Annotated in this window: 206 protein-coding genes, 1 tRNA gene, 3 pseudogenes and 1 riboswitch (2 of these 211 only partly in view); of the genes and pseudogenes, 116 read left to right on the top strand and 94 right to left on the bottom strand. The window is 46.5% G+C overall.

What is annotated here, in order from left to right; translation table 11 throughout:
* On the bottom strand, positions 1-355 hold the 5' end (the start) of the coding sequence (locus ACXAGQ_RS20390) for a glutamine synthetase family protein (protein ID WP_475256334.1). Its footprint begins 1,013 nt before the window's first position; the window shows 355 of its 1,368 coding nt (coding positions 1-355); it begins with the start codon at positions 353-355; its stop codon lies off the left edge, out of view.
* A 218-nt stretch (positions 356-573) separates the two neighbouring features.
* On the opposite strand from ACXAGQ_RS20390, the gene ACXAGQ_RS20385 reads away from it, so the two are divergent.
* From ACXAGQ_RS20385 to ACXAGQ_RS20375, 3 genes are all read left to right on the top strand, one after another.
* On the top strand, positions 574-1,251 hold the full coding sequence (locus tag ACXAGQ_RS20385; RefSeq protein ID WP_475256333.1) for a DNA alkylation repair protein: 678 nt from the start codon (positions 574-576) through the stop codon (positions 1,249-1,251).
* Between the two features lie 129 nt (positions 1,252-1,380).
* The gene (locus ACXAGQ_RS20380; RefSeq protein WP_475256331.1) at positions 1,381-1,731 is read left to right on the top strand and encodes a RidA family protein; all 351 of its coding nucleotides are present in this window, start codon (positions 1,381-1,383) and stop codon (positions 1,729-1,731) included.
* A 73-nt stretch (positions 1,732-1,804) separates the two neighbouring features.
* The gene (locus ACXAGQ_RS20375) at positions 1,805-2,122 is read left to right on the top strand and encodes a DUF1496 domain-containing protein (RefSeq protein ID WP_475256330.1); all 318 of its coding nucleotides are present in this window, start codon (positions 1,805-1,807) and stop codon (positions 2,120-2,122) included.
* A gap of 102 nt (positions 2,123-2,224) precedes the next feature.
* Here the strand turns inward: ACXAGQ_RS20375 and ACXAGQ_RS20370 are convergent, their stop codons facing one another.
* From ACXAGQ_RS20370 to ACXAGQ_RS20350, 5 genes are all read right to left on the bottom strand, one after another.
* Positions 2,225-2,389, bottom strand: a complete 165-nt coding sequence (locus ACXAGQ_RS20370) for a hypothetical protein (RefSeq protein WP_170114867.1) — start codon at positions 2,387-2,389, stop codon at positions 2,225-2,227.
* Positions 2,390-2,738: 349 nt separating this feature from the next.
* On the bottom strand, positions 2,739-3,038 hold the full coding sequence (locus ACXAGQ_RS20365) for a YfcZ/YiiS family protein (protein ID WP_475256329.1): 300 nt from the start codon (positions 3,036-3,038) through the stop codon (positions 2,739-2,741).
* Positions 3,039-3,242: 204 nt separating this feature from the next.
* Positions 3,243-3,593: a DUF3316 domain-containing protein gene (locus tag ACXAGQ_RS20360; protein WP_475256327.1), complete on the bottom strand. Its 351-nt coding sequence runs from the start codon at positions 3,591-3,593 to the stop codon at positions 3,243-3,245.
* Between the two features lie 212 nt (positions 3,594-3,805).
* The gene (locus ACXAGQ_RS20355) at positions 3,806-5,731 is read right to left on the bottom strand and encodes a RecQ family ATP-dependent DNA helicase (RefSeq protein ID WP_475256325.1); all 1,926 of its coding nucleotides are present in this window, start codon (positions 5,729-5,731) and stop codon (positions 3,806-3,808) included.
* A gap of 140 nt (positions 5,732-5,871) precedes the next feature.
* Positions 5,872-7,458 carry a methyl-accepting chemotaxis protein gene (locus ACXAGQ_RS20350; protein WP_475256324.1) on the bottom strand — a complete coding sequence of 529 codons (1,587 nt, stop codon included), beginning with the start codon at positions 7,456-7,458 and terminating at the stop codon, positions 5,872-5,874.
* Between the two features lie 391 nt (positions 7,459-7,849).
* Between ACXAGQ_RS20350 and ACXAGQ_RS20345 the strand changes: the two genes are divergently transcribed.
* The 4 genes from ACXAGQ_RS20345 to ACXAGQ_RS20330 all read left to right on the top strand — a co-directional run bounded on the left by ACXAGQ_RS20345 (position 7,850) and on the right by ACXAGQ_RS20330 (position 12,216).
* Complete coding sequence (locus ACXAGQ_RS20345; RefSeq protein ID WP_475256322.1) at positions 7,850-9,493, top strand: methyl-accepting chemotaxis protein; 1,644 nt, start codon at positions 7,850-7,852, stop codon at positions 9,491-9,493.
* A 136-nt stretch (positions 9,494-9,629) separates the two neighbouring features.
* Positions 9,630-10,574 (top strand): SPFH domain-containing protein, encoded by a 945-nt coding sequence (locus ACXAGQ_RS20340; RefSeq protein WP_475256320.1) that lies wholly within the window; start codon positions 9,630-9,632, stop codon positions 10,572-10,574.
* On the top strand, positions 10,571-11,029 hold the full coding sequence (locus ACXAGQ_RS20335) for an NfeD family protein (RefSeq protein ID WP_475256318.1): 459 nt from the start codon (positions 10,571-10,573) through the stop codon (positions 11,027-11,029). The genes ACXAGQ_RS20340 and ACXAGQ_RS20335 overlap by 4 nt, the downstream gene beginning before the upstream one ends.
* 347 nt (positions 11,030-11,376) lie before the next feature.
* Positions 11,377-12,216 (top strand): 2OG-Fe(II) oxygenase family protein, encoded by an 840-nt coding sequence (locus ACXAGQ_RS20330; protein WP_475256317.1) that lies wholly within the window; start codon positions 11,377-11,379, stop codon positions 12,214-12,216.
* An 87-nt stretch (positions 12,217-12,303) separates the two neighbouring features.
* Here ACXAGQ_RS20330 and ACXAGQ_RS20325 read toward each other — a convergent pair whose 3' ends face one another.
* The gene (locus ACXAGQ_RS20325; protein ID WP_475256315.1) at positions 12,304-12,708 is read right to left on the bottom strand and encodes a hypothetical protein; all 405 of its coding nucleotides are present in this window, start codon (positions 12,706-12,708) and stop codon (positions 12,304-12,306) included.
* A gap of 281 nt (positions 12,709-12,989) precedes the next feature.
* On the opposite strand from ACXAGQ_RS20325, the gene ACXAGQ_RS20320 reads away from it, so the two are divergent.
* Positions 12,990-13,448 (top strand): cytochrome C, encoded by a 459-nt coding sequence (locus ACXAGQ_RS20320; RefSeq protein WP_475256314.1) that lies wholly within the window; start codon positions 12,990-12,992, stop codon positions 13,446-13,448.
* 62 nt (positions 13,449-13,510) lie between these two features.
* Here the strand turns inward: ACXAGQ_RS20320 and ACXAGQ_RS20315 are convergent, their stop codons facing one another.
* The gene (locus tag ACXAGQ_RS20315) at positions 13,511-14,533 is read right to left on the bottom strand and encodes a YdcF family protein (RefSeq protein ID WP_475256313.1); all 1,023 of its coding nucleotides are present in this window, start codon (positions 14,531-14,533) and stop codon (positions 13,511-13,513) included.
* 247 nt (positions 14,534-14,780) lie between these two features.
* Between ACXAGQ_RS20315 and ACXAGQ_RS20310 the strand changes: the two genes are divergently transcribed.
* Positions 14,781-15,179: a VOC family protein gene (locus tag ACXAGQ_RS20310; protein WP_475244912.1), complete on the top strand. Its 399-nt coding sequence runs from the start codon at positions 14,781-14,783 to the stop codon at positions 15,177-15,179.
* Between the two features lie 90 nt (positions 15,180-15,269).
* On the opposite strand, the gene ACXAGQ_RS20305 is transcribed toward ACXAGQ_RS20310, so the two are convergent.
* From ACXAGQ_RS20305 to ACXAGQ_RS20295, 3 genes are all read right to left on the bottom strand, one after another.
* Complete coding sequence (locus ACXAGQ_RS20305) at positions 15,270-17,252, bottom strand: flavohemoglobin expression-modulating QEGLA motif protein (RefSeq protein ID WP_475256312.1); 1,983 nt, start codon at positions 17,250-17,252, stop codon at positions 15,270-15,272.
* Positions 17,236-18,264 (bottom strand): glutathione synthase, encoded by a 1,029-nt coding sequence (gene gshB / locus ACXAGQ_RS20300; protein ID WP_107296156.1) that lies wholly within the window; start codon positions 18,262-18,264, stop codon positions 17,236-17,238. Before gshB ends, ACXAGQ_RS20305 begins: the two co-directional genes overlap by 17 nt.
* A 117-nt stretch (positions 18,265-18,381) precedes the next feature.
* A complete protein-coding gene (locus ACXAGQ_RS20295) occupies positions 18,382-18,786 on the bottom strand; it encodes a MaoP family protein (RefSeq protein ID WP_475256310.1) in 405 nt (134 codons plus the stop codon).
* A gap of 101 nt (positions 18,787-18,887) precedes the next feature.
* On the opposite strand from ACXAGQ_RS20295, the gene hdfR reads away from it, so the two are divergent.
* From hdfR to ribA, 5 genes are all read left to right on the top strand, one after another.
* Positions 18,888-19,748, top strand: coding sequence for an HTH-type transcriptional regulator HdfR (gene hdfR, locus ACXAGQ_RS20290; protein WP_475256309.1), 861 nt, complete (start codon positions 18,888-18,890; stop codon positions 19,746-19,748).
* A 341-nt stretch (positions 19,749-20,089) separates the two neighbouring features.
* On the top strand, positions 20,090-20,248 hold the full coding sequence (locus tag ACXAGQ_RS20285; RefSeq protein WP_475244916.1) for a hypothetical protein: 159 nt from the start codon (positions 20,090-20,092) through the stop codon (positions 20,246-20,248).
* A gap of 135 nt (positions 20,249-20,383) precedes the next feature.
* Positions 20,384-20,707 (top strand): DUF6916 family protein, encoded by a 324-nt coding sequence (locus ACXAGQ_RS20280; protein ID WP_475256307.1) that lies wholly within the window; start codon positions 20,384-20,386, stop codon positions 20,705-20,707.
* Between the two features lie 84 nt (positions 20,708-20,791).
* The gene (locus ACXAGQ_RS20275; RefSeq protein WP_475256306.1) at positions 20,792-20,974 is read left to right on the top strand and encodes an ATPase; all 183 of its coding nucleotides are present in this window, start codon (positions 20,792-20,794) and stop codon (positions 20,972-20,974) included.
* A gap of 365 nt (positions 20,975-21,339) precedes the next feature.
* Positions 21,340-22,392 (top strand): GTP cyclohydrolase II, encoded by a 1,053-nt coding sequence (gene ribA, locus ACXAGQ_RS20270; RefSeq protein WP_475256304.1) that lies wholly within the window; start codon positions 21,340-21,342, stop codon positions 22,390-22,392.
* Between the two features lie 84 nt (positions 22,393-22,476).
* Here the strand turns inward: ribA and ACXAGQ_RS20265 are convergent, their stop codons facing one another.
* Complete coding sequence (locus tag ACXAGQ_RS20265) at positions 22,477-23,238, bottom strand: substrate-binding periplasmic protein (protein ID WP_475256303.1); 762 nt, start codon at positions 23,236-23,238, stop codon at positions 22,477-22,479.
* Between the two features lie 79 nt (positions 23,239-23,317).
* Here ACXAGQ_RS20265 and ACXAGQ_RS20260 point away from each other — a divergent pair, with 79 nt between their 5' ends.
* A complete protein-coding gene (locus ACXAGQ_RS20260; protein WP_475256301.1) occupies positions 23,318-25,801 on the top strand; it encodes a response regulator in 2,484 nt (827 codons plus the stop codon).
* 35 nt (positions 25,802-25,836) lie between these two features.
* Here ACXAGQ_RS20260 and ACXAGQ_RS20255 read toward each other — a convergent pair whose 3' ends face one another.
* The 3 genes from ACXAGQ_RS20255 to ACXAGQ_RS20245 form a co-directional block, all read right to left on the bottom strand.
* Positions 25,837-26,145 carry a hypothetical protein gene (locus ACXAGQ_RS20255; protein WP_475256299.1) on the bottom strand — a complete coding sequence of 103 codons (309 nt, stop codon included), beginning with the start codon at positions 26,143-26,145 and terminating at the stop codon, positions 25,837-25,839.
* A gap of 257 nt (positions 26,146-26,402) precedes the next feature.
* Positions 26,403-27,884 carry an FMN-binding glutamate synthase family protein gene (locus ACXAGQ_RS20250; protein ID WP_475256297.1) on the bottom strand — a complete coding sequence of 494 codons (1,482 nt, stop codon included), beginning with the start codon at positions 27,882-27,884 and terminating at the stop codon, positions 26,403-26,405.
* Positions 27,885-28,056: 172 nt separating this feature from the next.
* Entirely contained in the window at positions 28,057-28,962 is a 906-nt protein-coding gene (locus ACXAGQ_RS20245) for a chemotaxis protein (protein WP_475256295.1), read from the bottom strand.
* 394 nt (positions 28,963-29,356) lie between these two features.
* On the opposite strand from ACXAGQ_RS20245, the gene ACXAGQ_RS20240 reads away from it, so the two are divergent.
* Positions 29,357-31,705 carry a glycosyl hydrolase family 18 protein gene (locus tag ACXAGQ_RS20240; RefSeq protein ID WP_475256293.1) on the top strand — a complete coding sequence of 783 codons (2,349 nt, stop codon included), beginning with the start codon at positions 29,357-29,359 and terminating at the stop codon, positions 31,703-31,705.
* Positions 31,706-31,831: 126 nt separating this feature from the next.
* Complete coding sequence (locus ACXAGQ_RS20235) at positions 31,832-32,011, top strand: hypothetical protein (RefSeq protein WP_317520506.1); 180 nt, start codon at positions 31,832-31,834, stop codon at positions 32,009-32,011.
* A gap of 77 nt (positions 32,012-32,088) precedes the next feature.
* Here the strand turns inward: ACXAGQ_RS20235 and ACXAGQ_RS20230 are convergent, their stop codons facing one another.
* Complete coding sequence (locus ACXAGQ_RS20230; protein ID WP_475256291.1) at positions 32,089-33,276, bottom strand: dicarboxylate/amino acid:cation symporter; 1,188 nt, start codon at positions 33,274-33,276, stop codon at positions 32,089-32,091.
* 386 nt (positions 33,277-33,662) lie between these two features.
* On the opposite strand from ACXAGQ_RS20230, the gene ACXAGQ_RS20225 reads away from it, so the two are divergent.
* Positions 33,663-34,580: a LysR substrate-binding domain-containing protein gene (locus tag ACXAGQ_RS20225; protein WP_475256289.1), complete on the top strand. Its 918-nt coding sequence runs from the start codon at positions 33,663-33,665 to the stop codon at positions 34,578-34,580.
* 123 nt (positions 34,581-34,703) lie between these two features.
* Here the strand turns inward: ACXAGQ_RS20225 and aspA are convergent, their stop codons facing one another.
* Positions 34,704-36,134, bottom strand: a complete 1,431-nt coding sequence (gene aspA, locus ACXAGQ_RS20220) for an aspartate ammonia-lyase (RefSeq protein ID WP_475256287.1) — start codon at positions 36,132-36,134, stop codon at positions 34,704-34,706.
* Positions 36,135-36,452: 318 nt separating this feature from the next.
* Here aspA and ACXAGQ_RS20215 point away from each other — a divergent pair.
* The 7 genes and pseudogenes from ACXAGQ_RS20215 to ACXAGQ_RS20185 all read left to right on the top strand — a co-directional run bounded on the left by ACXAGQ_RS20215 (position 36,453) and on the right by ACXAGQ_RS20185 (position 42,257).
* A tRNA-Gly gene (locus ACXAGQ_RS20215) sits at positions 36,453-36,527 on the top strand.
* 130 nt (positions 36,528-36,657) lie between these two features.
* Positions 36,658-37,119, top strand: coding sequence for a hypothetical protein (locus tag ACXAGQ_RS20210; protein WP_475256285.1), 462 nt, complete (start codon positions 36,658-36,660; stop codon positions 37,117-37,119).
* A gap of 15 nt (positions 37,120-37,134) precedes the next feature.
* Positions 37,135-37,530: pseudogene (locus tag ACXAGQ_RS20205) on the top strand (formyltransferase family protein); the annotation flags it as partial.
* A 98-nt stretch (positions 37,531-37,628) separates the two neighbouring features.
* Positions 37,629-39,269: an acetolactate synthase large subunit gene (locus ACXAGQ_RS20200; RefSeq protein WP_475256283.1), complete on the top strand. Its 1,641-nt coding sequence runs from the start codon at positions 37,629-37,631 to the stop codon at positions 39,267-39,269.
* On the top strand, positions 39,266-40,654 hold the full coding sequence (locus ACXAGQ_RS20195) for an aldehyde dehydrogenase family protein (protein ID WP_475256281.1): 1,389 nt from the start codon (positions 39,266-39,268) through the stop codon (positions 40,652-40,654). The genes ACXAGQ_RS20200 and ACXAGQ_RS20195 overlap by 4 nt, the downstream gene beginning before the upstream one ends.
* A 707-nt stretch (positions 40,655-41,361) precedes the next feature.
* Positions 41,362-41,910 carry an outer membrane beta-barrel protein gene (locus ACXAGQ_RS20190; RefSeq protein ID WP_475256279.1) on the top strand — a complete coding sequence of 183 codons (549 nt, stop codon included), beginning with the start codon at positions 41,362-41,364 and terminating at the stop codon, positions 41,908-41,910.
* Positions 41,911-41,954: 44 nt separating this feature from the next.
* Positions 41,955-42,257, top strand: a complete 303-nt coding sequence (locus tag ACXAGQ_RS20185) for a GNAT family N-acetyltransferase (protein WP_475256277.1) — start codon at positions 41,955-41,957, stop codon at positions 42,255-42,257.
* An 88-nt stretch (positions 42,258-42,345) separates the two neighbouring features.
* Here ACXAGQ_RS20185 and ACXAGQ_RS20180 read toward each other — a convergent pair whose 3' ends face one another.
* The 3 genes and pseudogenes from ACXAGQ_RS20180 to ACXAGQ_RS20170 all read right to left on the bottom strand — a co-directional run bounded on the left by ACXAGQ_RS20180 (position 42,346) and on the right by ACXAGQ_RS20170 (position 45,251).
* Positions 42,346-43,446, bottom strand: a complete 1,101-nt coding sequence (locus tag ACXAGQ_RS20180; RefSeq protein WP_475256275.1) for an alkene reductase — start codon at positions 43,444-43,446, stop codon at positions 42,346-42,348.
* A 21-nt stretch (positions 43,447-43,467) separates the two neighbouring features.
* Positions 43,468-43,848, bottom strand: a complete 381-nt coding sequence (gene gloA, locus ACXAGQ_RS20175) for a lactoylglutathione lyase (RefSeq protein WP_475256273.1) — start codon at positions 43,846-43,848, stop codon at positions 43,468-43,470.
* Positions 43,849-44,179: 331 nt separating this feature from the next.
* Positions 44,180-45,251, bottom strand: a pseudogene (locus ACXAGQ_RS20170) (threonine aldolase family protein).
* A 477-nt stretch (positions 45,252-45,728) separates the two neighbouring features.
* Here ACXAGQ_RS20170 and ACXAGQ_RS20165 point away from each other — a divergent pair.
* From ACXAGQ_RS20165 to ACXAGQ_RS20125, 9 genes are all read left to right on the top strand, one after another.
* Positions 45,729-46,469: a beta-ketoacyl synthase chain length factor gene (locus ACXAGQ_RS20165; RefSeq protein WP_475256271.1), complete on the top strand. Its 741-nt coding sequence runs from the start codon at positions 45,729-45,731 to the stop codon at positions 46,467-46,469.
* 68 nt (positions 46,470-46,537) lie between these two features.
* Positions 46,538-46,798, top strand: coding sequence for a phosphopantetheine-binding protein (locus ACXAGQ_RS20160; RefSeq protein WP_475256269.1), 261 nt, complete (start codon positions 46,538-46,540; stop codon positions 46,796-46,798).
* An 80-nt stretch (positions 46,799-46,878) separates the two neighbouring features.
* On the top strand, positions 46,879-48,270 hold the full coding sequence (locus ACXAGQ_RS20155; RefSeq protein ID WP_475256268.1) for an AMP-binding protein: 1,392 nt from the start codon (positions 46,879-46,881) through the stop codon (positions 48,268-48,270).
* A 25-nt stretch (positions 48,271-48,295) separates the two neighbouring features.
* Complete coding sequence (locus ACXAGQ_RS20150) at positions 48,296-48,679, top strand: ApeI family dehydratase (RefSeq protein ID WP_475256267.1); 384 nt, start codon at positions 48,296-48,298, stop codon at positions 48,677-48,679.
* Between the two features lie 132 nt (positions 48,680-48,811).
* Positions 48,812-50,371 (top strand): HAL/PAL/TAL family ammonia-lyase, encoded by a 1,560-nt coding sequence (locus tag ACXAGQ_RS20145; RefSeq protein ID WP_475256266.1) that lies wholly within the window; start codon positions 48,812-48,814, stop codon positions 50,369-50,371.
* Positions 50,372-50,374: 3 nt separating this feature from the next.
* Complete coding sequence (locus tag ACXAGQ_RS20140; protein WP_475256264.1) at positions 50,375-50,836, top strand: acyl-CoA thioesterase; 462 nt, start codon at positions 50,375-50,377, stop codon at positions 50,834-50,836.
* A gap of 13 nt (positions 50,837-50,849) precedes the next feature.
* The gene (locus ACXAGQ_RS20135) at positions 50,850-52,088 is read left to right on the top strand and encodes a beta-ketoacyl-[acyl-carrier-protein] synthase family protein (RefSeq protein WP_475256263.1); all 1,239 of its coding nucleotides are present in this window, start codon (positions 50,850-50,852) and stop codon (positions 52,086-52,088) included.
* A complete protein-coding gene (locus ACXAGQ_RS20130; protein WP_475256262.1) occupies positions 52,081-52,545 on the top strand; it encodes a hotdog family protein in 465 nt (154 codons plus the stop codon). Before ACXAGQ_RS20135 ends, ACXAGQ_RS20130 begins: the two co-directional genes overlap by 8 nt.
* Positions 52,542-53,267 (top strand): 3-ketoacyl-ACP reductase FabG2, encoded by a 726-nt coding sequence (locus ACXAGQ_RS20125; RefSeq protein WP_475256261.1) that lies wholly within the window; start codon positions 52,542-52,544, stop codon positions 53,265-53,267. The genes ACXAGQ_RS20130 and ACXAGQ_RS20125 overlap by 4 nt, the downstream gene beginning before the upstream one ends.
* A gap of 18 nt (positions 53,268-53,285) precedes the next feature.
* Here ACXAGQ_RS20125 and ACXAGQ_RS20120 read toward each other — a convergent pair whose 3' ends face one another.
* From ACXAGQ_RS20120 to ACXAGQ_RS20095, 6 genes are all read right to left on the bottom strand, one after another.
* Complete coding sequence (locus ACXAGQ_RS20120; protein WP_475256260.1) at positions 53,286-55,427, bottom strand: ATP-binding cassette domain-containing protein; 2,142 nt, start codon at positions 55,425-55,427, stop codon at positions 53,286-53,288.
* The gene (locus ACXAGQ_RS20115) at positions 55,424-57,031 is read right to left on the bottom strand and encodes an ATP-binding cassette domain-containing protein (protein ID WP_475256259.1); all 1,608 of its coding nucleotides are present in this window, start codon (positions 57,029-57,031) and stop codon (positions 55,424-55,426) included. The genes ACXAGQ_RS20120 and ACXAGQ_RS20115 overlap by 4 nt, the downstream gene beginning before the upstream one ends.
* Positions 57,032-57,042: 11 nt before the next feature.
* The gene (locus tag ACXAGQ_RS20110) at positions 57,043-58,335 is read right to left on the bottom strand and encodes a TolC family protein (RefSeq protein ID WP_475256258.1); all 1,293 of its coding nucleotides are present in this window, start codon (positions 58,333-58,335) and stop codon (positions 57,043-57,045) included.
* Between the two features lie 76 nt (positions 58,336-58,411).
* Entirely contained in the window at positions 58,412-60,667 is a 2,256-nt protein-coding gene (locus ACXAGQ_RS20105) for an ATP-binding response regulator (protein WP_475256256.1), read from the bottom strand.
* Positions 60,668-60,673: 6 nt separating this feature from the next.
* Complete coding sequence (locus tag ACXAGQ_RS20100; RefSeq protein ID WP_475256254.1) at positions 60,674-62,011, bottom strand: HlyD family type I secretion periplasmic adaptor subunit; 1,338 nt, start codon at positions 62,009-62,011, stop codon at positions 60,674-60,676.
* 40 nt (positions 62,012-62,051) lie between these two features.
* The gene (locus ACXAGQ_RS20095; protein WP_475256252.1) at positions 62,052-62,384 is read right to left on the bottom strand and encodes an Hpt domain-containing protein; all 333 of its coding nucleotides are present in this window, start codon (positions 62,382-62,384) and stop codon (positions 62,052-62,054) included.
* Positions 62,385-62,688: 304 nt separating this feature from the next.
* Here ACXAGQ_RS20095 and ACXAGQ_RS20090 point away from each other — a divergent pair, with 304 nt between their 5' ends.
* Together ACXAGQ_RS20090 and iadA are read left to right on the top strand one after the other, a co-directional pair.
* Positions 62,689-74,952 (top strand): tandem-95 repeat protein, encoded by a 12,264-nt coding sequence (locus ACXAGQ_RS20090; RefSeq protein WP_475256251.1) that lies wholly within the window; start codon positions 62,689-62,691, stop codon positions 74,950-74,952.
* Between the two features lie 542 nt (positions 74,953-75,494).
* Positions 75,495-76,646, top strand: coding sequence for a beta-aspartyl-peptidase (iadA, locus tag ACXAGQ_RS20085; RefSeq protein WP_475256249.1), 1,152 nt, complete (start codon positions 75,495-75,497; stop codon positions 76,644-76,646).
* A 451-nt stretch (positions 76,647-77,097) separates the two neighbouring features.
* Here iadA and ACXAGQ_RS20080 read toward each other — a convergent pair whose 3' ends face one another.
* The 4 genes from ACXAGQ_RS20080 to ACXAGQ_RS20065 all read right to left on the bottom strand — a co-directional run bounded on the left by ACXAGQ_RS20080 (position 77,098) and on the right by ACXAGQ_RS20065 (position 82,606).
* The gene (locus ACXAGQ_RS20080) at positions 77,098-78,036 is read right to left on the bottom strand and encodes a DUF3179 domain-containing protein (RefSeq protein ID WP_475256247.1); all 939 of its coding nucleotides are present in this window, start codon (positions 78,034-78,036) and stop codon (positions 77,098-77,100) included.
* A 95-nt stretch (positions 78,037-78,131) separates the two neighbouring features.
* Positions 78,132-78,923, bottom strand: coding sequence for an AraC family transcriptional regulator (locus ACXAGQ_RS20075; protein ID WP_475256246.1), 792 nt, complete (start codon positions 78,921-78,923; stop codon positions 78,132-78,134).
* A 405-nt stretch (positions 78,924-79,328) separates the two neighbouring features.
* Positions 79,329-81,098, bottom strand: a complete 1,770-nt coding sequence (locus ACXAGQ_RS20070; protein WP_475256244.1) for a DUF1501 domain-containing protein — start codon at positions 81,096-81,098, stop codon at positions 79,329-79,331.
* A gap of 5 nt (positions 81,099-81,103) precedes the next feature.
* Positions 81,104-82,606 carry a DUF1800 domain-containing protein gene (locus ACXAGQ_RS20065; protein ID WP_475256243.1) on the bottom strand — a complete coding sequence of 501 codons (1,503 nt, stop codon included), beginning with the start codon at positions 82,604-82,606 and terminating at the stop codon, positions 81,104-81,106.
* A gap of 536 nt (positions 82,607-83,142) precedes the next feature.
* Between ACXAGQ_RS20065 and ACXAGQ_RS20060 the strand changes: the two genes are divergently transcribed.
* The 15 genes from ACXAGQ_RS20060 (at position 83,143) to ACXAGQ_RS19990 (ending at position 92,550) form a co-directional block, all read left to right on the top strand.
* The gene (locus ACXAGQ_RS20060; RefSeq protein ID WP_475256242.1) at positions 83,143-84,024 is read left to right on the top strand and encodes a mechanosensitive ion channel family protein; all 882 of its coding nucleotides are present in this window, start codon (positions 83,143-83,145) and stop codon (positions 84,022-84,024) included.
* Positions 84,025-84,131: 107 nt separating this feature from the next.
* Entirely contained in the window at positions 84,132-85,325 is a 1,194-nt protein-coding gene (locus tag ACXAGQ_RS20055; RefSeq protein WP_475256240.1) for a DEAD/DEAH box helicase, read from the top strand.
* Between the two features lie 416 nt (positions 85,326-85,741).
* Positions 85,742-86,143 (top strand): GFA family protein, encoded by a 402-nt coding sequence (locus tag ACXAGQ_RS20050; protein ID WP_475256238.1) that lies wholly within the window; start codon positions 85,742-85,744, stop codon positions 86,141-86,143.
* Positions 86,144-86,152: 9 nt separating this feature from the next.
* Positions 86,153-86,611, top strand: a complete 459-nt coding sequence (locus tag ACXAGQ_RS20045; RefSeq protein WP_475256237.1) for an NUDIX hydrolase — start codon at positions 86,153-86,155, stop codon at positions 86,609-86,611.
* Between the two features lie 57 nt (positions 86,612-86,668).
* A complete protein-coding gene (locus ACXAGQ_RS20040; protein ID WP_475256236.1) occupies positions 86,669-87,103 on the top strand; it encodes a VOC family protein in 435 nt (144 codons plus the stop codon).
* A gap of 8 nt (positions 87,104-87,111) precedes the next feature.
* Positions 87,112-87,471, top strand: coding sequence for an MmcQ/YjbR family DNA-binding protein (locus ACXAGQ_RS20035; RefSeq protein ID WP_475256235.1), 360 nt, complete (start codon positions 87,112-87,114; stop codon positions 87,469-87,471).
* Positions 87,472-87,534: 63 nt separating this feature from the next.
* Positions 87,535-87,918 carry a MazG nucleotide pyrophosphohydrolase domain-containing protein gene (locus ACXAGQ_RS20030; RefSeq protein ID WP_475256234.1) on the top strand — a complete coding sequence of 128 codons (384 nt, stop codon included), beginning with the start codon at positions 87,535-87,537 and terminating at the stop codon, positions 87,916-87,918.
* A complete protein-coding gene (locus ACXAGQ_RS20025; protein ID WP_475256233.1) occupies positions 87,911-88,393 on the top strand; it encodes a GNAT family N-acetyltransferase in 483 nt (160 codons plus the stop codon). Before ACXAGQ_RS20030 ends, ACXAGQ_RS20025 begins: the two co-directional genes overlap by 8 nt.
* Before the next feature lie 115 nt (positions 88,394-88,508).
* Positions 88,509-89,090: a GNAT family N-acetyltransferase gene (locus tag ACXAGQ_RS20020; protein WP_475256231.1), complete on the top strand. Its 582-nt coding sequence runs from the start codon at positions 88,509-88,511 to the stop codon at positions 89,088-89,090.
* 26 nt (positions 89,091-89,116) lie between these two features.
* A complete protein-coding gene (locus tag ACXAGQ_RS20015; RefSeq protein WP_475256230.1) occupies positions 89,117-89,515 on the top strand; it encodes an ACT domain-containing protein in 399 nt (132 codons plus the stop codon).
* 21 nt (positions 89,516-89,536) lie between these two features.
* Entirely contained in the window at positions 89,537-90,013 is a 477-nt protein-coding gene (locus tag ACXAGQ_RS20010) for an HAD family hydrolase (protein ID WP_475256229.1), read from the top strand.
* Between the two features lie 10 nt (positions 90,014-90,023).
* Positions 90,024-90,548 carry a GNAT family N-acetyltransferase gene (locus ACXAGQ_RS20005; RefSeq protein ID WP_475256228.1) on the top strand — a complete coding sequence of 175 codons (525 nt, stop codon included), beginning with the start codon at positions 90,024-90,026 and terminating at the stop codon, positions 90,546-90,548.
* A gap of 31 nt (positions 90,549-90,579) precedes the next feature.
* Entirely contained in the window at positions 90,580-91,272 is a 693-nt protein-coding gene (locus ACXAGQ_RS20000; RefSeq protein WP_475256226.1) for an MOSC domain-containing protein, read from the top strand.
* 89 nt (positions 91,273-91,361) lie between these two features.
* Positions 91,362-91,901 (top strand): 3'-5' exonuclease, encoded by a 540-nt coding sequence (locus tag ACXAGQ_RS19995; RefSeq protein WP_475256224.1) that lies wholly within the window; start codon positions 91,362-91,364, stop codon positions 91,899-91,901.
* Between the two features lie 241 nt (positions 91,902-92,142).
* The gene (locus ACXAGQ_RS19990; RefSeq protein ID WP_475256222.1) at positions 92,143-92,550 is read left to right on the top strand and encodes a hypothetical protein; all 408 of its coding nucleotides are present in this window, start codon (positions 92,143-92,145) and stop codon (positions 92,548-92,550) included.
* 115 nt (positions 92,551-92,665) lie between these two features.
* On the opposite strand, the gene ACXAGQ_RS19985 is transcribed toward ACXAGQ_RS19990, so the two are convergent.
* Complete coding sequence (locus tag ACXAGQ_RS19985) at positions 92,666-93,121, bottom strand: hotdog fold domain-containing protein (RefSeq protein ID WP_475256221.1); 456 nt, start codon at positions 93,119-93,121, stop codon at positions 92,666-92,668.
* 378 nt (positions 93,122-93,499) lie between these two features.
* Between ACXAGQ_RS19985 and ACXAGQ_RS19980 the strand changes: the two genes are divergently transcribed.
* From ACXAGQ_RS19980 to ACXAGQ_RS19940, 9 genes are all read left to right on the top strand, one after another.
* Complete coding sequence (locus ACXAGQ_RS19980) at positions 93,500-94,408, top strand: DMT family transporter (protein ID WP_475256220.1); 909 nt, start codon at positions 93,500-93,502, stop codon at positions 94,406-94,408.
* 241 nt (positions 94,409-94,649) lie between these two features.
* Positions 94,650-95,363, top strand: a complete 714-nt coding sequence (locus tag ACXAGQ_RS19975; RefSeq protein ID WP_475256646.1) for a GntR family transcriptional regulator — start codon at positions 94,650-94,652, stop codon at positions 95,361-95,363.
* A complete protein-coding gene (prpB, locus tag ACXAGQ_RS19970) occupies positions 95,360-96,229 on the top strand; it encodes a methylisocitrate lyase (RefSeq protein ID WP_475256219.1) in 870 nt (289 codons plus the stop codon). The genes ACXAGQ_RS19975 and prpB overlap by 4 nt, the downstream gene beginning before the upstream one ends.
* A 149-nt stretch (positions 96,230-96,378) precedes the next feature.
* Positions 96,379-97,554, top strand: coding sequence for a bifunctional 2-methylcitrate synthase/citrate synthase (prpC, locus tag ACXAGQ_RS19965; protein WP_475256217.1), 1,176 nt, complete (start codon positions 96,379-96,381; stop codon positions 97,552-97,554).
* Between the two features lie 24 nt (positions 97,555-97,578).
* Complete coding sequence (acnD, locus tag ACXAGQ_RS19960; RefSeq protein ID WP_475256216.1) at positions 97,579-100,164, top strand: Fe/S-dependent 2-methylisocitrate dehydratase AcnD; 2,586 nt, start codon at positions 97,579-97,581, stop codon at positions 100,162-100,164.
* Positions 100,165-100,176: 12 nt separating this feature from the next.
* The gene (prpF, locus tag ACXAGQ_RS19955; protein ID WP_475256214.1) at positions 100,177-101,385 is read left to right on the top strand and encodes a 2-methylaconitate cis-trans isomerase PrpF; all 1,209 of its coding nucleotides are present in this window, start codon (positions 100,177-100,179) and stop codon (positions 101,383-101,385) included.
* Between the two features lie 85 nt (positions 101,386-101,470).
* Positions 101,471-103,345 carry a propionyl-CoA synthetase gene (locus ACXAGQ_RS19950; RefSeq protein ID WP_475256212.1) on the top strand — a complete coding sequence of 625 codons (1,875 nt, stop codon included), beginning with the start codon at positions 101,471-101,473 and terminating at the stop codon, positions 103,343-103,345.
* Positions 103,346-103,547: 202 nt separating this feature from the next.
* Positions 103,548-103,877, top strand: coding sequence for a hypothetical protein (locus ACXAGQ_RS19945; protein WP_475256210.1), 330 nt, complete (start codon positions 103,548-103,550; stop codon positions 103,875-103,877).
* 521 nt (positions 103,878-104,398) lie between these two features.
* Complete coding sequence (locus tag ACXAGQ_RS19940; RefSeq protein WP_475256209.1) at positions 104,399-105,172, top strand: IucA/IucC family C-terminal-domain containing protein; 774 nt, start codon at positions 104,399-104,401, stop codon at positions 105,170-105,172.
* Positions 105,173-105,178: 6 nt separating this feature from the next.
* On the opposite strand, the gene ACXAGQ_RS19935 is transcribed toward ACXAGQ_RS19940, so the two are convergent.
* Positions 105,179-106,000: a bestrophin-like domain gene (locus tag ACXAGQ_RS19935; protein WP_475245001.1), complete on the bottom strand. Its 822-nt coding sequence runs from the start codon at positions 105,998-106,000 to the stop codon at positions 105,179-105,181.
* Between the two features lie 184 nt (positions 106,001-106,184).
* Between ACXAGQ_RS19935 and ACXAGQ_RS19930 the strand changes: the two genes are divergently transcribed.
* Complete coding sequence (locus tag ACXAGQ_RS19930) at positions 106,185-106,616, top strand: universal stress protein (protein WP_475256207.1); 432 nt, start codon at positions 106,185-106,187, stop codon at positions 106,614-106,616.
* A gap of 4 nt (positions 106,617-106,620) precedes the next feature.
* Here the strand turns inward: ACXAGQ_RS19930 and ACXAGQ_RS19925 are convergent, their stop codons facing one another.
* Positions 106,621-107,148 carry an N-acetyltransferase family protein gene (locus ACXAGQ_RS19925; RefSeq protein ID WP_475256205.1) on the bottom strand — a complete coding sequence of 176 codons (528 nt, stop codon included), beginning with the start codon at positions 107,146-107,148 and terminating at the stop codon, positions 106,621-106,623.
* A 274-nt stretch (positions 107,149-107,422) separates the two neighbouring features.
* Here ACXAGQ_RS19925 and ACXAGQ_RS19920 point away from each other — a divergent pair, with 274 nt between their 5' ends.
* The 4 genes from ACXAGQ_RS19920 to ACXAGQ_RS19905 all read left to right on the top strand — a co-directional run bounded on the left by ACXAGQ_RS19920 (position 107,423) and on the right by ACXAGQ_RS19905 (position 111,825).
* Positions 107,423-109,690: a glycoside hydrolase family 3 protein gene (locus ACXAGQ_RS19920; RefSeq protein WP_475256203.1), complete on the top strand. Its 2,268-nt coding sequence runs from the start codon at positions 107,423-107,425 to the stop codon at positions 109,688-109,690.
* Positions 109,691-109,953: 263 nt separating this feature from the next.
* On the top strand, positions 109,954-110,841 hold the full coding sequence (locus ACXAGQ_RS19915; RefSeq protein ID WP_475256202.1) for a LysR family transcriptional regulator: 888 nt from the start codon (positions 109,954-109,956) through the stop codon (positions 110,839-110,841).
* A 108-nt stretch (positions 110,842-110,949) separates the two neighbouring features.
* Entirely contained in the window at positions 110,950-111,432 is a 483-nt protein-coding gene (locus ACXAGQ_RS19910) for a NanQ anomerase/TabA/YiaL family protein (protein ID WP_475256200.1), read from the top strand.
* On the top strand, positions 111,433-111,825 hold the full coding sequence (locus ACXAGQ_RS19905; protein WP_475256199.1) for a hypothetical protein: 393 nt from the start codon (positions 111,433-111,435) through the stop codon (positions 111,823-111,825).
* A gap of 146 nt (positions 111,826-111,971) precedes the next feature.
* Here the strand turns inward: ACXAGQ_RS19905 and ACXAGQ_RS19900 are convergent, their stop codons facing one another.
* From ACXAGQ_RS19900 to ACXAGQ_RS19865, 8 genes are all read right to left on the bottom strand, one after another.
* On the bottom strand, positions 111,972-112,472 hold the full coding sequence (locus tag ACXAGQ_RS19900) for a YgjV family protein (RefSeq protein WP_475256197.1): 501 nt from the start codon (positions 112,470-112,472) through the stop codon (positions 111,972-111,974).
* A gap of 28 nt (positions 112,473-112,500) precedes the next feature.
* Positions 112,501-113,154 (bottom strand): hypothetical protein, encoded by a 654-nt coding sequence (locus ACXAGQ_RS19895; RefSeq protein ID WP_475256195.1) that lies wholly within the window; start codon positions 113,152-113,154, stop codon positions 112,501-112,503.
* 91 nt (positions 113,155-113,245) lie between these two features.
* On the bottom strand, positions 113,246-113,872 hold the full coding sequence (locus tag ACXAGQ_RS19890) for a bifunctional 4-hydroxy-2-oxoglutarate aldolase/2-dehydro-3-deoxy-phosphogluconate aldolase (protein WP_475256194.1): 627 nt from the start codon (positions 113,870-113,872) through the stop codon (positions 113,246-113,248).
* Positions 113,873-113,900: 28 nt separating this feature from the next.
* A complete protein-coding gene (locus ACXAGQ_RS19885; RefSeq protein WP_475256193.1) occupies positions 113,901-114,869 on the bottom strand; it encodes a sugar kinase in 969 nt (322 codons plus the stop codon).
* Positions 114,866-116,290: a glucuronate isomerase gene (gene uxaC / locus ACXAGQ_RS19880; protein ID WP_475256191.1), complete on the bottom strand. Its 1,425-nt coding sequence runs from the start codon at positions 116,288-116,290 to the stop codon at positions 114,866-114,868. Before uxaC ends, ACXAGQ_RS19885 begins: the two co-directional genes overlap by 4 nt.
* Positions 116,291-116,344: 54 nt before the next feature.
* The gene (locus ACXAGQ_RS19875; RefSeq protein ID WP_475256189.1) at positions 116,345-117,808 is read right to left on the bottom strand and encodes a fructuronate reductase; all 1,464 of its coding nucleotides are present in this window, start codon (positions 117,806-117,808) and stop codon (positions 116,345-116,347) included.
* A gap of 93 nt (positions 117,809-117,901) precedes the next feature.
* The gene (locus ACXAGQ_RS19870; protein ID WP_475256187.1) at positions 117,902-119,203 is read right to left on the bottom strand and encodes a TRAP transporter large permease; all 1,302 of its coding nucleotides are present in this window, start codon (positions 119,201-119,203) and stop codon (positions 117,902-117,904) included.
* Positions 119,204-119,273: 70 nt separating this feature from the next.
* Entirely contained in the window at positions 119,274-119,786 is a 513-nt protein-coding gene (locus tag ACXAGQ_RS19865) for a TRAP transporter small permease (protein WP_475256185.1), read from the bottom strand.
* Positions 119,787-120,092: 306 nt separating this feature from the next.
* On the opposite strand from ACXAGQ_RS19865, the gene ACXAGQ_RS19860 reads away from it, so the two are divergent.
* The 10 genes from ACXAGQ_RS19860 (at position 120,093) to ACXAGQ_RS19815 (ending at position 131,915) form a co-directional block, all read left to right on the top strand.
* Positions 120,093-121,076, top strand: a complete 984-nt coding sequence (locus ACXAGQ_RS19860) for a TRAP transporter substrate-binding protein (protein ID WP_475256184.1) — start codon at positions 120,093-120,095, stop codon at positions 121,074-121,076.
* A gap of 106 nt (positions 121,077-121,182) precedes the next feature.
* Positions 121,183-121,971, top strand: a complete 789-nt coding sequence (locus ACXAGQ_RS19855) for an FCD domain-containing protein (RefSeq protein ID WP_475256182.1) — start codon at positions 121,183-121,185, stop codon at positions 121,969-121,971.
* Positions 121,972-122,116: 145 nt separating this feature from the next.
* On the top strand, positions 122,117-123,301 hold the full coding sequence (gene uxuA, locus ACXAGQ_RS19850; RefSeq protein WP_475256180.1) for a mannonate dehydratase: 1,185 nt from the start codon (positions 122,117-122,119) through the stop codon (positions 123,299-123,301).
* Positions 123,302-123,586: 285 nt separating this feature from the next.
* Positions 123,587-125,227: a methyl-accepting chemotaxis protein gene (locus ACXAGQ_RS19845; protein ID WP_475256178.1), complete on the top strand. Its 1,641-nt coding sequence runs from the start codon at positions 123,587-123,589 to the stop codon at positions 125,225-125,227.
* A 79-nt stretch (positions 125,228-125,306) separates the two neighbouring features.
* Positions 125,307-126,125 carry a siderophore-interacting protein gene (locus tag ACXAGQ_RS19840; RefSeq protein ID WP_475256176.1) on the top strand — a complete coding sequence of 273 codons (819 nt, stop codon included), beginning with the start codon at positions 125,307-125,309 and terminating at the stop codon, positions 126,123-126,125.
* A 541-nt stretch (positions 126,126-126,666) separates the two neighbouring features.
* Positions 126,667-129,096 (top strand): DMSO/selenate family reductase complex A subunit, encoded by a 2,430-nt coding sequence (locus ACXAGQ_RS19835; protein WP_475256174.1) that lies wholly within the window; start codon positions 126,667-126,669, stop codon positions 129,094-129,096.
* A 12-nt stretch (positions 129,097-129,108) separates the two neighbouring features.
* Positions 129,109-129,735 (top strand): DMSO/selenate family reductase complex B subunit, encoded by a 627-nt coding sequence (locus ACXAGQ_RS19830; RefSeq protein WP_107296216.1) that lies wholly within the window; start codon positions 129,109-129,111, stop codon positions 129,733-129,735.
* The gene (locus tag ACXAGQ_RS19825; RefSeq protein WP_475256173.1) at positions 129,732-130,589 is read left to right on the top strand and encodes a dimethyl sulfoxide reductase anchor subunit family protein; all 858 of its coding nucleotides are present in this window, start codon (positions 129,732-129,734) and stop codon (positions 130,587-130,589) included. Before ACXAGQ_RS19830 ends, ACXAGQ_RS19825 begins: the two co-directional genes overlap by 4 nt.
* A gap of 84 nt (positions 130,590-130,673) precedes the next feature.
* Positions 130,674-131,327 carry a TorD/DmsD family molecular chaperone gene (locus tag ACXAGQ_RS19820; RefSeq protein ID WP_475256171.1) on the top strand — a complete coding sequence of 218 codons (654 nt, stop codon included), beginning with the start codon at positions 130,674-130,676 and terminating at the stop codon, positions 131,325-131,327.
* 24 nt (positions 131,328-131,351) lie between these two features.
* The gene (locus ACXAGQ_RS19815) at positions 131,352-131,915 is read left to right on the top strand and encodes a 4Fe-4S binding protein (RefSeq protein ID WP_475256170.1); all 564 of its coding nucleotides are present in this window, start codon (positions 131,352-131,354) and stop codon (positions 131,913-131,915) included.
* A 127-nt stretch (positions 131,916-132,042) separates the two neighbouring features.
* On the opposite strand, the gene ACXAGQ_RS19810 is transcribed toward ACXAGQ_RS19815, so the two are convergent.
* From ACXAGQ_RS19810 to ACXAGQ_RS19795, 4 genes are read right to left on the bottom strand one after another with little or no spacing between them, the layout of a single operon-like run.
* Positions 132,043-132,804 (bottom strand): iron ABC transporter ATP-binding protein, encoded by a 762-nt coding sequence (locus ACXAGQ_RS19810; RefSeq protein WP_475256169.1) that lies wholly within the window; start codon positions 132,802-132,804, stop codon positions 132,043-132,045.
* Positions 132,805-132,810: 6 nt separating this feature from the next.
* The gene (locus ACXAGQ_RS19805) at positions 132,811-133,758 is read right to left on the bottom strand and encodes an iron chelate uptake ABC transporter family permease subunit (protein ID WP_475256168.1); all 948 of its coding nucleotides are present in this window, start codon (positions 133,756-133,758) and stop codon (positions 132,811-132,813) included.
* Positions 133,751-134,710 (bottom strand): ABC transporter permease, encoded by a 960-nt coding sequence (locus ACXAGQ_RS19800; RefSeq protein ID WP_475256167.1) that lies wholly within the window; start codon positions 134,708-134,710, stop codon positions 133,751-133,753. Before ACXAGQ_RS19800 ends, ACXAGQ_RS19805 begins: the two co-directional genes overlap by 8 nt.
* A 37-nt stretch (positions 134,711-134,747) precedes the next feature.
* On the bottom strand, positions 134,748-135,671 hold the full coding sequence (locus ACXAGQ_RS19795; RefSeq protein ID WP_475256166.1) for a siderophore ABC transporter substrate-binding protein: 924 nt from the start codon (positions 135,669-135,671) through the stop codon (positions 134,748-134,750).
* Positions 135,672-135,998: 327 nt separating this feature from the next.
* Here ACXAGQ_RS19795 and ACXAGQ_RS19790 point away from each other — a divergent pair.
* Together ACXAGQ_RS19790 and ACXAGQ_RS19785 are read left to right on the top strand one after the other, a co-directional pair.
* Positions 135,999-136,728 (top strand): annotated as a pseudogene (locus ACXAGQ_RS19790) (LysR family transcriptional regulator); the annotation flags it as partial.
* Positions 136,729-136,891: 163 nt separating this feature from the next.
* Entirely contained in the window at positions 136,892-138,886 is a 1,995-nt protein-coding gene (locus ACXAGQ_RS19785; protein ID WP_475256165.1) for a TonB-dependent receptor domain-containing protein, read from the top strand.
* A gap of 76 nt (positions 138,887-138,962) precedes the next feature.
* Here the strand turns inward: ACXAGQ_RS19785 and ACXAGQ_RS19780 are convergent, their stop codons facing one another.
* The 6 genes from ACXAGQ_RS19780 to ACXAGQ_RS19755 form a co-directional block, all read right to left on the bottom strand.
* On the bottom strand, positions 138,963-139,808 hold the full coding sequence (locus ACXAGQ_RS19780; RefSeq protein ID WP_475256164.1) for a dimethyl sulfoxide reductase anchor subunit family protein: 846 nt from the start codon (positions 139,806-139,808) through the stop codon (positions 138,963-138,965).
* A gap of 1 nt (position 139,809) precedes the next feature.
* Positions 139,810-140,427: a DMSO/selenate family reductase complex B subunit gene (locus ACXAGQ_RS19775; protein ID WP_475245037.1), complete on the bottom strand. Its 618-nt coding sequence runs from the start codon at positions 140,425-140,427 to the stop codon at positions 139,810-139,812.
* A gap of 10 nt (positions 140,428-140,437) precedes the next feature.
* Positions 140,438-142,870 carry a DmsA/YnfE/YnfF family dimethyl sulfoxide reductase gene (locus ACXAGQ_RS19770; RefSeq protein WP_475256163.1) on the bottom strand — a complete coding sequence of 811 codons (2,433 nt, stop codon included), beginning with the start codon at positions 142,868-142,870 and terminating at the stop codon, positions 140,438-140,440.
* Positions 142,871-143,487: 617 nt separating this feature from the next.
* Positions 143,488-144,333 (bottom strand): DmsC/YnfH family molybdoenzyme membrane anchor subunit, encoded by an 846-nt coding sequence (locus ACXAGQ_RS19765; protein ID WP_475256162.1) that lies wholly within the window; start codon positions 144,331-144,333, stop codon positions 143,488-143,490.
* A 1-nt stretch (position 144,334) separates the two neighbouring features.
* Positions 144,335-144,952 (bottom strand): DMSO/selenate family reductase complex B subunit, encoded by a 618-nt coding sequence (locus tag ACXAGQ_RS19760; RefSeq protein ID WP_107296230.1) that lies wholly within the window; start codon positions 144,950-144,952, stop codon positions 144,335-144,337.
* A 10-nt stretch (positions 144,953-144,962) separates the two neighbouring features.
* Positions 144,963-147,392 (bottom strand): DmsA/YnfE/YnfF family dimethyl sulfoxide reductase, encoded by a 2,430-nt coding sequence (locus ACXAGQ_RS19755; RefSeq protein ID WP_475256161.1) that lies wholly within the window; start codon positions 147,390-147,392, stop codon positions 144,963-144,965.
* Positions 147,393-147,779: 387 nt separating this feature from the next.
* Between ACXAGQ_RS19755 and ACXAGQ_RS19750 the strand changes: the two genes are divergently transcribed.
* The 3 genes from ACXAGQ_RS19750 (at position 147,780) to modF (ending at position 150,532) form a co-directional block, all read left to right on the top strand.
* Positions 147,780-148,361: a molecular chaperone TorD family protein gene (locus ACXAGQ_RS19750; RefSeq protein ID WP_107296232.1), complete on the top strand. Its 582-nt coding sequence runs from the start codon at positions 147,780-147,782 to the stop codon at positions 148,359-148,361.
* The gene (locus ACXAGQ_RS19745) at positions 148,361-148,912 is read left to right on the top strand and encodes a ferredoxin-type protein NapF (protein WP_475256160.1); all 552 of its coding nucleotides are present in this window, start codon (positions 148,361-148,363) and stop codon (positions 148,910-148,912) included. The genes ACXAGQ_RS19750 and ACXAGQ_RS19745 overlap by 1 nt, the downstream gene beginning before the upstream one ends.
* A 111-nt stretch (positions 148,913-149,023) precedes the next feature.
* The gene (gene modF / locus ACXAGQ_RS19740; protein WP_475256159.1) at positions 149,024-150,532 is read left to right on the top strand and encodes a molybdate ABC transporter ATP-binding protein ModF; all 1,509 of its coding nucleotides are present in this window, start codon (positions 149,024-149,026) and stop codon (positions 150,530-150,532) included.
* Between the two features lie 33 nt (positions 150,533-150,565).
* On the opposite strand, the gene ACXAGQ_RS19735 is transcribed toward modF, so the two are convergent.
* Positions 150,566-151,462, bottom strand: a complete 897-nt coding sequence (locus ACXAGQ_RS19735; RefSeq protein ID WP_475256157.1) for an AraC family transcriptional regulator — start codon at positions 151,460-151,462, stop codon at positions 150,566-150,568.
* 171 nt (positions 151,463-151,633) lie between these two features.
* Here ACXAGQ_RS19735 and ACXAGQ_RS19730 point away from each other — a divergent pair, with 171 nt between their 5' ends.
* Positions 151,634-151,825, top strand: a complete 192-nt coding sequence (locus ACXAGQ_RS19730) for a hypothetical protein (RefSeq protein ID WP_475256156.1) — start codon at positions 151,634-151,636, stop codon at positions 151,823-151,825.
* Here ACXAGQ_RS19730 and lhgO read toward each other — a convergent pair.
* From lhgO to ACXAGQ_RS19710, 4 genes are all read right to left on the bottom strand, one after another.
* Positions 151,820-153,028 carry an L-2-hydroxyglutarate oxidase gene (lhgO, locus tag ACXAGQ_RS19725; RefSeq protein WP_475256154.1) on the bottom strand — a complete coding sequence of 403 codons (1,209 nt, stop codon included), beginning with the start codon at positions 153,026-153,028 and terminating at the stop codon, positions 151,820-151,822. The two genes, ACXAGQ_RS19730 and lhgO, sit on opposite strands and share 6 nt — an antisense overlap.
* A gap of 602 nt (positions 153,029-153,630) precedes the next feature.
* Positions 153,631-154,551, bottom strand: coding sequence for a hypothetical protein (locus ACXAGQ_RS19720; protein WP_475256152.1), 921 nt, complete (start codon positions 154,549-154,551; stop codon positions 153,631-153,633).
* A 351-nt stretch (positions 154,552-154,902) separates the two neighbouring features.
* Positions 154,903-155,325 (bottom strand): DUF3010 family protein, encoded by a 423-nt coding sequence (locus ACXAGQ_RS19715; RefSeq protein WP_475256150.1) that lies wholly within the window; start codon positions 155,323-155,325, stop codon positions 154,903-154,905.
* Between the two features lie 79 nt (positions 155,326-155,404).
* Positions 155,405-155,911 (bottom strand): M48 metallopeptidase family protein, encoded by a 507-nt coding sequence (locus tag ACXAGQ_RS19710; protein ID WP_475256148.1) that lies wholly within the window; start codon positions 155,909-155,911, stop codon positions 155,405-155,407.
* A gap of 129 nt (positions 155,912-156,040) precedes the next feature.
* On the opposite strand from ACXAGQ_RS19710, the gene ACXAGQ_RS19705 reads away from it, so the two are divergent.
* Complete coding sequence (locus ACXAGQ_RS19705) at positions 156,041-156,493, top strand: methyltransferase family protein (protein WP_475256146.1); 453 nt, start codon at positions 156,041-156,043, stop codon at positions 156,491-156,493.
* 92 nt (positions 156,494-156,585) lie between these two features.
* Positions 156,586-156,993 (top strand): hypothetical protein, encoded by a 408-nt coding sequence (locus ACXAGQ_RS19700; RefSeq protein ID WP_475256144.1) that lies wholly within the window; start codon positions 156,586-156,588, stop codon positions 156,991-156,993.
* Here ACXAGQ_RS19700 and ACXAGQ_RS19695 read toward each other — a convergent pair.
* Positions 156,987-157,766, bottom strand: coding sequence for an AraC family transcriptional regulator (locus ACXAGQ_RS19695; RefSeq protein WP_475256645.1), 780 nt, complete (start codon positions 157,764-157,766; stop codon positions 156,987-156,989). The two genes, ACXAGQ_RS19700 and ACXAGQ_RS19695, sit on opposite strands and share 7 nt — an antisense overlap.
* Positions 157,767-157,914: 148 nt before the next feature.
* On the opposite strand from ACXAGQ_RS19695, the gene ACXAGQ_RS19690 reads away from it, so the two are divergent.
* From ACXAGQ_RS19690 to ACXAGQ_RS19680, 3 genes are all read left to right on the top strand, one after another.
* On the top strand, positions 157,915-158,295 hold the full coding sequence (locus tag ACXAGQ_RS19690; protein WP_475256142.1) for a SpoIIAA family protein: 381 nt from the start codon (positions 157,915-157,917) through the stop codon (positions 158,293-158,295).
* A gap of 126 nt (positions 158,296-158,421) precedes the next feature.
* On the top strand, positions 158,422-159,156 hold the full coding sequence (locus ACXAGQ_RS19685; RefSeq protein WP_475256140.1) for an acyloxyacyl hydrolase: 735 nt from the start codon (positions 158,422-158,424) through the stop codon (positions 159,154-159,156).
* An 87-nt stretch (positions 159,157-159,243) separates the two neighbouring features.
* On the top strand, positions 159,244-160,140 hold the full coding sequence (locus ACXAGQ_RS19680) for a 6-pyruvoyl trahydropterin synthase family protein (protein ID WP_475256138.1): 897 nt from the start codon (positions 159,244-159,246) through the stop codon (positions 160,138-160,140).
* Positions 160,141-160,216: 76 nt separating this feature from the next.
* Here the strand turns inward: ACXAGQ_RS19680 and ACXAGQ_RS19675 are convergent, their stop codons facing one another.
* Both ACXAGQ_RS19675 and ACXAGQ_RS19670 read right to left on the bottom strand, forming a co-directional pair.
* The gene (locus tag ACXAGQ_RS19675) at positions 160,217-161,734 is read right to left on the bottom strand and encodes a phospholipase D family protein (protein ID WP_475256137.1); all 1,518 of its coding nucleotides are present in this window, start codon (positions 161,732-161,734) and stop codon (positions 160,217-160,219) included.
* Between the two features lie 623 nt (positions 161,735-162,357).
* Positions 162,358-162,945: a LysE family translocator gene (locus ACXAGQ_RS19670; RefSeq protein WP_475256135.1), complete on the bottom strand. Its 588-nt coding sequence runs from the start codon at positions 162,943-162,945 to the stop codon at positions 162,358-162,360.
* Positions 162,946-163,056: 111 nt separating this feature from the next.
* Here ACXAGQ_RS19670 and ACXAGQ_RS19665 point away from each other — a divergent pair, with 111 nt between their 5' ends.
* Positions 163,057-163,500, top strand: a complete 444-nt coding sequence (locus ACXAGQ_RS19665; RefSeq protein WP_475256133.1) for an Lrp/AsnC family transcriptional regulator — start codon at positions 163,057-163,059, stop codon at positions 163,498-163,500.
* Between the two features lie 43 nt (positions 163,501-163,543).
* Here ACXAGQ_RS19665 and ACXAGQ_RS19660 read toward each other — a convergent pair whose 3' ends face one another.
* The 5 genes from ACXAGQ_RS19660 to ACXAGQ_RS19640 all read right to left on the bottom strand — a co-directional run bounded on the left by ACXAGQ_RS19660 (position 163,544) and on the right by ACXAGQ_RS19640 (position 167,206).
* The gene (locus tag ACXAGQ_RS19660; RefSeq protein WP_475256131.1) at positions 163,544-164,299 is read right to left on the bottom strand and encodes a DUF2076 domain-containing protein; all 756 of its coding nucleotides are present in this window, start codon (positions 164,297-164,299) and stop codon (positions 163,544-163,546) included.
* Between the two features lie 185 nt (positions 164,300-164,484).
* Entirely contained in the window at positions 164,485-165,054 is a 570-nt protein-coding gene (locus ACXAGQ_RS19655; RefSeq protein ID WP_475256129.1) for a YceI family protein, read from the bottom strand.
* Positions 165,055-165,591, bottom strand: coding sequence for a cytochrome b (locus tag ACXAGQ_RS19650; protein WP_475256127.1), 537 nt, complete (start codon positions 165,589-165,591; stop codon positions 165,055-165,057). It lies immediately after the preceding gene.
* A 188-nt stretch (positions 165,592-165,779) separates the two neighbouring features.
* Positions 165,780-166,514, bottom strand: coding sequence for an HAD family hydrolase (locus ACXAGQ_RS19645; protein WP_475256125.1), 735 nt, complete (start codon positions 166,512-166,514; stop codon positions 165,780-165,782).
* A 146-nt stretch (positions 166,515-166,660) separates the two neighbouring features.
* Positions 166,661-167,206, bottom strand: a complete 546-nt coding sequence (locus ACXAGQ_RS19640) for a helix-turn-helix domain-containing protein (protein ID WP_475256123.1) — start codon at positions 167,204-167,206, stop codon at positions 166,661-166,663.
* Positions 167,207-167,631: 425 nt separating this feature from the next.
* Here ACXAGQ_RS19640 and ACXAGQ_RS19635 point away from each other — a divergent pair, with 425 nt between their 5' ends.
* The 3 genes from ACXAGQ_RS19635 to ACXAGQ_RS19625 are packed head-to-tail and all read left to right on the top strand — an operon-like array spanning position 167,632 to position 171,525.
* The gene (locus ACXAGQ_RS19635) at positions 167,632-170,043 is read left to right on the top strand and encodes a DMSO/selenate family reductase complex A subunit (protein ID WP_475256121.1); all 2,412 of its coding nucleotides are present in this window, start codon (positions 167,632-167,634) and stop codon (positions 170,041-170,043) included.
* A 13-nt stretch (positions 170,044-170,056) separates the two neighbouring features.
* Positions 170,057-170,683, top strand: coding sequence for a DMSO/selenate family reductase complex B subunit (locus ACXAGQ_RS19630; RefSeq protein WP_039469785.1), 627 nt, complete (start codon positions 170,057-170,059; stop codon positions 170,681-170,683).
* Positions 170,680-171,525, top strand: coding sequence for a dimethyl sulfoxide reductase anchor subunit family protein (locus tag ACXAGQ_RS19625; protein WP_475256120.1), 846 nt, complete (start codon positions 170,680-170,682; stop codon positions 171,523-171,525). Before ACXAGQ_RS19630 ends, ACXAGQ_RS19625 begins: the two co-directional genes overlap by 4 nt.
* An 81-nt stretch (positions 171,526-171,606) precedes the next feature.
* On the opposite strand, the gene ACXAGQ_RS19620 is transcribed toward ACXAGQ_RS19625, so the two are convergent.
* Positions 171,607-172,146 carry a redoxin domain-containing protein gene (locus ACXAGQ_RS19620; RefSeq protein ID WP_475256118.1) on the bottom strand — a complete coding sequence of 180 codons (540 nt, stop codon included), beginning with the start codon at positions 172,144-172,146 and terminating at the stop codon, positions 171,607-171,609.
* A 165-nt stretch (positions 172,147-172,311) separates the two neighbouring features.
* Entirely contained in the window at positions 172,312-172,602 is a 291-nt protein-coding gene (locus ACXAGQ_RS19615; RefSeq protein WP_475245075.1) for a putative quinol monooxygenase, read from the bottom strand.
* 312 nt (positions 172,603-172,914) lie between these two features.
* Between ACXAGQ_RS19615 and ACXAGQ_RS19610 the strand changes: the two genes are divergently transcribed.
* A complete protein-coding gene (locus ACXAGQ_RS19610; protein ID WP_475256116.1) occupies positions 172,915-173,766 on the top strand; it encodes a GNAT family N-acetyltransferase in 852 nt (283 codons plus the stop codon).
* A gap of 108 nt (positions 173,767-173,874) precedes the next feature.
* On the opposite strand, the gene ACXAGQ_RS19605 is transcribed toward ACXAGQ_RS19610, so the two are convergent.
* Together ACXAGQ_RS19605 and ACXAGQ_RS19600 are read right to left on the bottom strand one after the other, a co-directional pair.
* On the bottom strand, positions 173,875-174,879 hold the full coding sequence (locus ACXAGQ_RS19605) for a GGGtGRT protein (protein ID WP_475256115.1): 1,005 nt from the start codon (positions 174,877-174,879) through the stop codon (positions 173,875-173,877).
* Positions 174,880-174,946: 67 nt separating this feature from the next.
* The gene (locus ACXAGQ_RS19600; protein ID WP_475256113.1) at positions 174,947-175,639 is read right to left on the bottom strand and encodes an iron-sulfur cluster assembly scaffold protein; all 693 of its coding nucleotides are present in this window, start codon (positions 175,637-175,639) and stop codon (positions 174,947-174,949) included.
* A 127-nt stretch (positions 175,640-175,766) separates the two neighbouring features.
* A riboswitch (Fluoride riboswitch) is annotated at positions 175,767-175,830 on the bottom strand.
* Between the two features lie 272 nt (positions 175,831-176,102).
* Here ACXAGQ_RS19600 and ACXAGQ_RS19595 point away from each other — a divergent pair.
* Positions 176,103-176,522: a hypothetical protein gene (locus ACXAGQ_RS19595; RefSeq protein ID WP_475245082.1), complete on the top strand. Its 420-nt coding sequence runs from the start codon at positions 176,103-176,105 to the stop codon at positions 176,520-176,522.
* 264 nt (positions 176,523-176,786) lie between these two features.
* Entirely contained in the window at positions 176,787-177,467 is a 681-nt protein-coding gene (locus ACXAGQ_RS19590) for a hypothetical protein (protein ID WP_475256111.1), read from the top strand.
* A gap of 40 nt (positions 177,468-177,507) precedes the next feature.
* Here ACXAGQ_RS19590 and ACXAGQ_RS19585 read toward each other — a convergent pair whose 3' ends face one another.
* From ACXAGQ_RS19585 to ltnD, 7 genes are all read right to left on the bottom strand, one after another.
* Entirely contained in the window at positions 177,508-178,887 is a 1,380-nt protein-coding gene (locus ACXAGQ_RS19585) for an IS4 family transposase (RefSeq protein WP_475251517.1), read from the bottom strand.
* 141 nt (positions 178,888-179,028) lie between these two features.
* A complete protein-coding gene (locus ACXAGQ_RS19580) occupies positions 179,029-180,531 on the bottom strand; it encodes a GntP family permease (RefSeq protein ID WP_475256643.1) in 1,503 nt (500 codons plus the stop codon).
* Complete coding sequence (gene denD, locus ACXAGQ_RS19575) at positions 180,531-181,499, bottom strand: D-erythronate dehydrogenase (RefSeq protein ID WP_475256110.1); 969 nt, start codon at positions 181,497-181,499, stop codon at positions 180,531-180,533. The genes ACXAGQ_RS19580 and denD overlap by 1 nt, the downstream gene beginning before the upstream one ends.
* 72 nt (positions 181,500-181,571) lie before the next feature.
* Complete coding sequence (otnI, locus tag ACXAGQ_RS19570) at positions 181,572-182,348, bottom strand: 2-oxo-tetronate isomerase (RefSeq protein ID WP_475256108.1); 777 nt, start codon at positions 182,346-182,348, stop codon at positions 181,572-181,574.
* Positions 182,348-182,980 (bottom strand): 3-oxo-tetronate 4-phosphate decarboxylase, encoded by a 633-nt coding sequence (otnC, locus tag ACXAGQ_RS19565; RefSeq protein ID WP_475256106.1) that lies wholly within the window; start codon positions 182,978-182,980, stop codon positions 182,348-182,350. The genes otnI and otnC overlap by 1 nt, the downstream gene beginning before the upstream one ends.
* Positions 182,973-184,232 (bottom strand): 3-oxo-tetronate kinase, encoded by a 1,260-nt coding sequence (otnK, locus tag ACXAGQ_RS19560; protein ID WP_475256104.1) that lies wholly within the window; start codon positions 184,230-184,232, stop codon positions 182,973-182,975. Before otnK ends, otnC begins: the two co-directional genes overlap by 8 nt.
* A gap of 2 nt (positions 184,233-184,234) precedes the next feature.
* Entirely contained in the window at positions 184,235-185,140 is a 906-nt protein-coding gene (ltnD, locus tag ACXAGQ_RS19555; RefSeq protein WP_475256103.1) for an L-threonate dehydrogenase, read from the bottom strand.
* Between the two features lie 299 nt (positions 185,141-185,439).
* Here ltnD and ACXAGQ_RS19550 point away from each other — a divergent pair, with 299 nt between their 5' ends.
* The gene (locus ACXAGQ_RS19550; RefSeq protein WP_475256101.1) at positions 185,440-186,198 is read left to right on the top strand and encodes a DeoR family transcriptional regulator; all 759 of its coding nucleotides are present in this window, start codon (positions 185,440-185,442) and stop codon (positions 186,196-186,198) included.
* Between the two features lie 43 nt (positions 186,199-186,241).
* On the opposite strand, the gene ACXAGQ_RS19545 is transcribed toward ACXAGQ_RS19550, so the two are convergent.
* The gene (locus ACXAGQ_RS19545; protein ID WP_475256099.1) at positions 186,242-186,667 is read right to left on the bottom strand and encodes a hypothetical protein; all 426 of its coding nucleotides are present in this window, start codon (positions 186,665-186,667) and stop codon (positions 186,242-186,244) included.
* 164 nt (positions 186,668-186,831) lie between these two features.
* On the opposite strand from ACXAGQ_RS19545, the gene ACXAGQ_RS19540 reads away from it, so the two are divergent.
* Both ACXAGQ_RS19540 and ACXAGQ_RS19535 read left to right on the top strand, forming a co-directional pair.
* Positions 186,832-188,829 (top strand): metallophosphoesterase family protein, encoded by a 1,998-nt coding sequence (locus tag ACXAGQ_RS19540; RefSeq protein WP_475256097.1) that lies wholly within the window; start codon positions 186,832-186,834, stop codon positions 188,827-188,829.
* A 295-nt stretch (positions 188,830-189,124) separates the two neighbouring features.
* Positions 189,125-189,847, top strand: coding sequence for a hypothetical protein (locus ACXAGQ_RS19535; RefSeq protein ID WP_475256095.1), 723 nt, complete (start codon positions 189,125-189,127; stop codon positions 189,845-189,847).
* Between the two features lie 7 nt (positions 189,848-189,854).
* On the opposite strand, the gene ACXAGQ_RS19530 is transcribed toward ACXAGQ_RS19535, so the two are convergent.
* The gene (locus ACXAGQ_RS19530; protein WP_475256093.1) at positions 189,855-190,364 is read right to left on the bottom strand and encodes an RNA methyltransferase; all 510 of its coding nucleotides are present in this window, start codon (positions 190,362-190,364) and stop codon (positions 189,855-189,857) included.
* A 250-nt stretch (positions 190,365-190,614) separates the two neighbouring features.
* On the opposite strand from ACXAGQ_RS19530, the gene ACXAGQ_RS19525 reads away from it, so the two are divergent.
* Entirely contained in the window at positions 190,615-192,984 is a 2,370-nt protein-coding gene (locus ACXAGQ_RS19525; protein ID WP_475256091.1) for a Lon protease family protein, read from the top strand.
* Positions 192,985-193,084: 100 nt separating this feature from the next.
* Here ACXAGQ_RS19525 and ACXAGQ_RS19520 read toward each other — a convergent pair whose 3' ends face one another.
* Entirely contained in the window at positions 193,085-193,981 is an 897-nt protein-coding gene (locus ACXAGQ_RS19520; protein WP_475256642.1) for a DMT family transporter, read from the bottom strand.
* Between the two features lie 275 nt (positions 193,982-194,256).
* Here ACXAGQ_RS19520 and ACXAGQ_RS19515 point away from each other — a divergent pair, with 275 nt between their 5' ends.
* From ACXAGQ_RS19515 to ACXAGQ_RS19505, 3 genes are all read left to right on the top strand, one after another.
* On the top strand, positions 194,257-194,400 hold the full coding sequence (locus ACXAGQ_RS19515) for a DUF2256 domain-containing protein (protein ID WP_475256090.1): 144 nt from the start codon (positions 194,257-194,259) through the stop codon (positions 194,398-194,400).
* A complete protein-coding gene (locus ACXAGQ_RS19510; RefSeq protein ID WP_475256088.1) occupies positions 194,393-195,964 on the top strand; it encodes a cryptochrome/photolyase family protein in 1,572 nt (523 codons plus the stop codon). The genes ACXAGQ_RS19515 and ACXAGQ_RS19510 overlap by 8 nt, the downstream gene beginning before the upstream one ends.
* A 188-nt stretch (positions 195,965-196,152) precedes the next feature.
* A complete protein-coding gene (locus ACXAGQ_RS19505) occupies positions 196,153-196,749 on the top strand; it encodes a TetR/AcrR family transcriptional regulator (protein ID WP_475256086.1) in 597 nt (198 codons plus the stop codon).
* A gap of 112 nt (positions 196,750-196,861) precedes the next feature.
* Here ACXAGQ_RS19505 and argF read toward each other — a convergent pair whose 3' ends face one another.
* Positions 196,862-197,917 carry an ornithine carbamoyltransferase gene (gene argF / locus ACXAGQ_RS19500; RefSeq protein ID WP_475256084.1) on the bottom strand — a complete coding sequence of 352 codons (1,056 nt, stop codon included), beginning with the start codon at positions 197,915-197,917 and terminating at the stop codon, positions 196,862-196,864.
* 267 nt (positions 197,918-198,184) lie between these two features.
* On the opposite strand from argF, the gene ptcA reads away from it, so the two are divergent.
* The 4 genes from ptcA to ACXAGQ_RS19480 all read left to right on the top strand — a co-directional run bounded on the left by ptcA (position 198,185) and on the right by ACXAGQ_RS19480 (position 202,826).
* Positions 198,185-199,231: a putrescine carbamoyltransferase gene (gene ptcA / locus ACXAGQ_RS19495; RefSeq protein ID WP_475256082.1), complete on the top strand. Its 1,047-nt coding sequence runs from the start codon at positions 198,185-198,187 to the stop codon at positions 199,229-199,231.
* Between the two features lie 20 nt (positions 199,232-199,251).
* Positions 199,252-200,346 carry an agmatine deiminase gene (gene aguA / locus ACXAGQ_RS19490; RefSeq protein ID WP_475256080.1) on the top strand — a complete coding sequence of 365 codons (1,095 nt, stop codon included), beginning with the start codon at positions 199,252-199,254 and terminating at the stop codon, positions 200,344-200,346.
* 60 nt (positions 200,347-200,406) lie between these two features.
* Positions 200,407-201,795 (top strand): APC family permease, encoded by a 1,389-nt coding sequence (locus tag ACXAGQ_RS19485; protein ID WP_475256078.1) that lies wholly within the window; start codon positions 200,407-200,409, stop codon positions 201,793-201,795.
* Between the two features lie 95 nt (positions 201,796-201,890).
* Positions 201,891-202,826 carry a carbamate kinase gene (locus ACXAGQ_RS19480; protein WP_475256076.1) on the top strand — a complete coding sequence of 312 codons (936 nt, stop codon included), beginning with the start codon at positions 201,891-201,893 and terminating at the stop codon, positions 202,824-202,826.
* A 101-nt stretch (positions 202,827-202,927) separates the two neighbouring features.
* Here ACXAGQ_RS19480 and ACXAGQ_RS19475 read toward each other — a convergent pair whose 3' ends face one another.
* Entirely contained in the window at positions 202,928-204,187 is a 1,260-nt protein-coding gene (locus tag ACXAGQ_RS19475; protein ID WP_475256074.1) for a hydroxymethylglutaryl-CoA reductase, read from the bottom strand.
* A gap of 95 nt (positions 204,188-204,282) precedes the next feature.
* Complete coding sequence (locus ACXAGQ_RS19470) at positions 204,283-204,690, bottom strand: helix-turn-helix domain-containing protein (RefSeq protein ID WP_475256072.1); 408 nt, start codon at positions 204,688-204,690, stop codon at positions 204,283-204,285.
* A 103-nt stretch (positions 204,691-204,793) separates the two neighbouring features.
* Here ACXAGQ_RS19470 and ACXAGQ_RS19465 point away from each other — a divergent pair, with 103 nt between their 5' ends.
* Positions 204,794-205,702: an aldo/keto reductase gene (locus ACXAGQ_RS19465; protein ID WP_475256071.1), complete on the top strand. Its 909-nt coding sequence runs from the start codon at positions 204,794-204,796 to the stop codon at positions 205,700-205,702.
* A gap of 74 nt (positions 205,703-205,776) precedes the next feature.
* Here the strand turns inward: ACXAGQ_RS19465 and ACXAGQ_RS19460 are convergent, their stop codons facing one another.
* The 7 genes from ACXAGQ_RS19460 to ACXAGQ_RS19430 form a co-directional block, all read right to left on the bottom strand.
* Positions 205,777-207,228, bottom strand: coding sequence for a tol-pal system YbgF family protein (locus ACXAGQ_RS19460; RefSeq protein WP_475256069.1), 1,452 nt, complete (start codon positions 207,226-207,228; stop codon positions 205,777-205,779).
* Positions 207,225-208,250, bottom strand: a complete 1,026-nt coding sequence (locus ACXAGQ_RS19455) for a family 8 glycosyl hydrolase (RefSeq protein ID WP_475256067.1) — start codon at positions 208,248-208,250, stop codon at positions 207,225-207,227. Before ACXAGQ_RS19455 ends, ACXAGQ_RS19460 begins: the two co-directional genes overlap by 4 nt.
* The gene (locus ACXAGQ_RS19450) at positions 208,247-210,328 is read right to left on the bottom strand and encodes a cellulose biosynthesis cyclic di-GMP-binding regulatory protein BcsB (RefSeq protein ID WP_475256066.1); all 2,082 of its coding nucleotides are present in this window, start codon (positions 210,326-210,328) and stop codon (positions 208,247-208,249) included. Before ACXAGQ_RS19450 ends, ACXAGQ_RS19455 begins: the two co-directional genes overlap by 4 nt.
* Complete coding sequence (gene bcsA, locus ACXAGQ_RS19445; protein WP_475256064.1) at positions 210,325-212,559, bottom strand: UDP-forming cellulose synthase catalytic subunit; 2,235 nt, start codon at positions 212,557-212,559, stop codon at positions 210,325-210,327. The genes ACXAGQ_RS19450 and bcsA overlap by 4 nt, the downstream gene beginning before the upstream one ends.
* A 2-nt stretch (positions 212,560-212,561) precedes the next feature.
* Positions 212,562-213,083 (bottom strand): hypothetical protein, encoded by a 522-nt coding sequence (locus ACXAGQ_RS19440; RefSeq protein ID WP_475256062.1) that lies wholly within the window; start codon positions 213,081-213,083, stop codon positions 212,562-212,564.
* Between the two features lie 279 nt (positions 213,084-213,362).
* The gene (locus ACXAGQ_RS19435) at positions 213,363-213,803 is read right to left on the bottom strand and encodes a VOC family protein (protein WP_475256060.1); all 441 of its coding nucleotides are present in this window, start codon (positions 213,801-213,803) and stop codon (positions 213,363-213,365) included.
* A gap of 42 nt (positions 213,804-213,845) precedes the next feature.
* The gene (locus ACXAGQ_RS19430; RefSeq protein ID WP_475256058.1) at positions 213,846-214,523 is read right to left on the bottom strand and encodes a type 1 glutamine amidotransferase domain-containing protein; all 678 of its coding nucleotides are present in this window, start codon (positions 214,521-214,523) and stop codon (positions 213,846-213,848) included.
* Positions 214,524-214,681: 158 nt separating this feature from the next.
* Between ACXAGQ_RS19430 and ACXAGQ_RS19425 the strand changes: the two genes are divergently transcribed.
* Positions 214,682-215,056: a thiol-disulfide oxidoreductase DCC family protein gene (locus tag ACXAGQ_RS19425; protein ID WP_475256056.1), complete on the top strand. Its 375-nt coding sequence runs from the start codon at positions 214,682-214,684 to the stop codon at positions 215,054-215,056.
* A 50-nt stretch (positions 215,057-215,106) separates the two neighbouring features.
* Here ACXAGQ_RS19425 and ACXAGQ_RS19420 read toward each other — a convergent pair whose 3' ends face one another.
* Both ACXAGQ_RS19420 and ACXAGQ_RS19415 read right to left on the bottom strand, forming a co-directional pair.
* Complete coding sequence (locus ACXAGQ_RS19420; protein WP_475256054.1) at positions 215,107-215,535, bottom strand: MarR family winged helix-turn-helix transcriptional regulator; 429 nt, start codon at positions 215,533-215,535, stop codon at positions 215,107-215,109.
* A gap of 22 nt (positions 215,536-215,557) precedes the next feature.
* Entirely contained in the window at positions 215,558-216,187 is a 630-nt protein-coding gene (locus ACXAGQ_RS19415; protein ID WP_475256641.1) for a cytochrome b/b6 domain-containing protein, read from the bottom strand.
* Between the two features lie 153 nt (positions 216,188-216,340).
* Between ACXAGQ_RS19415 and ACXAGQ_RS19410 the strand changes: the two genes are divergently transcribed.
* The 4 genes from ACXAGQ_RS19410 to ACXAGQ_RS19395 all read left to right on the top strand — a co-directional run bounded on the left by ACXAGQ_RS19410 (position 216,341) and on the right by ACXAGQ_RS19395 (position 219,971).
* Positions 216,341-216,841 (top strand): cytochrome c, encoded by a 501-nt coding sequence (locus ACXAGQ_RS19410; protein WP_475256052.1) that lies wholly within the window; start codon positions 216,341-216,343, stop codon positions 216,839-216,841.
* An 81-nt stretch (positions 216,842-216,922) separates the two neighbouring features.
* On the top strand, positions 216,923-218,110 hold the full coding sequence (locus tag ACXAGQ_RS19405) for an MFS transporter (RefSeq protein WP_475256050.1): 1,188 nt from the start codon (positions 216,923-216,925) through the stop codon (positions 218,108-218,110).
* 141 nt (positions 218,111-218,251) lie between these two features.
* The gene (locus ACXAGQ_RS19400; RefSeq protein WP_475256048.1) at positions 218,252-218,707 is read left to right on the top strand and encodes a dCMP deaminase family protein; all 456 of its coding nucleotides are present in this window, start codon (positions 218,252-218,254) and stop codon (positions 218,705-218,707) included.
* Between the two features lie 181 nt (positions 218,708-218,888).
* Positions 218,889-219,971 carry a site-2 protease family protein gene (locus ACXAGQ_RS19395; protein WP_475256046.1) on the top strand — a complete coding sequence of 361 codons (1,083 nt, stop codon included), beginning with the start codon at positions 218,889-218,891 and terminating at the stop codon, positions 219,969-219,971.
* A gap of 50 nt (positions 219,972-220,021) precedes the next feature.
* Here the strand turns inward: ACXAGQ_RS19395 and ACXAGQ_RS19390 are convergent, their stop codons facing one another.
* On the bottom strand, positions 220,022-220,903 hold the full coding sequence (locus ACXAGQ_RS19390) for a patatin-like phospholipase family protein (protein ID WP_475256044.1): 882 nt from the start codon (positions 220,901-220,903) through the stop codon (positions 220,022-220,024).
* 118 nt (positions 220,904-221,021) lie between these two features.
* On the opposite strand from ACXAGQ_RS19390, the gene ACXAGQ_RS19385 reads away from it, so the two are divergent.
* Both ACXAGQ_RS19385 and ACXAGQ_RS19380 read left to right on the top strand, forming a co-directional pair.
* The gene (locus ACXAGQ_RS19385) at positions 221,022-221,351 is read left to right on the top strand and encodes a macro domain-containing protein (RefSeq protein ID WP_475256042.1); all 330 of its coding nucleotides are present in this window, start codon (positions 221,022-221,024) and stop codon (positions 221,349-221,351) included.
* Positions 221,352-221,634: 283 nt separating this feature from the next.
* Positions 221,635-222,180 carry a hypothetical protein gene (locus tag ACXAGQ_RS19380; protein ID WP_475256040.1) on the top strand — a complete coding sequence of 182 codons (546 nt, stop codon included), beginning with the start codon at positions 221,635-221,637 and terminating at the stop codon, positions 222,178-222,180.
* Between the two features lie 73 nt (positions 222,181-222,253).
* Here ACXAGQ_RS19380 and ACXAGQ_RS19375 read toward each other — a convergent pair whose 3' ends face one another.
* Positions 222,254-223,933 carry an RluA family pseudouridine synthase gene (locus ACXAGQ_RS19375; protein ID WP_475256038.1) on the bottom strand — a complete coding sequence of 560 codons (1,680 nt, stop codon included), beginning with the start codon at positions 223,931-223,933 and terminating at the stop codon, positions 222,254-222,256.
* A gap of 395 nt (positions 223,934-224,328) precedes the next feature.
* On the opposite strand from ACXAGQ_RS19375, the gene ACXAGQ_RS19370 reads away from it, so the two are divergent.
* Positions 224,329-225,162 (top strand): EAL domain-containing protein, encoded by an 834-nt coding sequence (locus tag ACXAGQ_RS19370; RefSeq protein WP_475256036.1) that lies wholly within the window; start codon positions 224,329-224,331, stop codon positions 225,160-225,162.
* A gap of 22 nt (positions 225,163-225,184) precedes the next feature.
* Here the strand turns inward: ACXAGQ_RS19370 and ACXAGQ_RS19365 are convergent, their stop codons facing one another.
* Complete coding sequence (locus ACXAGQ_RS19365; protein WP_475256034.1) at positions 225,185-226,573, bottom strand: class II fumarate hydratase; 1,389 nt, start codon at positions 226,571-226,573, stop codon at positions 225,185-225,187.
* Between the two features lie 269 nt (positions 226,574-226,842).
* Here ACXAGQ_RS19365 and ACXAGQ_RS19360 point away from each other — a divergent pair, with 269 nt between their 5' ends.
* Positions 226,843-227,121 (top strand): PepSY domain-containing protein, encoded by a 279-nt coding sequence (locus ACXAGQ_RS19360; RefSeq protein ID WP_475256032.1) that lies wholly within the window; start codon positions 226,843-226,845, stop codon positions 227,119-227,121.
* 75 nt (positions 227,122-227,196) lie between these two features.
* Here ACXAGQ_RS19360 and ACXAGQ_RS19355 read toward each other — a convergent pair whose 3' ends face one another.
* Positions 227,197-228,588 carry an alpha-amylase family glycosyl hydrolase gene (locus tag ACXAGQ_RS19355; RefSeq protein WP_475256030.1) on the bottom strand — a complete coding sequence of 464 codons (1,392 nt, stop codon included), beginning with the start codon at positions 228,586-228,588 and terminating at the stop codon, positions 227,197-227,199.
* Positions 228,589-228,953: 365 nt separating this feature from the next.
* On the opposite strand from ACXAGQ_RS19355, the gene glgC reads away from it, so the two are divergent.
* Positions 228,954-230,171 carry a glucose-1-phosphate adenylyltransferase gene (gene glgC, locus ACXAGQ_RS19350; protein ID WP_475256028.1) on the top strand — a complete coding sequence of 406 codons (1,218 nt, stop codon included), beginning with the start codon at positions 228,954-228,956 and terminating at the stop codon, positions 230,169-230,171.
* Positions 230,161-230,686, top strand: partial view of a glycogen synthase GlgA gene (gene glgA / locus ACXAGQ_RS19345; protein WP_475256026.1) — the 5' end (the start) only. It continues 992 nt past the right edge of the window; 526 of the gene's 1,518 nt are visible here — the first part of the coding sequence; the start codon lies at positions 230,161-230,163; its stop codon lies off the right edge, out of view. Before glgC ends, glgA begins: the two co-directional genes overlap by 11 nt.

The following is a 230,686-nucleotide window of genomic DNA, read 5'->3' as shown; positions in this document are numbered from 1 at the left end:
TCGGGCAGACCGATTCTGCCTCGCCGGCAAACTCGGCCATAAACAGCAGCATGCCGTCTTCGTCTAGCACATCACGGCAGCTGGAAGGTATGATCCTGACTGGGGCATCAGGGTAGCCGGTATGCCAACCGGTGTATTGGGTATTGTCATAAAGCTGATCTTTGACATCCCAGCCCAATACCACGTCGCAAAAGGCAAACCCCTTATCGAGGGACGAGAAAAACTTCTCCTTCGACATATATTTTCCACGCATTACACCATCGTTGTCGAACAACCCGACTTTGACATGGCTGAGCTTGCGTTCTTCGATAATCTGCTTGGCATCGTCAACGGTTTTAACCTCTCTTGGCTGCATAGGCGGGTATCCCTTCTGTTGGCAAAGCGTTAACTAGGCAATAGGCAAATAAGCGATATAGCTAGGATTTTTTTATTATTGATTTAAACCTAGGAAGAGGTCAGACATTCGTCAACCTTATCAATAGGGTGATTTTTAAGACATTGGTATTGAATCCTGAACTGTGTTCCAATATCGGCAAACTATTTTAATGATAAGTAAAGAAAAGGAAGTTATTGATGTCACTTGTTATTCCTATGGTGATATTCATGCAGCAGCGAATGGCCGAAGCGGGTAATGCCGACGATGCGAAAGCCATGCAGGCGTATATGAAAACCGAGCAACCTTTCTATGGGGTGAAAGCGCCAGAGCGAAAGGCAATATTCAAGCAAGCCCGAGAGCACACAAAGATCACTTCTTTCATCGAGTACAAGCGCCTGGTGCTCTGGCTATGGTCGGGGGAAAACCGTGAAGAGCAGTACATGGCGATGGATGCTGCCGAATACTACAAAGCGTTTCGTACGCTGGAAGCCTTTCCTGTGTACGAAGAGATGCTTACCGAAGCGAGCCATTGGGATACTGTTGATAAAATAGCCTCTAATTTAATTGGCCCGTTGGTAAAAGAGCACCGCGAACTTGAAAGCATTGTCCGTAACTGGCGTGAATCGGACAATATGTGGTTACGCAGGGCTTCTTTGTTGGTTCACCTCAAGCATAAGTCAGAAACTAATTTGCCCTTGCTTGAAGAAACCATTTTAATGCTGGCGAGCGAGAATGAATTTTTTATTCGAAAAGCGCTTGGCTGGGTGCTACGAGAATATGCGAAAACCGACCCTGGTTATGTCAGGTCTTTCGTACAGCGATACCAGGAACAATTATCTCCATTGAGCCAGAAAGAGGCGCTGAAAAACCTGTAAGTAAAGTGTTAGCTATCAAAATGATAGTCATAAATACTTTTTACTGGGGCAGAGGTAGTTGTTAATATAGCAGCGAGCCGTAATCGATAAGAATTACATTGTAACGAATACATTTAAAAGGCAACTATTGTGATTGAACGTCAAGAAACTGGTCAGCGAATGAGTCGTATTGTTAAGCATAACGGTACTGTATACCTATGTGGTCAAGTGTGCGCAGATGCGACGCAAGGCATTACCGAGCAGACTCAAACCATGCTGGACAAAGTAGAAAAACTGCTAGACCAAGCGGGCAGTGATAAAGAGCACATGCTATCTGCGACTATCTATATCAAAGATATGAAAGATTTCGCTGAAATGAACGCGGTGTGGGACAACTGGGTGCCTGCTGGCCATGCCCCGGCACGTGCTTGTGTTGAAGCAAGCATGGCGCGCGAAGCTTTGTTGGTTGAAATTTCTGTTGTTGCTGCCGTTAAAGAGTAATAGCGATAACTTTTTACTTAAGTAGAGTACTAGATGGGTCGCTGATATAGAGCAGGTTATCAAGGAGAAGATGATGAACAAGTGGAATCTGGTGGAGCCAGGAAGTAATCAAGGTTTATTCAAACCGTCGCTTTTCACTCTTGCCTTGTCTTTATTGCTGATGTTGCCTTACTCCCAGGCGTTGGTAGCAAAAGAGATTTCGGTGAAGTCACAGCCCAAAGTGAGCCTTGAGGGGACATTTAATACTCAGCGAGTCTGCTTCTATGAAGGACGATCCTACTCATTGGGTGCCGTGATAGCCATTGAAGGTGTGCTGCTAGAATGCCAGCCGGAAAAACACTTCGAAACTAACGGTGCCTTGAAATGGGTAAGGATTGAAAAGAAGGCATAGCTTAAGTGAAAAGAAAATGCAGCCATGCTCCGAAGAGGTTGGCTGCATTGTCGTAACAGGGGGAACTGTTACTTGAATAAATTTCTTAGCGATTGAGCCGAATTAGCGAACTAGTCGACCTGAGTCAGGGCCAAGTTTGCCTGTACCGCCTTCATGGTGAGCTGTTTTCGCTCCCATTTCCTGCATCAAAAACTCTTTCAATGCGGCAGATTCGCGCTCGTTGGTTGGTTTCCAGTTAGAGATCACTCGTGCTTTGTTGCTGTTCATCGAATATTTCCTTTTCTATCCATGATATGGGCTAAATATCATGTGCTTAGTGATTCATAAAGTTGCTGTCATTTTCATACAAAACGAAATCAATTTCCACTATTAATTCGTTTAGCGAATGCACTTAATTTGATACTCATTGATAACAGATAATCGCCAAGAGGCATATTAGACCAGTTATTGTGGGAATATATGCAAGCAAATAGAGTATCTATGTCCTTATTGAGTGCTTTATTAAATATAGCTGCAATATGGCACAAAAAAAGCCGATTCCACAAAGGAATCGGCTTTTCTAAATGATGAGAAAAGTGGTGTAAAATTACATAACTTTTCAGCTGCTTGAGAGCGATTAACGCATTAGTGAACGCGTTTTAAGTTCGAAGATCAGCTTCTCTGCGCTGCATTCGAATTGGAAGCGAGCCGTTAGCTCTGTGCTGTCATCTTGCATAGGGCTAATTTCATGCTTGAAGTTGGCGTTAACTTCTTTCGCAAGGGCTAGGTAGTTGGCAAGTTCAGCTTCTAGTGCAGCTTTGTCACCACCGAAGATTTTTACATCAGCGACATCGTCGTTTTCTTTGATGATGAAGCCCATTTCAGCTGAGACACCGCAAGCTTCACAGGTTTGGTATTCTTGGCTTTCGTTTGTCATGGCGTTTACTCTATCTCCATTTATATTATGAGGCCATTCTAAAACTTTGTGACGAAGATCGCTACGGGGTAATGTTATTTTTCATAATACAAATGATGAAAGCTTACAAATACTCTGTAAGCGTTTGAAAAATAAAAGCAAGACAGGTATGAAGTTGGTGAGTATACCACCAACTTCAGTAAGGAGAATTATCAGCAAGGGAATTTAACGGTTGTCTGACTCGAATTTGTCGTAGCTGTAATCCACACTAACGACGGCACGGTATTTAATATCTCCAGAAGCCGTTGAAAACTCATCGATTTCAACTTGGGAATCATTGACCTTGATGGTATTGGTTTTTAGGCCGTACTCATAAATACCTAGTGTTCTCTTTAGGTTGCGAGGTGAGGCATATTTCAGGTCTTTGGCAAACTCTTGCCCTTGGCGATACGCACCTTCGCGTGTATCACTGACACCTGCGTTTATGTTCTGGCTTTCATGGTTAGTATCACGGGTAAATGCAAGTGCCGGAGAACTCAAGCCGATACATAATGCAGCGATTAAAAACTTTTTCATCTTAATACCCTCGTAATGTATACCGCTGGCAATTGAGCTGATGCGGTATCAAATAAAACTGCCACCCAAGTAGACCTGAGTGTTGCAGCTTTATTTCAAATTATAGTATTTTTTCTTAAAAATTATGGGATTAGGTCTATACCAGAAGTGTGGCAGCAGTGGGAGCTGCCCTCTAAACTTGCGTAGAGGGCAGGAGAAATGATGGAAGAATATTAGTTAAGTTCAGGATAAACTTGCTGAATTTGACTCAAGGTCTGCTGGAATGGGTATTGCTCCATTTTACCAAAACCAGACATTTGACGAGCTTTAATGGTCGTATGCAGTGGGCTTGTCATACCGCAAAGGAAGCGTGTTAGCGCAGCGGCTGAAGGTGCTGATGGGCAAGCTGCAATAAAAGGGTCGCACCATGCCTTCAGCATGTTGTCTGATACAGTGTCCAACCGGGTTTCAGAAGGAAGTTTGGCGACATGTCCCCGGCAGACTGAACAGTGACCACATTGTTGCGGGGCTTGGTGATCGGCAAAATAACTCGCCAGCTTATGGCTGAGGCATTGCTCGCTTTCGAAGAAAGAAAGCATGTTGTCTAGCCGTGTGATTTCACTTTGCTCCTTGGCTTTGAACAACTGGTAGAGGCGCGCAGCTTCTTGCCCGATATCAAAATTGGGATTGCTCACCCGGTACACATCGGTCATTTGCTTGCTTTCTAATGTCACCCAGCCCTTTTCACTGAAGTAGTCGATCGCTGCAACAACACGTTTTCTCTCAGCCTGAGTGGTCTGCCACAACGCTTCAAAGTCAACGGTGTGCCAGGTACGAGCTTTGGGCGAGCAAGCAAAAATATTGCTGACGAATTGTTGCCTCTCACCCTGGAATTGGTTGATGATAAATTGCTGCTCGACAAGCAGCTTGAAGCGATAATCTGCAAAGTAAGTATATTGCGGCTCAATAATGCCGGCCATTTCCAAGTACACCAACAGCGTCTTTAGCGGCAGCATACGAATATTGCTTTCCTTGGATAAGCGTAATTGTACGACCTCCCACTGAGGTGCATTTTGTTGGATCAGCCCAAGCACCGTTTCGATCGCCGATTGATCCGGTGTGTCGCCATAAACGAAATTCTCCAGTACATTCAGCCCGGATTTGCTGCCGAGCAAAATACAATCGGAGTGCTGGCCATCTCGTCCGGCACGGCCAATTTCCTGGCTGTAGTTTTCAATCGACTTCGGCAGATCAAAGTGGATCACCCGGCGGATATCGGATTTATCGATCCCCATACCAAAAGCGATAGTGGCAATAATGCACTGGTGTTTGCCTGCCATGAAGTCAGTTTGGATTTGCTGGCGGCGCTCACTGTCCATACCTGCATGGTAAGCCTGTGCCATGATTCCTTGCTGTTGCAAGTATCCTGCTAGCTCCTCCGCTGTTTTTTGCAAGGTCACGTAAACAATAGTCGGCAGAGTCACATCGCTGCTCAGAGTTTGGAATAAAGACGCTTGCTTTTCATTTTCCGGCGTTGGGGCAATGGTCAAGTCGAGGTTGTGGCGATAGAAGCCAGTAATAACGATATCGTCTGACTCAATGCCAAACTTTTGCCCCATGTCACTGATAACCGCTGGTGTGGCTGTTGCGGTCAGCAACAGTACCTGTGGGATATTCAGCAACTGTCGGTATTGCGGAAGCTTGAGGTAATCAGGGCGGAAGTTATGACCCCACTCGGAAATACAGTGGGCTTCATCGACAACCAGCAAAGAGATTGGCACCTGGGAGATGAACTGACGAAAGCGTTCGTTGTTTAACCGTTCGACTGAAATCATCAGGATCTTGATGTTGCCGGAGCGTACCCCTTGCATCACCTGCTGGGTTTCTTCCCATGTTTGGCTCGAATCAATAGAGGCGGCTGGTATCCCTTTGCTGTGCAAAAAGCTGATTTGGTCTTTCATCAACGCCAACAGCGGCGAGATCACCAGCGTCAGGTGAGGGAGCTGCAAAGCCGGAAGCTGGTAGCACAGTGACTTGCCAGATCCGGTTGGGAAAATAGCGGCAGCAGAATGGCCTTCAACGACCTTGCTGATCACTTCATCTTGGCCTGGACGCAGGCTATCAAAGCCAAAATACTGTTTAAGGTTATCGAGATACATGGGCAGTACACATAATGAGGGCAATCCACAGATCATACCTAAGTATGGAGGGATTGCCCACGGAGTTAGCGTATTTGCTTATTCATTCCGAGTAGCCGCATCAGGAGTGCCGTTTTGTTGCAGCAAACTGTGAAGTTGCCCTAGTGCTGCTTAAACCGGTCTGCGAGGTGGTAGAAATCATCCACCCGCCGTTTGAGCTCAGCACTGCTTAGCTCAACCTGGTTAACGCCTTCAAGGTTTTGCTGCGATGTAGCCGCCAAGGCATGGATGTGCTCGCTGGTTTGCTGGGCATGCGATTCTTGGCTCTCGGCAGAGGATGAAACCTGATCGACCAGCTCAGAAATAGCCTGCATATGTTGCTCAACTTCCCGTAAAGCTTCAGCGCCTTGGGCTGCTTGTTCGACACACTTCAAGGTATCGTCATGGTTGTTCTTGATCAGTACCTGCCAGTTGTTGATGGTCGATAGCATATTGCCAATGCTGGCCTGGATTTGTTCGGTTGCCGTTTGTGTCCGGGATGACAGGGCGCGTACTTCATCGGCAACGACAGCAAAGCCGCGGCCATGTTCGCCGGCCCGAGCAGCTTCAATGGCTGCGTTTAGTGCCAGCAAATTGGTTTGGTCAGCAATACCGCTGATTTCAGACATTACTGCACTTACCGTTTCCGCTTCCGTGCTCAGTTTGTCAGTTGCATCGGTCGCTTGGCGGGCTTGGGTAGAAAGCGCATTCAAACTTGACTGGGTGGCATCTAGCTGGTTGCGGGATAAAGAGCACTGCTCACGGGTGAGATCCAACAGTTGGTGGCTTTCACTGGTATGAACTGAAATACGCTGTGCTGAATCAGAGATATTGTCGATGGTCGTGGCCATTTGCTGGATACTCCCGTTCTGCTCGCCAATAGCTGTGTTTACTTTGTGGGTGGTGGCACTTAAATCATCGGCCAAATCATGCAGTGGTGCGGCAGAATCTGTCATCCTGCCAAGTACCGTTCGCATCCCGGCTGAGGCCATTTTCAAGTGATAATCTACCACTGAGTAGCTATCACTGCCGGAGAAAATCACCCGGCTTAGGCTGTCATATTGGGATTTCAAGTGTTCAATCTTAGATGGCGTGCTAAACAGTTCCTGACGGAACAAAGTGCCTAAAACGAATGCCGGTGCGAGGCTAAGTATGGCATGAACGCTGAGCCCTTCAGTAAATAGACTAAAGGCAGCCGGTAGCGAACAGCCTGCAATGAGCAGTCCGTATTTTATAGGCCGGGGTACTGAAAATAAGGGGGCTTTGCCATTACGCTCAGCTTTAATTAATTGTTTATAGGCAGACTCAGCCGTTTTGACTAATTGTGCCTCTGGTTTAACCCTGACAGATTGATAACCGACTATCCTGCCATTATTGTAAATTGGGGTGACATAAGCATCTACCCAATAGAACCCGCCAGATTTGGTGCGGTTTTTGACAATACCCCGCCATGGCTTTCCAGCTTGGATATGTTGCCATAAATCTGCAAAAGCGGCCTTTGGCATATCTTGGTGGCGGATAATGTTATGGTTTTGACCCTGCAATTCTTGTTCAGAATACCCGGCCACACGGCAGAAAGCGGCATTGCAATAGGTGATCACCCCTTGAAGATCCGTGGTCGAGACTAATTGCTCGTCGTCTGCGAATGTCACTTCCTGAGTGTTATTTTGCAAGTGGGTAGCGTTGACTGTTGGTGTTGAGCGAGACACGAGATAACCCTTTGTATGACTTTTGTTTTTTTTATCAATAAGACCATAATCGTGTGAATGATGGAATGGTTTTGTGTTTTTTTTGTTGGTTTTGTTAACTGGGGGCTGGTTTGGCTGTTAAATCTAGCAAATTATTGCTAAATATGACTTGAGGTGCTAAGGCTAGAGTTGGGTCAGCAGTGTCTCAAAGTGGGGCTTGGCTTTTGTAATGTAATGATTTTAGTTACATAAATAGCACAGCGTTTCAGTGCTTATTGCTGAGAATGTTAAAATGACACTTCAAAATATACCTTCATGATTTTAATGATTTTTACTATTTTTATGTTAAAAAATTTTTGGTAGAAGTGATTTAAATGAACAAAGGGAAATAATAATACATTTGGAGTGTACTATGTCTTGGATTCACCATCTAAGCTTTCGCTGGAAGTTCCTTATCCCCGTAATATTTGCTGTTACGATGTTTATGGTTTTTTTTGCTTTTGTCGTATCGGTATCGCTCGACCAAAAGAGAATCAACACCTTTCTTGACCATAAGTTAGAGCCTGCATTAGCACTGATGGATCAAGGCTATAGAGACCTTTATCAACTAAACACTGCGGCACAGGGAGTTGTACTTGCCGCGGGCGATAGTAAATTTCTAACCTATAATATTGAGCTCTTTGAAGATAATGAACCCAAAGCGCTAAACCGACTATTGTCTGCGCAGGCTTTGGTCGATGACGGTTCGATCAATACCAGCAACCAGCTTCTTCTCAATAGCATTCAATCCAAATACCAACAGCTGGTTCAGCATTATGCCTTCATTGTTAACTCTCCCTCTCAGGCTGAACAGTATTACTTTACCAACCGCGAGGTGATGAACCAGGGCTTCACCGCGCTAATTGATGACTTCATGCTGTTGAGGACGGCAATTGAAGAAAAGGAAGCTTTTGTAAAGCAAGAGTTGGCCGATGAAGTCGACTGGGCAACCATTTTGCTGGAAGTCGGCGTGGTAATTACGGCATTGGTATCGCTCGTTGGAACTTGGTTTTTGTCGAGCGTCATTATGGCGCCGCTGAAAAAATTGACTATTGCAATGAATGATATTGCCCGAGGAGACGGTGACCTTACCCAGCGGGTCAAAGTGGACAGCAAAGATGAAGTTGGCCAACTGGGCGAGGGGTTCAATGCCTTTGTCTCTGAAATCCATCATACGATAATCGATGTTTCTGCCACACTGCAGGTTGTTCAGGAAGCAACAGGAAACATCCAGTCGGAAACCAAAAATGTTGTGGTTCACGCAAACTCACAGCAAGAAGAAAGCGCCCATGTAGCAACGGCAGTGCATGAAATGAGTGCGACCAGTGACAATGTCAGCCAGCACGCAGGAGAAGCTGCGCAGGCCAGTCAGCATGCCAGCGAAGAAGCCAAAGCAGCGAAAGGCGTGCTTGAGGACGCCGTCGGATCCATTCACCAGTTGTCCGATGATATCGAAGGCTCAAATCAGGTTATCACTGAACTTGAGCGCGATGTAGCGAATATTGCTTCTATTCTCGATGTCATACGGGGGATTGCAGAGCAAACTAACTTGCTGGCTCTGAATGCGGCCATTGAGGCTGCCCGAGCGGGTGAGCAAGGCAGGGGCTTTGCCGTTGTGGCTGATGAGGTGCGTTCGCTTGCCAGCAAGACGCAAATGAGCACCGGTGAAATCCAAGAGATGATCGAGCGCTTGCAGCATGGCGCAAAGCAAGCAGTCGCTGCAATGGAGCGCAGCCGAGAGAGCGGTATTGCCACGGTCTCCCAAGCGAATACTGCCAATGAGTCGCTTGATCTCATTAGCCATTCCATTGAAGTGATCAATGATATGAACTTGCAGATCGCAACAGCGGCTAACCAGCAAAGTTTGGTAAGCGAAGATATTAGTCAGAATGTTCAGAAAATTGCGGATAAAAGTCATGAAGTGGTTGTTAAAGTGGCCTCAACAGAAGAGGCCTTTATTCAACTTGCTACCCAATGCCAACAATTAAAGCAACAGGTAGGCCGCTTCCAGGTTTAAGTGTTAGCGATATTGTGATTTAAGCCCCTGACGAAGGGGCTTTTTTTGTTCAGGTTCATGGTTCTGCCCGTTGTATTGATATGGTTGCATACGGTATTCTGGCTGCTAGTGAACGCTGTTTATTAAGGAGAGTAACATGCCATACGATACCTTGGTCACTGTGGGTGTATTTATCATAGTGGCAATTGTATTTATTGCTTCTGGTGTCAAAACCGTTCCGCAGGGTAGTGAGTGGACGGTAGAGCGCTTTGGTCGCTATACCAAGACGCTGCGCCCTGGTCTGAACCTGATTGTGCCGTTTGTCGACCAAATAGGTAATAAGATCAACATGATGGAGCGTGTTCTGGATATCCCCGCCCAAGAGGTTATCTCACGCGACAATGCGAATGTCACCATTGATGCAGTGTGTTTCGTGCAGGTGATCGACGCAGCCAAAGCCGCTTATGAAGTTACAGATCTTGAACATGCTATCCGTAACTTGACGCTGACGAATATCCGTACCGTGCTTGGTTCGATGGAGCTCGATGAGATGCTATCGCAGCGCGATACCATCAATGGCCGCCTTTTGACGATTGTCGATCAGGCGACAAATCCATGGGGAGTGAAAGTTACCCGAATTGAAATCAAAGATGTCCAGCCGCCGGCAGATTTGACTTCTGCGATGAACGCCCAGATGAAAGCCGAGCGTAATAAGCGTGCTGAAGTCCTTGAAGCTGAAGGGGTACGTCAGGCAGAAATTCTGCGTGCCGAAGGCCATAAACAGTCAGAAATTCTTCGTGCAGAAGGTGACAAACAAGCCGCCATCTTGCAGGCAGAGGCCAGGGAGCGAGCTGCAGAAGCTGAAGCAAGGGCGACGGCGATGGTGTCCGACGCAATTGCCAAAGGGGATCTGCAAGCGGTTAACTATTTCATTGCCCAAGGTTACACCGACGCATTGAAGACCATCGGCCAAGCTGAAAATGGTAAAATTATTATGCTACCGCTAGAAGCAACTGGGTTGATGGGTTCTATTGCCGGGATCACCGAGATCCTGGGTCAGACCGGTAGCAACAAAGAGGGCGAGAAAGGTAAACACGCATGATCACGCTACTTGAGCAAATGAATGTCTGGCACTGGTTGGCGCTGGGTCTGGTTTTGCTGTTGATGGAGCTACTGGGCACCGCGGGTTATTTGCTATGGCTCGGCGTATCGGCATTGCTGGTTGGCTCGCTCCTGTTCTTCATGCCGCTAGGCTGGGAAATGCAGTGGCTGACCTTTGCTGTGTTCTGTTTGTTCACCACTTGGCTGTGGTGGCGTTATCAGCATAAGAAAGACAGAGAAGGCGACGAACAGCGCAGCTTGAACCAGCGCTCTGAACAATTGGTCGGGCAGACTTGCGTGCTTGAGAAAGACTTCCCTGTTGGCCCTGGACGCCTACAGCTTGGTGACACGACATGGTCGGCCAAGTCTGAATCCAACATACCTGCCGGTACGCTGGTGGAAGTGGTCAGAGTCGAAGGTATCGTGGTCGTTATTCAAGAAAAAGCCAGCCAGTAAATTCCGGCAAGCCAAGTAATAAACTGGAGTGGCGCATAATGGTAAGTTTATGCGTTTCGATTCCACTATATTGGTTTTGTGTTTGTAATTTGCTGGTATTGCCTCTGCTGATGCAGGGGCTTTTTTTTAGCTATTCTCTGCCAAACAATGATGCGAACATGAGCGGGTGAGTGGATTTTTAGTATTAAGCTGGCTTGCTGTTTCTCATTGTAAACAGATTGTTTCCAAAATGGCGGTGTTGGTTGTTTGATGCAAACGATAAAATGCCATGCAACCGATTACGTCGGAATAAAGCCAAGTTAATTGGTATAAAAATAACGAGTCAGTCAGATAGAAGAAGATAAATCATGAAATTGGAAGCAGTTGATTATAACGCGCCCGATGCCGCCGAGCGTTTTGTCGAGTCACTCCGCAACACAGGTTTTGGCGTTCTTAAGAACCACCCAATCCAGCAGCAGCTAGTTCAGTCGATTTATGACAACTGGCATGGCTTTTTCAATACAGAAGAAAAAGAGAACTTCCGTTTTAATGTTGATTCGCAAGACGGTTTCTTTCCATCAGAAGTGTCGGAAGTGGCTAAAGGCCACTCCAAGAAAGACATCAAGGAATATTTCCATTACTACCCATGGGGCCAGTGCCCAGACACGCTGAAAGCAGAGCTCCAGCGCTACTACGAAGAAGCCAATAAATTGGCTAGCCAGTTACTAGGCTGGGTCGAAGAGCATTCTCCGGCAAACGTCTCTGACCTTTATTCTCAGCCGCTGTCTTCTATGATTGACGGTAGCGATAAAACATTGCTACGCGTGCTGCATTACCCGCCATTGAAAGGAGACGAAGAGCTAGGTGCTATCCGCGCGGGTGCCCACGAAGATATCAACCTGCTTACGGTGCTACCTGCTGCCAATGAGCCAGGGCTTCAGGTACTGACGAAAGAAGGCGAGTGGCTGGATGTACCGTGTGATTTTGGCAACTTGATCATCAACATTGGTGACATGCTTCAAGAAGCATCAGGCGGTTATTTCCCGTCGACCACCCACCGTGTGATTAATCCTGAAGGTGCAGATAAGACCAAAGCGCGTATTTCACTACCCTTGTTCCTGCACCCTAAACCAGATGTTGTGCTGTCTGAGCGTCACACTGCTAACAGTTACCTGATGGAGCGCTTGCGCGAGCTGGGTGTAATCTAATACAAGCCGCGTACAAGTTTTAAAGAACAGCCCGGCTTTTGCCGGGCTGTTTTTTATTTGTGCATTATAGTGAGAATCTAGAGGGGACTATGCTTTCCCGGGGCTACCGGCCGACTGTTCAAAGTAGAACTTGTATTCACGTACACCATCAATCTGTACACCCTTGTCCCTCAACTCGAGGTACTGCTGCAGTTTAATGGTTCTGAAATCCATTGCTTTCAACGCTAAAATTATCCGCAGCTCATCCATAGAACGTGATTTGGCCGTCGAACTACAGCTGCTACAGATAACATGCGTTTGGGTCTTGAAGCCGGTTTTGTCCAGCCAGACAAGTGCTTTGGCTGCAAAGCGCTCACCACAGAAATAACAGCAATTGTCTTGCTCAGTAGCCGCTTGCTCCCTTAACGCCTTAGGACTCAGTGGTTTGTTTGCTGGGGGAGTCTGGCTTTTCTTTGTGCCGGTGAAAGCCGAGAACTGAACTACGTTAGACATTTTGGGGAACTCTCACATATCAAGGTATTTTCGTTAAGGTGTTGCTTATGGTTAATCCTAACTATGTATCTTACAGTAATCTATTCTTTCGAGTTTAGCTGCTTGTCTTCGAAAGCCTCCCTAGGGGCAAACTTGGACAAAGGGCAGACTGTGTTTTGACTATTATCAACCAAGAATGATTTATCTGATTATCTGGCCTGTGGCTTTTTAGATCAGCTTCTACACTTATCATAGCCACAGTGTCGTTGAACAAATCCAAGCAAAAAGATAGGTGGTGATTTATGAAAGCTTTATCATTACTACTTGGTACAGTATTAGTTGCCGCACTCACCGGTTGTTCACCCCCCGAGCGTGGTAACACCGCTTCGTTCACATTGCCTCCGGGTAATGCTACCCATGGTGAAGAGTTGTTCAGGCACTATCAGTGTTTGAGTTGCCATACCATGGAGGGCTATGAGCGTCCTGAAGTGCTGGATGAATCCGGTGCCAGTGTTGAACTAGGTGGCTCTGTACCTAGGCTTAAGAAATACCAGGAACTGGTCATCTCGGTAATAAACCCTAGCCACCAAATTGCCCAAGGGTTTGACCCCGGTGAAGTTGTCCGTTCGGGTGAATCAATTATGCCAAGCTACAACGATGTAATGACAGTCACCGACTTGGTCGATTTGATCACTTTCCTTGAAAGTAAATACGAGCTAGAGCCTTTTGAATACACCCAATATGAAGGGTTTTATTATTAGTCTTTGAGCTCCATCCGCCTCATGGCGGTGTGTGAGTAAGGCCCATGATGGGCCTTTTTTTGTTAAACTTGCCTGTATCCTCCACAATCAAAAGCTGGCATCCCAAGTCCGCGCAGTGCATCGATATAACAGTTGATGCGTGTTTGCCCGCAAGGAAAGCTTTCGGGTGACAGCCCATCTTGAACAGCGACGTGATCAAAGCTGATAGTATTAAGCGAGCCGCGATTACTATTTGGTATCAGCTGCTGGTTTCTGTATTGAGTCGTTTCAATCAATATCTGGGAGCGGTGAACATGAATAGAGGCGCTGGCTAAGGTCGCGCTTCTGATCCCGCTAGCTTGCAATATAGCTAAACTATTTTGGGCGTTTTCTATGGTATTGGTCGCTTTGTCTTCTTTGATGATTCGCCTGCTATCGCTCCCTTTTGCTACAAGCCAGCGTTGCATTTGCTCTGCTTCGGTGACCCCTGCCGTTTCTAATCCGCCAGTGACAACTATTATGCTCCCCGGGTTTTGGGTGGCTAGCTCGAGTGTTTTCTCCAGTCGTAGTTGAAGGGGGAGGGCGATAGAACCATCACTATTGAGCTTGTAGCCAAGAGTAACGATGGCATGTGGCGAAGCCGAGTCATTGAAAGATGTTGGGCTACGGTAGCAAATAGGCTTGGCGAGGGCGCTTTCAATAATCTCAATTACACCTTGAATGTCTTGGGCGCAATGTTTTTCGTATTGCTTGTTGAGGTGAGAAAGCTGGTCAAGATAACCGAGGTGTTTAGTCACTGATTTAAGGTTGCCTTGGTAGTGATGCCAAATTGCTAGGTAAGCATGGAGCGTTGATTGCTGCCATTGATTTGCTTTGAGAAGTGCTTGGTTATATCCAGCAATCGCCTCGTCGATTTTCCCCTGGAAGCTATGCATATTCGCCATGGTCATGAGGATATTACCTGTTTCGTCAGCAGCCGCTGAGCCCAAAGCGTTATTTAGGTAATGCAGGACTGCATCAAGATTGGAAACGGATTGGCCGTTCAAATTGAAGTTGTGGCGATGGGGGCTGTTATAGGCCTCTAGTGCCTGTTTTATATAGTCCATGCGTAAACTATTCCTGTCTCTTAATGTTTGGCTGCAAGGGGCATCGTAGCTTTCATTATCAATTTAGCAAATTGATTTTTTATGAAAATACCATAGAAACAGCATGTTGGGCTTCTTTCTTATGGTGTTGTAAATCCATTTCTTGCATCAAAACGTCAGTTGAACTTTCAGAGCTGAATTAGCCGGGCAGAACCGACGGGTTAAGCTAGCTTTAAAGCAGGTGTGCAACATCGATAAGGAGAGAAGGATGGCAAGCGTTTTTGAGCAGCATGGTGCTTTTAGTTGGTCTGAGTTAATGACCGATGATCCGGAAAAAGCGATTGAATTCTACCGGCAGGTGATTGGATGGGAAGTTGAAGCGATGCCAATGGAAGGCGGGACTTACCACGTAATCAAAGCGGGTGGGGAGCCTGTAGGCGGTATTATGGGTAAGCCTGAGGGATACGAGAATATCCCCAACCACTGGGGCAGCTATATTACGGTGGAAGATGTTGATGATACGGTTGCAGCGGCCAAAGCAGCGGGTGGCTGTATTGTCTATGAGCCCAAGGATATCCCGGGGGTGGGACGAATCTGCGCCATTAGCGATCAAGATGGCGCCATTGTGTCGGTGATCGCTTACGAAAACAAAGAATGTGAAGACTAAAATCGTAAATCAGATTGATGCAAATTGAGTAGATAAAAAGAAAGCCGCAGAGTTTCGACCCTGCGGCTTTCTTGTTTTGAAGCGCTGATGTTACTTAATACACTTGAGCATATAGCTGATGATTGGATCACTGGTATCCTTCATCGCCAATGCTTTTGGCAAGTAAGCCGGCTTTTTGAGGATCTCACGGGTGATCAGCTCATCAAGTAGCGGTTTAAATTCAAAACCGGTTTTACCGATGAACATCGACGTCAGATCTTCTTTGCCATAGGCATGCAGTGCATCCTTCAGCCCTTTTAGGTATAGATAGTCCTTGGTAAAGCCACCGCCGCGGTATGCCCTAGCAGTGATGGTGAAGGCTTGGTCATTACTGATCCCATAATCATGCTTGAGAACATGGAAGGTCTCGTTAAAGCTCTCGCCCTTGACCATCATATCTACCGCAATCACCCGCAGCGCCAGCGTTTTTAGGCGGTGCAGCGGGAAACTGCCCGATAGGTGCTCACACAGTATCGCCAAGCCTTCCTGCGAGTGGGTATTACCCGGAAGCCCCAATTTTAGGACTTTCAATGGCTGCAAATCGGCGTTGGCACTGGTGACCAAGTGCACCCCTAGCTCATGGTGGATCAGGGCATCAAGATCCTTGCGGTTAAATTTCGCCGCTTGGTTTACCTTGATTGTCCGTCCACTGACCATGGCTCTAGCAATCAACTGTTTGGAGCCCGCGACTTTACACTTCACCCCATACTCTTCAGCTGCTAGCTTGAACGCCTGAATCGCTTCCTGAGCAGTGATCGTCTCTTCTTCTGGCTCGCTGTATTCACAAGCGTGCAAGATGAAGTTGGCATTGGCGATATCGTTTTGATCTGGTTGGCCATAGTAACGCAGCGAGTTATACAAAAACTCCTCACTGCCGATGCTGGTCAGCAAGTCGATACGCACCGCTAACTGGTCAATCACTTTGCGATACATCGCCTGGATATCCGCATCACGGATATCTTCTACCGGCAAGCGGTATAGCTGCTCGCGGAACTTGAACGGATCCAGATCCAGCTGACGGTAAGTAAAGTCAGGCTGGTAATCATAAGGACGATGCAAGAACCGACGCTTCTCCTGCTTGATATTCAGCGGGTTGATATAGCTGAGCGTATTCACCCCGCGTGCAATCGAAAACAACTGGCGGTCAAGCTTGAGCACTTCGCGTGGCAACTTGGATGCCAGTACATGGCTGCTGGTCAGCTTCTTGACCTTGGTCCGGCGCAAAATAGTTTCTGCCGCGTGTTCGGTCAGTACGTTCTTCATCTCGGCACGCAGCTTCTCAAGAACCAATGGGAAGCTTTCACCACGCGCCTCGTCCATGAAGACCTTCTTCACTTCCAGCGGCATGATCAGCGTATTGGCAAAGTTGGCTTTCACAAAGCTGGCTTGATATCCCATGCCTTGGAACACATCATTCACTTCTGCGGTAACACCGATGTTTGGTAATTCGATGTTGCGCAGTTTGCCAACCAGGCTGTCAATCTCCTTGCGCCAGCGACGGGTGTTGACCTGCCGCGTGCCAAGGTTGAATACAGGCACATCGCGATCAATGCGCTGGTAGTTGTACGAATGCACGTCATACAACAGGCAAAGGCCGAATTTACTTTCTAGCGTGTCAATCAGGCACGCCAGAATACGGTAGTAGCAACTGTGCTTGGCCAGCGAAACAGCACGCTCCTCATCAGAGAGCGGTGTCTGCCAAACCGGCTTGCCCCAAGCTTCATCGTAGATGCAGTTTTCAGGCGCACGGTTCAAGTCGTACTCGTAGCGCGAATCTTCTCCCTGCAGCACGATTGGCAGCGAGGAGATGAAATCGCCCGTGAACGGGTCTTCCTCGAAATAGCGCTCTTCTTCTGTGAGCAAACAGTTTGGCATCAGGTCACCGCGAAGGCGGTGACCATGATGGATAGCTGTGGCGATATACGGCTGATATTCGCTGATGCGAATGGTTAAGCTGCCATCGTTAAGCTGCGCTTCAAACGGAACATGTTGCTGGATCCTTTCCAGAATTTCCGTTTCAGAAAGTTGTAGCATCGGCAATCACCTGACGAAATTCATTTTTACGAGCAATGCTGACTTCTTTTGCTTTAACCACGGTTTCAGCAAAATCAATAACTTGAGCTTGCAACTTAGTACGGTTCAAACGGTTGATACGGGTGATGCCGCCAGGGCTCAACACGTTCACTTCAACCAGTTTGCCGTTGATCACATCCAAACCAACGAAGTAAAGGCCATCGCGCACCAGTTTAGGGCCGATGTGCTTACACAGACGCAGCTCCTGCTTGGTCAGGGTATGCTTCACTTCCTTACCGCCAGCATGGATGTTTGAGCGCACATCGCCTTGGGCTGGCACTCGGCGCATTGCACCGATTGGCTCACCGTTCAGCATCATAATGCGCACATCACCTTCTTCAGCACCTTCAATATAGTCCTGCAGAATGACGTAGTTTTTGTCATCGCCGATGTAGAAATCCAATAGGGACTTCACGCTCGACTTGGCGCTTTTCTCAACCAGGATCACTCCTTTGCCGCCATAACCGTTTAGGGGTTTAAGGATCATGCGATCGTTTTGGTTTTCCTCTAGAACACGCTCTAGGTAATCACGGTTCTTAGACACATGGGTTACCGGAATGAACTCGTTGTTCGGATCCGGTAGCGATGTGGTGTAAAGCTTATTGTTCGCCACACGCAGACCATCAATATCGTTCATGATGAAAGTATGATCACGAACCGAATCCAGGAAGTTCAGCGCCATGGTGTCCAACGGCGGGTTGGCGCGCATGAAAATGACGTCAAAACCTGCCAACGGTAACTGGGCTTTGCGGAACTCTGCCTTGCGATAAAAACTCGGGATATTGTTAGATACCTCGGTCTGTTTCAGCACCTGGCAAAAAGCAATCGCCGTGCTGTGTCGCATAGTCAGATTATTCGGTGTTGTAATGGCTACCGTGTGACCGCGCGAGGCAGCCTCGTGGATCAGACGCAGTGTTGAGTCGTTTTCTGGCTCAACTTTGTCCCACGGATACATAACAAAACAAATTTTCATAGCAGTCGCCTAATAACTGTCATCGTTGACAGGGGTAAAAAGAAGTAAGCCATCGCACAAAGGTGGATGGCTTATTCGTTAATGAGTAATTTAATGAGTAAAAGTGCTTTACTCAGTTTAGATGTCTAGGTCGGAATCGACGTCGTCATCTTCATAGTCGCTGTTGTTTTGCTTTCTTTGCGAAACACACAACGTGTAACTACGTACTTTGTTAGTGGTTTTGTTCACGTACTTAGACCAGCATTTGCCATAGCTGGTTTGAATCTCTTTGCTGCCGCTAATTTCGGCCAGAAATTCTTGTTCATTTTCCGTTTCTGGAAATAATGAACCATCAGCGAGGCCACGCATGGTGCGGCCAAAATTTTCGAGTAGTTGCGCTTCGCCAATGGTGAAAACACCTGAGCGGTTGAAACCTCGTGGGAAATTTTTATCGTCGTAAAATTTGCCTACACTTCTCATTGAATATGCTTCCAAACGTGATTTGCGCAGATATTCTTTCAGGTTGTTGATCTTGTAAATCAAAAGTTTTTCGTCGTAATGATAAAAATATTTGATTAAGATGAAATGGCATCCAGATGTATTATGCTCCTTTTAACCCTTAAACTTCGTCGTCGAGGACGCTAGTGGATACAGAACTACTCAGAACCTTTCTTGAAGTGACCAAAACACGCCATTTTGGCCGTGCGGCAGACAACTTGTTTTTAACCCAGTCTGCGGTGAGCTTTCGTATTCGCCAACTTGAAACCCAATTGGGCAATGATTTGTTTTCGCGCCAGCGTGGCAATGTACACCTCACTGCCGCTGGTGAACGTTTGCAGCCGTATGCCGAGGCAATTCTGCAAACCTGGGGTAGGGCAAGGCAGGATGTGGCATTGACGGAGTCGCTCAATCAACAGGTGACGATTGGTGCTTCATCATTATTCTGGGAATTCGATGGTATCTCAGATTGGGTGAGCCGCATTTACCAGCATGTCGAAGGTCTGGCTCTGCGCTTGGAATCGATCCCCCGCCAAAGCCTGGCAAAACAATTATTGGATAAAAGTGTGGATGTGGCGATTACTTCAGAGCCACCCAAAATTGAAAACCTGCAAGTGACGAAGGTTCGTGATTACCAGTTGCAGCTAGTTACGAAAGAAAAAGACTGCACCATGGAGCAATTGAAGTCTCTGCCGTTGGTGTATTTAGACTGGGGAACCCGCTTTTCGGTGGAACACAGCCGAATTGTAGAACTTCAGAAGACGCCAATCATGCATACTCATTCCAGCAAGATGGCTTTGGAGTTTTTGATAAACAATAAAGGTGTGGGCTTCTTGCCTTCTCCAGTGGTGGCGGCCAGTGTACAGGAAGGTCTATTGTTCCCGGTTGAGGATGCCCCAGTGATGGAGCAGTCGTTATATTTGGTGTGGCGGGAAGATATCGAAAAAGCCGAGATGCTAGAATCGATGCTGGCGGTACCTTTCAACCAAATCATTGAAAGTGTATAGCGCAAATCAGAATTAATAGGACAATCAGATTCTCTAATCGTGATCAGTGAAATTACTTGTTGTACATAAAATGCGTTGATCTCCTATTCTCTCGCTATCCCCTCTAGGCAGTAGTGGGATAGCGATACGAGAATGTAGATGTATATCACAAACAGCATTATGGGATTGATGACCTTGATACTATTTGTGGCCGGTCCGCTGGTGTTTAGTATTTTTGTCATAATCCAAAGTTACACTTCGATCAGGTTTGGTAGTGATATTTTGCTGTTGGCATGTATCGTCGCCAGCGTTCAATCAATCTGTATTTGTTACTTACTCTGGAATGGTTTCAGGAAACAATCATGGCTAAGTTAGATCAAAAATTCTCTAAAGGGTCTAAGTCAAAACACAAGTTCGATTTTGAAGATGATTTTCAAGATTTCGATCAATCCTCAAAGAAGAAAAAGCGCCGTACCGCACGCCAGCGCGACGCATTCCCGGAGTATGACGACAGCTATTGAGCCTATAAATTGATTCCATAACTCAATTCAACGATTGAAGTAACGATAAAGGGTGCCCAGTGGCACCCTTTGTGGTTTTTAGCGCTAGTGGTTTACGCTTAAAGGCAGAGCCCTTTCTGAAATGAGGTTTGCACTATGTCTAAAAACCCTATGTCGATGGAAAATGTACAGAAGCTGGTTGGTGAGCAGGTTAAGGTATTTGATCAGTCTGGCCATGCAGCAGAATTTACGGTCAGCCAAGTGACCCAGCAGCCTCGCCACGGCTTTGATGATCTAGGCCGGTTTATCGAGCACTTCGTGATCACTTTCCAGGGGGATGGCAGCACCCACTTCCCGGATGGTCATTATCATTTCAAGCATCCTAAGCTAGGCGAAGTCGAGCTTCACGTGATCCACAAGCATGACCATGATTATGAAGTACTGGTAGAAACAGAGCTGGTTATCGGCCAGTTTAGTTGAGGTATCTTGATCAATATTTCTTGTTGCAAATCATGTATACTGACGCCAGTTTGAATGTAAATACTGCAAGACAAGAGTGAAATGATGCTAGACAATCTTTCTATTCCAGAAGACATCGAAAAAGAGCCTGAGTTGGCTATCCCTTCGATTGATGAGCAAAAGCGCATTGTTGAAGAGTTAAAGCGCCTAGAAGAAGCCGGCGAGTTGACGCCAGAGCTTCTAGAAGAGTTTATGACAGGTAAGCGTACGGTACCTGTAGGCGAGTAAATTAATTTCCAAGCGCAAATATATATTGCAGCTTGGCGATTGAGCATAAAAGACGGCACCATAAGTTATTATGGTGTCGTCTTTTTGTATCCAGTATCGCCATATTGATTTTTTGCTGGCTAAATGCCTAGGCACTTGTCTAATACTTAAGAATTATTTTGTGGTAAATATATGTTTTGTATAAATACAGGTTTAATCATAAGCCTATAAATTATAATGGTTTATTTTCAAATTGGTTCTTTAGCTAGTAAAATAGTTTAACTTTTTTGTTTTGATTCTCATACTTTAACTATACTTAATTGTACGCAAAAGGAGGCATTACAATATCATCAGTTGTAATTGTTCATTTATTAGGAGTGCAATGAATGATTGAAGAAATCCAGTTCTATGAGCCCAATGAAGACTATGGTTTTTTATCCAATTTTGCCGAAAGCCCCATTCAATTAAGTGACGTTATCTGGCCTACCAGTGAACACTATTACCAAGCCCAAAAATTTACCGACCCAGAGATTCAGCAAGAGATATTAAATGCCCCAACACCTGATGAAGCATTTCGGCTTAGTCGAAAGCATGCCGATTTGGTGAAACCGGATTGGATGGATGTCCGTCATTCGGTCATGCGTTATATCGTTTTTGAAAAGTTTCGTCAGAACCCAAACTTTACGCATTTACTGGTAAGTACCGGTGACAAACGACTGACCGAGCATTCCCATAAAGACAGTTACTGGGGCGATGGTGGAGATGGAAAAGGGCAGAACGAGTTAGGAAAAATACTGATGGAAGTGAGGGATTACTTCGCCGAACAAGAGCCGTTTAACTATGTGCACTTTGTCGATAGTGCCAAGCTCCCAACGCAATGGGGGACGTTTAGGATGTATGGGTTTGTTGAGCATGCGACTGGAAAGGAGCACCTTGCACTTGTCTATGACGAGCTTAAGCAGGGAGAGCCGCCGCTCATTCGTCTCCACTCGGAATGCCTAACCGGTGATGCCCTGTTTAGCGCCAGGTGCGATTGTGGCTTCCAGTTATCAAGGGCGATGGAGAATATTGTGAATGCCGGTAGCGGGGTGTTGTTTTATTTACGCCAAGAAGGGCGTGGAATTGGATTGCTCAATAAAATCCGTGCCTATCATTTACAAGATGATGGTGCAGACACGGTAGAAGCAAATGAAGCGCTAGGATTTGCTGCTGATATGAGAAACTATGAATTTTGCAAAGGAATGTTGAGTTTTTTGAATATTGAATCTGTCAAGTTGATGACAAATAACCCAAGGAAAGTGAAAGCACTGAAAGCGGCTGGAATTAATATTGTTGAGCGAGTTGCTCTACAAGAGGGGAATAACCCTCACAACAGTGGTTATTTGAAAACTAAAGCCAGTAAGCTAGGGCATATGTTCGATGAATCATTTATTAAATGATTAGATTTTTAGTATCATAAAATAAAAAGGCCATGTGAATGGCCTTTTTATTTATCCAACCAACGTTAGTAAAGAATAGCTAGATTAAAGATAGTTGTTAACAATGCTGTCAATTTTTCCTGTTTTCTTTAATGTGTCCAAACGTTGGTTTATAAATTTTTGAAGCTCAGGATCCATTTTAGGATCAAAAGCTAAATATATTGGGTAATCCGGAATGACAGCATTAAATGATTGCATGCTGAAGTTGTTTTGATCTTTTTCCTGCTTGACCAAATTATATTTAATTCGCGACTCCATTTCGACGAAAGCAGTATCCCCTGGCAATTTATTGATGACACGAAATGCGGCGCTATAATCCTTCACTCGTAGCTCTTCTACTTGGCCTTTATTGATATAAGGCTCTAGCTGAGGGTAATCAAAGCCATGTAATAGCACGATGACTTTGTCTTGCAGGTCTTGCATCGTACTGAAGTCAAACGGTTCCCCGGTACTGCTTAACAGTACATGGTGGACATTATAGATAGGTTTTTCTGACAGGTTCGCAGCCTGAACACCCCCCCAGTTAGGGCTGCCGTAGGTTATCCAGTTTGCTTCTCCGCCAGCTTCAAGCAAAGTGATCATACGATTAAATGGGTAAGTATGGTATTCGATATCATATGAGCTTTGGTCGAATACCGCTTTGACGATATCAGTCACGATGCCTTGGTGGCTATTACCATCTTCAATCTGGAAAGGTTCGGCTTGCTTCGCGATAACATAATAATTGACTGTTTCAGCCTGAGCATTGGCGACATATAGTGGGAGACTCAGCACAATCCCCAATGAGAATAGTGTTTTTTTCTTCATTTTTAGTCCTTGTCTAATTATTCCGTTATGAAGGTCTATTATTAGGTTAGTAGAGTAATTGGAAGATGCGAGTTTAAGGATGAAGGACGTGACAAGGCTGTTAAAAAAAGATCGCCAGCTTGGTATTGCCAAGCAATTGCTGTTTTCGATCATTTTGCTGAGTTCACTATTTACACTGCTGTCAACAACGCTGAGTTTATATCTGGAATACAAGGGTGAGCTTAAAGCGATAGAGAGTCGCTTCAGTCAAATTCAAGACAGTTATCAATCTAGCCTCACCTCTAGTTTATGGGTTGAAGACAGAGAGCTGCTAATGACCCAAGCAGAGGGGGTACTCAGCCTCCCTTCTATTTCCTATGTCAAAATCTTCGATGATAATCAGGTCATTCTTGAGCTAGGGGAAGTATTGGATGAAGGTGTTCTAGAGCAGCAGTGGCAACTCTCCCACCGGGCAATGAAAAAAGACTTTGTACTGGGTACCTTGGTGGTGCAGTCAGATCTGCAGCCTGTTTACCAAAGCCTTTATGATACTTTCTTGTTGCTGCTGTTTGGTCACAGCCTGCAGATTTTCTTTATCTCTATTTGCATCATGCTGATTGCTTACCACTTGGTTGTTAAACCGCTCACTAATATGTCTGTCGCCGTTACCAAGTTTGATGAGCAGAATGTGCCTTTGCCCGTCATGCTACCTAAGAGGTGGTTTAATGATGAAATTACCACTTTAGCTGCGCAATATAACCGCTCAGCAGGCCATATCCGCGATCACTACCTCGAACTAGAAGAGGCGAGGGAAACCGCTGAGCAGGCGAACTTAAAGAAAAGTGAGTTTTTGGCCAATATGAGCCATGAAATCCGCACCCCGATGAACGGTATCATTGGTTTATCGGGGTTAATGCGTGAAATGGAGATGCCTGCCGACCAAAAAGAATACATTAATATGCTGCACACGTCGTCGTTATCACTGCTTGACCTGATCAACGACATTCTCGACTTTTCCAAAATAGAAGCTGGCCAATTTGAACTGGAATCCGTACCACTTAACTTGTTTGAAGTGAACAAGGAGGTGGAATCTCTGTTTATGGTAAAGGCGGCAGAAAAGGGCCTTAAGTTCTCCTGCTCTGTAGAGAAAACGATCAGCCCTATGTTAATGGGCGATGGTGCTAAATTACGGCAGGTTCTAAATAATTTGGTCAGTAATGCCATTAAGTTTACTGATAAAGGGCGAGTAACACTGGCGATAGAGCATATCGAAAGCTCGGAGGATTTCGCTAGGATCAAGTTCGCAGTTACCGACACCGGGATTGGTGTTGCACAGGGTAAGCAAGCTGCCATATTTGAAAAGTTCCAGCAGGCCGATGGCAGTACCACAAGGCAATATGGTGGTACTGGGCTAGGTTTGGCGATTTGCCGGGAAATGGTCATGATGATGGGGAGCATTATTTCGGTGGAGAGTGAGCCTGGTAAGGGGAGTATTTTTTCGTTTATCATCGAACTGCCAAAAGAAAAAACTAATATTCCAGTGGAAGAGCGCTCGGTACTTGAAGGGCTGAATATCTTGCTTGTTGATGACAGCATGCTGAATATGCGCATTACTACGGTTCAGCTTGAGACGTTTGGGGCCAAAGCTGAGAGTTGCCTAGACCCGAATATGGCGATTCCTATTGTGGAAAAAGCGAATACAAAAGGGCAACCTTTTGATGTGGTGATCCTCGATAAATACATGCCGGTTCTCAATGGCTTTGAGCTTGCACAAGATTTACTTCAACATTTTGGTGCCAACTGCCCGCATCTAATGATGATCTCCGCGGCACCTGAAATTAACGATGAAAAAAAAGCCGCTGAAATGGGGATCCATTCTTTTCTCACCCGACCCTATAAAGATGCGCATTTGAAGTGGGCAATCTTGAAACTGGTATCTCCATCTAGGGATGCAGCAGACAAAGAAGAGGTAGAAGAGGTATTAGAACCTGAGCCGTTGCCTGACAATGTAAACGAACAGGCCTTTGTGCGTCAGACACCAGTGATAAATCAAACAGAGGTTCCAGAGCAACAGCATGCTTTGCCAAAAGATAATAAAAAAACGGACGCTACCGTCCAATCAAAGCAGGATAGTGATCCTGTTGTTCAAGATAGCGCCCAAACACCGGGAGCAACAGCATTGGGTGATGAGCCTACAGTCAAAGTATTGGTAGTAGAAGATACCTTGATTAACCAAAAAGTAGCTAAAATGATGCTGGAGAAAGCCGGGGCGACAGTTGAAGTGGTAGAAAATGGCCAGCTTGCTGTAGATATCTACCAGGAGAAGCGTTTTGATTTAATTTTTATGGATTGCCAGATGCCGGTTATGGATGGCTTTGAAGCGACAAGGCAGATCCGCAACATTGAGGAACAAACTGGCGGATTTACGCCAATTGTTGCCTTGACGGCCAATGTAGTGAAAGAAGAGAAAGATAAGTGCTTTGCTGCTGGTATGAATGACTTTGTGTCGAAGCCTGTCTCGTTGCAGATCCTTAAGCAAAAACTGGAGCAGCACGCTCCAGTTACCGAATCATCTGTTTCTTAACAGCGCCAAGAGGGCGCTGCTTTTTGAAAGATGTGTTAACTCAGTGACCAGTCATCCATAGGTAACGAGATTGGCTGGTTGTACAAAGTAATGACGACGGTTAGCGTATTGTTGAAGGTATCTTCAGATATCTCATCAATAACGTAAAAATCACTTTGGTTGTTCTTTAAGGTATTATCAACCAGCAATTGCAGGCTGTCGTTAATGTTGCCATCAATCACCAGTGTTTCAACATGATCGAGTCGTGAATTGGGAACTTCTACCGGTACAAGCAGCTCAGGGGAGGCGTAAGAAAAAGTGGATGCGGTAAGTAATGCAATAGCTGCGATAGTGCGCGAAATCATGGGTATATAGTGGGTTGTCAGTCAGTAGATGTACTTTGACATGTCGACTGTGATGAAATGTCAGCGCAAGGTAAAAAGAGTTAAAAATACGCTTTTGGTTAACAGCAAAGGCGCAGGTGGCTAAAAGTATATTAAAACACCGTTCAAAAACATCATTTCTTTGAAAGTAAATTTTCATCTGGTTTATTTTTAACCATTGAGTTTATTGAAAACACTGTTTGTATTTTGGTCATAGTTGCTGAAATTGCAGCATAGCCTTATTGGTGGTTCTCATAGAGCTTATCTAGCGCAATAGACAGCCCATTTCCGGTGACTATCCTAATGTGTGACTTGTTAAGTTGCCGGGCATTGGTTACCCCGCATGAATGGGCGATGACACCAAGGCCGTAATGGATGTATTTATTGTAATTGGCGACCCGCTGGGTTTTGTCACCCACATCTAGCCCTTGTTGTAGGCGTTTGTTATGGGTAGTGATACCTGTGGGGCAAGTGTTCTTGTTGCATTGCAAGGCTTGGATACAACCTAATGCAAACATATGCCCGCGAGCAGAAACGACGAAATCCGCGCCAAGGGCAATCGCCCAGGCCACTTTTGATGGTGTAATTAACTTGCCAGAGGCAATAATTTTGATTCGGTCTTTGAGCTGGTGTTGTTCCAGCCTAGCAACAACAAGGGGTAAGCTCTCCTTAAGTGGTAAGCCGACATAGTCTATCAAAGGTTGCGGGGCAGCCCCGGTACCACCATCAGCACTGTCGATAGTAATAAAATCAGGTGCACAGGCTGTACCGCGCCGTCCTATCTCATCCAATAATTCATCAAACCAGTTGAGCGAGCCGATTACAGATTTGAAGCCGACGGGTTTGCCCGTTGTTTCTCGGATGAACTCAATCATATCGAGTAAGTCACTGACACTGCGAATATCGATATGCCCATTGGGGCTAATTGAGTCCTTACCTTCAGGGATACCGCGTATTTTGGCGATCTCTGCGGTGACTTTTCCCCCGGGTAATATCCCGCCTTTGCCTGGCTTCGCGCCCTGGCTCATTTTGATCTCAAACATTTTAACTTGAGGGTGGGCTGCGACCTCTTCGAGCTTCTCTTTGCTCAGGTGCCCTTCGCTATTTCTCACCCCGTATTTAGCTGTACCTACCTGGAAAACAATGTCGGCACCACCTTCTAGGTGATAGGGACTTAGGCCACCTTCACCGGTATTCATCCAGCACCCTGCAATTTTGGCACCGTGTGACAGTGCTTGTACTGCTGGTTTGGAAATAGCACCGTAGCTCATCCCAGAAATGTTAAAAATAGAAGATGTGGTATACGGGGTTCGGCAGTCAGGGCCAATGGTGATAGGGGCAGGGGCGACAGCATCCTCTTCTAGGGTCGGAAAAGCGCAGTTCATGAACATGATGGTGCCTGTAGGCTCAAGGCTGCGGGTTGAGCCAAAAGCAAGGGTACGGTCTACGTTTTTAGCGGCTTTATATACCCAGCTTCTTTCAGCCCGGTTAAACGGCATTTCTTCGCGGTCCATGGCGAAAAAATATTGGCGAAAGAATTCACCCTGCTTTTCGAACAGATAGCGAAAGCGGCCAATAACCGGGTAGTTGTGTCTAATAGCATGCTTATGTTGGCGGATATCAGTGATGTACATGTAGATCACCGCGAGCACACCAAGTCCAAGACAGATGATAAATAGTCCTGAAAGGAAATTAATGCCGAAGATCAATGAGTCACCCATAGTGCCTCCCAATAATAATGGCTAGATTTAAAACTAGCTTATTAGAACGGCTTCACGGCGATAAATTTCACTGATTATGCTGATGCTGAGTGGGCGGCCAAAAAGACTCAAAGAGAAAGCCAAGCAAGAAATGCTTGGCTTTGAAGTATGGTATCGCTGCTATGAAGCGGTGCTATACCGTAGACATACTCTTCTTCTTTTCTGCACCCCGAAGCATGGCGTGGATCAGTTCATTGGCCTCAAATTTGGTTAGGGCTTCATGGGCACCTACCTGGTGGGCTTGGGAGACACTGATTTCACTTGAAAGCGAAGTGTGCAGAATAATATAAGCCTCAGAGAGCTGGGTAGAGTTTTGTACCTCGAAAGCCAGTTCGTAGCCATCCAGGCCAGGCATCTCGATATCACTTACCAAGATATCAAATGGTGCGCCAGCACCAGATGCATGCTTGAGCATTTCAAGCGCATCATGACCATTGGTGGCAATAAAATAGGGGACAGAAATGCTGTCGAGCGCCTGAGAAAGTTGACGGCGTGCTACAGCCGAGTCGTCGACCAATAGGATTTTCAGCGGCCTAAGTACTTCGCGTTCGACATCAGTCAGAATTGGCTGGAGGCTATCTGGCTTGTCCGGGAAAACTTTCGACAGCAGCAGCTCTACGTCAAGCAATTGAATCAGCTTGTTATCGACTTGGGTAACACCGGTAACAAAAACATTCTTCCCCAGCGCAGAGGGCGGTGAATCGATATTATGCCAATTGCACTCGGTAATTCGGTCTATGCCACGTACTAGGAAGCCGACGAGCATGCGGCGGCAGTCAGTAATGATAATGTAGCTATTGGCCAGCTCTTCTCGAGACAGTGGCGGGTATCCAACCGCTTTTGCCATGTCAATCACAGGCAGGGTATCGCCTCGCAGGGTGGCGGCGCCCAAAACCGTTGGGTGTGAATACGGGATTGCGGTTAATGGGGTGTAGGGCACTATCTCTTTTACTTTGAGCGTCCCGATGGCAAAAGACTGCTGGTGGGTCAATTTAAATAACAGCATACCTTGAGATTGATTTGTTGCTGCTTTAATCATTGGTCAATCCCTTTATAGAAAATTTGAGACCAGCGAGCGTGCTTTGTCTCATATGTATGGAATGGGTATATCTTAGCGGTAAATGCCAAGGAAGGAACACAAGGTGTTAGATAAATAAGAGATAAATAACAGGACTTTGATCTACGGGCATATTAAGCAGCATACAAATGCGCCATTTGGGTTATTTTGTTTTTTATGTGGTTAAATTTTGAACGTCCATCGATGTTTTCCCGCCTCTTTGCATGACTATTTCAAATTGATTTGAAATGACATTAAAAATGTCATTTCAGTTTCGCGAATCTAAAAATACTCGCTAACACTTAATGGGACTTTTTTGAAGGCGTAAAAAATGTGCCTTCAATTTTATTTCAATAACCATTACGTGGAGAACAAAATGCAAAAGGGACTACACCTGAGTAAACTGGCATGCGCTATGGCTGCCATGCTAATGGCAGGCACTGCCTCAAGTGTTCACGCCGCTCCAACCCATGACAAGAATGTGATCGGGTATATTACTCAGTGGGAAGCATGGAAAGGGACGAACGCTGGGTTCAGTGTGAAGGGTGAAGCAACACACCTGAACGTCAATATGGATATTTATTCTATTTTGAACTTCTCCTTCTTTGGGGTTGCGAAGGATGGCTCACTGCACAGTGGTGACCTACGGAACAAAAATATTTACCAGCCTAACGCGGTTCAAGAGCCGGGTCCATTGCTCCACCCGGACGTATACTCGAGCTGGGACTTCCATATTTTGTGGGGTGAATTAGAGTATATCCATCAATTTCCGGGCAATGAGCCTTGGGAAGCCGACGCGCTGAGAAAAGTACAGGAGCAGGGTTTTGCGAAATCGGGTAACGGCTGGCTCCATACTCCGACAGGGGTGACAGGCCAATTCCCAATCCCATTGAAAAAAGCCGGTGGTGCACCCGGCCTGATTGACCTTGCTCATCAGAAGGGCGTGAAAGTGATGGCCTCGCTAGGGGGCTGGAGCATGTCCAAACATTTCCCAGAGATGGCAGCAGATCCGGTGAAAAAGGCCCGATTCTTGGAAGATGTCGATAAACTGATGGCGTTAGGCTTCGATGGTATCGATATTGACTGGGAATACCCAGGAACTGGAGGAATGAACTTCCAGGGTAACCCGGAAGATTATGGCAACTTCGAACAACTCATGGAAGATATCCGTGAACGCATTGGTCCCAATAAGCTATTGACCGCTGCGTTCTCGGCTTCGACAGCCAAGCTGGAAGGCTACAACTGGCCGCGCTTGGTGGCATCGATGGATTCCTTCAACATGATGACTTATGACCTCAATGGCGGGTGGTCAAATGTCGCAGGACATAATGCACCGTTATACCCTTACCCTGAAGAAGAGTATGCGGATCTGGATCTAGACCACCTTCGTGCCTGGATGGCTGCCAAGGGGATCCCTTCAAAGAAAATTAACTTCGGTGCCGCTTTCTACGGCCGTGGTGTTCAAACAACAGAAGCAACCGCTTATGTCGGCGCGCCAACTGACAAGCGTACCGTCAACTTCAGTGTGGATGGCCCAACAGAATCAGCGGTTGATTTAGATAACTGGAAAGAGTTCGAAGGCCAGCCTAACTACAACTACATTATGCAGGCTGCTGGCTGGGAGCATATGTGGGATGCCAATGCCGAGGTTCCCTATGCCGTGAAGGGGAAATACTTCCTCAGCTATGATGATGTACCGTCTATCGAGAAAAAAGCCCAGTACATTGTCGACAACCAGCTCGGCGGGGTGATTGTTTGGCAAGTGCATGGCGATATTAAGTGTGAAGGCACTTTTGTTAGTTACGGCGCCAAGCTGAAGCAGTGTACTAACCTCAGCTCACCGCTCGCTGAAGCGTTTGATCGCGTCTTCAGTGCTGGTGGTACTCTGAATACGGCGCCAGTGTTGAGCGTACCTGCTGCGCAGAATGTAGATGCAGGAGCCGTCGTTAGCTTCAACGTATCAGCAACAGATGCAGAAAGTGATCCTCTCAGCTTCACTGCGACTAAAGCGTCGGTGGTGGATAACGGCGACGGTACAGCGACAGTCACGTATCAAGCCCCGAATACTGCGATTGATCTTCAGGATACTGTAGTAGTAAAAGTCTCTGACGGGCGCAAGTCAGCGACCCAGTCAGTGGTGATCAACGTTAAAGGTAGCGGTGTGGTGGGTAATACCGCGCCAGTACTCACCGCACCTGTCAATGCTACAGTGCAGAGCGGCCAGAGTGTAGTGATCAGTGTTCAGGCTGAAGATGCGGACGGTGATGTGTTGTCATTCACGGCTTCAGAAGGAACGGTAGCGACAACGGCAACCGGTGCTGATATTACCTTTGTTGCCCCAGCGGTTACGGCAGATACCGTGGTTAATGTTACGGTTACAGTGACTGACGGCCTTGCGACTGAAACGGCGACTATTGCGGTGACGGTACAAGCTGACTCGACCGGCGGCCAGACAACTTGGGATAAAGACAAGGTCTACAACACGGGTGATACCGTTCTGTTCGATGGTGTGAAGTATACCGCTAAATGGTGGAACAAAGGTGAACAGCCTAGCACTAGTTCAGCATGGGAAGCCTTTGATGACGGCAGTGTCGGTGAGTGGAGCTCAAACAAAGTCTACAACGGTGGCGATGAAGTGATCTTCAATGGTCAGTCATACCGTGCCAAGTGGTGGACGAAAGGTGATCAGCCGGGCAATGCGAATGGCCCTTGGACACTTATTTAATTCCTAATGCTAAAGCTATAAATCGGGCCCGCTAACCGCGGACCTTTTTTATGTCCACAGGACAAGTCATCGTATCACCACTATAGTTAAAAAGGTGAAAGGGCGTTTGTTGAAAGGTAGACGGATATGGAATTACGTAACAAATCTGGCGATATTGCTAAACTGGCTGACAATTTGACATTAAAAGAAGTCGTAGATATGGGCTTCACATTGGACATTTGTGATGAAGCATATGATCCAAACGAACACTGGAAAGTCACAGGTGATACGGCGAAAGACAAAGCCGGCGAATACCCATCTAAATGAATAAATACAAATAGCGAAGAAAAGCCAGCTTGTCGCTGGCTTTTTTCATTTGTAGTGTGGAAATAGATCCACTTGGTTTATGCGATCTCTTCGGCAGGGATCAGCTCGCCTTCGGTCTCTTCGGCTGAGTCAGACACTTTGTCAATTAGCAGGGCAATAACACCGTCTCCGGTAACGTTACAGGCCGTACCAAAGCTATCCTGGGCAAGGTGAAGGACGATTTGCAGAGCAATCATTTCCTCGGTAAACCCAAGCATTGAGCCAAGCAGGCCGGCTGATGCCATCACTGCGCCGCCCGGTGCACCCGGTGCAGCAACCATAGTGATACCCAGCATAGCAAGAAATGGCAGGGCTTCCAGCAGGCTAGGGACAGGTCCGGCACCGGTCATGATAATGACGGCAACCGCCACGCTGGCAATACTGATCACTGAGCCCGACATATGAATATTGGCACAAAGCGGTACAACAAAGTTGGCGATGGAGTTGGATACCCCGTTGCGTTTAGTTTGTTGCAGGGTAACCGGTACTGTTGCAGCAGAGGACATGGTGCCAACAGCGGTGAAATAGGCTGGTAGCATGGTACGAAGTATTTTCAGCGGTGAGCGTTGCAGGGCGACACCAGTAGTAACGAACTGAAAACTTAGCCAGAACCAGTGCATGGCGACGACAGCAAGCAGTACTAAGCTGAAAGTTTGTAGAGTTGCGAATACGGTCCCCTTGACTGTCTTATCAGCAAACACGCCAGCTATGTAGTACGGCAACGCTGGAATCATAACTTTGTTGAGGAACAACTCGATGATATCACGGCCCTGGTCACTGATTTTCTTCAGGTTGTCTGCACCGGTATTTGAAATTCCCAAGCCGAAAATGAAGGCGACACTCAAGGCGGTCATGATGTTCATGAACGGTGGAATCTGAAGCTCTAAGAATGGGGTTAGAACGGTTTCGGCTTCAGGCAGTTGGCCGGCTCCACTGAGCAGTGCTGGGAAAAGACTCTTCGCCACCAAGAAGGCAAGGATACCTGCTCCTAACGTTGATAAATATGCTAATCCAACGGTTTTGCTCAGCAGCTTACCGGAGTTTTTCGGGAGGCTAGCAATACCACTGGTGACATAGAAGAGGATAAGGAGAGGGATGGTAAATTTAATTAACTGGCTAACTAAGTATTTAGCGGTAATTAGGGCTTGAACAATAACTTCAGGGGCAAACATGCCCATGAGAATACCAGCGAATATTCCACACAATAACTTAATAATTAAGTTCATCTTGTTGATCTTTTATTAGTATACAGAGTTCATATGATGGTTTGTAGGTTTGTTAAACTTATTGATTGAATAATTAGAATAATTTTTAAACTATCTCATTCTATATTTTTGTTAAAACAATAAATGAGTCAGTGTTATTAATGTTACAACTGGATGGTATGACTAATCTCTTAGCTTGTGAAATGCAGAAAAAAAAGGCTTGGTTATTAAATTGCATCAGGGTAAATTCATGTGTTGTGATCAAGTTAATAGACATATGTTAATGGCTGATTAATGCTTAGAGCTTTCTGCAGGTGACTTCTCATTATCTTGCTGATAGCCGTAATTTTGGTTGGGTTGTTAGGGGATGACGATTGCTATAGATAGATGTTTATTGAGAAAAATAAATGAAAAATATTGAGACAAAATGGCTGCAAGACTTCCTTACTCTTGCGGAGTTAAAAAACTTCTCCCATGCTGCGGCTGTCCGAAATGTTACCCAGCCTGCATTCAGTCGCAGGATAAAGTCACTGGAAGCTGAGTTAGGCTTGGTGCTAATCGAACGCAGTAAAACGCCGATTGAGTTGACCCTCTGCGGCAAGCAGTTCAAGACAACTGCGCTGTCCATTCTTCAGCAGATAGATGAAGAGGTTAATCGTCTTGCTGGCAGCTCTTTCGACGGCCGGCATACTGTGCGCTTGAGTGCGGCCCACTCTATCTCTATCAGTTTATTGCCCAAGCTGCACTCATGCCTGTTCGACCCCCAATTAAACACCCGTCTATCTGTTGTTGCGAATGAAGTCGATGACGCTGTTGAGCAGCTGATAGACGGTAAGTGTGACTTTTTGTTCTCGTTTTATGAAGACAGGTTACAAGTTGCGCCCTATCGATCAATCTATCTTGGCCGCAGTTATCTGTATTGTGTGTCAGCGGTCGATGAGGAAGGGAAAGAACTGTTCGACTTGGCAAATAATGATGATGTTCCCTGCTTAGACTATACGCCGGAAAGTTATATGGGAAGGGCTCTTCATCGCTCAAAAAGAAAGTTGACTAATAACACAGTGTGTTCTTCTTCGATGACAGACTTTATTAAGGCCTTAGTCTTACAAGGTAAAGGGATTAGTTGGTTGCCTGATTATGCAATAAAAGATGAGTTGGCCTCAGGACAGTTGAAAATACTTTCATCGAGAGAACCAGTGCCTTTAGATTTATATGTTTACCGTTATTATTCGAAATTACATTCCTCCTGTGAAGCGATGTGGAATGAACTAAGCAAGATCTGCCCGATAAAAGAACTAACGGGTGAAAGTCTGTTGGGTAATTAATCGATTTGGCGGATGTGACTGATTATTACCACTTAAATTTATCCTCTGTATCCAACATACACTTTGAAATGAGTTACTTGAAATGATTTAAAAAGGGGCTTTATTCAGCCCCTTTTTCAAAGGTTAGTTATATAGTTTAGCTTTGTATTCTGGGTGCATCAGGTTGTTCGCTGAAAAGATTTCGTTCAGTTGCTCTTCGCCAAGCAAGTTGCGCTCAAGAGCGACATCTTTCACGCTACGTCCCGTTTCGGCACAGATTTTACCGATGATATCGCCTTCGTGGTGGCCGATGAACGGGTTAAGGTAAGTTACGATACCGATTGAGTTAAATACGAAATGTTCACAGACTTCTTTGTTGACGGTAATACCGCTGATGCACTTGTCAGCAAGGTTGATACAGGCATTGCCAAGCAGTTCTATGGATTCAAATACAGCCTGCCCAATAACCGGTTCCATAACATTCAGCTGTAATTGTCCGGCTTCTGCAGCGAAGGTGACTGTTGTGTCGTTACCGATAACTTTGAAACAAACCTGGTTAACGACTTCAGGGATCACCGGGTTAACTTTAGCTGGCATAATTGATGAGCCGGCCTGCATTTCTGGCAGGTTGATTTCATTAAGGCCAGCGCGAGGGCCTGAAGACAGCAGGCGCAGGTCGTTACAGACTTTGGATAGTTTGACGGCAAGACGTTTCAAGGCTGCGTGCACTGTTACATAGGCACCACAGTCAGAGGTGGCTTCAATCAGGTCTTCTGATGGTACGCAGTCCAAGCCTGTAGTTTCAGCAAGGTATTTAACAGCCAGTTCTTGGTAGCCTTCGGGGGCGTTCAAGCCGGTACCGATAGCTGTTGCACCGAGGTTAACTTCGAGCAGTAGGTTAGCAGCGTACTTCAGGTTTTTGACTTCTTCTTTTAGCAAGGTGCTGAAGGCATGGAATTCCTGGCCAACGGTCATTGGTACAGCATCTTGCAATTGGGTACGACCCATTTTAAGGATGTCATGAAACTCTTCGCTCTTGGCATCGAAAGCGGTACGCAGATATTCGATAGAGCTGATCATCTTGATAATGCTGTTGTACACCGCTACACGGAAACCGGTCGGGTAGGCACAGTTGGTTGACTGGCTTTTGTTCACATGATCATTAGGGTTAATAATGTGGTATTCGCCTTTGTCGTCACCTTTCAGCTCTAATGCAACGTTGGCGATTACTTCATTGGCGTTCATATTGACTGAAGTGCCGGCACCACCTTGGTAAACATCAGAGATAAACTGATCCATACATTTACCCGTGTCCAAAATAAGATCACAAGCTTGGATAATGTACTGGCCAACATCGCTAGGGATAGTGCCTAGTTCCATATTGGCTTTAGCCGCCGCTTTTTTCGTAAACACCATGCCGCGAACAAACTCAGGCACATCAGAAATCTTTGTCGTAGAGATATTAAAGTTCTCATACGCACGAAGCGTGTGGATACCATAATAGGCGTCAGCCGGGATTTCACGCTTGCCAAGTAGATCTTCTTCAATACGAGTGTTAATAACAGTGTCGCTCATGGTGGGTACCTTTTATTGATGATAAGACACCAACACCTTGTTCTTTTTGCGCCCGAAAGTGAAATGCCTAAAATTTAGCAATAATGCATTTATTGCATAGTGGATTATCAATGATGGTTGATTGGGGTACTGAAAGAAAATGAGCCCTTTTTTATTGAGCGATTAGGATACTAGATGGTTGTTTTGTAAACGATTGGTGTTGTTGTTTGTGATGAATGTCACGCACTGAAAATCAAGGCTTTTCTTCTTTGTGAGTTGTGACAATATATCAATTGTTCGATGCATTTCAATGTTGGATTTCAGTCCAACTTTCATAAAGCGGGCATCGTATAATGGCTATTACCTCAGCCTTCCAAGCTGATGATGCGGGTTCGATTCCCGCTGCCCGCTCCAAGTTTTCTTTTTTGTTACACCTAACCAACCAAAAGATATAGCGCATAAAGGCGAGATCACAACCAGTGATTCGGCATCTGAGGTACAGCTGTGCCATGCTTCTTTAGTGGCCACTAAAGAGGAAAAGGGGATGAGTCAGCAAGTCTTTACTTATATTCTGACGGCAAGTTGCACAGGCCGTTCTGGCACCGTTGACGTAGTTACGCGCTTTTTGCGGGAGTTTGGCTGCTATATTACCGAGCTCAATTCTTTTGATGATGCACTGGCTCATCGTTTTTTTATCCGTGCGGTTTTTCGGATGGAAGATAACACCGAATTAGACCAGGCCACGTTCTGCTCTGCCTTTGCATCACGAGCCGAACAGTTTGAGATGGACTGGGATCTAACGCCATCGCAGTACCAACCCAAAGTAGTGATCATGGTGTCGAAATATGATCATTGCCTTAATGATTTGTTGTACCGCTACCGCACTGGCAATTTAGCTATTGATATTAAAGCCGTCATATCCAACCATCCCGATCTACAACCGCTTGCCCAGTGGCATGATATTCCTTATTACCATTTCCCGATTACAGCTGAAACTAAACAATAGCAGGAAGCACAGGTTCAAGCTGTGTTACAGCAAACAGGCTGTGAGCTGTTAGTGCTTGCCCGCTATATGCAGGTGCTTTCCCATGAAATGTGTGTCCGCTGGGCCGGGAAAGCTATCAATATTCACCATTCATTGCTGCCTGGCTTCAAAGGCGCTAAGCCTTATCATCAGGCATACCAAAAAGGGGTTAAATTGGTGGGGGCGACAGCACATTATGTCAGTGATGATCTTGATGAAGGCCCGATTATTACTCAGGGAATGGAGACGGTTGATCATACCTATTATCCCGCTGATCTCACGAGAAAAGGGATGGATGTTGAGTCCTTAACCTTGGCAAGGGCGATCCAGTACCATATCGAAAAACGGGTATTTCTGTTCAATGATAAGTCTGTGGTTTTTGAGCGTTCATAAAGGAGACTGAACTATATTCAAATACGATGAAATCGGGAAATACAGCTAGTCGCTGTAAGTGCCGGTGTAACCACTCAATGGCTTGCTTGGGTAATCGTATGAAAGCTTCAGATCTACTGGTAAAGGCACTAGAAAATGAAGGCGTTGAATATATCTTCGCCGTTCCCGGCGAAGAAAACCTCGATGTACTTAACTCCTTGAAAGGATCTTCAATAAAGTTGGTGCTAACTCGCCATGAGCAGGGGGCGGGTTTTATGGCTGCGACCTACGGGCGACTCACGGGAAAGGCGGGTGTCTGTATGGCAACGCTAGGTCCTGGCGCAACAAATTTCTCTACCCCGGCAGCCTATGCCCACCTGGGGGCTTTCCCTTTAATTATGCTCACGGGCCAAAAGCCGATCAAAGCCTCTAAGCAGGGGCAATTCCAAATTATCGATGTGGTCAAACTGTATGAGCCCATTTGTAAGCTGAGCAAGCAGATTGTTCATGGTAATACGATTCCTTCTCTGGTTCGGGAAGCTTTTCGGCGAGCCGAAGAAGAGCGCCCCGGTGCTATTTTGCTTGAGTTGCCAGAAGACATTGCGGCGGAAGAGACCGACGCTCAAGTCGTGAAGCAAAGCACCCGGCAATATGCTGTCGCAGATGACTATGTACTTGATGAAGCGATAGCAAAAATTAAAGCAGCAAGTCATCCGCTGATTTTAATTGGTGCAGGCGCTAACAGGAAAACAGCTTGCAAGGCGGTTGAAAAGTTCGTTGAGCAGTCGGGTATCTATTTTTTTGATACCCAGATGGGCAAAGGTGTCGCCGACGAGCGTTCAGAATTGTTTTTGGGCACAGCCGCTCTTTCTGAGAATGACTACTTGCATTGTGCGGTCTCAAGGGCCGATCTGATCATCAATATTGGTCATGATGTTGTAGAGAAGCCGCCTTTCTTCATGACGGACAATGACAAGTTCGTTATTCACCTAAATTACAAATCCGCGCAAGTTGATGAAGTGTACTTTCCGCAGCTTGAGCTGGTGGGTGATATCAGCCGAACGGTACGCAGGTTGAGTGAAAAGCTCAACGGGTGGAAAAGTGATGATGTGGATTATTTCAGAAGGATCAAGCAAGAAATTGATCAGCATATTGTCACTGGCGCGCTGGATAATGCTTTCCCCATCGTTCCGCAAAGGCTAGTTGCAGGAACCCGAAAGGTGATGGGGGAGGATGGCATTATCGCGTTAGATAACGGTATCTATAAGATCTGGTTTGCCCGTAATTATAAGGCATATCATCCCAACTCGGTGCTTTTGGATAATGCTTTGGCGACCATGGGGGCAGGCTTGCCCTCAGCGATGATGGCGGCACAGCTTAATCCTGGGAAGAGGGTCTTGGCGATATGCGGTGACGGGGGATTCATGATGAACTCCCAAGAGCTGGAGACCGCGCGACGAGTAGGGCTCAACTTGGTAGTTATGGTGTTGAATGATGGCTCTTATGGAATGATTCGTTGGAAGCAACAGATAGCGGGCATGGCCGACTGGGGGTTAGAGTTTGATAACCCTGATTTTGTCAAATATGCCAATGCCTACAATGTGACAGGGCACCGGGTTACCAGTGTAGACGAGTTTGAAAGGGTGCTCAATCAAGCCTTTGATGCAGGTGGCGTACATCTCGTCGATGTGCCTGTTGACTACACTGCCAATAAAACAGTGTTCATTGATGAACTAGCCTCGAAGGTTTGCCTATTATGACCATTGTTAAAGTAGAGAACCCCTATAACCAAGAAGTCATTGCTGAGTTGGCGTTGTCGACATGGGAAGAGCTTGATGCCATGTTACAGCAAGCAGTAGATACCTTTGCGGATAAATCTCAGCGGCTCGCCGCACATGAACGGATAGGGGTCCTAAACCGATGTGCTGGCCTGATGTTAGAGCAAAGGGATGAATTGGCAATGCTGATTGCCTCTGAGGGCGGCAAGCCTTTAAAAGATGCATTTATCGAAGTTGACCGAGCCATTGATGGGGTGCAGCTAGCTGCGAAAGAACTGTTGAACCTAAAAGGGGAGCAGATCCCGATGGATCTCACGGCTGCTGGCGCTGGACGGTTGGCATTTTCTTATCGGGAGCCTGTTGGGCCGGTAGTGGCGGTATCTGCATTTAATCATCCTCTTAATCTGATTGTTCACCAAGTGGCACCTGCTATAGCGGTCAATGCCCCTATATTGATTAAACCCGCCAACGATACGCCGCTGAGTGCCAAAAAGTTTGTCGATCTGCTTTATGAGGCAGGCCTTGATGAAAAATGGTGCCGATTTTTCTTGGCGAAAAGGGAAGATACAGAGCGGGCCGTCACAGATCCAAGAACAGCCTTTTTCTCTTTTATTGGCTCCCCTGGAGTCGGGTGGTATTTACGCAGTCAATTAGCGCCCGGTACGCGTTGTGCCTTGGAGCATGGCGGGGCAGCGCCTGTGATTGTTGATCGTAATGTTGACATAGATGCGATACTGCCTTCGATTGTGAAGGGTGGCTTTTACCATTCCGGGCAAGTCTGTGTGTCGGTTCAGCGTATTTATGTTGATAACCAGATCCTTGATGACTTCACCCAAAAGCTGGTGGAGCAAGTGCAACAACTGGTGGTCGGTGATGCCCGGGAGATAGATACTGACTGCGGTCCGTTAATTCGTCCTAGAGAGTGCCAGCGGGTTACTGAGTGGGTCGAGCAAGCTAAAGAGAGCGGCGCGCAAATACTGACTGGTGGTAAAGCGATGACTGCTACCCTTTATGAGCCTACCGTTATCCTAAACCCAGCTAATGACTTGAATGTGTCTTGCAAAGAGATATTCGGACCTGTGGTTTGCGTGTATGGCTATGATCGAATTGCACAAGCCTACCAGCGTGCCAATAATGTCCCCTTTTCGTTTCAGGCTGCAGTCTATACCGAGAGCTTAGACGTGGCATTGCGGGCTCAACATCAGCTTGATGCGTCTGCCGTGATGATCAATGACCACTCCGCATTTAGGGTTGACTGGATGCCTTTTGCTGGCCGAAAACAATCAGGTTATGGCATCGGTGGCATCCCTTACACCATGCATGATTTTACTGAGGAGAAGATGGTCGTGATTAAAATGCCCAGTTAATGACCTGCTTTGTGAGAGTTTTTTATCCAGGCGTAATCAACGCGGTTATCGCTTATTCAACGGCTGTGCCCGGAACAACGATAAAACCATTACCGCTTTAAAGCGTGTGAACGTCAGTAATACCCAGCCCACACCTTGGTGTGGGCGTTTAATTCTATGGAGTTTTTAATCTATTACGATCTAATAAGTCGGTTACCGTGTTTAGAAACTGGTGGGATTTGAAATGGAAGATGGCAGTGCCGGAACCTAAATGCAGCTCCCAGCAGAGACTACACGCCTGACATTGCTTTAATTGCTGAGACGATTCTGCTGCTGAATTTTCAAATCTTGGAAGTGAGAAAGTGGTCATAGCTACGCTGGTCTATGATATTGGAATTCCTGTCTGTTTATGAGTGCTCTCATGCGTATTAAATAGCATAACTATCTATGATTCATTCCCGATGGTTATCGTGACTCTTTGCTCTTGTTCTGTTTTAAATATTGCCAATCCAAAAGGGAGTATTGATTTATTAATGACGAATAATAAATATTTCAACACGTTGAATGCCTGATTAAGTCGTGGCGATTTAATTTAATTATTGAGTGTTGTTTAAATCATTCATTTCGACACAATTCACTTCAACACAATCCACTTGATAGTAGCAAATTAGCTTATATTTTTGGATTTGTTTTATAAAATTGCATTTGGCTAGGTAAAGGTAAATATAATGTTTAATCCAGAAGGTAATAACTTATATATTTCTAAATTGTCTCTCTCATGGCTATGCCGTGCTGCTATGGTAAGCATTGTCCTGTCCCCCTCAATAGTGAGTGCGAAAACAGACTACTTTGTTGGGGGCGGTGTTGGATACCAAGATGATAAAATTGATGGAGCAGCGGCCTCCAATGGCGAGGACGCATTGGTGCTACTGAACGCGGGTGTAACCATAGACTCGCAGCATAGGGTCATGGCGACGTATAGTTATAAAGATAAATTCTCACAAAGTTTGTTCTACGCATCATATGACTACTTATATAATGTCACTGACAAGGTCTCCCTCAACGGTGGTTTTTTATTAGGGGTCGGCTATAACGACATCGCTGATGAAACGTCTGCTGACTTTATCAGGGGGTTACAAGTAGGGACATCGTATCACTTCAACCGAGACTGGAGCGCCGACTTAACATACCGGTATATAGATCAAGATTATGAAGAAGACGACGTAGAAATAGATAATACACAACAAGTGGTTATAATTGCCAATTACCATTTTTAATTAATGCCAAAGTAATAAGTTGGCAGGGATAACAGGGAAGCGGCATGACTAACACAAGCAATCATCATGTGACTCATGATAAAGACAACCGAACATATTTCGTTGACCTTGTCGATGGCTATCAAGCCAAAGTGAGTTACCAGATCTCAGGTAACGTGCTGACGCTTGATCATTCATCGGTACCTGATGCACTGCGTGGCCAAGGCTATGCCAGTATTATGATGGAAGCTGTTTTGAAGATCATTGATCAAGAAGGTTTCACAGTTATCCCTGAGTGTAGCTATGTGGCTCACTATATGAAAAAACATAGCGATAAGTGGGCACATTTAATGGCAAAAGCTGAATAGCCACTATGTTTTTTTACCCGCCGTGCAAATATGGCAAAGCCCTGCTCGTGAGCAGGGCTTTGTGTATTTTAAGGAACCAGTCTGTTAACTAGTTTGCTCGGTATTCAGGGTAGTCAAGCAGACCTTTTTCTGCACCACCAAACAGGGTCTCAGGATCGTGTGCTGCCAGCGGGTAGCCATTCATTAGACGGTTTGGAAGATCCGGGTTGGCAATAAACGGACGGCCAAATCCAACCATGTCTGCAATACCTTCGGAGATCGCTTCAGCGCCTTTTTCGGCATTGTAGCGGCCAGCGTAAATGATGGTGCCTTTGTAGGCTTCACGCACTGCTGGCTTGAACGCTTTTGGTGTTTCCGGCGTATCATCCCAGTCAACTTCTGCAATGTGAAGGTATACGACATTCAGCTTGTTAAGAAGTGCTGCCGCTGCCGTGTACGTCTCAACCGGGGTCTTATCTACCGTACCGTTTAGGGATGTAAACGGAGCAAGGCGAACACCAACACGGTCTGCACCAATTGCATGCGTCATGGCTTCAACCACCTCACCAAGGAAACGCAGGCGGTTCTCAATAGAGCCACCGTACTCATCGGTGCGGTTGTTGGCCTCAGAGTCGATAAACTGGTTTACCAGATAACCGTTAGCGGCATGTAGTTCGATGCCGTCAAAACCAGCTTCGATCGCGTTGAGCGCAGCCTGGCGGTATTCACCAATCACATGCTGGATATCTTCTTTGGTCATCTCGCGCGGCTCTACCACGTCGACAAAGCCCGGGGCATTGTTGCCGTCGTCGATAAAGACCTTCACATTCTCAGCTTTTAGCGCTGAAGATGAAATTGGTTGCTGGCCACCAATATTGGCAGGATGGGTAACACGGCCTACGTGCCACAGCTGCGCGTAGATCACGCCGCCTTTTTCGTGTACAGCATCAGTGACCTTCTTCCAGCCAGCAATTTGCTCCTGGGTGTAGATTCCCGGTGTCCAGGCGTACCCCTGGCCCATTTCAGAAATCTGGGTTCCTTCGGCAACGATCAAACCGGCGTCAGCGCGCTGAGCATAGTATTTAGCCATCATGTCATTGGCGACGTTTCCCGGTTGGGTTGCACGCGAACGGGTCATCGGCGGCATTACAATACGGTTTTTAAGTGTGGCTTTGCCCAGTCGCATTGGCTGAAATAGTGCATCTTTCATCTGTAATACTCCAACCTGTAATTATTTGCTGGTCTGAATCAGTTCGATGGCATAGCCATCAGGGTCTTTGACAAAGGCAATATGCGTCGTACCGCCAAGCATTGGCCCCGGCTCGCGGGTAACGTTGCCGCCAACGGCTTTGATCTGATCGCAAGTCTGGTAAATATCATCGACACCCAAAGCAAGGTGGCCGAAGCCGTTACCGAGATCGTAAGCGTCTGTATCCCAGTTGTAGGTTAGCTCGATAGTTGGGCCATTCTTGTCGTAACCAACAAAGACCAGCGAGTAGCGATATTCAGTGTTTTCGAAACGGTCTAGCACCTGCATGCCCAGCACCTTGGTGTAGAACTCAATCGATTTATCTAAATCAGAAACGCGGATCATGGTGTGGAGGAATTTCATATCGCAACCTTATTGTCGGGACACAGGGCGAATCAGATGATTATGCCTGGTCTGAGTAACCATTTTTGATGGCACTACTATACCGGGGAGGGATGTCGATAAAAAATTATCAAAAATTATTGATTTAATAATTCATGGTTATGATTTTAGCGTTTTTTGATAGCAAGAGCTGCAATCACCAGAATGACGACAAGAAGGAGTAAGAGATTGATGATGAGATAGGAAGGCATTATTGAACCTGTATCTTGAAATCACTTGGGTATAAGAGTAAATGTAGTTGCGATCTGTATCTTTTCATCATCAATCTATATGTACGCTGGCCTGAAGCTTGTTAAATTTGCTTAACGATAAGCTGGAAAACCTCCCTGAGCTGCTCGTTCTCCATATTCAACAAGTTATCACCGATGTACCATTCAATGATTGATTGTTCTGGGTGTTGGGCAATTTGTGGGTTGCCCAGCCAAATGCCTTTTCGGGTTGCTAACTCTTCACACAGCTCGACGGCTTTCTCGTAGCTTAGCGGCAGGATCAAGTGCAGCATATTGCAATGAGGGCGGGTTGGGTTGACGGCGAGTTGCGGGAACTCAGCGATCAGCGAATAGATTTCCTGCGTTCTCTCGAACAAAGCTGGCATCATCGCAATGCGCTCGGCAAATTGCATGGCGGCAGAAACAACATAAGGGGTTCGATGATAGACATTACCGCCCTGACGCTTCATCCACATATCTGCCAGCTCAATAAATGCCTTATCCCAGCAGCATTGAACCGCCGAGCCCGTTGACTCCCTTGTACAAAGAGACATAGGCACTATTAAAGCCGTGGGCAATGTCTTGGTAAGACTTACCGTAATACGCGGCTGTTTCCCACAGGCGGGCACCGTCCATATGCAGGTGGATGTTTTGCAGCTGGCAGTATTGCTTAATGTCTCTTAGTTCATCCCACGACGGTAGTTGCCCACCCAATTCTCGCATCGGCAATTCATACAAGGCGGCAGAAATTTCATCCGGCCACGCCTGCAGATCTTTCTTTGTCCATGGCCTGAACATATTACCGACAGGCAGAATGCTGAAGCGGTTTTGTAGTTGGTAACCCTGCCTTTCGAAACGGGTGATATGGCTAGATTCATGCATGGCAACAATCGGGTTGCGCTTCTGCCGACAGACTAGCTCAAGGGCGGTTACCTGAGCCATGGTGCCACTGATGACAAATAGCCCAGCTTCGAACCCCAATAGATCTGCAACCTTTTGCTCGAATGTACTGATGAGTTCGCCATCGCCATAAGTATCATGCTTGATATCGTGTTGCTCGCACCATTGAGCCATTTTCTTGAAATGCTCGGCGGGTGATTCCTCACTGTTACCAGGCAGTATGGTATGGCACTGGTGGCGCAAATCCTTGTTCATTGAATGTTCCTTTATCGTGCACTATGCCTACAAGCTATCGGGCTGGTGGAAAGAAGTAAAGGGTGAGAGCGAGAAATGAAGCCGTGGGTAAATTTATATGGCTTGGGTTTAGTGCCCCTGGGAATATATTATGATGTTTTCCAATGTAATTGGTTATTTATTAGGGACAGTAAACACTGTGTCGATTAAGGTATCGAATGTCACTCGTAAAAGCTTAAGGGTAATTTAGTGTAACTATATGAAGTGTTTATGTTTTAATGCCGGATGTTAATTCAAATCAATATGTAGGTAAAGTTATATTTTGTATTAAATGCGATCAGTATAAAGATAATTTATAGTTTGTGTGATGTTGTTTCATTCGTTTTTAGTGTTTGTTCCTAATTCATATTTTATCGGGTGGATTAGTTTTTCATAGTATGTTGCACTATAACATAACCACTAAGTGATAATTATTTAAAATAATGATTTGTTGAGTAGATGAGTAGCATACACTTTAATATTGAAAATTGGTTAGCTGTGTCTAACTGTTTACAAGGTGATGAACAATGGTTTACTTGGGTTTCTGGCTCAAAAAGGTGTCGTGAAATAAGTGAAAGGTTACCTGTTGATAAAATACCAGCTATTTCTAGAAGGAGAATGAGTTTACTCAGTAAAATTGCGATACAAACAGCTCTATCAATAACAAAAGGAAATGATATAGATTATATTATATTTTCCAGTCGACATGGTGAACTGCATAGGACAGTTGATCTGCTGAGTGAAATTTTAGAGGGTAATGATGCTTCTCCGATGGCGTTCTCTCAATCTGTACATAATACGGCAGCAGGTTTGTATACCATTTTAACCAAGCAACAAGTACCAGTGACGTCGCTGGCAGCTGGAGAGCACTGCTTGCATTCAGCTTTGATAGAAGCTGCAGCATTTCTATTTGAAAACCCCAATAGTAAAGTGTTGGTTGTGGATTTTGATCAACCGACTCCCACACCATATGAAAGCTTTGATGTTGGGTGCCCTGAAACATATTCACTAGGCTTAATTATTTCTTGTGGTGAAAAGTATCAGTTGTCTTGGAAGCCAACGACAACACCTTGTACGACAAGTCTTAACGTGAAGTCATCGCAAACTTTAGATGTGATAAAAAACTTAGTTTGCAATAACTCATATTGGCATATAGATGGCTTTCGTAAATCTTGGAATTGGAAATGTATCGCTGTTTGAAAAATACTTTATTAGCCTTATTGATTTCTTTTGTATTTTGTTTTTAATTATTTTTGAGGTAGAGAACTATGGATGAACTGTATATTGAAATTAAAGAACTCATCATCGAGTCCCTGAATATTGAAGATTTGTCTGTGGAAGATATTGATACAGATATGCTTCTGTTCAGTGATGATGGGTTAGCTCTAGATTCGATCGATGCACTTGAACTAGGTCTTGCGATAAAAAAGAAATATAGCATTGTAATTGATGCTGATGATTCAAACACTCGTGAATATTTTTCATCAGTGGCAAATTTAGTGAGTTATATTAGTAAAAGTTTAAGTTGAATTAAATTTTTTGTGCTTGTTGCTAAATAATTATTAAGCATTGCGACCTTTATAGGATTAATAGAAGGTATTAGGGAAGGATGACCACTCAACAGTTAGATAAACAGCTATTACTACATCCTGATTTTTGCTCTCTGTCATATATTTTGTCAGCCAAACGCCATGCTTCATTGTTAGTTTCAAACAATGCTGATTGGGCACAATTTAAAAAGGATGTTATTACACTCCGAGCTAGGCTGAAATCATTACCCTTTAAAAGGTATGCGCTTAGTTTTGACGATAGTTATTTATTTTCTGTGGCTTTTATTGCATTGGCTTACGCAGGGAAGGAAGTGGTCTTGCCTAGTAATCATCAGCCCTCGGCATTAGCTGATTTGGTTGAACACTTTGATGCAATTATTCATGACAATTCAGTCACCATGCCAATAGATAGGCCTCAGGTGCCTTTGCCACTGAGTCATCCTGATATTCAAGTAACAGAAATTGATTTAATGCCTATATCGCTTGAAGAACTGAAGGTAACACTCTTTACTTCAGGCTCGAGCGGAACACCGAAAGCTATATTAAAAACGTTAAAACAGATTGATACGGAAATATGTCACCTTGAAGCTCTTTGGGGCAAGAAATTAAAAGGGGCATCAATAGTCAGTACGGTGTCACATCAGCATATTTATGGGCTTTTGTTCCGTGTTTTATGGCCACTTTGTGCGGGTCGCCCATTTTGCCGTCAGGTATTAAATTATCCAGAACAAGTCTTTCATGCTTCTGATAAAAATACGGTATTGATCTCCAGTCCAGCTCTTCTCAAACGCTTAGACGAAAGGCCTGTTTTGTACCCGTTCCGAGCCATTTTTTCGTCTGGTGGGCCCTTAAATTTTAGTGTCGCACAAGGTGTTCGGTCTGTTTTAGCACAGCTGCCTTTGGAAGTGTTCGGAAGCACTGAAACTGGAGGTGTGGGGTATCGTCAACAGCAAGAGCAAGATATGCCCTGGCAGAAGTTCGAGGGAATAGAGCTGTCATTGAACCTGGAAGGTTGCTTGAAATTGAAGTCGCCATACTTAGCAACACAAGACTGGTATCAAACTGCTGATATTTGCGAAATTTTGGGAGCAAATCATTTCCGTGTGATGGGACGGAGTGACAGAGTGGTGAAGGTGGAAGAAAAGCGGATATCCCTGGCTGAAGTTGAGCGCCATCTTTGCAACTTGGAATGGATAGATGAAGCTGTTGTGTTGCCTCTACAAGATCCAAACCGTTTGGTCGTTGGTTCGGTGGTGACTTTGAGCAAGGCAGGGCAGCAGAAGCTCATCAAGTTAGGTCGTGGGCAATTTGGGCTAACTGTCCGGCAAACTTTAAGGCAATGGGTGGAGCCGGTGGGAATCCCAAGACGTTTCAGGATTGTTGATGAAATACCACAAAACAGTCAGGGCAAACACCAAGTTAGAGAGTTACAACAGCTCTTCATGGATTAGCAAGGAAGATGAATGAGACGGCAGTATGAGTAGATCGCAAAGCAAGCCAACAGTAATTTCAAGGTACCAGAAAGGAGACGTCGCCCAGTTATTATTGCGTATAGAACCACATCTTGCTGGCTTTGAAGGCCATTTCCCTTCATTTCCAATTTTGCCTGGCGTAATTCAAATTGATTGGGCGGTATATTTTGCTGAGCGTGTATTAGGTACGCCAACTGTTTTTGCAGGGTTAGAGGTAATTAAATTTCAGGAGCCTATTGAACCCAATAGGGATATTCAACTGGCCTTATCTTGGAACAGTGAAAAGGGAAAACTGCATTTTTGCTATACATCGCAACAGGGCGATGAGGAAGTCGCTCATTCATCAGGCCAAATTATGCTGACTGAGCTCAAAAAAACGTCCATCTAATTATTGAAGTCTACCTAAACGAATATTGAGCTTTAGGTTGTAAAAGTCAAAACCGCGAAGCACAAGTGAATGCCCTCCGACTTCCTTTGCTGTCGTTCCATTATTTTTTCTGTAAGTTAAATGAGAATCAAAATGCGAGACAAAGTACAGAGCCCTATTATGTTTGGTGCTGAACGCCTGACGATTGAAGATGTTGTGGCTGTGGCTCAAGGTGCCCCAGCTGAAATGAATACTAGCCTTGAGTTCACGGCGAAGATTGATAGGGGAGTTGCTTTTCTTGAGCGACTCTTAAAAGAAGAAGGTGTCATTTATGGCGTTACCACGGGTTACGGAGATTCATGTACGGTAGCTATTCCGCCTAATCTGGTGGATGAGCTACCGCTTCACTTGACACGATTCCATGGCTGCGGATTAGGCGATGATCTCAGCCATCAGCAGGCAAGGGCGGTATTGGCAACACGCTTATGCTCATTGTCTCAAGGGGTATCGGGTGTTACTCATGACTTACTGAATCAAATTGTTACCTTGATAAACAAAGATATTACCCCGCGTATACCCCAAGAGGGCTCTGTTGGAGCGAGTGGGGATCTTACTCCTCTTTCTTACTTGGCGGCGGCCTTGATTGGAGAGCGTGAGGTCATCTACCAAGGGGAGGTCAAACCGACTTCCGCGGTGTTTGCTGAGCTGGGTATTTCGCCGATTAAGCTCAAACCTAAAGAAGGCTTAGCCCTGATGAATGGAACATCGGTAATGACGGCGTTGGCTTGTATGGCTTATAAACGTGCTGAGTACCTTGTCCAGCTATCGACAAGAATTACTGCCATGGTGTCTCTAGGAATGCAAGGTAATGACTTCCACTTTGACGAAGCGCTATTTGCGGTAAAACCTCATCCTGGCCAGCAACAAATTGCCCAGTGGCTGAGGGCAGATCTCCAGGCTGAAAGGCCGCCAAGCAATAGTAACCGATTGCAAGACCGCTATTCCCTGCGCTGCGCACCACATGTACTCGGTGCAGTACAAGATAGCCTTCCTTGGTTGCGCCAGCTTATTGAAAACGAATTGAACAGTGCCAACGATAATCCAATCATCGATGGCGATATTGAACGTGTACTTCATGGTGGCCATTTCTATGGCGGCCATATCGCAATGGCCATGGATACCCTGAAAACCGGTATTGCCAATATTGCAGACTTACTTGATCGCCAGATGGCTCAGTTGATGGACTACAAATTCAATAATGGGTTGCCGTTTAACCTGACCGGTGCGGAAGGTGAACGAAAACCCATTAATCATGGCTTTAAAGCTGTTCAGATAGGTATCTCAGCCTGGACGGCGGAGGCCCTCAAGCACACCATGCCTGCCAGCGTATTTTCTCGTTCGACTGAATGCCACAACCAAGACAAAGTGAGTATGGGAACCATTGCTTCACGAGACTGCTTGAGAGTGCTTGAGTTAACGGAGCAGGTTGCTTCTGCTTCACTGCTTGCGGCAACGCAGGCTTTAGAACTCCGTAAGATCAACGATCAACTTGATGACAAGTCTATGAGCTTTGGCCTGAAGACCATGAATGAGCTAGTCCTCAGTGAGTTTGACTTTGTACGTGAAGATCGTCCGCTAGAGCAGGATTTAAGGCATTTCATGGTGCGAATCCAACAGCAGTACTGGAAGCTCTATGACGAGGCAGAAGGGTAACCTATGAGCGGCAAAACACACTTCCTGACAGCAGAAGTTACTCTGGTAACCTCGTTTCAAGATGCCGATCCAATGGGTGTGGTGTACCACGGAAATTATTTCCGTTTTTTTGAAGAAGCACGTCGGATCCTGATGAACAAGATTGATTACGGCTACAGGGAAATGCAGGACTCTGGCTATATGTGGCCAATTATCGATTCCCATGTGAAGTATGTCAGGCCTATCCCGTTTAACCATGAAATACAGGTACAGGCCACCTTGAAGGAGTGGGAAAACAGGTTGCGGGTGGATTATATGATCACAGATGCATTGACTGGGGAACGCATGACCAAAGCTCACACGATGCAAGTTGCTGTTGGATTAGATGATGGGGAAATGCGTTTTGTATCACCTGATGTGTTACCTCGTAAAGTTGAGGCGTGGTATGCGCAAAAGCTAATTAAAGACTTATGTCTCTTTAAATAATGAAGGCGGAAAAATGGTAAGTGACATATACAAAGATAAATCACCTTCAGTTTTTATCCATAGTTGTGGTGTTCACTCTGCATTGGGATGGACAAATGAGCAGATCCATTCTCGGTTAAACCATGGGGATTCGCCAGATATGTTCAAGGTGTCTGGCTGGTTGAACAATGGCTCTGACACCGTTGTCGGTCAGGCCGTTGGTGAATTGCCGGATTTACCAAACAATCTTTGTCATCATGACACTCGCAATAATCAATTGGCGCTTTCTGCATTACTGCAAATCGAACAATCAGTGGTACATGCGATTGAGAAATACGGTGCTGATCGTGTGGCAGTCATAGTCGGTACCAGTACATCGGGGATTGCTACTGGTGAAAAAGCACTTGAAGAATTCTTTAATGATGGAAGCTTCCCTGCTGATTATCACTATTGTCAGCAGGAAGTTGGCAATTTGGGTGAGTTTGTTGCGGACTACTTTGGAGTACATGGTCCGGTTTATACAGTATCAACGGCGTGCTCTTCAAGTGGTCGTGTCTTCCTTTCGGCAAAGCGGTTACTCAGTGCTGGCATTGTTGACGCTGTTGTTGTTGGAGGGGCTGATTCTTTGTGTAAGTTGACGCTTAATGGTTTTAATGGCCTAGAAGCTTTATCGGAAGTGTTGTGTACACCATTTAGTGAACATCGTAAGGGTATTAATATCGGTGAAGCGGCTGCTTTTATGCTGTTATCTCAGGATAAATCAGATTCCATTGAGGAAGAGAAAGATGACGTCCCAACTATTGCCTTCTTAGGGGGAGGGGAAAGTTCAGATGCCTATCACATCTCAGCGCCACATCCCGAAGGTGAGGGGGCTGAAACGGCGATGAAAAAAGCACTCGCAGATGCGGGGCTTTCCGCGGATAAGATTGGTTACATCAATGCCCACGGTACTGCCACACCGTTGAATGATGCGATGGAATCGAAAGCCATTCACCGACTTTTCAAAGGAAGAGTGCCAGTTAGCTCGACCAAACCGCTTACTGGCCACACCCTCGGCGCGGCGGGTGCGGTAGAGGCAGCTATTTGCTGGCATATCTTGCGTTATGGGCTGGAGCTTCCAGAGCAGAAAAGCCGGCAGGACCGTGACCCAAGCCTAGCACCAATCAGCTTGGTTGGTCCTGCAATGAAGCTGGAACAACCAGCGATCCTAAGTAATTCTTTTGCCTTCGGTGGTAACAATGTCAGCCTGATTTTTGGATATACCCATGAATAAACCTCCACACTTTCACCACCTATTGCCCCATGAGCCGCCAATGGCGCTGGTGGATGAGTTAATAGATGTCGGCGAGTCCCATATTCATTGCCGGACAACGATTACCCAGCAATGCCTTTTCTTTAGGGCGGAAACCCGCGATGTGCCCGGTTATGTCGGTATTGAATTCATGGCCCAGTCAGTGGCGGGTTGGTCCGGTTACCACGCTTGGCTGCGAGGGGATAAATCGCCGATTGGCTTCTTGCTGGGCAGCCGGCGTTATCAATCCATGAGCAGTAGTTTCAAAGAGCATGATGTGTTGGACATCTATGCAGAGCAAATTATGGAGAACCTCGGTATGGCTGTATTTTCATGCCGTATTGAGCGCCGGGGAGAGGTGATTGCGACAAGCCAACTGAATGTCTATGTCCCTTCCCAGCAAAAACTAGATCAAATGTTAAATAGGACCCATTCATGACGAGACAAGTATTAGTGACTGGTGCAAGCAAAGGCATAGGGCGTGCAATTGCATTACAGCTTGCAAAAGATGGATTCACTATCATTGTCCATTATATGAGCGATGAAGCCGGAGCAGCAGTTACGTTGCAAGCGATCATTGATGCAGGTGGAAACGGACGCTTGATCCAGTTCGATATCAGCAACCGTGATCAGTGCCGAGAGACACTTGAACAAGATATCGCCGTTTACGGGGCATATTACGGTGTTGTCAGTAACGCGGGCATTACTCGCGATACGGCATTTCCAGCGATGAGCGGGAAAGAATGGGATGGAGTCATCCATACCAATCTCGATAGCTTTTATAATGTACTTCACCCGTGTGTGATGCCGATGGTGAGGCTACGAAAAGGTGGGCGTATTGTCACCTTGGCCTCGGTATCCGGAATGATGGGCAATCGCGGCCAAACTAACTACAGTGCAGCAAAAGCTGGAGTTATCGGAGCGACAAAGGCACTGGCGCTCGAAATGGCCAAGCGAAAAATCACCGTTAACTGTGTCGCGCCGGGCTTGATAGATACGGGTATGGTTGACGAAACCGTCAAGGAACACGCGCTGCCGCAGGTACCAATGCGCCGGATGGGACAACCGGAAGATGTGGCGGGATTGGTGAGCTATTTAATGTCCGATAATGCCAGCTACGTCACCCGCCAGGTTATTTCAGTCAACGGCGGCTTGATTTGATACATGCGCCCTGCTTCGTTACCCCTTCATCGTCTGAATAACCTTGTCAGGAAAGCCAAAGTATTTCTGCGCCCCGTCGTTGTCGAGCAATAGGCAGCTGGTGGAAGCGGCAATATAGGCTTTATCATTGGTGGTGTAGATCACCGTGGCCTGGGCAAGCTTCTCGGTAAACAGCTTGTTGATGTACTTGGTGTATTCCTTTTCACTGCCAACGAAGGGCTCATCAATGATGATGATGCCTTGATCGCAACTGCCGAGTCCAAGTGCCATTCTTATCAGTTGTTGCACGCCATTAGGAAGTTGCTGGACAAACTCTGTCGACATCTGGGTTTGAAGCCCGTTGGGCAGCCAAGGGCCTAGGTTGAAAAACTCAATAGTTTCTTCCATTTGCTCGGTTGAAATGACGCCATCATGAATGATGAAGTTCGATTCCAGGGTGCCATCAAAGATATGCAGCTCAAAGGGTATGTAGTTGATGGCTTTTCTATAACGAAAGTTGTTGAACTGTTTGATGTTGTAGCCATCGAGCAAAACGTTTCCCTGATACCGATCTTCGAGGCCGGCCACAATGCTGAGCAAGGTCGTTTTCCCTGACCCCGAGCCACCGGAAATGGAGATTTTATCGCCAGGCTGAACGTTGAATGCAAGGTTTGTTAACCCTGTTGCCGCTCCCTGATAACGGTGTGTGAGCCCGGAAATGGCGATGTTGCCTTTGAACTGGCGGATAGGCGGGCTACTTTCTAGTGAATGGCGGTCATCATTGAGTGACATCAGCGCATTGATTTGAGCACTGGCTGACTTGATGGTTTTGAACTTGGTGAGCGAGTTGTAGATCCCCATGATCGGCCCAAGTGCCTTCCATACCAAAATAATGATAGCTAGCATGGCACCGGCGTCTGTTTCGCCGGCCATCACACCAAAAACGGCAGTCACAATACTGGCAGTACCAATCGCTTGGATTAATCCTTGTCCCATCGCTTGGATTTTACCATTCGTTACGGATACGCCTTTGGCATCGTCTAGGCTTTGGCCGTGAGCAGCTTGGAAGCGGGAGCGGATCACTCTGATCAAAGGGAGTCCTTGGAGGCTGCCGATATTTCTTAGCAGCTCATTCCATTGGTAGGACACCATGGCGTTGGCTCGGGAGCTTCTGGACGTTACCTGGTTGTAGATATAGCGGGCGTAGACGCAGAAGAACAGCATAAGAGCAATTCCCGCCAAGACGGTGAGTGCCGCAGAGCCGGATATGATGGTGATCGCCATGATAAAGATGATCACAAAGGGCATATCGAAGTAACTGAGAGATGATTCTGCCGTTACCAGCTTTCGGAACTGGTCAATATCTTTCAGCCTTGCTAATTGCGAAGAGACGCCTGCCGATGATGTCATCGAATAGGGGAGCCACAGCAATTTGCTGATAACGTTTTGCGAAATGTGGGTTGCGAGATCTTTCCCCGAAGTGGCCAAAATATTCATTCGCATTCGCTTGAAAGCGTACTCGGATAAGGCGAGAAAAACCGCAAGCCCGGTTAGCCAAAACAGGGTTGTCTGTGAACCTGAACTGAGGGCAAAGCTATAAACCCCCATGATAAAGAAAGGTTGCATCGCGCCTAATACGTTGATGATCAGACTCAGCAGCAACAGGCTTTTGATTTCATTGTTGTACCGGTAGAACGCGTATTTAATCCAGTTGGATTTGTCTTGCGATTCAGGCGGTGGTTCACGGAAAATCTTTGAGTAGCTTGAAATTTCACAGACTGTGCAGCTATCAGTGGTTAGCGGGTGTTCAATGAGGACGTTGTTGCGATAGTCGAACAGCTTCGCTTGGCCGTTTTCGATGCCAAGAAAAATAGTACAGACATTGTCAAACTGGACAAATGCGGGAGTTGAGACCTCTGTAAGCTGCGCCATGCTGGCGAGTTGCCGTACCTGGCATTCGTAGTCTAAGCGCCTTAAAGTACTGGCAAAACTGTCTACATCACGGGCTTTGGGGACAAAGGCATCACTGAGGATCTCCGGCGTCCCTTCCCACTGCAAAGTGACAAGGGTATAGGCGAGCCCCAATAGCGTCGGAGAGGTTTTGTAACGCTGCTTGAACTTGGCAGAGCCAAAGTCGCCTAGCCGCTCGTCAGTATTGCTGAAATCGATTAGTACACTCATGCGACGATCCTTGAAACAAGTTTATGACTAACCAAGCGAGGATCTGAATGTCCCAGTTTGTTGCTCGCTATAACACAGATGAAATTATTCGTTTTTGGGGTAATGCAAGCTAACAGCAAGCGGCCAAACTCTTCGTTGTAAACCATGTCGATATCATCAATCAGCAATACGCGTTTGTTGCTGAGCAGAGCCCTGACAATGAGCAATGCAAAGAGTACCTGGCGCGAAAATGGCAGCTGGCTGTGGCTGGATATTTTGGTGTAAAAACCGTTTTTGAGGCCATCGATCTTTTGTTTGATCGCCAGGTTTTCACATAGGGAAAACGCAGCGCTGTTAAGGTGCGGCTGAAAGCAGGTCAGATTATCTATGATGGTTCCCTCAACGAGCGAGGCGTTTTTATCCACTTTGATGACATTATTCCGCCATTGGCTATAGTCAATCTCGCTAATGTTTTTGTCGCCAAGCGTTACCACGAGACTATCGTCATGGCTATCCCGGGTTAAGCATCGAAGAAGGTGGCTTTTCCCGCTGCCACTGGCGCCAGTGAGCAGGTGTATTTGACCTTTAGATAAAGACATCGTCGGTATGCCCGGCTCAGTACCGTTATCTACAGGGGAGACTAACAAGGTGGTAACCGGTTCATGATCCTCAGCACTGTGCTGGATAGACTCTAGCTCCAAGATTTCCGCAATGCGCTGAACATTGAGCTGGTTCGTCCTCCAGCGGCTCAGAGCCCGCATCACCTGTTGGTAGGGGGCGAAATAGCGGTTTGTCAGCAAGATAACGGCTGCCATTACCCCTTGGCTGATTTCCAAGTTGATCACCGCAAGTGCGCAAAGAACGACAACAATAGCCACGGAGAGTTGCTGGATGAGGTTCAAAGTCAGATTGAATGAAGACTCCAAACGCTCATAGGCAATACTCTGCTCTTCACGCTCACCTATCATTTCGACCATGATACTTTCTATACGGTACTCCATGGTGCGGCTCTTGATATCCAGAGGGTTAGAGACAATTTCGATAATTTTTGAATTGGTCATCCCTTCGATATCAGAACGCTGGGAAAGCACTTCAACCCGCCGTTTGGACAGCTGGCGTGCAGCGTACAGTAAGGCGATGGAAGCGGTGATCAGCGCCAACCCAGCCCACACGTTAATCAGCAAAATAATCAACACTGTGATGACACTGGTACCCGCATTGATCACCGCCTTGATGGTTTCACCGCCGAAAAACTGTTTGATATCCCCTATGGTTGCAATCCGCTCTAGGTATTCCCCCATCTCCAACCGGTTGAATCGCTCAATATTGGCTGCGCAGACGGCGAGGAAGACTCTGTTGGTCAACTGGCTTTCAAAGCGCTTCATGATCACTGATACCAAATTTTCTTCCTGCCGCTTGAGTTGGTAATCGAGGAAGATAGCCAGCAGAATAATGGCAAAAAGCAGCATCAAGGAGTTGGTTGACTGGTTTGGCAGAATACGGTCAAAAATGATCAGAATAGAAAAAGGTAGCACCAAACCGAGCAGGGTGGTCATTAACGTCGAGAACAGCAAGTACAGCTTGTCCAACGGGCTTATTTTTCGGGTAAAAGGTTGGCTTTTCATTGCTGACTCCGTCATTGAACCATCAGGTGGAGCGGAATAGGGGATTGCGAGCTGTTGTCATCCATAGGCGACATCTGTTCGGCAATTTTACCGACTGTAGCCATATTGAGGTTGCCGATCCGTTCGTTAAGTTGAATAAGATTGATGACATAGTCGTAGCGGGCACTTTCATAATCTCGAATACTCCCGTACAACTTGCTTTCGGCTGAAAGCAGGTCAGTAATGGTACGGGTACCGAGTTTGTGCGCTTTTTGAATACCGATATATGAGGCGTAGTTCGCCTGGATAATGGTGGTGAGGCTGGTTAGCGATGCCGAAAAATCATTGATGTTGTAAATGAACTCATCAAACTGCTGCTGGCTGACATTCTTGCTGTTCTGTAGGTCGATTTCTGTTCTGTCTATGTCGACTTTATTTTGCTGGTAGCGATAATAATCACGCCCGCCGTTTAAGATCGGTACATCCAGAGTCAGGGTATAAACTGTTTCTTCGGTTACCCCTTTGTCCGGATAGATCTTAGCCGATGCGTCGTTGGTATTGTCATAGGTGTATCCAATACTGCCTTTGAGAGAAGGAACGAAAGTGGAGCCCGTTTCCCTTAACACTTGCCGGCTTTTATTGACCTCTTGTTTTGCTATGAGCAAGCTAAGATCTGACATGTACATGATGTTATTGAGCTCGTACTGGCGGGTAGAAGGGATAGCCTCAAACTGGATGCTAGATTTCAGATCGAAATCGGGCTTGAGCGGCTGCTGAACAATATTGGCCAGTTCATTGAGAATGATACGTTGATCTTTCCTCAGAGTACGTAGGCTATCTGCAGTACGCTCTTTCTGCGCGAGCACTTCATAGCGTTCGGTACCGGCAACATTTCCCAGTTCAATATTGCGGCTGATCAGAGTCAGTCTGGCTTCTGATGAGTCTAATTCTGCTTGGGTTGCCCTTATTTGGGCTTGATTTTTCAGGTACTCAAAGTAGGCCGTAGCAGCTTCCCTGATAATTTGTTGCCGGGTTTGCTCGGTCCTTAACGTCTCGATATCGATATCGGTTTGCGTGCTGCCGTGAGAATAGATATCTCCAAGGTCAAACAAACTTTGGGTCAGGGTGACATTGACGCCATGGTTGTTATAGCTGTTTCTGGCATTTGAGCTACTGTACTTGTGCGTTGTCCCATCATTCCAGTTGGTATTGGCCGACACATTCAACGATGGCAAGAAATTACCCCGGTTGATATCAAGTTCATACTCAGTAGCGGCCAAATTGGTTTCGGCACTACTGAGCGATAAGTTCCGTTGCAAAGCCACGTCAACCACATTGAGTAGATCAGCAGCTTGTACCGGCAACCCAAGCAAGGCAGAGATACAAACTGCTACAAGAGAATTAGCAGATCTTCTTGATGGCCATGTATTTTTTAATAACTTTGATAATTTCATCATTTTTGTACGGCTTACTGATGACATAGTCCATCCCTGCTTCAATACATGACTTATGTTCACTGGCACTGGTGAGTGCGGTTGCGCCAATAATGGTGGCGGGGTGATAGACGTCCAAGTCTTGCTCTCGTTGGCGAATAAGTTTGGTGGCTTCGATACCGCCCATGCCCGGCATAATACAGTCCATGAAAACGATGTCGGCACCGTGTTCTTTCATGTACTCAACAGCTTGCGCCCCGTCGCTAACGGTATGGGCGTCATAACCTTGCTTGCTAAGCAGCTTTTTCAGCAAGAACTGCTGTACCTTGTCGTCCTCGACAATCAGGAAGGCATTTTGTGTTTGCTCGTCGGCTTCTTCCATTGCCTGCATGGCTTCTGTGAGGTTTGGTACCAGTTCATGGGGAATGAAAGGGGTAAAGAAAACCCGGTCAACGAACTCATGGGTATCTTGTACCGTACTGGATTCAGATGCAGCCAAGAAGAGCTTGGTTTTATTGCTCTTTTTCAGCCTAGAATGCAGTGTTTTACAAAACGATTTGAGCTGGATGCCTTTGATCGTATCGGTAATGATGATGCCGTCGAAGTCATTGATCCGCTTGAGCGACTTAAAGATATCGTTGGCAGAGCGGATGATCTCAACCGTTGCACCATAGCGCGCCAGCATCTTCGACATAATGTCGATTTGTAGCTGGGAGTCTGTGCAAATCATCAAGTGTTTGTTCTCAATAGAGCGCTCAGCTTGATGGAAGCTTTTAGGGGTAATATCAATACCAATCCGGAGCTTCTGCATATTGGCTTGTTGTGACTGCTGATCGCTGTCCTTCAGGGTAATCTCTGATTTCAGCCACGTCGATTCAAAGCGGGTGACCTTGGAGAGGATTGCTTTTGACCACTCATCATTAATGCCGCTTTTTTCTTCAAGTACCTGCCAGTGGGCATTTTGGATATCTAGCAAGTTGAGCGAATTGCTAGGTAAAAAGACAATCTCGAAGATGATTCGAGATTGCTCTACCTCGTCAGCCGATTCGGTGCGAATGTGAAATAAAATATGAGGTTCATTCTGGGCAGAAATAGCATTCGATAGCTGTAAAAACAGCACCCAGAATAAACTCGTCGGGTTACCTTCAATTTCGCCCGGTAAGTTGCTGCCCAAATGACATTCCAAGTGGCGTTGGGAGTGCTGGGTTTTTGCGCTTAGGTGAACCAATAGCTCAGACATTAACGGAAGGAAGGTAACATTCCCTGCCGCGGCGGTATTACCACCTGAAATCAAACGGTTATAGTTATCTGCTAATTCAGAAAGCGTATTGGTCGCTAAAGTGATGTCTCTCGCCAGAACCGCACCATTTTCCCCAGCTTCTTGGGCGATGAGGCGCACACCACCTTGGATGGTATTGGTCATGCCGCGGATCTCGTAACCGATCAATGCATAAAGCTGGCGGTATAAGTCGGCATTGCGCTTTTGCTGTTCGACATCTTGGTACATGGTCGAGAGGTTGGCAAAAATACGCCGCTGTGCTGGAGGAGTACTGATGTCATTTAAGATATCAGTGATCTCATTGGCCGAGATACTTTCTAGTTGGTTGGCAAGCTCATTGACATCTGATTGGGTATGTTGCGACTGACGTCCCTTTTGCTTGGAAGCTGCCACCAGAAGTAATAATAGGGCGGATGAGATCAGACCGAAAATCAGAAATACCACAAGTGCACGGTAGAACAGAGTTTGTTGGTTTTGCTGAAAATCAATATTAATGGCGGCCGCTAAATTTTGTTGCGCAGCCTGAAGTTGGGGCAATAACTGCAACATCGCCTGTAACAATTGCTGGTGGTCACTGTCAGTATTAAATCTGACAAGCGCCAGTTCCAGCTGAGGGTAGAGGGTATTGCCCACCAGGCTGATCGTGGTTTTTTCCATCGATGCGGCATGTTTAAAGCGCTCGATGTCTTGTTGTAACGTATTAACTTGTTTGTTAATTACTGTTCCTGCCGGACACTCTGCGGTTCGGCAACTGTTTAGCGAATTTATGAGTCCTTGAGCGGTGTGATTTAATTGGTGGCTGTTATTAACTAGCTCGGAACTTAACGCCTGATTATATTCCGTTGTTTGGCTATGCCATTGCAGGCCAATAACCATTTGACAGGTAATACCAATGGCCATGGAGATGACAATAAACCGAATAAGCGCTTTTCTTGACAATTTCACTGCTGGTTACCTCTCGTCAAATGCATCTTCCATGGCACTGACCACGGGTTTCAGGGCGTAATCAATGGCGTAGCGGGAGCCAGTTTTTATGTCGGCAGTAAATTCCATATAGGGCGAGAGGGTGTAGGTTGCCCCGCCGTTTTCCAGAAAGTCCTTTTCGATTGCAATCTTGGCAACATAAAATTCGTTTTCTTCTTCTTGGTATGATGAACGGCTGATCGAGTCGATAGTGCCGCTGATAAAGCCATACTTGGCAAAGTTGTAGGTGTCGAACTTGAGTTTGACTTCTTGGCCGACCTCAACAAACCCCAAGTCTTTCTTGGCGATTTTCGCTTCGCCGTGCAGCGTATTATGAATCGGCGAGATATCTGCAATGCTCTCATTGGCAGGGATCACCGCCGATTTAAAATTGAAGTGGATCTTGTCAACAATACCGTCGATAGGTGAATACACCGTCAGGCGTTCAACTTTGTCGGTATGTTGGGGCAGCTGGGCTTTTTTTAGCGAGAGATCTTTTTCAAGCTGGTTAATTTGCGCTTGGTAACCCGCATTACGGTTAGCAATGGTGTCTTTTAATTGTTTCTCTAACCGGGCGAACTGGAATTTCTCATTCATGACTGCTTCGGTCAGGTTTTCAATTTCCCTCACCATATTGGCTTCTTGTACTTGCATGTTGAGCACATCGATGTAAGAAGCCATTTCTTCTTTATAGAGGGTTTCTTTAATTGTCAGCTGCTTTTGGATCAAGCCAAATTGCTTGCGCGAGCTGGCAATGCGCTTTTGCATCGAGTTGATAAGCTTCTGCTTGTGTTCGATATCCAATGCAATAAGCGCTTGGTTGGAGTTATTCTTCTGCGCTTCTTTTTGCCAGGACTCAGTGTATTGAGCGATTAGTTGGGGGAAGGTGGAATAAGCAGTGAAATCTGGCTTGGTATGATTGATCAGGGAAACATAGCGAAGAATATCCATCTCAAGGCTGGCGATATCGAGCGTTGCTGAATCTAGCTGGGTATTTCTATCTACCGAGCGCAAGCGGGCAATGGGCTGACCCGCAAAAACGTAATCCCCAGTCTTAACCAGCATGGCATCAAGGATCCCACCTTCAAGATGTTGTACCCGTTCGATATCCGAATCGAGTAGGATTTCACCCCTTGAGGAAACAACAATATCTATTCTTGCCTGTGCGGCAAGAACGATAAGCAGCAGTACCACGATAAACAGCAACAGCAACGATTTGTGTACCGTTGTCATAGCACTTTGGATATATACACTATCGTCGCTATCTTGCTCTTGGCTGTATTTTGCTTCCACAAGCGCATGCTTGATGTGCTTTTCTATTCCCATTGCATCGACTCCCTGAAGCAATGCCTATTCTAATCTAGAGTTAATTTGCCAGAGGCAGCGACTCAATTTGCGTGTTGACATTGGCGACTTCAGCCAGCATGTCATCAATAAGGTTCTTGGCAGGTAATTGCCCCTGTTTACAGAGCTGCTCAATGGTTTCGAGTTGTTTAGAAGCATTGTCTTCGCACAATGTCAGCAACACGCCTTTTAAAGAGTGTGCAGCTTGGTATAAGCCCTCAATATTGTTGCTAGCATATAATCTTGTGATCAGCTCGATATCCTCACCATGTTCTGCACTGTATAGGTCAAGGATCATAGACATCATATCTTCATCGCCATCCATGGCTTCGGTAAACGCGTTGTAATCAATCATCTCTTTGTCCCTAAATCGTTTTTCTTTCCAAGTCACTGATAAAAAATAGTTTGCTATCCATTATGTATGGTCTAGCCCATGCAGGAATACAAGGCGAAGTTGCTAGCTAATATTTGATTTATTGATCAATATCTCATCATGAAAAAACATGAAATTCAAATTAAGTGTGCGTTATATCTATATTTTTTGATTTTGTTTTAAATTACTGGGTATCCAGTTGTCATTTCTCCTTATTTGAATCTATCCATAAAGTTAGAAAACTCTTAATTGTACAGAATGGCAGGCAATTGCACGGAGGCACTCCATGGCTCAGGACAATCAAAATCAAGACCAACAAAATCCACTCAACAATGCGGTTGAGCATAATGCGACACCCGATAGCAATACCGATGAGCACCGTGCGCAGGATAGGCAAAACCAACAAAATACCATGGCTTCGACAACGGCCACGGGTGCTGATGCTGCCGAGCAAAATGATCAAGTCAACAGCCCTTCTAATCAGCCTGGTGCTGATAACGGAGAAGATGCAGGCGGGCAGCCCGTAGTAGAAGGTTCGGATTCAGAAAGCGGTGAACAGAGCCAAGGGCAATCAGCTGGTAATGGTGATGAACAATCAGCAGAGCCTGAGCAACAAGAAGGCGGCGGGGTTGATGGCGGAGGTGCGCCACAAGCGGTGGGAGGTGGGGCACAACGAAGTGCTTCCCCTCGGCAGGATGAAGGACAAGGAAGAGCTGAACAAAACGGTCAAGAGCAAGCCCAAGGCTCGGGTGGAAGTGGTAGTAGCGGTGGAGGCGTATCAGGCCAAGGCGGTGGTCAGACTCCCTTTGATACCGAAACAACCAGTGAAACCTTTCAGGTAGATGTTGCCGATGCAACCACTAAAGAGATGGTTGTTGATGGCGACTTTGATACCGAGACTGTTTCTGAGACTTTTGAGATTCAAGTGAATAATGTCAATGATGAAGTTGTCATTGACTCCCAAGAGCAGCTAGCGTTTGAAGCCAATGAAGATGGCCGGATCGTTATTACCGAAGCGCAACTACTTATCAATGCAAGCGATATCGATGGTGATGATCTCAGTGTTCTTAACCTGTCTATTGCCAATGCCTCCTTTGAAACCCAGGTTGATCCTGAAACCGGTGAACGCTCCTTTGTGATTTACCCTGATGATAATATCAATGGAGAGTTAGCAATCAGCTTCGATGTCACGGATGGCCAAGGGAGCGAAGTCGCTTCTTCTGCGTTGTTAAACGTAGCCGCTGTGAATGATGAAGTTGATATTGATACCAGCTCGCCGCTTGCGTTCGATACCCAAGAAGACAATCAAATTGTTATTACTGAGGAACAGCTGCTTGCCAATGCCAGTGATGTTGATGGCGATGATCTGTCGGTATTTAATCTGAATATCTCTAATGCAACGTTTACGACGCAAGTTGACCCGGAAACAGGGGATAAGTCTTTTTTGATAACGCCAAACCAAGACGTTAACGGCGATTTGGCGATCACTTTCGATGTCTCAGATGGTCAAGGCAGCGAAGTGCCATCGAGTGCTACATTGCAGGTGGAAGCGGTCAATGATGCCGTTATTGCCTCGGATGATGGTGCCAGTAACCCAACTATCTCTACTTTTAGTACATTCTCTGCTTCACCAGCCACAGCTCAGCAGAACCCGGAAATACATGTTGATGAAGATGGTCAACTGGTTTTACGGCCTGAAGACCTGCTGGCAAATGATACTGACGTTGATGGCGACACGCTGACCATCACCGAAGTAACAGCCACTGCTGATACCCACGGTACCGTGGAGTTAGACGAAAGCGGCAATGTCGTCTTTATTCCTGAGCCTAACTACCATGGCTCGGCGGCTTTTGAATACACAGTAACGGATGGTAACGGCACGTTTGATACCGCAACTGTAACGGTTGATGTTCAATCGGTTAACGATGAAGTGGTTGCCGCTGACGATGATCGCCTAAATGGCCTTGAGCCGCAGATCCGCCTTGATGCGGAGCCGGAATATGGCTCGGTTCAATATCTGGACTCGGAAGGTGAGTGGGTCGACATGCAGGTCGGCCAGGAATACCCGGCTGACACTCAAATGCAATTTGTGCCAGATACCGAAGATATACAGGGCGGAACCCGCGATATTCAAGTTGGTAGTTTTGATGGTGATACATCAACCACGACTTTTGACGGGACAGCTCGGGTTGAGGATTGGGGTACAGTTGATGGTGATACCGCAGTTTATCAGGAAGACGGTGTCACTGTTACTACCCAGGTCAACACCGGCCAGCTTGCCGCTTGGAATGGATCTGGTAGCCATGTCGGTGCGGGTATTGGTAATGAAAGCCGTGAAGGGCTCGATACGAATGAAATGCTGACAGTGACTATAGAAGGTGAGGAAGTTAATCAGATCACCTTCCAGCTTGATGGGTTGGGCAGCTATTTTGACGAAAATTCTAGCCATGCAACAGAAGTGATCATTAAAGCCTATGATGGGCAAGGTAACTTGATTGATTCTCAAGGTGGTTACCGAGACTCTGGGGAGTACCAGGATACCTACGTATTCACTACAGATACTCCCGTCCACCACTTTACCCTTGGTACTACGGGAAGTGATGGAACTTACGTTGTGCAAAACATGACGATTTCCCGGACTGTGCCTGAAGAGCTGCAAGTCACCACGATTCAGGCGGATGGTAGCGAAGTTACCAATACATTGCAGCTTGCCCTGAATCATAATACTGCCGATGAGAGCCTAAACATCACCGAGCAGCTTATTGCAATCGATGGTGATATTCAGTCAAGACCCATTGAAGTCGAAGAAGATGGCCAATTGGTACTGAACCCACAAGATTTGCTGGGCAATGATACCGATGCCGATGGTGACACGCTGACCATCACTGAAGTGGCAGCCACCGACGATACTCACGGCAGCGTAGAGCTTGATGAAAGCGGCAATGTGGTGTTTACTCCGGCTGCCGACTACAACGGGCCGGCGTCGTTTGAATATACCGTCACCGATGGTAACGGCTCGTTCGATACCGCAACGGTATCGGTTGATGTGACTCCACAGAATGATGCAGCAGTTGTCGGTGATACCAGCATCGACGGCACAGAAGATACTGCTATTACTTTCACGCAGGACATGTTGCTGCAAAATGCCACTGATGTGGATAGCGATACCCTGACGGCGATTAACCTCCAGATTGACCCACAATACGGTGCGTTGACAGACAACCAAGACGGCACCTTCACCTTTACCCCGAAAGATGACTTCAATGGCGAAGTGCCCTTTACCTTTGATGTTGATGACAATGATGGCGCGGTGACGCCTGCCTCGGGCATGTTAGATGTTGCTGCGGTTAATGATGTCCCCGTTTTCGCCGAGACGTCATACACCATTGCTGAAGATGGTTCGATTACGATATCCGAGGCTTCTTTGCTGGCGAATGTGACTGATGTTGATAATGATGATTTATGCGTGACCGATATCAGTGTTGAAGGCAATGGGACGGTTACACGTGATGACGAGACCGGGGATTGGACTTTCACCCCTGATGCAGACTATAGCGGCGATGCGACGCTGAAAATCACTGTCAACGATACCAAGATCGATGCGGTGTTCAACGCGCCGGTGACGATTACGCCAGAGGCTGATGAGCCATCGTTGACCGTATCGTTGACCGACATGAGCCTGATAGATTTCGGGCTTGGGCAAGAGACTGCCCTGACCGGTTGGCATACCGACAATGCCAATAACCATATAGAAATCCACCAGGATTATGTCTACGGCGTGGGCGATAACCGTGGCGGTGTCATTGAGCTTGAAGCCAACCGCGGCGATGAATCCAATCTTTACACCAACCTAGATGTCAAAGCGGGCGAAGTAGTCACACTTGAATTTGATATGTCGGCACGAAAAGGCTGGGAAGGTGAAGACTCGCAGGTAGATATTTACTTCGAAGGCCAGTTGATCGATTCACTGGCACCGGATGAAATAGGCTGGAACCATTACAGCTACCAGTTTACCGCGACGACGGATAATCCCAAGCTGGAGTTCGATTCGCCGGACGATAATAGCCTTGGCGGTATTTTGGATTCGATTACAGTCGTCAAAGAAGTCACGGAAGATTTACCGACACCAGTCAATATCGACGCCGCGCTGAGTGATACCGACGGTTCGGAATCGCTTGCTTCTCTTGTGGTGGATGATTTGCCCGATGGCGCAATACTGACTGACGGTGACAATAGGTTCACCGCAGATGGCGATGACAACAGCGTTGATATCAACGACTGGGATTTGAGCCTGTTGACCTTCCAGGGAGGCGAGAACTTCCATGGCCCGGTATCCCTGACGGTTACTGCGACTGCAATCGAAGATGCGACGGCGGACAGTGACACGCCCGAAACAGCCTCGACAACAGCAACGCTGGATTTCAATGTTGTGCCGGTCAATGATGCAGTGGTTATCGATGCGAATAGCCCGCTGCAATTTAATACCGATGAGGACACCAGCCTAGTGATTACCGAGGCTGCTTTATTGGCCAATGCTAGCGATGTCGACGGTGATGATCTGTCGGTAGTTAACCTTAATATTGCCAATGCTTCGTTTACCACCGTGGTTGATCCTGAGACAGGCGATAAGTCTTACGTAGTCACGCCAGACCAAGATGTGAATGGTGATTTGGCGGTAAGCTTTGATGTCACCGACGGTGAAGGCAGCCAAGTGGCTTCCGGCGCCACTTTAGAGGTTGCCGCGGTTAATGATGCGGTTGTGGCAGAAGATGACAGAAGCTTGCCTGATGGCGATTCGCCTGGAATCGCAACCTTTAGTGCTTTCTCGGTAGCGGATGAACCTTCACCGATTGAAGTCGAAGAAGATGGCCAATTAGTAATCAGCCCTTCCGATTTGCTTGCCAATGATACTGATGTCGATGGTGACACGCTGACCATTACTGAAGTGGCAGCCACCGACGATACTCACGGCAGTGTAGAGTTAGATGAAAGTGGCAATGTAGTGTTTACGCCTGATGCTGACTACAACGGTCCAGCGTCGTTTGAATATACGGTAACCGATGGTAACGGCACATTTGATACCGCAACAGTGTCAGTCGATGTCACTGCTGTTAATGATGCTGCCGTTGCCGGTGATACCAGCATCGACGGCACTGAAGATACAGCGATTACCTTTACTCAGGACATGCTGCTGCAAAATGCCACTGATGTGGATAGCGATACCCTGACGGCGATAAACCTCCAGATTGACTCACAATACGGTGCCTTGAAGGACAACGAAGATGGCACCTTTACCTTTACCCCGAAAGATGACTTCAATGGCGAAGTGCCCTTTACCTTTGAGGTTGATGACAATGATGGCGCGGTGACGCCTGCTTCGGGTTCCATTTCAGTAGAAGCGGTCGCTGACGCCCCTGAGCTTAGTGTGACTGATGGGGAAGGTAATGTTCTTGAGAACAATATATTAGACACAGATCCTGATGACGCTATTACGCTGAATATTGCTGCCAGCTTAACGGATCAGGACCTGTCAGAAACACTCAGTGTGACCATTGATGGCGTGCCGGAAGGCGGGGTTATTCAGTATGACGGCCAAGCGGTACTTGATGCCCAGGATAATGGTTTAACGAGCTATGTAGATACCGAAGTGACAGTGACTTTCGCAGGAGAAGGCGCTGGGTTTAAAAACTCGGTTGGGTATTACCGCATCGATGAAGAAGGCAATATCTCGGATGTCGATCTGGTTTACGAAAATGCCTCTCAGGTCAGAGGCGGTGGCGATTTGTTACCAGGAGAATCATCGTTTAGTTTCGAGTTGGAACAAGGCGAGAGTTTTAATATTTTCGTTATCCCTAACGGTTTTCATAAAAATGATTTTGATGGCTTGGGAGAGGGAGTATTTGAGTTCCGAGACCAAGAAGGTAATCCTGCCTCTATGTCATCAACGGATCCACAATTGGTCTTTGTGGGTGATGATGGTTCCGAAACGATTATTCGCAGCCAGTTTGGTGATGCTATTTTCCATGGCGGTAGCAGCGAAAACCTTAATCAGGATAATTTCCAACACACCCACACCACGCTTAATGATGATGGGCAGATAGTCTACGGGATAGAAGACTGGTTGGGAGGCGGAGACTGCGATTACGATGACTTTATGTTCACCATTGATATGGGAGAAGAAAACAGCAATATCTTCCGTGGTGAAATCCTTTCTGACGGTGAGACGCCAATCGTGCTGCCATCTGTCGCCATCGAAGAGGCTATTCAGCTGCAACTACCTGAAGACTTCAATGATGAGTTTGATCTGGTGGTTGAGGCCACCTCAATTGAACGGTCAAACAATGATGAGGCAACCACAACCCAGACTATACACGTTGATGCAAGGGAGTTTGCCCCGGAGGTAACAGGCCCTGCCGCTGCATCGATAGATGAAGATACTACCATCACCATCACGCAGGATGATTTGTTGGCGAATGCTTCAGATGCTGACGGCGATGCGCTGGTTGCCCAGAATGTAACGACCAATCACCCGGATGTCGTGATTGTTGATAACGGCAATGGCAGTTTTGATATTACGCCGCCGCAAGACTTCCATGGAGATATCTCACTGTCTTTCGAGATTACAGACGGTGAATTTACTACTCCTACCCAGATGATGTTGACGGTCGATCCTGTCAATGATGCCGTTGTCGCCCAAGATGACAGTACGTTGCCAAGTGGGGAAGGGCCAGCTATCGCAACATTTGGAGCGCCTTCTTCAATAGATAGCAATGCCATTGAAGTCGAAGAAGATGACCAATTAGTAATCAGCCCTTCCGATTTGCTTGCCAATGATACTGATGTCGATGGTGACACGCTGACTATTACTGAAGTGGCTGCCACCGACGATACTCACGGCAGCGTGGAGCTGGATGAAAGCGGCAATGTGGTCTTTACCCCTGCACCTGACTATAACGGACCGGCGTCGTTTGAATATACCGTCACCGATGGTAACGGCTCGTTTGATACTGCTACTGTGTCAGTCGATGTCACTGCTGTTAATGATGCTACTGTTGTCGGTGATACCAGCATCGACGGCACCGAAGATACAGCGATTACCTTTACTCAGGACATGTTGCTGCAAAATGCCACTGATGTGGATAGCGATACCCTGACGGCGATAAACCTCCAGATTGACCCACAATACGGTGCCTTGAAGGACAACGAAGACGGCACCTTTACCTTTACCCCGAAAGATGACTTCAATGGCGAAGTGCCCTTTACCTTTGAGGTTGATGACAATGACGGCGCAGTGACTCCCGCTTCGGGAACGCTAGATGTCGCCGCGGTCAATGATGTCCCCGTTTTCGCCGAGACGTCATACACCATTGCTGAAGATGGTTCGATTACCATGACCGAAGCGTCGCTGCTGGCGAATGTTTCCGATGTTGATAACGATGTGCTGAGCGTTACCGATATCAGCGTTGAAGGCAATGGCACGGTAACACGTGATGACGAGACTGGGGAATGGACTTTCACTCCTGACGCTGACTATAGCGGTGATGCAGAGCTCAAAATCACCGTTAACGATACTAAGGTCGATGCGGTGTTCAACGCGCCGGTGACGATTACGCCAGAGGCTGATGAGCCATCGTTGACCGTGTCGCTGACTGATATGAGCCTGATAGATTTTGGGCTCGGGCAAGATACAGCCCTGACCGGTTGGCATACTGACAATGCCAATAACCATATCGAAATTCACCAGGATTATGTCTACGGCGTGGGCGATAACCGTGGCGGTGTTATTGAGCTTGAAGCCAACCGCGGCGATGAATCCAATCTTTACACCAACCTAGATGTCAAAGCGGGCGAAGTAGTCACACTTGAATTTGATATGTCGGCACGAAAAGGCTGGGAAGGTGAAGATTCGCAGGTAGATATTTACTTCGAAGGCCAGTTGATCGATTCACTGGCACCGGATGAAATAGGCTGGAATCATCACAGTTACCAGTTTACCACGACGACGGATAACCCTAAGCTCGAGTTCGATTCGCCGGATGATAACAGCCTAGGCGGCATTTTGGACTCCATCACCGTCGTGAAAGAGGTGACGGAAGACTTACCGACACCACTCAATATCGACGCCGCGCTGAGTGATACCGATGGTTCGGAGTCGCTGGTTTCTCTGGTGGTCGATGGTTTGCCCGATGGTGCAGTACTGACTGACGGTGACAATAGGTTCATCGCAGATGGCGATGACAACAGCGTTGATATCAACGATTGGGATTTGAGCCTGTTGACCTTCCAGGGTGGCGAGAACTTCCATGGTCCGGTATCCCTTAAAGTCACTGCGACGGCAATCGAAGATGCGACGGCGGACAATGACACGCCTGAAACGGCCTCGACAACAGCAACGCTGGATTTCAATGTCGTGCCAGTCAATGATGCCGTAGTTATCGATGCGAATAGTCCGCTGCAATTCAATACTGATGAAGATACCCAGATAGTGATCACCGAAGCGGCATTGCTAGCCAATGCCAGCGATGTCGATGGTGATGACCTGTCGGTAGTTAACCTTAATATTGCCAATGCCACCTTTACTACCGTGGTTGATCCTGAGACAGGCGATAAGTCTTATCTGGTGACGCCAGATCAGGATGTGAATGGTGATTTGGCGATAAGCTTCGATGTCACCGATGGCGAAGGCAGCCAAGTGGCTTCAGGAGCGACACTGCAGGTCGCAGCCGTTAATGATGGACCTGAAGTCAGTGCGAATTTGGCTTATACCATCGATGAAGATGGCACCATTACACTGTCCCAAGAGCAGCTGTTGGCCAATGCGTCAGATGTCGATGGCGATAAGTTGACCGCTGAAAACCTTCAGCTTGATGCTGATGGAACAGTAGAGCGTAATGAAGATGGTTCATTCACCATTACGCCGGATGAAAACTTCAACGGTGAGCTGAATCTGACCTTCGATGTCACGGATGGTCAGGAAACGGTGGCAACCGGTTTGGATCTTACGGTTAATTCGGTCAACGATGAAGTTATCGCTGCAGATGACAGCCGTATGTCCGCCCAAGAACCACAAATTCGACTGGAGGCAGCACCAGAGCATGGCATGGTCCAATGCATGAATGCTGACGGTGAGTGGGAAGACATGGTTGTCGGTCAGGAGTATCCCGCAGATGCCCAAGTACAGTTTGTCCCAGATACTGACGATGTCCAGGCAGGTACCCGCGATATCATGGTGGGTAGCTTTGATAATGACACCTCGACAACAGTATTTGATGGCACAGCTAGTGTTGATGACTGGGGCACTGTTGATGGCAACAAGGCTGTATATCAAGAAGATGGCGTGACCATTACCACTGAAGTGAGTAAGGGGGATTTGGCTGCGTGGAATGGTGCTGGTACGGCAATGGGAGCCGGTATAGGAAACGACAGTCGTAATGGGTTGAGCGATGATGAAATCCTTACCGTGACCGTTGAAGGGGAAGATGTCAACCAGATCACCTTCCAGCTTGATGGCCTGGGTGGTTATTTTGATGAAACGAGTAGTAAAGCCACAGAGGTGATAATCAAAGCCTATGATGCAGACGGTAATTTGATTGATGCCCAGGGCGGCTTCCGAGAATCAGGCGAATTACAAGATACGTATGCCTTTACTACTGATGTGCCAGTGCATAGCTTTTCCTTGGGTACCGAGGGTGGCAAAGGCACTTATGTCGTTCAGAACATGACGGTGTCCCGCACTATGTCTGATGAAATTCAGATGACGACTATTCAGGCTGATGGAACCGAAGATACAAACACACTTGCTTTGGATCTTAACCACAATAAAGCCGATGAGCCGATGGATGTTACCGAGCAATTGGTGGATATCCAACAAGGTATTACCAGCCGGGCAATAGAAGTGGAAGAAGATGGCCAGTTGGTCATTGCCCCTTCAGATCTGCTTGCCAATGATACCGATGCAGATGGTGATGTGCTCACTATTACAGCGGTTGAAGCGACAGATGATACCCACGGGACGGTAGAGCTGGATGAGGACGGCAATGTTGTCTTTACCCCGGATCCAGATTACAACGGGCCGGCATCATTCACCTATACCGTTACAGATGGCAATGGTTCGTTTGATACCGCAACCGTATCGGTCGATGTTAAACCCGTGGAAGATCTTCCTCAGGCGCCGACACTAACCTTCGATGTCAATGAAGATCAAATATTGGAAATTGATCCGGCATTTATTCTTTCTCAAGCATCAGATGCCGATGGCGATAAATTGTCACTGGAAAGCCTGTCGTTGAAGCAGCCGCCGACAGGCAACCTGCAGCTACAGCAGGATGGCATGTATCATCTGATCACGCCGCCCGATTTCAATGGTTTGATTGAGTTGGATTACGCTATCTCAGATGGCGATGACGTGGTGGATGGTTCGCTGAAAGTGGATGTGGTGCCAGTTAATGACGCGCCTTTCAATGGTGGGAATGCGCACCTGACGACGTATGAAGATGGCGCCTTTACCTTCAAAGCTGAAGATATGCTCGATCTGTTCGGTGATGTTGACGGTGATGAACTGGTTATATCCAGAGTGATTACCGTTGAAGGCGAAGAGGCGGGTGACGTCGAACAGAATGAAGACGGCAGCTGGACATTTACGCCGGCGGATGATTATTCAGGTACGGCTGAGTTGCAGGTTGAAGTCAGTGATCCTAGTGGGGCGACAACGGCAATGGACGTACCGGTGTATATTCGTCCGGTCGCTGATGGGGCTGTGATCACCACTGATCATGATGGGCCTTTGGTGTTTGATGAAGACACAACCGGGCTGCTGGGTCTAAATGTCGACATGCTCGATACTTCCGAGCAGCTAAGTCATTTGGTGATCACGGGTTTCCCTGTCGGCTTTGTTGTTTCTGATGGCGATAACATGATTACTATCACAGAGCCTGGACAGGTTATCGATGTCACAACTTGGAGCTTTGATGACTTGTCATTAACTCCGCCAGATGATTTCAACGGTAGTTTCTTTATTACCGTGTCAGCGACGACGGCAGATTATGGAGATGAGCCATCGAATGCACTGCCTGAGGCGACGGAAGCTTATGCCGATTTCGATACCGCGCAGGGGGAGACACTTCTGCTAACGTTGGACGATTTGCTGGATATGGCTGAAGGGGTGGAGACAACTGATGGTGATTCGGTTCAGGGTGTCCATCTGATAGATCGCTCTCAGGGCGAGCTGGTTGATAATGGTGATGGAACTTGGTCATTCACGCCAGCAGAAGGTGAAGCAGGGTCAGTCGATTTCGCCTACCAGGTGAATCAAGGCGGCAACTTGGTGGATGTGCAAAGTAGTATTGCTGTTACGGAGGCTGGAGCTCAGGTAAGTGTAAATAGTGCGCCTACAGTGGATCATATTGTCACCACTGAGCTTGGCTCGGGTAATGAACTAAGCTTCACCGATGCGGATATGTTAGGGCAATTATCAGATACGGAGAACGATCAACTAAGTATTGAATCTGTCCAGGTGCTAGGAGGACAGGGGGTACTTGAGACCAATAATGAAGGACAATATACCTTTACCCCTGCTGAAGGCTTCGCAGGGCAAGCTCAAATTGCCTTTATTGCCACTGACGGCAATAGCTCTATTCAGTCTCACTTTAATGTTGAGGTGGCAGAGCCGGAACCATCAGCCCTTATGATGGATGAAATGGGCTCGTTGGAGCTCACGCAAAGCATGTTATTAGACGCGCTGAACTTAGGAGAAGAATCAACAATTACGGCGGTTGATTACCATGGCGAACAAGGAACGGTCATTGAAGATGAAGAAGGGTGGTGGGTGTTCTGGAGTGATGATGACTTTACTGGTGAGCTGCCTCTGGAAGTCACGTCATCTGATGGCGATACAACTGCCGTTCATCATTTGTCTCTAGATATCGATAAGTATCAAGACCCAGTCAGCAAGCCTGAAGTGGCTGAATCTCAGCAAGGGGATAGCCAGGACGTAGATACCCAAGCCACAACACTGGAACAGTCTGATGATAACCAGCAAGACGGTGTGGAGACTGACAGTGATATTACTGCAGCTCCGGGTAACACTGTTCAGCTCGAAATCCCAGATGAGGCGACAAATGATCCAGACGTATTGCAAGTTGAGATCAGTGACCTGCCTGATGGTGCAACCATCTCTAACGCGTTGCTCAATAACGATGGTTCATACACGGTGAGTGGGGATCTGTCGAAGCCTGTATCAATGACCTTATCTGATGACTTCGAAGGTGAAGCAACTATTGCTTTTGAGGGGCAGACTGATATGGGGGCTGCTGTTGATGGAGCGACAGGAACTGTGACGATAGAAGTAGACGATGCGTATGCGATGCAAGACAATCAAACTATCAACGCCAATCAACCTGCTATGCTAGATGATAATGGGCAAAATGGGGATTGGACCCAAGGTGACAACACCAATCAAGGCGTTGATGTTATGGATGACAGTTCCTCGTTCGATAATGATGCTGCGGGAACACAGCAGGATGATTCGCCAGTGATGGATGAGAATATATAAATTGTCCTATACCGGGTAACTTGATATTACTTGGAGCTATAGACTAAACAAGCCAGCCATGTTGCTGGCTTGTTTTATTTGATGGTAATAATGGTGAACACTAAAACAAACACACAGTTTGAAATGATTTAAAGATTTAATAAAAAGATTACAAGCAATTACTGGCTTTGTTGTGCATTTTTTGCATGATGAAGCCATATTTGGCATTTCACAATATTAGTTAGAAATATAATTATTTGATTGCTTTATTTATAGTGATTATGAGTTTGATAATAAATTAATAACAATTTCTGATAATTCGATAACTTAATTTATCTAGTTGCTATCTGAGTAGCAGAACATTCATTTTTTACTTATATCATTATTTGTGACAAATATAGAATTAATTATGATTAAAATCGCATCAGCTAAGTAACAATGATAAGAATGGTTGATGAGAAATGAGTTGAAAATGTGATGAGATTAAAACTTATACCCAAGTTACCTTAAGGCGCTGAACCAAGATCTTGAAGTATTTGGGCATATATAATAGGAATAAAAGAATGACGCATCTTACCCTGATCAAAAATGCCAATGTGTATGCCCCAGACTCTCTCGGCATCAAAGATGTACTGGTTGCGGGAAACAAAGTTGTAGCCATAGAAGATAATTTGAATGTGAGTGGGCTGGGCACACAGGTTAACGTCATCGATGCCACTGGTAAGATGATGCTCCCCGGTATCATAGATCAGCATGTGCATTTAACGGGTGGGGGCGGTGAAGGTGGGTTTAGCAGCCGTACACCATCAATCACTTTTTCCAAATTGATCAAAGCTGGTATTACCTCAGTCGTTGGTGTGATGGGTACTGATGGCTCGACACGCTCGCCACAGGATCTCTTTGCCAAAGTGATGGGTTTGCGTGCAGAGGGACTTTCTGCCTGGATGCATACTGGCTCTTACCAAGTGCCAACGGTTACTCTAACAAACAGTATTCGAGATGACCTTGTTTTCCTTGAGCCAGTATTGGGAGTGAAAATCGCCATAGCTGATCACCGTGGCTCATTCCCTTCAACCGATGAGCTATTACGAATTACCTCGGATGTCCGGATGGGGGCGATGCTAGCAGGCAAGAAAGGGGTACTTCATATGCATATGGGCGGCTTGCCTGACCCATTCAAGCAAATTAATGAGCTGGTCGAGCGTGGCATTCCACACAGTAACTTCTCTCCGACCCACGTAGCAAGAACAATCCCGCTTTTTGAAGAGGCTGCAAGCTTTGCAAAAGCCGGTGGTGTAATGGACATTACCTCTGGTGGTAGTTGCGCCTTCAATGATCCCGGTGAAGCTGTGTTTGCCGCTTTGGAAGCTGGCGTACCTTCAGAGCGAATTACAATCAGCTCGGATGGTAATGGTAGCCTGCCAAAATTTAATGAAGCTGGAGAAATGATCACGATAACAGCTGCAGCTGTTGATTCAAATATTCAGTTGTTTCGTACCTTAGTTGATCGTGGTTTAGATATCAGTCAAGCGAGTGCGATGATGTCAAAAAATGTTGCGAAATCTTTGGGTATTAATAAAGGCGGAATAACGCTGAACAGCGATGCGGATTTCTTACTGCTCGACAGTAATTTTGAAATTGATTCGGCATATTCGATGGGCAGAGCCATTATTTTAGAGAAAGAGCAGCTTGTAGTAGGTAACTTTGAAGAGTAATTCGATGCTATCGATTATCTGTTTTCATGATTAATCATATATATCCAATTAATCTTTATGTATAAACAAGCCAGCATTTCTGCTGGCTTGCTCTTTTCTAGTATTTATTGAGCGACTATTTGAAGGCTTCCATAAGGAAGTGGGATTAGAAACGAAATACCACACGTATGACTTGCGTCCAGCCCCATAGGCTGAAACCGATCACTGTGGATAAGAACAATGCAGGAAAAATCATGTCGATCATAGTTGTAAAACCTAGCTTTATGTTGTTTTTGTAGTTTTATTATCTATTTTTATCGGCTTTTTATAAAGCAAAGCTCTGCTTTGGTGTTCGTTTTTGTGATATGCAACCAAGATCGATTGTTTGTGAGCTTTGTTGAGTATGTGGCTGTTCGTTTTTTAGACGCCATTGTTCTGAGGTTATTGATTTGTGGCCTAAAAAAGAAGCATTTTAACGAGCTTTATACACTTCGGTATTTGGGTAAAAGGCATACCAAGCAAACCAGTAAAGCAGGGTGCTAGGTAATTCTTGCCCTTGGGCGTTGGTTAAATAGGCCGAATGATTTTGGACATCCCAGTGGACTGTTAATGTTTGCTGTTCGAAATTGTGACTGAAAATCGCTTTTCCATTCTTTTTCAATTCGGCAAAAGGAAAGGCAATGACGCCATTACGCCCTTTGTAACCCATCACAGTCTCTTTAGAGCTGTAAATTGATGGGGCTTGGTTGGCTACGGGAAAGTAAAGCCGTGGGGTTTGGCTGTAACCTGCATAGGGGTCATGTTGGTAATCGCGCTGGTAGCCGGTGTTCGTTGATAGCACCAATGTATTTGGGTGCATTTGCTGCCACTTTTCCCAGCGCGTTAAGGTAAGTGGGTATTGGGTTAATTGTTTGCCTTTGGACTGGCCTGACACTGCCGAACCTTTGATTTGTGACCACAAGGACTCGGTTTGGTGGTCGTACATCAGCACATCAGAGTTATATAACAAACCTGACACCCCAAAAGTTAGGGCGCGGCCGCTTACCATGGATGAAAAAGCCATTCCCGAACCACATAGTGGGCAGTAACTGACGATAAATCGTTTGCCGTCAATTTGATCATTCACTATTTCGTGCCAGTTTAAGATCTTGATTGGGTAGGCTCGGTATTTCCCATTGATTGCGATGCCTAGAATAGGATCTCTCGCGGATAGAAAGCCTACCTTATCGGCGGCGACAAATTTGGGGTGAATAATGGCTGGGATCCCGTCTTTGCCCGGCCCTCCAGATAGTATTTCTTTTGCTGGGATGGAGGTGTTGGATAAATTAAAGCCGTTAAGCGATGCGGCTTGCATGCTTAACGGCAGAGTGAAGATAAGTCCGTATAAAAGAATAACAATGAGCTGTTTCATCTATCCCCTCCAACGCGCTTCAGATATACAGACCGCAGTGGTAGGGGAATCTTTCAAATACTTTGCTGAAGCTATCAGCAAATAGTTATCAAAATTCACTCTTTGCTGGTAAAGAAGCGCTGGCGGTATTGCTCAGGCGTGCAGTGAGCATGACGCTTAAAGAGGGTAATAAATGGAGAAGCTTGGTGATACCCCAAGGTTAATGCCACTTCCTTCACCGAAGACCCTTTGCGCAGCAAATGCAAAGAATAGAGGAATTTACGGCGTTGCCGCCACTCGGTAAAGCTCATACCGAGCTTATCCTGGCAGTGCCGGGCCAGGGTTCTTTCCGTGGTGTGTAGAACTTCAGCCCAGTCTTTTAAGGTCTTTTCCGACATAGGATTGCGCTCAAGCTCATTGAGAATTGGCTTGAGCAACTTGTCGTTACTACTTGGTAGGAATTGCTCGTGCTCTTTTGCTTGGTAGACTTGATCAAGCAACACGCTAATCAGTCTATTATCCTGCTCCGATTCTGCCACTGTTAACTGTCGGGCTTTGAGATCATTGATGATCGCTTCCATGATCGGGCTAACTTCCAATAAACAGGGGTAATCGGGAAGTGGAGCAGCCAACGGGTGGGTAATATTCATCGAGCAATAGTTGAGGCTTCGCCTCATAAAGCTCTCATGTTCGATCCCTGCAGGAACCCATACCGCGTATTGTGAAGGAGACAAGAATCGCTTTTTCTCTGCTCTGAGTTCGAGGATACCGCCGTTGATAATTTGTAACTGTCCCCAAGGGTGACTATGGCTGGGTGTCGTGGTGTTTGGCAAGAACACCTCATGGCCGAAAAAAATCTCTCCGGGTGGATTGTCGTTATCAAACAGAGGTTGGTAGATTTTCTTCATTGTGTCCCGTAGTTAGAGCATTTTGGCAAGCTTTTCGATGCCCCACAGTAATCGTGCTGAAGCAGGAAGGCAAGCCTTACATCATTTGAGGTTCTGAACAACCAATGAGCAGCCAACCTGACTAAAATATAGGTATCTATTTGGTGAGGCAAAGCAGGAGGGGGGGGGATGACGGTTTCTGTTGAAGTATTTTTCCATAGTCCATCATCAACGCTGAGCTATGTGGTGTTTGATATGGAGGGTGGGTACTGCGCAGTGACAGTGTCACCTGTATCATCAACCAAAATGCATTTATTGGGGATACTCTGTTCATGCCAGATAGATTTATTAAAAAACCAGTATCAAAACCATTTTAATGGCTGTAAAAGTAAAGGGCTCACTTGAGCCCTTAATTTTGTGGGGGCTTTAATTTCCCCATATTTCTATTTCTTGGAAGTTATTCCATGTTCTTAAATCAGCACGGTCTGGATCGTTATTACCATTACAGGTCAGCTGAATATATTTTACGTTACTGGCATTGATTGGGTTACTGATTAGGCCAGTTGATGTTCCGGGTGTGACGACACTGGTTACTGAGCTGAAATTTATGCCATCGCTACTCACTGCAATGTCGACGAAGTATTGGCGGACATCACCTTTAGCCTGTGACCACTTGATATCACTCAGGGTCGCTGAATTGGCGAGCGCTATGGTATAGGTGATACCTAACCCTTTGGCTGTCCATTTAGAGGCGCTATCACCGTCTATGGCCATTTCAGGAGTGTGATCTACACGGGTTTCCGAGGCCGACACACTCGATATCGCCAGTTTACCCGGTTCGGCAGGCGGTGGGGTTGTATCACCTAAAAAGCCTAGATATCGGCTAGGGAATGGATTGGCATTTGCTGGGTTTAGACTCGGGAAAATGTAGTCAACACTGTTGTCCGATAGGCCAAACCATTTACATAAGGTGGCTGCCATTTGCTCGGAGGATGTAGACGGTATGAACTTATTTCCCGTTGCGTCTTGACCGTCGCTAGGAATAAATTCAGGTAACATACCGTAGGTAATACCACCATTTACCGCACCACCGAGGATTAGTTGGTTACTACCCCAGCCATGATCCGTTCCTCGGTTACTGTTGTTGGCAATGGTGCGGCCAAAGTCTGACATGGTGAAAGTGACTACCTTATCCTGCAAGCCATCAGCTTCTAATGAGCGATAGAAACCACTTAGCGCACTGTCAATTTGGGCGAGTAAATTGTCATGCTTGCCGCGTTGGTTACCATGGTTGTCAAACCCGCCAAGGCTGATAAAGAACACTTGGCGTTGGTGGTTAAGCTGTTCACTCGCTTGGATCATCCGTTTCACCATTCGGCATTGACCGCCTAGGTAACCAGCAGGAATGGTTTCGTCTTCAGGGAAGTTATTCATTACCGAGTCGAGCTCAGCTTGAAAATCAATAACGCCTTTGAGGCGAGAAATATATTCTTGTGCGAACAAAGAACCATATGGTTCATCAACCAGTTTAATGAAGTTGTTATTAACTGCATTAGAATGGCCAAGAGCATCCATCGCCCGAACGCCATCACTGCTGATTCGTAAGTCTTGGCTACTTTGTCCGCCGAGTAATTCATTGCCCGAAAGCGACAGGCTCTCAGAGACAGTTGCAGCCTCATTGGCAAGCAGATCCATCATCATGCCTGCCCAGCCATAAGAGTGGTATTCAGATGTATTCCAGGCTATTTGCCACGCCGATTGTTGTTTGTTGTGCGCGCCAAGGTTTGAAGGCTTTTTAACACTGTTGATATTTCCTTTATTGGTTGGTTCCAGCAAGGTGCCGACATTAACAACAGCAGTGGCCTTTTGTTCTGCCATTAACTGGGCGATATTAGGCATGCTGCTATTGATGGCGGTTGTCTGCCCTGATGCCGTCGGCGGTATCGATAGCATCTCAGCGGCAGAAAGATGGATGTCTGGTCTGGCGTTGACGTAATTATCATAGTTAGCGCCAGAGGCGGGCATGATCATATTGAAAGAGTCGTTGCCGCCATAAAGAAATAGGCAGACCAGCGCCTTGTAGTCATCACTACCAGCGGCAAAGGCATTGCTGGGAAGAGTCAAAGATAATGGCAATGCTGAAGATGCAGTTGCAATGGCTGAGCCTTTTAAGAATTGTCGACGTGAAATGCTCATAATTGCTACTCCTGTACCATGAAGTTAGGGGAAATGACTGCAAAGAAAATCATCTTGGGAACGGCGTAGTATTTGTTGTTGTGGGTGTCGTAGATAGCACCAATCCTAGCCTCTAACTCAGGAGCAATTTCGCCATGCAAAAAGCGGTTTTTTAGCAGAGTTATCAGAGTTTCTTTGTCTTGGTTGTTGGCGGCATCTTCGAAATCAACTGGGGCGATATACATCTCTTGTTTGTTGTTGGTTTTATTGCGGTCTTGGCCATAGTTAAGGATCGTCCGGTAAAAGACATTACTGGTTTTAATGACTTGGCTCCAATCAATAAGCTCAAACTCCGGCGCAGTAAGTTCTGCATTTAGCAAGGCCCCTTGCGGACTATGATCAGGGGAATAGAAATTAAATACAGAGGGCGACCCCAGTGGATATTGGCCAAACGTGTCAGCATAATTCATTGGGTTATAGATGATGTCGCCGTTTTTACCCGGATAGGCATCCATAGCGCGATAGAAGAAGGTCATAGCGAGGATGGGTTCGCGCACTTTAGCTACATGCAGGTCGTTTTCCTTTAGTACCTCAGTATCGGTCAAAATGGCGGTAATGACTTCTCCGAGGTTACCTCCGGTGTTTCGGAAAACAGAGGCGACTCTCGCCACATATTCAGGCCGTGGGTTGGAGGTGACGAAGCGTTTGATCAGCAGGGTACTGATAAATGGTGCGGTATTGGGGTGGTTAACCAACAGATCCAGTACTTGATCTAATTCTGCTTCTGCTCCCATACCTTCGGGGAAATCACTCCCCAGAATGGTTTTAGCTCCCATATCGTGCGAGTCATCGTAAGCGACCATAGGGTTTTCCATGCTGCTGCCATCCATAAACCAGCCAGTGAAAACCCGAGCCATATTCTCTATGTCGGTGTCATCATAGGTTGGGATTGGCTGGTTGTTTTCATCGCGTATAGGGGTGCCATCGAGGTTGAGTTGTTCCAGCCCGATAGTAAACAGCTGCATGATTTCACGGGCATAGTTCTGGTCTGGGTTAACGCCGGTGTGGCTTTTGGGAAGATTGCCCACCATGGTGAGGTAGTGGCCCATGATTGGAGAGCGGGTGACATGGTAAAGCAGGGTTTTGTAGTCACTAAACGCGTACTGCGTCAGGATATCGTAGTAATGTGCCATTTCTGTTGGGTAGGGTGCCAACTGAGCATCACGGTCACCGACAACTAAAATCTGGCTGAGGGCAAAGGCCATGCGCTGGCGCAACTGAGCGCCTTTCCATAACGCGATATCGAACCATGCACATACGCGCATCTCTTGGGTGATTGATGAAGTCCCGCGCTGCTGAGCCTGATAGAGAGTGCGTTCTCTGTGGCTTTCATAAGGTTCGGAAAGCTGAGTGTTAACCCAGCTGGCTCGATTATCTAGTGTTAGAAAAGTCTCTATCTCCCCCTCTTTTATTCCCATCGTCGCCATGTCCAAAAATCTGGATGCTTGTCGATATGTTAATCCTTCCATAGATGCTCACCTTTATGAAGTTACTTTATGATTCGGATTTTTGTTGCAGGTATATCAAGCTTGGAATTTAATTATTCCTTCATGGAATGAAGTTTGTCCTTTTATTGATATTTATGATGTTGTGGCAATAACAAATGAAACTGTCTTGAAAAGTAGGCATGGTTTCAAAAATGTGGGCATATTGCGAAACAGCGGTAGGCAACAGTATGAATTAACATGTTTGACGACAATAAGTCGCGTGAACTGAACAATGGCGGCGCAATTGTCTGTATAAAAATCATGTTTTAGAAAATACTGATGGTGATCGGTGTCCCATGCGTGATTTTGCTTTTATGGTGAGTTACATGGCTTTTTGTTTTTATTTTGCGTTCAGATGGCTGATAAAATATTGCCTTTATGACGGTTTTATTAAGCTGTTGGCGTTTTAAACAGTGAAGAGTGGCTGGCACTGGATTTTGTTTTAAAACTGTGGGAATTTAGCCTGGCATTACACAGAATTTAATAAAACTGTTAGAAGCAGTGTCGAAGGGGCGCTCATGCCAGAGAAGATATTACCAGTTATCGATTTTTTACTAGAAAACAAAATATTGCTCAGCGTATTGATCATTGCGCTGGTACTGATGTTCAGGCGATTAGTGCTGAAACAAATTCGCGGCGAAGTTGCGTTTGTTTCAGAGCACCAGCGGAAATGGATGTCACGTACCAAGAACGGCACTTTCACCCTTATGGTGGTGGTGCTGTTTATGCTCTGGCAATCAGAGATCAGTGAGTTTGCTTTGTCGGTGACAGCTATCGCTGTTGCAATTGTGGTGGCTTCCAAAGAGATCATCCTGTGTTTCACCGGCTCTATTCAACGAGCGAGTGCCCGTTCGTTTCGCATCGGTGATTGGATTGAAGTCGGCTCCCTTTGTGGGGAGGTGATTGAGCACAATATGATGGCGACGGTGATCCAAGAGATTGACCTTCACCATGGGCAATATCATTTCACGGGTAAAACTGCCACCTTGCCAAACAGCATGTTTTTTACTTACCCGGTGAAGAACCTGAATTTCATGAAGCGCTATGTGTACCATAGCTTCAGCATTACCATTAAAGAGTTCGTCAACTTGTATGTCACGGTGCCGGAGCTTATCGAACAGATTGAGGGGCACTGTGAGGATTTCATTGATGTTGCGCGGCGCTACAATGGGGTGATTGAAAAACACGCTGGCGTTGATCTACCTGGCCCTGATCCTCATGTCCATATCACCACGACAGCGACAGGTGAGCAGGTGGTACATATTATGCTGTTTTGCCCGACAGAAATGGCAACCCACCTTGAGCAATTGATCCGTGAAGACTTCATGCAGATTTACCAAGAGACATTTGGCAAAAACAATATCACTGAAGAACGAAACCCAAAGGTTAGCTTTATGTAGATTGGGAAGAAAAGTTGTCTCGTGCCAACAGTGTTCGTGGTACACTCCCGCGCTTCATGTAGAGGCGGCTCTACCATATTAAGATTCAGTATAATTAGAGGCGATTCATGCCATTCTCTAAACTTGGGCTCAGCGAGTCATTAACCAAAGCGGTCAGTGAACTTGGCTACAGCAAGCCAACCACGATTCAGAACAAGGCAATTCCTGTCATCTTGCAGGGCCAAAACCTGATTGCAGCTGCGCAGACCGGTACAGGTAAAACAGCCAGCTTTGTTTTGCCTATTCTTGAAAAACTCAGCCAGGGCAAAACGCAGCGTAAAAAGCGCATCCGTGCGTTGATACTTGTGCCTACCCGTGAGCTTGCTGTTCAAGTAGAAGAGAAGATCGCCCTTTACAGCAAACACCTAAGCCTAACATCCTTGGCGATGTACGGTGGTGTCGATGAAAAAGAGCAAAAGCAGCGCCTGATTGAAGGTGTGGATGTGCTGGTCGCGACTCCGGGTCGTTTGCTTGATATGTATGGCAAGCGTGCTGTTCACTTTGAAGAAGTGGAAATGCTGGTGCTTGATGAAGCCGACCGCATGCTGGATATGGGCTTTATCGATGACATCAACAAGATCATCGACCGTTTGCCTGAAGAGCTGCAGTTCTTGCTGTTCTCTGCAACGCTCTCTAACAAAGTGCGTGACTTGGCTAAGTCGGTAGTTGAAAACCCACATGAGATCAGTATTGCGGCTAATCAAGCTTCTAAGGCTAATATTGAGCAGTGGCTGATCACGGTTGATAAAGACAAGAAGTCTGCTTTGCTTAGCCACCTGATCAAAGAAAATGATTGGGATCAGGCGCTGATCTTTATTGAAACCAAGCACGGTGCTGCCAAACTGGTTTCACAGCTCGAAAAACGCGATATAGCTGCAGAGGCGTTCCACAGTGGGCGCAGCCAGAAAGTCCGTGAACAGCTACTGGAAGACTTCAAAGCAGGCAATATTAAATACCTAGTAGCAACAGGCGTTGGTGCCCGTGGTATTGACATTGAAGAGCTGTCCCGTGTTGTAAATTACGACTTGCCATTCCCGGCGGATGAATATGTTCACCGTATTGGCCGAACCGGTCGTGCAGACGCATCGGGTGAAGCAATCTCGTTTGTGTCAAAAGATAACTTCAAGAACTTGTGCATGATCGAAAGCCGTTTGGGGCACCTGATTGAACGCCGTGAGGTCGAAGGTTTCGAGCCAAGAAAACCGGTACCCATTTCTATTTTGAATTACGTGCCAAAAAACAAACGTCAAAAGAAAGACTGATTTTGATGAACAGCTTAAGCCCTTGCCATTCGGTGAGGGCTTTTTTTTGCCCTGGCCTTTCACTTATACCCAAGTTACCTCAAGGTGCAGGGTTCAGAGGGTTGTCAGCGCATTCAATGCAAGGCGAAGGTTTGCAGGAATGGCATTCCCTTTCAAAAAGCTTCAACGAAGAAGTGAATGGGCTGACACCCTCCCGAAGGGCGAGTTTTCTAATCTTCTATACCGCGTTATTGTTTCTTGATTTAGAGCCACTAGATCTTCAAAACAATGCCTGGTCTAGAAGCTTATAAACTCTCGCTGAACCAGCATCTTGAAGTAGCTTGGGTATATCACAGACTGCGATAACGTCTCCTGTCACAATATCTTCCTATTCAACATAGACTTTACAGAGTGTTTAGGTTTGGAAGGAGGTTGAGATGAAAGGGCAATGCTTGTGCGGGGCTATCGAGTTAACCGCGGATGATCAGAAAGAGGTTGGGTTGTGCCATTGCGACATGTGCCGCAGATGGTCTGGTGGCCCCTTGTTTGCAGTTCATTGCCAGTCCAAGGTACAAATCAAAGGGCAGCAGCCTGTGGTGTATCGCTCGTCAGAGTGGGCTGAGCGTGTCTTCTGTGGAACTTGTGGCTCGCATCTTTATTACCACCTATTACCAAGTGATGAGTATATTGTTTCGGCAGGTCTGTTTCAGGATCAGGCCTTCATACTGACCAGCGAAATATTCATTGACGAAAAACCGGATTACTATGAATTTAGCAATGACACCCAAAAAATGACCGCACAGCAGGTCTTTGACCAATATGCGCCCAAAGAGGAATAACAATAAGTGATGGCTACGCAAAAGATCCCAGTAAATACTTCTATTGTTTCAGGCGTTGCCCTGTCGGAAATTGATGGCGAAATGAAAATGCTATTGATGAAGCGGGTAAAAGGTAACTACTGGTGCCATGTGGCTGGTTCTATCGAGGAAGAGGAGAAAGGCTGGCAGGCAATTGTGCGGGAGTTTTATGAAGAGACGCACATCTCCGTGTCTGAACTCTATAACGCCCAGTATCTTGAGCAGTTCTTTGAGGCCAATGTGAATGTGCTGCAGATCATACCGGTATTTGCCGTACTGTGCCCGCCCAACCAGCCTGTCACCCTCAATGAGGAGCATACGGAATACCGTTGGGTGGGACTTGAAGAGGCAAAGTCTCTAGTGCCTTTCCCGGGGCAGCGGCAGGTGTATGATCATGTTTGGGCGAATTTTGTCGAAAGCAGCCCTTCCGAGCACATGAAAGTGACGTGACTATTAACTAAACCAAGTTAGCGCTGCATTAAGGAAACATCGCATTAAGGAAACATAGTGAAACAGAGTATTGTCCATATTGCCCTCGTCGTAAAAGACTACGATGAGGCAATAGATTTTTACGTCAACAAGCTGAAGTTTGAATTAATCGAAGACACTTACCAGCCAGAGCAGGATAAACGTTGGGTCGTTGTATCACCGCCGAACTCCAATGGTGTGACGTTACTGCTTGCACGAGCGTCAAAGCCTGAACAGGCCGATTTTATTGGAAATCAAACAGGCGGCAGGGTCTTCCTGTTCTTGAGTACCGATGACTTTTGGCGTGACTACAACCGTATGGTGGCTGAAGGTATTCACTTTGTCCGCGAGCCGAAAGAGCAAGACTATGGCACAGTGGCTGTTTTTGAAGATCTTTACGGCAATTTGTGGGATCTGCTTCAGTTAAGCCCTGACCACCCGATGGCAAGGCGTTCTGCCGCTAACAGCGAGTGAGGGATGTGATGAACAAACACGAAATTGTCGACTTTATGCTAACGTTGCCGGAGTCAGAGCTGGATTACCCTTTTGGCGCCGATGTCATGGTATTCAAGGTAGTGGGCAAGATGTTTGCCTTGTTGTCGGTTAATGATGGCGTCGTTGATATTAACCTTAAAGGTGCTCCGGCAGATAATGAAGCATTGACCTCGATGTTTACTGCGATACGCCCAGGTTACCACATGAACAAAAAACACTGGGTAACCGTTTCGGTCACCGAAGAAATAGAAGATGGCATGCTGAAAGGACTGATTGATCGCTCCTATGAATTAGTCGTTTCGAAGATGAAAAAAGCCGATCGCGAAAGGCTGGCGATTCAAAGATAAAGGAACAATTAAGAGATAAATGAAAAATTAAGTGATAAAAGAACCGTTATTAAAAAGGAAAAGATGGAAAAGCTAGACGCATTACTCGACTTGGCGCGAAGAAAGGCGGCGATCGATAAAACATCGACATGGTCCGAAGGAGCCAAAACTTATCTTTCAGAGCTAAAATCAGAAGTCGATGAAGTCAACGAAGAGATTGAGAGGCAACGGGTATGTTTCCTGGAAGACGAGCTAGGTGATGAGCTTTGGGATTACCTCAATGCTTTGGTCGCTCTAGAGGAAGAGCAGGGTATCAATATCGAATCTGTTCTGGCTCGTTCAATAAGCAAGTATCAAGAACGGATCTCGGGAATCGAAAGCGGAGAGTCCTGGCAAGAAATTAAATCAAGGCAGAAAAAAGCCCTTGAACAAGAGCAAGCTAACGTCGAGCAAGACAAGCATGGATAAAGTACCACAGCCCATTAGGGCTGCAATGATAAACGATCTCGCCGCGCTAACACGACTGTTTATTGCAGAGAACCACCACAACGCTGCAGTCGCACCGGATGTTGTTAACCAGACGGAAGATGTCCTGACAAAGGATGAATTGAGTGAAATTATTGCTGACAATAATCAGTGCCTATTCGTTGTAGAAGTTGATGGGGATGTGGTTGGTACATTGCTAGGCTCTGTCGTCAATGTTAAAGGTAGACGCTGGACAAACAGTCGGTGCTATGGGTATATCGAAGAGCTAGTCGTCGATGAAAACCAACGGGGCAAAGGCTTTGCGCGCCAGCTTATGGCGGCATTTGAGGGCTGGAGCAAGGCTAAAGGTGCTTGTTCTGTCGAATTGCATGTTTGGTCAAACAATCAAGTGGCCAATAAATTTTACCGTCGCTACGGCTTTGAAGATAAGCAGCATTTACTTTCCAAATCGCTTTAACTCATTTCTCGATGAAATATCAGCATGACTACTGTCATCGTGTGTCCCATTCAAAATGAAGTTATGGTTATACTGAGCTAATTGATACAAATTGGATAAGGACTCCGAAAGATATATGGCAGCGCAGTTAGAAACAGATAGATTGATCCTTAGGCAATGGAAAAGAGAAGACTATTCCGATTACGCCAAGCTTAATGCAGACCCCGCTGTTATGCAGTTTTTTCCAGCCGTTTTATCGCAGCAGGAGAGTGATGCACAGGCGGCAAGGATCACTCAACTTATCGCTGAAAAGGGCTGGGGATTTTGGGCGGTTGAGCTGAAGGAAAATGGGCAATTTATTGGTTTTGTGGGTTTACATAGCCAGGATGAGCAATCCGGTATCCCCAATGCGCCATTTATCGAAATAGGCTGGCGGCTTGCCAAAGAGCATTGGGGGAAAGGTTATGCGCCTGAAGCGGCCAGCAGGGCATTGCAGTTTGCGTTTGAAGAGTTGGCGGCGCCTAGTATCTACGCGTTCACCGCTTTACCTAATACCCTATCACAGAGGGTAATGGAGAAAATTGGAATGACAAATATCGGCCAAGATTTTGACCATCCCAAATTGCCTAAAGGACACGATTTGGAGCGCCACTGCCTGTATCAAATTACCCGAGAAACATGGCTGAAAAAAAATACTAACGTCGATTTCTTGGCCTAGCTGGAAACGACGCTCAAGGAGGATACATGAGTGGAATGACTGACCTGCAACAGTTATTGAAATCAATGGCACCTGCTCTCAAAGAAGGAGAGTTTGTATTTTGTACGGTAGAAGGGGAGCTATCACAATATGTCGGGCTATCACCTGTCTCGATCTTTCAGGAACAAGAAGGGCTTACTTTGGTGCTCAGCCGCGATAATGCCGATGCAGCAGGCCTGGCATATAGCAGTACCTTTCGGATGATAACGCTAACAGTACATTCCAGCCTTGAGGCCGTAGGGTTAACCGCTGCAATTGCTACCAAACTTACTGAACAGGGAATCAGCGCAAATGTAATTGCTGCATATTATCATGACCATGTGTTTGTGCAGAGTGCAAAAGCAAATGATGCAATGGCAGCATTAACCTCATTGTCGTCTAGCTAGTCTATTTAGAAAGGAATCAAAATGACTAAGGTTTATCTATTCGATTGGGGAGATACCCTGATGGTAGACTTCCCGCAATATCAAGGCCCCATGTACCGCTGGCCTGAGTTAAAAGCAGAGCCCGGCGCACTTGAAGCGCTTAGGACCCTATCTGCCCATCATCCCATTTATGTGGCCACAAATGCTGATGATTCTTCGGTTAAGGACATTAAACTCGCTTTTTCAAAAGTAGGTCTTGCCAGGTATATCAGTGGTTATTTTTGTAAAAAGAATATGGGAGTAGCCAAAGGGTGTGCGGAATATTTCCATCGAATTGTGTTGGAACTCGATGTGGAGCCACATAACGTGACGATGGTTGGTGATTCTATGGATAACGATATCCTGCCGGCAATTGCCGCCGGATTGAATGCGATTTGGTACCAGCCGCAGCAGGTGCCTCAACAGGTCGGGGGTAAACCCTATAGGCAAATTAGCACCTTGGAAGAACTGACGGTATAAGGAGTTTGTAGTGAAATTAGTTTCTCCATCCATGGAATATGCAGCAGCTTTTCAGCACTTTTATGATGACTTTGCGCTAAATGACCCGGAAAACGCTCAAAATTACCTTGACGGAAATAAGAATGCCGAGCGCTATATTCAGTCCCTGATTGATGAATCACATGGCGTGAACTTGCCGGAAGGGTATGTGCCTTGCAATCACTATTGGCTCATTGACCCTGATAACAATATTATCGGCGTCATTAGGGGGCGCCATAATATCGCTACTCCATTCCTATCCCAAGAAGGTGGCCATATTGGTTATGATGTTGCCCCAAGCTTTCGTGGCAAGGGGTATGGCACTGTAATGCTGAAACTGGCGTTGCCAAAAGCCTGCCAACTTGGTATCCAAATAGCTTTGATCACAGCTGATGAAGACAATATCGCATCGCGCACGGTGATTGAGCGAAATGGTGGCCAGTTTGAGGGGGTTGTACAAGGGAAAGTGTTCCCGCATCCCGTTGCCCGTTACTGGGTTGAATGCTGTGGCACCTAATAAAGTCATAACGCTAAAAAAAAGTATGATAATGAAGACGCCAAATAAGATTACGAACGTATTTACGGGAAAAATTGCCCATCGCTATGGGTTTAATACCGCCATTGATAAGGTTGCTGTCAAAGAGCCGATCTATTTGTCAGAAGCAGGGCTGGATGGGGACGAATGTGCCGATCAAAAACACCATGGCGGGCCAGAGAGAGCTGTTCACCAGTATCCCCTTGAACACTACCAATACTGGGCAAAAAAGTATGGCGAGCATATAGAATGGCAGGCACCCGGTATGGGAGAGAACATAAGCTCTGTAGGCATGACAGAAGAAACGGTGTGCCTTGGAGATCGTTATCAGTGGGGAGAGGCGATTATCGAAGTTAGCCAGCCGCGTTCACCATGCTTTAAGTTGAATCAACGCTGGGGGGTACAAGGCTTCTCTGTTGATATGCAGGAAATCAGCCGTTGTGGTTGGTTATATCGCGTGATCAAACCCGGTATGGTAAGTGTTAATGAACCATTGATTCTGGTTGAGCGTGTCCCTAATGCCATGTCGCTGCAAGCCGTTTGCGATATCTTTTTTGGTGACCCACTAAATCAGCAAGGTTTGGAAGCACTGCTGAAGCAAGAAAAGCTGTCTGGCAGTTGGATGAACAAGGTCAAGAAGCGCCTAGAAACCAATGAAGTAGAAAATTGGCAGTTTAGGCTGCAGGGTAGAGGCTCTGCAATTTAAGTTTGTTGCTGCATGTGTTTTCATTTTTGGCTAACCCGCCTCTAAATGCTATCCTTCGTGCCAGTTTTAGCGTGATTTCCGGAAGTAAGATGAATTTTAACCGTATTGTCTGTTTTGACCTCGAAATGTGCTGTTGGAACGATGGTCGTGAGTCGAGGACAGGTGAGATCATTGAGATTGGGGTGGCTGAGCTTGATCTCACCAACGGTGAAATTGTTCGCCGTGCTCAACACTTTGTAAAGCCGGATAATGATGAAGTGTCGCCTTTTTGCACAGAGCTTACCGGTATTAAGCCGGAGGTGATTGAGAAAAACGGCAAGCCGCTAGGGCATATTTTAAAGTCGGTTGAACAAAAATTTGGTGGACGCCACAAAATTTATGCTGCTTGGGGGCGGGATGATCTCATTTTGCGCAAAGAGTGTGAAGAAAAAGGCCTTAAAGTGCCGTTTGAAGAGTACTTGAATCTGGCAACGTTATTTAGGCTCCAGCGCCATGTTACCAAAAAACGTTGTGGCCAACGTGCAGCGATGGAAATGGCGGGTATCGAGTGGGAAGGGCGTCAACATTCTGGCTATGATGATGCTTACAATTTGGCTCGCTTGGCTAAAACATTATTCAGCAATGATTAATTAAATGGTGACTTTGGTCGTTCTTTATTTACCAGGTGACATGGATATGTGCCCAAATCGTCATATTGCCTATTATATCTGTACCTTTTTTCCGGTAAGGTTATAATTTTATGAGCCTTTTTATTGAAAAGGAATTGACGAAATTAATCGTGCCAGCTAAGATTATGCAAAAATATAAATATGCAAATTGTTGGCTATGGATTTTACAACTTGTCAAATTCCGGTACGGAATAGACTCAACATGGGCGAGTTCCCCTGCTCAGACAAACTCAATGAACAACGTTCATGTGACGAAATTGTTCGCTGGTGGAATGTTCCATTTGTGGATGAATTAACGTATGAAGAGTCAGGGGAGATTGGGGTCTCTGTGTTAGATGGTGCGACCTGGGATGGCCCTCGGTTAATCTCAGAGCATACGACCTTTGAAGAAGCAGTAGCTGCTGCTAATTTTTATGTTAACCATTCAGAGGTTTGGCGCCGGTTCAAAGAACCTTACCAACCACTGGCTAAGGTGGACCACTTGATTGACATGAGTTCGTTCATTCATGGAAAATTAGCAAAAATGGATGAGCAGCAGTTGTTCGAATATATGTTCCATTGGTTGCCAGAGGTTAATAAAACAGCGACTCCCGCATTGGAAACATCCTAATATTCATATATACCGAAGCGACTTTAAGATTTAGCTTCAGCGAAGCCTTGAGGTAACTTGGGTATTAAAATGGCACAGTAATGACTGTGCCATTTATATTTCTGTTGACTACAGATTACGTAAACCTCACATTCATCGTGATCTCAGCTTTAAAGACGACATTCCCTTCAATATCTTTCACCTCAACCGGCACAAGCTTGTCACCTTCAGTGTCCCAGTCAATATTTTCACCTTGTGCCTGGGCTGTGAGATCAGTTTTCGCTTTTTTTAAATACTCAACTGTCATGCCAACAGGGATCCAGCGACTTTTAACAGGTACAGATACATCCGTCATCATCCCCCCAGCTAGCTCTGCCATATTACACATCGCGATTGCATGAACCGTGTTTAAGTGGTTAGTCACGCGTCGGCGTTTTTTTATTGTAACCTCAGCAAAGCCTGGCTTTAGTGCCGTGACTTTGGGCTTGATACTTCCAAAGTAAGGGGCAAGACGGCACACGACAAAACTGAAAAGCTTGTTGCCAAAAGGTAGCCGGCTCATCTGTTTATAGATTTTGAGGTTTTTGCGCATTGGGATGTCCTTTTCGAAATGGCTGAGAGGTTTATTTTATTTATAGCCTGGTCAGACCAGTATGCAGGAAGAAAATAGAGCTGTCACTCTACCCTGTAGTTTTATGCTACCTATGAGCTAAACACAGTGCATTCCTGCGAGACAGATCACTCTTTCTTCATGGGAATGAATTAAAGAGTGTCTTTAATTAAAGATTTTATTTTGTTTATTTTCAATGTCTTAAGTCGAGATTGAATGCTGGGGATAAGTCTTGATTGGCATGAAATTACCAGTGAATAATTAATATGTCTGACAATAGAATCACGATGTCTTTTTAGAGATATTTGTTTGTAAGCTGACGTGCCACAATTCCCTCGTAATCAAATTAAAAGGCAAACCATGTTCTATTTATTTCCTCTTCTGACTGTCATTATTTGGGCAGGGAATGCCATCGTAAACAAAATGTCTTACAGCGTGATCGACCCTGGGGCGATCTCATTTTATCGCTGGTTTTTTGCCATGATGGTATTAACACCCTTTGTTCTACCATCGGTGTGGCGTAAGCGTCATGAAATCAAACCGCATCTATCCAAGCTCGCATTTTTGGCTCTACTGGGTATGGTGCTCAACCAGTCGCTGGGCTACTTCGCCGCGGCGACAACAACTGCGACCAATATGGCGTTGATCATCTCGTTGGTGCCGTTGTTGAGTATGTTCTTGAGTGTCCCGTTGCTGGGGCAGCGCCTGCTACCTTTGGCTATGGTAGGGGCAGTGCTTTCTTTGGCTGGTTTGGTGTTCATGCTGGGTCACGGTGATATCAGTACTTTGACTTCGCAAGGTATCAAGCAGGGTGACGCACTGTTGTTAATTGCCGCGTTTGTTTATGCGCTTTACTGTGTATTGCTCAAGCGTTGGAGAATGCCACTCAATAACTGGCAGTCTGTCTATGTACAGGGACTCTTTGCGGTAACCATGCTTACTCCTATGTTGTTAAGCAGTGAGCGTATGGCGATCACGAGTGAATCACTGCCACTGATTATGTACGCTGCGTTACCTGCTTCGGTACTTGCGCCTTGGTGTTGGCTGAAAGGGATTGAGGTTCTAGGTGCAGACCGTACTGCGATGTTCATGAACCTGATGCCGGTACTGACTGCGCTTATTGCCAGCGTGACATTGGGGGAGCAGTTAGCGGTTTACCATTACATTGGCGGCGGTATGGTTCTCTCTGGCGTGATTCTCGCCCAGCGCAAGCCAAAGGTGGTGGGTACCCCGGAGCATTTAGCTGGCAATGCTAAACCGACAGCGTAACCTGTAGGTGAAAGATTAAAAACGGCAGTGGCTGAGAAGTCACTGCCGTTTTTTTTGCTTTCTTCGTGATGATGACAATAACCTCATTGAGCTCATTGATTATGCCGGTTTGGATGGGTTGAAGTGATGGGTTGTCGACAATCTATACTAAGGTCTAATACATATTGTTAACAATTGGCTTGTAAATCTGGCCTTATAGCGCTAAATTTGTTCACAAGTTAAGAAATTGTTGACAATAATGATGAGCAAACAAGATTTAAAATTGAAAAGTGTCGACAACCAAGGTGAGAAAGAGGGCACCAAATCTGAGAGTTTAACCGAGCAGTTAATCGATCAGATTGTAAGCGGTACCTATCCCGCGGGTAGCAAGATATCTGAACCGGAGCTCGCCAAGCATTATGGTGTGAGCCGAGGCCCGTTGCGTGAGGCCATGATGCGCCTTGAATCCATGGGATTGGTAGAACGTATTCCCCATGTTGGTGCCCGGGTTGTGGCTCTGAGCCAGGAAAAGTTAATTGAAATTTATGCGGTTCGTGAAGCCCTAGAAGGAATGGCCGCTAGGCTTGCCTGTGAGCACATCACCGATGACGAGCTCGCAGGGCTGGAAGCTTTGTTAGATGCCCATCACCAGCACATAGAACAGGTTGAGGGAGCATCATATTTTCACCAGCAGGGTGATTTCGACTTTCACTACCGGGTGATCAAAGCCAGCCGCAATACCAAATTAATCAGCCTGCTATGCGATGAGCTATATCATTTGCTGCGAATGTACCGCTACCAGTCACAGCGGTCACATTCGCGCCCAGAACAAGCCTTGAAGGAACACTTCCATCTTCTTAGTGCATTGAAAGAGCGCGATGGAGAGTTGGCAGAGATGTTGATGCGGCGCCACATTATGAGAAGCCGCCAATTAATTGAACAACAGTTGAAGCAGGATAAGGAGAAGGTCTCATGAGTCCAGGGAAACGCTTTCGCCAAGCGGTAGCCAATAACAACCCGTTACAGATTGTCGGTACGGTCAATCCGTATTGTGCCATGATGGCGGAACAAGTAGGCCATCAGGCGGTATATCTTTCGGGGGGAGGGATTGCCAATGCTTCCTATGGCCTTCCGGACTTGGGTATTACGACGTTAAATGATGTGTTGGAAGATGTTCGCCGCATTACAGCAGCCACCAAGCTGCCACTGATGGTCGATATTGATACTGGGTTTGGCGGCGCGTTTAATATTGCCCGCACCATTAAAGAAGTGGAACGAAGCGGGGCCGCAGCGGTTCATATGGAAGATCAGGTGGCCCAGAAGCGTTGTGGTCATCGCCCGAATAAAGCCATTGTCAGCCAGCAGGAAATGGTCGATAGGATCAAGGCGGCGGTTGATGCCAGAGTGGATCCTGATTTTGTGATCATGGCGCGCACCGATGCACTGGCTGTTGAGGGAATGGATTCAGCGATTGAGCGTGCCCAAGCATGTGTCGAGGCTGGGGCGGATATGATTTTCCCTGAGGCGATAAATACGCTTGAACAGTACCAGCAATTCTCAGACGCTGTTAAAGTGCCTATTTTGGCCAACATTACTGAGTTCGGACAGACGCCTCTGTTCAGTACCGATGAGCTCGCTGAATGTGGCGTCGATATGGTGCTTTACCCGCTGTCTGCATTCAGGGCAATGAACCAAGCGGCACTGAATGTATACCAGCACTTATTGCAAGACGGCCATCAGCGCAATGTCGTCGACCAAATGCAAACTCGTGAAGAGCTATACCACTATTTGGGTTATCACGACTACGAACAAACGTTAGATAAGCTATTCAAACAGCCTTAATAGGCACAAAGACCAAATAATAATATTAAGAATAAATGAATACAGAGTGGTAATAACCTCTGGGGATCAGTGTACCTATTTATCCCGCAGAATTAGAGGGAAACCCAATCCATTCAATATCGTGAATACAACTGAAGAAGGAGTCTGCTATGACTGCGATAGCCGTAGCTGATGTAAAGAAGGACGGAAGCGAAAAGAAATCGAATGCCATTGGTGGTGCGGGCCTGAGAGGTCAGAGTGCCGGTGTAACGGCGCTTTGTACTGTAGGTAAATCGGGTACCGGATTAACCTATCGGGGATACGATATCACTGATTTAGCCAATAATGCTGAGTTTGAAGAGGTGGCCTATTTATTATTAAAAGGCAAACTTCCAAATAAAGAAGAATTACAAAGTTATAAACAAGCATTAATGGCTTTCCGAGGGCTGCCGGAATCACTGAAGCTAGTATTAGAAACGATTCCTGCTGATGCCCACCCAATGGATGTGATGCGTACCGGTTGCTCAATGTTAGGCAACCTTGACCAAGAGCTCGACTTCTCTGAGCAGGATGAAAAGACCGATAAGCTTCTTGCCATGTTGCCAGCCATTATTTGTTACTGGTACCGCTACAGCCATGATGGTGTCCGTATCGATACTGCCAACAGCAGTGAAGACAGCATTGGTGGGTACTTCCTTGAAATGCTAACAGATAAATCACCATCTGAACTTCATAAGCAGGTCATGCACTGTTCATTGGTGCTTTATGCCGAGCATGAGTTCAATGCCTCGACCTTTACTGCTCGTGTTTGTGCCTCTACTTTGTCTGACCTTCACTCTTGTATCACTGCCGCGATAGGGAGCTTGCGTGGACCATTGCACGGTGGTGCCAATGAGGCTGCAATGGCAATGATCGAGAATTGGCAGACGGCTGAAGAAGCCGAAGCTGGCATTATGCAGATGCTGGCAAACAAAGACAAAATCATGGGCTTTGGTCATGCGATTTACCGTGAATCTGACCCGCGTAATGCTTTAATTAAAGCATGGTCGGAAAAACTGTCTGCCGACGTTGGCGATACTCACCTGTATGCGGTATCTGAGCGTGTGGAGCAGGTTATGAAGCGGGAGAAAGGACTGTTCTGTAACGCGGACTTTTTCCATGCTTCGGCCTATCACTTCATGGGGATCCCAACCAAACTGTTTACCCCAATCTTTGTGATGAGCCGTGTTACAGGTTGGGCGGCCCATGTGTTCGAGCAACGCGCCAACAACCGGATCATACGTCCGAGTGCTGATTATGAAGGACCTGAGCATCAGGACTGGCTGCCAATAGAAGAGCGCAGTTAATACCTCAAATCACGGATGTCTATTATGAATATGAATACTCAATACCGTAAGCCCCTTGTAGGTAGCGGCCTTGATTTCTTCGATACCCGAGCGGCCGTCAATGAGATATCACCGGGTGCTTACGAAACTCTACCGTACACTTCTCGGGTATTGGCCGAACAATTGGTCAGGCGCTGCGACCCAGCGACACTGACTGACTGCCTGAAGCAGATTATCGAGCGTAAACGCGATCTTGATTTCCCTTGGTATCCGGCCCGTGTGGTTTGTCACGATATCCTAGGCCAAACCGCCTTGGTTGACCTAGCTGGATTGCGCGATGCCATTGCTGAGCAAGGCGGCGACCCGGCGAAAGTTAATCCGGTGGTGGAAACTCAGCTTATTGTCGACCACTCTCTCGCGGTTGAGCATGCTGGTTTCGATCCGGAAGCCTTCGATAAAAACCGTGCTATCGAAGAGCGGCGTAATGAAGATCGTTTTCATTTTATCGAGTGGTGTAAAACCGCGTTTGAAAATGTCAGTGTGATCCCGGCGGGTAACGGGATCATGCACCAGATTAACCTAGAGAAAATGTCACCGGTGGTTCAGGCCAAGAATGGCGTCGCTTTTCCCGATACCTGTGTCGGTACCGACAGCCACACGCCACATGTTGATGCTTTGGGTGTGATTGCTATCGGGGTAGGGGGACTGGAAGCAGAAACCGTCATGCTTGGCCGTCCTTCTATGATGCGCCTGCCAGATATTGTTGGGGTTAACCTGACGGGCAAACGCCAGCCGGGTATAACCGCGACGGATATCGTGCTGGCGATTACCGAGTTCTTACGTAACGAGCGGGTTGTCTCTTCTTATCTTGAGTTCTTCGGTGAAGGGGCACGGGATCTTACCATTGGTGATCGTGCCACCATCTCCAATATGACACCGGAATACGGTGCAACCGCTGGGATGTTCTATATCGATGAGCAAACCATCAACTACCTCAAGCTGACTGGGCGCGATGAGCATCAAGTTGAACTGGTAGAGAACTATGCCAAGCAGACCGGTTTGTGGGCGGATGATTTAGCTGCAGCCCAATATGAACGTGTGCTTGAGTTCGATCTTTCGAGCGTATCACGCAACATGGCAGGGCCTTCAAACCCTCACCGCCGTTTACCCACCTCAGAGTTGGCTTCTCGTGGGATATCTGGCGAGTGGCAGGAGAAAGAAGGCGAGTTGCCTGATGGTGCTGTCATCATTGCCGCCATTACTTCATGCACCAATACCAGTAACCCGCGAAATGTGGTGGCGGCGGGCTTGCTCGCCAAGAGAGCCAATGAGTTAGGTTTGGTTCGCAAACCCTGGGTGAAATCTTCATTTGCGCCGGGCTCGAAAGTGGCCAAGCTCTATTTGGAAGAGGCGGGTCTGTTGCCCGAGATGGAAAAGCTCGGTTTCGGTATTGTCGCGTACGCCTGTACCACCTGTAACGGTATGAGTGGCGCGTTGGATCCAGATATTCAGCAAGAGATCATCGACCGAGATCTCTACGCGACTGCAGTGTTATCGGGTAACCGTAACTTCGATGGCCGTATCCATCCTTATGCCAAGCAGGCATTTTTGGCCTCACCGCCGCTGGTGGTGGCCTATGCACTCGCCGGTTCAATCCGCTTTGATATTGAGCGGGACGCTTTGGGCACGGATAAACAAGGCAACCCGGTCTATCTCAATGACCTTTGGCCTTCAGACGAAGAAATTGATGCGGTTGTTGGCAAGCATGTTAAGCCTGAGCAGTTTAATCAGGTCTATATCCAGATGTTCAAGCTCGATGATGGCCAGCGCGTTAGCAACCCGCTTTATGATTGGCGCCCGATGAGTACCTATATCCGCAGGCCGCCTTATTGGGAAGGTGCGCTGGCCGGTGAAAGGGCATTATCGGGTATGCGCCCTCTAGCGGTTCTGGGGGATAACATTACCACCGACCATTTATCTCCGTCTAATGCCATTCTTGCCTCCAGCGCGGCGGGTGAGTATTTGGCGAAAATCGGTTTACCGGAAGAAGACTTCAACTCGTATGCCACTCATCGTGGTGATCACCTCACTGCCCAGCGGGCGACGTTTGCCAACCCGAAACTGTTTAATGAAATGGTGAAGAAAAATGGCGAGGTGGTACAAGGTTCGCTGGCGCGAGTTGAGCCTGAAGGCCAGGTGGTACGTATGTGGGAAGCCATTGAAACCTATATGGATCGTAAGCAGCCGCTTATTGTCGTTGCAGGTGCCGATTATGGCCAGGGTTCATCTCGGGACTGGGCAGCAAAAGGGGTTCGCCTTGCGGGTGTTGAAGCCATTGTCGCTGAAGGGTTTGAACGCATCCACCGTACCAATCTTGTCGGGATGGGGGTACTGCCCTTGCAGTTTAAGCCAGGCACAGGCCGCCACACATTAGAGCTAGATGGGACCGAAATGTACGACGTTGTTGGGGATATCCAAGCAGGTACGGATTTGGCGTTGGTGGTGACACGCGCCAACGGTGAGAAAGTCGATGTGCCGGTGACTTGCCGTCTTGATACTGCTGATGAAGTTTCAGTGTATAAAGCTGGCGGTGTTCTGCAGCGCTTTGCTCAAGATTTCTTGGCGCAGTAGGAGGAGACGAACATGACAAACTTATCTTCTCAGCCTGCGCAAGAGGCCCAGTCACAAATGAAAGTGCCCGCTACTTATATGCGTGGCGGCACCAGTAAAGGGGTGTTTTTCAGCCTGTCTGATTTGCCACTGGAAGCACAAGTCGCCGGTGAGGCCCGCGATAAATTTCTCATGCGGGTCATTGGCAGTCCGGATCCTTACGCTAAGCAAATAGATGGTATGGGCGGGGCAACCTCCAGTACCAGCAAAACAGTCATTGTGTCCAAAAGCAGCAAAGATGATCACGATGTGGATTACTTGTTTGGCCAGGTCTCGATTGATAAGCCTTTTGTTGATTGGAGTGGTAATTGCGGAAACTTGTCGGCCGCCGTTGGGCCTTTTGCGATTCATGCGGGGTTGATCCCAACAGATCGCATTCCGGAAAATGGCATCGTGAAAGTCCGTGTATGGCAGGCCAACATTCAGAAAACGATAGAAATCCATGTGCCTGTCGTGAATGGCTTTATCCAGGAAACCGGTGAGTTTGAGCTCGACGGCGTCACTTTCCCCGCGGCTGAAATTCAAGTGGATTTTCTAGACCCTGCGGATGGTGAGGGATCGATGTTTCCAACCGGCAATCTTGTCGATGATCTGGAAGTCCCGGAAGTCGGCACGTTCAATACCACCATGATCAATGCAGGGATCCCAACCATATTTATCGATGCCGAAGCGCTGGGTTATATCGGCACTGAACTACAGGACGATATCAACAGCGATGAACAGGCATTAGCCAAGTTCGAAAGGATCCGTGCTTATGGAGCACTGAAGATGGGCTTGATTGCCCGTTTGGAAGAAGCCGAAACCCGCCAGCATACTCCTAAAGTCGCCTTTGTTTCGAAACCCAAAGCGTACCTGGCATCGAGCGGGAAAACAGTCGCAGAGAGCGATGTAGATGTTTTGGTTCGGGCATTGTCTATGGGTAAATTGCACCATGCCATGATGGGTACTGCTGCAGTTGCCATTGCTTCAGCGGCGTGTGTGCCCGGCACGTTGGTTAACCTCGCCGCGGGTGGTGGAAATAAAGAGTCGGTGACTTTCGGGCACCCTTCAGGAACGTTGAAGGTAGGTGCAAAGGCAACAGAAGCTGAGCAGGGCTGGGTGGTCGAGAAAGTCATGATGAGCCGTAGCGCGCGTATTTTGATGGAAGGCTTAATTCGTGTTCCATCTAGTGTTTTTGAATGACGATATTCAGCAAGACACCTTTTAGAAACCATTTAAATGATTGCTCTTTAATGTAGCAATGTCAGGACATACTGGAGGAAGCATTATGTCTGCCTATCAGAAAGAATATGAACTTGCACAAATTGCGCCGCAAGAATTTTGGCAGCAACAAGCACAAAAACTCCCGTGGTATCAGTTCCCACAAAACATATTAAGCAAGGACGAAAATGGTATAGAGCGTTGGTTTGCTGATGGCGAATTGAATACATGCTATTTGGCGCTAGACCAGCATGTCGAGGCCGGAAGAGGGAACCAGACTGCCTTGATTTATGATTCACCGGTAACAGGTACCAAGGTGCAATACAGCTATCAGGTATTAAGGGATCAGGTCGCAAAGACAGCAGGCATGCTGGCCGAGCTTGGGGTGTCAAAAGGTGATCGTGTCGTGATCTATATGCCAATGATCCCTGAGGCGGCCATGGCGATGCTGGCATGTGCCCGTATCGGTGCTATTCACTCAGTGGTGTTTGGCGGATTCGCCCCTAATGAACTGGCTGTCCGAATTGAGGACGCCGAACCTAAACTGGTGCTGACGGCCAGTTGCGGTATCGAGGTCAACAAGGTGATTCCATACAAGCCTTTGGTAGACCAAGCCATTATGGATAGTCGTTGGAAGCCAGAACATGTGGTTGTTTTTCAACGTAATGCTTGCCGAGCTGAGTTAACCGAAGAAAGGGATCGTGACTGGCAGGCTTTGAAGCAAAAAGCCGAGATGCATCCTTGTGTGCCTGTGAAGGCTACTGACCCTCTCTACATCTTATATACCTCAGGCACAACGGGTAAGCCCAAAGGCGTGGTCAGGGATAACGGCGGCCATGCTGTGGCGATGAAATACAGTATGGAGACCATCTACAACGTCAATCCGGGTGAGGTGTTCTGGGCTGCTTCTGACGTAGGCTGGGTGGTTGGCCATTCTTATATTGTTTATGGCCCGCTTATCCATGGCTGTACAACCATAATGTTCGAAGGCAAACCGGTTAAAACACCTGATCCTGCAGCTTTTTGGCGGGTTTGTAATGAATATGGCGTAAAAGTGTTGTTTTCGGCGCCAACAGCATTTCGAGCAATAAAGAAAGAAGATCCAGAGGGAGCATTGCTGGCCGATTACCCAATGAGAGATCTCAAAGCGATATATATGGCTGGCGAGAGGTTAGATCCCCCAACGCTAGAATGGGTGCAGGAAAAAACCGGACGTCCTGTGATTGACCATTGGTGGCAGACCGAAACAGGGTGGGCGATTGCTGGAAATCCAGTAGGGCTTGAGAGTTTCGATATTAAGCCGGGCTCTGCCACTATGCCTATACCGGGATATGGCGTTGTGGTACTGGATGAAGCCGGTGAGGAAAAAGTAGCCAACCAGCAAGGTTATATCGCGATAAAGCGTCCATTGCCACCCGGGTGTTTGCCAACCGTATGGCGCAACCACGATAGATTCCAATCCGGGTACCTCAGCCAGTTTCCTGGCTACTATGTCTCCGGGGACGGCGGCTATATTGATGAAGATGGCTACCTTTTTGTGATGGGGCGCATCGATGATGTCATCAATGTCGCAGGTCACCGCTTATCAACCGGGGAGATGGAAGAGGTGGTCGGCGGGCACGAAGCGGTCGCTGAGTGTGCGGTCATTGGTATTCACGATGATTTGAAAGGCCAGTTACCCTTGGGCTTAGTCGTTCTGAAAGACGGTTACTATTCGGCTGATGGCGCCATAGAAAAAGAGCTCTTGTTAAAAGTCAGGAGCGAAATTGGCGCGGTAGCGTGTTTTAACCGTGCGCTGGTGGTTGATAGGCTGCCAAAAACGCGTTCAGGCAAAATACTGCGTCGGGTGATCAGGCAGATTGCCGAAGGTGAGCAGTACGTTGTCCCATCAACCATTGATGACCCATCAAGCTTGAATGAAATAGAAAAAGCCCTGGGATAGCCGGGTTCAAAGACAAAATAGACAAGGCCCTTCGATTTATTGAAGGGTTTTTTTATCACGATTAACTAAAAGGCATTTGATAAAACTGCGACAGATACTGTGTAAATCGATGGATTAAGCTGATGACTGAACACTGTGATCTTGATCATATTTGTAATGTGGACTATCAATAGAAACAGTGCATTGCGAAAAGGAGGATGCTATGCCTTTCAATTATATTATTATTGGGTTTGCCGTTGCGGCCCTTGCGCTTGATAAATTATCAATCTTTGATGATGAGACTGCTGACTACGTCAATGCGCCTACATACCTAGCTAACCCTGAGTTTGGAGCTTTGCAAGTGCCTGTATCTTCAGCTGAAACAAAAACAACCGTTCCGTATCCAGTCGATCCTCTTTCACCACGTCATATCTCACCTCGACATAGTATTGATGAGTATGATGCGATGATGACACCGAGCGCAACCCCCCACGCTTCGCTCAACGTAAAGCAAGTGGTTCTCGGGGGAATGGTTGTTCCTGCTGATTATTAAAAAAGCCACTTACGTGGCTTTTTGGTAGTCCTTTAGAAACGCAGTCCTTGCTTTACTGAGAGCTGATTGTGTTTCTGACTTTAGTTTTTGCCTAACCAGTTTGGCATCCTTACTCATAAATATTAATCCTATGCAATCCATGCACGTTTCACCAACGTTGCTAATCTTTGATTTTTTTGGCTAAAGAGTGTGATTTTAGTCCCAACTCTATGCGCCTTTTGCAGGGGAATATATACAATAGTGCTGGTTAATTAAAGCTTTATGGTATTGCAATACGGTTAAAACCGATTATTCCGTGATCTTCATCAAATTTATGCGTCAGTGTTCGTATGCGTATGTGGAATATTTACTCTATTAGGTTTTTTTTTGCTTCATGCAAGCAGGTGTTGAACAAACACTTCGTTCAGATAAAATCAACGCTTAAACGCGAATCACTCTAAGTAGACAATAAGATGACTTTATCTGCGGCACTGGCTCCTATTTGGCTCGGGGAGCCAGCTCAGCACACACTTGAATCTCAATTGAATTGGCTCTATCAACGAGAACCTTTTTTCCGCCTGCAATATGGTCAAGTTGGCGTTCGACTAACAGAGTGGGCAGAGGATGCCATTGAGACAACAATCGATGCTTTTGCTCAAGATGTTGATACTCGACAAGCCGTTGGCGCATCTTTGTGGCTGAAAAGTTTCACCGCTCATTTATTTTCGGGTTTGGCAGCGTTGAGGCTGAAGTTTAACCGTGTACTCATGCCGACGCTTGAGCAAATTAGTCTTGATGTGGCTGGTAATGGAAAGCTTAAGCGAGTAGGTATCGCTGAGAATTGCTCATTTTATTGCCTGGCTGGTGATCCTTTGGCACACCTGCCCCAGGCGCATGTTGTTGGATCAGAGCAAGCGCTGGATCAAGCGTTATCTGATTTTGCGACTGAGGCCGGACAATATCTTGCCCCTAAGTTTAAACAGCAAAAAGTGAATACGCCTCAGTACTGGGGTGCCATTGGCTATGCGCTAGGCTTGGTGTTCCAGAAACTTACCCAGCATGGTTGTGATAAAGCATTAATTGAGCGCTTAGAATCCCAAGCAGACGCTTGGCTAGCAAATTTATTACCTGAATTTGCAGAGCTGAACAGTGTTAAGGTTGCGACCCATGGGAACATGAGTATCTATTATATTCGCCGGGAAACTTGCTGTTTGAAATACAAGCTAGATGGCAAGAAACACTGTGCGACTTGTCAGCAACGAGATCCACAGGATCAACTTGCTCTGTATCAATCCAAAGTGCCAGGCTCAAATTAAAGAGAACTATTCAGTCAGTTTCAACTTTCCTGCATCATCGGGGTACAGCACTTTGTCCAAGCTGTCGCGTAGGTCTACTAGGGGCTGCTGGCTGATTTCGATGATACTTCTTGCTGGCCTGTCGAGCTCGACAATCAAGGTCAGCACCAAAGAAAAAGCCAGTGCGAAGGGCAGAGCAGCAACTAGCGCTCTGCCTTTATTTTGTGCGCCAACCTGTAACCCATTTAATCCAACGGTGAGGAATGTCAGCAACCCTAAGGTGAACCATATACTAACGGGAATACGCCCTCTAATTCCCTTGTTGAGGCGTTTTGTGTGAATATCGATGACTTCATTTAGGGAGTCAATATATAGCAACAGTAGTTCTGGTGATGTTGTTCCATGAGAGTCAACCGCTTGACTCCAGAGTTGAAGCTGGAGGATTTCACTTTCCTTGATAACAGTATTCACCTTTTGTTCTTGTTCATTTTTCTTTTCAATTACCCTAAGGGTGACATAGTCACGTAGTAATTCACGGCTGCGAGAACGGTACGGCTCAGCTAACAACCCTGTACGTAGTATTGTTGTACCAACCGCATTGGCTTCGGCTAGTACCAACTCTTTTCTGTCAGCAGATTTCGCAGCTGCCATGCTAAAAGTGATGGCGAGAATGAAGGCTAGCAGGCTTGCAAGCCCTGTTGCCATCGGGCTGATAGATTGACTGTATTCGTTGGATGGAAAGCGAAGTGCCAAGCGATAGCCGAACTCGAACATCAGAGCGATAGCTCCGAAAATCAGCCCTAGCATGACAAAAATTGACAGAGAATCGATGAAGGATTCTTGATACATACATCGCCCTTGAAAAGAAACTCAACCATAAAACTTATACAGCGCTCAGCCTGGAGGGATGAAACCAAAGACACTTCAGGCATCTGGCTAACAGTATAGCGGGTAGTTACTGTCACGATTCTTAGACGCGCACGGTAAGCTACACTGAAAGTGTTCATAAATCATGTTCCTTGAGGAATAAGAGATGAAATATAAACATGTCTTGTTAGCGGTGAACTTTGATGCGAATGCGGAATACCTGGTGATGAAGGCGGCGGAGCAAGCAAGATCACACGGTGCTCTTCTTAGCGTGATTCACATTGATCCTGATTTCACAGAGTTGTATGAAGGGGTAAGGGAGTTTAACCCCTCTGCGTTTGACGACTCAGTGCATAATGAGTCAGTACGTGAAATGAACACTTTGTTGCAAGAAGCTGATTATCCCATCTTCAAACATATTTTTTATGCGGGGTATGTAGAAGATCAAATTATCAAAGCCATTGATGAGTTTGACGTTGATCTTCTGGTTTTCGGGCACCATGAATCGAGTTGGTTCCATCAACTGACCATGTCCAGCAGTGAGCCACTTTTGCGGAAAATGCCTTGTGATTTACTGTTTATCAGGGTCGAAAAATAGTGTGCTAGTGCTCTAAAAGAGGGGTAACAGAAGGCCAAGCATAGACGAACTCATCGACTAGGCTGCCTTCTGGCGCTTGCCATTGCTGTTTGAGAATTGGGCTCCCCCCGAGATAGTCATAAAACTTCTGGGCACTGAGGTTTTGGCACAGTACTTCCAGGTAGGCGCCGCTGTATGAAGCTTCTTGTTGGATAACGCTCGCTGCGTGTTGCAACAGTGCTTTGCCGATCCCTTTGCCTGTAGCCCTCGCATCAACGTGGAGGTTTTCGATCAAGGTGCCATATTCTTGGTGTTGATCGAGATAGATACAGATAAAACCGAGTAGCTTTTCGTCTTCTGTAGCGACAAAGATTCTCTGATTAGCAACCGGTTGGCTAAAACGCTGTTGCCAAACAGCACCTCGCTCGCTGAAGACATCTTCAGAAAGATACTTTTTAGTAAGCAAACCGGCATAAACAGTTTGCCAGCTTCTAGCATGCAACTGGCTGATGGTGTCTCTGTCCTCTACTCTTGCTGGCTTGATAGTAATCACAAAACCTCCTTTCATTTCTTACGCTCTTTCCTTATACCTTTGATGTTAATTCAAATATTTTCTTCTGCAATACCAGTTTTAATGCGGAGATTCTGTGAGCTGGTAGCAAACAAACTGAATAATTCTATATGTAACAACGATACCGTGATCAAGGTATACCAAAATAAGAAACTGGTTGATCTTGATCGGCTTAATTAACAAAATTGGTTAACCAAATATTTACAGGGAGTAATATCTCTCATGTTTCCAATGACAAAAAATTAAAAGGCGAACCATGAGCAAAAAACTCTTTACCCTAGCGCCTGTAGCGGTGGCGCTCATTCTGGCAGGTTGTAACTCATCATCAAGTGACTCAGATGATAAAGATAAAATTGTACAACCAGTTGTTCAATCTCGTGTACATGACATTTTAGAAATCGACGGTTTCCTCTTCCGTGATGCGAATGGCGATGGCGAACTTACGCCATATGAGGATTGGCGTTTGTCTTCTGAGGAGCGAGCCGCTGACCTTGTGAGCCGAATGACCCTTGAAGAGAAAGTCGGCATGATGCTAATTGATACGCTAAATGCAGAGGCCTATGGCTATATTGGCATGAAGCACCAAGACTTTGTCAGTCGCCAGAAAATGAATCGTTTTATTTTCCGAAATAATATCCTGACGCAGGAAGAAATCGATGCGATGACAGACGAAGAGCGTCAAGATGGTGGTTCTGCGGGAGGCCCAGGCGGCCCTAGCTATGTAATTAGCCCTAAGGAAGCTGCTCAGTATATGAATACAGTGCAGGAACTTACAGAACGCACGCGACTGGGTATTCCTGCACTATTTAAATCGAATGCGCGTAACCACATTGACCCGAATGCAAAAGCTGGTATTAACGTTGACTCGGGGGCATTTACCGGTTGGCCTAAAGAAGGCGGTCTGGCTGCAACAGGCGACATGGAGCTGATTGCTGAGTTTGGTGAAGTCATGCGCGCTGAATGGAATGCGATTGGTTTACGCGGTATGTATGGCTACATGGCTGACTTGGCAACAGAACCTCGCTGGTACCGTGTCCACGAGACCTTTAGTTCGGATGCCGACCTTACCTCAGATATTATTCAAACCCTTGTTACAGAATTGCAGGGGGAGGAAGTTAATGCCGATAGTATCGTCCTTACCATGAAGCACTTCCCTGGCGGCGGCCCACAATTCCTAGGGGCAGATCCCCATTACATGGCCGGCCAGCATCAAAGCTATCCTGCCGATAAGTTTGAGTATCACCTTAAGCCTTTTATTACAGCAATTGATGCTGGGGTAGCTGCAATCATGCCATATTATGGTGTCGTTGGCGGTGGCGATTGGTCGATGCTAGATCCTGATGAAACGGATCATTATGTTGGCGGAGGCAAGTATTTAATCGATCTGCTAGATGAAAGAGATCACGAAACGCGACGAGTCGCCAACAACGATTACTCGACAGAGGTAGGTGAGCCGGCTGGTAACGTGGGCGTGGCTTTTTCCAAAGGTATATTGGATGACTTACTTCGCCAGAAATTAGGTTACACAGGGGTTATTAACTCAGATACTGGCATCATTAATGATCAAAATAACGATCACACTGATTATGAGATGATGCACAACAACCGTGCTTGGGGCTTGCAAGATAAGACGAAATCAGAGCAGTTCGTCATTGCAATTGAAGCAGGTACTGATGTGTTCTCTGGCTTTAACCGCAATGATGAGATCCGGGCTGTGGTTGAACAAGGCTTTGTCTCAGAAGCGCGTATTGATGAGTCGGTGAAACGCCTGCTGAAAGTACAGTTTGATTTGGGGCTATTTGAAAATGCCTATGTCGATGCTAGCAAAGCCAATGAAATCGTAGGTAACGCTGAATTCCAAGAAAAGGCCCAGCTAGCTCAACGTAAAGCGGTTGTTTTGCTTGATAACCAAGATCAAACCTTGCCACTTCGTACAAACTCGAGCTTGTTCACTATGGGGATGGACGGAAAGATTGCTGAAGAGTACGGTTTTGAAGTCACTGTGGGTGATGATGAAGACGGTAATAAGGTCGCTGATGCAAAAGGTCATGATCACGCATTGATCCGTGTCCGAGTCGACAATATCCCAGCGGTTATGGGAAGCGACCCATCAACTAACCGTGCTTTAGCCTTCGGCGGTGCAGATTTTGACGAGTTATCAGTACTTGATTTCACAGGAATGGCAGAGTCGAACTCCTGGGTTATTACACCATCGCTTGAAGATATCCAGGCTGTCATGAGCGAGGTTGGTGCAGATAATACAGTACTATCTGTTTACTTCCGTCAGCCATATGTGCTTGATGAAGCAAGTGGCCTGAAAGATGCGGGTGCTATCCTTGCCACATTCGGCTCTGATGACCGTGCAGTCATGGACGTAGTCAGCGGTGAATTCAACCCGCAAGGTAAGCTACCATTTGCACTTGCAAACAGTGCTGAGGCGATCATCAGGCAAGACTCTGATGACCCGTCATATAAAGCCGGTGATACGCTTTACCCTGTCGGTCATGGTTTAAGCTACAAGTAAACAATAACATTTTGTAATTTGAGAGCCTGGTAGTTGTTACCAGGCTCTTTTGTATTAGTTGAACCGCACTCTGGTTACTAATTAATTCAACCCATGTTACCCAATGGAATATCAGTGCTATTAAGTCGCCGCATAATTTCATTGAACTTCCCTTTTTAAAATAGAGGTTTAGGCCATTATTTTTTGTTAAGACCACTATAAGCCAACCACGATTAAATGATAATATGGTTTTATTGATTTTCACTGTTCGGATTACTTGAATAATGTTGGATGAATTACGCCAAATCGCTATTTTTGCCAAAGCCGTTGACCACGGCTCATTTCGTGCGGCAGCGAAGGCATTGCGCCTGTCTCCCTCGGTTGTTAGCCACCACATCAGCCAATTAGAGGAGCGCTTAGGTACTGCGCTCCTTTACCGTTCCACCCGTAAGTTGTCTCTTACATCAGATGGTAAGCGGCTATTGGCGGCTGCACACGTCATGTTAGAGGCGGTTGAAGCGGGCATACAAGATATCTCAAATCAGAGTAACCAGCCTTCTGGAACATTGAAGCTGACAATTCCAGCCGTTTTGGCACAATCAGATCTGACAAGCCAAGTTGCTGAATACGCCTTGGCCTACCCGCAAGTAAAACTTGAGATTAATTACTCGGATAGCAAGCAAGATTTGATTACCGATGGCTTTGATGTGGCGATCAGAATGACAACCTCACTCGAAGATAGTGCTTTTAAAGCCAAAAAGCTCTATGAGATTAATCGGTGCTTAGTTGCGTCTCCGAAGTATCTTGAATCTTGCCATGACGTTTCATCACCGGATGAATTGGGTAACTTAGATTGGCTGGAGTTGGCACCGGTATGGCACAAGAAATTAGAATTCCGTTCAGTTGAGCAATGTGTGCAGGTACAGAAGCCGAAATCACAAATTAGTGTTAACAATGCCTATGCATTAGCTCGTCTAGCTTGCTCTGGAGCAGGGTTGGCAATTATTCCTGAGTTTTTAATTCAAGCAGATATAAATGCAGGCAGACTTTGCCATGTACTACCAGGCTGGAAGATCTCACCTGTAAGTGTCTTTGCTGTTTGGCCATCGAATGCGCCTAAAGATGGCCTAGTTAAACATTTCTTGGATTTCTTGAAACCATCAGTTAATTGAGGCAGATATAATTTGATCTCGGTCTACTAATTAAACCAAATTGGTCAACCACTTTGAGCGGTTGGTATATAATGTAATCAAATTCTAATTTAGCCGTTCGAGGTATACGTGTACAGAGGTAATTTATGCTCTCTGGAAAGCTATCGTCATATTCCATATCCGTTGATTGAACTCATCCAAGTGGTAAAGCGAAAAATTCAATCTAATAGCAAAATTGGTACCTACCCATTGATTGGAGATGATGTTTTCTATTTTATTGTTGACGATAAAACAAAGCAGTTTTCAGAGACAAAGTCAGAAATTCATAAAAAATATATTGATGTCCAAATTGTATTAGAAGGAGAGGAAAGGTATGGATATAGCCTAAGCTCCTTTAATTCAATCGATGAAGACTTCATTGCAGAGAAGGATGTAGCTTTTAGTCAAGATGTAACTTATGAGCAATTTGCCACTCTGAATAAAGATGATTTTATTATTTTCAACATAGAACAACCTCACCGTCCTTTAATCGCTGTATCTGAACCTGCAGGTGTAAAGAAAGTCGTAATTAAAGTCAGTAAAGAGTATTTAACTAATAACTCAGAGGTTTAAATGAATACATATATGAATATATTGGAGTGGGAAGACAGCGCTATCCCACATCGCTTGTGGGTTGAAAGATTGGATAATGATCAGACCCGCTTGTGCATGAAAATCGTGAAAGATGTTGAACCAGAGATGCTTTACCTTGAGCTGCCGGTATCACAAGAAAAGGTGATGGGGGCATGGCAGGGACGGGCTGCCGCAGTATCCGATGCTTATGATGATGGCTGTTTATATTCTCAAGTTCGTAGCTTGTTTAATCTCGACAGTGGCTGTGTAGTCTGGACGGTTAACCATATTCAGCTCGCTGATAAGCACAAGATGTCAGCGGACAAACTAGCCTTTATTCCCGGCATGACTCACGATCAGGGGTTGTTGAAGGCTATTTTAGAAACAGCTTAGCTGAAAGATCTCTACCTGCTATATTTATACTCTTGTGTGTTAGTAACTCTAAACCATTTAGACTTTCAAAAATAAAGCACATCATGATTAAAATTGATGTGCTTTTTATTTTAGTAAGGAGTTTTTATTTAAATTGCAAAGTAATATTAAGCAGCGCGTCTTGAAGTTAGCATTCTTGTTATTGTGTACAAGTTGACAACAATGAAGGTTGATTCCATTAATGTTCCCCCGATAGACCCCAAGAGCAAGTTATTCGTTAACCAACAAAATGAATTAAACAAGATGAGTAAACGTAACTTTATACCTTCAGCCTGGAATAAGCCCAAAGTCGCAACAGAAGCACCAAAAATGGTCAGTAACTCATAACTATGCTGTAAACTCGGCAAGCCCATTAGCCATAACAAGGAAATAAAGAACCACATCACTTTATTTGACTTGGTTTTTGTTGAAGCATAACTTCTTAATGCGCTTATTCCACAACCAAAGGCAGCAGTGAAAGCCCCCATGAGTATAAAGTGGCTGCATAACACAACTTGGAATACGGTTAGGTGCAGGCGAAAGCGGTTTCCGTCTTGATGGAGAAAAGCTGAAGCACCGACTACAAAAGCAAACAGGCCAACACTCTGGGCGAAATCAAGTTCTAACATGGTAAGTCTCTACGGTGATCTCTTAGGGTTAATCTTGTGACGGAACCAACTTGGATAGATACTGACAGCACAATGTTGGACTTGATAAAATTGGCGTTGGCCAATGTTGGATATATTCAACTGCCGTGGCCATTGAGGCTTGAGCAAGCACGATGGTATCGTCGGAAATCTCATTGCGATCGATGTATTTTGCAATGGCTTTGGCATAGGAAACCGTATCTCCGTCAGCATAGTACTGCCAGGCACCAGGAATCACTGTGCAGGTAACTTCAGGGGACTGCTTAAGTTGTTTTGCACATTGCCTTAGCAGTTCTAGGGTAGGTTCCATTGTACTTTCTAGTGCTGCAAGGACATGAACCTTGCTGTCCAATACCGCTTGCTCTGCCATCGGCCGATCAACACGAATTACCCGGGCAGTTATATTCGCTGTCTGTTCTGCCGCATCACCAATGGTTGAGCAGGTGCAGATAATGATATCAGCACCGGCCTTGGCAATGCCCTGTATTTCCTGCTGGACTTGATTGATAACACCCGGTGTCAGGCCATCAGCCATGGCTTGCTTGAGAAGTTGCTCATTCACATAGTGGCTAATCGTCACGTTCTTTTCGGCAAGGTATTGGGCGATGTAGGGGCGAAACAGTACTTTGTTTGCTTCTAGCGTGTAGAGAAAAGCGATTTTCATTGGTGCAATCCTTAGCCAAAATGAAAAATTGTTGGAAAAATAAAGGCTCCCCGTGGGAAGCCTTGAGGTAACTTGGGTATGCTGATTGAAATTAGCTTACCAAGTCAGCGGCTTCACGGGCAAGTCGACCAATTTCGTCCCAACGGCCTTCGTTGATCAGCTTCTTATCAACCATCCAGGTGCCACCGCAGGCAAATACACGGTCAACGGCGAGGTAGTCATTAACGTTCTTGGCATTAATACCACCAGTCGGCATAAACTGGATTTGGGTGTATGGTGCCAACAAAGATTTTACCATGTTGAGACCGCCAGAAGCTTCAGCGGGGAAGAACTTAAGCGTTGTCACGCCCATCTCGATAGCCGCTTCAACTGTGCTTGGGTTATTGACGCCAGGAACAATTTCAATTCCCAGTTCTTGGCACGCTTTTACGGTATTAGGGTTAAAGCCTGGTGAGACCACGAAGGTTGCTCCAGCTTCCTTGGCAGCAATGGCTTGCTCCCGGTTTAGTACCGTACCTGCACCAATCAACATGTCAGGCTGTGCCTCGCGAAGCAGTCGGATAGCTTCAGCTGCTGCATCTGAGCGGAAGGTAATTTCTGCGGCTGGCAGGCCATTTTCAGCCAGTGCTTTGCCTAGCGGGATAATATCTTCAGCGCGGTCAATCGCGATCACTGGAATGACTTTAATCTGTGCAAGTTGCTGTGCTGTAGTACTCATTATTGAGTCTTCCTTAGTTAAGTATCTGCTAGAATAAGTGCTCAGATAGAGCAGGTTCTTGTTCGTTAAATTGGATGTGCGCCATCGCTTGGTTAGGGATAATCGCCCCTTTGTGCTGGATTACCGTTCCTGCCAGCTGATGCCCTTGCTCCGAGCATTTCACCGGAGATTTACCATTTATCAGGCCTGCCATAAAACCAGCATTGAACGAGTCGCCCGCCGAGGTGGTGTCGACCACCTGTTTAACCGGTGTGGTAGCGACAAAAGTGCGGGTTTGGGTAGTGAAGTCCTCGAAGTAGTTGCCCTTCGCTCCCATTTTGACAACTGCTTGGCGCACGCCTGCGGCCTTTAGCCTTTCCAAGGTCGCTTCTTCGCTACTATCGCCCCACAGATTGGCTTCGTCATCATTGGTAACAAGTGCCAAAGCCGTGAATGCGAAGACCTGCTGGTAGCACTCTTGGGCCTGTTCGGCTGATTCCCACAGGGCAGGGCGGTAATTGGTATCAAACAAAATATCGACACCGGATTCAGCTAGCTGCCCAAGTAGAACAACAAGTTTTTGGCGGTCTTGCTTCGGCAAGATAGCCAGGCTGATCCCACTAAGGTAGATCATATTCATCTGTCCCAGCTCTGTTGCAACATGCTCAAAATCAGCATGCTGCAGCATGTAACGGGCTGCAGATTGGTTACGCCAGTACAGGAATGTCCGCTCGCCTTTGTCATCCAATTGAATCAAGTACAGGCCAGGCTGTCGGGAGCTATCACGAAGCACCAAGTCGGTGCTGACCCCCTCCTCCTGCCAGCGGCTGATCATGCCTTCGCTGATAGCATCTTGGCCGAGTGCCGACACGTAATTGATCTTGGCTGATTTGCCGGCTGTACGTGCTAGGTAGACGGCAGTATTGAGTGAATCACCGCCGTACGTTTGGTGCATGTCACCGAACGGCGCGCCATTGAGCTCAATCATGCACTCGCCGATGAGGGCAATGCGTTTCATGCTTGCTCTCCAGGTAGGGTGAAGTAGCGTTTAGCGTTGCTGAAACAGATGTCTTGAACCATTTTGCCTAGCATGTTGATGTCGTTAGGCACTTCACCGTTTTGTACCCACTGACCAATCATGTTGCACAGAATACGGCGGAAGTACTCGTGGCGGGTATAGGACAAGAAACTGCGAGAATCGGTCAGCATGCCGACAAACTGGCTGAGTAGGCCAAGCTGCGATAGCTGCTCCATCTGGCGCTGCATGCCATCTTTCTGGTCGTTGAACCACCATCCTGAGCCAAACTGAACTTTGCCTGCGATGCCGCCACCTTGGAAGTTGCCAATCATGGTAGCCATCATCTCGTTGTCGCGAGGGTTTAGACAATAAAGGATGGTTTTTGGCAGCTCGTTGGTCAGATCCATGTCATCCAGCAGCGAAGCAAGTTGGAAGGCAAACGGGCGATCGCCAATGGAGTCAAATCCGGCGTCTGCACCGAGCAGCTTGAACATACGGGTGCTGTTGTTGCGCTGGGCGCCAATATGTAGCTGCATTACCCAGCCGCGCTTGGCGTATTGCTTACCAAGCCATACCTGCACGGCGGTGCTGAATTGGTCAACTTCTTCTTCAGTCAGCATTTCACCGGCTAGGCGGCGAGTAAGCATGCTATTGAGAGTTTGCTCTGACGGTACTTTGCCGTAGCGTACTATTTCGATACCGTGATCAGCCGCTCGGCAGCCGTGCGCGGCGAAATGATCAAGGCGGCGGTCAAGAGCAGTAAGTAATTCGGCAAACGAAGCAATCTCGATATCCGCAACTTCACCCAATAACTGCATGTACTCAGCAAAGCCATCTAGTTCAATTTTGAAGGCTCGGTCAGGACGCCAGCTTGGGGCAACCTCGACATCAAAGCTGTCGTCTTCAGCAATTGCTTTGTGGTACTCCAAAGAGTGGATTGGGTCATCGGTCGTTCCCGCCATCACCACATTCATCTGCTTCATGATGCCATGGGCAGAGAACTCAGGGCTTGCTAGCATCTCGTTGCACTCGTGCCAGATCCCGTCAGCGGTCTCTGGGCCAAATAGCTTGCCGGTAATGCCGAATGGACGGCGTAGCTCTAGGTGAGTCCAGTGGTAAAGTGGGTTACCCAATGTCTGTGGAACCGTTTTGGCCCACGCCATGTACTTGTCGTAATCGCTGGTCTCTTTGCCTGTGATTAATGATTCAGGTACACCTGCGGAGCGCATGCCGCGCCATTTGTAGTGGTCACCTTCCAGCCACATTTGACCGATGTTATCGAAGCGGCGGTTTTCAGCGACTTCCTGCGGGTTCAAATGGCAGTGGTAGTCATAGATTGGCATGTCTTTGGCGTAATCATGGTAAAGCACACGCGCAATTTCATTGGCTAGTAGGAAGTCGTCACAAAGAAAGTCTTTCATTATAAGCTCCAAAACAACACCGGGCGAAAGCTATCGCCCGATGTTTAAAATCGGTTAAAGAGAAGCAACGGCGGCGCGTGCGCCTTTGCTGATAATAAGCTGGTAAGCTTTGGTCACTGCTTCTACGAAGTCGTCGTTTTGGAGCAGGTCGTTACCAAAAATGGCTTCGATACCCAAGATGGCTTTAACAACCGCAGGCTCTTTACCGTATTGCTGGTAGATTTCACGGAATTGCTCAACCATTGGGTCACGGACGTCAATTTCTTGATTTTCTTCGTCTACACCACTGATATAAGTCATCCAGCCGGCAATGCCCATGGCAAGCCACTTGTACTCTGTGCCATTAGCTAAGTGGTGGCGAAGCGAACCACCCATACGTTGAGGGATCTTTTGGCTGCCATCCATCGCGATCTGCCATGTCTGGTGTTTCAAGCTTGGGTTGGTAAATCGCTCGATCAGCAACTTGGCGTAAGCTTCCAAATCAGTACCCTCAGGCATGGTTAGGGTAGTAGCCTGTGCCTGCATCATCATGTCAAACGCAGCCTTGCGGTAGCTTTCGTTGGTCATGGTGTCAGAGATGTGCTTGTAGCCGCCAAGATAGCCAAGATAAGCAAGGAACGAGTGGCTGCCGTTAAGCATACGAAGCTTCATTTCTTCAAACGGTACAACATCGGCAACGAACTCAGCGCCGGCTACATCCCATTCAGGGCGGCCGTTAACAAAGTTGTCTTCAATCACCCACTGGCGGAATGGTTCACAGGCAATACCACATGGGTCAGCTACACCAACCAGTTCGGTGATTTCTGCTAGCGTCTCAGGGGTAGCAGCAGGGACAATGCGGTCAACCATAGTACACGGGAAGGTCACATTGGCTTCGATCCAGCCAGCGAGTTCTTGGTCAACCAAATTTGCAAAATCCAGAACCGCAGCACGAGCAACATGGCCATTTTCCTGCACGTTATCGCAAGACATTACGGTAAATGGCTTTAGACCAAGCTCACGGCGGATGCGCAATGCTTCAACGATGTAACCGATAGCAGAGCTAGGCTCACGAGGGTTGTCTAAGTCAGCTCTAATTAGAGCGTTGTTTTTGTCTAAACGGCCTGTCGCAGGGTCAGCGCAGTAGCCTTTTTCGGTAATTGTCATAGAAACAATAGCGACTTGCTCTTCAGACATTTTCTCTAAAACTGCACGTTTGCCTTCAAAGCTAGGGTGTAGCGACTCAGTGACTGAAGCAATCAGTTTTACATCTGTTGCTGTTGCGCCTTTTTCGGCAACGGTATACATGTGATCTTGGGCGCGAAGTTGGGTGATCAGCTCTTCGCCACCAAATAGGTTAATTTCACAGATCCCCCAATCACTACCTGTTTTTTCTAGCATCTCGTTGGTAAACAGGGCCTGGTGCGCGCGGTGGAAAGCGCCAAAACCCAAGTGAACGATGCGGCTTTTAAGGTTAGTGCGATCAAATTCAGGGCGAATGACGTTAGGGTTCAGTGTGGTATTTGAAATAGTGTCCATTTTTCTTTTCCTTTGGCCCACCAACATCTGCTGGTGGGCGGGTTCTCGGGGAAGCATTCAGCGTGTTATTGATTGAGGGACAAGTCCCAAAAATTAGTAGCCAAGAACCAAGTTAGGCAGGAACAGGCTTAGTTGAGGAATAAAGGTAACCGCCAGTAGTGCTGCAATAAGTGCGGCATAGAAAGGCAGTAGCGGCTTGATGATCTTATCGATGGAGACTTTTGCGACCGAACAACCGATAAACAAGGCGCTACCAACTGGCGGTGTACAGATACCAATTGCTAGGTTGAAGGTCATCATGATACCGAAGTGAACCGGGTCGATACCTAGGTCTAGAGCGATTGGCAGGAAGATTGGGGTAAAGATTAACACTGCTGGTGTCATATCCATGAAGATACCGACAATCAGTAGGATCAGGTTGATGATCAGCAGGATAACCAATGGGTTTTCAGACACAGCCAGAAGGGCATCGGCAATCATGTAAGGGATATCAGCATTCGCCATAGCCCAAGACATACCCATTGATGCACCAACAAGCAGCAGTACGATAGATGTTGTAACCGCTGATTCGAGGATGATTTTCGGAAGGTCGCGTATTTTCACTTCACGGTAGAAAATAACCGCCAATACGAAGGTGTAGACAACCGCAATCGCCGAGGCTTCTGTCGCAGTGAAGATACCGCCGATAATACCGCCCATGATGATGACAATCAGTAATAGCGATGGCATCGCTTTGATAAAGGTATCCCAGACCACTGCCAGTGATGGTTTTTCAGCAACCGGGTAGCCACGGCGCTTGGCAATGATACCCGCGACAATCATCAGGCTAAGACCCATCAGAATACCTGGGATGTAGCCACCGAGGAATAGTGCCGCAATAGAAGTACCGCCAGATACCAGAGAGAACACAATTAGGGTGTTACTCGGCGGGATCAATAGGCCTGTAGGGCATGAGGTGATATTAACTGCCGCCGAGAAGTGCTCGTCGTAACCGTCCTTTTTCTGTAATGGGGACATAGTGCCACCAACAGCTGCCGCAGAAGCAACCGCAGAGCCAGAAATAGAGCCGAACATCATGTTCGCCATCACGTTAACGTGCGCCAGAGAGCCTGGAAGGCGACCACCTAGTACTTTAGCGAAGTTGATTAGGCGGATGGCAATACCACCTTGGTTCATGATATTACCCGCTAGGATGAAAAACGGGATTGCCAAAAGCGCAAAATTATCTAAACCTGCTGCCATGCGTTGGGCAACAACGGCAATAGCTGGTTCTAGCGGTAAGCTCATCATGATTGTTGCCAATGATGATAGGCCGATGGCGAATGATACCGGGATCCCCAGCGCGAGTAATACGCCGAAGCTTCCGAATAGGGTGAGAATGACTTGCCATTCCATTGTGGAATCCTTCTTATAAAGTCTTGTTCAATGGTGAAGAGTTAATCTATTCACCGTTGGATATGTTTAATTAGCTTTCTTGGGGATCAGCAATGCAGATATTGCCGGAAATCAGCTGTTTTACTTTTTCCCAAGCAAAAATGACAGAGTAGAAAATCATCAATGCGCCGCTAATAGGTAGGCAGAAATAGATGAAGCCCATCTCCCAGCCGAGTGCTGGTGTAACTTGACCTGTCGCTAGTGTCTTCATTGCTAAATTAGTGCCGCCGTATACAAGGACAATAAAGGCAAAGACGGCAATGGCTAACTGGATAAAGATTTCATTGAACAGCTTTCTTTTGCCGCTGAGCTTCATGGTTAGCAGGTCAATGGCAAGGTGGCGCTTGAGGCCTGTGGTGTAAGCCGCGCCGATCAGGGCTACCCACATAAATAGATATCTCGCTAGCTCATCAGTAATAGTGCTTGGTTTACCAATGATATAGCGGGAGATCACCTGCCAGATCACACAGAACACCAGGAAGGTAGAGAGAGACACGGTAAACATCGCCAACCCTCTATTTATGTAACCAACCAATTTATTCATCTTTAGTTCCTTTCAAATAAATAAGCATGCTCAGATTTGTCTATTGGTGAACCAATGTAAGCAGATATGTTATCTAGCTATGTTTAAGCACGCGCTTTTTCTGTGGGGATTATAAGGTGGTGGATTTTTTAGTCACGTGAGCCAAGTCACAATTGAATTGGTTGACCAATTTTAGGGTTTTTATTGTGATATTGGTCAATCAATTTGCTTTTTTGTTTTGACGGTTTTTCGATTTGGACGCAATATTGGCCCCGTACTTAAGAAATACCCTACACAATGGACAACCAATTCCACGGAGATATAACAATGATGACGCGTAAAAGTGCACTTACTGCAGTGATCGGTGCTGCCCTTACTTTTGGTGCTACAGCTTCTGCTTACGCAGCAACGACCTTCAAGCTAAGTCACAACCACCCGCGTGACCATGCAGTACATAAAGCGATGGACCACATGGCCAAAGAAGTTCGCGCTCTGACTGATGGCGAAGTTCGCATCCGTATCTACCCTGATGCGCAGCTAGGTACCCAGCGTGAATCCATGGAGCTAATGCAGAACGGCGCATTGGAAATGGTAAAAACCAACGCTGCTGAGCTTGAAGCCTTTGCTCCAGCTTACTCGGCATTCAACCTGCCATACCTATTCCGTGATAAGACTCACTACTACAACGTGAAAGAAGGTGAAGTAGGTGAGGAAATCCTAGCGTCTTCTCGCGACAGTGGTTTCATCGGTGTGACTTACTATGATGCTGGTGCTCGTAGCTTCTACACATCTAAGCCAATTGAAACACCTGAAGATCTGAAAGGTATGAAGATCCGTGTTCAGCCTAGCCCGTCAGCGATTGCGATGGTAAATGCACTGGGTGGTAGCCCAACGCCGCTAGCATACGGTGAGCTTTACACAGCACTGCAGCAAGGTGTTGTTGATGCAGCAGAAAACAATATTCCTTCATTCAGCCTGAGCCGTCACAGTGAAGTATCTAAGTACTTCAGCCTAGATGAGCACACCATGGTTCCTGATGTACTGGTTATCTCGACCAAAGCCTACGATGGTCTATCAGAAGAACACCAGGAAGCATTGAAAAAAGCAGCGATGAGCTCGATGGAAGTGATGAAAGAGCTATGGGCTGAGTCTGAAGCGAAAGAGCGTGCTAAAGCAGAGAAAATGGGCGTAACTTTTGTTAAGCCAAATAAAACGGCATTCGTTGAAGCGGTACAGCCAATGTACGATGAGCTAGAGAAATCTAACCCTGAGCTGAACGAAATCGTAGAGCGCATTAAAGCGGTTCAATAAGCGGTAAAAACAGACTGTTGTAACCATAAAAATCAAAGTGTTGCCACACTTTTACATTAAGAGGTTGACCAATTTATATTGGTCATTATGATGGCGAATAAGTGCAATGGAAAAAAGTGACAATATCATCATGATGCCCTTCGAACCGAAACGCCCATACCAAGAGCTTGGTTTGGTGTTGAGACAAGAACTTATCGATGGCCGCTATAAAGTGGGCGATCGGTTACCGCCAGAGCGGGATATCGCCGAGCGACTGGATGTCAGCCGAACGGTAGTCCGTGAAGCGATTATTATGCTAGAACTTGAAAATCTTGTTGAGGTGAAGAAGGGGTCTGGGGTTTATGTCCTCAATATTCCTAGCCACTCCAATAGCCGGGAGAATGTGATCAGCGATGATGCAGGTCCATTCGAAATGCTGCAGGCAAGGCAGTTGCTCGAAAGTAATATTGCCGAGTTTGCAGCTATCCAGGTGACACCGAGTGATATTGTGAAGATGCGTGCGGCGCTGGATCTTGAGCGCAGTGAAATTGCCTCTGGGGCAGATGAGTGTTTTGGTGATGAGCAGTTCCATATGTGTATTGCCGAAGCGACGCAGAACTCAGTGTTGGTCGATATGCTAAAGCAATCGTGGGAGCGGCGTGAGCAAAGCCCGATGTGGAAGAAGCTACACTCGCACATTATTGACCTGGCATACCGTGAGGAATGGTTGGAAGATCATGCGCGTATATTGGCAGCGATGCAGCGCAAGGATCCGATTGCAGCTAAAAATGCCATGTGGCAACACCTTGAGAATGTGAAACAACGCCTGTTAGAACTTTCTGATATTGATGATCCGAATTTTGATGGCTACTTATTTAGCTCGAATCCGGTAGTTCTCCTTGGTGGTGAGAAATAAACCGCCAAATAATTAAATTAGGCCAATGAGTCTTTATTGGCCTCTTTAAAAGCAGTTATTTTCAAGTAATTGTGCATTCTAAATTGTAAAGTACTTAACTCAGAATTATTGAGCGGGTTAAGTGTGTCTATAAAAGGTGATTGTCATGGAACAAACCTGGCGCTGGTATGGCCCTAATGACCCTGTATCGCTTGATGATATTCGTCAAGCGGGTGCGACGGGAATTGTAAACGCACTACATCATATTCCAAACGGTGAAGTGTGGACGGTGGAAGAAATCCTAAAGCGCAAAGCGATTATTGAAGAAAAAGGATTAACCTGGTCTGTTGTTGAAAGTGTGCCTGTTCATGAAGAAATAAAGACACAAACAGGTAATTACCAACAGTGGATTGATAATTATAAGCAGACACTTCGTAACTTAGCCGAATGTGGTATCGATACGGTTTGTTATAATTTTATGCCGGTATTAGATTGGACACGTACCGATCTAGAATTTGAAATGCCAGATGGCTCAAAGGCACTACGTTTTGACCAAATTGCTTTTGCGGCATTTGAATTATTTATTCTTAAACGCCCGGGTGCTGAAGAAGAATACTCAGCTCAGGAGCAAGCTGAGGCACTGGAATATTTCAATACGATGTCAGAAGAGGCAGTTGCACAGCTAACAAGCAATATTATTGCCGGTCTTCCTGGTGCTGAAGAAGGTTACACCCTTGAGGAGTTTCAGGCACAACTTGACCGCTATGCGGGCATTGATAAAGACAAACTGCGTCAGCATATGAAGCACTTCCTAAGCGAGTTGATGCCAGTGTGTGATGCAACAGGCTTGAAAATGGCGGTTCACCCTGATGATCCACCACGCCCAATCCTTGGCCTGCCACGTATTGTCTCGACGATTGAAGATATTGATTGGCTGACAGCAGAAGTACCAAGCAAGAATAATGGTATTACCATGTGTACCGGCTCTTACGGTGTCCGTGGTGACAACGACTTGGTGAATATGATTAAGCAACATGGCGATCGTGTTTACTTTACGCACTTGCGCTCAACACAGCGCGAAGAGAACCAGTTGAGCTTCCATGAAGCCGCTCACCTTGATGGCGATGTTGATATGTACAATGTCGTGATGGCTATCTTGGAAGAAGAGCAGCGCCGTGAAGAAGCTGGTGATACCCGCCTGATCCCAATGCGCCCAGACCATGGTCACCAAATGCTGGATGACCTGAAGAAGAAAACCAATCCAGGCTACTCGGCGATTGGTCGATTGAAAGGACTTGCTGAAGTACGTGGCTTGGAAGTGGCACTTAAACGCGCTTTCTTTAAAAAATAAAAAAGTCCTTATACACGTAAATTAAATGTGTATATACCTACCAACGTTTGGCCCGATTATCGGGCCTTTTTTTTATTTCTCGATCAAACCGACATTTATTTTGTGGCACTCCATGTAAGGTGTTTCTTTCCCATAATTCTATGGGCTATCTCTCGTACTCGACACTTGCCACAACAGGGATAACACATGGCAAATAAACTATCATTTAAAGTTAAAATAATTACCACTTTGATAGCTATATTAATAGCTACCGTCATTACGTCATTTTTTAGCGTCAATTATTATTTGAGCCATTATATTTTTGACAGTGATGCTGAAAGTATCAATGCACAAATTAGCTTAGTGAAAGATAAGCTGTATGATGACATACGCAATAAAGTATTGATTTCTGAAAATATTAGTTTGGATATTACTGGTATTCAGGAAGTTACTGAGCGTGCAGGGTTTTATGCTGCTGCAAAAGTGATTGCTGATTTTGTTATTACCGATAAAGGGCGGATTGATGATGAATCCGTAGCAAATCATTACATTGAATTGGTAAACAATGCCAATGGCACGACAGTGAGTGATATTTTCTATCAAAATGATATTCCTTTAATTTCAATTACTGTACCTAGTGGAAATGGCGGTGATATCTTTTATCTAGATATGAGAAATACGCAGCAACTGCTGACACAGTCATCAGTGGAAGGGAGCTACTTTGACCTCAAAGATAGCAAAGGCTCGTTACTCTTTAGCAACCGTACTGACGGTGATCTTATTCCTTATACCAACCAGTTTACGGTAGGTGATAGCCAATGGACGCTGACAGGCTATATTGACCGCGGTTACATCCAGCAAAATACCAACGCCTTAAGTGGCAGTATTACCATGGCGCTTGTGCTGGTGGCTTTGATTTCCATTCCTTTGAGCATTCTTTTTATCAACACCATCTTCAAGCACCTCAGTACGCTCAGGAACATCATTGTTGGTCTCTCAAGGGGGGATGCAGATCTCACCCGGCGCTTAGATGTCTACAGCAACGATGACCTAGGTAAGATAGCCAGTGGAATTAACCAGTTTATTGAAAACCTACAAAGAATGATGCTGGAGGTTTCGCAGTCTAGCCTGGCCATTGAGCATGAAGTGGCGGCATTGAAAGACAAAGCGGATTCCAATAAGTCTTTGCTCACTCGCCATACTCAAGAAACAGAAAAAGTGGTGACTGCAATAAATGAGATGAGTGCAACGGCTGAATCAGTAGCGCATAGCGGTAAGAGCGCTGCCGATTTCACCCATGCGACTAATGTCGAAGCCGAGAAGTCGAAGGATGTGGTGAAGATTGCTTCAGGTAGCGTGAACCAGCTATCGACGGAAGTGGAAAGCATGTCGGTATCTATCCAGACCATGAGCAAGGACTTCGAGAAAATCGATGCAGTACTTCATGTGATAGGTGAAATTGCCGAGCAAACCAACTTACTGGCACTAAATGCGGCTATCGAAGCAGCTCGTGCCGGCGAGCAGGGAAGGGGCTTCGCAGTTGTTGCTGATGAGGTGAGGGCACTGGCAGCGAGAACGCAGCAGAGTACGTCTGAAATCGATACCATGCTATCGGATTTACGCAAGGCAACGTCGGTCGTTGTGCAGTCGATGGATGTGACGAAGGGAAGTTGCGCCCAGACGGTCGAGCATACAGCCAACGTCATGGCTTCTTTGGAGTCGATGACTAACTCCATTAGCCAGATCAACGATCTGACTACCCAGATTGCCACGTCAGCCAACGAACAGAGTGTGGTGACCGAAGAGGTGAACAAAAATATGATTGCGATTCACGACATGATCAACGAGCTCAATTGCAACGCTGATGATTCTGTCGCCAGTACCGAGCAACTAGCTGTTACCAATAGCCAATTAAATGCCATGGTAGCGAATTTTAAGTTGAAGTAAGCTGATTTTATCAGTGATAATCAATCTTATTATCACTTTTAATGTGGAGTATTACATGGCCCAGGCGATGAGTCCAAAGATGAGCCCAAAACAGCTTTCAGTAGTGGGAAACGAGCTGATCACCCCAAATATGATCCGTTTGACGCTTGGCGGTGAAGGGAGCCACCACTTTTCTCAAGAGAGTGGTGGGCAATATGTGAAGTTCCTATTTGCTGCTGATGGCAGTACGGATATCAGTGCGCTGCCTGAGGGGCAAAGACCTATGATGCGTACCTTTACAGTTTCAGGTTATCAAGCTGGCTCTGAGGGTGAAGATGGCACGATAACCATTGATATTGCCAAGCATGAGCTAGCAGAGGTCGAAGGGGAAATTACGCCCGATATCGGTGGTTACGCTTCCCGCTGGGCACTCAAAGCACAAGCCGGAGACACTATTTCTTTGGTTGGCCCTCGCCCGATTCAGGCGATGCCTGTTGAGGCTGAGCGTTTCTTGTTGGTTGCAGATATGACTGCGCAAACTGCGTTGCAGGGCAAATTGGCGTTATTGCCCGAGAGCGCGAAAGGTCATGTTGTTCTTGATGTAACGACTGAAGCTGATGTACAGCCACTTACATTGCCAGAAGGCGTGGAGTTGGTTGTCAACATCAGCACTGAATGCGCGTTGTCTGACAGCGTCAAAGCACTTGCTCTCGATACTGACAGTTTATCTGTGTGGTGTGCCTGTGAGTTCAGTGAAATGCGTGCTATCCGCAATTATATTACTTCGGATAGAGAGGTAGACCGTAAAATGTGTTACTTCAGCAGTTACTGGAAACAAGGTGTAACCGAAGATGGCCATAAAGTGCTGAAGCGTGAAGATAGTATGGCGTTAGAAGAACAAGCGGCTAAAAAGAAATAATACATATTAAAAACAACGTTAAAATGAAAAGCCCTGCAAAGATATTTTGCAGGGCTTTTTTATTAATTTTATATGCTGGAAGTTATTTTGTTTGATTATCGGAAAGGAATTAAAGTATACATGTGAGTTTATTTTTACTTTTAATTTCGGTTATTTAAAAGTGGCTCTATTAAGAAAAAAGACAGTTTATGAAAATTAATTAACAGTGTATAAATCGCGAGTTCACCTCTCATTTGCGGATAGTTATCAATTGCTAAAGCCTTTCTATATGGGGGGTTAGGGCAGGTTTTGCTGCGAAATTGCATTTCAAAAAAATAAAGAAGTTGTACATATTTACGGTCTGTTGCTCAAAAAATACGTGCTTGCGTTAATTTATTATCACATAATGTCTTAAATTGATGGGGATCATTAATTTGTGACTACTACTACTTTAGTATCAGCAGCATAATAAATAAGTAAAACAACCTGTGTTATTTGTATTGTTTTTATATAACAAATTACTTTTGGGAATGTTTTACTCCTCATTCATAATGGTCGCAATATGAAAAACTGGATAAACGAAGCAATTCTTTCGCCAATGAAGCGCCGTAGCTTTATTAAGTGGAGTGCCGCTGTTGGGGGCGCTGCCGCTACTGTAGGCTCTGGCCTTCCGTTAAAAGCGGTTGCAAAAACAGAAGAAGAGGTTGCTGGCGAGACAAATACTGTCTGGTCTGCATGTATGGTTAACTGTGGTAGCCGTTGTGCACTTCGTGTACACACGAAAGATGGCGTAATCACCCAGATCGAAACGGATAACCGTGGTGATGATAGCGAATTTGGTAAACACCAAATCCGTGCGTGTCTTCGTGGCCGCTCAATCAAGCACCGTGTTTACAACCCAGATCGTTTGAAATACCCAATGAAGCGCGTCGGTGAGCGTGGTGAAGGGCGTTTCGAGCGAATAAGCTGGGATGAAGCGTTGGATCTGATGGCGGACAAACTCAAGTACACCATCAAAGAGTACGGTAATGACTCTATCTTTATTACTTATGGCTCGGGTACTCAGGGTTACCGTACTGACGGTAAAGATTGCTTCAAGCGACTATTCAACATGATGGGTGGTTTCCTGGATTACTACGGAAACTACAGCTGGGGGCAGATCATGTTCGCTCTGCCATTCACCTATGGTGACAAAAAGGCAGCGGCTTACGGCTCTTACACCACTGAAATCGAAAACGCAGAACTGCTAGTCATGTTTGGCTACAACCCTGCGGAAACGCGTATGAGTGGTGGTGGTGAGATCCACGAGCATATCTCTGCACAGCGCAAGAAAAATGTCCGTACCATTATCATCGACCCACGTTACACCGATACCATGCTAGGTAAAGAAGATGAGTGGCTAGCCATTCGTCCGGGTACTGATGCGGCATTGGTTGAGGCTATCGCACACGTATTGATCACTGAGAACCTAGTCGATCAAGCGTTCCTAGACAAATACTGTCAGGGTTACGACGAGAAGACACTGCCAGCAAGTGCGCCAGCAAACGGTCACTATAAAGCGCATATCTTGGGCCAAGGTCCAGATGGTCTTGAGAAAACGCCAAAATGGGCGGCAGGTGTCACAGGTATTCCTGAGAAGAAAATTATCCAGCTTGCCCGTGAAATCGGTACCGCGAAGCCATGTTTTATCACCCAGGGTACGGGTATTCAGCGTCAGGCGAACGGTGAGCAAACTTCACGTTCTATCGTTATGCTGCCAATCCTAACCGGTAACATTGGTCTACCAGGTACCAATACTGGCGATATGCCTGCCAACTACGGTTACCCAGCACCGCGTATCCCTGTGGGTACTAACCCTGTTAAAGTCAAAGTCCCGTTCTTCAAGTGGAGCGATGCGATTTGGCGTCACGAGGAAATGACCGATAAGACCGACGGTATCCAGGGTGACGAGCGTATGCGTGCGCCAATCAAGTTTATCCTTGCTTACTCAGGTAACGTATTGATGAACCAGCATGCGGATCTAAACCGTAACGCAGAAATCATCAAAGATGAGTCACTGGCTGAGTTTATCGTGGTATGTGATAACCACATGACGGCATCTGCCCGCCATGCTGATCTATTGCTGCCAGATGTAACGACTATCGAGAATAACGAAGTGAGCTCTGACGGTTACTCGTCAGGTTCGATGGCGGGCCTATGGCCGCTAGTACGTGCGATTGAGCCACTTTACGAAACACGCAGTGCGTACCAGATGTGTGCGGAGCTGTCTAAGCGCTTTGGCCTATACGACCAGTTCACTGAAGGCCGCAGCCGTGATGAGTGGCTTGAGCACCTGTACGCCGAGCGTATGAAGCAAGATCCAAACATTCCTTCTCTTGAGCAGCTGCGAAAAGAAGGCCCTTATACTGTGGTGGCGCCGAAAGAAGGCCGTATCGCCCTGGAAGACTTCCGTAAGGATCCAGAAGCGAACCCAGTTGGCACCCCATCTGGCCGTATCGAGATTTACTCGACCAAGCTAGAGACGATTGCCAAAGAGTGGGAGCTGAAAGAAGGTGATGTGATCACGCCACTTCCGCAATACGTGACAACGTGGGAAAGCCACTTGGATCCTAAGACCAAGGAATTCCCACTGCAGCTATTTGGCTACCACACCAAAGGCCGTACCCACTCGACGTACCACAACATTCCGTGGCTGCGCGAAGCGGTATTTGACGGTATTTGGATGAACCCTGTCGATGCTGCTAAACGCAACCTGAAGAGCGGTGACTTCGTGAAGGTTTGGAACGACCGTGGTGAAATCCGCGTTGCGATCAAAGTGACTCCTCGTATCATGCCGGGCGTGACAGCCCTAGGCCAAGGTGCTTGGTATAGCCCTGACAAGAAAGGTGTTGACCAAGGCGGTTGTATCAACTCGCTAACGTCACAGCGTGCAACCCCGTTATCGAAAGGTAACCCACAGCACACCATTCTAGTTGAAGTAGCCAAGGCCTAAGGAGAAGCGTAAATGACTCAATATGGTTTCCACGTAGATACCAGTAAGTGTACTGGCTGCAAAACGTGCCAAGTATCTTGTAAAGACAGAAGTGACCTACCAGTAGGTGTTAACTGGCGTCGTGTATACGAATACGCGGGCGGTGACTGGGTACAACACGAAGACGGTACGTTTACCAATGATGTGTTTGCTTACTACATGTCTATCAGTTGTAACCACTGTAGCAACCCGGCATGTACCAAGGCATGCCCGACGGGTGCAATGCACAAGCGTGAAGAAGACGGTCTGGTTGTGGTTGATGGCGATGTATGTGTGGGTTGCCGCTACTGTGAGATGGCTTGCCCTTACGGCGCGCCTCAGTACGACCCAGAGAAGAAACACATGACCAAGTGTGACGGCTGTTACGAGCGTATCGGTACAGGCCAGAAGCCAGTGTGTGTTGAATCTTGCCCGCTACGTGCGATTGACTTTGGTCCTATCCACGAGCTACGCCAGAAGTACGGTGCCCGTGCGGATATTGCACCATTGCCAGATCCACGCTTGACCAGCCCGAACCTTATCGTTAGCACTTGCTCAAACAGCAAGCTGAGCGGCGATACCAAGGGTAGTATCCAGAACCCAACGGAGGTGGGCGCATGAGCCAGTTATCGCTAGTTTTCTTTACCGTATTGGCACAAAGTGCGGTCGGTATGTTCATTGCGCTTGGCTTGGTTGAAATGCTGTTCAAGCCAAATGAAAAAGCCATGTCCCAAAGCATGACTCGTAGCTTTATCGCGGTATTTGTTTTGCTAGGCATCGGTGCAGTGGCTTCTGTCACTCACCTCGGCCAGCCATTCCGTATGTTCAACGTGATGTTTGGTTTGGCACACGGCAGTGCGCTAAGCCTGGAAATTGTTGGCTTGAGCCTATTCGGTGGTGCAGGTGCGGCTTACACAGGTATGCGCTTGTTTAACCTTATGCCTGCAATCCGCAAAATGTTGCTGCCGGTTGCCATGGTTCTGGGTGTGGTATTCATCCTGGCCATTGCTAATGTGTATACGTTGGCGACAGTGCCGACGTGGAATACACCATTTACCTCGTTCCAGTTCCTGATGACCGCTGCTGTACTGGGGCCAATTGCTGCTGCAGTCATGCTGCGCGCTCAGTCAGCAAGTCTGGGTGAACTTGGTGCAAAGGCAGATCGTACTTTGGCGGTTTCAGCTGCCGGCTTTGGCCTTATCGCCCTGATGGGTTATGCCGCTTACCTTGTATGGCTAGGCCAGCTTAACGTTCACGTTAATCCGTTTGAAGTGGTGGATTACTCTTTCCGCTTGGCGCTAGTGCGTGTTGGTTTGTTGCTTGCTGGTGTATTATTCTGGCTAGTAAGTGCTATGAAGGGTAACTGCAATGCTAAGCATGTTGCGATTGCCAGCTTTGTGCTTGTATTGGTATCAGAGTTTATGGGCCGTGCCTTCTTCTACGATGTTTACATCAGTGCAAGTGCAGGCATGTAATTGTTCGCATTAGAGCGACGAAGCTACTTACTCATTGATTAAGCAAGGGAGGCTGATTATTCAGCCTTCTTTTTTGGAAAAAATATGACCGAACAACAATTTCAAACTGTCGCAGGCTTATCGCTAGTTAGCCGCTTCTTCTACCAAGCTTTTCACCAGGCACCTACTGCTGAGTTTGTTGATGCCATTTATCAAAATGACCTGATTGGCCAGTGGCCGCTGGATGCCGATAATGACTCTGTTGAGCAGGGGCTTGAATTACTGAAAAACAAACCTGAAATTAAATCACTGGCAGATGATTACCAAGCCTTGTTCATCGGGCCTGATGCCTTGAAAGCTGCGCCTTGGGCTTCGGTTTACCTGACGGAAGATCAAACCCTGTTTGGCCCGCCTACCTTGGCGATTAAAGCCTTTTACGCCCAGTTTGGCATCGAGATTGATACCGGAGAGCGCGAGCCAGAAGACCACATCGGTTTGATCTTTACGTTCCTTGCCCATTTGACTGAAATGGCTTTGCAGCAAGAGGTTGATGAAGACAAGCAATTACCGATTTTATGTGTCTTGGAAAAGTTTCTGAGTGAGCATGTACTGACTTGGGCTCCTCGCATGCTGCATATCATGCGCGAGCAGGCTGAGACAGATTTTTACCGCGGCATCAGCTTCGCTGCCGAAGGCACGCTGCGCCAGTTTGCCCAGTTGGTGAAAGCCGACTACCGAATTGTGCGCTTATACCGCTAATAGAATGAAACGGTAGGCAGGGTGATGGAAGAGAAAAGCGAGAAGTATTACAAAGCGGTGCTGGAGCACAAGCAAGTCAGTCGTAGGGGGTTGTTTCGTGGTTTGCTGGGCGGGGTGAAGAAAACCCACCAGGCCGCTGTGTTGGAGCCTTTCACACGTAAAGCCGCCCGTCCTCCGCAAGCTGTTGATGAAACGCTGTTGGATAAGCTATGTGATGGTTGCGGAGAATGCGAGAAAGCCTGCCCGCAGCAAGTGATTGCGATGATCGATGGCAAGCCAGAGCTGCACCTAGACTGCAACTATTGCACGGATTGCGGTGAGTGTCAGAAAGCTTGCCCAACTAAAGCTTTATCTAACAACGTGGCCTCAACGGGGATGATCCCTGTGTTTAGCGGTGCCTGTCGCCGTGTTTTGCATGGCTATTGCGATATGTGTGCAGAAGAATGCCCGAAACAGGCAATTGATCTCAGTGAAAAACGCCCTGCTGTAGTCAAAGAGAGTTGTACTGGCTGTGGTCAATGCCGGTCTTCTTGCCCTATGGGGGCGATCAGTTTTGAATTAACGGCAATTCAGCCTGCCTCTGTCTAGGAATCGTTCAGGATAGCTCAGGGATAGCGCGGTTTTCCTGAAAACAGAAAAAGCGGCGAGTACCTATGCTTTCATAGTTATGTAAGCATGTACTCGCCGCTTTTTTGTTGGTTAGAAACCGCCGGAATTAGCTGCCGTAATACATACAGATACGGCTGCCATCGACTTCTTGGATCTTGAATGGGATATTGTAGATGTCTTCCATGATTGACTGTTGGATGACCTCATCAACCTTGCCGCTTTTTATTACTTCGCCTTTGCGCATCGCAACGATGTTGTCTGAATAACAAGAAGCAAAATTGATATCGTGGATCACGATAACGACGGCCTTGTTCATCTTGTGGGCAAGACGGCGGATAGTCTGCATGATTTCCACCGAGTGCTTGATATCCAGGTTATTCAGCGGCTCATCGAGGAAGATGTAGTCGGTATCTTGCGCGACCACCATGGCAATGAATGCCATTTGGCGTTGGCCGCCACTGAGTTGATCAAGGAACTTATCCTGAATCTCGGTGATATCTAGGTGCTCAAGAGCCTCATCGATAATACGGTTATCTTCGTTGGTTAGGCGGCCCTTGCTATGCGGGAAACGGCCAAAGGCAACCAGTTCACGAATGGTAAAACGCATATTGATATTGTTCGACTGGCGCAATACCGCCAGGCGAGTAGATAGCTCTTGGGTATCCCACTGTGAGAGCGGCTTGCCAGCAATCAGCACCTCACCGGCATCACTTTCTGTTAGGCGGCTAGCCATTGAAAGTAGGGTACTTTTACCGGCACCATTAGGGCCAATAATCGAAGTCACCTCTCCTAATGGGAACAGGGCACTCGCCTCGCTAACCACCAAGTTGCCGTTATATTTTTTTGAGAGTCCAGTTAACTTAATCATGATAAATCAAAACTTGTTACGCATTAGAAGGAAGAGGAAGTAACTACCACCAACAAAGTTGATGATGACGCTGATAGTGGTATCGAAAGCGAAGACGGTCTCGATGAGCCATTGGCCGCCAACAAGCAGCACAATCGACATGGTACTGGCAGCTAGCATCAGGAAGCGGTGGTGGTAACTGCGAAATAGTTGGCGGGTTAAGCTCACCACGATCAAGCCAAAGAACAGTACTGGGCCAACCAGAGCCGTTGAGATAGCGACCATGACAGTGATCACCATCATGACCTGCATGGTCACCTTATGGGTATCAACCCCAAGGCTTTTGGCATTGTCAGTCCCCAACCAGAACACATCAAGCTTATTGGAAAGGGAGAACAGCAACGCAAGGCAAATGCCAAGAGGGATAATCGACCAGTAAACCAATTGCCCATTGACGTTATTGAAACTGGCGAACATGGTGTTTTGCAAGTTGGCGAACTCATTCGGATCCAGAATCATAGTAAAGAAACTGGTAATACTGCTGAACAAGCTACCGCAAATAATACCAATCAATAGCAAGGTGAAGACATTGCTGTTGGCCCGGCGGAAATACAGGCTAAACAGTAACATAGAGAAGCCGCTCATGGTGAGTGTTGTAAGCAGGAAGTTCACCTTGGCATCGGCAAACCACACGCTCATGCTGCCGAACATCACCACGATAATCACCTGTATCATCACATAGAGTGAATCGAACCCTAGGATCGAAGGCGTCAGGATACGGTTATTGGTAATGGTCTGGAATACTAGCGACGAGTTTGAAATGGCAATCGCGGCCAGCACAATTGCCATTACCTTAGGTAGGCGTAGCGACAAGAAGAACTGATAGTTCTGGGCGTTGAGGCCTTGGCCAATGAAATAGGCAGTAATGAGTAACCCAAATACCGCAAGTAGGGAAACTTTAACACCATCACGCATTGGATTTATCCTTCAGAACAAGAGCAATGAAGATAGCCCCACCGAAAATACTGATGATCATCGAGATAGGCATTTCATAAGGGAAAATAATCAAGCGACCCAGGATGTCACAGGCCAGTACCATCACCACACCCCAGTAGGCCGTCCAAGGCAGGTTGCGGCGCATGTTATCGCCCATAAAGATAGCGACCAGATTAGGAACAATGAGGCCAAGAAACGGAATAACACCGACGATCATCACTACTGTTGAAGCCAAGATGGCGACGATCAATACACCGATAAATACAATTTTCTGGTAATCCAGGCCGATATTTTTGGCAAAGCTCTCACCAACACTGGCAGCGCTGAATTGGCTGGCGAAGTAGTAGGCAACCAAACAGGCGGGTAGGGCTAGGTATAGGAACTCGTAATTGCCTTGCAGTACTGACGCAAAGTTAGCGACAGTCCAAGCCGACATGGTTTGAACCAAGTCATAGCGATAGGCAATAAAGGTGGTCATTGCCGAGATCACGTTGCCATACATGATGCCGATAAGCGGAACCAAAACGGCATTCTTGAACTGCAAGCGCTGTAAAAACTGAACAAAGACCTGCGTACCAACCAGCGCAAAAGTCAGAATTACGCCAAGGCTGATCCAGCGGTTGGCACCAGCGAAAAAGACAATACCCAGCACATAGCCCAACATTGCACAATCAATCGTACCAGTTGTCGATGGGGCGGCGAATCTGTTTTGGCAGACCTGCTGCATGATCAAACCTGCGACGCTCAAACCTGCGCCAGCAAGGCAAATAGCCAGTAAACGCGGTAAGCGACTGCCGAATAGAATGGAAAGGGTATGCTCATCGCCAGCGAGAAAACTCCCTAGGCTGATATTGGCGACACCAATAAAGAGCGAAAAGGCCGCGAGTGGGACAAGGGCAATAACGGCCCAGAATAATTTTTTATTATGCATGGTAATAATGCCCGGCTAACGCCGGGCTGATAGGTTGTTATTGAGTAGACATTACCGCTTTTCGTGCATCATCAATCATGACTTCAGTGGCGTTAACACCAGCGATTGTCAGGTACCATGCACTTGGGTTTAGGAACACAATGCGGTTGTTCTTGTACGCTGGGGTACTTTTGACTAGCGGGTTATCAAATAGCTGCTGGGCTTTGCCAGAGCTTTGGCCAATTGCGCTTTCGCGATCAAGCACGAATAGTACATCAGGGGCTGCATCGGCGATGAATTCAAATGAAATCAGGTTGCCGTGAGGGTTTTGTGTATCAGAAGTACGTGCTGGCTCGAAGCCGAATTCATCAAATAGCACCGAGAAGCGGCTCACTTCACCGAACATGGATACGTTGTTACCGTTGTTCATTACCGCTAGGATTTTCAGCCCTTGCGCTTGAACTTGCTCACGCACTTCAGCCATTTGGGCTTCAGTTTCTTTAATCAGCTGCTCGGCTTCTGCTTCTTTGTCGAAGATTTTGCCCAGCATACGCCAGTTGTTCTTGGTGTCTTCCCAGTAGTTGCCATTTTCAACAACGTGCATAACCGTCGGCGCAATTTGCGATAGGGTCGGGTAGGCATCTGCCATGCGGCTCTCTGCAATGATTACGTCAGGCTGAAGGGTGAAGATTTGCTCAAAATTGGCTTCTTTCATGCTGCCGATATGAGTGGCTTTCTCACTGTAATCTGAAAGGTATTCCGGCAGCATGGTTGTTACAGCACCTACAGGCTCAATCCCCAAACGGTTTAGAGTATCAAGGCTGCCATGGCCACCAACGACCACAACACGCTGCGGGGTCTGCTCTATGGTAGTTGTGCCTAATGAGTGCTCAACGGTCACTGATTCTGCAAGAGCTGGGAAATTGATAGCCATTGCACCCACAAGAAGTGCTGATTTTAACGCAGTGGAAAAGTGAGTCATAACGAACCTTGTAAACTTGAAGCTGATTAAAAGCTGATAAGTGCAATCTAATCACAAATGAGAATTGTTTTTATTGATATTGCTCATGAAAGTGGCATAAATCATAGTAATATTAATTATTATTTACACTCTAGAGCGTCGAAAGCTATCTGTAGCACAGTTCATTTGACCTACGGTATTTTGACTTTGAATAGTGGTTATTCAATATTTGAATATGCAATCTATGCGTATTTTGATTTTGAGTTATGCGTTTTCGTTGGATAGCGTGCCAGGTTAACTGTGTTGAGATAAATGGAAAGTTGTTATTGAATTATGAAGTTATGCCAAATAGATATCAGCCAGCCGTCGGTGAGCCGCTCGTTGCAAAAGTGCCGGGTTCTGTTCAATGATGACTTGTTGGTTCGATCTAGCCACGGTTATGAATTGACGCCGAAGGCTGAATCGGTAAAAACCGAGATCAGCTCTATGCTGGCCTCATTGGATCGCCTGGTACATGACCAAGAGTTTGATCCTTGAGATTGATACCGTGCCTAAGCGGCATTTTGATGCGCTCATAGCAGGTGACGTGCATTTCGTCTTATCGACACAGCAACCACCCTCTTTTGAGCAGAATATTTATCGTAGCTTCATAGCATCTCGTGATTACAGGCTGCTGATGAGTGCCGACCACCCCATGGCACAGCAGGAGCTCACCCCTGAAAAATTGGCTGCATGCCAGTTTGGCCAAATTTCATTACATGGTGATCGCAACCTATCGATAGAACAGCGCTTTAGGGATCTTGGTTTGTCGGACAGGAACAAACCGGTTTCCACGCCGTTAATGCTGACCAATTTCAACGTTGCCCCGGCAATGGCGGAGCACTCAGATGTGATCTTCCACCTGCCAACGCCATTTGCCGAAGAAGCCTGCATCAACCGCAATTTAGTGGCTCGACCTGTGCCGGAAGGGTTAAGATCACCTTATCAAGATGTCTATTTGTATTGGCATAAGCGATACCACAATGATGAGCTTTGTATGTGGGTAAGGGATATTATCAAGCAACTGCATATAAGCTAAAAAGTGAATTTAATATGCAGTAATTATCTAAATATTGAATAATCACAATTCAAAACCCGAATGGAACTTGTATTGCCATTTTTATGAATAATATGTCTAATGCGAATCATTATCATTATCATTATCATTATATTTGGCTTTATAGTTCTATATAGGGACGTTTATGTATACCAGCACCTCTTTCATTCGTAAGCCTTTGGCACTTGCTGTTGCTTCTGTGTTTTTCTCTGTTCCTGCGTACGCAGAGTTTGACCTTCATGAAGAACAAACAGATGAGCAGATGGTTGTTACGGCAACACGTACTGAGACCACATTGGCAAAAGCTCCGGCGTCAATTGCAGTGGTGACAGAAGAAGATATTTTGTCAGAGCCGAGCCTTGCGCTGAATGACTTGGTCAAAGATATTGCTGGTGTCGAAAGCCAAATGGATGGCGGACGAGCAGGGCGTGAGATGATTTCCATCCGTGGCCTAAACCCGAAATTCACCATGATTTTGGTCGATGGCCGTAAACTAAGTTCTTCTAATGCCATTTTCCGCGGTAATGACTTTGATTTATCAGCAATCCCAAAAGAAAGCATCGAGAGAATTGAAGTGATCCGTGGCCCAATGTCTGCTCTATATGGCTCGGAAGCATTAGGCGGTGTGATCAACGTGATCACCAAAAAGCCAACTAATGAATGGAATTCGCAAATCAGTGGCGATTACAGCTACCGTGATGATGACAACGGTGGTCAATACTCTGCTGGGTTTAAAACTTCCGGTGCGCTGATTGATGATGAACTGTATATGACGTTTTCTGTTAGCCAAACACAGCGTGATGCTTATAGCGCTTTCTCTGGCCAGGCAGAAGGCTCTAATGGTGAATATGACCGTTCACAAGCGACTACGCTTGAAGAGCGCGAAACCCTTGCGGTAAGCGGTAATCTTCTTTGGTATATCAATGATATGCATGACATTGCTTTTGACTTTTCTTATACCGATGATGAACGTGACGGTATGATTGAGTCGACCGTTGGCCTTACTGACTCCGACTCACGTGTTAAGCGTGATATGCAGGCACTGACTTACAACGGTATGTTTGACTGGGGTGAGGCTCAACTTCGCTATAACCGTGATGCGGTATCAAGCGTCGATGCGGCAGAAATTGACACCGGCGTTTCAGACATTGATGAGACAAACCAGCAAGTCTATGGCCACGGTACGACTTACTTTGGCAACCATACATTGACGTTCGGTGGTGAATGGAGTTATTCGGAGCTTAAGAACCCTCAGAGTTTAACGGAAACGGGTAAGGCTGATGTTCATGAGCAGGCGCTGTTTGTACAGGATCAGTGGGACATTAACGACGCGTATACGCTGACTTATGGCACTCGCCTCGACTTTCACGAATCATACGGTAGCCACTGGAGCCCACGTGCTTACTTGGTGAATACAGTGACGGATAAGTTGACGTTGAAGGGTGGTGTAGGCTCTGCGTTCAATGCACCGACATTGCTGCAAACGTCAGAAGAAAATATCATCAACAGCTGTAAGGGTGACTGTCAGGTTGTTGGTAACCCAGATCTAGATCCTGAAACCAGCGTCAGCTACGAGATTTCTGCGATTTACAACGAAGCAACTTGGGGTATTGAAGCCGGTCTGTTCCGCAATGATATCAAGAATTTGATTGATCAGGACCGTGACAATGCAATTGGTATCTCACCTGATGGACGTGATATTTACACCTATAAGAATATCAATAAAGCCATGACACAGGGTCTAGAGCTTACTGCGCACTATGATGTGACTGAGTCAATTCAGCTTAACGGTGCCTACACGTATCTTGATACTGAAGATAAAACGACTGGTAAAGCTCTTGAAGATCGTCCAGACCATCAAGCGAATGTACGTGCTACTTGGTATGCGACTGATTACATTGATACCTTCCTACGTGTTAACTACACAGGCGAAGCTCTGATTGATTCTGGTAGTGATTTATACCGTCCAAGCTTCACGACTGCTGACCTAGGTATGAACTACCTTATCAACAGCGATTGGCGTCTGCGCGCGGGCGTGCGCAACATTACTGATGAGCAGTTTGATGATTTCGAAGTGACCCGTCGTAGCTATTCGATTGAGCCACGCAGCTGGTACTTGGGTATGACAGCTAATTTCTAATCTCGGATTAGAGCCAAAAATAAACGGGAGCCTGAATTAGGCTCCCGTTTTGTTTTGTTGAAACTAGAGATTGAGCTTAAATACCCACCGTCATGTGCAAGCCGTAGAAAATTCCGCGGCCAACCAATTCTGATAGCAGTACCAAGCCAAAGCTCAACACCATAACAGGAACACCAGGGCGGCTGTTCATCAGGTTTGGGATGAACCACACTGCTAGAGCACCGAGCAATAGCCCGACACGGATAACCTGCAATTGAACCATATTAGGGATTAGCTCAGCAGCCGTAGTAACTGAGGTTTGGATATCTCCCAGACCGATAAGCTGGCTGACTAAGGCTGTCAGGCTAATTGCTACCGCTAACGAGCCAACAAATGGCAAGATGCGATCTAGGGTTGCCATCTTGTGCTGTGAGCCTGTAAGTAACAAATGGCCGAAGATCAGGCCAGATGTCAGCATCGTCATTACAAAGGCAATCGGGGTATAAACAGTATTCCAAGTCGGTACCGTATCAAGCAGGTACAGTTTGATCATGGAGTACATAAAGGCGATACCCACCAGCATACCGGATGCAAGTAGCAGTTTGCGCAGCGCTTCGTTGCCTTTGTCTAACACCTCTAACAACCAGTAACCACCACCAAGGGCAAAGAATACGCTGCCGGTGAATATTTCATTGGATAGCCAAGAGCTACCCACCTGATTGAGGGCGTTAAAAGCACGCAGCGGGCTACCTAGGTGCATAGTAGAAGCCGCGAAACCCAGCCCCATTAATACCCACAGGATGAACATCGCCTTGTGCAGGCGGTCGCTAACGCCCACACACAGATTGCCTTTCAAGATCACGCCACCGAGTAACAAGTAGGCGCCTACGGCAGTTTGTGCCAGCACGGTAAATAGGATCAGGGGCCATTCATGCCAAGCCATCTTATACCTCCTTAGGGTTTGCTAGGAAACCGCTGCGATCGCCGGTTGGGCGGGCGTGACGATTTGGTTTAATGACAATGTTTGGTTTTGTTTTTAGCGATGAAGGCAGTGGGGCGACATCAGCATTGGTACCGTATTTCTTGCGTAGCTCATCGATAGGACCAAATTCCAAAGCACGCAGTGGGCAAGAGCCGACACAGATAGGCTCAAGGCCCTGACCGACACGTTCGTAACAACCATCACATTTGGTCATGTGGCCTTTGTCGGCATCGTATTGAGGGGCGCCGTAAGGACAAGCCATTGAACAGTACTGGCAGCCAATACAGGTATCGGTATCAACGATAACCAGGCCATCTTCTTTGCGCTTGTGCATGGCGCCCGATGGGCAAACTTTGGCACAGGCTGGCTCATCACAATGGTTACAGGCGATAGATAGGTAGTAGGAGAACACATCCTGGCGGAAGGTTTCGCCTTCTTTGACCCAATTGCCGCCGGTGTACTCGTAGACACGGCGGTAATTCACGCCGATGTCTGAATCTTTGTTGTCCTTGCACGATAGCTGACAGGTTTTACAGCCGGTGCATTTGCTTGAATCAATATAAAAACCGTATTGTTTCATGGTTTAAACCTTATGCTTTTTTCAGCAGTTGCACGTCGATGAGGTTGGTATGCTGTGGGTTCCCTTTGGCCAATGGGCTTGGTCTTAGGGTTGTCAGCACGTTCATGCTACCGCCATGATCTACACCGTTCTTATCCGGTGCATACCAAGCACCCTCGCCAAGGGCTGTGACGCCAGGCATCATTCTTGGAGTGACTTTAGCGGTGAGGTGTATCTCGCCTCGTTCGTTGAAGATACGAACTGGATCATCGTGCTTAATTCCGCGTTGCTGGGCATCCATAGGGTTAAGCCAAATCTGCTGCGGTGCGGCTTCCATTATTTGTTTCACATTACCGTAGGTAGAGTGGGTACGAGACTTGTAGTGGAAACCTGTGAGCTGTAGTGGGTATTGACTGCGTTTAGGATCATCCCAGCCGTCATGGGTGGAGGCATAGACGGGTAATGGGTGGATAACATCATCTTCAGGCAGATCCCACTCGGCAGCGATATTGGCTAAGCGCTCTGAATAGATTTCAATTTTGCCTGATGGGGTTGCCAGAGGGTTACTGTCAGGATCCTTTCGGAAACTTTCGTGGGCAACGAAATGTTCTGTCTTACGTTTGTAGATTCCCTTTTCACGCATAGCCTCAAAGTCTGGTAGGCTTGGGTCTGCCTTGCGCGTTTCTGCGTATAGGTGGCGTAACCAGCCTTCTTGATCCCGACCTTCCGTAAATTCTTTCTCAATACCAAGTCGCTTGGCGACTTCAGTACAAATGTCGTAGATGCTGCGTGCTTCAAAGACAGGGGAGATCGCTTGGCTAGCAAAGATGAAGTACGGCATATTTGCCGCAGCCCCGTCCATACAGAAATCTGATTGCTCGGAAGTGGTGAGATCCGGAAGCACGATGTCTGCATATTTGGCTGATGAGGTCATGTGGTTGTCGATAACGACAATCATCTCACAGGCTTTATCATCCTGCAGGATTTCATGGGTGCGGTTGATGTCAGAATGCTGGTTCACCATGCTATTGCCCGCATAGTTCCAGATGAACTTGATTGGCACATCGAGTTTGTCTTTACCGCGAACACCATCTGCTTTTGCGGTCATCTCTGTGCCTCTGAAGATGGCATCGGTCCATAAGAAGAATGATATTGACGTTTTGACTGGATTCTCTGGAATAGGGAAGCGAACGAAAGGAATAGACGTGTTGCCTTCACGCGCCCCTGTACCACCGCCAGCAATACCGACGTTACCCGTCAAAATTGAGAGCATCGAAATAGCGCGTGCCGTAAGCTCACCGTTAGCATGACGCTGTGGCCCCCACCCTTGAAAAATTGCGCATGGCTTAGTCGAGGCAATTTCACGGGATAGTTTTATGATGACATCTGCTGGTATACCGGTAATGTTAGCAGCCCAGGCTGGTGTTTTTTCAATACCATCAACATCACGCCCTAAGATGTAGGACTTGTAGTCAGAGTTGGCTGGTGCCGAGGCCGGCAATGTTTTTTCATCGTAGCCAACACAATACTTATCGAGAAATGGCTGGTCGACCAGATCTTCTTTGATCATGACGTGGGCCATACCGGCGACAAGCGCGGCATCAGTACCCGGGCGGATTGGGATCCACTGATCTTCACGACCGCCAGCAGTGTCGGTATAGCGAGGATCGATGACAATCATCTTGGCGTTTGAGCGGTTTTTAGACTCTGTTAAGTGGTGTATTTGGCCACCACCAGACATGCGGGTTTCCGCTGGGTTGTTACCAAACTGAACAATGAGTTTAGTGTTTTCGATATCTGAAAAAGAGTTATTCGCACCGCTTCCAAAGGTGTAAGGTAAACCTGCGGAGATTTGTGCTGTAGAGTAGGTGCCATAGTGGTTCAAGTAGCCGCCACTTAGATTCATTAGGCGAGCAAGAAGGCTTGAGCCAGGAGGCCAAGACTTGGTGACTGTGCCACCTAAGGTACCCGTACCGTATTGGAGGTAAATGGCCTCGTTGCCATAATCTTTACGGATCCGCATTAAATTATTGGCAATTTCGTCAAAGGCCTCATCCCAACTGATACGCTTGAATTTGCCTTCACCACGTTTGCCAACCCGTTTCATTGGGTACTTTAGGCGATCAGGATTGTATACCCGGCGGCGCATAGAGCGACCACGTAAACAGGCTCGAACCTGGTGGTTACCGTATTCATCATCACCGGTATTGTCGGTTTCAACCCATTTGATCTCGCCGTCGGCAACGTGCATCCGCAGCGGACACCGGCTGCCGCAGTTTACAGTACAGGCGCTCCAGACAATTTTTTCTTCGGAAGGAGTTGTTGCCGCAGCAACAGGGGATGACTTAAAGGGTAGGGAAATACTACCGGCAACGGCTGCTAACCCGCCTACCGCAGACGTGGATTTCATGAAATCACGACGACTGAAGTTAGGGGAGAAGAGCTGCTTAATTGTATTTTTCATAGCACGACATTCTCTTGATTTTCGTTATTCACACTACTTTAGAGGTAGAGTTCTTTTGAGATAATCGACTGGTCGTATTAGGCTAGCTTTGTTTTCTATCAATAAACGGCGCATATAAATGCGATAGCGGCATAAAATGTAACGGGTTGTGATATTCATCATACAAAAATGTAGAGTGTGAATTACGTCTTACATATCAGTGCGTTATGTAATGATATTTATTCTTATTTTGGTTGTGTTTGTCATGATTATGGTTTGACGGTTAGTTATATCTAAAAAAATATAAAAACAGACGGTTCACCATTGCCTCATGAGCATGATCATTGAGAGACTTCGCCTTGTTTGTTCAAGAGGCTGGTGGTTTTAAGATGACGATGGCTAACTTTGATTCCGTGAAGACGAAGATAGGGATGTTTCTTCTATGCCTGAAGTTTGGACTCGGCGTATTTTTTGCGACTTGGTTTCTGGCAGGGAATTGGGATGATCTGCTTGAGTTGCTAGTCTACATTCCGTAATCGCTAGGTGTGCAGACTGAAAACAAAATGCAAGCAAGATGCAAAAAGGGAGAAACGGCAATGGCCATTTCTCCCTTTGATCTATTTGACGTCAGCTAAATATTACAGACCGACGGTCATGTGTAGGCCATAGAACACGCCACGGCCAACTAGCTCTGAAAGCAGTACCAGCGCAAAGCTCACGCCCATAACAGGCATCGCTGGACGGCTGTTCATCAGGTTAGGAATGAACCATACCGCTAGGGCTGCAAGCAGAAGACCAATACGGATGATCTGCAGTTGCGCCATGTTCGGAATCAGCTCTGCTGCTGTGATCACTGATGTTTGGATATCAGCCAGGCCAATTAGCTGGCTAACAAGAGCAACCAAGCTAACGACAACAGCGATTGCACCTACGTATGGCAATACTCGGTCTAGGCCAGCCATCTTATGCTGGGCACCAGTTAGTAGCAGGTGACCAAAGATAAGGCCAGAAATCACCATAGTGCTCAGGAAGGCGATAGGTGTGTAAACCGTGTTCCACGTCGGTACTGTGTCCAGTAGGTACAGTTTGGTCATTGAGAACATAAAGCTCAGGCCAACCACCATACCGGCTACAAGCAGGGCTTTACGGATTTTCTCGCTGCCCTTGTCCAGCATTTCAAGCAGCCAGTAAACACCACCTAGGCCAAAGAAGGCACTACCGGTGAAGATCTCGTTAGACAACCAAGAGCTACCCACATTGTTCAGCGCATTGAATGCACGTAGTGGGCTACCTAGGTGCATGGTTGAAGCCATGAAGCCAAGGCCCATTAGCACCCAGATGAAGAACATCGCTTTGTGCAGGCGATCATTGACGCCAATACACAATTTGCCGCTCAGGATCACTGCACCAAGCAGGATGAAAGCACCAACAGCAGTTTGTGCCAATACTGTAAATAGGATCAGAGGCCACTCATGCCAAGCCATCTTATACCTCCTTAGGGTTTGCTAGGAAACCGGTGCGATCGCCTGTTGGGCGAGCATGGCGGTTTGCTTTGATGACTAGATTTGGTTTGGTCTTCAGCGACGAAGGTAGCGGTGCAACATCGGCGTTGGTGCCGTATTTTGCACGTAGCTCATCGATTGGACCAAACTCAAGTGCACGCAGTGGGCAAGAGCCGACACAGATTGGCTCAAGGCCCTGGCCAACACGCTCGTAACAGCCATCACACTTGGTCATGTGACCTTTTTCTGCGTTGTACTGAGGCGCGCCGTAAGGACAAGCCATTGAACAGTACTGACAGCCGATACAAGTATCGGTATCAACGATAACCAAGCCGTCTTCTTTACGCTTGTGCATGGCACCTGATGGACAAACCTTGGCACAGGCTGGCTCATCACAGTGGTTACAGGCAATTGACAGGTAGTAGGAGAATACGTCCTGACGGAAAGTCTCGCCTTCTTTTACCCAGTTACCACCGGTGTACTCATAAACGCGGCGGTAGTTAACGCCGATGTCTGAGTCCTTGTTATCTTTGCACGACAGCTGACAGGTCTTACAGCCGGTGCATTTGCTTGAATCAATATAAAAACCGTATTGTTTCATGGTTTAAACCTTATGCTTTTTTCAGCAGTTGCACGTCGACTAGGTTGGTGTGTTGCGGGTTACCTTTTGCCAGCGGGCTAGGGCGCTGGGTAGTCAGTACGTTAATGCTACCGCCGTGGTCAACACCTTTCTTATCCGGTGCGTACCATGCACCTTCACCCAGCGCTACAACACCTGGCATCATGCGAGGGGTTACTTTGGCTGTAAGGTGAATTTCACCGTGCTCATTGAAGATACGGATTTGGTCATCATTCTTGATGCCGCGCTGATCTGCATCCATCGGGCTCATCCACATCTGCTGTGGCGCAGCTTCTTTTAGCTGCTCAACGTTACCGTAAGTCGAGTGGGTACGAGACTTGTAGTGGAAACCAGTAAGCTGTAATGGGTAGTCCTTACGCTTAGGATCGTCCCAACCGTTGAAGGTTGACGCGTATACCGGAAGCGGGTGGATCACATCGCCTTCAGGCAGTTCCCATTCAGCCGCAATGTTGGCAAGACGCTCAGAGTAGATCTCGATTTTGCCCGATGGCGTAGCCAGTGGGTTGTTTTCAGGATCTTTGCGGAAGTCTTCGTGGGCAATAAAGTGCTCAGCTTTACGCTTGTAGATACCTTGCTCACGCATTGCATCAAAGCCTGGCAGTGTTGGGTCAAGCTCACGGGTCTGTGCGTATAGGTGGCGTAGCCAACCTTCCTGATCACGGCCTTCAGTGAACTCTTTTTCAATACCAAGGCGTTTAGCTAGCTCAGTACAGATATCGTAAATGCTACGTGCTTCAAATACCGGCTCAATCGCTTGGCTAGCAAAGATGAAATAAGGCATGTTGGCTGCTGCACCATCCATACAGAAATCTGATTGCTCAGAAGTTGTCAGGTCTGGCAGAACAATATCGGCGTACTTAGCAGAAGATGTCATGTGGTTATCAACCACAACGATCATTTCACACGCTTTGTCATCTTGTAGGATGTCGTGAGTACGGTTGATGTCTGAGTGCTGGTTGATCAGACAGTTACCTGCGTAGTTCCAGATGAACTTGATTGGCACGTCAAGCTTGTCTTTACCGCGAACACCATCAGCTTTTGCTGTCATTTCCGTTGCACGGGTAATGGCATCTGTCCACAGGAACATAGAGATAGCGGTTTTCACCGGGTTCTCAGGGATAGGGAAGCGAACAAATGGGATTGCCTGGTTACCTTCACGAGAACCAGTACCACCACCGCTTACACCGACGTTACCAGTTAGGATTGCCAGCATCGCAATTGAACGTGCCGCCAACTCACCGTTAGCGTGACGCTGTGGGCCCCAGCCTTGGAAGATGGCACATGGCTTGGTTGAACCAATTTCACGCGCAAGCTTGATGATGATATCGGCAGGGATACCAGTAATGTCTGCTGCCCAAGCTGGTGACTTCTCAGTCTGGTCTTCGCCACGGCCAAGAATGTATGACTTGTAGTCAGAGTTCGCAGGCGCAGAAGCAGGTAGCGTCTTCTCGTCGTAACCAACACAGTATTTGTCTAGGAATGGCTGATCAACCAAGTTCTCGGTGATCATTACGTGCGCCATACCCGCAACAAGTGCTGCATCCGTACCCGGACGGATTGGGATCCACTGGTCTTCACGGCCACCGGCAGTATCGGTGTAGCGAGGATCGATAACGATCATTTTGGCGTTAGAACGGGCTTTACCTTCCATCAAGTGGTGGATCTGGCCACCGCCTGACATGCGGGTTTCGGCAGGGTTGTTACCGAACTGAACGATCAGTTTGGTGTTTTCAACATCTGAGAATGAGTTATTGGCACCGTTACCGTAGGTATAAGGCATACCAGCAGCAATCTGTGCAGTTGAGTAGTCACCGTAGTGGTTTAGGTAACCGCCGCTCAGGTTCATAAGGCGCGCAATTAGCGTAGCACCTGGTGGCCATGATTTGGTGACTGTACCGCCAAGGGTACCTGTACCGTAGTTAAGGTATACCGCTTCGCTACCGTAGTCTTTGCGGATACGGTTAAGGTTGTTGGTGATCTCGTCAAAGGCTTCATCCCAGCTGATACGCTTGAACTTGCCTTCACCACGCTTGCCGACACGCTTCATTGGGTACTTCAAGCGGTCAGGGTTGTAGACGCGGCGGCGCATAGAGCGGCCACGCAGACAAGCACGGATTTGGTGGTTGCCGTATTGGTCGTCACCGGTGTTATCGGTCTCAACCCATTTGATCTCACCGTCAGAAACATGCATGCGTAGCGGGCAACGGCTACCACAGTTAACGGTACACGCACTCCAAACAACTTTTTCGTCGGTTGTAGTAGCGGCTTCGACTTTACTTGATTTAAATGGCAGGGAAACACTGCCTGCAACTGCAGCTAATCCACCTAACGCTGAGCTTGACTTAACAAAGTCTCGGCGGGTGAATTTAGGTGCCAATAGCTTTTTGAGTTGTGATTTCATGACACGACATTCTCGGTATTGACTAACAGTCCTACACTTAGTGGGTAGGTTTCTGACACGCATTTTCCGTCAGCTTGAGCGTTTAACTTTGCCGTCGATCAATAAAAGGCGGGGAATTATTTTGAATATTTATGTATTTGTAACAATGTGAATGTGGGGATTAATACGTGTAACAAGATATTACTAAATTGAGGGTGTTGATAGTGGTTATCATTTACTATCAACAATTTAAAGCGGTAAATATTGTCCTAAAGCATGTTTTCCGTGTTAGTTATCGGTTATCGTGCTTAGGAAAATGTTAATGAATAACCTAATTTAGCTGTTATTCCACTGGCATCATGAAAACTTATTGCATGATATTACATATTTTTGGAGGCGGATGTGACCATGGAGCACATTTCAACAATCGCTCGTATTCTGGGTAGCTTTTTTTATTATCCACTGACCCACGAAACGAACCGACAAGTCTGTCAGATGATTGCTGATAGTGAAGATCAAGAGGACTCTCCGTTTGCAGAATTGCTTAAAGCTGTTGAAGCGGATGGGGCTGATGATCTTGCAATGGACTTCCAGCAGTTGTTTGAAGGCTGCGAAGTGATGCCTGCGCCGCCATGGGGTTCGGTATACCTTGATAAAGAGCAAGTGATCTTTGGTGAAACCACCGTTGCTTACCGCCGCTTCCTTGCCGATAAGGAAATGTCGCTAGATACGGGCATGCGCGAGCCGGAAGATCAGTTCGGTTTGATGTTAATGGCAATGTCAAAACTGGCAGAGGCCGAAGATAGCGAAGCGATTAAGGCTCTGTTATCCGTTCACTTACTACCATGGGCGCCAAGATATCTTGAGCTTATGCAGAAAAACGCCAACACTCAGTCTTATCAGTTGCTTGGTGCGATGGCAGAGCAATGGCTGGCCTTTATTGCTGAAGAACTTGCGGTAACGGCCGTGGAGAAAAAGGTTTACTTCTAATGATTGAACGTGACGAACGATATTACAAAGCTTGCATGGAGCATTACACGGTAAGCCGACGCGGTTTGCTACGTGGCTTATTCTCCGGGGCAAACCGCGTAAAAAAAGAGGCGCAAGCCCCGGCAATCGTTCGCACGGTGCCTCGTCCTCCGGGTGCGATTGAAGAGGCCTTGTTTCTTCAAGTCTGCCAGTCATGTGATGCCTGTGAAAAGGCTTGTCCTCAGCAGGTGATTGAGCGCCCGGAGGGGTTACCGCAGTTAAACCTTGAATATAACGATTGCAGCCAGTGTGGTGAATGCCAGAAAGCCTGCCCAACACAGGCGCTTTCATCTGAGGTAACTGATATTGGTGTCAGGCCTGAATTCGCTACCCGTTGTAGCAACCGCTTGTCAGGCTATTGCGAAATGTGTGCAGAGCAGTGTCCACACGATGCTATCACTATTGAGCAGGGGCAGGTTCCTGTTGTTAATGCGGAATCTTGTGATGGGTGTGGTCAGTGCCGCACAGCATGTTATACCGGCGCTATCACCATGGCTTTTCCTAAAGCCTAAAGCTTTCTTGCCACGAAAGTTTTTTTGTCACAGCAACATTATTTGATTGGCTTCACGTGTTCCATGTAAGGTATCTGTTATTACCCAGCGGCCTTACAGGGAATGGAGCCAATGTCTATCCAGCTACAACAAATCAAACTCTATAGCAGCCAAACGAATAGTCCGAAGCCGGCTATCCGCTTATCCATTCCCAAGTTGGATATTCAGCCAGAACAGCACTGGGCTTTCTTCTGCGCCAAAGGCGATGCGGGCTCAGTGTTCGCCCAACTCTTAACTAATGACAAAGAACAGCTAAAAAGTAAGCCGAAGGAAGAACTGCAACTCGACGGCGAGATATCTGGCCTGCCTGAGAAAATAAGCTTGGTTTCCCTTGCTGAGCAACAAGCATTACTAGAGGAAGAGCTAGCGAAGGATGATACTGATTTTCTCGACAGGTTGGATAAAGGGACAAGTGTCGAACATTTAATTGCCGCTAAATGTAAAAGTCGGGACTATGTTGAAGAGCTTATCACTCTGTTTGATCTTCAGAGCCTCAGAAATAGTGGGTTCAGAAACCTGTCTACGGGCGAGACTCGCCGCGTCATGTTGGCCAGAGCACTGGCCGAACAACCAGATCTGTTGATCTTAGATGATCCGCTCGCTGGCTTAGATATTACCCATCAAGCCCAGCTCATTACGCTGATTAATCAGCTGCAAAATGATGTCCAAGTTATTCTGATCACATCGCGTGAACAGGCGTTGCCAGACAGTATTACACATGTCGGTGTTTTCGATGAGGAGAAGCTGACAGGGAGATATTCACGCAAAGAGTGGGAATCCTTGCCGCTGCTTGCTCACCTCCGGGCACAATCGGCGGAACGTAGCGAAGCCATGCTAGCGTTGATCCAACAGTACCAGCATCAAACCGACATACCCGATCCCTTAGTAGCTATACGTAATGGCAAAGTTGAGTATACCGATAAGCTTATTTTTGACGGTGTGAATTGGCAAATCAATAACCGCCAGCATTGGCAGGTAAGAGGACCAAACGGGTGTGGCAAGAGTACGCTACTAGGGCTGATATTTGGTGATCATCCCCAGTGCTACAGCAATGATATTGATATTTTCGGCATCAAGCGGGGCAGTGGCGAGAGCATTTGGGATATCAAAAAGCATATTGGTATGGTGTCTTCGGCACTCCACCTGCAATACCGGGTATCTTGTTCGGCATTGGATACTATTCTATCTGGCTTCTATGATTCTATCGGTTTATACCAGCAGCCAAGCATGGATGAAATCAAGCAGGCCAGAGACTGGCTGAAGCTGCTGTATATGGAACATCTTGCCAAGACATCTTTCAAGCAGTTGGAATATGGCCAGCAACGCTTGCTGCTGGTGGCCCGTGCGCTGATCAAGCGGCCGAAGCTATTGATCCTTGATGAGCCTTATCAGGGGCTGGACTTCCTCAATCGCCAATTGGTGAAAAATGCATTGGAGATGATTGCTAACAACAACCTCAGCCAGTTGTTATATGTCTCTCATCACCCGGAAGATGCCCTCGACAGTATCCACAACTTTGTTGATTTTGTCGGTTGTGCTGAAACGGGGTACAAAACTGTTGTTAGCCACAGTAACCCATAGTTAGCCTCAGCAACCTATAGCTATGCACGCAAGTCAGACCGCTGCATTGATTTTATAACTGTTGCGGTACTGGCGTGGCGTCATCTGCTTATAATCTTTGAACTGGCGGTTGAAATTGACTTGATTGCGATAGCCTACGCTTTCAGCAATCAGGCCGATAGGCTGGCTGGTGGTTTGCAGTAACTCTGCCGCATGGTTCAAGCGCAGTTTTTTCAAATACTGGCTAAAGCTTTCTTTGAAGTGGACGGAAAACAGCCGGTGAACACTGCTCTCGCTGGTATTCATGTGCGCGGCGAGATCGGCGAGGGTCACCATTTGGCTGAAGTGCTCTTCGAGGTACTGGCACACCTTTTCGATCTTCTCTTGATTGGCTTTCTCGGCTACGTTTTCTTTGTGTGAGCCATCAGGCTGTTTCTGTGGGGCATAAGAGAGCAGGGTATGGCTCTCTTTATCCGCAATCAAAGTGCTGAGCACCTGGAGCAGGATACCGAGCTGGGCCATTGGGGTATGGCTTGTCACACCTTCCAATAACTTAAGTACATCTTGGCAAGCGCTGTCAGAGAACTCGATACCTTTCTCGGCTCGCTTGAGCAAAGAATCGATCTTCCTCATTTCCACGCAACTAAACATCATATTGGCAATCCATTCTTTCTTGAACCAAATGATATGGGTCTCACAAAGCTGGTTGTCTTGCGTTTCTGTTGAGGTAAAGCGGTGGGGCAGACCTGGGCCAATCAGAACCATGTTGTTATCGCCAAACTCCCCTTCGTAGTGGCCAATACTGGCCTTTCCGCGAAAATGGCGATGAATCACTAACTCATACTCTTGATGGAAGTGCCACTCATAGTGTTTGTGTGGTTCTTCGATCTTGCGATAACGCCATGAGTAGCCCTGGCGTTGCATGACTCTTTCGATAGTTGCTTGTTGCATTGAAAGCCAATCCGGGTATTAAGGAAAAGTACCAATCTTTATCAATATAGTACTGAATTTATACCTAAAGTGAATGCTTTGAAGGGATAGTACTTATAGTTGATAACTTTGGATAAGTCAGTCTTTCCCCAAAGCGTATTGTTGAGGCAAGCCATACGAGGAGCCAAAACAATGAACAAGCTTAAAAAAAAGATTAATACATTGATTACTGAAACACGCCGAGACTGCTTGGCAAGGGTTATCTGTGGCTACCAAGCAGGATACTCATGGCAGGTTCTGGGTTACAAAACCAAGAGAGATTATGAAAAAGACTTGGCATTGAGCCTTTACCGCCAGCGGGCTAAACGTCACCATACGTTATAGGTTCAGTACTTTGTCGCAGATGTATTTACCTATAGGGATAGCAGAAGTGGCGGCAGGAGAAGGCGCATTGCAAACATGGAGGCTGCGCGGGCTTTCTGCAAACAGGAAGTCGTGGACAAGGGTGCCATCATTGAGCACCGCCTGGGCACGGATCCCAGCAGGGTAGGGCTGCAAATCAGCGGTTGTTAATTGCGGGCAGTATTTGTTGACCAGCTTTAGGTAACCCGGTTTCCACCATGAGTTTTTGGTTTCAGCTAAACCCGCTTTGAGGTTATTGACTGTTACCTTCCAGAACCCTTTGAAAGTGAGCATCTCGGCAGTGTCTTTGGCACTGAAGTTGATCTTATTGTATCCCTCTCGTTTCCAGCCCTGGACAGCGTTTGGGCCAACGGTCACGGTACCATCAATCATCCGGGTAAGATGAACACCGAGGAAAGGCAGTTCTGGGTCAGGAATAGGGTAAATCAGATGGTTTACGATCTGGTTGTGCTGTGGCGCTAATCGGTAATATTCTCCGCGGTAGGGAATGATCTGAAAATTAGTATCGATATTCATCATCCGGGTAAGTCGGTCAGCCATCAAGCCAGCACAGCTTATTAAGAACCTTCCTTTTAGTTGAAAAGGCTGACCATCACTTTTGCAATCAACCACAACATTATCTGATTTTTCTTCAAGCGCTTTGACTTCAGTGCGCTTGGTAATTTCGCCACCGAGTGTGACGAATAGCTCTGCTATTTTATTCGTGATTGTTTTGTAGTCTACTATGCCTGTAGCTGTTACCAGGATTGCCCCAAGGCCGGTAATATTGGGCTCCTGTTGGCGCAATTGTTCTTGGCTTAGCAACTTCACTTCAATGCTATTTTCCAGGCACCGGTCATACAGGGCCTGCATTCTCTCTAATTCGGTTTCATTGGTGGCGACTAGCAGTTTGCCACATTGCTCGAAAGGGATTTGATGCTCATTACAAAAGGCTTTGGTCGCTTTTTCTCCCTCTTTGCAGAGTGTTGCCTTTAAGCTTTCCGGTGCATAGTAAACCCCGGCATGGATAACACCACTGTTATGACCAGTTTGGTGCGATGCTAGCTGCGCTTCTTTTTCTACGACGATTATTGATGCATTAGGCTTGCGCTGTTTGAGTTGCCAAGCTGTTGAAATACCAACAATACCACCACCGACGATGATGTAATCGTAGACCTTATCCATTAGAGTTCCTTTTGTGAGATTCCGCTAGAACTTAAACCGCTATCTTATTGATGAGTATAGGTAAACGAAGAGGCGAAAGCTGCGAGATTGACCACAGAGCATGAAATGTAAAAGCAAGGTTTTAATACTATGTGTATTGGTGAGTATTTGTTCGATTTTGTATCTGGAAAGCACCTGTCACATCATATTTAAGTGATTGAGAGTAAAGTAATTATTCAAGGTAGAGGCAAAACCGGCAGGACGCACCATACTTGTAACGTACTCCAAGCAATGCTGTTGAGTGAGGTTGCTTGGATATAGCAATAGGAGCGATCAGTGATGCTAAAGAAAGTCAGTGAGGTCGATTTTTACAAGCTGTTCACCGTGATCGGTGGCTATTTTCTTTTCTTCTTTGGTGCCGTTCATTTATTACGATGGATGAATAGTACCAATCTATTGATCTATGGGTTTGTTGTTCTTTCTGTTGTCGTCAGCGCATTGCTAATTTTGACGCTGTATAAGTTAAGGAAGAGGCGGCATTACCGTAGTTGAACTTAAAAAAGAAAGCGAACAAAGATACCCAAGCTTTTTGCAAAGCTTGGGAAGGTGTCGGATTTTATGGCTTATTGGTTAAAAGAGAAATCAACAAGCTCGACTAAATATGCCTCTTTCTTAGAGTCATTTTTCTCAATACCTTTAACGATACCTAGGGATGGGTTTACCCAGACTTCAAGGCCGGTTGGATCGCCGTTTCTAATCTCTGACAGATAATTCGTTTGCCCATTTTCTTCAGTACACATACCTGTGATTCGGTCGCGAATATAGAACTTAATGGTCTCGATTTTTTTCGACTTAACCGTGATCACCTCTTTTGAAGCGCGTGTAAAATCGAAGGTTCTTGAGATACTAAAATCATCGCATCGGGTAATGTTCTCATTACCTTCCGCTACACCGTTATCTTCTAGAATGTAATGAATGGCATTTTTAGATAAACCCGACAGTTCTGATACAAACGTCGCTTGATACTTGCCTAGTTGGGCAAGTGCAAAGTCACCGTTGGCAAAAAAGTCAGGCAGGCCCCAAGGTTGCTGATCTTTGCTGGCGTCTTCATCGATATAGGTAACAAAGTGCTTGTTAGCCATTTTGCCTGCAAAGGAGGAGTCTTGATCCTTAGGCTGGGTTAACCCTGCATCCTCGAATTCAGTAGTGTTGACTACATAGAAGCCTTCTAGACCTTCTTCGTTGGCAAGAATGTTGAGGATATCGTATTTGGCAATATCGCTGTCTTCAATTGGCTGGTACGTGCTCTTTTCATAGTTGGTATCAACTAAGGCATCATCTTCCATGAAAGATGAGTTGTATTCTTTGATCGATATTGTCGTGCTGTTGAGCTTAGCGGCATCAAAAGTTGCTCCCTTCAGGGGGAAATCAATTTTTGGTGTTGGCGCTGGTTTCTTGTCATCTGGTGTTGAGCTGCCACCACCACCGCCGCCACAACCGGTGATAAGAGAAATGATAGAAAGGCTGATAATCGTTTTTTTCATTATGAGACCGTGTAAATTGAGTTTGATAAAAGATATATAACTGTCCATGTAATGATTGGGCAGGATTATAGGTGGGGGGAGGTTTGGATATATGTCCTGAATTGTATTGATACTGTATCGGGTTAACGCCATTCTTTGGATATGGTGAGTCCATGCGTAAAGAGCGGTTGGGAGAATGAGGCTTAGAAATTGGGTAAAGAGGTTAATAGTGCAGGATTTAGCCGCTGATAAACAATTTTTACAATTGTAATGGATTGTCAGGTCTGATCTGTGTCAAAAGTTTGACTTTGAATGGATTTTAATCAAAAAAAGCCAGCAATGCTGGCTATTTTAATTCGCTATACGTTGACGTTATTTGCCAAGGTATGCGTAACCGGTCATGAAAGCAGCTTCCTGGAACTGACGAAGGCCAGTTGCGCGGAATTCGATAGCCAGTGGGTTGCGCTTCATCTTTTGCTTGATTTCTTGGCTAGTCATGAAGTCCACTTCAACACCTTCAATCAGCTGGATAGCGGCTTCAAGTTTGAAACCAATTGCGCTGCCTGCAAATTTACCACGAGTTTCACGGGTGCGGATCACAACACGATCAACTTGGTAGTCATCCAGAAGCTTCTTGAAAGTCTGCTGGAAGTTACGCATTTGCTCATTGTCCATTGAGTCTTGCATGATGAACTTTTGAGCACGGCATTCTGGAAGATCGAAAAGACCGTTACTCTGGGAAAGAAGGCAAATGATCGCCTCGTTGCTACGAAGCTCAACAGCACAAATTTTCATGTAAACACCTAATAATGTAGTTAGCAGGGTATTTTAGGCAAATGAGCAATAAATACCAGAAATTAAATAATGCTTACCGCTAGTTGTACAGTGGACCATCAATTTCTAGCTGGGTTAACAGTAAGCGGGCGTCAAGTTCAAGCTGGTGGTAGTCAGGCTCCATATGGCAGCACAACTGGTAGAACGCTTTGTTGTGATCTTTTTCTTTGATATGGGCAAGCTCATGCACCACGATCATTCTCAACAAAGGTAATGGTGCCTGCTTAAAAATAGTCGACACTCTGATCTCGTTTTTGGCCTTGAGCTTGTTGCCGTGTACGCGAGAGACAAAGGTGTGCATCCCCAAAGCATGGTTGACCATATGGATTTTGCCATCATAAGCCACTTTGCTAATAGGAGAAGACTTTCTCAGGTATTGGTTTTTCAGCTCAATAACATAGTCGTAAAGTGCCTTCTCTGACTGGACGCTATGTTGCTCTGGGTATTTTTTTTGCAAGTAGCGTTTGAGATTGCTTTGCTCTACTAGTTGGCTGACTTGGCCAACAAGTTGGTCGGGGTAACCCTGTAGGTATTTGAGTTTTTGCATTTTCGCAGCCAGGTGTCAATCAACGAGAGAATTGATGCGCGATTCTAAACATTTTGACGGATGCGGGCAATGTTAGTCTGGGTTTGCCACGCGATATGGCACTAGAATAAAAGAAAAAGGAGGCACCAAATGGAATTACGCTTACCCCCACCATTAGTTCTGATCATTACCCTTGGCTGTATGTATACCCTTGCAAGGTATTGGCCCCTTTATGAATTTTCATTCTCGGCGCAGTCAATGGTTGTTTTACTCTTTTGCCTATTGGGGACATTTCTTGGACTGGCTGCGGTTTGGTCATTCTCAAAGGCAAGAACCACGATTGACCCACGCTTTCCCAACAAAACATCCAAGCTGGTGACAACCGGCATTTACCGCTTTTCACGTAACCCAATGTACCTTGGCCTGTTGTGTTTTCTATGCGCAGCGTTTGCATATCTTTCGGCGCTTAGCCCTTTACTCATGATCGGGTTGTTTGTTTTCTACATGAACCATTTCCAGATAGCGCCTGAGGAAGCGGTGTTACAAGCAATGTTTAGCGAGCAATTTGATCAATACTGTCAACGAGTTAGGCGTTGGTGTTAATTGTATCATTTATCACTTTTTGGGACACCATATCACTTTTTTATACTACTCTTTATTTAATGATGCGTAAGGAAGAGTTGTTTGGGGGCGTTATGGAAATTATTAAAGCAATAGATAAAAATTTTCTACCTTTCATTAAGCTACCTTTAGCTTGTTTGTTTGCCAAAAGCGGCGACGTGAATTTTTTTAGCTCAAGTTTTCAATCTCATACATCTGATTTCTCAAAAGACTACAAGTGTTTAATAAGGCAAGCCAAAAGAGAAATCTCTAGTACCAAGCGAAACCTAACCCAGGCGGGTTATCAAATGACCCAAGTTGTCCGAGTAGAAGTGACACTTGCTTTGAGCATGGCTGATCAACCGCTAGATGAGCTGTATGATTTATTGCGTCCTTTTTCAGGCGAAATTGAGATACGCTATGATGAAACCGGGCTATTTTCTTCAGAACCACACCTTTCATCGTCACAGTTAATTGCCATTGATGTGCTGGCTCTTCACTGATTGGGGCGTTTGATGTATGCACTCGGGGTGCTGCCAGTGTGTTTTCGGAAAAAACTGACAAATGCACTATCGCTGGAGAAATCCAATTCGAAAGCGACAGTAGACACAGGCTTGTGCTCAGACAATAGCTCAATGGCCTTCATGAGGCGCCACTGTTGGCGCCAAGCCTGATATGGCATGCCTGTTTCCCGGCTAAAAATCCGTGAAATAGTTTTTTCGCTAGCCCCAATTGTCCGCGCAGCCTCATTGAGAGGTGACGGGGAGTTCCCTTCTTGTTGAAGTCTATCTAACCAGGCCGTGAGCCTATGGTCTGTTGGTATCGGTAGCAGTAAGGTTTCATCGGGAGCCTCTGATAGCTCTTGCCAGAATAGTGCCACTACAGCTTCTTGCTCTTTGTGAGGCATCTGCCAAGGCCAAAAAGCCATTCTTTCAATCAGCTCTCGGAGCAATGGGTTTACGCCTAAAATTCTAATTTGTTCTTCTTGTTGATTAGCCTCTGATATATCGAAATACACCGAACGGTAGGCGACGACATTTGTCATGACGGCACAGTGGCGAACGCCTGCTGGAATCCAGGCTGCACGGGTAGGGGGCAAAATACATTGTTGATTTTCAAGCGTAATAGTCATAGAGCCAGAGGGGGCGTATAACAGTTGCGCCTTTTGGTGGCTGTGCATCCCTGAATCGTGACGACCAATATTAGCAGCGATGCCGATAACTTGATTGTTGATTGTGTCCGGGTTGAATCTGTCTTGTTCGGTGATGAGTGCCATAGTGAAGAGAATGCCGCTTGGGTTTTCGTTAAATAATAGCGATAACATTCAGTTAAGTACATGTAGATGTGCATAGGTGACTTCCGCCTGCCACACAGTCAACTAAGGTATAAACTATGGAGGTAGCCGGATGCAATAAGGAGCAAACATGAGTTATGTCCATGGTATCCACCTTGAAGTTGAGCAGCTAGACGGCCTGATTTTTATGGAGCTAAAAGCCGTCGGAACCTTGACTCACGCTGATTATGAAAAGATTACGCCATTAATAGAAAGCGCTTTGGAAGGGATCGAAAATCCCATAGTGAATGTGTACTTTGACGGTACTGACTTTGAAGGATGGGATCTGCATGCGGCCTGGGATGATCTTAAGCTCGGGCTCAGGTTTGGCCGGAAATTTAACAGGGTGGCCATCTATGGCAACCAACATTGGCAAGAAGTGATGAGCAAAGTCGGGAGTTGGTTTGTGAGTGGAGAAGTGCGCTATTTTGAAGATTCTTTAGAAGCCATAAGCTGGCTACGAGAGGAGTAAGGATGGCGTGAAATAAAAAAGCGCTAACTAGTATTGCACCTATGTTTACATTAAGATGCTGATAGTTTGGGGAAAGTTAAGCAGACCCTATTTAAAAAGATAAATTTCGCTACAGGTATGGTGAAAATGAAAAGGAATGTAATTGCGTCTGGGGTTTTATTGTCGCTAGTTTCTATGCACGCATGGTGTGATGAAAGTGTTTCAGGGCAGGTGGAAGCGGCTCAAATTGATCCTGAGCGAGTCATTTCAGAGCCAGTGGCTATTGAGCCGGTTAACTCTGAGCCTGTGGTAAGTGAACCTGGGTTTCAATACTTCGTAGGCCTACGGGGTGGCGTTAACCTGGTCGGCAGTGATGATAGTGCCACCATATCCAATGGCAACATTGACTCTGATGATAACGACTCTGGCTCGTTTGGTGCGCTTGATTTTGGTGTGTATATGCCTAACGATCGAGGCAGGGTCTATTACAGTTTTGAGTATCATACATCGACGGTTAAATTCGATGGCCAGGACGCGTACGATACCAATGTTGGGCTACACCTTTTAAGTGCTGATCATATCTTCCGCCCACAGGGAAGCGTTAGGCCTTTTGTGGGGCTGCATTTTGGTTACGCATTTGCAGAAACCGATTCGGATTTTTCTGGCAACTATGATGAAAGTGGTATCGTCTTCGGTTTGCAGGCTGGTTTGGGTTGGGATGTCATAGAAGATCTAGGTTTAGAGGTCGGCTTACGTCACACGGTTTTGCCTTCTGAACGTCGCTCATGGCAGGCTGAAAACAGCGCCGGAGAGACTGTGACGGTTGAAACACAGCTCAAAGGGGTGACATCTGCTTATCTTGGCGCCACATACCGTTTTTAATGGTCTCTTGAATAGCTTGAGCGGTTTACTCAGGAATTTAGCTGCGTATAATGCCTTGCCGCAACCAGAATCAGTAAGGACTTCAGTTTGAAGCTATTTGTTAGAGATCTTACCGTCATCGATGCCTCTTATCTTTGCCAGCAGCGAGGTATGGTAGGGGAAAGTTGGATCCTCGATGTGGTGATGTCGGGCGAATTGAATGAAATGAGCATGGTGCTTGATTTCAGCCGGGTGAAAAAGCAAATCAAGCAGATTGTCGATGAGTTTGTCGACCATCGTTTGATTGTTCCTAGCCAAAACGGCGCAATTCGAACTGCAGCAACCAAACCGGGTTATGCGACCGTTGATTTGTTGCGTGGAGACAAAAGCCTTCATCTACATTGTCCAGAGCAAGCATATTGCTTTATCGACGACAATGAAGTCACTATCGAATCTGTCACACGCCATATCTACAAAGTACTGGAAGGTAAACTACCAGAGAACGTGCAGGGCTTGGAGCTAACGCTTCGCCACGAGCATATCCCTGGGCCGTTTTATCACTACAGCCACGGCTTGAAAAAGCACGATGGTAATTGCCAGCGTATTGCGCATGGTCACCGCTCACCGGTTGAGCTACTGATTAACGGCCAGAGAGATTTGGCATTGGAGCAACAGTGGGCTGAACGTTGGCAAGATATTTACCTTGGCAGTACAGAAGATGAATGCACTTTGGCTGAGCTAACCCTAAGCCAGTCAGCTGAAAGTGCTACAGAGCAGAGCCACTATGCATTTCGCTACACAGCGCCGCAGGGTGAGTTTGAGTTGGCTATCGCCAGAACTGACGTCGAGATGCTTGAAACTGATACGACAGTAGAGCTATTGGCGCAGTATATTGCTGACCAAGTCAGAGTGAATGTCGAAGTCGGTTCAACACTTGATGTCGTCGCCTATGAAGGTGTAGGCAAAGGGGCTATGGCTTCGGCTCAAGGTCAAATGAAGCGTTAATTTGTCCGAAGACGTTCGTTAAAGCAGATTTCATCAAAAGCCCCATCAACAATCTGTTGATGGGGCTTTTTGCTAATTAGAGTTGGTCTTCTATAGGGAGTAGTCCAGAAAGCCATGCAGAAAAGCGAAGGAATAGCCCAGAGTCAGGTTCTTTCCGCTTTATTATCCCGCTTAAGTCATTGTGCCACTCCAGGTTGCCGGATTCATCCAAGGCTAAACGATAGGTGTTTTTCTTTAGGTTTTTGTCCACTTGTTGATATAACAGCTCACCGAACTCGCTTGATTCAATCAAAACCCCCATTTCCGTATTCAGGTAAGCGGAGCGAGGGTCGAAGTTAAAGGAACCGACGAACAGTTTCTTGCGATCGATAATAAAGGTTTTTGCATGCAAACTGGTTCGGGAGCTACCCAACCATGAGCGTTTTTTCTTAAGGCTAGGATCGACTTTAACTTCATACAATTTGACTCCACCGGCGAGCAAGGGCTCTCGGTACTTGGCGTACCAACCATGAACCGCAAAAACATCATTTGAGGCGAGAGAATTAGTAATTATCGTGACATCGATACCCTCATCTACCGCTTGGACAAGGGCATCTGCGCCTTGTGTTGTTGGCACAAAGTAGGGTGATATAAGTAAGAGTTCGCTGTCTGCCTGCTCTAGGATTGCACTCAGCTGGTGGAGCATGAGATCTGTGTCTTCCGGCGAGTACACTTTTGAGGGCAGGTCGTAGTGTACTTCAGCTTCTCCCCAGTAAAATTCTAGTGTTTTATTTTTTATATGATCGGTGAGTGGGAGTTTCGCCATCGAGTCCATATACTCTGAGTGCTTAAAATCACGCTTGAGCTCAGTTTCCCATTCGAATACTTCTTCTGGTGTGGGCTTGGATTGCTGTTGTACTAAAGACTCAATAGGGGTCGAAGGTTTGCTGTTCCAGTAGAGGTCAAATTGAACTGAAATATCAGTGATAGCATCACCGACCATAAGAATATCAAAGTCACCAAAATCAATAGCGGCATTTGCAGCGAAGTATTCATCGCCGATATTGCGCCCACCAGTGATGGAAAAAGCATTATCGGCAATTAAGGCTTTATTGTGCATTCGGCGGTTGAGCCTGTCGAAGTCACTGATGAAACCAAAAATACGTGACTTTCTGTTAACGAAAGGATTGAACAGGCGAATTTTAATATTAGGATGGCTGGACAATCTAGCGAGTGAGGTGTCGTTTCTTGACTGCATGTCATCCAGTAGAATCCTCACTCGCACACCTCGCTCAGCGGCCTGGTAGAGAGCATAGGTCATCAATGAGCTGGTGCTGTCGCTGCGGTAAATATAATACTGAAGATCAAGGCTGTGCTCGGCACTGTAAATGAGGGCCAGACGGGCGAGAAAGGCTTCTTGACCGTCACCAAGAGGATAGAAACCCGTTAGGTTTTGATAATCATCAAGATAAGGCTTAACCTGGCGTCCCAGTTCAGTTTGTGCATCAAATGGAATAGTATACGTCGGCGTTTTTTCTGCTTCAGGCAAGGATGAGCAACCGAAAAATGAAAAAAATCCGATAATGAGAACAACGTATTGAACAAAGCGCAGCAAATTAATTCAAACCTTATAGTTATAATTTTCTATAAACATAGGTTTTAATTGTAGTAATTACCATGTTTGTTGCCTAGTTACAGACTTGAAAACTGTGCTAGAACTTTTGATAAATCGTAACAAGAAGCCAGATTTTTACAAATGACTAGTATAAAAAATGCTTATGGGACGATAGTGATTTACTCGCTTTCTCTATTGCGGATGATGCTTTGAGCTAGATTTTGAGTCCGATCTCACAAAATTCCACATGCATGAAGGTTTTGCGCTTTTATTAAAATTCATTGATATCTTGATGAAAAGTCGAGTTTTTATGATTTTTTATTTCTTATGTTCGCTTAAATTCAGCGATTAATTCTAACTTTTTCCCGAGAGCTAGATGCCTGAATTTTAAGTAGGTATTCCAATGTGCAACAACTTACGTATATTAAAAGTTAAGTCCATAAGCGTGTTTCAGCACTATAGGATGAAGTTTTAGACCGTGCTACGTAATTTTAAAAGGAGTTATTGTTATGGCTAAACGTGTATCAAATAAGCGTATTAAAGAAATTCTAGATAATGCAAAAGCGAAGAAATAAACCTTGAAAGCCTCCACTCTGGAGGCTTTCTTCTTTTGGCCCCCTCAACTATAACGCCTGACTCAGAGAAGCGACCAGTAATCCTGCCATCGCGAAGTTGAAATACCTCATTTTAGCTGGCTGCTGAAGCAAGGACTGTAACTGTCTGCCAGCAAAAGCCCATATACTCACTGAGGGGATATTCACAATAGCAAAGACCAATGAAATAAGAGCAATCCCACGCCAATCTGACGTTGTGTTGTAAATGCTGATTGTGGTGATAGCCATTGTCCATCCCTTTGGGTTCACCCACTGGAAGCCTGCTGCAGAGAAGAAACTCATTGGCTTGTATTGAGTATTATCTGAGACAGTCGGTCGACTTTTTGCAATTTTGAAAGCTAGGTAGAGAAGGTAAATTACGCTCACCGTTTGTAATATCTGGTGCAATGCCGGGTATTGTTGGAAGATGCCGACTAGCCCAACTCCCACCAGAATGACCATGAAGCTAAACCCAAAGATGATTCCCATCATATGTGGAATAGTGCGAATAAAGCCGACATTCGCACCAGAGGTCATTAACATAATATTGTTAGGCCCAGGAGTCACGGTTGAAACAAAAGCAAAGGTCACAAGAGCGAAAAGGTGTTGGTATTCCATAGTGTTGCCTAGTTGGTCTGTTCATCTTTAATCTGTATATTAATGAAAGAGTCAGGCAATTTTGTGTCTAACTTTGCTTGATAGTCACCTCAAACACAATAAAGTTGCGTGATGGATAGATTTGACGAAAAAATATTGCAAGAGCTGAAGCGGGATGGTCGATTAACCAATGTCGAGCTGTCGCAAAGGGTGGGGCTATCTCCGTCAGCGACGCTCAGGCGTGTACAAGAACTTGAGAAGCAAAAGGTCATTACCGGTTATAAAGCAATATTAAACCAGACCAAAATGGGGGTCGGTTTTGTGGCTTATGTGAGTGTTGGTTTATCGAACCATAGTAAAAAGTCACAGTTGGACTTCGAATCTCATATCTGTTTGGCCAAGCAGGTCGTGGAGTGCCATAACATTACTGGGGCGAGTGAATACTTGCTGCGGGTTGAAACGTCTGACTTGAATGCTTATAAGCGCTTTCATGCTGATGTGTTGGGTGAGATCCCACAAGTGAACTCGATTAGCACCATGGTAGTGATGGATACTCCCAAAGATGATCGAGGGTAAAAAGGGCACCATGTGTGCCCTTAAATTTGGATCCGGTGGTTGGTTATTCGTCACCACCGAAATCAAAGCCGCCGTCATCGCCGCTGAAGCCATTGTTGGCTAGAGTGTCGTCGAAGCCTGTATTTTCAAAGCCATCACTCCCGAAGCCAGCGTCTCCGAAACCCGCATCGCCAAAGCCTTCACTGCCGCCACCCAGCCCATCAGTACCGAAGCCGCCATTGTTGTCAGTATATTCTGATGCAAAGCTAGAAGAGTCATCTAAGAAGCCACCAGAGCTTTCCTCTGCACCAGAGCTCGCCAGGGCATCATCTGCTACTGCCTCATCTGCAGGAACACCTTCAGCTGAAGTGTCTGCAGCTTGAGCATCGGTTGCTGCCATCGCATCAGCGGCAGGGTCGTCATTATTAAATAGCATGTTGCTGATCATGTTACCGGCAACCATACCTACAGCCACGCTGGCTGCTGTTTGCATAAAGCTACCAAAGGCACTTGGCTGGTGGGTCGGCTGTGGCGGTTGAGGGGCAGGGCGGTTGCCACCCATCATCTTGCTCAGTGCGCTACGGTTGGCTTCCGATTTATGGTGGTCAACGCACTTCTCAAGGTACTCATTTTTTTGCTTGAGTTCCTTTAGCGCCATTTCTTGTACAAGAACAGCTTGGGTAAGCTTGTAGACTGCGTCATCTTGAGCACCAATTTCATTGTTGATCAAGCTTTCTGCTTCAGCATCTTTGGCTTTGTTTAGGCTCTGCTTCAGCTTGTTGGCGACATTTTGAATCAGCTCTTTTTCTTGTGGTGTCATGATTTACCTTCTCATTGAGTAGCACGTCATTATGCTTTGTTTTTATGACCTTCATCCTAGCCCATGGTTCCTGTTTCAATCTGTAACCATGCGTAAAAAACATTGCTGATTGGTTGAAATGCATACAAAAAATCCGGCAAATAGCCGGATTTTGCAATTAATTTACTTTCGATGCGCTGTGTTGTTTATTGGCGAATGCCTTCAACATGCAGTTCGATATCCGCATAGCTAGAAGAGCCCATCACCTGAATACCAAAATCTTTGAAGTCGATGCGGGTCGTGCCTGTGAAACCTGCACGATAGCCACCCCATGGGTCTTCACCTTCACCTATGAACTGGGCATCAATGGCAATAGGCTTGGTTTGGCCGTGCAGGCTTAGCTCACCAAAAATGGTCATTTCGCCATTGCCTTTAGGCTCTACTTTTGTCGAAGTAAATGTTGCTGTTGAAAATTTACCCGCATCAATAAAATCGGCACTACGCAAGTGCTTATCACGCTCAGCATGGTTACTGTCAAGGCTGGTTGTATCCACATTCACTTGTACTTTAGAAGCTGACAAGTTTTGCGGATCGTAGCTAAACGTACCGTCAAAAGTGTTAAAACGGCCTTTGATGAAGCTGTAGCCCAGGTGATCAACTTTAAAGTTGATAGATGCATGGGCACCTTTTGTATCAATAGCGTAATCTGCCGCTTGAGCAATACCTGACACTGATGCCGCTGCCATTAGTCCCATGGCGATGATGTGCTTTTTCATTTACTTTACTCCCAACATTTTCTTTAGGGTGTTGTCTTTATTTATGAAGTGGTGCTTGATTGCCGCTAAGGCATGCAAGCTGGCGAGTCCAATAAGGGCGAAGGCAAGGTAATAGTGTACCTCTCCTGCAATATCTGCTTGGTTTGGGAAGAGTTCTCCCATAGACGGTACCGCGAACCAATCGAAGACCTCGATTGCACGACCATCCGCTGTTGAAATGAGATAGCCAGAAGTGAAGATACCGAGAAGCAAAATGTAAATCAGGCCATGAGCCATTTTTGCTGCAGCGATTTCCCATGCAGCCCCTTCAATAGCAGGCTGCTTTTTGACGTGTTTCCATATCAACCTGAAAATGGTTACCAGAGCAAGGCAGATGCCGACTGACTTATGCCAGTGTGGGACTGGCTTGTACCATTGCGAGTAATAATTGAGATCCACCATCCACAACCCAACCGCAAATAAGCCAATCACAGTGACTGCTGTAAGCCAGTGGATAAAGATGGATAAACCATCATAAGTCTTTCTGTCCTTGTTCATCTTGTTCTACCGTATGTCACTAATAGGGATATTGTAGACATACCTGTCTGGAACATAAGTAGTAACAGTAGAACAACAACATCAGTTTATTTGAATAACATTGAGGTTGCAGGGCACGAGACGCAATTGATAACAGAAATGAAAAAGCCATGACCCTATTGGCAATGGCTTGCTGTCATGAGGTGGGGTTATCGCAGGATGTTGTTGTCGTGGCGCCAGTCCATGATGGTCCATTCATTCATCTGGGCGTGAAGCGCCAAGGAAGGATCAGGGTTGACGGCAAACGGGCGGTCCACAGCATCTAAAAGCGGAAGGTCATTGATAGAATCACTGTATCCGTAGCTGCCTTTGAATGTGTTATCTTGTTGGTCTAGCCATGCTTTCATCCTGATCACCTTTCCATATTGGTAACTTAGCGTACCTGTTGTTTTCCCAGTAAATTTTCCATTGATCTGTTCAAGATTTATGGCAATGGCATCGTCAGCGCCGAGTAGTTGAGCAATAGGTTTCACGAGGTGCTCACCGGTAGCAGATATAACCAAAATGGTATCGCCGCGGCGCTTGTGCCACTCTATTCGTTCAATTGCATCTTGGTACAAGGCAGGCTTGATGTGCTGAACGATGAAATCATTGACTAAAGCTGCTACGGCGGTGTTATCCATACCAATCATTGGCTTTAGCGTCGCCTGCATGTAGTCATCCATGTCCATTTGGCCTTTGGCATAGGCTTCCATCATTTCTTGCTCTTCTTGTAGAAGTGTTGATGGCGCTATACCTTTCTCGACCAAGTAGGCACTCCATAGGCTAGCAGAGTCAGCAGCAATCAATGTTTCATCAAGATCGAAAACCGCGAGGTAAGGTGTCACTTTTTTTGCTGGCTGCTTGTTTGTAGAGTTAATGTTTGCAGAGTTATTGGTTGTCAAACTGTGTTCCTATGATCTTTGTTGTATAAGTCGCTTTTGCTAAGCCGCTTTCTAACGGCATTCGCTCAGTTTCGATAGAGACTATGCAAGGGGGATGACAGTTAGTTTGCAAGACTATGACCTTTTTGCGTCACAAATCTAATTTGTTAATAGTTTACGATGATTACCACTTTGGCATCTTCATCACTAGGGTTGATATATCTGTGCTCTTGCATTGAATCGAAAGTTATTGAGCTGCCGGCTTTAAGTACATAAGACTTGCCGCTAACCACCAATTCAAGCACACCTTGATTAACAAAGATTTGTTCAGTGGTGCTGTTTGTATGATTCGATTTTGAATAATTGCAGCCGGGCTTGAAGGTGCCATGGAATACTTCATAACCGCTGGTCGGAGAGAACGGAAAAATACTATGGATGATCATCTTACCGTCATCATCCATCACCGGGATCATATCTTCGATATTCTGTACATCAACCTCAGAGCTTGAATTTTCCAGCAAGGTCTCCAGTTTGATTTTGAGTCCGTTTGCAATTTTCCACACTGTTGCAATGGTAGGCATCGACTCCGATCTTTCTATCTGACTCAGCATGGTTTTACTGACACCCGTCATAGCAGACACTTTGTCGAGACTTAGGCCCATTTTCTTACGGGTGCTTTTTAAGTTGTCCCCCAACACGGAAAAGTCGTTCATTTTTACCTCTTTTGAAACTTGTTGCTTAGATGACAAACATCACCACTGGCTTTACCGCTGACAGACAGCGCCTAAAGAGGGTGAATCATAGTAGCTGTAAACGAGCTTCGCAACTCGAATATAAAGGGTTTAATTACAGAGTGTTAGGTCTGAAGAATGCAGAAATCAACCTATTGATGCGTTGAATGGCAACAAGCGCTACCTCTATTAACAACAATCTCAAATTGACAATGCAAAAAATCCGTTGGACACTATAACGGATTTTTGTTCGCTATAAAGAATTTATAGCGATGGGGGAGTTGATAGCAATACCTTTACGACATTTCGGTACCCGTACATCAACTCATCTTTTTTGTTTTTCCCATGATAAGTGCAATGAGACATGGGCAACTTAATTTATATCAATACTGATTACGGAGTAGAGGATGAGCGATACGGATTTCTCTAAAATGAGACGCCGGACATTTATGAAGTGGGGAGCAGCTGTCGGTGGCGCGGCAATGGCTCCTTTGCCGTTCAAAACAGTGGCAGCTGAAGAACCTGAATCACCAGTCGGTGATACAAATACAGCTTGGTCAGCTTGTATGGTGAACTGCGGCAGCCGTTGCGCCCTTCGGGTGCATACCAAAGATGGGGTGATCACCCAAATTGAAACGGATAACCGTGGTGAGGACAGTGAATTCGGCCAGCATCAGATTCGAGCTTGTCTAAGAGGCCGCTCTATCAAGCATCGGGTATACAGTCCTGATCGCCTGAAGTATCCAATGAAGCGTATTGGTAAGCGGGGCGAAGGCCGTTTCCAGCGTATTAGCTGGGATGAAGCGTTTGATTTAATGGCGGACAAACTCAAGTATACCCTCAAAGAGTATGGCAACGATGCAGTACATATTACCTATGGGTCAGGTACTCAGGGGTTACGTACAGACGGCAAAGATTGTTTTAAACGCCTAATGAATCTGATGGGTGGTTTCCTCGACTACTATGGCAACTACAGTTGGGGCCAAATCCAGTTTGCACTCCCTTTTACCTATGGCAATACTAAGCCATCGGCTTACGGCTCTTATACCACGGAAATTGAAAATGCTGAGCTGCTGGTGATGTTCGGTTACAACCCAGCTGAAACACGAATGAGCGGCGGCGGTGAGATCCACGAACATATTAATGCCCAGCGTAAGCGCAATGTGCGTACTATTATTATCGACCCACGCTATACAGATACCATGCTGGGTAAAGAAGATGAGTGGATCCCAATCCGTCCGGGTACCGATGCCGCCTTGGTTGAAGGTATCGCCCATGTGCTGATCACCGAGCACTTGGTTGATCAGGATTTCCTCGATAAGTACTGCCAAGGCTTTGATGAGAAAACCCTACCTGACAGCGCACCTCAGAATGGTCACTATAAAGCGCATATTCTTGGCCACGGACCTGATGGCATTGAGAAAACGCCGCAATGGGCATCTAAAATCACCGGTATTTCAGCCAAGAAAATTATTCAACTAGCGCGTGAAATTGGTACAGCTAAACCTTGCTTTATTACTCAGGGGACGGGTATCCAGCGCCAGTCCAATGGTGAGCAAACATCCCGTGCAATCGTAATGCTGCCAATTCTTACTGGTAACATTGGCCTTGCGGGCACGAATACCGGCGATATGCCAGCTAACTATGGCTATCCTGCGCCTCGCTTACCTGTTGGCTCAAATCCCATTTCAACCCGAGTTACCTTTTTTAAGTGGGTGGATGCTATCTGGCGTCACCATGAAATGACGGATAAATCTGATGGCCTGCAAGGCGGCGATAAGCTAGAAAATCCAATCAAGTTTATTATTTCCTGCGCCAGTAACGTGTTGATGAACCAGCATGCGGGCTTGAACCGTCAGGCAGAAATCTTGGGAGATGAGTCACTTTGTGAGTTTATCGTGGTGTGTGATAACCACATGACGGCTTCTGCTCGCTGGGCTGACTTGCTTCTGCCAGATGTGACCACGCTTGAAAATACCGAAGTTAGCTCAGACGGTTACTCTTCGGGTTCGATGGCAGCTCTGTTCCCTCTTGAAAGGGTTATTGAGCCATTGTTTGAAACCAAGAGCGTATATGAAATGTGTGCCGAGCTTTCAAAGCGTTTTGGTTTACACGAACAGTTTACTGAAGGTCGCACTCATGATGAGTGGTTGGAATTCCTTTATAGCGAACGAATGAAGCAAGACCCGGCGATCCCGAGCCTGGCCGACTTGCGTAAGCAGGGCCCGTACCGGATTGTTGCCCCGAAAGAAGGGCGTATCGCATTGGAAGATTTCCGCAAAGACCCAGTTGCCAACCCGGTAGGAACCCCTTCAGGCCGAATTGAAATATATTCCACGAAGCTTGAGACCATTGCCAAAGAATGGGATTTGGTCGAAGGTGACATCGTAACACCACTGCCTCAGTATGTGGTTAGTTGGGACAGTCATTTAGACCCAAGGGCTAAGGACTTCCCGCTACAAATTGCGGGCTACCACACCAAGGGGCGCACTCACTCGACGTACCACAATATCCCGTGGCTGCGTGAAGCCGTCTTCGATGGATTGTGGATCAACCCAATTGATGCCAACAAACGTGGCTTGCAAAGTGGAGACCACGTCAAAATTTGGAATGACCGCGGTGAGATCCGTATGGCAGTGAAGGTCACGCCTCGAATCATGCCGGGTGTTGTCGGCTTAGGTCAGGGCGCTTGGTACTCGCCGGATAAAAACGGCGTCGATTTAGGGGGATGTGTCAATACACTTACCAATCAGCGTGCAACACCATTGTCCAAGGGCAACGGCCAGCACTCCATCCTCGTTGAAGTCGCAAAAGTCTAAGGAGCGGGTATAAATGACTCAATATGGTTTTCACGTTGATACTAGTAAGTGCACAGGCTGCAAAACGTGCCAGGTATCTTGCAAAGATAGAAGTGACCTGCCAGTTGGTGTGAATTGGCGTCGGGTATATGAATACGCGGGCGGTGACTGGGTAATGGGTACTGATGGTACCTATACCAATGATGTTTTCGCCTACTACATGTCGGTTAGTTGCAATCATTGTAGCAACCCTGCCTGCACCAAGGCGTGTCCAACCGGTGCAATGCACAAGAGAAAAGAAGATGGCCTCGTAGTTGTTGATGGCGATGTGTGTGTAGGGTGTCGCTATTGCGAAATGGCTTGCCCTTATGGCGCACCGCAGTACAACCCAGAAAAAAAACACATGACCAAATGTGATGGTTGTTATGAGCGTATCGGTACTGGGCAAAAGCCAGTATGTGTGGAGTCTTGCCCGCTGCGTGCATTGGACTTTGGGCCGATTCATGAGTTACGCGAGAAATACGGCGCAAGGGCTGATATTGCACCGTTGCCTGATCCTCGACTGACAAGCCCGAACCTGATTGTTAGCACTTGCTCCAACAGCAAATTAAGTGGTGATACCAAAGGGAAAATCCAGAATCCAACGGAGGTGGGAGCATGAGCCAGCTATCACTTGTTATCTTTACAGTCTTAGCACAGGCTGCTGTCGGTATGTTCATTGCCTTAGGCCTGGTTGAAATGCTGCTAAAACCCAATGAGAAGGTGATGACCCGAAGCTTTATTGCGGTCTTTGTCCTGCTGGGTATCGGTGCTATGGCGTCTGTCACCCACCTAGGCCAACCATTCCGTATGTTTAACGTTATGTTTGGTCTTGCCCACGGTAGCGCACTTAGCCTTGAGATTGTAGGCCTTAGCCTGTTTGGCGGTGCGGGCGCTGCTTACACCGGTATGCGCCTTTTTGATATCAGGCCAGATGTTCGTAAATTCCTGCTGCCAATCGCAATGGTGATGGGAGTGGTTTTCATCTTAGCGATTGCAAATGTTTATACGTTGGCCACCGTACCGACATGGAACACGCCGTTTACCTCGTTCCAGTTCTTAATGACGGCTGCGGTTCTTGGGCCTATTGCTGCAGCGGTAATGCTTCGCTTGCAAGCTAAGGGAATGGGAGAGCTGGCGCCGAAAGCAGATAAAACCCTTGCCGTTTCGGCTGCGGCATTTGGCATTATTGCTCTGATGGGGTACGCGGCATATTTGGTATGGCTTGGTCAGTTGAATGTCCACGTAAACCCATTTGAGGTGGTCGATTATTCGTTCCGAGTGGCACTGATTCGTGTCGGCTTGTTGATATCAGGTATCATTTTCTGGTTGGTCAGCGCAACTAAAGGAAGCCATGGTGCCAAGCCTGTGGTATTTGCTAGCTTTGCTATCGTACTAGCTTCTGAGCTGATGGGACGTGCATTTTTCTATGACGTATTTATCAGTGCGGGCAGCGGTATGTAACTAGCTCAGGAACATTATCAGTTCAATAGGTTTGATAAAAAGATGAAGGTTGGAGTTCCGCCTTCATCTTTTTTTAGTTCATCAATAATCCAACGTACCGCGGATTGGGTAGTGGTTGTCAGGATTTCTGATCCAAGCAAGGCCGCGGGTTAAAGCGCCAAGTTCAGGACGGACAAATGGGTTGTTGGATATGTCGACCACGTGCAACTTTCCGTGTTCGTTAACCACAAACAAGCCCGGCTCGGCAAAATTATGATCTGTCTCTTGCTCGGAGCGTGGTAGGGAAATGTAGACACACAAGGTTTTCATTTGCTCTTTGGTAAGCCCATAAGCGATAGGAAATGAGATATCGAGCTTTTCAAGGTGGGTTTCAAGCTGCGCTTTTGAATCTGCCGAAACAGCAAGGATATCGACATCAGCATCAGCAAAGGCTTGCTTGTAATTTTCTAGGTCGTTGAGGTACTGGGTGCAAAGGGGGCAATGTTTGCCTCGGTATACAAAGACAGCTTGCCAAGTTGCGTCACCTTGAGGCTCGCCCAGTTTTACTTCAGAGCCATCGAGCATTGTTGCTGTCAGGGCAGGAAAATCGTTACCTGCTTTGAGCTTCAACGAATAATCCATGTTTCACTCCATTGGTATAGATTGTTTGAATCACAGTGCTCATTGTGGACACGGATACCGCTATCTTCAAGTAGTTAACTTTTAGTAACCTACTAAGCTGAAATGCAAAACCCCATCACCTGCATTTCGCGGGCAATGGGGTAACAGAAAAGGGAGGGAGTTAAATTATGCGATTTGGGTCATCTCATTGACGGTAAACTGCTCCACACAGCCTTCAGTAGCAGCCATGTAATCAGCAAGGTGTTGGTTACCCATATGCTGCTGCCATAACTCACGTGAGGTCCAGTTTTCAAAAAACAGGAAGTGTGCAGGGTTTTCGTTGTCTTGGTGAAGGTCATAGTTGATGCAACCTTCTTCCGCACGTGTTACATCAATAAGCTTCAATAGCTCTGCTTTTACAAGGTCAACTTTGTCTTCTTTAGCGATGATGTTGGCAACGATGGTTAGCTTAGTCATGGGGCTTCCTCTCATAATTTGTATATGGACATTTTGGCTGCGGTGTTGAATACCGCGTTGATGTATTGAATATTAGATGGCTATAGCTTTTCTGAAAACAGGTGTGCTTTTGATTTATTATCAAATTAAAATTGATAATAAATGCTTGGCTTTATGCTACTTCCGCATTTCCTTTTCCTGATTGTGAAGGACAATCGGTTAGTCATTTTGCGAGTAAGATGGCATTAAAGCATTTCAGTGGACCAGGTTAACTAATTAATCATCTACCCTTAGCATATCCGTATGAAAGTAGAGTTATGTTGGAGGGCGGCGATGGCAGAACAAGATTATCGTATCGAGGTTATGTCGAAACAGGACTTATTACAGGCCATTGATTGGGCCGCCGCAGAAGGATGGAATCCGGGGCTTTATGATATTGAGTCATTTTATGCCGCAGACCCGAATGGTTTTTTGGTTGGTTATTTAGGGGGTGAAGCGATTGCTTCGATTTCGGTGGTGAAGTACGACGGTAGTTACGGTTTTTTGGGCTTTTATATTGTTAAGCCTGAATATCGTGGTAAGGGTTATGGCTTTAAGCTCTGGCAAGCAGGGTTGCAATACTTGGAAGGCTGTAATGTGGGATTAGATGGTGTTGTTGAGCAGCAGGGTAACTATAAGCAATCAGGGTTTAAGCTCGCTTATGGCAACATTCGCTTTGAAGGCGTTGGTGGCGGTGATGAGCCTGAAGGTATAGGGTTGATCGATCTCAGTGAATTGCCATTAAGTGAAGTAGTGGATTATGACGCTGCTTTTTTCCCAACCGAAAGAGCGCTTTTTTTACAGAAATGGATAAATCAAACTGGCTCTAGTGCATTGGGTATCAAACAAGCAGGTAAACTGGTTGGTTATGGAGTGATCCGCCCGTGTAGAAACGGATTTAAGATAGGGCCGCTTTTTGCCGATGATGCTTTGTTAGCAGAGGAGCTTTTTCTTGCTCTTCGAACTAAAGCAACCGCAACAGATAATATTTATTTGGACGTGCCGGAAGTGAATCTCCCCGGCGTAGCACTAGCAGAAAAATACAATATGGAGCCAGTGTTTACCACTGCACGCATGTACACAGGGGATACGCCTGAGATTTCGGTTGACCGTACATTTGGCGTCACCACCTTCGAGTTGGGCTAGTGAGAATCACAGCTTATTTGCCCAGCCTACTTTCGAGTAAAAGAGAAAGTAAATGCTGGGCAATGGCTGTGCGGCAAGCCAATTGTTAAAATAGGCTGCTTAGTGAATTTATGACTTTATTGATTGTTCAATAGCAACCGCCACGGCGACCGTTGCGCCAACCATAGGGTTGTTACCCATACCCACCAAACCCATCATTTCAACATGAGCTGGCACGGAAGAAGAGCCAGCGAACTGGGCGTCACAGTGCATTCTGCCCATGGTATCAGTCATGCCGTATGATGCAGGACCGGCAGCCACGTTGTCAGGGTGAAGGGTACGTCCGGTACCGCCACCTGAGGCGACAGAAAAGTATGCCTTGCCCTGTTCCAGGCGTTCTTTCTTGTAGGTCCCTGCCACAGGGTGCTGAAAGCGGGTAGGGTTAGTCGAATTACCCGTAATTGATATGTCGACGTTTTCACGATACATAATAGCCACACCTTCCTGTACATCGTCGGCACCGTAACAACTTATCTCACCTCGTGGGCCTTTTGAGAATCGGCGTTCTGAAACAACATTCAGTTTGCCACTGTCATAATCATATTTTGTTTGGACATAGTTAAAGCCATTGATGCGAGAGATCAAGTAGGCCGCATCTTTGCCTAGGCCATTGAGGGTCACCCGAAGCGGTTGCTGGCGTACTTTGTTGGCATTTAGGGCAATTTTAATTGCTCCTTCAGCCGCCGCATAAGACTCGTGCCCAGCTAGAAAGCAAAAGCACTGGGTTTCTTCACTTAGCAGGCGAGCGGCCAATTTTCCGTGTCCGATACCCACCTGGCGTTGATCGGCTACTGAGCCAGGGATACAGAAGGCCTGCAAGCCTTGTCCTATATCCTCTGCCGCTTCAGCTGCGCTTTGGCTTTCCTCTTTTAATGCGATAGCGGCACCCAGTACATAAGCCCATGCTGCATCTTCAAAGGCAATAGGTTGGGTCTCTTTGACAATTTCATAAGGGTTAACATTGTGCTCTTTGCAATACGCTAGAGCGTCATTCATCGAACTGAAACCATATTGTTCAAGGAGTGGCTGAATTTGGTTGATGCGGCGGTCGTAATTTTCGAATAATGCGGCCATGATGCTGTCCTCGGAAAAAGAAAGTAATGTTTATAGGTTGGTGACGTTGTCACCTATTGTGCGCCAGTTACTGATGGCGAGGATCAATAGTCTTGACCGCTTCATCAAAACGTCCATATTGTCCCGTTGCTTGTTGCATTGCTTCTGCGGCAGGGACTCCTTTGCCAATTGATCCCATCATTTTTCCAAGATTGACAAAGCGATAGCCGATGATTTCATCATTTTCATCAAGTGCTAGTTCGGTAACATACCCTTCGGCCATTTCCATATAGCGCGGCCCCTTGGCACGCGTACCGTAATGGGTGCCGATTTGGCTACGAAGCCCTTTCCCCAAGTCCTCTAGCCCAGCGCCTATTGGCAGGCCATCTAGTGAGAAAGCGGTTTGGGTGCGGCCATATACATACTGCAAGAAAATTTCACGCATCGCGACATTGATGGCATCGCACACCAAATCTGTGTTCAATGCTTCAAGAATGGTCTTGCCTGTAATTAGCTCAGAGGCCATAGCTGCAGAATGGGTCATACCTGAGCAGCCGATGGTCTCAATGAGGGCCTCTTCGATAATGCCGTCTTTGACATTAAGGGTGAGCTTCGCTGCGCCTTGCTGAGGCGCACAGGTGCCAACGCCATGGCTTACCCCGGAAATAGCGATAACATCTTTGGGGTGTACCCAACGGCCTTCGACAGGAATAGGAGATGATTGATGTTGAGGCCCTCTCTGGATAGGGCACATGTCTTGGATTTCAGTTGAATATTGCATTGCTTTTGCTCATCTCTAACAGGTGTTTGTTTGAGCAAAGAATGGGGAGGAATATTAACGCTAACAACATACCCAGAGGCACTACGAAAACACAGTGCCAACGAGGATCCTCGGCCATTCATTGCCGTTGTTGTTAGACGTCATCATCCCAGTAGGGCGGTTAAAGGAGGAACATCATCTCCCACCAACGATTACCTCTCGTCGATGGGATTAACTATACGCCAGTGACCAAAAAATGAACTACCTGAATGAAAAATCCTAGATTGCAAAACTGGAATAGTCTTTTTGCTCTAGTTGAAATGTAAGGGGATCTTTCGAGCCTTACCAATAATTCAATCACTTAATTAGTACCATTAATATTTCTATGGTTTTTGACCGTCCGCTTGACGAAATTTTACAGAAATCGAACATTGTTTTGCATTGCAGGACGTAATCTAGCGCCATAAAAGAATGGAGCTAAACCATGAAATTACAACTTAGAGCGGAATCAAAGCAACTGCCAAAAGCTAAGCAATCATTGACCAAAGTTCTGATGACAAGCGCAATAGCGGTGATCATTGCAACTGCGGGGATCACTGTACCTAATGTGGCTGAGGCGAAGGGACATAAGCATCACCACCATCATCACCATAAGCATAAACATCACAAGCATAAGCACCACAAACATAAACACCATGTAGTTGTAGTGAAGAAGAAGCCCAAAAAAAAGCATAAGAAAGTAGTGGTTGTTCACAAGTACCCTAAGCACCGCCACTATCATCGTAGTCGTCTACCAGAGATAGCGACATTTGCAGTGATTGCAGGCGCAACCTATGCCATTATCGATAATCACTACTATAAACGCCGTGGTGATAATTATGAATATGTGGCTAAGCCTCGATGATTTTTACGGATGCCCTGATTGTCAGGGCATCATACTGTATAAATTCAAACGGTGTTCATAATTTTTTGAGTTAGGTTACAACTTTTTGCTTCTCGTCTGTTATAGTCACTTCAATATGCATTGATTTGCTATCTAGCCCCTAATATCAAACGAGTAGGTTTGTTGATTTAGAGGAAAATAAAAATAAAGAGCATTTAGTTCGCTTAATAATTGAACGGTGTTTTATATTCGACGGCGAGTTAAACTCAACCAGTTGGTATCAGGATGAAAAATTTAACGTTAATGGCTGTTATATCTATGTTTCTTTTTGGGTGTGCAAGCCCAAGTGAGGATGATGCCTCTAAAGTGATTCCGGTGGATCTACAGAAGAGTGAGCTAATTGAGGTGCTGAGCGAAAAAGCGACAGCAGATGCTCTAGATGTTCAGTATCTACTTAAAGATGCTGAGATGACCAATGAAGATATGGCTGAGTTTAGAGAGCAGTTGATTTTAGCGTTAGGACAGGAGCAAATAAACTACAGCTTCATTCCTCATTCAGAATTTCAGAACTTATCTGCTATCGCGAAAGCCAAGCCTAATGGTTGCTATGTGAAAGAGAATTATGAGTACTACAGCCCTCAACTACAGGAAGACGTGATTTTTGTCGTAGAGAATATGCGCGTATGTGCGAAAGAAGACGATTATGTGGCGCTTGATACCAGTATTGGAGACTTTCAGATAGCAGTGAAATATGGCGATACGGTGATGAAAACATTTCGAAAAGCTTCATACTTTCACAATTATGTGAAGATTAGTGAAAATACATATTCATCCCTGTCTGTAGGCAAGCTGACGTTGAATGAAAACCTGCTGTCATTTGAGACTGAATCAGGGATTACTTATGAGGTTGATGAGAAAGGCGTTGTCACTCGGAGTGATATTGGATTGATCGGGGTCGTTCATTAACGGTGAAATAGAAAAGGGAGGCATTTTGCCTGTCTCTTGATCACATCTCATCAGAGGTAAAGGATTGGGCTATAAGGTATCCTTCTTGAATTGCTGCTAATTTATACCAGCCTCGCCATAGGGCGGCCCAACCGGGCCGCCCTGTTCGCTTACTGTCATACCATCCGCCTAGCCTTGCTAATGTAACTCGAGCCCATTTCAGATCTGGAGCTGTTGTTGGTAAGGGCTTATTTTCTTGTTTGACCCATAATAATTTCCAGCATATTCCGGGTAGAACAGACTCACAGCTACTGGTTTCTTGTCCGCGGCTTTCTGCTCTAAGTTGTAACAAGCGGATAGCGATAAACGCTTGAATGACGGCAACTCTCTCCAGGTTGTCCTTTGATTGAAGTTGCAGTGCTTCGACATCGGTTCCATCACTTTTCCACGCCTTGTGGAACTCTTCAACCAACCAGCGCTGTTCGTAGTAACTGATTATCTCCTGGGCTTTCGCTAACGTTGTCACTGGCTCTGAAGTCAGTAAGTGCCACTCCAATTTTTCGTTGTTGTCACCTCGCTCTTTACAACCAACATAATACAGAGAAAGTGACTTGCCACACTTATTGGCTGGAACCTTAATCGTAATAGGAGCAAAGCATACATCTAATGTTGCTTTACGCGCTTTGCGACCACCCCGTTGAGCAATATGGACAGTTCGTTGTCCCGATGGGGATAACTCCTTTGCATAATCATGGAGCTTATAACCACTTTCCTCAATGCAGCGACTATAGGTCGAGCGCACAACAAAACGCTGCTGGTTGGTCAGCTTGTAATGTAAGTATTCGTAGATGTCTGACTCCCTATCACACACTGAAATGACTCGGGCTTGGAGTTGACCTAAACGTTCAGACATTGCGGTTGATGCCTGTTGCCACTTGAAGGTCTCCTTCTCTTCATACGGTCGCTTGGCGAACTTATGTCCCCGGCCTCGAGTCGCAATATCCCTCGTCCACCGCTGTTGTTCGATTAGCCCCACAACCTTTTGCTCGCGTGGTGCAAACAACAGAACAGAGTGAGCTAGCATCCCCCGGGTTCGATTTCCCGAGTTCACGTGACCAAGTTCATCGGAGAGGCTTTTATGCGTGTAGGTTAGAGCGGTGGAGTCTTCAAGGGCAAGTAATAAGTCATGCGCTTCAGCCTCGTTAGTTGTTGCCACAAAACCGGCTTCAGCTATCGCATTGGCTTCAACATCAGGGTTACGGATGAGGCGATATGCCCCTTCAATAGAGGCGGGATTAGGGCAGGCTTGCACAATAGACACTCCAACATTAGATGCCATATCACTGGCTAATTGGACTAGTCGTTGTGTACGTCTAGAGTCGCCAAGCTTGGCATGCGAAAAGGTTTGTTGAGCCCATTCTAAAGTAGAATTCCCTATCATGATGATGACCTTTACTCATATTGTGTAAGATCGGATCGCAATAAAGAAAAAGAGTTCAAAAAAAGCCCCCGCCATGAGGCGGGGGACTTGTGTATAAGAGACAGGCATTTTGCCTCCCTTAAAATGACACTCTACCAATGGTTAGGAGTTAGAGGGTGCGAGGTTTTCACTATTTTTCTTGTCATAAGAACGAATAAAGAAGTAGCAACCAACTAACACTAGCAACGGTAGCAATGGATCGATAATTGAACCTTGTGAACCGAATACTAGATTTAACACCATCACTAAGGTACCACCAATCGCCCAGGCAATGGTCGTAGGGATAGTCCAGATAACAAGTTGCTTCTTCACTTCGGTAACACCCATTAAGCGGTTGACGATGTGGAACAACGAATCATTGAAATAGCCAGCAAATAAGCTCCCCATAGTGGCAGCGGTGGCGGCAAAGAGTAAGTTTACGTCTGGGATTTCGATAAGAACAGGGGCCGATATAGAGGCTGCCGTAATCATCGATACAGTACCACTACCCTGTATGATACGGACCAAGGTCGCAATGATGAATGGGATCATGATTGGTGAAATGGGTAATGATGCAACTTGGTTGGCAATTTCTGCACCCGCCCCAGTTTCACGAAGTACTGCACCAAGTGCACCACCGGCACCGGTAACAAGTAAAATGATCCCACAGGTTGAGATACCTTCTTCTAGTTTTTCTGTGACTTGTTCTTTGCTTAGATGATTCCCTAGTGTGTAGATTGCAAGTAAGGTTGCAATAGATAGAGCGATAACCGGACTACCTACGAAATCAATGAATTGGCCAATAACACTCTGAGATAAACCTTCAAAACCAAAGTTGCTTTCGAACAGTGCCATCAGGGATTTAAATAGAATCAATACAATTGGGACGATGATAGGTGCAATTGAACGCCCAAGTGTCGGTAAGTTCTTATTTTCCTTGCTGGCTAGGTAGTCAGTATGATCTTTGGCAAGTTGCTCATCTGTTTTACTCAGGTGCTCTACAGGTACAAATTCAGGGAAGTGCTTTTCAAGCCAGCGAGCGTACCAAACAATACCCATGATACATGGAGCCGCCACTGCAAGGCCAAAGCCAAGCATTGATGCCAAATCAACCCCGAAGATACTGGCTACACCAAGGGGGCCAGGAGTCGGTGGTATTGCGTGGTGGGCTACAACTAGGCCACCGGCTAGAGCAACAGTCAAGGTCAAGATAGAGCGCTGCGATGTCTTAGAAAGAGACTTGGCAATTGGGTAGAGGATAATTAAAGCACTGTCTACGAAAACGGGAATAGAGACTATGTATCCAGTTACTGCCAAAGCGGTTTCTTCTTTCTTTTTCCCTAGCCACTTGATGAAATGGTAGGCAATAGATTCGCCGGCTCCAGTTGTTTCGAGGATTGCGCCCATCATTACACCAAGACCGATGACAATACCTATTCCACCTAGGGTGCCACCAAACCCAGCACTGATAGTCGACATGGTGTCATTTACGCTAAGTCCTCCGATGATACCAGCGATACATGCAGCTGCTAGCATGGCAATAAGCACGTGAACCTTTGTACGAAGTACTAGAAAAACCAATACCGCGACAGCTATAATTAGGCCGACAACAGAAGTTGGAAGAATCATAATGTTGCCTCCGTTTCTTTATTCTCTGAATTTTGGAAATGGGCTAGCACCTCAGTGAAGTTGCTGTCTGCCACAAAGCCAAGTGCTTTCTCAATATCATTATTGATGCACTGCGGCCAGCTGCTAACGATACGGTTAATTTGAGCATCGGCCTCAAAGGATATGTAATGCGATAAGTCTTTACCGACAACGGCATTCATGTTCGCAATCATCTCTGACGGGGTAACTTGAAATCCCGGGAGGTTAAGTGTTCGGAAACTTAACTGATTGAGTTGTTGTGTTGAGATAAAGCCTGCGCGAGCGATGTTCTCTACAACTTTGTTTGGGCTAGAGATCCATAGCTTCAACTCAGGATCGACAGGGCAGTTTGACTCTTGGCCATTTAAAGGTTCGCGGATGATTCCACTGACAAAAGAGCTTGCGGCCTTATTTGGTTTGCCCGGGCGTATACAAATCGTAGGTAGCCTTACTGTAACAGCATCAACATACCCTTTGCGTGCATAATCGTTAACAAGCAATTCGCCAATGGCCTTTTGTGTGCCATAACTCGATACAGGTTGCATGGCGGTCATAGGTAGAATTTCATCCGGCAGGGTGCCACCGAACACAGCCAAAGAACTGGAGAACACAAAACGAATTGCCGGATTGGTCTGACGGCATTTTTCCAGTAGCAGTTGGGTAGTTTCTAGGTTGACTGACATTCCAAGGTCGAAGTCTTCTTCGGCATGGCTTGACACAATGGCCGCTAAATGAAAAACATGGGTGACTTTATTGGTAATCACTTGGTCAACATTGTGAGGGAGGGTCATATCGATATTAATGGATTCAAGCCTTGGATCTGTGCCAACTAATTTTGATTCCTGAATATCGACAAGGGTGATTTTATTAACATCATTGTTCTTTAGGAGGGATTCGGCAAGTAGGGTACCGATAAATCCAGCTCCGCCGGTAATCACTATATTCATTTTCATTCCCTGTTTTTTCACGTCGTTTGATTGAAGTAGCCAACCTGTGGCTACTTATACTTTGTTATTGATTTATAAATAAGGTTGAACCCATTGCAGACCCGCTTGGGTGTTTGTTCTAGGGGTGTACTCGCATCCAATCCAACCGATGTAGCCTGACTCGTCCAACACATTGAACAGGAGAGGGTAGTTAAGCTCGCCCTCGCTTGGCTCGTGACGGTCTGGTACCGAGGCAATCTGGATATGGCCGGTGTAGTTAGCCAAGTCGCGGATAAGCACAGATAAGTCACCATCCATAATTTGGGCGTGGTATAGGTCTAGTTGCAGCTTCACATTCGGGCGATCAACCTGCTTAATAAGTTCAACCGCCTCACGCTGGCGTGAAATGAAGTACCCAGGCACATCACGGTTGTTCAGTGGCTCAATCATTAGTTCAATGCCGTGTTCGGCAAACACATCAGCGGCAAAACGAATGTTGCTAATGAAGGTGTCAACATGTTGTTGGTAGCTAAAGGCGTTATCGACAATACCTGACATTGCGTGAACTTTTTTACAGCCTAGGGTGAGAGCGTAGTTCAATGCTGTGTCGACACTGGCGCGGAACTCATCTTCACGGCCAGGGATTGCGGCAAAGCCACGCTCGCCTGCATCCCAATCACCCGGAGGCATATTGAATAATGCTTGTTCGAAGCCATATTTCTCTAGTTCACTCGCAAGCACTTCAGCATCAAAGGCATATGGGAAAAGGTATTCCACGGCCTTAAAACCGGCTTGGTGTGCTTGCTCAAAGCGCTCTAAAAAAGGTACTTCGGTAAATAGCATGGTGAGATTTGCTGCGAACTTAGCCATTATTTGCCTCTCCCTTGTAGGTCTGTGATTTCTTCTTGGCTTAGGTATCTGATTGGTTTGCCATCTAACATCAATGCGAGTTTCGCGGTTTCTTCCAATTCTTCGGCATTGTCGACTGCATCAATAAGGTCGCTACCTGTAACAACTGGGCCGTGGTTAGCTAGCAAGAAGGCACGGTAATCCTTAGCCCGTTTTGCTAACTCTTCAGCGATGCGCGGATCCCCCGGTCGTAGGTAAGGGATCACGGGTAGTTTCCCGATACGCATAACGAAATAAGGCGTGAACGGCTTAATAGCATTGTCGGTATCCAGCCCTTGCAAACACGAAAGTGCTGTTAGGTAGGTCGAGTGCAAATGAACAATGGCATTGCATTCACTGTTGTTTCGGTAAATTGCCAAGTGGAAAGCGACTTCTTTCGACGGGCGGTCACCTGAGATATGGTTACCGTCAATATCCACTACAGATAAACGCTCCGCATCCAAACGGCCAAAAGAAGAGCCTGTTGGTGTGGCGAGAAAGTGCCCGTTAGACAGTTTAAGAGAAAGGTTACCTGCGCCGCCGGTGGCGTAACCTCGCTCGAACATCGAGCGAGCAAGCGTTACCATATGCTCTCTGAGTTGTTGTTCAGTCATGGTAGAACCCTTGTGCCGTTTCAAAGAAGTTGGCGTCACCAAAGTTGCCTGATTTCAGTGCCAGTGACAGGTTGCTGTCTACCGCTTTGACCCAAGGCACACCCGGTGCAATCTGAGGGCCGATATGGAAACCTTTAACACCAAGGCTTTGGGTTACAACACCGGATGTTTCGCCACCCGCGACAATGAAGTTCTGTACGCCATTCTCTTTTAGCTGGTGGGCTAGTTGGCTGAAGAATTGTTCAACTGCTTGGCTGGAAGCCTGAGCGCCATATTGAGTCTGGATAGCTTTTAGTACTTCCGGTTCTGCGGTGGCATAAACCATAGGCGCGAAGCCAGCATCAAGGTTTTCAAGCACCCACTTGAAGATGGATTCACAGTAATCTTGCTGCTCAAGGCACGCTTTAACATCCAATGCTAAACTTGGTGCTTTTTGAGCGTAAGTGGCAACTTGCTGATTGGTCATGACTGAACAGGAACCTGATAGAACCACAGTCTTGGCCTGTTGAGGCTTACCGGCTTCTTTTGCTGATGACTGGTCACTTAAGTGTTCGGCCCAATTTTTGGCAATACCCGAAGCAAGGCCTGAGCCACCTGTTACCAACTTGAGTGATTTTGCTGCTTCACCCAATGTTTCAAGGTGGGCTTGGTTGAAGGCATCAACAACCGCATAGCGCTGGCCTTTTTGGGCAATGGCTAAGAATTGTTCTGTGACAGCCTGCGCTCCTTGCTCGATAGTTTGGTAGTTAACCAAGCCAGTTGTCCCAGTTGATTGTGCATCCATCAAACGTACAAGGCTTGAATCTGTCATCGGGGTAACTGGGTGATTACGCATCCCTGAGTCAGAAAGTAATTCACCCATAACGAATAGATGGCCGTTAAATACAGTACGCCCGTTAACTGGAAGTGCAGGGCAAACGATAGTGAATCCTTCGTTTAGGGCCTCGAGCAAGGCATCGGTGACAGGGCCGATGTTACCTTCGCGAGTACTGTCGAATGTCGAGCAGTATTTAAAGTAGAACTGTTGGCAGCCTTGCTGTTGTAACCAGTTAAGGGCTTCAACCGAGGTTTCGATAGCCTCATTAACTGGGCAAGAACGTGATTTTAGGCTGATGACGACCGCATCGGCATCAATATCTACCTTGGTTTCTGGGACACCATTGAGTTGAATGGTGCGCATGCCGTTTTCAACGAGAAAGCCAGCAATATCTGTTGCGCCGGTAAAATCGTCAGCTATAACTCCTAGTAGCATGATTATTGCTCCTTCTTAGGCAGGTCGATGCCATCGAAAATCTTAATGACCGCACTGTCGTCTTCCTGGCCAAAACCTGCATTACTGGCGCTGGTGAACATGTTCAGTGCTGTAGAGGCGAGAGGAAGTGGGAATTTCAGATCTTTGGCAGTATCAGAGACAAGGTTGAGATCTTTAACAAAAATGTCGACCATTGATGTCGGTGTGTAGTCGCCATCCACGACGTGTTTCATGCGGTTTTCAAACATCCAAGAATTGCCCGCGGCATTGGTTACCACGTCGTACATTAAATCCAGAGGGATATTGGCACGGGCGGCAAGAGCCATGGCTTCAGCTCCCGCAGCGATGTGAACACCTGCAAGCAGTTGGTGGATAATTTTGACTGTGGCTCCCATACCGATCTCGGTGCCAATGTTGTAAACCTTACCTGCTGTTGCATCGAGTACAGGCTTAAGCTTGTTAAAGGCTTCTTCTGGGCCTGATGCCATAATGGTCATTTCACCAATGTTGGCTTTCGCCGCTCCACCTGAAACTGGCGCATCAAGCATAATTAATTGATGTTCACTGAGACCGGCCTCAATCGCTTTGGCATCTTCTGCCGAGATAGTCGCAGAAACCATCACAGCAGTACCAGGTTTAAGCTGTGCGGCAAGTTGATTATCAAAAAGTACAGCTTTTGCTTGGCGGGCATTCACAACTAATAGCAAGATTCCATCGAGTACGTTGGCGAAATCAGCACAATTATGCGAAACACCTTTTGCACCTGCTTGTTTGAGTTCTGTGAGGGCTTCAGTGTTTAGATCGACACCATAGGTGTTAAGGCCAGCTTGAATGCAGGATTTAGCAGCACCCATACCCATCGAACCAAGCCCAATTACGGCAACTGATTGTAATTGTTGACTCTCCATTTGCCTCTCCATGTTAACTTTTGTGAATTTGTGTTCTTGTTTGTGATTCTATGATTCTCAATGGGAATATTCTAGTTTTTTTATCACATTTTTTAACATAGCAGGTGAAATGTTTTGTGATTTTTTGACAGGTGATGGTGATTGTTGTTCTTTTTTTGTGTTTACGGTGTTGGGTGTTTGCTTTTCTAGGCAGTAGGGGAGAGCTATTTGATGGTTTTCTCAAAAAATAACAAATGTTCACATTACGGGTCGTGTGCTGTTAAGATATGTGCAAGATAACCAGATATAGAAGAACCATTATGATTCCGGCAGAACGACAACGAACGATCCTGACTTTGTTGGGTAATCAGGAAGTCATCAGCATTAGTGAATTGACTCACCAACTTGACGTTTCACATATGACTATTAGGCGTGATATCGCCAAGCTAGAGTCTGATGGGCGTGTTATGTCGGTATCGGGTGGGGTGCAACTTACCGAGACAATCCATACCGAGCATTCACATGATGTGAAAATTAACCAGCATCGTAATGAAAAGGCTGATATTGGCTTCTATGCTGCGCAACTGATTAAACCGAATATGACGGTTTATCTCGATGCGGGTACAACGACTTTGGAAATTGCCCATCAACTTAACCATAAGGATGATCTTTTAGTGATCACGAATGACTTCGCCATAGCTTGTTATTTGATGAACCATTCTGAGTGCAGCATTTATCATACGGGTGGAAAGGTTGATAAGGGAAACCAGTCTTGTGTTGGTCAACAAGCAACGCATATCTTGCGGGAAATGAATATCGATTTGGCTTTTGTTTCAACCTCCTCTTGGAATCAGCGCGGGATTTCAACGCCAAGTGAAGAAAAGGTCTTAGTGAAGAAGGCGATTATTGCCTCATCGCAACAAAACTATCTCGTCAGCGACTCGTCAAAATATGGCAAGGTAGCAACGTTTCATGCTGTGGATATCGAGTGCTTTGATAAAGTGATTACCGACAGTGAGTTCCCGGTTGGCTGTATTGATGACTTTAATGAACGCGGTATTTTGGTGGACGTTGTCTAATTTGTGTGGGCATCCCTTTTAAAGGGATGCTCAATAATTGTTATTAGCTGTTGTTACTGGCTTCAATAAAAGGTCTTTGAGCCTCAAATCCATTCATGAATAGGCAGCGGTGGGTATAGGCGGAGGTAAGCAGCATATGATGGTCAACTTCTATGTAACGTTTCTTCGCTCGTTCAGCAAAGTATAAATATTCACTATTAGTACGGCTCACAATAGACTCGGCGGCTTTCTCTGGGACATTGAATTCGGCAATCAAAGATTGGTAGCTGGAAAGGTGAATATCATATCGCTCATTTTCAAGGTACTTGGCAGCCGCTAGACAGGTTGCTTCTTCATTTAGCTCAAACATCATTTCTTCAGGTGCAAGCTGGCGAGGCTGGATAGTATGTGCTTGGTGTTCATTTGCAATAGCGGCTGTGCTTACAAGTGCACTGACCATGGTAATAAATAGGGCTGTTATTGGCTTCATGTTCAAAGGCGTATAAGAAAATTTGCCTGAGAATATCGCTAATCAATGATAGTTTGATTGAATTAGCTCTGCAACAATTGCAGAGAGAAAACATAAATAGTGTCATCTTTCATTCGTAGATTACTCGCAATTTATTCTCTTAAATAATAATAGCAGTGGTAATCATGCAAAATACTACATGGAAACGTTCACTTGTAGCGATGTCTATTATTGCAACACTAGCGGGTTGTAATAGTTCTTCATCTGATGATTCAGGTAAAACTTCACCAAAACCAGATTCAGCATTAAAAGTCGGCCTTCTCCCTGATACTCAAGGTGGCGGTTGGAATGTTGCTATCCATCCTATGGAAGCGGTTTTGGCTAAACACCAAGAAGAAGGCGTTAATGTCGTTATTCCTGTTGGTGACTTAACTGATAATGGCTCGACTAAAGAGTGGGAACAGTGGCGCTCAGTTGCAGATAAGTATCGTGAAGCTGGTATGGAGTTCTTGCCAGTCATGGGTAACCATGAAACGAGTTGGGCTTATACGGTCGAGTGGATAGATAATATGCGTCACTTTATCCCAGAAGACGCCGTGCATATGCCTTCGGCCGAGTGGCTGAATTACTATATTATCCGCGACAATGTGTTGATGATTGGTTTAGCTTACTACAACTTGCCGATTGCCTTTGGTTGGATTGAGGAAATTATTGCTGAAAACGAAGGTAAGTTTGACCACGTAGTTATTGCAAGTCATGATGGCCTTGTCGGTGCTAAATACGGTCAAACCCGTGAGCAAATTGTCCAAGGTGTGAAAGACGATAACCGTCTGTTTGATATCCACAAAGACATTCGAGAGTTATTTGCAAAGTATGATGTGATTTGGGTACAGGGCCATGAACATATGTATCAGCGCTCGCAAATCCATGCACGCGTATATGGTTCGAATGATCCAGGTGGCCGCAGTAATGTTGATACGCTTGCTTCTACACCTAGTGGTGGTAACTACCGTATGCCTTCATACACCCAGATTGTCAGTGGCAATGCCTCGTACAAAGGCTACGAATACCGTTATGGAGAACGTGAGCTTATCCAGGACGTTATCCAGCACAAAATGGCGACGTTAAAGCCTGAGTATGACTCAAACCATTACGATGCCAATGCAGCGATTTTGAGTTTTGATGGCAGTCGTGTTGATTACCATGCTTATTACGCCCCGCATACCATTACGCGTAATGAAGATGGCATGAAGGAACTTGAAGATCCGGATTGGACATTGATGGATACCTTCAGCCGCACATTGGATCGTTGTGAGGCGCTTATTTACCCGAATTCTATTCCTGAGGGCCAGCGTCCAGTTCTTAATCATATTGTTGAATACAAAACTAACGATTGTCTGGGCTATGACGGTTCTTCGGCACGCTTGGTCGGTGGCGTCAATGAGACATTCAACCGGGTTGATACGACCGAACGTACAATGGGTTACAACGCCGGCCTAACCCGTGCCGAGACCATGAATGACATGATGCGCCTGACTTATCAGTTCTTGTTCACACAAAACAAAGCATGGGATCCGAACCTAAATAGTGCCGAGCGTGTTTACCCTGGTGCTCAGGATACTGATGACACAGGTGCAGAGGTGGGGAATGTTGTAGTACCAGCAACCACTATCGATATGAAAAAACATGTCACATTGAGCTGGATGCCAAAAACAAATGAAACGCGCTCTGATATCTTGATCGTGAGTGGTATGCAGAACCACGGTGGTGTTTACCAAAATGCCTTTGGTGGTGAAAAGAACATTCGCGGTGAGTCAGGTTTGCCGGGGTCCCAACCTGATGGTACGTCAAAAATGCCACACACTCGATTACCTTTAACAGCTACCCAAGACTGGAATGTCGAGGAAATTGTCGCTGATAAATATGGCGTACAATTTACAGCCGATGCTAACTTGAATGCTAATAACTTAACGCTGGGCGAACAAGTGAACGGTGTATGGAAACCATTAGTCACTGAAAACTGTGTGGTTGATGCGCCATGGGATGAGTACTATTTGGTCAATGCCCCTGTTCGCGATGCAGACTGTGCCGGTCAACCTGTTGTGGGCTACGATAGCCAATATGGTAATCGCTGGTGGATGATTGCTGATCGTGACTTAGAAATCGCGCTAGTAAAGCAATAACTCCCTAGTTACTACGAACGACACCAATATGTCTAAGCCGCTGGGTAATCCTGGCGGCTTTTGTGTTTCAGCCCTGTAGGCATTTGCTCTTGGGATTGTTAGGCAAGGATCATAAATCGAACTTAAGCCACTAACTTAGATGGTTTCTTTTCTATACTCTTAGTAAGTGATGTCTTGTCATTTTCTACCTGTACCTTTTCTAGTAACCGTTTTTCTCACCCTTCCCAATAACTGATTAACCGTTTTTAACCTTATCGATGCTTAGGCATCAGTCTTCGATTATTAGGGGGTTATTATGCTTAATGTAGCCAATAGTAGTGTGTTGAAAAGCAAGCAGGCGAAAGCCACCACAGCATCCAATATCATCAAAGAGGTGATTTTGGTTGATTTGAATGAGCTATATTCGCCATCAGAAATTGAACTGTTACAGCAAGCGCAGCAACTTATTGATGACGGAAAGGCTCGAATTCAATGCTTGAAAGAAAAGCGTAAACGCGAAGAAAAGCATAGAGAGAATGTTGAATCGACGCTTCATGAACAAGCTTATAGCAAAGCTCTCGCTAGCCTAGAAGCGATGTCTTTGTCAGAGCTGTATTTCATGAGTGTTTGCTTCTCGTACTCGTCATCTTCGATAGTGGAACTGATTCAGGATTATGATCATCAGCACTATTTAGCATCAGTACAGCGATGGTTAGATATTGGTACTGAGGAAGCATTGCATTTCGAACAATCACCTGAAGAAGTGCGTGAAGAGTGGCAGTGTGGTATAGCCGAGGCGGCAGTTGAAATGATCAGTTGGCCTTGTTTAAAGTACCATCGAGATTATCAAGAATCACAAGTGATTTATGTTGAGCCACAGGGGCCTAGGGAAGACTTCCCTGAATCTGTTTATGCCACTGTTATTGACAATAACCAGTCAAAGTTGACTGAAGAATGCTTAACCGTGATTAAGACGCTCGCTGCTTATGAAAACAATGCAGCGAACGTCAGGAAGATATTAGCAAAATTAGGCCAGTAGCCTGGCCTTATTTTTTAACAACAAGTCTGTTCCGGTTATCGCGGCTCTTTCGGATAAGCTCATCACCCATAATCACATTTTCCGCTTTTGCCAAGCGGTCATAAAGCAGCACATTTACCGTTGCGGCCAGGTTCATACAGCCGACGGTTGGTACGTAGACAACAGCATCGGCTTGGTCGACAACCTCCTGGGCAATGGTGCCGTCTTCTGGGCCAAAGACATACAAAGCATTTTCAGGGTGTTCAAAAGCCGGTAGGGCGGTTGCCCCTTCTGCAAGTTCGACACACACAATTTTGGTGTCGGCAGGTAAATCATCAAGTAGCGATTCGACGTTGGTCAGTGGGATTTTGTCGGTAATGTCTTTGGTGTCGGTATGGAATTTCGCCGCATAACCGTAGCGGCTGCCTGTATACTTCACAGAATCGACTCGGTAGCAGCCCGCTGCACGCATGACGGCACCAACATTGGTAGGGTTTTTAGGGTTACTTAGTCCAATACTGACTCGGTTGTTTTTCATTGATGATGTCCGCTAAGCTTGTTTCAAGCGCGGCATAGTAACAGAGAGACAGGTTAAGGGGTAGGCGGACACACTGTGAGCATGCACTGAAATTGTATAAAAACCGCATTCTGGTGTGGTTTTTGTACATAAATACAGCAAACGATACCTTTTGGGCTGGCTCGGCAGCAGTAAACGTAGTCTAAGTCACTAAATCATAATAATTTACTGACTACACTGGATGTAACTGATTGTTTATGGAGGGAGCCATATGACTATTCAACCGCTAAGCAGTGACAAACTGTATCGCGCCTCAGAACTAAATGGCTTGCCTGAAGATTGTAAGTCGACCAAAAACCTGACCCCACTTGATGAAATCGTCGGTCAAGAACGTGCCCAGAAGGCCGTTGAATTCGCCATGTCTATCAAGGAGAAGGGGTATAACATCTATGCCATCGGCCGTAACGGCCTTGGTAAGCGCACTATGGTGTTGCGCTATCTCAATCGCCACGATCCTAACGGAAATGCCAATCCTCTTTACGACTGGTGTTACGTTGCCAATTTTGAAGAAACTCGTAGCCCCAAGGTGCTAAAACTACCTGCTGGTAGCGGTCATGCTTTCAAGAAAGATATTGAAAAGCTGATGACCCGCTTGGTGAAAGCACTGCCTTTGGCTTTTGACAACGAGATGTATTACAGCCGCTCGGAAAAGCTGAAAAACCAGCTGACCCAAAAGCAAGAGAGTGCATTGCTGACGTTGACCCAAGAGGCCAAAGAGCACAGCGTTAGCTTGTCGGTGACGACCACGGGTGAGTATCAATTAATTGCTCTAAACGGTGAAGAGCCCCATACCGAAGAAACTTTTGCTCAGCTGTCAGAAGAAGACCAACAGGCGTTTGAAGATACTATCAACGAGCTTGAGCGCCAACTGCGTGGTATTGTCCGTCAGCTTACTGAATTAGAGGAAGAGTTCTCGGACAAGATCCAGAAGCTCAATGAAGAAGTGGCGCTGGATGTTGTGGCACACTTTATCAAGACCTTGAAAGAGGAATACAAACCTCTTCCAGAGGTAATTGCCTACTTGAAGGCTATGCAGGCGGATATCCTCGAAAACCTTGATATCTTCTTGGAAGAGAGCGAAGAGCAGGTAGCACTGGCTTATGCTGCGCTAGATAAGAAAATGCCTCGGCGTTACCAGGTGAATGTGCTGGTGAACCAAGATGGCTCAAAATTCCCGATTGTGGTTGAAGAGAGCCCGAACTATCACTCTATTTTTGGTTATGTGGAAAACGCCACTTATAAAGGTACGGTGTTTACCGACTTTTCATTGATCCGTCCTGGTAGCTTGCACAAGGCAAATGGTGGTGTGCTGCTGATGGATGCGGTGAAAGTACTAGAGCGCCCTTATGTTTGGGATGGGTTGAAGCGTGCGCTGCGTTCACGCAAGCTGAGCGTAAGCTCGCTAGAGAAAGAAGTGACGCTGTCAGGCACGATCTCGTTAGATCCTGAGCCGATCCCGCTCAATGTGAAGATCATCTTGTTTGGTGATTACCAAACTTACCAGCTGCTTCAGCACTATGATCCTGAATTTAGCGAGCTGTTCCGGGTGACGGCGGACTTTGAAGATGAAATGAACCGTACCGATGAGTCGGAGGCGCAATACGCCAAGTTCATTTCCAGCATCGTCAATGATAACAAGATGTTACATTGTGATCGTAAGGCAATTGGCCGGATCATTGAATATAGCTCGCGCCAGGCGGATGATCAGAACAAGTTGTCTTTGCACTCGGCAGATATTGCCAACTTGCTGCGGGAATCAAATTACGTCGCTAAGTCGTCTAACGCCACGATGATCAGGGCGAACCATGTAGAGCTTGCCCTGAGCAATCAGGAAATGCGGGTAAGCAGGCTAAAAGATCATGTTATGCAGACTTTCACCAATGGTACAACGTTGATTGATACCGATGGAGAAGCGGTTGGGCAGGTGAATGCCTTGTCGGTGATTTCCACCTCGGATTACCAGTTCGGCTCGCCAAACCGGATCACCGCGACAACCTCTTATGGTGAGGGGGGCGTATTCGATATTGAGCGCAGCGTTGATCTTGGTGGCCGAATTCACTCGAAAGGTGTGATGATCTTATCGGCTTATCTTGCATCTGTGTTTGGCCGTAATAAGCGTATTCCATTGACCACCCACCTGACGTTTGAGCAGTCTTATGGCGGGGTTGATGGTGACAGCGCCTCGATGGCAGAGCTATGTGCCATTGTCTCGGCGTTTTCTCAATTGCCAATTAGGCAAGATGTCGCCATTACCGGTTCGATGAACCAGTTTGGCGCTGCCCAGCCAATTGGCGGTGTTAACGAGAAAATTGAAGGCTTCTTTGATGTTTGTGCCATCAAAGGTCGGACGTCAGGACAAGGGGTTATTATCCCGCAGTCTAATGTACATAATCTGATGCTGCGAAAAGATATCGTAGAAGCGGTTGAGAAAGGTGATTTCAATATCTGGGCTATCCGTCACGTCACAGAAGCCATTGAGATTTTGACTGGTCAGGCCGCAGGACAAGCCGGATTGGATGGGATCTTCCCGGTTGATAGTGTGCTGGGTCAGGCACAGCTTAAGTTGAATGCCCTTAGATAAATACCAGTGCTCGTGAAGATCAAAAAGACCGCCCAAGGCGGTCTTTTTTTGCAATTGACACTGACAATAGTGCTTGAATCAATACTCGTACCAGTGCCCGTTATGACTTGCTCGGTGCTGCGCGTTGGCTGCCAAAGATATTGATCAGGGTACCGATAATGATCAAGCTGCCGCCCAGAAGTGTCCAAACCGAAGGTAATTCATTAAACAGGAATGCACCTAGCAAGATTGAAAAGACCACCTGAATATAAGAGTAGGCGGTTGCTTTGCTCGCTGCTTCAGTTTGCATCGCTTTGGTTAAACAGACCTGGCCGATTTGGGTAAAGATACCTACCAATAGCAACAAGCCAGCTTCAAACAATGTTGGTACCTGGATATCGCCGCCTAATAGGAAAAGGGATAGAGGCAGTGCGATGAATGGGAAATAGAACACGATAACCGAGCTGTCTTCACTCTTACTCAAACGCTTGACGATGGTATAAGCAACGGCACTGAAAAACGCGCCTAGCATAGCGATACCGACAGCGAAAGCGGGCAGCTCTACAGCATTACTTGCTAGCATATTTGGTTTAACGGTAATGACTAGGCCAAGAATGCTCAACACAATACAGGCGACAGTAGACAACTGGATACGCTCTTTTAAGAAAAAGAGTGCCAAGACAGCTGTAAATACCGGGTGCAGGTACTGCAAAATAGTCGCTTCAGCCAACGGTAAATGCGCAATGGCGTAGTAAACGCAAATCAGCCCCAGCGTTCCGACGGTTCCCCGCGCAATGAGAAGCGGTTTGTTATTGCCCCATACCGGGATCTTTTTGCGTTTGATATCAAGGTAGCTGATCACCAGAGAGATAAAAGCCCTGGCAGCAACAATCTGGAAGATCGGCATGCCAGTGCTACTGACTAGTTTTACACAAGCAGCCATAAGCGCAAAACCAAGCGCAGATAACAACATGAACCTAAGCCCAACAGGAAGTTGGCCTAGTAGGGAGTTTTTCAGCAAAGAGGGAACAAGGGTTTTGTGCATTGGTGAAATTAAAACCTCAGCTGTGATGCAACAAAAAAAATGCTGCTCCAAATGATAATGGGAATCGCTGCCGCAAGTTTGCCTGAAATTGATGCACAACGCATTAGATATGTGTGATGAATTCAGATAAAAATTAGGCACAAAGAAAACCTGTGATTTGTTCTTTATATGTAATTAACATCTATGATCGATATACCAGTTAGAGACGTTTCAGTTCAGTATCTTGAACAAAGAAATGGCAATAGGACATGAAGAAATCTCACTTACCCAGCAAGCAATGTGCTGTATGTGGTCTGCCTTTTTCCTGGCGCAAGAAGTGGGAAAAGGTATGGCACGAGGTGAAGTATTGCTCAAAACGTTGTCGGATACAGAAGAGGGCATATCATGGATAATCACTACAAGTGTTTGAGGTTGGTTCTTGGGGATCAGTTGAATGTACAGCATTCGTGGTTCCAGGACGCCGATGACAATACGGTATATGTGATTGCCGAGTTGCCGCAAGAAATGGATTATGCATCCCATCATATCCAAAAAATCCAAGCCTTCTTTTTAGCGATGCAGCAGATGGCAAACTCGTTAATAGCTTCTGGACACCAGGTCTTGCACCTGACGTTGGATGAGACGTCTGAATATGCTGACCTTCCAGAATTACTCGCAGCACTCTTAATACGTTTTCAGTGTCAGCGATTTGAATATCAGCAGCCGGATGAGTTTCGGCTACACCAGCAGCTTGATGACTTTTGTCAGCAGCAATCTATTGCCACAGCATGTGCTGATAGCGAGCACTTTATTGTGCCGTTTATAGAACTTCCTCAGTATTTCACCCGGGACAAAAATGGCCGGCTAGAAACATTTTATCGAAAGCTAAGGAAGAAGCACCAAATTCTAATGGAAGATGAAGAGAAGCCTGAGGGAGGCAAGTGGAATTTCGATAAAGCAAACAGGGATAAACTCAAGCCCAATGATATTGCAGAGCTTCCGGAACCGTTACTGTTTGACAATGATATATCTGACATCAACCAGCGCTTAGCTCGCCATAAAGTTAAGAGTATTGGCGTAAGTCGGGACTCATTGCTTTGGCCGGTAAATCGAGAGCAGTCATTGCAGCTGTTGGACTTTTTCTGTACCCATTGCTTACCAAATTTCGGTCGATTTCAGGATGCCATGACCTGCCAGGCGGATGATTTAGTTGTTCAGAAGCAATGGAGCTTATATCACTCCCGGTTGTCGTTTGCGTTGAATAGCAAAATTATAAGTCCCTTAGAAGTGATCGAATGTGCAATTAACCATTACCGTTCAAGTGACGCGATTGATATTGCGCAAATTGAAGGGTTTGTAAGGCAGATACTTGGCTGGCGTGAGTTTGTCAGAGGAATATATTGGACTCACATGCCCGAATATGCTGAGCGTAATCACCTAAATGCGAGCCAAGTTTTGCCTGGGTGGTTTTGGAATAGCGAGACAAAAATGAACTGTCTCCACCACGCTATATCCCAGTCCTTGGAATATGGTTATGCCCATCACATACAGCGGTTGATGGTTACAGGTAACTTTTGTCTTATAGCCGGCATTGAACCTAGCGAAGTCGATGCTTGGTACCTTGGCATCTATGTCGATGCTATCGAGTGGGTAGAAATGCCAAATACCCGGGGAATGAGCCAGTACGCTGATGGAGGTATTGTCGGTAGCAAGGCTTATGCAGCCAGCGGTAACTATATCAACAAGATGAGTGACTACTGCCAGCAGTGCCATTATCAAGTGAAGGAAAAGACTTCAGAAAATGCGTGTCCGCTAAACAGTCTGTATTGGCATTTTATGACGCAGCATCGTGAGCAGTTTGAACGAAATCCGAGGGTAGGGATGGTCTATCGATATTGGGATAACCAACCTGATGAAAACCAACAAGCGGTTCTAGATAAAGCCAAACAGTTGCTGATAGATATTGAACTGCTTTAATTGCTGGTTGTTAGCCTTTTACTCTTTATTTAGTATGATTATGATCAATTTAATTCATGTTTACGATAAAAGTGCTGGCTTGAGCACATTTATAAGTTGGCCTAGAAAAAAGAAGAATGATAGTGTTGTTAATATAGTGATTTCGTTGTGAGCATAATTACGCATTGTGGTGATTAAATGGAAAGGTGATGAATAATAAACGAATAGATAAAATTAACCGAATTAAATCAGCTATGATCCGGGTTGGTAGCCGTAAAGAGCTCAGTGATATATCCATGTATGATGTGGCTCATGAGGCGAAAATGTCACCCTCTACAGTCTATCATTACTATTCAAATATGGCCTGCCTGATTATGGATTACTTGGATGATATTTTTGACGGTTTTGTCGACATTGTAAGAGGCTGTACCGAACCTCACTCGATCACTCATTGGAAAGATATAAATAGAGCTGTTCAGAACTCACTTTCATATTATTGTGATAAGAATGCAGTGATTAAGAAAATATTATATACCCATCACCCATATCATGAAGTTAAGGCTGCTATTGTCGAAAAAGATAATGAGTTGGGAATTGAAATTGAAAAAGCTTATCGTCAATACTTTATTTTACCTCAGTTGCCTGAGACTCATAATATTTTTGTGATAGCGCTTGAGGCCAGTGATAGCGTGTATTTTTCTAGAAATGCTGGACTGAAGAGTCACTCGGTCAATAATGAAGCGATTATAGTCTCTGAATCTTACTTATCTCATTACTTGCCGGATTATCTTCCAAGAGTTAATTAACAGAATAAATTGTAATTTCCTAGGTAGTATTGGAGAAAATTACAGATAAAAAGGGCGCCCTTCAAAGAGTACCCTTTTAAGATATGACTAAGTTAAAAATGGGTAAATCGTACTATTTGCGCCTAGTATCTAAAAACTGCCGTAATTGACCTTCGGTATATTGGCGTAGTGTCTCGTTGGCTACGCGTAGGCGAGGGTATAGTAGCCAGGCTAGCAACCCGCGTTGAGTGTGTAGGCGGTTTTCCGCTTCCTGGAACACGATAGAGCGTGTTGGGTGATCCAGCACTTCACTGGTGATCTCAACGTCACGATTGGCTGGTAGGCAGTGCAGAGCTTTACAGTGCGCGGGAGCACGATTGAGCATGTCCATATTTAGTTGGTACCTTGGCATAAAGGCTTCCATCCTATCGGCTTCCTCGTCTTCGTAACCGTAGTAGGTCCAGACATCTGGAATGATAAAATCAGCGCCCTTGATAGCTTCGTCCACGTCATCAGTGACCACTAGGGTACCGCCAGTGACGGCCATTTTATCGCGGATTTTTTGCTGTTCCTGCTCTGACATCGAGTAGCGCTTAGGTGAGGCAACAGTATACTTTAGACCAAGTGTGGCACACATGTGGCCAGTTTCCTTGCTCATTATGCCTGTATCTTCACGCGAATCACCGACAAAAACTACGTGGATATCATCTAGTTTTTTTCCATCTGGTAAATGCTCAGACATAGTGAAAAAGTCGCAAATCCCTTGTGTTGGGTGGTTGTAGTAAGTCATGGCGTTAAAGACGGGAACCGTGGCATGTTCGGCCAAGTTGACCAGGCATTCATGCTCTTTGCTGCGGAACATTATGCCGTGACACATGCTGGACAATATTTTCGCTGTGTCTTTTATTGCTTCGTGGGAGCCAAAGTGAATTTCACCAGGCTTAAGGTATAGCGCGTGGCCACCCAGGTCGGTCATCGCTGTCTCGAATGAAACACGGGTACGGGTTGATGGCTCTTCAAAAATCATTGCCAACGAAGCCCCTTTGAGGATCTGTGGTACAGCACCCTGCATATCGGCTTCTTTCAGCATACGAATGGTTTCAAATAGATCCAGCATCTCCTGTTTTTCCAGATTAATTGTTTCCAGCAGGTGTGTTATTGCACCGGTAGTTCGTGTATTTGCTTTCATATCGGAATCCTTTAAGTCGCAATGTTTAGTCAAGTCCTGGAGTTCGAGAGAAATATTAATAATGAAATCACTACGAAAAATGTGAATGAATCAAATATCGATAAAACTGGTAGGGTTCCCAAGTTATTTGTGAAAAAGGACACATGTGTCAGCGTGGAAATTAACAAGAAATCGATAAATGATACAGTTCACAGTTTGGTGATGGGCTAGCTGATTAAGTAATTGGGTATTCAAACAACACAATACTTAATCTGAAAGGTAATTTTTATGAAACTCCCATCTTCAAGCGCCACGGAATTAGATAAAAAGAATTTAAAACATTTCCTTAAAACACAGGATTATTCTCGCAAAGATCTGGAAGACATCCTGAAACTAATGCAGTTGTTGAAAGATGCCCGCCGCGATAATGCGCTGCCGCAACTATTTAAAAATAAATCAGTGGCGATGATTTTTGAGCAACCTTCTACCCGTACCCGGGTCTCGTTCGAAACCGCCGCGACCCTGCTTGGCGGTCATGCTTTGTTCCTGTCACCGAAAGACATCCACCTTGGCAGCAAGGAATCGTTGGAAGATACCGCTCGGGTGATGTCTCGCATGGTCGATGTGATCATGGCGCGGGTCGATGAACACAGTACGGTGGCTGGTTTGGCCGAACAGGCCAGTGTACCGGTGATCAACGGCTTGTGTGACTGGCTGCACCCGACCCAGATCATGGCTGATCTGTTCACCATGCAGGAACACCTGCCGGCTGGTAAAAAGCTTGAGGATCTCACCGTTGCTTTCGTTGGTGATGCAACCAACGTGGCTTCCTCGCTGATGTTTGCCTGTACCAAGTTCGGCATGACGTTCAAGCATATCTGCCCGGAGCGCTTCAAGGCGCCGCAAAAATGGGTCGATATTGCCCAAGCCAATTGCGAGGAATATGGCGGCAAGTTGGTTATTTCCGATAACGTCGATGAAGTCGAAGGCTGCGACATTATTGTTGCCGACAGCTTCTACTGGTTCGGCCAGGAAGACGAGAAAGAGATCCGCCTGTCGACCTTTATTCCAGAGTATGTGGTGACCCAGCAGATGATGGACAAAGCCGGTCCGAATGCGATCTTTATGCACTGCCTGCCGGCCAATGACCAGCGCGAATGCACCCGCGAAGTGATGGAATCGGATAACTCGGTGATTTTTGATGAAGCCGAAAACCGCCTGACGGCTCAGATGGCCCTGCTTGTTTACCTGACCCACAAAGACAGCAAGGTTGCCGAAGAAAAAACAATAAAAATCCATGAAGACAAGATTGCGACATTCTTAAGCGTACTTTAATCAATTCCAGTAGGTGAAACATGTCTAGAAAATTACATACAGTCCCTCAAGCCGATAATTTCAGGATGCCGGGTGAACACGAGCCCCAGGAAGCGATTTGGATAGCCTGGCCGGAAAGGACAGATAGCTGGCAGTGGGGGGCGAAACCCGCGCAGGCTAATTTTGTCGAAGTGGCGGCGGTGATTGCCGAAGAAACGCAGGTTAACGTGATTGTGTCAAGTAACCAGTACCATAATGCGCGCCAGCAACTGCCGCCGCATATCCGGTTGGTAGAGATGTCGACCAATGACTCCTGGATGCGGGACATCGGCCCGTCTTATGTGGTCGACGACAAAGGTGGCAGAAGGGCGGTTGACTGGGAATTTAATGCCTGGGGCGGTTTGCTCGATGGCTTGTATTTCCCGTGGGACGCCGACGATGCGGTCGCCAGCAAGGTGGCAGAGTTCCATGGTGATGATTACTATCGGGCACCGTTAATTCTCGAAGGCGGATCTATCCATGTCGACGGGGAAGGCACCGCATTTACCACCGAAGAGTGCTTGCTGCACCCGAGCCGTAACCCTGAAATGTCTAAAGATGACATCGAAAATTATCTGAAAGAATACCTCAATGTCGAAAAGGTGATCTGGCTGCCTTTGGGCCTGTATAACGACATTGATACCAATGGCCATATCGATAACCTGATCCACATCGCCCGCCCAGGAGAACTAGTGCTTTCCTGGACCGAGGACAAGGCGGATCCCCAATACCAAATCTCCCAGCAGGCGCTGGAAATTCTCGAGGCCGCAACCGACGCCAAGGGTCGCAAGCTCAAAGTGTATAAGCTGCTAACACCCGGGCCACTATACATCACCGAGGAAGAAGCTGACGGTTTCGACGTCTGTGAAGGGATGGAGCGAAGTGCTGGTGAGCGCCTGGCTGGTAGCTATGCGAACTTTTTAATTACCAACGGCAGGGTTGTTTTCCCACTGCTTGATCCGAAGACCGACAAGGTGGCGGAGATGACGCTCAAGGAGATCTTCCCGCACCACAAGGTTGCCGGGGTGGATGCGCGCAATATCCTGCTGGGCGGGGGCAATATTCACTGTATTACCCAGCAGGTTCCTGCAATCTAATCACTGCCGCCGGCCTGCCATATGATCGGCAGGCCGGTTTTATAAGCTGAGGAGCTTATTATGGAAAACAAAACAAAAATGGGCCTGTTTAGCATTATCTTTTTTGTGCTCTCCGGCCTTATCGGGATTGACGGGCTGGCCCCCGCGGCGGGCGTCGGCCCCTCTGTGTTTGGTTGGTGGCTGCTGGTTATCGTCTTTTTTGTGCTCCCTTATGTCTTTATCGTGTGTGAGCTCAGTGCGGCGTTTCCAGGCGAGGGGGGCATTTATGAATGGACCTTGCGCGGGATGGGCTCGAAGAATGCGGCACGGGTAAGCTGGTATTACTGGATCAACGTCCCGTTCTGGATCCCGTCTGTCTATTTGATCTGCGGCGGCATGCTGTCGGAGCTGTTCTGGCCGGACATGGGGATCTGGGGCATGATCGCCATCGCGATTGTCATGGTTTGGGGTACGGTCTTTATTGCCAATGCGTCGATGGATACCGGTAAGCTGGTGAACGCCGTCGGCGGGATCTCCAAGGTAGCTATCATGCTGGCCTTTGCCGTGGGGGGATACCTCCTTGTCGCCAACCAGGGCGAACCGGTTGTCGAGTTGACGGCAGAAACCATGAAGCCTTCGATGGGGGCGTCATTTATCTATGCGCCGACCTTGATCTACATGTTCTTAGGGGTTGAGACCATCGCCTGTATGGGCTCGAGCATTAAGAACCCGGAACGCAACCTGCCGCTGGGGATCCTGATCGCCATCTCCATTATCCTGCTGTTGTACTGGCTGGCGACATCTTCGATGATCATTGCGATTCCTCAGGAAGATTTGTCGCTAGTGGGCGGGCTGGTTCAGACCCTGCAGATCTTGTTCGGCAATACCGGGATTGGCAGTGTTGTGACGATCACGCTCTCTCTCCTTGCGGTACTTGGCCTGTTTACTTATATCATCCCATGGATCATGGCGGCATCCCGCGCGGCGGTGGAAGCGGCTAATGCCAAGGAGATGCCGGCAATCTTTGCCATGGCCAACAAAAACGGCTCGCCGTACGGCTCCAATATGCTGACAGGGGGTATCTCCACAGTTGCGCTGGTTATCTATGGCTTCATGGCCGGTAGCGCCGATGATCTGTTCTGGTCGCTGTTCTCCTTTGCCAACTTCCTGCTGTTTGTTACCTATTTCTTCTTCTTTATCTCTTTTGTTCGTCTCAGGACACTAGAGCCGAATGCGAGGAGGCCATTTAAAATCCCAGGAGGTAAGGTTGTCGCACTTGTAATTGCACTCGTTCCTTCAGTGATTTTGCTAGTTGCTTGTCTGCTGTTTGTCTTCCCGGATATTCTGGTCGGCGTGATCGACTGGGGATATTCTAGCCCGACGATTATCGCCATCATCATGGCACTGCTGTTCATTGAACTGAGCATCAGCAAACTGAGTAAGAACCTGGCGGCAGAGCAGGCTGGCTAACCGAGGAGGTGTCCTTAATCATTGCCACAACGTTGAGGGACACCTTTGGTAAACCAACAGTTAGTGAAAGATTAAAAACAATTAGGAATGAAAGTATGAAAATTGTATTAGCTCTGGGTGGTAATGCCCTGCTGCAGCGCAACCAGGCTCAGACACTGGAAAACCAATTGAACAACGTAATAAAAGCTTCGGCAAGTATTGCCAAGATAGCCAAGGGTAACGATCTGGTTATCGTCCACGGCAACGGCCCACAAGTGGGCATGTTGATGGAGCAAAATGCAACTTACCATGAAGTGAAGCCGCAAATTACCCCTTATCCGATGGATGTATTGAGTGCCGAAACTTGCGGGATGGTTGGCTGCTTATTGCAGCAAGAACTGCTCAATGCCGATAGTACTTGCTCGCCGATCAGTGTTATTACACAGACACTGGTCAATAAAGCAGATCCGGCGTTTGAAAACCTGACCAAGTTTGTTGGCCCAGTTTATAGCAAGCAAGAGGCGCAAAAAATCATGGAGCAGCGGCCTCATTTACAATATAAACCGGATGGTAATTATTATCGGCAAGTAGTCGCCTCGCCGAAGCCAAAAGCTATTTTGGAAATTAAACAGATTAACACTCTGCTAGAGAAAAACTGCATTGTGATCGCCGGCGGTGGCGGGGGGATTCCAGTCTACAAAGACGATAACGGGAAGCTCTGTGGTGTTGAGTGCGTGATTGATAAGGATTACACCGCCGAACTGATTTCTGAACAGATACAGGCAGATATGTTTATCATTCTGACGGATGGTAATGTTTACGAAAACTATGGAGCACTTAACCAAAAAAGTATTAAACGTATTTCTCCTGATTACTTGGATAAGTATCAATTTCCGGCCGGCTCTATGGGACCGAAAGTGGATGCTGTTTGTAAGTTTGTTAGGAATACAGGTAGAGCTGCGGTTATTGGCTCTTTGTATGAGCTTGATAAGATCTTAGAGGGGCTTGCTGGAACTACGATTGCTGACGGGGATTACTTGGAGTACTACTAATTCGTCAGCCATAAATTTCTTGTGGAAGATAAATTGATTATTCCTGAATAATAAGACATAGCCGCTATATAAAGCGGCTATGTCTTATGAGAAGTTATGACTTAACGCGCTAACTTATGGTGAGCCCGGGAGAAATGCCCGGCACAAAAAGCGCCAACAATGGAGAGCTCCCCTGCCAAACACAGCGCAGCACAGACTTCAGATAGTGCCTGAGAATTACCAGAACCATGTAGGCCTAGCAGGTCTAGGCAGGCTTTTTGACTAGGCAGAGATGTTCCGCCACCAACAGTACCTACCATTAGATTTGGCAAGGTCACCGACGCGTATAGGCCGCCATGCTGGTTAACTTCAATGCGGGTAATACCGACGGCTGATTCAGCCACACAAGCCGCGTCTTGGCCGCAAGCGATATAGAAAGCGGCGAGGGCATTGGCATAGTGAGCATTGATACCGATACTGCCACTCAATGTGCCGCCGATGGTATTCATGCGGGCAAACTCTGCCATTTTCTGTGGCGTGGTGTGCAGCATTTTCTCGACCAAGGCTTTTTCGATATTGATTTCCGCCGTTACTTTTTTACCGCGTACGCCACGGAGTGTTTGAGCGGTCGCTTTTTTATCTCCTGATAAGTTGCCATCTAAGAAGGCTTCAAGCGGTTTGATTGGCGAATGGTGCAAGATATGCTCAAAAACCGCATTGGTGGAGATAGTCACCATGTTTTGGCCAGAGGCATCGCCCGTCAGGTACTCGAATACAAGGTAAACATGGTTGCCTTCGATGTTGACGCTGATATCAGCCAGTTTGCCGTGGCGGGTGGTTGATTCGGCGATTTGGCGGAATTCATCATATTGGGTAACTACCCAAGCGACAAACTGGCCGGCTTGTGCCAAGTCATAAAAGGCAAAACACGGAGTACGGGTTACCCCTTCATTCAATAGCATAGCGCTAGCACCGCCGGCCTGGGTGATCAGCTGCGAGCCTCGGTTATAGGAGGCAACGAGGGCAGCTTCGGTTGTTGCGAGAGGAATATGAAAATCATTTTGGGCAAATAGGCCGTTTACGCGCAAAGGACCTGCGATGCCGATCGGCATTTTGACCGTGCCGATGAAGTTTTCGATATTTTTGTTATAGCAGAGCATTTGCTCCTGCGTGTGTCCATCGAGAAGTTGTGCTTTGGCTTCCTCGTTGTCGAGCATTTGCCAGCGTCGCTCTACTGCCTTAGGGGTCAGGTAGGGAGTGCGTGGCTGTTTTTTTTCCGGCTTGGCAAAGTTAGCGCCAAGGCGTTGCTGCAGCTCGTCAGCAGTGAAGTCATTGACCACGGTTTTCATGTGATCACGTCGATGGAGATTTAGTTTTGGCATAGCAGTACTTCTTAGCTAATGACTGCGGCGGATTGTAACCCCCTAATATCAAAACACTACTCCTGCCAGTTGGGAAATTCGTGTGCTGACAGAAATCATTCAGGTTTTTCTTGCTTGGCGATACTGAGGAATGTTGCCATCCCGCTGATATCTAAGTAACCATCAGATTTTTTATGTGTTCGGAGGTACTGATAGCCAGTCACAATTTTTAACAGATTATCTGCTTCAGTATTGCTGATTTTTTTATCATTCACATGCTCAAAAGCGGCATTCAGTGCCGATTTGTCGACAACTTCTGCTTGGCGGTAGAGGTAGCCACAGCCTGTAGCCAGCCACTCCAGTGAGCAATTGGCCCGCATGGCAATTTGGTTTGCCTTGGTTAAACTGGGCTCGCTACCTTTTAGGTACTTGCGGATCAGCGCTTCACTGATATCTACCCGGCGGGCAAAGCCGCTGATGCTTTCTTCGCCAATTAATGATTTAAGCCGTTCGGAAAATGACATAGTTTCGTACTCTAGTTCGAAGCTTTCGAGTTATAGCATTGCCTACCGGGTGGAACAAGCCTAGGATGGATCGCGATTTTTGAGTAAACGGAGTTAAGTCCAGATGGTGGCAAAAGTTGAACTGATCCCGCAAGGGCCGAAGTTTTCTGAGTTGGTTCAAGGATATTGGCGTCTTGCCGATTGGGGCATGAGCCCGCAGGAGCGTTTGAGTTTCCTCAAGCAGCATATTGAGTTGGGGATCACCACGGTTGATCACGCCGATATCTATGGCGGTTATACTTGTGAGCAGCTGTTTGGTGAAGCGCTGGCAATTGATCCGAGTGTGCGTGAGCAAATTGAAATCGTGACCAAGTGCGATATCAACCTTTGCAGCGATTTGGTGCCAGAGCGTAAGATCAATCACTACGATACCAGTAAGCAGCATATTGTTAACTCAGTGAACAACTCGTTGTCTCGATTGAATATCGACAATATCGATGTGTTGCTGATCCACCGTCCGGATGTGTTGATGGATGCTGACGAGGTTGCTGAAGCGTTCGCTGAACTTAAGCAGCAGGGCAAGGTGAACCATTTCGGCGTGTCTAACTTCACACCTTCGCAGTTCGAGTTACTACAGTCTCGCTTGGATGCCCCATTGGTGACTAACCAGGTTGAGATTAATCCACTGAACTTTGAAGTAGCCCATGATGGTACGCTAGACCAAATGCAGATGAAGCGTGTTAAGCCGATGGCATGGTCTTGCTTGGGGGGCGGTGCGATTTTCTCTGGCCAGTCAGAGCAGCAAATCCGAGTACGGAACGAACTGGAAGCGATCCGCGAAGAAGTGGGCGCACAAAGTATCGATCAGGTAATCTACGCGTGGGTACGTCGCTTGCCATCTAACCCACTTCCAATCATTGGCTCGGGTAAATTTGAACGGGTACAAACCGCGGTGGATGCACTAGATATCACATTAACTCGCGAGCAATGGTACCGGGTGTGGGTTGCCTCGAAAGGCCATGGTGTGCCATAGAGCCAGGCTCTAATAAATAATGCATAAAATAAGCCTCTGCCTTTATGAAAGCAGAGGCTTTATTATTGGTGACTTTAGTAACAACGCTTGTAGGTTTTTTTCTGTGCACATTCCGCAGCCTTAAGTGCATCCTGTAAGTTATCGTCATGCGGGTAAGCATCGACCAGTTCACGGAATGTCTCTACCGCTTTGTTGTTTTGTTTTTGGTTGTAATAGGCCCAACCTTTTATTTCAGCAAGTCCCACTTCTTTGCCATAGGTCTGCTCAAATGCTTCGCTGCGATCGATGACATATTGGTAGTCCTGCTTTTCATAGGCATTAAGAATTGCTTTGGTTTCCTTTTGCTTGGCGTAGAGCATTTTTTGGCTAGGATCGGCCAGGTTGTTTGCCAGTAATTCGGCATGTTGCTCAAAGCCAGCTTTGTTGAGTGCCAAACTATACCCATACTGGGTAGACTGGTACTGCTTGTCATTGTTGTCCATACCTTCAAGTGCTTTTTCAAATGAGCGCTTGGCGGTAAGTGGTCGATCAATTTTGTACCACTGCCAACCGGCCAATGCATGCTGCTCGGCACTCAGGGTCTGGTTTTGGTATATCATCTCAAGGCATTCTTGAGGATCAGATTGGCAGGCTTTTGCTAATTGCGGAGAGGCACTTCCTGAACCAAGCTTTTTTAACCCTGGGTAGCGGGATGACCACAGCTGTTGGTAACGTTTTGCTTCGTCGGCTTTGCCCATCATGTTTAAGCTCAGGATTTTGCCTTCAATCTGTTTCTGGCTTGGTGTTTCTGTCCAGCTGATTGATTTATCAAACCAAGTCAATGCGCTGTTGTATTGATGCTTCTTTAGGTGCTGCCAGCCTAACAGTTCGGCTCCCTTGGCATCTTTCTTTTGGGTAACAACCTGGCTGGCGGAGCGGGTTTGGCTAGCGGTGAGCTTTTGCTGTCCCAGGCTGGCCAGATTAACTTGATAGGCGAGTTTTTCATACTCAGTAGCATCGTAGCTGCTGCTATTTTGGTAACGGGTCAAGATATCTGGGCCGGCATATGCATTCGTCCAACCTAAAGCCTTTTGGGTGGTGGATAAACCGTGCTCAGGGCAGTTTGATAATAGTTGCGTGAGCTTTTGCTTGGCATTGGGGCCATAGCCAGACTGGGTTTCCTGTTTAAGATCCAACCATGCCCATTGAATTCGAGAACAGTTCGCCCACTGTGGGTTTGCGGAGAGAAGTTGAACGGCGGCGGTAGTCTGCTTTTGGGCAATAGCTTGATCTAGTTGCTCCAACGCAGCGCGGTACCGTAACTCTTCGCTGAGTGACTCTGAAATCGGTTGGTTTGCCGCCACTTGTTGGGCGGCTTGCCAGCCTTCTTGTTCCAGAGTGGCCCAAATCGGCCCTTCATCAAAGAGGTTGTATTGACCTTGCGGGTTGACCTCTACAGAGACGTCGCTTTCTAGCAGTTTGATATAGGCTTGCTCGGAGGCCACTGCTGGGAGGGCGACGAAAAGAGCGAGAGTAAATGTTTTCATTGGCAGTACCTCTCGTGGAACGCGATATGGGAGAAAATGATCAGGCTTGATGAGTAGTAATCATCATTGCTATCAGGGTGAGGAAGCGCGCTTCGGTGTTTATAGGTTTCTTGGCTGAGCTGAACCAGAGTCGCAATGGCATTGGCACCGTTTGGCGCTTCATAAGGTGCCATTTGTCCATTTTCAATATCCACCCATGCCTTGTTGTGTTGGAAAAGCCAACGGCGGTAGTTGTCATTTATCGCATTGTCGTACCCCCCCCAGATAAGGTAAAGCGGGATACGGTAACTGGAATAGCTAAATCGGCTAGGAAACTGACTAGAGGGTTGCCATTGATTGTTTCGGTATTCCAGCCAGTCGCTAGGTAGGTGGTATTGACCATATTGGTTACTGTTAAGAATGGATAGCCCTCCTTGATTCAGTAACGCCCAAGCGCTATTCATTTTGGCAAAGTCATTAAACGCTGGGTAAACCCAATAGGATGGGTTCACGATAGTCGAGGTAGCTTTATCGAACCCATAATGAGCAGGAAGCAGGGCCTGCTGCTCGCCGAGTTTGACAAAGTGAGTGCTGGCAAGCTCTTCTATGATGGCTTTGGCTTGATGCTGGTAATGATTCTCGGGCCAAAGACCATGGGCTTTGAGTAGCGCCCAGGCAATGAAGATATCACCATCACTGGCATTATTGTTATCGGGAATATGGGGTTGGGTGGGTTGCCACTTCCAAGCAAAAAGCGGGTCGTCTTTGTGTTGTAAATGGCTTTGTGTCCATTGCCAGAGTTGCTTGAAGGTTTGATGATCATTGAAAAAGGCGGCCATCAACATTCCATAACCCTGACTTTCGCTGTGGCTGATACTGCTATTACCATTATCAACCACCCGTCCATCGGCAGTAATAAATTTAGTTTTATAGTCGCTCCATAGCTGCTGATCAGCCCTGATGTTGCAGCCGTGTACCTTGGCTGCAACTTGAGAGCTGGTGAGCAGGGGAATGGTCGCTATTATCAGCGGGATCCACTTCATAGAGGCTTCTCCAACTGGCGGTGGATCAGCAATGTTAGAGGCAAGAGCAATAGAATCAGCAAAGTGGGTAGCGAGTACGGATAGGCAATGAACCCAGAACGGGCCAGCTGCTTATCAGCCTCCAGATCATTGATGGCTAATTCAATTTCACCATGTCCTGCGGATGTATGCTGACTAAGGTAAATCTGCATTTCCTGATTCAATGTTGCTTCATTGCTGGCATTGAAAATGATGTTGCGCCAGCCATTGCTCGCTGTTGTTAGCTTGGCCAATTGGTCAAGCTGACTATCACTCTGCCAGTATGCTTGATTGGCTCCATATTGGTAGAAGTTGCTCGACTCGCTTTCAGTACCAAATTCACTGCTTCCCAGTGGATTTGGCAAGCCGTTCAATCCATCTTGTTGCTTGGCCATGGTGTTGAGTAAGGAATGGCGAAGTGCAGCGAACAAGCCCGAGTTGTGTTCTATGGTGGCTGTCGTGATACTGCCAGTATTACCTACCTCAAACGTCAGATTAATGGGACGTAATTGGCTCGTACTGTCTGTGACCAGCAGCTCAGTCATAGGATGGCGAGCTTGTAAGGTCATATGGCTAAGTAACTGCCATACAGCGGATAGGGTGCTTGGTTCGTTGAAGTTGACAGAGATCTGGCTATCTCGGCCATTGTTATCAGAGATAAAAAGTAGTTGGTCTGCTGGGAGTTGGCGATCAAACCTTGTCAGGTAGTTCACCCATGCACCTAAGCGGACCGCAGAGCTGTCTTCAATATTTGCAATGAACGGCATGGCTGTTGCGCTATAGCTGTCTATTTGCTCGGGACCATATAGTTCGACACTGACTTTGTTCAATCCTGGACGAAGCTGGTTCATTGGGAAGGCCAAGCGATAATGTTGGGTATCACGCCAGCGGCTCGCTCGTAACGGCATGCTGTTCGCGTAATCGCCATTGACTCGGATCACCATCGCGGCTTCGCCCGGCTGAACGGTTGGGTGAGCAAGAACGAGGTTAATATGGGCTTTTTCGTCAGGGCTGAACAACGAATTAGCTGGCATCATTAGAGGCAGTACTAAGGGCTCTTCCCCGAATGACTTTTGGGGAGTAAATTGCGAAATGGTGTATTCCCCTTTGCTTTGCAGCTGGTTTTTGTCTGGCTGCTGATAACGGTTAACCACCGCATATTTATGGGCTGGAAGCGGGTAGTCTGGGTTGGCGAAATAGGCCGTTGCTTCAAGCAATTCTTGTTCATTCCTGCCTGAGACTACAAGCAGCCAATGATCAGTGTGAGACAGCTGTATTACCCCTAAAAATGGACCATTGATCCCTGCTAAATAGTCACTCGGCATTACATTGGTTTCTGCCAGTTGCTCAGGTAAGCCATACATTAATTGGATACGGTTTGTATTCGTTACGTCACTGGGAGCGATAAATTGGTATTCATAGGACGCATTACCACTGCGTAGAGTCCACCCCTGAACGAGCTGACTGGCAATAGAGAGTGCCGACTGGGAATGACCGGCAGTGTGGCTGATAAGCTGTACAGGTTGATCATGCAGTTGACCACTCATGATCAGGGCTGAAAAATCGGCGAGGGTGGCCTCGGTATTTTTCGCCACATAGTCGAGCTCAAAATACGATTGCTGGGCCAGAATTTCAGTCACGGCCTCAGAAGCCTCTATCCGTTGCTCGGTTAGGCTCAATAATGCGGGTAGCTGATGACGCACCGCAATGGTCATGATGTTGCCGTACCGCTTCAACAAGGCTTGGGACAAGTTCACAACAATATTTTGTGACTCGCCATTAGGCTGTAACTGAATATTGGCGATGGGTTTGTCACCCAGATTGACCCATAAGTGGGCGACATCGATATTGCCCGAGTGGGTCAGTGACAATGACACCTTGATATCATTGACTTGTTGGTTAGGCAAAATAGTGAGTGGAAAACTGATTTTATCCCACTGACCGCGCAATGTTGAATCTCGTCCCTCAGGCAGGACAAAATTGAGCGGTACGTTTACGGTTTTAGCAATACTCATGGCAGAGAAAAGTAAGCCACAAATAAGGATTAGATAACGTTTCATTGGCGTACATCCTGTGTTTTGCTTTCGTTTCGCTCTGATTGCATTTGTTGGGATGAGGTCTGGCGTGAGACCGAAAAGGTATAAGCCAAGCTCTTGAAACCCAGAGTGAAAAAGTGACCAATTGCGTGCGGTACGCTTCGGCGTTGTTGTTCTTCAAAAGCCCTGCGCTGCAACCATTTTTCACTGTCTCCGAAAGTCATGGTGGTGAATGCTTGCCACGTTTTGGTGCTCGTTTCCAACACTTCGCAGTTCGCTGCTTGGCCATTTGCGAGATATTTCACGTGGTGAACCCGCATGGCTAATCGCTGAGGCTTGAGCTTTTTCTTACCTTGTGCTGTTTGCCCTGCTTGTTCGACAAAACAGGTCAGTTCAACAACATCGGAAGGTTGCAAGTTGTGTTCAAGCGATTTTATGGTCAGATGCGCGCCGTTGAGCGATGTATCTTCGATAACCGCTTCTGAGGTTTTCTCTCCCATGGAGACAAAAGCCTGACTGCGACAACGGGTACGTGGCTCAGCTCGACGCTGCCTTCTTTCAACCATGGCACCGAGGCAAACGAGGCACATCATCAAGTTGAAGGTATTGAAGACCAATACAACCGCCAGCTGACCTTGTTCCGCGGGATATTGGAAATATCGGTATAAGCCGAGCCCTTCGGCAAAGCCGATAATGGTTGTGATTGCGATGATCACTGGCATTAACGGTGAGAAGTGCGTCTTATCGGTTGTCTCCCCCTTAGGGGTAACAGCAAAGCTGGGTTTGCGCGGGTTGATGATGGCGGACAGCACGGGTATTGCAAGGAAAATCGATAAAATTGTTTCGTAGAACTCGGAGAAAAGGGTGTTACGGTTTTTCCCGAATAGGTGCTGGGTGATTGCAATACTGATAATCAGATGGGGGATAGCGTAAGCGATAAAGTCGTTGGCATTCCCGACAAAAATTTGTAGGTCAAACAGTAGGTAGCACAACGGTGCAAACAGATAAACGACCCGGAAAATTGGAAAGAACCAAAACAGAGTTGAGTTGAGATAACAGAGTTTCTGGGGAAGGGTGAGTCCGCGTTTTAAAACGGGGTTATTTAGCAGCAAGATTTGCAGCATACCCTGTGCCCAACGCGTACGCTGGGTGACGTAATTACCGAAAGTATCGGGTGACAATCCAGCGATCATTGCCTTGTTGATATAAGCGCTATCCCAGCCCTTGGCATGAATATCGAGTGCTGTATCGGCATCTTCTGTGATGGTTCGTGTAGAAATACCACCAACGTCATCCAACGCCTGACGGCGAATCACGGCTGCTGAGCCACAGAAAAAGCTGGCGTTCCAGAAATCCAATCCCTTGAGGATCCCGTTGTAGAACATTTCATTTTCTGCCGGCACTTTGTCTTCAATACCCAAATTACGCTCGATGGGATTCGGAGTAACAAAGAAGTGGGGTGTTTGCAAAAAGCCCAAATTTGAATTGTGCTGGAACTGGCCAATAGTGTTGATCAAGAAGTCTTTAGACGGAACATGGTCGGCATCGAGGATCAGTACCAGTTCTCCATCGCTATGGGTTAGCGCGTGATTGATATTGCCCGCTTTCGCATGCTCATTGGCAGGGCGTGTGAGGTAATTTACTTCAAGGTCATGACACAACTGTTTAAGAGATTTCGAACGTTTGCGAGCCGAACTCGCCTGCTCTATGTCTTTATCATTAAGTTTTTGTGCCGTACCGCCATCATCAAGTATCCAAACAGTTACTTTTCCTGGGTATTTCAGCTGCGTTGCTGCGGCGATAGTGGGGCCGACAACACGAAGTGATTCGTTGTAGGTCGGAATGAACACATCGATACTGGGTAGAGGTTTATCGCTATCAATTGGAATAATGTCGCGATCGCGGTGTTTTGCGTTAACAAAAATGCCAAGCAAGTAAATGGCGATACCGTAGATCTCAGTCACCAAGAGTGCTAAGGCAAACGGAATATCCAAGCTGCTTTCCCAGGGTAAGGTTTGATCGTAGCGCCACCAGATATAGCGGATGGATATGAAGGCTCCGGTTAGAATCATCAGCAGCTGTAAGTAAGGTTTGTTCTTGGCTGTCATTCCCATCAGGACAATGAGAAATGCACTGCCGGAAAGCCACAGGTGGGTTTCCATCGAAACTTGTAAGGTAGCCAGGCTGGCAATCGCAACAATTAGGAAAATGGCAGCCAACCATTTCATCCATGATACCGCATTGAAAAAACGCATCTCTAGAACTCCTGCAGGTAAAAGCTTGGTTTCAGATCATCCAGCCATTTAAGGCCGTCTTGGTTTTCCGGTGTGCAGTAGTGAACAAAGACAGATAGCCACTGGTCCATCCGGCGGGTATGTTGCTGGGCATACGTACACTTATCGCCATTGGACATTACGCTTACCCAGCGCTGATAGGGGCCAACCGCATTGTATTTTCGCTCTGCCTTCTGGCTTGGCAATGAAAAGGCAAAATGGGCAGGAGGCGCTTCAAGAGGAGCCCTGGATACGATTTGGACTATTAAGTTTTCACCGCTTTGGTATGTGTTATTTTCTAACTCAGACCAATACCAAATATCATGGTTACGACGCTGTCGATAGTTTGATTCCAGCTTCACGCCATCAGGGTATATGGGCAGTTGGTAATCATGAATGGTCACAGGATCATCGAAACTATGGCTAACATACTCCTGGTTTGTAAGCTGACAGCCGCTTAATCCTATCGTGCCTGCCGAAAAGCATAAGATTTTGAGCACCTTCATTGGAGTCTCCTTGAGTAAAGGTTCCCCTAGTAGTGCAAATGACTAGCCAGATTTTTTTGTGTTAGTTAATTTGAGGGAGGGCAAATAAGTGCATGAAAGATAATAAAAGTCTATTTTCTTATTTTTGAGCAGGGATCTTAAACTTGCAAAATGCAACCAATGGAATGGTATGTTGTTGCATATTGGTAATGACTTTACGAAATACGTTAATGAATGGTTGCTATTAATTAAGCGCCTTACTAAACCGTATAGTAAAGCGCTAAAGCAATGGCTAGAGAATTACCATTGGCCTGTGTTTTCCATTGAAACCCAAGGTTCTGCAGGGGCAAGCGCCTCGCCCTTTTGCAGTAGTTCAATAGAAATACCGTCAGGGGAGCGGACAAAAGCCATGTGGCCATCACGAGGTGGACGGTTGATGGTAACACCACTTGCCTGTAGGTGCGCGCACAGGTCGTAGATATTATCGACACGGAAAGCCAAGTGACCGAAGTTACGACCACCTGTGTACTCTTCTGAATCCCAGTTGTAGGTCAGTTCAACCAAAGGGGCGCTGGTGGCTTTTGCGTTCTCTGCGTCACCCGGCGCAGCAAGGAATACCAGTGTAAACCGACCTTTCTCACTTTCTTTGCGGTTGGTTTCTACTAAGCCCAGTTTGTTACAGTAGAAGTCTAGCGATGCATCGAGATCGCTCACTCGTACCATAGTGTGTAAATATTCCATTGTACATCCTGTTATTGTTAGCTATTGCTCAACGCCAAGTTACTATTCTAACAGCAATTCTGCAACGGCTTCGCCAACCCCCGCGGCTGATTGGGGGTTCTGCCCTGTGATAAGGTGCCCGTCAATGACGACATTATTGGTCCACGCCTCAGCGCCAACAAAACTTGCATGGGCTTGCTTGAGTTTGTCTTCGAGTAAGAAAGGGACAACGCCAGTAAGCCCAACCGCTTCTTCTTCCTCGTTGGTAAAGCCGGTGACTTTCATATTGGCAATAAGATGGTCGCCATTACTATAAGTCATGTTAACTAACGCTGCAGGGCCGTGGCAGATTGCCGATAGAACACCATTTTGTTGATAAATGGCGATGGCGACGCGCTTGACGTGTTCGTCATCAGGGAAATCCCACATTGTGCCGTGGCCGCCGGCAAAAACGATGGCCTGATAGTCAGAAGGCATGATGTTGTTGAGGGAATGGCTGTTTTTTAATAAATCAACCAAATCGGGGTTTGCCAAGAACCGGGCGTTAGCTTCATCTTCTTCGTCCCAGCTCTTAGGGTCAATGGGCGTTTCACCGCCAGCGATTGACACGATATCGACCTCGATTCCTTTGTCTACCAGGGCAAAATAGGGGTGGGTTAACTCCGATAGCCAGAATCCAGTGGTTGTCCCTGTACTGCCTAATGCCGCATGGCTGGTAACCACAATTAATGCTTTTGCCATAATCATACTCCCTCAAGTAAGAGATAAAACTTACAGCGAAAGCATAGTATACCTGTATGGCTTCATGGGGAGTCTAAGTACTTAATGCCGCCGCATTGCTGAGATACCAGATCGCTAAACTTAAAAGAGACATGCGAATGAAGGCTTGTGAGGTGGGGATGGCACAACAAAAATTGACCATATTCTATGATGGCGCTTGCCCGAGCTGTGTCGATGACCGTCATTGGTTTGAACGGCGGCTTAAGCAGCCAGAGAATGTTGATTGGTATGATATTACTGGTAAAGAAGAGGAATTGCGGGCGCTGGGGATTGACCCTCATCTTGCAGTTAGGGAACTCCATGTCATGAATGCTAAGGGAGAGGTTCTTAAGGAGTTAGATGCCTATATCCTGTTGTTTAATCAGGTATGGTACTTACAACCAATAGCATGGGTGATGGCCTGGCCTTTTGTGAAGACACAGCTTTCTCGCTGGTACAGAAAAATGGTAGATCGTCGCTTGGCTAGGCAGGGGCGAATAGAAAGTGATAATTGAAGGTAAGTTCTGCCATGCTTACCTTCATAGTTATCGGCTGTTCTTTCAGGCTAGAGGTCTTTCACCATTTTCTGCAATAGCGAAATTAGCTGAAGTTGCTCTGCGTCATCCAAGCTGCTTAAGGCCTGCTTATTGATGGCGACGGGGATAGGCAACAAGTCTGTTTTCAAACTACGTCCTTTTTCAGTAAGAAAAATACGGAACGAACGGCGACTGTTCGGATCATTTTGCCTTTCTACCAGTCCCAGTTTCTCGAGTTTATCGATAGTCCGCGTAGTCGTCGAGTTCTCAACCTTTGACTTTTGCGATATTTCAGTTTGGGTAACACCTTCCTCTTCCCATAGGCACATTAGCGTTGGCCAGAGTGCAATGGTAAGGCCATGTTTTTTCAACTCAGTGTCGAAAGTCCTTGCGGCATTATTGGCGACGACATTGATCAGCCACCCAAAGCTGGACTGTCGGTCAAATTCTTGTGTCATAAGGGAAACTAACCTGCATGGTTCATAAACTGGCAATTATTGCTATTGTAACTGATAGGGCTGCAACAAACAGTATCAACGCTTTCAAATTACTGGCAAATTTGAGTGTATCTGAATTCGCAGATAATTCATGGCGTTGCTTGCCTGTAACCATAGCGAGCACCAAGGGCTTCTTGCGTAACTTGTATATCAAAATTGCAGCAAGGTGGAGAGAGACAAACACAACTAATGTTTTCGCAACAAGGAAGTGAATACTCTCAACCATGGTGTAGAACTCATCACTTAACATCCCTGCAAGGGAAGAGAAGTTATCGAACCAACCTGCAAGTGCCAAACCGCTCAGGCATTGGAGCATCAATAGTGTGAGCAAGGCAAAGACCATCAAGCCACCCAATGGGTTATGCCCTGGCTTTGGTGAATAATTTCCTCTCAAGTAGCTTAAGACCACACTTGGAGAGTGTATAAATTGCGAAAAGCGACTCGTTTCACTGCCTAAAATTCCCCACGTTAACCGCCAAAGTAATAACGAAAAGAGTGCCAGCCCGAAAGTGATATGTGGCCCACCACCGTTAAAGCCGCTTATTGCAACTAGGGTGAAGAGCAGTGCTTGCACCCAGTGATAGAGCCGAGTGGGTAAGTCCCAAATTTTCATCATCGTTAACCTTATTGTGATAGCCATTCGTTGGATATTATATTTACATAGCAATAGTTGCAATTACAACTATTGCTATGTAAATTGTCTTCATTGAAATGAGTGAGACAAAACTCAGCCAACCTTTAATACCAGCGACAAAGGAGCTCCCGAATGAATATGAAACAATTGAATACTGTGATGATGAGTATTGGCTTTGGGCTTGGCCTGACTTTCTCTGCTGCTTCGATGGCGACAGAAAGTAATGACGTTTTGCTAAATCAACAAGCTGTTGATATGACTACTAAACAAGCAATAAAAATGCGTCAGCATGCTTTTGTACAGATTGAGAGTGATGCCAAGAAGGCCGATAAGGCGCTTAAAAATAAGCAGGTAAACTGGCAAAGCATAGAGCAAGTATCGCAAGCGTTGCATGAATCATCGGCGAGTTTATTGTCTCTGTTCCCTGAAGGAAGCCAAGAGGGTAGCAAAGCCAAAGAAAAGGTTTGGCAAGACAAAGTAAAGTTCGAACGTTTGTTAAAGGATATGGACAAGGGGTTTGAGCAGCTTTACCAAGCATCAATAAATGAAGACCAATCATCGGCTCAGCAGGGGCTCAAACAAGCGCAGTCTACGTGTAAAGCTTGCCACCGGCAGTATCGTTCTCGTTGGTAAGGGTGATGATTTTACATAGCCTTTTTTTACTGGGCTGATAAGCTAGTTGAATAATATCTCATTAGTCACAGTAGGGAAGCTATGCTCGCTTCACGTCAGGATCTGGGGTGGAAAACCCCACAAAACTTTTTGATCTTAATTTCAATTATTGTCCCGGTTGCTTTTTCAAGTTGGCAGGCACTACTCAATAACTTTGTCATTGAAGAAGCGGCCTTTACAGGGGCTGACATCGGGCTATTGCAAAGCGTACGTGAAATACCGGGTTTTCTAGCTTTTACCGCCGTTTTTGTTTTGCTGTTTATCCGCGAGCAGAGGTTTATGATCTTATCGCTTGCGATGCTAACGATTGGTGTGGCGATTACCGGTTTTTTCCCTTCTGTTGGCGGGCTGTTAATGACAACTTTGTTGATGTCGACAGGGTTCCATTATTTTGAAACACTCAAACAATCCCTTTCTTTGCAGTGGCTGAGTAAAGATGAGGCACCAGAAGTGCTGGGTAAGCTAATTTCAGTTGGCGCATTGGCTTCTCTTTGTACCTACGGGGTGTTATGGCTGATGCTTGAGCAGTTTGAGCTGTCTTTCAAGTGGGTTTATCTTATCACCGGCATTGCCGCTTTTGCCGTATTGGTTTTTGTTGCTCTGGCATTTCCAGAGTTTAAGAGTGAGACGGTACAGACCAAGAAATTGGTTTTTCGTAAGCGTTATTGGCTTTATTACGCGCTGACATTTATGAGCGGGGCTCGCCGGCAGATCTTTATTGTGTTTGCAGGCTTTCTTATGGTTGAAAAATTCGGCTACTCTGCTGCAGATATTACCCTGCTGTTCTTGATTAATTATTTATTCAATTGGCTATTTGCGAAAAAAATCGGCCGCTTTATTGGCAGGGTGGGTGAACGCAAGGCGTTGGTATTCGAATATGTTGGCCTGATAGCCGTCTTTGCCGGCTATGCGATTGTCGAGCAAGCCGAAGTAGCGGCAGTGCTGTACGTGGTCGATCATCTGTTTTTTGCCTTGGCGCTTGCGATGAAAACCTATTTCCAGAAAATTGCCGACCCTGCGGACATGGCCTCGACAGCTGGGGTGGCGTTTACGATCAATCATATTGCCGCTGTTGTGATCCCGGTGAGTTTCGGCTTGCTTTGGTTAACGTCTCCATCATCCGTATTCTTTGCCGGTGCAGCCATGGCCGCTGTATCGCTGCTGTTATCGCTGAATATTCCTGCTAAGCCTGAAGAGGGCAATGAAGTGAGGGTCTTAGCCTGGCGCTAAAATACACATTAACTGACAAGGTCGGACTTGAGTGATACGCATAAGTTTTGCATCATATATCCCATTGATTTCAAGACTGGCTGTTTAGCGTGGCTTGAACTGACGGAACAATACCGATAATGAGTAAATAAGGTAAAGATCATGATTTCTAAATGGGAAGTGCGATTTTTTCAAATGGCAGAGCTAGTAGGCTCATGGAGTAAAGATCCTTCGACCCAAGTTGGTGCGGTGATCACTAAAGGGAACCGAATTGTGTCGGTTGGCTTCAACGGCTATCCTCACGGTGTTTCAGACAGTGCCGATACTGATGATCGCGAAATGAAGCTGCTGAAAACGCTTCATGCTGAAGAAAATGCCATTTTGTTTGCTAAGCGTGATTTGGCTGACTGCGATATTTGGGTTACGCATTTCCCTTGTCCAAACTGTGCCGCAAAAATTATTCAAACTGGGATCTCTACCGTACACTGCCCAGAGCAGACTGAAGATTTCTTGTCTCGCTGGGGGGATAAAATCCAAGTGAGCCAAGAGATGTTCGAGCAGGCTGGCGTAAAAGTTAACTGGTTACCGCTTGATCAGCTAGACCGTAAAGCTAACTGATTCAACTCGGCATAGCTAATTACAAAGCGGAAAGAGGCTGCTTAAGGCAGCCTCTTTCGTATTCTCTAGCTAGCTGTTTTGATGGAATAATTGCACTCAGTGACGATTGAGCTACCTTCACGCCATAGCATAAAAACGTTAGAATTCACCCCAGCACAAGACCTAACTAGATGGATTGACTTTGGAACTCTTTAATATCTCTCTCCTTGAAAAACCGCTTCGCTTAGAAGGCTCGCTTGCCGGGTGGCAGGCACTTTATTGGGATAACCAACTGGTATCTCAAGTCGCAGCCAGTGCTGATAGTGAAGGGGAAAACCTGCATGTCTTTCAACTGGCTGCCGGAGAGAAAATCATTACCGTAGAGGTCAGTTCTCTCGTGGCATGGCAGCCTTTCGCCATCAACTACCGTGTCAGTATCGATGGCGAAATCGTTGATACGGGTACTCGCAATGAAAAAGACATCGAACGCCAAACACCTGCTGTTCAACCCCAAACAAAGCCGAAATTCAGCATTGTCGGGCTGCTTTCTTTGGGTTTTAAGCTGCTTAAAAGCGCCAAAGTCATCAAGGTCGTGCTGGCGGGTGCGAGTGTCGCGGCCTACTCGTGGCTGTTCTCTTGGCAATTTGCGCTAGCCCTCATCGCTTGTTTGGTTGTCCATGAGTATGGCCATATCAGGGCAATGAAGTATTTTGGTATGAAAACCAAAGGCATCTACCTGATTCCTTTTATGGGAGGGTTAGCGATGTCTGATGAGAAGATCAATACAAGGTGGCAGGATGTCGTGATATCTATCATGGGGCCCACGTTTGGGCTATTCATGTCTCTCGCCTTGATGATTGCTTACTGGATGACAGGCAACGTCTTTTTCGCAGGCCTAGCGACATTCAATGCTTTATTGAACCTCTTTAACCTCTTGCCCATTCTTCCTTTGGATGGCGGGCACATATTAAAAAGCATCAGCTTTTCCATGAACAGTATCGCAGGACTGATTGCCTGTATCGCTGGTGCGGCTGCAGGTGTTTTCGTCAGTTATAGCTTTGGACTGGCGCTTTTGGGGCTGATGTTATTAATAGGCAGTGCTGAAATCATTTTTGAATGGAAGTACAGGCACCATTCTCATTTGTTGCCCCTAAGCCGCTATGGGCAGGTGTTTAGCACTGTTTGGTACTTTGCGACCGTAGCCTCCTTGGTTGGTGTGATCATGTACTTCGCGGGTAAAGGGGATGACATGCTGGCTTTACCGCTGCTTATTCTTCAAAGTTAACGTCTAACCCAGAAATTGAGAAGGCACCCGCGGGTGCCTTTTTTGTATGCTTAAAGACAGAAGTGGCAGTTTTCTTCAGTCAATCCATGGTGCCCCATAAGGTTACTGATATGGGAATGGCCTGCATCTAACCCCATCTGGTAGCCTTCCTCTAATATTTCACTTTTCATCGTCAAACGTTTGACCGAAAAATTCTCCGGTGGAGCGATAACTTTCACCACCGTATCAGCAGGCGGGTTGCGGATAAAGTCCAATGACGCATTGTAGTTCTCTGCGCGGTGTAACATGGCTTCTGCAACACCGGGATAGCGAGAGAGCAGCTTTTTCATCAGCCAGGGGTGCTTGGCCGGGTTCATGTGGTAACTTAATGGGTGAGAGAGAACCACAGTAATATCCCTCGCCCCGCGTCGGTAAGCTTCCTTTACCGGGATAGAGTCTGCAACGCCGCCATCGGTATAACATCCGCCAGAAAAGCATGGAGGCGTTTTCACTGCAATAGGCAATGCAGCGGTGGCGATCAGCGTCTCTTTGATGTTTGATTCGCTAATGCGGTAATAGTCGGCTTGACCGTTCGACACATTGGTAACAGTTGCCCAAAAAGGAATGCCTTCAAACAGTTCCTCGCTATCAATTGGGTAGCGACGGTTCGATTCTTGCCATAGCCAGTCGACATCAACCAAGTCACCACCTTTTATAAAACGCTTAGGGTTGAAAAACGTTTTGGTTGTTGCCAGCTCAGTAATGACGTTGTAGCTACGCTTTGGTTGTTTCGAAAGGTATCCAAGTAAGTTAGATGCACCTGCTGATACACCAATGGCGAAATCATAAGGGTAAAAGTCAGAAGCCATAAAGGAGTCTAATACCCCGCTGGCAAAAATGCCGCGCATTGCGCCACCTTCTACAATTATTGCGCGACTGTTTTCAAAAACCATATAAACCTCAAAACCTCTGTTACGTGCAAAGCATACGCTGAGTGGGTTAACAGCGATATTTGGTTTTGTTTATCGTTGTAATCAGTTTTTCCTAACAACGGTTGATGAGGAAGGAGTCATGGCAATTCATATTGTGCAAGGTGATATCACAAAGGCTTCTGTTGATGCGATAGTCAATGCCGCTAACCCAACCATGTTGGGAGGTGGTGGGGTCGACGGAGCCATTCATCGTGCAGCAGGTCCCGATCTGCTAGCAGCCTGTCGGGAGGTGCCAGTTATCAACGGGGTGAGGTGTCCGTTTGGTGAAGCTAGGATCACGACGGCTGGAAATCTGCCTGCAAAATTTGTTATTCATACGGCAGGTCCGATCTATTCACATTCCGATGAGCCAGATCGGGTGCTAGCCTCCTCTTATCGTAATGCTATGCGGCTCGCTTTGGAAAATTGAGTTAGCTTGGGTATATAAACAGGATTAGCAACAAACTATCCCCAGAAACTGTGGATAACTCGGTTGATTGTGAATATGAAATTAAGGTTAATGCTTGATTCATTGGGTAAAAATGGCTTGGTGTAAGTTTATTATATTTTGTTGATGGTTTTATACTCTATGTTAATGGCTGGTTTGCGGTTTACATATAGTGTTTAATTCTGTTTCAGTTGGCGAAAACGCTTGTTTCATCAGGTCTGCAGCATTAGTATCTACGCCGAATTTACCTTGTGGAGATACTTTAATGGACTTTATCGTCGAAGTGCTGGGCTGGACCAGTGTCGCTTTTTATATTTCACTGACTATTTTTAATAGTATGAAAGCAACGCGGTTTGCTGCTTTCGGTTCTGCTGCGAACGATACGGTTTGGGCTTTGTTGATGGGCTGGTACCCAAAGGTAATTCTTAACCTAGCGGTAGCAAGTGTTAACTCATACCGTTACGCGAAAGACTTCATGAAAGTCTCCAAGGTACTGTTGATCGTGTTGGGTAGCGTTATGGCGGCCGGCATTGGCTACATTCTTTATGTCGCGGTATCTTCTTTTGTCGCCGAGCCAACGTTGGCTGTCGGCTTCCAATTCATGGATCTGGGTATCATCCTGACTGCAATTTACATGACTAGCCTGCGTAAGTACCGTGTGCTTATGCTAATGTCTGGTTTCGTTGGTATGGTCGGCTACTACGGTAACCCTCAGATGATGATTATCAAAGCCTTGGTGATCGGCATTATGTCTTACAAGCTATACAAGAACCAAGACGAAAGCACCCAAGTGGAAGCTGCTCAGTCTTAATCAGATTTAAAAAAGAAAGCCCCGGTTCCTTCTGGTTCCGGGGCTTTTTTATGTTTACAAAACAGAATATGACTTAAAACTCTGCCTCTACCTGGAAGACCATCGGTTCGCCAGTGATAGGGTGGATTAGCTCTAAACGCTCTGCATGCAAGTGAAGGCGGTTGGTTTTCACCCCATACAAGTCGTCACCCAAGATCGGCATATTTAGCCCTGAAGTGTGGGCACAGTGGACACGCAACTGGTGGGTACGGCCAGTTTTAGGGTACAGATGGACTTTGGTGTACTTATTACTGCGACTGATGACCTCCCACTTGGTCTCAGCGGGCTTGCCGTGTTCGTAGCAGACCAACTGACGAGGGCGGTCATTGAGGTCACCACGCATCGGCAGGTTGATATAACCTGTATCTTGATCCAAAACACCATCAATTAGTGCGGTGTAGCGCTTCTGAACCGTACGCTGGATAAACTGTTTCTGAAGGCTTTTGTTCGCACGCTTAGAGATGGCGATAACCATCAAGCCTGATGTGGACATATCCAGACGGTGCACGATCAATGGCCCGGTTGCTTTGGGGAACTGATGCTTCATACGAAGGTACACCGAATCTTCGATGGTTTTACCCGGAACAGACAAGAACTCCGCTGGCTTGTTGACGACGGCCATATCGTCATCTTGGTAGATGATTTCTACGCTTTTCCCCTCGGCAGGGTTAGTCAGCAGCGGGTTATCATCAAGCTCCATACCCTCTAGCATATGGGTCAGGATAGGCTGGCACTTACCTTGGCAAGAAGGATAGTAGTGCTTATGGCGGCGAATTTCAGATTTAGGTGAACACCCCCACCAAAACTCTGCCATAGCAATCGGCTTCATACCATGCTTAAACGCGTACTGAAGAAGCTTTGGTGCGGCACATTCACCAGCCCCTGCTGGTGGGACACCTTGTGCGGTGTCGACAAAAAGCTCACCGAGGCATTTTTCTTCACCTTTGCTATTTAGGAAGCGGTATTGATCGAACAACTGCTGCTGAAGGGAGCAAGAAAAATTACGGCGTTGCTCGATAAGCGGGGTAATTTCATTTTGCCAGTGGTCTAGCTCTGATTGCTTATTGGCAATTTCTGCTTCCCAATGAATTTTGAGATCGCGCAATTGGAGCTTTTCAATCACACTTTCTTGGCTCAGTCGCTTTTTTAGCTCGTTGCGAACTTCTGGGGCGAGGTCCGCACTTTCCGCCCGCTTTACTTTACGGACTTTTCTTGCTTCGACCATATTACTGCGATGGGTTGCCAAAGCATCAGTAGCCGCAGCTTGAGCCTCTGTTAGCGCTTTTTTTGCCTCAGCGAGGGCAGGGTTCGCTTCTAAGCGTCGTATTTGCTGACTCAGCTCATTGAGCTTATCTTGACCGCTTAGGAAAAAACTTCCTTCAACGAGCATATCGAACACTGGCGGTACAAAGTGAGGAAGCAGGTTTTGATCAGCAATTTTGCCGGAAAATGCCGAAAGGAAGCCAATTTCACCTTGCTGGCTTTTAACCAGTAGAATGCCAAACATTTTGCCAATGGCGGAGTCGGTATCACCCTCTAAGCCAAAGTTATGCTGCCAGTCAGTTTGTGTTTCTAAGTGCTGTTGCAGTTGTTCTGCGGCAACAAGGCACAGAGGGTGAGGTTCATAATAGAACGGGTATGTAAAACGCTCGGGCAATTCAAAATGCTCGATAGATGAGGTAAAAGGCGTAAAACAGTGTTCCGGCGTGTGCATATGCTGATCTATGGTGAAGTTATTCGGACCTACCAAAACTTCTCGGTACTTGGTAGGGATTAAGGGCGACAAGTCTACCTGTTAGACGGAAGGAGATCACCTCAAGCAACAAATTTCACCGAAAGTGACTGTAAACTCGCAGAAAGTTATGCGTTCTATTGCATTTTCTTAGTATTAATTTAACTATCGAGGTTAACTAATCTTGATCGTGTTTTGTTGTATTGTGCCAGAGCATTCTGCGTAAATGACTGTGATAAAGCATTAAAATGCAAAGTCAGAGTTTTGTAAACTTGCCGAGTGACGCTTGGAAATGGTCTAACCTATCTTACATGGTTGAAAATTAATTCACTAGCGCTGGATACATTGGCGATAGTCTTATCAGGGCAGTTATCTTAGTGGGTACTATTTTAAGAACAAGGAATGAGATTGAGCACCACCTCATTATTAATGAAGGGGAGCATATTGCAATCTATGATGGCCTTGTCCTAAAAACTGCTTTCCAGCCGATTATAGCCAGTGATGGCAATGTGTTTGCCTACGAGGCACTCATGAGAGTATACAACTCAGCGGGTCAGCTAGTGAATAACGGTGAATTAATCAATGCTTACCTAGGCCACCCTAGTCACTTACTTAATATAGATCGACTTGCCAGGGTTATTCATCTTAGAAACTTTTCATTAGCGCAAATCTCGACGAATTTGTTCATTAACATGATGCCTGTCACTATCATGTTTTGTGAAAGTGAAGGCCTGGTAGACTCAATTTTATTGCCAAGGATTTATGAACTCGGTTTAGAGCCTGAACAGATTTATATAGAGATCATTGAGCACCATGCCGATGATAAGGCGCTCGCGAAGGCCATCCGCCATTTGAATCAGGCTGGGTTGAATATCGTGATTGATGACTTTGGCGTTGCAGGTTCTTCAGAGCAGCGTGCGAGAAACGTCTCGCCAGATATTATCAAGGCGGATTGCTCGTTGCTCGAAGCCTATCTCAAAGGGAATACCCAGCCACTTCTCAGTGTGTTTACGCTGTGCCGAGAGTTGGGGGCGAAGATTATCCTGGAGGGCGTAGAAGATCTGAGAGGGTATCATGCGGCATTGTCGCTAGGTGCTGATTACCTCCAAGGCTTTTTTGTCGGTTTGCCCCAGCAAAAAACACCACCTATTGAGCCTAGGCTTAATGTTCGCAAGAGTCATTTTATTGGCAACCTTGACCAGCCCAATTAAACTATTGGGCTGGGGGGGGGCATTATTTATCTGCTATGCCACCTTGGGTTAAGTGACGAGGTTCTAGCAGCTTTTCTAATTCACTTCTGCTTATATCCGTTTCTTCTTCAGCAACATCAATAATGTTCCGTTGCTCCTTATAGGCTTTTTTCGCTATTTCTGCAGCTTTTAAATAACCAATAATAGGATTAAGGGCAGTAACTAAGATAGGGTTCCGGGCTAGGGCATTTTCCAGGGTATGTTGTTTTACTTGGAAAGTATCTATCGCTTTGTCAGCAAGCAGCACGAGCGAGTTTGCGAGCAACTCAATACTTTGCAAGATGTTAAAGCCGATAACGGGAAGCATGACATTGAGTTGGAAGTTACCAGACTGCCCAGCAATCGCTATGGTGGTATCGTTGCCCATCACCTGCGCGGCGACCATGGCTGATGATTCGGGAATAACCGGGTTCACTTTGCCTGGCATAATGGACGATCCCGGCTGTAAAGGCTCTAGTTCAATTTCACCGAGCCCTGCGAGTGGGCCAGAGTTCATCCATCTCAAGTCATTACTGATTTTCATCAAGGCAACCGCTGCGGTTTTCAGTTGGCCTGACAAGCTGACAATCGCGTCTTGGCTGCTGAGGTTATAAAAGAAGTTATCACTCACCGTAAAATCAACTTCTGTAGACACAGAGATATTGTTGGCAAATATCGCTGAGAATTCCGGTGCGGCATTGATCCCTGTTCCCACAGCTGTACCGCCTTGGCCTAGCGCCGCCACATTATCTAATGCCATCACTACGCCATGGCGTGCTTTGCAAAATTGTGTTTTCCAGCCCTCGAGTTCTTGGCCGAGGGTGACTGGCATCGCGTCCATCAAATGGGTCCGCCCAGTTTTGGCTAGGTGCCCAACAGCAAGTGCCTTATTCTCGAGTGAAGTAATAATGTGGTCAAAGGCTGGGAGCAGCAGTCGGTGGCAGGCGAGTGCTGAACTGACTTGAATGGCGGTTGGAATGACATCATTGCTGCTTTGCCCCATGTTGACGTCGTCGTTGGCACTGACTTCATCGCCTAACTTCTGGGTCGCTAATGTTGCGATGACTTCGTTGGCATTCATGTTTGAACTGGTGCCAGAGCCGGTTTGAAAGATATCAATAGGAAAATGATCGAGATGCTGGCCGTCAATAATTTTCTGGCAGCTGTCGATAATGGCATGGGCTTTATCGAAGCTAAGCAATTCAAGCTCAAGGTTGCTTCTTGCCGCAGCTTGTTTAATGAATGCAAGGGCTTGAATAAACAGGGTAGGCATGGGAATGCCACTGACGGGGAAATTATCAACAGCACGTTGGGTTTGCGCCCGATAAAGTGCCTTGGTAGGGACTTTTACTTCCCCCATGCTGTCAACTTCTGTTCGGTATCTGGATGTCATGGTGCCCCCTTCGAAAAAAGAAATGAAGGTGTTAGGGAAAGCTTAGATGCATTTCATAAAACAGGAAGATTTAACTAAGCGCTGACTTGCATAGCTAAAACAATAGATAGAATCCAAGAAATGAAGCGAAATCTATGCAAATGAGGGATCATACTTAGCTTTATATAAATAAATGCGTGATGGGTTTCACACCTTGCATGCCGTGTAAGCAAGCTATTGCCTGCACTTTTGATATTATGCGCTAAGTAATAATGGTTATAGGTGGATGTATGAAAGTATTATCAAAAGCTCTGTTTACAGTGCTCACAGCGAGTTGTTTTTCTCTACCTGCCTATGCTGACCCGGTTGAGCGTTCAGCCTCACCGGAACTGACTGTGCCTAAGGCAATGAGGATGTTGCAAAGTCATGGTTACCACGATTTTCGTAAAATCAAAGTTGAACGAGATGAGCATGAAATTGAAGTAGAGGCGAGGAATGCCGATGGTCATCGCGTTGAGATTGAAATGGATCTATTTAGTGGCAAAATTTTGGCTGTTGAGAGAGATTAAGTTTCTGCCTATTTGAATTTAAGGAAGCCGCGCAGCTCACTAACATAGACTACGCGGCTTTCGTCGTTATGGTATTCAGCCTAGCAAGTCGCTAAGGGCAAGCATGGCACAACTTTGCCCAGCAATAGTGAACTGATTGGATACCACTTCATTAGAGATTGAGCTCTTTTCATCGGAATTCATCAGGGCACTATACTCACCGGGAGGTAGCTCAACGGTCAGTGGTTCACTTCCCCTATTAATCGCCACGATCCCCTTATCTTCCCTGCTAAAGATTAAATGATCTTTCCCTTTATCCTGCACTGTCATTGGTAGACACTGCATCAGGTTGTGGAAGGTGATCATTTGTACGAGAAGCGGATCGTTCCACGTATCTTTCCATCGAGGTAGACCTTTGTTATTTGCAATTTGGCTGGTATCCAGATCGCTATAGATCAAAGGAACACCACCATCACGTCCCAAAATATAACAATATGCGAAGAGCTCGTTTTGCTCTTTCATGACCTGATCCAAAAACACGTCGTTATTGGGGATATCGTGGGTGATCGCGAAGGTAATGGCTCTGTCGTAAGCTAATGCTTGTCCGACAGAGTAGGGGTTATCAAGCTCGGCAAGCGGCTGCCCTTTTTCAAACACATTGTACATGGCATGAAATAGCGGGAAATCATATGCCCCTAAGCTGGTTCCTTTTAAATATGGCGCTAAGAACAACTCATACTCTTCTTTTGTCGCGCCTCCGTCAGTGATTATCTCACCGAAAATATGGACGTCAGCACTGATGTCTTTGTCCCAGACTAATTGAATGTGCTCGAGTGTAAGGTGCTTGGCAGCATCAATGCGAAACCCTTTTATACCTAATTGCTTTAAACAGCTGATATAGTTTATTTGTTGTTTTACTACATTTTGGTTACATTTCAGTGTTGGCAATCCAGGATCTTCGTGTCCACCGCTGATCCTGCCGTGCTGAACTTCCCAAGGATCTGTCCAATTTTGGATCGGAAAGGCTTTGATAAAATCCCGCTCTGTGAATAGGGGTTTAGTTAGATCTCCAAATAATTTCAGGTTTTCATAATTTTCTGCTGAATGCTGATATTCATCCAGTACCTTACTAGATGGGAAGCTCAGATCTTGTCTGAGGTGTGACTCATTGGCCATATGATTGAAGACAACATCAACATAAACATGCACGTCATGTTCCTTTAATATTGCTGTCATCTTACGGAAGTCTAGGGTGTTACCTAGTTGGTTGTCTATCACTCGATAATCTTGAGGCTGGTAGCGCTGCCACCACTCGGTGCCATCTTCATGCTTATATGATTTCAGTGGAGGAGAGACAAGAACGGCCTTATAGCCTGCTTTCGCAATGTCTTTAGCATACTGTGTGACTCGATTGTACGGCCAGTCAAAGGCGTGAAGAATGACATTGGTCGCATTGATTTTCGTCTGGTTAGTACTGCTGGTTGTCATGGTTTGTGTCCCTTCAATGAACTGAGCGCAGTCTATCGTTAGTTGATGAAAAAGTATTCAGCTGTTTGATTAAAAAAAGGGGAGGAGATGAGGGGGAGTAGTCAGACCACCATTACAAGAATGTATAAAAACTGTACGTACTGTAAACAAAATAATATTTTGTTGGCATTTTCTTGTTATATGGTTTATTGATAGTTCTGCCACTAAGGATGAGGTGGTATGAGGTGATGTAAAAATCAGTGTTCAAAATGTAATAAAACGAGATTTTTGAAACTATTCACCAAATTTCATTGAAAGCCTATTCTAATCGCCCATTGGAATATGGTATATATGACTACGATTGCTTACTAACAAGGAGGTACACCATGGCTGGTGTTTTAGGAATGATTTTAGCAGGTGGCGAAGGTTCTCGTCTGCGTCCATTAACAGATACAAGAACTAAACCTGCGGTGCCATTTGGTGGCAGTTACCGCCTTATTGATTTCGCACTGAATAACTTTTTGAATGCTGACCTGATGAAGATTTATGTTCTTACTCAGTTCAAATCTCAATCGTTGTATGTGCACATGAAGAAGGGCTGGAATGTTTCGGGGATCACAGGGCGTTTTATCGATCCTATTCCAGCACAAATGCGTATGGGTAAGCGCTGGTATGATGGTACAGCAGATGCCATTTACCAGAATATGCGTTTCATGCAGCTAGAAGAACCTGATCAGGTTTGTATTTTTGGTAGTGACCACATCTATAAGATGGATGTTAAGCAAATGCTTGATTTCCATAATGAGAAAAAAGCGGATCTAACGGTTGCTGCTCTACGTATGCCACTAAGTGAAGCAAGTGCATTTGGTGTTATCGAAGTTGATGAAAATGGTTGTATGGTTGGTTTTGAAGAAAAACCAGCTAACCCTAAGTCAATTCCGGGCGATCCAGAGAACGCACTTGTCTCTATGGGTAACTACATTTTCGAAACAGATGTTCTTTGCAAAGAGCTAGAAGAAGATGCTGTTAACGAAGAGTCAAGCCATGACTTTGGTAAAGACATTATTCCTAAGCTTTTCCCACAGGGTAAAGTGTATGTTTATGACTTTATGACCAATATTATCCCTGGCGAGAAAACAGCAGGGTACTGGCGTGATGTAGGTACTATTGAGTCATACTGGCAGGCACACATGGATCTTCTTTCTGAAGATGCGCCATTCTCTCTTTATAACCGCCAGTGGCAGCTGCACACCTACTACCCACCGCTTCCACCTGCGACTGTCCTAGACAGCGATGACTGCAAAGTTGATATCAATAACTGTATGATTTCAGCAGGTAGTTATATTCGTGGTGCTAAGGTGCATAAATCTGTTCTGGGCTTCCGTACCAATGTTGATCATGACACGATGATCAGTGAGTCTGTGATTTTGGGTGATGTGAAAATTGGTGCAAACTGTTCTATCCGTCGCGCAATTATCGATAAGAATGTCATGATTGCACCGGGTACGGTGATTGGTGAGAACCTAGAAGAAGACAAGAAGAAGTACCACGTATCTGACGAAGGAATTGTTGTGATACCAAAAGGAGCGAAAATTGGTTACTAGGAAGAAATCTAACTCTAAGCCACTGCAAATCTTGTTTGTAGCTTCAGAGGTAGACGGGTTGGTCAAAACCGGAGGTTTGGCAGATGTTGCCAAATCACTGCCTGCTGCTCTAAAGGAACTAGGGCATGATGTGCGAGTAGTGATGCCTCTGTACCGCAAAGTACCGAATGGTGCTGATGCTGTTGAATTACTCGATACTGAGCTATTGGTATCGACTCAGCCTGAGGCTGTATCGTACAAGATTAAACAGCTACATAATGGCGATGTACCTGTTTATACCGTTGATTCACCAAAATACTTTGACCGTCCTGAGCTTTACGCTGAGAACAATGAAGGTTACCGTGATAACGGTGAACGTTTCGCATTCTTCAGTGCTGCTACGTTGGATATGTGTGAAAAGCTGGGCTTTAAGCCTGATGTTGTTCACTGTAACGACTGGCACACGGGGCTTGTCCCGTTCCTGTTGAAAACCCGCTATGCTGATGATGCTTTTTTTGCTGATACGCAAAGTGTCA

The organism is Photobacterium sp. ABD4_091 (genome assembly GCF_056160145.1).
The sequence above is the reverse complement of the archived record's forward strand: the minus strand, read 5'-3'. Positions and strand labels throughout refer to the sequence as shown.

Coding starts and splice junctions, on each gene's coding strand:
- ACXAGQ_RS20385 (WP_475256333.1), top strand. CDS start 574: ATGTCACTTGTTATTCCTATGGTGATATTCATGCAGCAGCGAATGGCC.
- ACXAGQ_RS20375 (WP_475256330.1), top strand. CDS start 1,805: ATGAACAAGTGGAATCTGGTGGAGCCAGGAAGTAATCAAGGTTTATTC.
- ACXAGQ_RS20370 (WP_170114867.1), bottom strand. CDS start 2,389: ATGAACAGCAACAAAGCACGAGTGATCTCTAACTGGAAACCAACCAAC.
- ACXAGQ_RS20365 (WP_475256329.1), bottom strand. CDS start 3,038: ATGACAAACGAAAGCCAAGAATACCAAACCTGTGAAGCTTGCGGTGTC.
- ACXAGQ_RS20360 (WP_475256327.1), bottom strand. CDS start 3,593: ATGAAAAAGTTTTTAATCGCTGCATTATGTATCGGCTTGAGTTCTCCG.
- ACXAGQ_RS20355 (WP_475256325.1), bottom strand. CDS start 5,731: ATGTATCTCGATAACCTTAAACAGTATTTTGGCTTTGATAGCCTGCGT.
- ACXAGQ_RS20345 (WP_475256322.1), top strand. CDS start 7,850: ATGTCTTGGATTCACCATCTAAGCTTTCGCTGGAAGTTCCTTATCCCC.
- ACXAGQ_RS20340 (WP_475256320.1), top strand. CDS start 9,630: ATGCCATACGATACCTTGGTCACTGTGGGTGTATTTATCATAGTGGCA.
- ACXAGQ_RS20335 (WP_475256318.1), top strand. CDS start 10,571: ATGATCACGCTACTTGAGCAAATGAATGTCTGGCACTGGTTGGCGCTG.
- ACXAGQ_RS20330 (WP_475256317.1), top strand. CDS start 11,377: ATGAAATTGGAAGCAGTTGATTATAACGCGCCCGATGCCGCCGAGCGT.
- ACXAGQ_RS20325 (WP_475256315.1), bottom strand. CDS start 12,708: ATGTCTAACGTAGTTCAGTTCTCGGCTTTCACCGGCACAAAGAAAAGC.
- ACXAGQ_RS20320 (WP_475256314.1), top strand. CDS start 12,990: ATGAAAGCTTTATCATTACTACTTGGTACAGTATTAGTTGCCGCACTC.
- ACXAGQ_RS20315 (WP_475256313.1), bottom strand. CDS start 14,533: ATGGACTATATAAAACAGGCACTAGAGGCCTATAACAGCCCCCATCGC.
- ACXAGQ_RS20310 (WP_475244912.1), top strand. CDS start 14,781: ATGGCAAGCGTTTTTGAGCAGCATGGTGCTTTTAGTTGGTCTGAGTTA.
- ACXAGQ_RS20305 (WP_475256312.1), bottom strand. CDS start 17,252: ATGCTACAACTTTCTGAAACGGAAATTCTGGAAAGGATCCAGCAACAT.
- gshB (WP_107296156.1), bottom strand. CDS start 18,264: ATGAAAATTTGTTTTGTTATGTATCCGTGGGACAAAGTTGAGCCAGAA.
- ACXAGQ_RS20285 (WP_475244916.1), top strand. CDS start 20,090: ATGGCTAAGTTAGATCAAAAATTCTCTAAAGGGTCTAAGTCAAAACAC.
- ACXAGQ_RS20280 (WP_475256307.1), top strand. CDS start 20,384: ATGTCTAAAAACCCTATGTCGATGGAAAATGTACAGAAGCTGGTTGGT.
- ACXAGQ_RS20275 (WP_475256306.1), top strand. CDS start 20,792: ATGCTAGACAATCTTTCTATTCCAGAAGACATCGAAAAAGAGCCTGAG.
- ribA (WP_475256304.1), top strand. CDS start 21,340: ATGATTGAAGAAATCCAGTTCTATGAGCCCAATGAAGACTATGGTTTT.
- ACXAGQ_RS20265 (WP_475256303.1), bottom strand. CDS start 23,238: ATGAAGAAAAAAACACTATTCTCATTGGGGATTGTGCTGAGTCTCCCA.
- ACXAGQ_RS20260 (WP_475256301.1), top strand. CDS start 23,318: ATGAAGGACGTGACAAGGCTGTTAAAAAAAGATCGCCAGCTTGGTATT.
- ACXAGQ_RS20255 (WP_475256299.1), bottom strand. CDS start 26,145: ATGATTTCGCGCACTATCGCAGCTATTGCATTACTTACCGCATCCACT.
- ACXAGQ_RS20250 (WP_475256297.1), bottom strand. CDS start 27,884: ATGGGTGACTCATTGATCTTCGGCATTAATTTCCTTTCAGGACTATTT.
- ACXAGQ_RS20245 (WP_475256295.1), bottom strand. CDS start 28,962: ATGATTAAAGCAGCAACAAATCAATCTCAAGGTATGCTGTTATTTAAA.
- ACXAGQ_RS20240 (WP_475256293.1), top strand. CDS start 29,357: ATGCAAAAGGGACTACACCTGAGTAAACTGGCATGCGCTATGGCTGCC.
- ACXAGQ_RS20235 (WP_317520506.1), top strand. CDS start 31,832: ATGGAATTACGTAACAAATCTGGCGATATTGCTAAACTGGCTGACAAT.
- ACXAGQ_RS20230 (WP_475256291.1), bottom strand. CDS start 33,276: ATGAACTTAATTATTAAGTTATTGTGTGGAATATTCGCTGGTATTCTC.
- ACXAGQ_RS20225 (WP_475256289.1), top strand. CDS start 33,663: ATGAAAAATATTGAGACAAAATGGCTGCAAGACTTCCTTACTCTTGCG.
- aspA (WP_475256287.1), bottom strand. CDS start 36,134: ATGAGCGACACTGTTATTAACACTCGTATTGAAGAAGATCTACTTGGC.
- ACXAGQ_RS20210 (WP_475256285.1), top strand. CDS start 36,658: ATGAGTCAGCAAGTCTTTACTTATATTCTGACGGCAAGTTGCACAGGC.
- ACXAGQ_RS20200 (WP_475256283.1), top strand. CDS start 37,629: ATGAAAGCTTCAGATCTACTGGTAAAGGCACTAGAAAATGAAGGCGTT.
- ACXAGQ_RS20195 (WP_475256281.1), top strand. CDS start 39,266: ATGACCATTGTTAAAGTAGAGAACCCCTATAACCAAGAAGTCATTGCT.
- ACXAGQ_RS20190 (WP_475256279.1), top strand. CDS start 41,362: ATGTTTAATCCAGAAGGTAATAACTTATATATTTCTAAATTGTCTCTC.
- ACXAGQ_RS20185 (WP_475256277.1), top strand. CDS start 41,955: ATGACTAACACAAGCAATCATCATGTGACTCATGATAAAGACAACCGA.
- ACXAGQ_RS20180 (WP_475256275.1), bottom strand. CDS start 43,446: ATGAAAGATGCACTATTTCAGCCAATGCGACTGGGCAAAGCCACACTT.
- gloA (WP_475256273.1), bottom strand. CDS start 43,848: ATGAAATTCCTCCACACCATGATCCGCGTTTCTGATTTAGATAAATCG.
- ACXAGQ_RS20165 (WP_475256271.1), top strand. CDS start 45,729: ATGAGTAGCATACACTTTAATATTGAAAATTGGTTAGCTGTGTCTAAC.
- ACXAGQ_RS20160 (WP_475256269.1), top strand. CDS start 46,538: ATGGATGAACTGTATATTGAAATTAAAGAACTCATCATCGAGTCCCTG.
- ACXAGQ_RS20155 (WP_475256268.1), top strand. CDS start 46,879: ATGACCACTCAACAGTTAGATAAACAGCTATTACTACATCCTGATTTT.
- ACXAGQ_RS20150 (WP_475256267.1), top strand. CDS start 48,296: ATGAGTAGATCGCAAAGCAAGCCAACAGTAATTTCAAGGTACCAGAAA.
- ACXAGQ_RS20145 (WP_475256266.1), top strand. CDS start 48,812: ATGCGAGACAAAGTACAGAGCCCTATTATGTTTGGTGCTGAACGCCTG.
- ACXAGQ_RS20140 (WP_475256264.1), top strand. CDS start 50,375: ATGAGCGGCAAAACACACTTCCTGACAGCAGAAGTTACTCTGGTAACC.
- ACXAGQ_RS20135 (WP_475256263.1), top strand. CDS start 50,850: ATGGTAAGTGACATATACAAAGATAAATCACCTTCAGTTTTTATCCAT.
- ACXAGQ_RS20130 (WP_475256262.1), top strand. CDS start 52,081: ATGAATAAACCTCCACACTTTCACCACCTATTGCCCCATGAGCCGCCA.
- ACXAGQ_RS20125 (WP_475256261.1), top strand. CDS start 52,542: ATGACGAGACAAGTATTAGTGACTGGTGCAAGCAAAGGCATAGGGCGT.
- ACXAGQ_RS20120 (WP_475256260.1), bottom strand. CDS start 55,427: ATGAGTGTACTAATCGATTTCAGCAATACTGACGAGCGGCTAGGCGAC.
- ACXAGQ_RS20115 (WP_475256259.1), bottom strand. CDS start 57,031: ATGAAAAGCCAACCTTTTACCCGAAAAATAAGCCCGTTGGACAAGCTG.
- ACXAGQ_RS20100 (WP_475256254.1), bottom strand. CDS start 62,011: ATGGGAATAGAAAAGCACATCAAGCATGCGCTTGTGGAAGCAAAATAC.
- ACXAGQ_RS20095 (WP_475256252.1), bottom strand. CDS start 62,384: ATGATTGATTACAACGCGTTTACCGAAGCCATGGATGGCGATGAAGAT.
- ACXAGQ_RS20090 (WP_475256251.1), top strand. CDS start 62,689: ATGGCTCAGGACAATCAAAATCAAGACCAACAAAATCCACTCAACAAT.
- iadA (WP_475256249.1), top strand. CDS start 75,495: ATGACGCATCTTACCCTGATCAAAAATGCCAATGTGTATGCCCCAGAC.
- ACXAGQ_RS20080 (WP_475256247.1), bottom strand. CDS start 78,036: ATGAAACAGCTCATTGTTATTCTTTTATACGGACTTATCTTCACTCTG.
- ACXAGQ_RS20075 (WP_475256246.1), bottom strand. CDS start 78,923: ATGAAGAAAATCTACCAACCTCTGTTTGATAACGACAATCCACCCGGA.
- ACXAGQ_RS20070 (WP_475256244.1), bottom strand. CDS start 81,098: ATGAGCATTTCACGTCGACAATTCTTAAAAGGCTCAGCCATTGCAACT.
- ACXAGQ_RS20065 (WP_475256243.1), bottom strand. CDS start 82,606: ATGGAAGGATTAACATATCGACAAGCATCCAGATTTTTGGACATGGCG.
- ACXAGQ_RS20060 (WP_475256242.1), top strand. CDS start 83,143: ATGCCAGAGAAGATATTACCAGTTATCGATTTTTTACTAGAAAACAAA.
- ACXAGQ_RS20055 (WP_475256240.1), top strand. CDS start 84,132: ATGCCATTCTCTAAACTTGGGCTCAGCGAGTCATTAACCAAAGCGGTC.
- ACXAGQ_RS20050 (WP_475256238.1), top strand. CDS start 85,742: ATGAAAGGGCAATGCTTGTGCGGGGCTATCGAGTTAACCGCGGATGAT.
- ACXAGQ_RS20045 (WP_475256237.1), top strand. CDS start 86,153: ATGGCTACGCAAAAGATCCCAGTAAATACTTCTATTGTTTCAGGCGTT.
- ACXAGQ_RS20035 (WP_475256235.1), top strand. CDS start 87,112: ATGAACAAACACGAAATTGTCGACTTTATGCTAACGTTGCCGGAGTCA.
- ACXAGQ_RS20030 (WP_475256234.1), top strand. CDS start 87,535: ATGGAAAAGCTAGACGCATTACTCGACTTGGCGCGAAGAAAGGCGGCG.
- ACXAGQ_RS20025 (WP_475256233.1), top strand. CDS start 87,911: ATGGATAAAGTACCACAGCCCATTAGGGCTGCAATGATAAACGATCTC.
- ACXAGQ_RS20020 (WP_475256231.1), top strand. CDS start 88,509: ATGGCAGCGCAGTTAGAAACAGATAGATTGATCCTTAGGCAATGGAAA.
- ACXAGQ_RS20015 (WP_475256230.1), top strand. CDS start 89,117: ATGAGTGGAATGACTGACCTGCAACAGTTATTGAAATCAATGGCACCT.
- ACXAGQ_RS20010 (WP_475256229.1), top strand. CDS start 89,537: ATGACTAAGGTTTATCTATTCGATTGGGGAGATACCCTGATGGTAGAC.
- ACXAGQ_RS20000 (WP_475256226.1), top strand. CDS start 90,580: ATGAAGACGCCAAATAAGATTACGAACGTATTTACGGGAAAAATTGCC.
- ACXAGQ_RS19995 (WP_475256224.1), top strand. CDS start 91,362: ATGAATTTTAACCGTATTGTCTGTTTTGACCTCGAAATGTGCTGTTGG.
- ACXAGQ_RS19990 (WP_475256222.1), top strand. CDS start 92,143: ATGGGCGAGTTCCCCTGCTCAGACAAACTCAATGAACAACGTTCATGT.
- ACXAGQ_RS19985 (WP_475256221.1), bottom strand. CDS start 93,121: ATGCGCAAAAACCTCAAAATCTATAAACAGATGAGCCGGCTACCTTTT.
- ACXAGQ_RS19980 (WP_475256220.1), top strand. CDS start 93,500: ATGTTCTATTTATTTCCTCTTCTGACTGTCATTATTTGGGCAGGGAAT.
- ACXAGQ_RS19975 (WP_475256646.1), top strand. CDS start 94,650: ATGAGCAAACAAGATTTAAAATTGAAAAGTGTCGACAACCAAGGTGAG.
- prpB (WP_475256219.1), top strand. CDS start 95,360: ATGAGTCCAGGGAAACGCTTTCGCCAAGCGGTAGCCAATAACAACCCG.
- prpC (WP_475256217.1), top strand. CDS start 96,379: ATGACTGCGATAGCCGTAGCTGATGTAAAGAAGGACGGAAGCGAAAAG.
- acnD (WP_475256216.1), top strand. CDS start 97,579: ATGAATATGAATACTCAATACCGTAAGCCCCTTGTAGGTAGCGGCCTT.
- prpF (WP_475256214.1), top strand. CDS start 100,177: ATGACAAACTTATCTTCTCAGCCTGCGCAAGAGGCCCAGTCACAAATG.
- ACXAGQ_RS19950 (WP_475256212.1), top strand. CDS start 101,471: ATGTCTGCCTATCAGAAAGAATATGAACTTGCACAAATTGCGCCGCAA.
- ACXAGQ_RS19945 (WP_475256210.1), top strand. CDS start 103,548: ATGCCTTTCAATTATATTATTATTGGGTTTGCCGTTGCGGCCCTTGCG.
- ACXAGQ_RS19935 (WP_475245001.1), bottom strand. CDS start 106,000: ATGTATCAAGAATCCTTCATCGATTCTCTGTCAATTTTTGTCATGCTA.
- ACXAGQ_RS19930 (WP_475256207.1), top strand. CDS start 106,185: ATGAAATATAAACATGTCTTGTTAGCGGTGAACTTTGATGCGAATGCG.
- ACXAGQ_RS19920 (WP_475256203.1), top strand. CDS start 107,423: ATGAGCAAAAAACTCTTTACCCTAGCGCCTGTAGCGGTGGCGCTCATT.
- ACXAGQ_RS19915 (WP_475256202.1), top strand. CDS start 109,954: ATGTTGGATGAATTACGCCAAATCGCTATTTTTGCCAAAGCCGTTGAC.
- ACXAGQ_RS19905 (WP_475256199.1), top strand. CDS start 111,433: ATGAATACATATATGAATATATTGGAGTGGGAAGACAGCGCTATCCCA.
- ACXAGQ_RS19900 (WP_475256197.1), bottom strand. CDS start 112,472: ATGTTAGAACTTGATTTCGCCCAGAGTGTTGGCCTGTTTGCTTTTGTA.
- ACXAGQ_RS19895 (WP_475256195.1), bottom strand. CDS start 113,154: ATGAAAATCGCTTTTCTCTACACGCTAGAAGCAAACAAAGTACTGTTT.
- ACXAGQ_RS19890 (WP_475256194.1), bottom strand. CDS start 113,872: ATGAGTACTACAGCACAGCAACTTGCACAGATTAAAGTCATTCCAGTG.
- ACXAGQ_RS19885 (WP_475256193.1), bottom strand. CDS start 114,869: ATGAAACGCATTGCCCTCATCGGCGAGTGCATGATTGAGCTCAATGGC.
- uxaC (WP_475256191.1), bottom strand. CDS start 116,290: ATGAAAGACTTTCTTTGTGACGACTTCCTACTAGCCAATGAAATTGCG.
- ACXAGQ_RS19875 (WP_475256189.1), bottom strand. CDS start 117,808: ATGGACACTATTTCAAATACCACACTGAACCCTAACGTCATTCGCCCT.
- ACXAGQ_RS19870 (WP_475256187.1), bottom strand. CDS start 119,203: ATGGAATGGCAAGTCATTCTCACCCTATTCGGAAGCTTCGGCGTATTA.
- ACXAGQ_RS19865 (WP_475256185.1), bottom strand. CDS start 119,786: ATGAATAAATTGGTTGGTTACATAAATAGAGGGTTGGCGATGTTTACC.
- ACXAGQ_RS19860 (WP_475256184.1), top strand. CDS start 120,093: ATGATGACGCGTAAAAGTGCACTTACTGCAGTGATCGGTGCTGCCCTT.
- ACXAGQ_RS19855 (WP_475256182.1), top strand. CDS start 121,183: ATGGAAAAAAGTGACAATATCATCATGATGCCCTTCGAACCGAAACGC.
- uxuA (WP_475256180.1), top strand. CDS start 122,117: ATGGAACAAACCTGGCGCTGGTATGGCCCTAATGACCCTGTATCGCTT.
- ACXAGQ_RS19840 (WP_475256176.1), top strand. CDS start 125,307: ATGAGCCCAAAACAGCTTTCAGTAGTGGGAAACGAGCTGATCACCCCA.
- ACXAGQ_RS19835 (WP_475256174.1), top strand. CDS start 126,667: ATGAAAAACTGGATAAACGAAGCAATTCTTTCGCCAATGAAGCGCCGT.
- ACXAGQ_RS19830 (WP_107296216.1), top strand. CDS start 129,109: ATGACTCAATATGGTTTCCACGTAGATACCAGTAAGTGTACTGGCTGC.
- ACXAGQ_RS19825 (WP_475256173.1), top strand. CDS start 129,732: ATGAGCCAGTTATCGCTAGTTTTCTTTACCGTATTGGCACAAAGTGCG.
- ACXAGQ_RS19820 (WP_475256171.1), top strand. CDS start 130,674: ATGACCGAACAACAATTTCAAACTGTCGCAGGCTTATCGCTAGTTAGC.
- ACXAGQ_RS19815 (WP_475256170.1), top strand. CDS start 131,352: ATGGAAGAGAAAAGCGAGAAGTATTACAAAGCGGTGCTGGAGCACAAG.
- ACXAGQ_RS19810 (WP_475256169.1), bottom strand. CDS start 132,804: ATGATTAAGTTAACTGGACTCTCAAAAAAATATAACGGCAACTTGGTG.
- ACXAGQ_RS19805 (WP_475256168.1), bottom strand. CDS start 133,758: ATGCGTGATGGTGTTAAAGTTTCCCTACTTGCGGTATTTGGGTTACTC.
- ACXAGQ_RS19800 (WP_475256167.1), bottom strand. CDS start 134,710: ATGCATAATAAAAAATTATTCTGGGCCGTTATTGCCCTTGTCCCACTC.
- ACXAGQ_RS19795 (WP_475256166.1), bottom strand. CDS start 135,671: ATGACTCACTTTTCCACTGCGTTAAAATCAGCACTTCTTGTGGGTGCA.
- ACXAGQ_RS19785 (WP_475256165.1), top strand. CDS start 136,892: ATGTATACCAGCACCTCTTTCATTCGTAAGCCTTTGGCACTTGCTGTT.
- ACXAGQ_RS19780 (WP_475256164.1), bottom strand. CDS start 139,808: ATGGCTTGGCATGAATGGCCCCTGATCCTATTTACCGTGCTGGCACAA.
- ACXAGQ_RS19775 (WP_475245037.1), bottom strand. CDS start 140,427: ATGAAACAATACGGTTTTTATATTGATTCAAGCAAATGCACCGGCTGT.
- ACXAGQ_RS19770 (WP_475256163.1), bottom strand. CDS start 142,870: ATGAAAAATACAATTAAGCAGCTCTTCTCCCCTAACTTCAGTCGTCGT.
- ACXAGQ_RS19765 (WP_475256162.1), bottom strand. CDS start 144,333: ATGGCTTGGCATGAGTGGCCTCTGATCCTATTTACAGTATTGGCACAA.
- ACXAGQ_RS19760 (WP_107296230.1), bottom strand. CDS start 144,952: ATGAAACAATACGGTTTTTATATTGATTCAAGCAAATGCACCGGCTGT.
- ACXAGQ_RS19755 (WP_475256161.1), bottom strand. CDS start 147,392: ATGAAATCACAACTCAAAAAGCTATTGGCACCTAAATTCACCCGCCGA.
- ACXAGQ_RS19750 (WP_107296232.1), top strand. CDS start 147,780: ATGGAGCACATTTCAACAATCGCTCGTATTCTGGGTAGCTTTTTTTAT.
- ACXAGQ_RS19745 (WP_475256160.1), top strand. CDS start 148,361: ATGATTGAACGTGACGAACGATATTACAAAGCTTGCATGGAGCATTAC.
- modF (WP_475256159.1), top strand. CDS start 149,024: ATGTCTATCCAGCTACAACAAATCAAACTCTATAGCAGCCAAACGAAT.
- ACXAGQ_RS19735 (WP_475256157.1), bottom strand. CDS start 151,462: ATGCAACAAGCAACTATCGAAAGAGTCATGCAACGCCAGGGCTACTCA.
- ACXAGQ_RS19730 (WP_475256156.1), top strand. CDS start 151,634: ATGAACAAGCTTAAAAAAAAGATTAATACATTGATTACTGAAACACGC.
- lhgO (WP_475256154.1), bottom strand. CDS start 153,028: ATGGATAAGGTCTACGATTACATCATCGTCGGTGGTGGTATTGTTGGT.
- ACXAGQ_RS19720 (WP_475256152.1), bottom strand. CDS start 154,551: ATGAAAAAAACGATTATCAGCCTTTCTATCATTTCTCTTATCACCGGT.
- ACXAGQ_RS19715 (WP_475256150.1), bottom strand. CDS start 155,325: ATGAAAATTTGTGCTGTTGAGCTTCGTAGCAACGAGGCGATCATTTGC.
- ACXAGQ_RS19710 (WP_475256148.1), bottom strand. CDS start 155,911: ATGCAAAAACTCAAATACCTACAGGGTTACCCCGACCAACTTGTTGGC.
- ACXAGQ_RS19705 (WP_475256146.1), top strand. CDS start 156,041: ATGGAATTACGCTTACCCCCACCATTAGTTCTGATCATTACCCTTGGC.
- ACXAGQ_RS19700 (WP_475256144.1), top strand. CDS start 156,586: ATGGAAATTATTAAAGCAATAGATAAAAATTTTCTACCTTTCATTAAG.
- ACXAGQ_RS19695 (WP_475256645.1), bottom strand. CDS start 157,766: ATGGCACTCATCACCGAACAAGACAGATTCAACCCGGACACAATCAAC.
- ACXAGQ_RS19690 (WP_475256142.1), top strand. CDS start 157,915: ATGAGTTATGTCCATGGTATCCACCTTGAAGTTGAGCAGCTAGACGGC.
- ACXAGQ_RS19685 (WP_475256140.1), top strand. CDS start 158,422: ATGAAAAGGAATGTAATTGCGTCTGGGGTTTTATTGTCGCTAGTTTCT.
- ACXAGQ_RS19670 (WP_475256135.1), bottom strand. CDS start 162,945: ATGGAATACCAACACCTTTTCGCTCTTGTGACCTTTGCTTTTGTTTCA.
- ACXAGQ_RS19665 (WP_475256133.1), top strand. CDS start 163,057: ATGGATAGATTTGACGAAAAAATATTGCAAGAGCTGAAGCGGGATGGT.
- ACXAGQ_RS19660 (WP_475256131.1), bottom strand. CDS start 164,299: ATGACACCACAAGAAAAAGAGCTGATTCAAAATGTCGCCAACAAGCTG.
- ACXAGQ_RS19655 (WP_475256129.1), bottom strand. CDS start 165,054: ATGAAAAAGCACATCATCGCCATGGGACTAATGGCAGCGGCATCAGTG.
- ACXAGQ_RS19650 (WP_475256127.1), bottom strand. CDS start 165,591: ATGAACAAGGACAGAAAGACTTATGATGGTTTATCCATCTTTATCCAC.
- ACXAGQ_RS19640 (WP_475256123.1), bottom strand. CDS start 167,206: ATGAACGACTTTTCCGTGTTGGGGGACAACTTAAAAAGCACCCGTAAG.
- ACXAGQ_RS19635 (WP_475256121.1), top strand. CDS start 167,632: ATGAGCGATACGGATTTCTCTAAAATGAGACGCCGGACATTTATGAAG.
- ACXAGQ_RS19630 (WP_039469785.1), top strand. CDS start 170,057: ATGACTCAATATGGTTTTCACGTTGATACTAGTAAGTGCACAGGCTGC.
- ACXAGQ_RS19625 (WP_475256120.1), top strand. CDS start 170,680: ATGAGCCAGCTATCACTTGTTATCTTTACAGTCTTAGCACAGGCTGCT.
- ACXAGQ_RS19620 (WP_475256118.1), bottom strand. CDS start 172,146: ATGGATTATTCGTTGAAGCTCAAAGCAGGTAACGATTTTCCTGCCCTG.
- ACXAGQ_RS19615 (WP_475245075.1), bottom strand. CDS start 172,602: ATGACTAAGCTAACCATCGTTGCCAACATCATCGCTAAAGAAGACAAA.
- ACXAGQ_RS19610 (WP_475256116.1), top strand. CDS start 172,915: ATGGCAGAACAAGATTATCGTATCGAGGTTATGTCGAAACAGGACTTA.
- ACXAGQ_RS19605 (WP_475256115.1), bottom strand. CDS start 174,879: ATGGCCGCATTATTCGAAAATTACGACCGCCGCATCAACCAAATTCAG.
- ACXAGQ_RS19600 (WP_475256113.1), bottom strand. CDS start 175,639: ATGCAATATTCAACTGAAATCCAAGACATGTGCCCTATCCAGAGAGGG.
- ACXAGQ_RS19595 (WP_475245082.1), top strand. CDS start 176,103: ATGAAATTACAACTTAGAGCGGAATCAAAGCAACTGCCAAAAGCTAAG.
- ACXAGQ_RS19590 (WP_475256111.1), top strand. CDS start 176,787: ATGAAAAATTTAACGTTAATGGCTGTTATATCTATGTTTCTTTTTGGG.
- ACXAGQ_RS19585 (WP_475251517.1), bottom strand. CDS start 178,887: ATGATAGGGAATTCTACTTTAGAATGGGCTCAACAAACCTTTTCGCAT.
- denD (WP_475256110.1), bottom strand. CDS start 181,499: ATGAATATAGTGATTACCGGCGGAGCTGGATTTATCGGTACCCTACTT.
- otnI (WP_475256108.1), bottom strand. CDS start 182,348: ATGGCTAAGTTCGCAGCAAATCTCACCATGCTATTTACCGAAGTACCT.
- otnC (WP_475256106.1), bottom strand. CDS start 182,980: ATGACTGAACAACAACTCAGAGAGCATATGGTAACGCTTGCTCGCTCG.
- otnK (WP_475256104.1), bottom strand. CDS start 184,232: ATGCTACTAGGAGTTATAGCTGACGATTTTACCGGCGCAACAGATATT.
- ltnD (WP_475256103.1), bottom strand. CDS start 185,140: ATGGAGAGTCAACAATTACAATCAGTTGCCGTAATTGGGCTTGGTTCG.
- ACXAGQ_RS19550 (WP_475256101.1), top strand. CDS start 185,440: ATGATTCCGGCAGAACGACAACGAACGATCCTGACTTTGTTGGGTAAT.
- ACXAGQ_RS19545 (WP_475256099.1), bottom strand. CDS start 186,667: ATGAAGCCAATAACAGCCCTATTTATTACCATGGTCAGTGCACTTGTA.
- ACXAGQ_RS19540 (WP_475256097.1), top strand. CDS start 186,832: ATGCAAAATACTACATGGAAACGTTCACTTGTAGCGATGTCTATTATT.
- ACXAGQ_RS19535 (WP_475256095.1), top strand. CDS start 189,125: ATGCTTAATGTAGCCAATAGTAGTGTGTTGAAAAGCAAGCAGGCGAAA.
- ACXAGQ_RS19530 (WP_475256093.1), bottom strand. CDS start 190,364: ATGAAAAACAACCGAGTCAGTATTGGACTAAGTAACCCTAAAAACCCT.
- ACXAGQ_RS19525 (WP_475256091.1), top strand. CDS start 190,615: ATGACTATTCAACCGCTAAGCAGTGACAAACTGTATCGCGCCTCAGAA.
- ACXAGQ_RS19515 (WP_475256090.1), top strand. CDS start 194,257: ATGAAGAAATCTCACTTACCCAGCAAGCAATGTGCTGTATGTGGTCTG.
- ACXAGQ_RS19510 (WP_475256088.1), top strand. CDS start 194,393: ATGGATAATCACTACAAGTGTTTGAGGTTGGTTCTTGGGGATCAGTTG.
- ACXAGQ_RS19505 (WP_475256086.1), top strand. CDS start 196,153: ATGAATAATAAACGAATAGATAAAATTAACCGAATTAAATCAGCTATG.
- argF (WP_475256084.1), bottom strand. CDS start 197,917: ATGAAAGCAAATACACGAACTACCGGTGCAATAACACACCTGCTGGAA.
- ptcA (WP_475256082.1), top strand. CDS start 198,185: ATGAAACTCCCATCTTCAAGCGCCACGGAATTAGATAAAAAGAATTTA.
- aguA (WP_475256080.1), top strand. CDS start 199,252: ATGTCTAGAAAATTACATACAGTCCCTCAAGCCGATAATTTCAGGATG.
- ACXAGQ_RS19485 (WP_475256078.1), top strand. CDS start 200,407: ATGGAAAACAAAACAAAAATGGGCCTGTTTAGCATTATCTTTTTTGTG.
- ACXAGQ_RS19480 (WP_475256076.1), top strand. CDS start 201,891: ATGAAAATTGTATTAGCTCTGGGTGGTAATGCCCTGCTGCAGCGCAAC.
- ACXAGQ_RS19475 (WP_475256074.1), bottom strand. CDS start 204,187: ATGCCAAAACTAAATCTCCATCGACGTGATCACATGAAAACCGTGGTC.
- ACXAGQ_RS19470 (WP_475256072.1), bottom strand. CDS start 204,690: ATGTCATTTTCCGAACGGCTTAAATCATTAATTGGCGAAGAAAGCATC.
- ACXAGQ_RS19465 (WP_475256071.1), top strand. CDS start 204,794: ATGGTGGCAAAAGTTGAACTGATCCCGCAAGGGCCGAAGTTTTCTGAG.
- ACXAGQ_RS19460 (WP_475256069.1), bottom strand. CDS start 207,228: ATGAAAACATTTACTCTCGCTCTTTTCGTCGCCCTCCCAGCAGTGGCC.
- ACXAGQ_RS19455 (WP_475256067.1), bottom strand. CDS start 208,250: ATGAAGTGGATCCCGCTGATAATAGCGACCATTCCCCTGCTCACCAGC.
- ACXAGQ_RS19450 (WP_475256066.1), bottom strand. CDS start 210,328: ATGAAACGTTATCTAATCCTTATTTGTGGCTTACTTTTCTCTGCCATG.
- bcsA (WP_475256064.1), bottom strand. CDS start 212,559: ATGCGTTTTTTCAATGCGGTATCATGGATGAAATGGTTGGCTGCCATT.
- ACXAGQ_RS19440 (WP_475256062.1), bottom strand. CDS start 213,083: ATGAAGGTGCTCAAAATCTTATGCTTTTCGGCAGGCACGATAGGATTA.
- ACXAGQ_RS19435 (WP_475256060.1), bottom strand. CDS start 213,803: ATGGAATATTTACACACTATGGTACGAGTGAGCGATCTCGATGCATCG.
- ACXAGQ_RS19430 (WP_475256058.1), bottom strand. CDS start 214,523: ATGGCAAAAGCATTAATTGTGGTTACCAGCCATGCGGCATTAGGCAGT.
- ACXAGQ_RS19425 (WP_475256056.1), top strand. CDS start 214,682: ATGGCACAACAAAAATTGACCATATTCTATGATGGCGCTTGCCCGAGC.
- ACXAGQ_RS19420 (WP_475256054.1), bottom strand. CDS start 215,535: ATGACACAAGAATTTGACCGACAGTCCAGCTTTGGGTGGCTGATCAAT.
- ACXAGQ_RS19415 (WP_475256641.1), bottom strand. CDS start 216,187: ATGAAAATTTGGGACTTACCCACTCGGCTCTATCACTGGGTGCAAGCA.
- ACXAGQ_RS19410 (WP_475256052.1), top strand. CDS start 216,341: ATGAATATGAAACAATTGAATACTGTGATGATGAGTATTGGCTTTGGG.
- ACXAGQ_RS19405 (WP_475256050.1), top strand. CDS start 216,923: ATGCTCGCTTCACGTCAGGATCTGGGGTGGAAAACCCCACAAAACTTT.
- ACXAGQ_RS19400 (WP_475256048.1), top strand. CDS start 218,252: ATGATTTCTAAATGGGAAGTGCGATTTTTTCAAATGGCAGAGCTAGTA.
- ACXAGQ_RS19390 (WP_475256044.1), bottom strand. CDS start 220,903: ATGGTTTTTGAAAACAGTCGCGCAATAATTGTAGAAGGTGGCGCAATG.
- ACXAGQ_RS19385 (WP_475256042.1), top strand. CDS start 221,022: ATGGCAATTCATATTGTGCAAGGTGATATCACAAAGGCTTCTGTTGAT.
- ACXAGQ_RS19380 (WP_475256040.1), top strand. CDS start 221,635: ATGGACTTTATCGTCGAAGTGCTGGGCTGGACCAGTGTCGCTTTTTAT.
- ACXAGQ_RS19375 (WP_475256038.1), bottom strand. CDS start 223,933: ATGCACACGCCGGAACACTGTTTTACGCCTTTTACCTCATCTATCGAG.
- ACXAGQ_RS19365 (WP_475256034.1), bottom strand. CDS start 226,573: ATGACATCCAGATACCGAACAGAAGTTGACAGCATGGGGGAAGTAAAA.
- ACXAGQ_RS19360 (WP_475256032.1), top strand. CDS start 226,843: ATGAAAGTATTATCAAAAGCTCTGTTTACAGTGCTCACAGCGAGTTGT.
- ACXAGQ_RS19355 (WP_475256030.1), bottom strand. CDS start 228,588: ATGACAACCAGCAGTACTAACCAGACGAAAATCAATGCGACCAATGTC.
- glgC (WP_475256028.1), top strand. CDS start 228,954: ATGGCTGGTGTTTTAGGAATGATTTTAGCAGGTGGCGAAGGTTCTCGT.